Here is a 230,686-nt window from a genome sequence, read left to right as displayed (position 1 = left end):
CCGAGGCGACCGCCCTCGCCGACTTCGAACGCGAGTTCAAGATCCGCCAGATCGACGCGTACACGTGGGCGAACCCGAACGTCGGGCAGGACCTCGCCTGGAGCGGCGTGCTCGACGGCGCGACGATGACCGTCACCGACGCCGGCAAGGCCGCCGGCTTCGGCTACCTCAAGGGCACCGTCCGCATCGACGACCGCGACCCGGCCGTCATCGAGTCCTACGGGTACCTCGGCACCCGGCGGGAAGGCGCGACCTTCACCCCGCTCGTCACCGGCTCGGTGCCCAACGCCCCGACCGGCTCGCTGATGGGCGTCTACAACCACGACGGCCGCGAGGAGCTCGTCGTCACGCTCGCCGCCAACCGCTACCAGACCCACGCGATGGAGCTCGGCCACGGCCTGATCACCTGGCTCACCAAGGGCGTCCACCTCGGCAACACCCGCAACTTCCTCAGCGTCCACGTCGACGACGTGCTCCTGCCCGACGACCGGTGGGACACCACGCACAACTGCACCGTCGGCGACGACTGCGGCCCCGGGATCGAGAACACGACGATCCGGATGACGCCCGCCGACGTGCAGGCACTCATCGCCTGGCAGCAGGCCAACGACCTCAAGCTCGACATCGCGTTCAACGGCGGCGGCAGCGTCGAGGCCGGTGCCGGCGACCCGCTGACCACCGCCATGGTGAACAACAAGAACCAGTTCCGCTGGATCAACCACACGTACGAGCACCCGTACCTCGGTTGCGTCCAGGACTTCACCGTGTCGCCCTGGAAATGCGCGACCGACGGCTACGGCGCCACCCGGTGGACGTCGCAGGCCGACATCACCGCCCAGATCAAGCGCAACATCGACTGGGCGAAGAGCAAAGGCATCACCGTCGACGCCGCCGAGCTCGTCACCGGCGAGCACTCCGGCCTGAAGACGCTGCCGCAGATGCCGGCCGACAACCCGAACCTCGCGCCCGCGCTGAACGGCACCGGCGTCAAGTACATCGCCTCCGACGCCTCCCGGGAGCAGACCACCCGCGCCGTCGGCAACGCCGTCACCGTGCCCCGCTACCCGATGAACATCTACTACAACGTGGCGACGAAGGCCGAAGAGGTCGACGAGTACAACTGGATCTACACCAGCCGGGCCCACGGCGGCAGCGGCATCTGCGAGAACAACCCCGCCTCCACCTGCATCACCCCGCTCGGCGCCAACGGCTTCGACACCTACATCGTGCCGGTCGAGGCCCGCATCGCCTACGACCACGTGGTCTCCACCAGCCCGGCGCCGCATTACGCGCACCAGTCGAACCTCGCCGAGGACCGCATCCTCTACCCGGTCCTCGACGCGGTCCTCGCCCGCTACACCGCGACCTACACGAGCGCGACCCCGGTCGTGAACCCGAAGTTCGCCGAGACCGCGCTGCAGAACAAGCGACAGGCGGCGTGGGCGGCGGCGCTGCGGAGCCGGGCCGTGGAGGCGTACACGCTCGACGGCCGGGTCACCGTCGTCAACCGGGGCGGCGGCGCCCTCGACGTGCCCATGACCATGCCGAACGGCACCAAGGTCATCAGCATGTCGGTGCTCGGCATCGAGGTCGTCGGCGGGAACTTCGGCGACCCGTACGGCGGCGAACGCTCCACCTGGCGGAGCCTCGGCCGCGGCGCGTCGCAGCAGCTGCGGCTGCCGGCCTGAGGTCCGCGCCGTGCGTGTCGTGCTCGTCAACGAAGGCACCTACCCGTACGTCACCGGCGGCGTCAGCACCTGGTGCGACCAGCTGGTCCGAGGACTGTCCGAGGTGGACTGGGACCTCGTCGCCATCGTCGGCACCGAACCGGACCGGCCCGCGGTCCAGCTGCCCGGCAACGTCCGGTCGCTGACCGCGGTCCCGGTCTGGGGCACCGCCCGGCCCGCCCGCGGCAGACCCGAACGGGCCGCCGCCAGGCTGTGCCGGGGCATGCTCGGCGACACCGCGGCCGACCTGGTCGTGTTCTCCGAGGGGCTGCGTGAGCTCGCCGAGCTCGCGCGGCCCCGCCCGGGGCGGTTCCTGCCCGCCCGCGGCGGACGGCATCCACTGGCCGGCGCCAGGCTCGCGGACGTTCTGCTGGACGCGTGGGCGCGGGCCAGGTCCGACGGCATCCACCTGCCGCGGCTGACCCTTCGCGACGCGGATGTCGCCGGTGTACTGGTGGAGCACGCGCTCCGCCCGCTCGCCGCCGAGATCCCGCCGGACGCGGACCTCGTCCACGCCAACGCCAACGGCCTGTCGGCCATGGTCGCCCTCGCCGCGAAGTGGCGCCTCGGGGTGCCGTTCATGATGACGGAGCACGGCGTGTACCTCCGGGAGCGCTACCTCAGCGCCGGCGACCAGTCACCCGGCGTCAAGACGGCGCTGCTGCGCTTCCACCGCGCGCTCGCCCGGCTGGCGTACTGGGAGTCGGACCTCATCACCCCCGTCAGCGGGTTCAACTCGCGGTGGGCGGTCCGGCACGGCGCAGACCCGGCGAAGCTCGCCGTCATCGGCAACGGCGTCGACCCGGCCCGCTTCCCGCCGCTGCCCGAGGAGCCGGCCGGGCCGGTCATCTCCTGGGTCGGTCGGATCGACCCGCTCAAGGACCTCGAAACCCTCATCCGCGCCCTCGCGGTGGTCCGGGCGAAGGTGCCCGACGCGCGGCTCCACCTCGCCGGGCCCGTCCCGGCCGGCAACGAGGCCTACGCGGCCGCCTGCCGGGACACCGCCGCCGAGCTCGGCCTCACCGACGCGGTCACCTGGGCCGGGCCGTGCGCGTCCAGCCGGGACGCGTTCGCCGAGGGGCAGGTCGCGGCGCTGTCCAGCATCTCCGAAGGCATGCCGTACACGGTGCTGGAGGCGATGATGTGCGGCCGGCCGACGGTCAGCACCGACGTCGGCGGCGTCGCCGAGGCCGTCGGCGACGCGGGGCTCGTCGTGCCGCCCCGCGACCCGCAGGCGTTCGGCGAGGCGTGCGTCGCACTGCTCACCTCGCCCGAGCTGCGGGCGGCGACCGGCCGCGCCGGCCAGGAACGGGCGCTGAAGGAGTACACGCTGGACCGCTGCCTGTCGGCGTACCGCGGCCGGTACCAGCGGCTGACCGGCCACCGCGTCACCGCCTCGGCACCCGTCCCCGACCCCGTCCTGGTGCCCGCGTGAGCGGGCCGGAGCGCAGCGGAGGTGGCGGCATGAGCGGGCCGGAGCGCAGCGGAGGAGCCGCGAACCGGGATTGCAGGTTTGGCTCAGGCCGACGCCGGAGCGCAGCGGAGGTGCCCGCATGAGTGCTGATTCGCTGTTGGTCGTGCCGATGCAGCGGCGGGCGCGGCCGCCGGCGCTGGAGCGCGGCGAGTCGCTGCGGTACGTCGGGCGGGCCTCCACCGACCCCGTCGCCGCGCTCGCCGACCGGATGCTGGAGGACTGCGTCGGCGCCGTCGACGTCGACGAGGTCGCCGCGATCCTCGAGGCCAACGGCATCAACGACCGCGTCGCCGACCGGGAGTACGGCCTGCCGTCGGTGTTCGCGCTGGCCGGGCGGGTCGTTGCCCGTACCGTCGAAACCGCCGCCACGGTCGTGCAGGCCACGCCCCTGGAGGAGGGGCCGACGCCCCGCGCGGTCATCACCGACACGCTGACCCGCGCGACGATCTACCTGACCCCGCTCGCGATCGGCCTCGGCGCGGCGGCCGAGGTCGACGGCGCCCCGCCGCTCGCGACGACCGGCACGCTGCTGCTCGGCTGGGGCGGCGGGCAGGCGCTGTCGTACCTCGGCTACCGGGCGCTGTCGGAGCGGGGCGTCACCGCCGCCGCCCGCCTGCTCGGCGCCGGGTTCCTCGGCCTCGCCGCGGTCTGGGCCGTCGCGCTCGCCGGCAGCGGGGTCCGCGCGTACACGATCGCCGGAGTGCAGCTCGCCCTGTTCGCGGTCGCCGCCGTCGCGCTCGTCACCCGCCGCGAACGGGTCGTCCTCGCCGCCGCCGCGCCCTGCTGGGTCGCCACCGCCTGCGTCGCGCTCGGGGCCGGGACCTGGGCGGTGACCGCGCTGCTGGGCGGGGTCGTGGCCCTGCTCGCCGTCGCGTTCCGCCCCGTCGCCGGCGCGGACGTCAGCGGCCGGATGCCGTGGCGGCGGTGGCGGTCGTGGCGCGGCGACATCGGCTACGCGCTGCTCTACGGCCTCGTCGGCACCGGCCAGGCGGCGCTGCTGCGGGCCGTCGCCCTCGACGGGATCGCCCCGCACCGGGTGCCGGTCCAGGCGGTGCCGCTGCTCGTCGGCGTCCCGCTCATCGAGCTGACGCTGGTCTGGCATCAGCGGCGCATCGCGTACGCGCGGGCCGTCCTCGCCGACCGCGCCGCGTTCGACCGGCGGCTCGCCCGCATCAGCAAAAGCACCGCCGGGGTGCTGAGCGTCCCCGTCGCGCTCGGGGCCGCGATCGCCGGCGCCGTGTGGGTCGGGATCAGCGGCCCAGGCGGGCAGGCGCTCGCCGCCGCGATCCTGCTCACCGGCGTGTACGCCCTGTGCCTCGTCCTCGCCGCCCACGGCCGGGCGGGCACCGCTGCCCTCGTCGTCTGGTGGCCGACGCTGCTCGTCGCGGGCGTCGGGCACTGGGCGCCCGCCCTGGTGCACGTGGCCCCCACGTTCACCGAAACCCTCGCCGTCGCGACCCTGCTCGGTGCGGGGTTGCCCGGCCTCGCCGTCGCGGCGCTCGTCCTGCGTGACCCGGAGAGTTACCGATGATGCTCCTGCCGATGTACGTCCACCCGCTGGCCGACCCCGACGCGTGGGAGGCGCTGTGCCGCAGCACCGAACGCCCCACCGCGATCGTCAACGTCCACAACGGCCCCGGCGCCGAGCGCGACGAGGTGTACGCGGTCGCGACCGCCCGCCTGCACCGCTCCGGCGTGCGCATGCTCGGCTACGTCGACCTCGACTACGGCCGCCGCGCCAACGGTGAGGTGTGGTGCGACATCGTCGGCTGGGCCCGGTACCCGGTCGGCGGTATCTTCTTCGACCAGGTGCCGGCCGACGCGGCCGGCCTCGCCTACGTGACACAGGTGGTGCGGGCGGTGCGCGGATCGGTGGTCCTCAACCCCGGCACCCGGTGCCTGCCCGGCTACGCCGACCTCGCCGACGTGGTCTGCACCTTCGAAGGCCCCTGGGAGTCCTATGTGGACGCCCCGCCCGCGTACGGGCTGCCCGACGGCCGCGACTGGCCCAACGCCGCGCACCTCGTCTACGGCGTCCCCACGGAGCGGATCGGCGCCGCCACCGCGCTGCTGCTGTCCCGCGCCCCGCACGGCCTCGTCACCGACCTCGTCGCGCCCCTGCCGTACGAGGGGATCCCGACGGTAGTCCGGCAGCGCGCGGCGGCCGCGCGGTGACCGACCGGCGGCTCCGCCTCGCACTGTTCGGCCTCGTCATGCTGACCGTCCTGTACGCGGCCGCGTGCACCGGCGCCGGCGGCGACCCCGACGAGGGCCGGGGCACCCCGAAGACCGCCGCGGTGCCCCCGTCCGGTTACGGCGGCCTCGGCTCAGCGTCCGCGTCGCCGTCGCCCGCGCCGGCCACCCCCGTCGGCTGGTGGCGGCCGGCCGTCGGCCTCACCTGGCAGTGGCAGCTGACCGGCACGCTCGACACGTCGGTGGCCGTCGACGTGTACGACGTCGACGCCGTCACCACCTCCGCCGCCGAGGTGGCGAAGCTCAAGGCCGCGGGCCGTCACGTCATCTGCTACGTGAACGCCGGCGCCCACGAGGACTTCCGCGCCGACGCCGGCAACTTCCCCGAGTCGGTGCGCGGCAAGGGCCTGGAGGGCTGGCCGGGGGAGAAGTGGCTCGACATCCGCCGCTGGGACACCCTGGCGCCGCTGCTCGAGGCCCGCTTCAAGGTGTGCAGGGACAAGGGCTTCGACGCCGTCGAGCCCGACAACGTCGACGGCTACGCCAACAACAGCGGCTTCCCCCTCACCGCCGAGGACCAGCTCACGTTCAACCGCCGCGTCGCCGACCTCGCCCACCGCCTCGGCCTCGCGGTGGGCCTGAAGAACGACGTCGAACAGGCGGCCGCCCTCGCCCCGGCGTTCGACTTCGCGGTCAACGAGGAGTGCGCCCACTACGACGAGTGCGACACCCTCAAGGCCTTCATCGCCGCCGGCAAGCCCGTCTTCCACGTCGAGTACGACGTCGACACCGCCAAGTTCTGCCCGAAGACCACCGCCCTGCGCTTCTCGTCGATGAAGAAGAAGCAGGACCTCGACGCCTGGCGCCAGCCCTGCTGACCTGCGCCGCCCCGCCACACCCCCGCGCCGGCGAGATCACGACCACCTCGGCGCCAACGGACCTGACCCCCTGAACACGAAGCCCACCACCATGGTGATCTTGCCGACCTCGACGCCAACGTCGCTCACCTGCGCCCGTCTGTGACGTGCTGGTCCCGGGGCCCGATCGCGGTGCGGAACCCCCCGCCACCGCAGACGCTGATGTTCACGAGGTCGGCGATCTCGATCTGCGAGTAGCCGCGCCCGGTCAGGATGATCGCGTCACGGGCGCGAGGGCCGAGCTCCCTGAAGCCCCCGGCGGATGCTGTCCCAGCGTGCGGCGATGCCCACGGGTCGGGTCCGAACACGCGTGATCATCGCGACATCGCCGCCGCTGGTGTGCTCCTATCTGGCCTTGTGCCGCCGCCACGCGCGGTACTGGTCCGCGAAGCTCAGCACGCCCGAGCCGATGAAGCAGGTTCTGATCAAGGCGCCACCGCAGGTCTTGATCGAGGCGCCACCCGTGGATTTCCAGTGGCCCCCGACCAGGCCCTCTGCGCCGGAAGAGCGGGAGGCCTTCGGCGACGGTGTCATGGGTGAGTGCCCACCGGTCCTGGCCGCTCCAACAGCTCATACGGCGGGCGGCGAGCTCATTCTCGGGGCCTTCGAAGCGGGTGGCCGGCAGGCGGACCCATAGCTGTTCGGCGCCGGATCGGCGCTGCACGTCCTCGACACGTCCTCAACCGCCTAGAACGCTGCCTTCTCCTCGGCGGCTCACGGAGTCGTCGGCATTCCGGAGCGCGCCTGTCATGCCGCGCGCCGATGGAACAGGGGCGGTGGTGGTGCGGCCGGCCAGGGCTCACATCTCCGGCGCGCCGCCCACGTAGAGCCGTCGACAAAAGCGTTCCAGGCCCGTGCTGTCAGGCGACAAAAACGCTCCAGGCCCGTGCTGTCAGGCGCCGGCGCTCACCTGCTTCCAGCAGCCTTGTGCCGGGTCCGGGCCCGACGGGCGGGGCGGCAACTCCTCGACACCTGTCAAAGTTCTGTCCGATGGCCACCGCCCAGCGCTGTGTCGATGAGGGACGAAAGAACGAGCCGGCGCGCCGCGACCCGCCGAGTCGGCATGGAGCCAGGCCGGTGGCGGCGCGCTGCTTTACCTGCAACCTTAGCACCACCGACCAAATTTCTTGTCGGTAACGCCACCCATCATAATGCATGCGCGCAGACGTAGCGGGCGGTGACTTTTGGTTAGCGGGACAAAAGTTCATGCCAACGCGACGGAAAGTGTGGACAGGTTGGTTCGAAGCTCCTAGTGTGTCCCCCACGACACTGGAGTGTTTCATCGATGTTATCCGGCGGCAGCGGATGCATCGATGGGCATGTCTGTGTTGCGGAGGCACACGGCATCCGGCGCGGCGGCGCGCGCCCTGCCTGGCACGTTTCGTCAGGAAGGGACACAGTGAACCTACAACCCTCACGTCATCGATGGCGGCCGATGAGTGCCGCCCTGCTCCTTGTTGCGGCGAGCGCGAGCGTCAGCGCCGTCGTCGTCCAGGCCGCGCCCGCGGCGGCGGCGATCAACGCGGCCGACTTCCAGCAGGTCACCCTCGCCAAGGGCGAGCCCGAGGTCGGCGAGCCGCTGACCATCTCGGTGCTGCCCGACCGCTCGGTCCTGCACACCGCCAGGAACGGCACGCTGCGGCGCACCGACGCCAACGGCACCACGTCGGTGATCGCCAACATCCCGGTCTACCAGCACGACGAGGAAGGCCTGCAGGGCGTCGCGGCCGACCCCAACTTCGCCACGAACCGCTACATCTACCTGTACTACGCGCCGCCGCTGAGCACCCCCGCGGGCGACGCGCCGGCCACCGGTACCGCCACCGACTGGGCCACCTGGACCGGGGTCAACCGCCTCTCCCGGTTCACCCTCAACGCGAACTTCACCGTCAACATGAGCAGCCAGGTCAACATCCTGGACGTGCCCGCGAACCGCGGCATCTGCTGCCACGTCGGCGGCGACATCGACTTCGACGCGGCCGGCAACCTGTACCTGTCGACCGGCGACGACTCCAACCCGTTCGACTCCGCCGGCTACTCGCCCCTCGATGAGCGGACCAACCGCAACCCGGCCTACGACGCGCAGCGTTCGGCGGGCAACACCAACGACCTGCGGGGCAAGATCCTGCGGATCAAGGTCAACGCCAACGGCACGTACAGCATCCCGTCCGGGAACCTGTTCGCGCCGGGGACGGCGAACACCCGGGCCGAGATCTACGCGATGGGCTTCCGCAACCCGTTCCGGATGAGCGTCGACAAGGCCACGGGCATCGTCTACGTGGGCGACTACGGCCCCGACGCCGGCACCACCAACGCCAACCGCGGCCCGTCCGGGCAGGTCGAGTTCAACCGGATCACGTCGCCCGGCAACTACGGCTGGCCGTACTGCACCGGCTCGAACACCAGCACCGAGATCTACAACGAGTGGGACTTCGCCGCCGGCACCGGTGGAGCCAAGTACAACTGCGCCGGCGGGCCGACGAACAACTCGTTCCGCAACACCGGCCAGGGCACGCTGCCCCCGGCCCGGCCCGCGTGGATCAAGTACGGCGGCGACTCCGGCACCCCGACCGAGTTCGGCGGCGGCTCCGAGTCGCCGATGGGCGGACCCGTGTACCGCTACGACGCGGCCAACCCGTCGGCCACGAAGTTCCCGGCCAGCTTCAACGGCATGTTCTTCGCCGGTGAGTTCGGGCGTGGCTGGATCAAGCCGATCGTCGTCAACAGCGACGGCACCCGCGGCGCGATCGACACGTTCCCGTGGGGCGGCAAGCAGGTCATGGACATGCAGTTCGGCCCCGACGGCGCGCTGTACGTCCTGGACTACGGCACCGGCTACTTCAACGGCGACGCCAACTCGGCCCTGTACCGCTACGACTACGTGGGTGGCGGCAACCGCGCGCCGACCGCCGTGGCGAGCGCGAACAAGACCTCGGGTGCGGCGCCGCTCGCGGTGACGTTCTCATCCGCCGGGTCCAGCGACCCGGAGGGTGGTCCGCTGACGTACTCGTGGGACTTCGACGGCAACGGCACGCAGGACTCCACCGCGGCGAACCCGTCGTACACGTACAACACCAACGGCAACTACACCGCGACGCTGACCGTGCGGGACAACCAGAACGCCCCGGCCACGTCCAGCGTGCTGATCAGCGTCGGCAACACCGCGCCGACGGTCGTCGTCAACGCCCCGGCGAAGGGCCAGCTGGTCTCCTTCGGCGACAGCGTGCCGTGGAGCGTCACGGTCACCGACCCCGAGGACGGGGCGATCGACTGCTCGAAGGTCACCATGACCTACGTGCTCGGCCACGACCAGCACGCCCACCAGATCACCTCGCAGAACGGCTGCACCGGCACGATCACCATCCCGGTCGACGGTGAGCACGACGACGCGGCGAACATCTTCCCGATCTTCGACGCGCAGTACACCGACAAGGGTGGGCTGACCGTCCACGCGCAGAACATCCTCCAGCCGCGCAAGCGGCAGGCGGAGCACTTCAAGACGTCGTCGGGCATCAACACGTTCACCAAGACGACGGCCGAGGGCGGCAAGACGGTCGGCGACATCAACAACGGCGACTGGATCCAGTTCGACCCGTACAAGCTGAACAACGCGACCTCGGTCTCGGTCCGGGCGTCGTCCGGCGGCACCGGTGGCACCGTGCAGTTCCGCACGGGCTCGGCGACGGGCCCGATCATCGGCTCCGCGACGATCCCGGTGACGGGCTCGTGGGAGACGTTCACGACGGTGACCGCGCCGATCTCCGGCGCGCCGGCCGGCACCACGTCGCTGTTCGTGACGTTCGCCGGCACCGGCACCGCCGCACTGTTCGACGTGGACAGCTTCACCTTCACGACCAGCAGCAGCGGCATCGGCCCGGTCAAGGGGCTCGCCGGCAAGTGCCTCGACGTGCGCAGCGCAGCCACGGCCGACGGTACGCAGATCCAGCTGTACACCTGCAACGGCACCAACGCGCAGACCTGGACCCGCTCCGGTCAGACGCTGCAGGCGCTCGGCAAGTGTCTGGACGTGTCCGGTGGCGGCAGCGCCGACGGCACGAAGATCCAGCTGTGGACGTGCAACGGCTCGGCCGCGCAGAACTGGGCGCCGAACGCCGACGGCACGCTGCGCAACCCGCAGTCCGGCAAGTGCCTCGACGTGTCCGGCAACAACTCCGCGGACAGCACCGTCGTGCACCTGTGGACCTGCGTCAGTCCGGCACCCGCCAACCAGAAGTGGACCCTGCCCTAACGAGGTGATCGGGCGCCCGTGCCGCCACACGGGCGCCTCCCTCCCTGCTAAGGAGATTCAGTGCGCAGAATCCTCGCCGGAGCGGGCGCCGCCATCGCCCTCGCCGCATGCTCGCTGTACACCGCCAGCCCGGCCGTCGCCGCCGACGCGCCCTACGACGTGCTCGTGTTCTCCAAGACCGCCGGCTTCCGCCACGACGCGATCCCGGCGGGCATCACCGCGATCCAGCAGCTGGGCGCGGCCAACAACTTCACCGTGACCGCCACCGAGGACGCGACCCGCTTCACCACCGCCAACCTCGCGCAGTACGAGGCGGTCGTCTTCCTCAACACCACCGGTGACGTGCTCAACGACGCCCAGCAGACGGCGTTCGAGTCGTACGTGCGCGGCGGCGGCGGATACGTCGGTGTCCACGCGGCCGCCGACACCGAGTACAGCTGGCCGTTCTACGGCAACCTCGTCGGCGCGTGGTTCGCCTCGCACCCGGCGATCCAGCAGGTCAACTCGAAGACCGAGAACCGGGCCCACCCGGCCACGGCGCACCTGCCGCAGACCTGGACCCGCACCGACGAGCTGTACAACTACCAGACCAACCCGCGCAGCAGCGCCCGCGTCCTGGCGACGCTGGACGAGTCGTCCTACTCCGGCGGGTCGATGGGTGCCGACCACCCGATCACCTGGTGCAAGACGATCGACAGCGGCCGGTCGTTCTACACCGGCTTCGGGCACACGCAGGAGTCGTACTCCGACGGCAACTTCCGCAACGAGCTCCTGGGTGGCATCCGGTACGCCGCCAAGCGCGCCAAGGCGGACTGCCGTCCCGAGAGCGGCTACACCGCGATCTACAACGGCGCCACGACCGGCTGGTCGCAGGCCGGCCCCGGCAGCTTCACCAACAGCGACGCGACGCTGACCTCCACCGGCGGCATGGGCCTGTTCTGGTACAGCGCGAAGCAGTACACGTCGTACTCGCTGAAGGCGGACTGGCGGCTCACCGGCGACAGCAACTCCGGCATCTTCGTCGGCTTCCCGAACCCGGGCACCGACCCGTGGGTCGCCGTCAACCAGGGGTACGAGATCCAGATCGACGCGACCGACGCCGCTGACCGCACCACGGGCGCCATCTACACGTTCAAGTCCGCGGACATCGCGGCCCGCGACGCGGCGCTCAACCCGGCCGGTGAGTGGAACACCTACGAGCTGCTCGTCGAGGGTCAGCGGATCCGGGTGTACCTCAACGGCAGCCTGATCAACGACTTCACCAACACCGACCCGGCCCGCAACCTCGACGGGTACATCGGCATCCAGAACCACGGCAGCGGCGACACGGCCTCGTTCCGCAACGTCCGGATCAAGGACCTCGGCGGGAACCCGTCGACGGACGTGACCGTGCAGGCCGAGTCCTTCAGCTCGGTCAACGGCGCGCAGGCCTTCACCAAGGCCGGCGCCAACAACGGCCAGACCCTCGGCTACATCGACCCGGGCGACTGGGCCGGCTACAACAACGTGAACGTCGGCGGCGCCACGTCCTTCCGGGCGCGGGTCGTGTCCGGCGGGCCCGGCGGCCAGATCCAGATCCGCAACGGCTCGCAGACCGGCACGGTCCTCGGCACCGTCAACGTGCCGAACACCGGCAGCTGGGACACCTACGCCAACGTCACCACCACGCTGACCGGCGTCCCGTCGGGCAACGCGAACATCTTCCTCACGTTCACCGGCACGGGCACCGGCCTCTTCGACGTCGACGACATCACGTTCGTGAAGGGATCGACGCCGCCGACCGGGGTCGGGCCGATCAAGGGCCTGGCCGGCAAGTGCCTCGACGTCCGCAGCAGCGGCACCGCGGACGGTACGCAGATCCAGCTGTACACCTGCAACGGCTCCGGCGCGCAGACCTGGACCCGCAACGGCCAGACCCTGCGGGCCCTCGGCAAGTGCCTCGACGTGTCCGGTGGCGGCAGCGCCGACGGCACGAAGATCCAGCTGTGGACGTGCAACGGCTCGGCCGCGCAGAACTGGGCGCCGAACGCCGACGGCACGCTGCGCAACCCGCAGTCCGGCAAGTGCCTCGACGTGTCCGGCAACAACTCCGCGGACAGCACCGTCGTGCACCTGTGGACCTGCGTCTCGCCGGTGCCGGCGAACCAGAAGTGGACCCTGCCGTAACGAACCCCGCTCCACGAGAGGGCCCCGGGCGCATGCCCGGGGCCCTTTCCGCTTGGTGGCGAGAGTCAGCGTGGCCGGGTGCGGGGGACCCGAGTGGCTTCACACCGGCGTTGATCCGGCCGGCCGGTCCGGCTGAGCACCTGGCTGATTCGTCTACTTCAGCCGGCGGAGCAGGTCGATGACGTCGGCGTCGTACTCGCGCCACTCGCGGTCCGGCTTGAAGCCCAGCTCGGCGTTGACCTTCAGCAGCGGCTCGTTCTCCGTCGCGTTCCACGTCTGCACGTCCAGCAGGTGCGGCTCGGCGGCCCGCAGCTCGAAGAGCATCCGCGCCTTGATCGCCCGGCTGATGCCGTAGCCGCGGTGCGTCGGCACCTCGATGGTGTCGTACTGGTCGGCACGGGTCGGCCGCTGCGCCGGGACGACGACCTCGGTGAGCCCCGCGATCGTGTCGGACGCCTCGTGCACCGCGAGGACGATGTACGGCTTGAGGCCGCGCGCGTGCAGCGTCGCCAGGCTCGCCCGCAGCCGCTCCGCGTCGTAGGAGCTGGGCCGCAGCTCCAGGTCCGCCACGACGGACGCCCGCGCCGCCTCCTTCGCCGCCGCGTAGGCCGCGTAGTGCTGCTCCGGCGGGCCGCCCGGGTGGTACTCGACCCGGTAGCCCGCGCCGATGCCGGCCGCCATCTCGCCCAGCCGCAGCCAGTCGACCCCGCCCAGGTCCAGCAGGTTGCGCTGCTCGATGAACGCGCACTCGAAGCCGAACGACTCGAAGAACTTGACGCTCGGGGTGCCGCCGATCACCTCGACGCCGACGGACTCGAAGCCCTCCTCGGCGGCCCGGCGGGCCACCGCGGCGAGCAGCGCCGTGCCGACGTGCCCGCGGCGGGCCGCGGGGCGCACCGACAGCTCCAGCACGCCGATCTCCTCCAGCGCGAGCAGGCTCGCGTGGCCGAGCACGTCACCGGACTCGTCGACGGCCAGCCACGACGTGCGCCGCTCGCCCGGCATCGTGACCGCGAGATACTCCCGGAACTTGACGTCACGCCACGGCGGATCCTCGGGCACGTCGAACGCCACGATCTCGTTGAGCGACCGCAGCACCGCCTCGATCTCAGCCGCGGTCGCGGTCCCCGGGTCCCACTCGCGCACCATCACGGAGTCAAGCTTGCCTACCTTTGTGGCTCAGCGGAAGTACCGCGCCGCAGAGCGTGGCCTTTCATGTACGCGAATCTACGCCGTGCGGTCCCGGCGGCCGTAGTCGTTCGTCGCGTTGAAGACCGCCGTGCGGTACTCCTCGGGGATGTTGTACGAGTGGATGGCGGCGTTCCAGCCCTCCACCGTGGACAGGTCGCGGCCGCCGGAGCACAGGTACGCGGCCGCGGTCAGGGCCGCGTCGTCGATGTCGTTGACGTCGGTCACCCCGTCGGCGTCGGCGTCGATCCCGTACTGCTTCCAGGTGCTCGGCAGGAACTGCATCGGCCCGACCGCCCGGTCCCAGGTCTTGTCGGTGTCGATCGCGCCGCCGTCGGTGTCCTTGATCGCCTGCCGGTTGCTCTGCCCGTCCAGCGGCGGGCCGATGATCGCCGGCACCGACTTGCCGTCGTCCTGCACCAGCGCGCCGCCCGTCCGGCCGTGGTCCGACTCGATCTTCGCGATGCCGGCGAGGGTGGTCCAGGTCAGCTTGCAGCCCGGGGTGGTGCGGGCGGTGATCAGCTCCGCGTACCCGTACGCCTGCAGCGACACCGGCGGGATGTTGAGCTTCACCGCGCGCGGGCCGGCCCACGCGGCCAGGACGTCCGACGGGCGCTCCTTCGTGCCGGCGGGCGGGCTGAACGTCGTCGGCGGCGTCTGCGGCACGGGCGCGTCGCCGGTCTCGATCCCGCCCGGGGTCGCGGTCGGCGGCGGCGGGGCGGAGCTGCCGGCCCGCTGCTCGGACACGGCCGGGACGAGGTACTTGCCGGACGCGTAGGCGGCGCCGAGCACCAGGGTGAGCGCGAGGCCGGCGACGAGCATCCGGCCGCCGGGCCGGCGCAGCCACACCCGCAGCCCCTCGAAGCGGGCCGGCCGGCTCTGCAGGACGTCGGCGGGCGCGTCCGGCTTCCCGGTGGTCGCGGGTGCCGGTGTCGTGGTCGCCGGGTCGCCGGGCTCCTTCGCGGCGTGCTTCGGGACGTGGCGCTGCGACGGCACGCTCGGTGATGCCGCCGCGGCATTGTCGGTGGTTGATTTGTCGTTTTCCGCCGCTCTTTTACCGTGTTTCGACGGAGGATTCCCCGGGACGGGGTCCTCATCCGGCGCGGGTGAGCGGATCGCGGTCACCGAGAGTGTGTCCACTGTGGTGGGTTTGTGCTCGTCGGGCCGGGGACCGCGGTTCTGTGCCACCCGTCGAGTATTCCGTACTTGCCGCGCACGTGTCACCGTCGCCTAACCTGTGGGGATGCCTCGTTACGAGTACCGGTGCAGGGCCTGCGGCGACACGTTCGAAGTCCAGCGGCCGATGGCTGAAGCCAATGCGAACGCCGCATGTCCGGCGGGCCACGACGACACGGTGAAGCTGCTGTCGACGGTCGCCGTCAATGGTGTCAACGCCGCGGGCATCTCGCAGCGTCCTTCCGGTGGCGGATGTTGCGGCGGCTCGTGCGGTTGTTGATGCATTGTTACGGGCCGGTTTCGCAATAACCGCCGGACGGCTTTGATGTTGTGGCCTAGCGTGCCACAACTCGGCCGGTCAGGTTGTCGTTACGTCACGCGAAACCCACTCGAGCTTCACCCCCGTATGCTTGCTGACCTGCTTGGAAGAGTGCAGACCAACGTCTGTCCGACCTTGAGGACGACTGGTTGGGGACCGTTTCTACGATGCGCGCGACCCAGGGGTGGGGAAACATGGGTCACGCCTGAAAAGGGAGGCGGGGGTTTCACGTGTCGGCGCGGACGCATCTGCCCAGCGGGCTGGTGACATTCCTGTTCACCGACATCGAGGGCTCGACTCGACTTGCCCAGATGCTCGGCACGGGATACCGGCCGGTGCTCCAGGAGCACCGGCAGGTGATCCGTCGCGCACTCTCCAAAGCGGACGGTGTTGAACTCTTCACCGAGGGTGACTCGCTCTTCGTCGCGTTCGCCGACGCCGCCGCCGCGCTCACCGCCTGCATCGAGGCGCAGCGCGAGCTCGCCGCCCACGACTGGCCGGCCGCGCCCGACGGGTCCGACGCCCGGCCGAGGGTCCGCATGGGCCTGCACACCGGGTTCGCCGAGCCCTACGGCGGGGAGTACACGTCGCCGGAGGTGCACCGCGCGGCCCGCGTCGCCGCCGCCGCCCACGGCGGGCAGGTCCTGTGCTCCGCGGCCACCGCCGGCCGCGTCGGCGGGCTCGACGGCGCCCTCGGCGACGACGCCTACCTGCTCGACCTGGGCCTGCACCGGCTGCGCGGCTTCGACGGCTGCGAGCGGATCTTCCAGCTGGTCGCCCCGGGCCTGGACCGCCAGTTCCCCCGGCCGCGCACCATCGACGCGCCCGCCCACAACCTGCCGGTGCAGACGACCCGGTTCATCGGCCGCGCCGCCGAACGCGCCGCTGTGCGCGACCTCGTCGGCGCCCACCGCCTCGTCACCGTGGTCGGCGCCGGCGGCGCCGGCAAGACCCGCCTCGCCGTCGAGGCCGCCGGTGAGCTCGTCGAGCAGTTCCGCGACGGGGTCTGGTTCGCCGACCTCAGCGCCGTCGCGACCAGCGACCTCGTCGACGTCGCCGTCGCGGCCGCCGCCGGGCTGCGCCCCGAGCCGGGCCGGCCCGTCATCCAGACCCTCGCCGACCACGTCCGCGACCGGCGGATGCTGTTCCTGCTCGACACGTCCGACGCGCAGCTGCCCGCGGCCCGCCGGCTCGTGTCGCGGCTGCTGTCCACCGGACCGGAGGTCACCGTCCTGGCGACCAGCCGCGAGCCGCTCGGCCTCGCCGGCGAGGTCGTCTGGCGGATCCCGCCGCTGTCGGTCGAGGCGGCCAGCGGCGGCGGGTTCAGTGACGCCGTCGCGCTGCTGGTCGACCGGGCCTCTGCCGCGCGGGGCGGCCGGCCCGCCGAGCCCGGCGACATCGCCCAGCTCACCCGGGTCGCCGAGGCCCTGGAGGGGCTGCCGCTCGCGCTGGAGCTCGCCGCGGCGCGGCTGCGGCTGCTGTCCGCCGCGCAGCTCGCGGCCCGCATCGACGACGTCCTCGGCACCCTGGACGCCGGCCGCGGCGCCTCGTCCGACGCCGACGTCCCCGGCAACCGGCACCGCACGATGCAGGCCGCCGTGGACTGGTCGTACCGGACGCTCGACGACCGCGCCGCCCGGCTGCTGCGCCGGCTGTCGGTCTTCGCCAGCCCCGTCGACCTGCCCGCGATCGAGTGGCTGCACGACGGCGACCCCCTCGACCCGCTCGCGACCCTCGTCGACAAGTCCCTGCTCCAGGCGGAGGCCGGCGCGACGAACGCGACCTACCGCATGCTCGACCCGATCCGCGCCTACGCCGCCCGGCGCCTCGTCGAGGCCGGCGAGGAGGAGCCGGCCCGGGAGCGGCACGTCGCCTGGTGCCTGCAGGCCGCGCACGACGCCCACGTCGACGCCGAGGGGCGGCCCGTCACGCTGTCGCTCTACACCCTCGACCCGCTCGCCGACGAGCTGCGGGCGGCCCTGCACTGGACCGTGACCCGCGGCAGCGCCCGGCAGGGCCTCGCCGTCGCCGGTGCGCTCGACCAGTGGTGGCGGGAGCGCGGCCTGGTCCGTGAGGGTCGCATGTGGCTGTTCCGCCTGTACGAGCGGATCAGCGCGACCGGTGAGCCCGTCCCCGACGCGGAGCTCGCGGCGGCCTACCACATGCACTCCCTGCACGCGGGCGCCGACGGTGAGACGGTCGAGGAGCTGCGCTTCTCGCAGCGGGCCGAGGCCGCGGCGCGCCGGGCCGGCGACCCCGGGCTGCTCGCGCGGGTGCTCGCCGGGCGGGGCGCGCCGCTGCTGGACATGGGCCGCTTCGACGAGGCCGAGCGCGGCTGCCGGGAGGTGATCGCCCTCGCCGAGGAGCAGGGCGTCGCGGGGGAGACGCTCTTCGCCGTCTACGCCCTCGCGCAGCTGCTGTGGCGCCGCGGCGCGCTCGACGAGGCCGCCGACCTGCTGGCGTCCGCCCGCACGCTGGAGAACTCCCGCCCGACGGAGCGCGGCCGGCGCACCGTCGACATGCTGCTCGGCATGGTCGCGCTGTCCCGCGGCGACCTGGTCGCGGCGCACGACCACCTGATCGTGGCGCTGCGGTCGCGGATGAGCTTCGGCTTCCACCTGCGGGTGTGCGAGGCGCTGATGGCGATCGCGGTGCGCTGCTCCCTCGCCGGCGAGACCGGCACCGCGGCGCGGCTCTTCGGCGCCGCCCAGGCGGCCATGGTGCGGCTGCGCTGCTCCGCCGGCGGGTTCGGCGCGTACTGGACGGAGCAGCAGGCCGCGCTGCGCACCGCGATGGGCGACGCGGACTTCGACGAGGCCTACGCCGCCGGTGGCGCGCTGAGCCTGGAGGAGTCGGTGGCCCTGGCCCTGACGATCGAGCACCCGGACCTGGTGGCGGGCTCGATCCGCTTCTCCGCCGCCGAATAGCCGGAGCCGGACAGCCAGATGGGGTGACAGCCCGCCGGGGGATTACCCCGTTGCACTGCCACCCCACCTCAGGGAGGGCTCACCGACGTGTCGGTGCGCTACCTCTTCAGACGCATCGGCTGCTGTACAGGTTGCCTACAGGATCGTCTACAGGATCGTCCATGTGTCGCCGCTGTTGAGCAGGGCGCCGAGCTCCTCCTCGGGGGTGCCCTTCGCCTTGGCCTTCGCCGTGGTGAGCTGGTCGCGGACCAGGTCGTCGTAGGCGGGCCGCTCCACATTGCGGAACACCCCGATCGGGGTGTTGCGCAGGTCGAGGCCCGGCAGCCGGGACAGCGCGAACGCGTATGCCGGCTCGGCGACCGACTCGTCGTGCACGACGATCTCCTCCGGCGCCGCCGACGCCGTCGGCACCACCGACAGGCCGAAGCCGCCCGGCGGGTGCGTCACCGCCCACTCGCCGTCCTTGCCGAACGTGATCGGCTGGCCGTGCTCCAGGCGGATCGTGAAGTCGTCCCGGGTGGCGGGCTCCTTCAACGCGTCGAACGCGCCGTCGTTGAAGATGTTGCAGTTCTGGTAGATCTCCACGAACGCCGACCCGCGGTGATCGGCCGCGGCCCGCAGCACCGACTGCAGGTGCTTGCGGTCGGAGTCGATGGTGCGGGCGACGAACGAGGCTTCCGCGCCCAGGGCCAGGGAGATCGGGTTGAACGGCGAGTCCGCCGAGCCCGCCGGCGTCGACTTCGTGATCTTGCCGATCTCCGACGTGGGCGAGTACTGACCCTTCGTCAGGCCGTAGATCTTGTTGTTGAACAGCAGGATCTTCAGGTTGACGTTGCGGCGCAGCGCGTGGATCAGGTGGTTGCCGCCGATCGACAGCGCGTCACCGTCGCCGGTCACCACCCACACCGACAGGTCGGGGCGGGACACCGACAGGCCGCTCGCGATCGCCGGCGCGCGGCCGTGGATCGAGTGCATGCCGTAGGTGTTCATGTAGTACGGGAAGCGCGACGAGCAGCCGATGCCGGAGACGAACACGATCCGCTCGCGCGGGATGCCGAGCTCCGGCATGAACGACTGGACCGCGGCCAGGATCGCGTAGTCCCCGCAGCCGGGGCACCAGCGCACCTCCTGGTCGGACTTGAAGTCCTTCGTCGTCAGCTTGAGTGCCTCAGGCATTCTTGACCACTTCCTCCAGCACGGACTCCAGCTCCGCGGCGGTGAAGGGCAGGCCGCGGACCTGGTTGTACGCGATCGCGTCGATCAGGAACTTCGAACGGATGACGCCGGCCAGCTGGCCGAGGTTCATCTCGGGGATGACGACCTTGTCGTAGGCCGCGAGCGCCGCGCCGAGGTTCTTCGGCATCGGCGACAGGTGCCGCAGGTGAGCCTGCGCGATCGGCAGCCCGCGCTGGCGCAGGGCCCGCGCGGCGGCGCCGATCGGGCCGTAGGTGGAGCCCCAGCCGAGCACCAGCACGCGGGCGGTGCCGTCGGGGTCCTCGACCTCGACGTCGGGCACCTCGATGCCCTCGATCCGGGCGGCGCGGGTGCGCACCATGAAGTCGTGGTTGGCCGGGTCGTAGGAGATGTCGCCGGTCTTGTCGGCCTTCTCCAGGCCGCCGATGCGGTGCTCCAGGCCGGGCGTGCCGGGGACCGCCCACGGGCGGGCGAGGGTCACCGGGTCGCGCAGGTACGGCAGGAACGTCGTGCCGTCCTCGCTGTTGGGCTCGGTCGCGAACTCGGTCCGCAGGTCCGGCAGGTCCGCGACCTCCGGCAGCCGCCACGGCTCGGAGCCGTTGGCGATGTACCCGTCGGAGAGCAGGATCACCGGGGTGCGGTAGGTCAGTGCGATCCGGGCGGCCTCGATCGCGGCGTTGAAGCAGTCGGCGGGGGAGCGTGGCGCGATGACCGCCACCGGGGCCTCGCCGTGCCGGCCGAACAGCGCCATGTTGAGGTCGGCCTGCTCGGTCTTGGTCGGCAGGCCGGTGGACGGGCCGGCCCGCTGCACGTCGATGATGAGCAGCGGCAGCTCCAGGGCCACCGCGAGGGAGATGGTCTCGCCCTTGAGGGCGACACCCGGGCCCGACGTGGTCGTCACGCCCAGCGCGCCGCCGTAGGACGCGCCGAGGGCCACGCCGATCGCGGCGATCTCGTCCTCGGCCTGCACCGTCGTCACGCCGAACTTCTTGTGCTTGCTCAGCTCGTGCAGGATGTCCGACGCGGGCGTGATCGGGTACGCGCCCAGGAAGACGGGCAGCTCCGCCCGTACACCTGCCGCGACGACACCGAGAGCGAGCGCGGCGTTGCCGGTGATGTTGCGGTAGTTGCCCGCGGTCATCTTGGCGGGCTTGACCTCGTAGCGGACCGCGAACGCCTCGGTCGTCTCGCCGAAGTTCCACCCCGCGTTGAAGGCGGCGATGTTGGCGGCGACGAGCTCCGGCCGGGCGGCGAACTTGCGCTCCAGGAAGCGCAGCGTCGACTCGTGCGGGCGGGAGTACATCCACGACAGCAGGCCGAGGGCGAACATGTTCTTGGCCCGCTCGGCGTCCTTCTTGGACACGCCGTGCGACTCCAGCGCCTTCACGGTCATCGACGTCAGCCCGACCGGCGCGACGGCCCAGCCCTCGAGCGAGCCGTCCTCGAGCGGGTTGCTGGCGTAGCCGACCTTCGCCAGGTTGCGCTTCGTGAACTCGTCGGTGTTGACGATGATCGAGGCGCCCTTGGGCAGGTCGGCGAGGTTGGCCTTCAGCGCCGCCGGGTTCATCGCCACCAGGACGTTGGGTGCGTCGCCCGGCGTCAGGATGTCGAAGTCGGCGAAGTGGACCTGGAAGCTCGACACGCCCGGCAGGGTGCCGGCGGGCGCGCGGATCTCCGCGGGGAAGTTGGGCAAGGTCGAGATGTCGTTGCCGAGCTGCGCGGTTTCCGACGTGAAACGGTCACCGGTGAGCTGCATGCCGTCGCCGGAGTCGCCAGCGAACCTGATGACCACTCGATCCAGCTGGCGGACCTGCTTGGTCACGTGAGCTGACCTCCTGTTTAAGCCGGCGGAGCGGGGATGCGGTGGTGCGACGACATCGTCGAGCCGGCCCGATCCTTCTGTCACTCAGAGGGTACGTCGAAGGTCCGCGCCTGCCGCCTTCGCAGGTGCCGCTGTGCGTCGGATCCCGGATTTGTGCGGCTGACGTCGAACCGCGCAAACACCACTATTCTGCGCTTACTCCTCCGGCTGCCGGAAGCTGGAGCCCGCGACGGGGCCCTTCGGCAGCCTCGGCAGTGTCAATGACCTGGGCATCGGCGTGCGCTGGGGCAGCGGCGGTAGATCTTCGTCACTTCTTCGCGGCTCTGGTACCAATCTCTGGGACGCATCGTCCCGTGGACCGGAATCGTCTCGCATGCCGGGCTCATCGGGGGTCGCGGACTCGTCCCGCAGGCGTCGCCGCAGCGAGAACACGACCAGGAACCCCACCAGCGCGACCAGCCCGATGATCCCGCCGATGAACGGCAGGCTGGACAGCTGGCTGCTGTTCACGGCCACCGGCGACGCCGGGGCGTCGGTGGGGAGCTCCACCTCGCCGGCGAGCGGCGGACCGGTGATCTTGTAGTCGGTGCGGGTCTCGACCGGATCCAGGCCGATCGGCGCCAGGTAGCCGTGCACCGCGCCCGTCAGCGGCACCTCGGCCCGGGCGGAGGCGCTGATCGACAGCACGAAACCGGCCGGCACCTCCTTGCCCGCGGCGACGTCGCCCAGCTCACAGCGCGACCGCTCGGGCGACAGCTTCCGCTGTGCCCGGCAGACGCTCGGGAACGACACCACGTCGACCCCGGGCGGGGTGACCACCTCGACCGCGCCGGTGGCCTTCGCCGAGCCGGTATTGCGTAGCTTGACCTGGAGCGTGGCGGTTTCAGTGCGCGGCGTCGCCTGCGACGGGAGGGTCAAGGGGTCGGCTGTCAACTCGATGCCGGGCACCGGGGGCTTCGTGCTGAACGTGATTGAGAAGTTCCGCACTTTCTCCGGGAAGTTCTCCATCACGGCCGTCACGTTGCCGGACCCGGACAGCCGCCAGGCGTCCGGCGCGACGTCGACGTCGACCACGACCCGGCCGATCTTCCCCGGCGCGAGCGGGCAGGAGAAGCTCAGGGTGCCGTTGCTGGTCCGGCAGCCGTCGATGCCGTAGCCGCCGGTGGCGCGGGTCCCGCTGGGGAAGGTGTAGAAGCCGGTGATGGTCTCCGGGGTCTCGCCGAGGTTCTGGACCGAGACGACCAGCTTCGAGGCGCCGTTGCCCTGCCAGTACGCGTCGCCGAGGACCACGTCGCTCACCGACACCGTGAACTTGCGCACCTTCTGCGCCGGTGGCGGCGGCGCCTTGGTCGTCGGGCGCGGCGTCGGGGACTGTGTCGTCGGCTTCTCGGTCGGCGAGGCCGGCGGTGTCGGCGGCTCCGTGGTGACCGGCGGATCCGTCGGCGCCGTGGTCGACTCCTCCGGGTCCGGCTCCGCGTACGCGGCCGGGGTGAGCGTGAAGAGCAACGCGCAGGAGGTGCTCAGCGCGACGAAGGCAGCACGAAGCCGGGCGCGGCGGCGCGCGGGTGCTTCCATGGGGGCGTCCTCGTATCCTGGCGGCGGTCCGCTCGCTGCTTGATTGCCATGCGGCAAGGAAGCCCATTATCTAGACAAGTTCTGGTTTCGGCATGTCGGAGTTCGTGGTTATGCGAGTACGGTGCGTGGCGTGAGTGGCTATCTAGGTGGTTATGCGACGCTCGGGCTCCTGCTTCTGGTCGGTGCCGGCGTTTTTGTGGCCGCCTTTACGACCGCTCGGCTGCTGGGACCGCGCCGATCGGCGGACAGTGGGGCGACCGCCGCGAAGTTCGACACCTACGAATGCGGGCTCGACCCGGTGGGCGGCGACTGGGCGCAGGCGCAGATCCGGTACTACGTGTACGCGTTCCTGTACGCACTGTTCGCGGTGGAGAGTGTGTTCCTCTTCCCCTGGGCCGTGATCTTCGACCGGCCCGGGTTCGGGACCGCCGCGGTCGTCGAGATGGCGATCTTCGTGGCGGTCCTCGCCCTGGGGATCCTCTACGCGTGGCGCAAGCGCATCCTGCGCTGGACCTGACGCGGGTCCTTGCGTGGTCCAGGCCCGGTTCAGGCCCAGTTCAGGCCAGGCCGCGCCGGGCGACCGCGGGCTGCCGGTCGCCCCTGATCGCCGCCACCGTGTCCAGGACCCGGCGGGTCGCCCGCACCTGGTGGGCCCGGAAGACCCGCGCGCCCAGCCAGGCCGACACCGCCGTGGCCGCCAGGGTGCCCTCCAGGCGCTCGCCGACCGGCAGGTCGAGGGTCTCGCCGATGAAGTCCTTGTTCGACAGCGCCACCAGCACGGGCCAGCCGGTCGCGGTCATCTCACCGAGCCGGTTGGTGATCGCGAGCGAGTGCCGTGTGTTTTTCCCGAAGTCGTGCGCCGGATCGATGAGGATGCCGTCCCTGCGGACCCCCAGGGCGACCGCCCGCTCGGCGAGGGCCGTGACTGTCCGTACGACATCCTCGACGGGATCCGCGAACGCCACCCGATGCGGGCGGGTCCTCGGGGTGAGCCCGCCGGCGTGGGAGCAGACCAGGCCCGCGCCGGTCTCCGCGGCGACGACGGCGAGGTCCGGGTCGGCGCCCGCCCACGTGTCGTTGATCAGGTCCGCGCCGGCCGCGATCACCTCCCGGGCCACCTCCGCCCGCCACGTGTCGATGGAGATGACCACGTCAGGGAAGCGCTCCCGGACCTTCGCGACCGTCGGCAGCGTCCGGCGCAGCTCCTCCGCGGCGTCCACGGTGCTGCCCGGACCGGCCTTCACCCCGCCGATGTCGATGATGTCCGCGCCCTCGCCGACCGCCGCCTCGACCGCCCGCAGCGCCGCGTCCTCGGCGAACGTCGCGCCCTTGTCGAAGAACGAGTCCGGTGTCCGGTTCACGATCGCCATCACCGCGTAGTCACTGTCGGTGAACTGCCGGCCGCCCAGCCGAAACATCATGGATCCTCCGTCTTTCCTTCAGATGGGTGTGCCGGGGTCGCCCGCGCTCAGTCAGCGTGCCACGATTCCCCCTATGGCTGAGTTCCTCCTGGTGTTGATCGCCGCCGTGGTCGTCGGGGCCATCGGGTTCGGCGTGTCCTTGTTGATCACCGGCGACGACCCGGGGATCGAAGGTCACGAGCCCGACGGGCGCGCGGTGCCCCTGCCGTCCTCCCGCCCCCTGGTCGAGGGCGACGTCGGGCAGGTCCGCTTCGACACCACCCTCCGTGGGTACCGGATGGCGCAGGTCGACGCGGCGCTGCGCCGCGCCGGCTATGACATCGGCTACAAGGAGGAGCTGATCCAGGTCCTCGAGGCCGAGGTCAAGGCGCTGCGCGACGGGCGCACCGAGGACGCCGACGCGCTGCGCGACGCCCGCGAGGCGGCGGTCACCGGTGCCGGCGGCAACGTCGTGCTGTCCTCGCCGTCCGGCTCGCCCTCGGCCGAGTCCGAGTCCGAGTCGGAGTCCGCGGCCGAGCCCGCCGTCGTCGACCTGGACAAGCGCGCCACCGACGACGACAGCGCCGCGCACACCTGGGGCGCGCCCTCCCCGGTGGTGAAGTGACCGATTCGTCCTTCGACGACGAGGTCGCCCGGCCCGGCACCGGCGAGGTGACCGCGACGGTGATCGTCCGGGCGCCCGCCGAGCGGGTCTTCGCCGCGCTCATCGACTGGACCCGGCAGAGCGACTGGATCCCGTTCACCACGGTCCGCGTCCTGTCCGGGGACGGCGGCGAGGGCAGCTCGATCGAGGCCGTCACGCGCGTCGGCCCGGCCGCGCTGCGCGACCTCATGCGGGTGGTGAAGGTCGATCCCCCGTACGAGGTCCGCGTCGTGCACCACGGCAAGGTGCTGCGCGGCCCCGGGGTGCTGCGCTGCACGCCGCTGGGCAGCAACCGCACCCAGGTCGTCTGGCACGAGTGGTTCCACCTGCCGGCCGGGGCCGCCGGGAAGGCGGCCTGGCCGGTCCTCTGGCCCGGCTCCAAGGTCAGCCTCACCGGCGCCCTGCGACGCTTCGCCCGGCTCGTCGAGACGGGGAAACTGTCGTAGGCCTGCAGTACATTGCGGGGCGTGGTTGATGTGGTGGTGGGCGACGACGGGCTCGCCAGGTGTGCGTGGGGCGCCTCGACGCCCGACTACGCGGTCTATCACGACACCGAGTGGGGCCGGCCCGTCCGCGACGACAACGGGCTCTTCGAGCGGCTCACCCTGGAGGCCTTCCAGTCCGGCCTGTCGTGGATCACGATCCTGCGCAAGCGGCCCGCGTTCCGTGCCGCGTTCGCGGACTTCGACATCGCCAAGGTCGCCGAGTTCGGCGAGGCCGACGTCGAGCGGCTCCTCGGCGACGCCGGCATCGTGCGCAACCGGGCGAAGATCGAGGCCGCCGTCGCCAATGCCCGCGCCGCCGCCGACCTCCCCGGCGGGATCGCCGCGCTGTTGTGGTCCTTCGCACCCGAGCCGCGAGCCGCCCGCCCCGCCGGCTTCGCCGAGGTGCCGGCCTCGACCGTCGAGTCCAAAGCGCTGGCCAAGGCCCTGAAGCGGCACGGTTTCAGGTTCGTCGGCCCGACGACGGCTTATGCCCTCATGCAGGCCACCGGCATGGTCGACGATCATCTCGCCTCTTGTTTTGTGCAGCTCGACCGGCCATGATCCGGACTGACGACCGCCCGGTGAGTGACTGGAGTGTGGACTGATGACCGCCGAGTTCGCCGCCGACTACGGGGGTCCACTCGAACTGGTCGAATATGACCCGAACTGGCCCGCGAAGTTCGCCTATTACCGCGACGAGCTGGCCGACGCACTCGGCCCGGTGGCGCTCCGCATCGAGCACATCGGCTCCACGGCCGTTCCGGGCCTCGCCGCGAAGAACGTCATCGACATCCTGGTCGTCGTCGCCGACGAGCACGACCGCGACGGCTACCGCCCCGCGGTCGAGTCGACCGGCATGGCCCTGGCCCACCGCGACCCGGCCGCCTCCTGGTCGTTCTACCGCCCGGCCACCCCGCCGCGCACCCGGCACGTCCACGTCACGTCGCGCGGCTCCTCGCACGAGCGGGTCCAGCTGCTCTTCGTCGACTTCCTGCGCAACCACGACCTGGCCGCCGACGCCTATGCCCAGGTGAAGCGCCGCCTCGCCGTCCGCTTCGCCGACGACCGCGAGGGCTACACCCGCGCCAAGACCGACTTCATCTTCGACATGCTCGACCGCGCCGAGCAGTGGGCCGACCAGACCGGCTGGACCGTCGAGGAGCGGTAGTCCCCATTCGCACCACCGGCGCCCGTCCCGCCCGGCTCCCCGCAGGCCCGGCTGCTGTCGATCACGGCCGGATGGTGGAATGGGGGCATGGCGAAGTGGGCGGTGGTTGTCTCCGGGGAGCGGTACGAGCAGGAGCGGCTCTACGCCTCGCCGGTCGTGCCGGGGACCACACTTCCCGCCGGGGACGAGGCGCTGCTGGTGGCGGCGGTCGAGCCGCCCGTGGTGTTCGGCGTCGCCCGGGCCGACGGTGAGGGGCACCTGCGCTACACCGTGGACCTGATCGCGGCGCCGGTGCCGTTCGGCGGGAGCCTGGAGCAGGGCGAGCACCGCCTGGACGAGGCGGCGTTCGTCGCGGTCGCGCAGGAGGTCACGAGCGCGACGAAGCGGCCCGAGGCGAAGCGGACCTGGCTGGTGAGCGTCGACCTGCCGATCGAGGCTGCGTCGCCGGGCGAGGCGGTGCGGGAGTTCTGGACCTACGTGCGCGACCTCGGCCCGGCCGAGCTGCCCGCGTTCGTCTGGCCGGCCGGCGACGAGCTCGCCATGCAGGCGTTCGTGCTCGGCGCCGAGGCCAACCAGGATCCTGAAGAGGACTAGAACAGCCCGGGCAGCGCCGACGAGTACCCCAGGATCCGCTGCGGATCGGCGTCCAGGACGTTCGACAGCAGCGAGGCGTACACGGCGCGGAAGTCGGTCGTGAACTTCAGGTCGCCGTTGTCCAGGTCGGACAGGCTGGGCTGCTCGCCGTACAGGCCGCCGCGCACGGGGCTGCCGAGCAGGAACATGTTCGAGGCGGTGCCGTGGTCGGTGCCGTCGGAGCCGTTCGCGGCGACCCGCCGGCCGAACTCGGAGTAGACGGCCACCACGACCCGGCGGCCCGCCTCGGTCTTCGCCATCCGCGCGGCGAACCCGGTCAGCGCCTCGTCGAGCCGGCGCAGCAGGTTCTCCTGCGAGTCCCGCTCCTCGGCGTGCAGGTCGAAGCCGCCCAGCGAGACCGAGAACACCCGGGTGGCGACGTTCGCCTCGACGCAGCGGGCGACGAGGTCGAGCTGCGCCTTCAGGTCGGAGCGGCCGCCGGTGCCGGTGCCTGTGGTCTCCTCGCCGGTGTCGTCGTGGTCGCCGTCGGCGGCGGTGCGGACGAGGGCGTCGACGCTGACCAGGTCGGCGAACGCGCGGGCGGCCCGCGCCTGCAGCGGCGGCTCGCCCTCGGCGGCCGCGCCGAGCTGCGACAGGGTCTCGGCCCGCACCCCGTTGGGCAGGGCGAGACCGGTGACCGGCACGGCCGCGCCGGCGCTGTTGGCCCCGGCGAGCAGCGGCGGCAGGACGGGCTCGAAGGACACGGCGTGCCGCGGGTCGCCGCCGAACGTGTCCAGCCAGCGGCCGAGCCAGCCGGTGTTGCCGGGCCGGTCCGGCTGCGCGGTCTGCCAGATGTCCATGGACCGGAAGTGGCTGTGGTCGGGCTTCGGGTAGCCGACCCCGCGGACGACGGCGAGCTTCCCCGCGTCGTACATCTGCTTGAACCCGGTCAGGGCGGGGTTCAGCCCGACCGTGTCGTTGAGGCGGATGACCTCCTCGGCGGTGTAGGCGAGCTCGTTGCGCGCCTCCCGGTAGCCCTTCTCCGCGAACGGGATGACATTCGCGAGGCCGTCGTTTCCCCCGTACAGGGTGACCAGCACGAGCGTCTTCGCGTCGCCGGGCCGGTCGTCCCAGGTCGCGGTGTCGAAGATGTCCCGCAGGGTCCACGCGCCACCGGCGGCGAGCGCGGAGGCGCCGACGACACCGCTGGTGATCAGGAACTTGCGCCGGGTGACGGTATCCATGAGAACCACCTAGGCAATCGCGTACTCGGGGCTCGCCAGACCGAGGGCCAGGAGCTTGCGGGGGTCGCCGGCGACGGGGTCGAGCGCGGCGCGGGTCCGGTCGGTGAACGCGTCGACGACGAGCAGCCGGGCGAGGGCGTCCGCCCGCTGGCCCGTCGGCGCCGCGCCGATCCGGTCGAGGACCGGCTGCGGGGCCTTGCCGGCCAGCAGCTGCGCCATCTTCAGCCGGGCCTGGGTCGCCGACGTGGTGAGCCAGGCGGCGCCGGCGGGCCAGCCGCCGACGCTCGGCGGGCGCAGCGGGACCTGGCCGAGCTGGTTGAGGCCGCCCTGCAGCTGCTTGCGCTGCTGCTCCGGCATGTCACCGGGGCGCAGCCCGAGCTGGCGCAGCGCGCCGACGAGCCACTCCACCGGCTGCTTGACCAGCTCCGCGTGGCCGTCGGCGAGCAGCAGCACACGGAGCATCGCCGCCGTCGTGGACTGCCGCTTCGCCTCGGCGAGCACCGCCTCCGGGATCGGGTTGTCGCCGCAGTACCGCAGCCACAACCGCCGCGCGATGAACTCCGGGCACGCGGGCTGCCCCAGCAGCAGCGCGGCGAAACCGTCGGCGTCGAAGTCGGCGGTCGTGCCGAGGATGGTCTTGGGCTTGGCGTCGTGCCGCTTCGGGTTGAGGCTCGCGGTGCCGGACTTCGGGTCCACGACCCAGCCGGTCAGCGCCCTGGCGCCCTCCCGCACGTCCTGCTCGGTGTAGTGACCCACGCCGAGCGTGAACAGCTCCATCAGCTCGCGGGCGAGATTCTCGTTGGGCGCCTTGACGGTGTTCCTCTGCCCGTCCAGCCAGATGATCAGCGCCGGGTCGTGGACCATCGCGCGGACCATCGTGCCGAAGTCGCCGAGCGCGGTGCGGGCGAGGGTCTGCTGGTGGCCGAGCATCAGCGGCCCGTACTTCACCTTGTCGGCCGACGTCGCCCAGTGCCCGTGCCAGAAGAACGTCAGCTTCTCGTGCAGCTGGTGCTCGGCCTGGACCATCCGGTCCAGCCACCAGTACCCGACGGTGCGGATCTGCGCGGCCCGGTCGGTCTTCTCGTTGACCACCGGGGGGAGCTTCGGCACGGGTGTCCGGGCCGCGCCCGCGTCGTCCCCGGCGGGGCTGATCAGGGCGTCGAGGGTCGCGGACGGGCCGGCCCGCTCCGCCGCGTCGACCTCCTCGGCGGTCGGCCCGAAGGTCGCGCGGCGCAGCAGGTGCGCGAGTGCTTTCCGATCGGCCATGCGGCCAACGGTAGGCCCCGCGTGTTCGAGCCACGTAAATCGGCGGTCAGGCTCCGGCGAAGACCCGCTTCTGCTTCCGCACGAATGCGGCCGTCGATGCCTTGTGGTCCGCCGTCTGCCCGCAGACCGCCTGGACCTGCGCCTCGACCTCCAGGGCCTCCCGCAGCGTGCCGGAGGAGCCGGCGGCGAGCTGGCGCTTGATCTGCGCGTACGCGACGGTGGGGCCGGCGGCGAGGCGGGCCGCGAGCTCGAGGGCGACCGGCAGCACCTGCTCGTCGTCGTCGACCAGGCGGGTCAGCAGGCCGAGACGGTCCGCGGCCGGCGCGTCGACCGGCTCGGCGAGCAGCAGCAGCTCGGTCGCCTTCGCGTGCCCGACGAGCCGGGGCAGCGTCCACGACACGCCGGTGTCGCCGGCGAGGCCCACGTTGGCGAACGCCATCAGGAACCCGGTGCCCGGCCCGCCGATCCGGAAGTCGGCGAGCAGCGCCAGGGACGCCCCGGCGCCCGCCGCCATGCCCCGGACGGCCGCGACGACCGGCTTCGGCATGGTCAGGACCAGCTCGGCGATCGGGTTGTAGTGCTCCCGGACCGTCGACAACGGCGCGTCGCTGCCGGATTCCAGGAGCGCCACGTGCTCGCGGAGGTCCTGCCCGACGCAGAACGCCCGGCCGGTGCCGGCGAGGACGACGGCCCTGACCGCGGTGTCCTCGGCGAGCTCCTTGAGGGTGTCGCGCAGGGCCACCTTGGTGGCGGTGTCCAGCGCGTTGAGCGCCTCGGGACGGTTGAACGTGACGACGGCGACCGCTTCATTGCGCTCGACCTGCAGACTCATGCGATGAACTCCTTCTACGTTCGCAGACACTGGTCAACGTAGCGGTCGGCGGCGGGGCGCAGGCGACCCGCGTGCCGGTCGAAGAACGCCGCCGCCGCCGTCCCCGGCCATTGCTGCGGCAGCAGCTCGGGCGGCAGCTGCGGGTCGCGGAACAGGAACGCCCGCCACGCGTGCACCAGCGTGAACCTCGCCGCGTACGCGCGCTCGTCGTCGGTGCCGGGACCGAGCGCCGACACCAGCGGCGTCAGGTCGGTCACGAACTGCTCGTACGCCTCGCCGATCGCCCGCAGGTCCCAGGCGCGCGTCACGAGCTGCTCGCCGCCGGCGACGTGCGCCGCGCTGAACCGGTCGTACCGGACGCCGGCCTCGACGAGCAGCGCGTCGACCCCCTCGCCGGGCCGCGGTGCGATCCAGGTGGACGCGTCGATCGCCCCGTAACCGAGAAATCCCAGGTTGGCGACGAGTTTCGCCCGCGCGCCTCGGTGCTGCGGCGGGCCCAGCGTGATGAGATCGAAGCGGCCGTCCCAGCCGGCGTCGCCCGTGGGGGTGCGGTAGATGCGGGCACCCGCCGCGTCGAGCCGCCGTGCCGCCTTCGGGGTGATGCCGTAGCCGGGGCCGGTCGGCAACCGTAAAGGGTGCAGCCAACCCTGCCGTACCATCCGTGACACCGCGGTCCGGACGGCGGGTGGTGCGATGCCGAGGGGTGCGAGCAGGCGCACGAGGGCCGCTATGGCGGCCCGTCCACCGCGGGGACGGAGATGGTCGCCATAGAGATCAAAGAGGGCGGACCGGGCCTGCATGGCCGCTTATTGTGACAGTTGACCGGCGTTCACCGCCAGGAGTTGTCACATGGTTCGCGTCCCAGTTTGGGTCTTGGGGCCATCATCAGGGAAAATCATCTGTTGGCGCGTTCATCACGAGTCCGAAGGCCGGGGAGGCAGGTTCCGGCCGACGCTGGTGGGTGACCGCGCGGGCATGCGGGGACGGCTGTGCCACCTGATGTCTGGGACATCAGGGAGCGAAGGGAGACAACATGGCGGCCATGAAGCCGCGGACAGGCGACGGTCCGCTGGAGGTCACCAAGGAGGGCCGGGGCATCGTCATGCGGGTCCCGCTGGAAGGTGGTGGGCGGCTCGTCGTCGAGATGACCAAGGATGAGGCCAACGAGCTCAGCGAGGCACTGAAGACCGCCACCGGCTGAGGTCTTCTCGCTCATCCGGCACGACCCCGCGCAACCGAGTGGCCCTGAGGCGGTCGCTCCCCGAGGCGTGCGCGGAAACATGTGAGTTTCGAGTGGAGGCAAGCTCTTGCTGGACATCCGGTTCGCCACGGCCCGCAACGTCTCCGGTGCGGTCGCCGCTGTCGTGCCGGCCGCCGATTCTTCCGACGACCCCGCGGCGACACGGCTGGCCGCCGTGCGGGCGTCGCTGGCGAGATTGAAGCTCGGCCCGGCCGACCTGGACGACATCACCGCGTTCCTGCTGGATGTCGAGCACTCCGGGTCGGCCGGCACCCTGCACAAGCTGCCGCGCGCCGGGCACCGCCCCGACCTGCTCTTCTTCGTCGGCGTCGGGTCCGGCGACGAGGCCGGCTGGCGGGCCGCGGGCGCGAAGCTCGCCAGGTCCGCCGGCGACGAGCCGACGCTCACCCTCCTCCTGCCCGACGACGTCACGCCGGCCGCGGTGCGAGGCCTCGGGGAGGGGCTGTGGCTCGCGTCGTACCGCTTCCGCCTCGGCGCCGACGAGCCCCCATCGCTGCGCCGGGTCAACCTCGCCGCCGCCCCGTCGGCCGATCTCGAGGCGGGCCTCGCCGCCGCGAAGGTGGTCGCCGAGTCGACCCGCCTCGCCCGCGACCTCACCAACATGCCCAGCGACGAGAAGACCCCCGCCTGGTTCGCGAAGCGGGTCGAGAAGGCCGCCGCCGGCGTGCCCGGGCTGACGGTGACCGTCCGCGACCCGAAGGCCCTCGCCGAGCAGGGGTTCAACGCGATCCTCGCCGTCGGCGGCGGCTCCACCCGCGGCCCGCGCCTGGTCGAGCTGTCCTGGCGCCCGCGCGGCGCCCGGCGGCACGTGGTCCTGGTCGGCAAGGGCATCACGTTCGACACCGGCGGCATCTGCATCAAGCCCCTGTCCGGCATGAAGCTCATGCGCAAGGACATGGGCGGCGCGGCGGCCGTGATCGGCGCGACCCTCGCCGCCGCGGCGCTGCGCCTCCCCGTGCGCATCACCGCCCTCGCCCCCCTCGCGGAGAACGCGATCGGCGCCGACTCCTTCCGCCCCGGCGACGTGATCCGCCACTACGGCGGCACCACCTCCGAGATCCACAACACCGACGCCGAGGGCCGCCTCGTCCTCGGCGACGCCATGGCCTACGCCGTCCGGCGCCTGCGCCCCGACACGATCGTCGACCTGGCCACCCTCACCGGCGCGCAGGGCGTCGCCCTCGGCAAGCGCACCGCCGCCCTCTACAGCTACAACGACACCCTCGCCAAGGAGCTCACCACCGCCGCCGACACCGCGGGCGAGTCGGTCTGGCGCATGCCCCTGCACGACGACTACGCCGACGCCCTCGACAGCGACGTCGCCGACATCGTCAACTCCACCGACGTCGGCGCCGGCTCCGTGATGGCCGCGCTCTACCTCCGCGAGTTCACCGGCCCCCTCCGCGACCAGTGGGCCCACATCGACATGTCATCCTCCGCCTGGTCCGACTCCCCCGACGCCGACCTCACCAAGGGCGCCACCGGCTGGGGCGTCCGCACCCTGCTGCGCTGGCTAGAGACAACAACCTGACGCTCCGCGTCCCCCAGCCATCACCCCACCGACCCCTGTAGCCGTGGCCACGGCCAGCGCGGTGATCGAAGCCTGATTCTGGCCGTGCTGACGGCCAGCGCCGTCCTTCGATCAAGCGGATGACGCGAAGAGGCCGGCGTCGCGAGTGGGGCCACCCGTCGGCGCGGCGCCCGTCGCGCGCGTGGTGCATTGGCCCACCGCCTGACGGTTTACTGGCCGTAAAGGCTGCGGTGCGGCCATGGCCGGTGTGGTGCTCGAAGGTTGGTTCTGGTCGCTATGGCGGCCGCTGCTGTCCTTGGATCAAGTGGATGGTGTGGAGGGGTCGGTGTTGCGGGTGGGGTGGCCGGTCGGCGCGGCGCCTGTCGCGCGCGTTGTGCATTGGTCCGGGCGTCTGACGGTTTGCTGGTCGTGCCAGCTGCGGTGTGGGCAGCAGTGGCGCCGAGTGGTGCACCCCGCCGGGGGCGTGGCCGGCGTGGTGATCGAAGGCTGAGTCTGGTCGTGCGGGCGGCCGGTGCTGTCCTTCGATCAAGCGGCCGGTGTGGAGGGGTCGGCGTTGCGGGTGGGGGTGCCGGTCGGCGCGGCGTCCGTCGCGCGCGTGGTGCGTTGGTTCGGCGCCTGACGGTTTGCTGTTCGTGCTGGCTGTGGTGCGGGCATGGTCGGTGTGGTGATCGAAGGCTGGTTCTGGTCGTGATGGCGGCCGGTGCTGTCCTTTGATCAAGTGGATGGTGTGGAGAGGGCCGCGTTGTCGGCATGGGGCCTGCCGGTTCTGAGGCCGAGACGGATCTTGCTTCTGCGACCCAACTGCGGAACGGAGGCGCTGCGCACGACCTGCCGGCTGCTACCCGGGCCGAGACGCCGATCGTGTGGCGCCAACCGGGCGGCGAGCGCCGGCAGCAGGTCGGGACATGTCGGACCCGAGGTGTGAGGTCCGTGCAGTACCGCGGCAGCGGCTGTGATCCCGGGAGGCGATGCAGCCTGAGAGCCCGGCAAAACGGTCGTCCGTAGCGGTCAGGCAACCAGGGCAGGCCCGTGAGGCTGGAGCGCGGGCAGGACGGCCGGGGCGTCGGGGCGCGAGCCTGTGGGTTGGGTGGCCGCCGAGCTGTGACTGGCGACGGCTGGACGGTGCTGGTGGCTGACTCGCCCCCGCTTGTCGGCGTGCAGTGGTGGAGCGATCTGAGAATCCGGCGAAACGGGCATGCCCCAGGAATTCGGCAACCGGGGCAGCTCCGAGGGCCGAGGGGCCGGTCGGGTGGTCGGTGGACGTCGGGTGCCGGGTCGTGGGTTGGGTGGGTCGGGGAGTTGCGGCGGGAGGAGGACTGAGTGGTGCCGGGTGGGGCTCGGCTCCGGGTGCTTGCGGGCGCGGGGTGGCGACCTGAGAACTCGACAAATCGAGCAGGCGGGCAGCGATCTGAGAGCCCGACAACGCGATCGCGCCGCGGCAGTCAAAGTGGCTGGGCAAGGCGACGGATCGTCTTCAAGAAGGCGGGAAGGCGCGGCGTCGGGAGTCAGACGGGAAGTCGGGAAGGTTGGCGCGTTAGGGAGTTGGGACGCGTGATGACCCAGCGCCGTGATGGTGGGTGTGAGGCGGGAACAGCCAGGCGAGCGCGGACGACCGGAACGCCCGCAGACGGCCGTCGCCGGTGGCCGGGCACCGGAGTGCCGGCCACCGGCATGAGCGGTGGGGGAAGTGTCCGGGTCGGCCGGACAAGCGCAGGGTGCCGGGCGCTGGGCGGGTCAGGAGGCGTGGGCGGCTGGGTGGTCGTCGTGGGGTGCGGCGGCGTGCAGGGCGGGCGCCGGTGGTGCTGGTCGCGTCGTCGCGGTGAGGGAGGTGCTCAGCTCGCCCTTGGTCTGGCGCAGGAGATACGGCGTGCGGGGCGCCCGGCCGGGGGAGCGGGCGGAGCGGGCTGCGGCGCGGCGGTCCTGGTCGAGCCAGTCCAAGGCGGTGCGGACGGTGTAGGCCCACCAGCCGATCGTGGCGCCATACCACTCGCGGAGCTCGGCCGGGGAAGGAGCGGGAGTGCCGTAGACCGACTCGGCGGAGGTGAGGTGCTGGCGCATCTCGAGGGGAGCGCGGTCGGGGTGGCCGAGGGCGCGCAGGAGCAGGGCGTGGGCGGTGAAGGGACCGATGCCGCGCACGGACAGCAGCGTGTCATAGACCTCGTCGGCCGGGGCGGTGCGCAGCCGGTGCTCGTCGAGGCTGCTCAGGGCGGTCAGCACGGCGTGGACGCGGCGGGCGCTCAGCGTGTTGCTGGCATAGGGCGTGAGGCCCTTGACGCCGAGCGCCACCAGCGTGGACATCGGCGGGAACGCGGCATAGCGGACGCCGTCGACAATGCCGTGCGGGCCGTGGTCGGTGAGGAGGCGGCGCTTGTACGCCTTGGCGAACCAGTGGGCGGAGTGGTGCACGAGCGTGTAGAAGACGGCGGCCTCGGTGAACGAGGCGAAACGGACCTGGTGCAGGCCTTCGGTGGTGGCGAGGATCGAGGTCATGGCCGGGTCGGCGCGGGCCATGCGCAGGAACGTGGCGCGGTCGTCGCGGAGGCTCAGCCAGTCGCTGACCCGGTCGCCGACCGCCTCGGTCTCCCCGGGTCTCAGCTCGCCGTCGCTGAACACGGTGAGCGCGACGCCCGGGAGCCCGTCGTCGCGGGCAGTGACCTCAGCGACGACGGCGCGGGTCGGGTCGGACGGGTGCAGGAACGCGCGGCGGGCGCGGCCGGCGGTGACGAGCTGGTCGCCGCTGCAGGGGGCGAAGGACTCCATGGCGCGTAGCGAGCTGGCGAGGTCGAACGGTGCCGTGGCGGACAGGACGGTGCTGGTGGTCGTGCCGAGTGCTGTCATGCCCCCATTTTCGAACAGGGGTACGACAATTCCGGGGACGGAAAAGCCGCGCGCCTCAAGGGGCGAGGCGCGCGGCTGACAACGATGTTGCCACCGCCGCGGACGCGGGACAACCCCGTCACCGTTCGGGTGAGTGTGATGCGTTACGACCCACGGGCTGGCCGCCTGAACAGCGGCGGTGGCCGACGTACGATAGCGGCATGTCAGCCCCGGCCACCACCGTCGAAGCCGCGATCGCCGCCGCCCTGTCGACCGTCGACGACCCCGAGATCCGCCGACCGATCACCGAGCTCGGTATGGTGCGCGAGGTCGTGCTGCGCCCTGACGGCGTCGCGGTGATCGGGCTGCTGCTCACGGTGGCCGGCTGCCCGCTGAAGGACAAGCTGCGGACCGACATCACCGCCGCGGTCGGCGCGGTCGAAGGGGTCACCGGGGTCGAGGTCGACTTCGGGGTCATGACGCCCGAGCAGCGCAAGGAGCTGCAGAGCAGCCTGCGCGGTGACGTGCAGGAGCCGGTCATCCCGTTCGCCCAGCCGGGCTCGCGGACCAGGGTCTACGCGGTCGCCAGCGGCAAGGGCGGCGTCGGCAAGTCGAGCGTGACGGTCAACCTGGCGGCGGCGCTCGCCGCGAAGGGGCTCAAGGTCGGCGTCGTCGACGCGGACATCTACGGCCACTCGGTGCCGCGGATGCTCGGCGCGGACGGCCGGCCCACGCAGGTCGAGTCGATGATCATGCCGCCGTCGGCGCACGGGGTGAAGGTCATCTCGATCGGGATGTTCACGCCCGGCAACGCGGCGGTGGTGTGGCGCGGGCCGATGCTGCACCGGGCGCTGCAGCAGTTCCTCGCCGACGTCTACTGGGGCGACCTGGACGTCCTCCTGCTGGACCTCCCGCCGGGCACCGGTGACGTGGCGATCTCCCTGGCGCAGCTGCTGCCGTCGGCGGAGATCCTGGTCGTGACGACCCCGCAGGCCGCCGCGGCCGAGGTCGCGGAGCGCGCGGGCTCCATCGCCCTGCAGACGCACCAGCGCATCGTCGGCGTCGTGGAGAACATGTCCTGGCTGGAGCTGCCCGACGGCCAGCGCATGGAGCTGTTCGGCAGCGGCGGTGGCGCGCAGGTCGCGGAGTCGCTGAGCCGGGCCGTCGGCGCGAAGGTCCCGGTGCTGGGCCAGATCCCGCTCGACACGCGCCTGCGCGAGGGTGGCGACGCCGGTCTCCCGCTCGTGCTGTCCGACCCGTCGGCACCCGCCGCGGCCGCGCTGATCACCGTCGCCGACCGCCTCGCCGTGCGCCGGGAGAGCCTCGTCGGTAAACCGCTCGGCCTCAAGCCCGCCGGTCGCTGATCTCAAGAGCGACAACCGCGGCCACTGTACGAGAGACCGCCTGCGCCGATAACTGGTCGCAGGCGGTCTGTCCGCATGTGAGGCCGAAGCCTCGCGAAGAACGGCCGGCAGGCGTCAGGTGACGTCGTCCCAGGAGGGGCGGGCCGGAGCCGGGGCGGGGGTCGCGGCCGACTTGGTGAGCGACGTGGGCGCCGCCGTGGGGGTCGCCGCAGGGGTCGCCGTGGCGTTGATGCCCTTGGCGGCCGCCTCCGCGTCGCGCTTGACCGAGTCGGCGACGCCGCGGACCTCGCCGACGATGTCCTGGAGAGGACGGCGCAGGGCGGCCTCGTCGGCCTCGCTCAGCAGGTGCTTGCGCAGGAAGGCCTTCGGGTGGAGGTCCTCGAGCTGGATGTCGGTGCCGAGCTCGCGGCTCAGGTCACCGGTGGCGTTGCGGGCCATCTGGCGGACGTTGCGGAGCATGCGCATGCCGTCGCTGATCGCCTTCGGCAGCCGGTCGGGGCCGAAGATGAACAGCCCCACCAGGATGATGACGATGAACTCCCAGCCACCGAGGTTTTCCAAGCCCATTGCCGGCCTCCTTGCTCTCGCCCGCCAGCCTACGCACCCGTGGCCCCCGCGGGGAGGGCCCACCGGTCACTTCGCGTCGGCGACCAGGGTCACCGAGGTCTTCTCCTTGGTGGTGCCGCGCAGGTACTGGATCTCGACGACCGCGCCGGGAGCGTACTTGCGGATGAGGGCCGTCAGGTCCCAGAACTCCTCCACGGGCTTGCCGTTGACGGCGAGGATGACGTCGCCGGCGTGCAGACCGCCGCCGGCGGCCGGGCCGTTGGCTTCGACGGAGGCGAGGCGGGCGCCGCCCGCGGGGTTGCGGTAGCTCGGGTCGGGTGAGACACCCATCACAGTGCGTCGGGCCTTGCCGGTGTTGATGACGTCCTGGGCCACGCGGCGGGCGTGGTTGATCGGGATGGCGAACGCGAGGCCCACGTTGCCGGCCGTCGCCTGGTCCTCGGAGAGGGTGCCGATCACGGAGTTGATGCCGACGACACGGCCGGCGCCGTCGAAGAGCGGGCCGCCGGAGTTGCCCTGGTTGACGGCCGCGTCGGTCTGGATCGCCGAGTAGTAGCGGGCGGTGCCGCCCTCGCTGGTACGGATGGGACGGTCGAGGTAGCTGACCACGCCATACGTGACCGTGCTGGTCAGGCCGAGCGGGGCGCCGACCGCGACGACCGGGTCGCCGACCTGCAGCTGGTCGGAGTCGCCGAACTCGACGGGTTTCAGCTGGTCGTCGGGCAGGCCGGCGGTGTCGATCTTCAGCACGGCGATGTCGGACTCGTCGTCGCTGCCGACGACGGAGGCCGGGGCGACCGAGGCGTCGGTGAAGCGGACCGTGGCGGAGCCGTTGCCACCCTGCACCACGTGGTTGTTGGTGATGACGTAGCCGTCGTTGGACACCACGAAGCCGGAGCCCAGGGACGTGCCGGCGCCCACCCGCATGCTGATCGTGACGACGCTGGGGAGGACCTTCTTCGCGAGGGCGGCGACGGTGTCCGGCGGGCGGCCGTTCAGCGGCGGGTTGCCGCCGAGCGTGGATCCACCCAGGACGCCACCGCCACCGCCGGCGAACACGTAGCCGAGGGTGCCGCCGAGCGCGCCGGCGAGCAGGGCGGTGATGATCGACACCATCAGGACCAGCCCGAGGCCGGCCCGCGGTGCGGGGCCGGGCGGCGGGACCTTCTCCAGCGCCGGCGGCTCGTCCGCCGGCGTCTTGACCACGACGACCTGCGCGTCAGGGTCCCGCCACGGGTCGGCGAGGGCGTCGGACCACCAGCTGCCCGGGGCGGGCTGCGGTCGTGGCTGCGCGGGCGGCATCGGCCAGCCAGCGGGGCTGGTCGATGCGCCGTGGCCAGGCTGACGCCAGGCCGAACCGTCTGTCACGATCGGCTCCTCCGTCCGTTTCGCATCCAGCATTACACGGGCCGGCATCCCACACGTGAGGGCGAGGTCTCCTAGGCTTGCGGGGATCGACGTCTCATGGAGGTGCGACATCCCCCCGTCCGTCAGAGCAGCGCAGCAGTTCGCCGACTTCGTCGACGGCTACGTGCTGGAGGACCCCGTGCTCACCGCGGCCCGCGAGCAGGCCGCCGAGCTGGGCATCTCCAGCGTCAGCCGGGGTGAGGGCGCGGCGCTGCGGGTCGTCGCCGCGGTCAGCAACGCGAAGGCCGTCGTCGACGTGGGCACCGGCACGGGGGTGAGCGGCGGGTGGCTGCTGCGCGGCATGCGCCGCGATGGGGTCCTCACCACGATCGACCTCGAGCCGGAGCACCAGCGGGTCGCGAGGCGGGTGTTCGCCGCCGCCGGCAACCCGCCGTCGCGGACCCGGATCATCAGCGGCCGCGCCCTGGACGTCCTGCCCCGGCTCGCCGACCGCGCCTATGACCTGGTGTTCGTCGACCACGACCCGAGCGAGTACGCGGCCGTGACCGCGGCGGCGGAGCGGCTCCTGCGCCCTGGAGGGACCCTGGTGCTCGCCGGCGCGCTCGGCGGCGGCCGGGTCAGCGACCCCACGATCCGCGACGCGGAGACCGTCCTGCTCAGGGAGGCCGTCAAGGCCATCAGGGACAGCGACGCGTGGGTGCCGGCGATCCTGCCCCTCGGAGAGGGTCTTCTCGTGGCAGCGAGAGCGCACTGACACGCAGTACAAGCGACAAAAACGGCAAAAGCGGCACATAGGGTCAGCGGGTGGAGCGGGCGCGCCGGCGGGGCGGGTCGTCGCCGGGGTCGAAGGTGTCCTCCTCCACCGGCTCGTCCAGCGTCTTCTTCGCCTTCTTCCGCTCCAGCTTCGCCCGGCGCACCGCGGCCTCGTCCAGCTCCTCGCTCATCCGCGCCAGCTCCGAGCGCAGGAAGTCCCGGGTGGCGATCTCACCGACGGCGATCCGCAGTGACGCGATCTCCCGCGCCAGGTACTCGGTGTCCGCCTTCTGCGCCGCGGCCCGCCGGCGGTCCTCCTCGGAGGCGAGCCGGTCCCGGTCCGCCTGCCGGTTCTGCGCGAGCAGGATCAGCGGCGCCGCGTAGGACGCCTGCAGCGACAGGATCAGGGTCAGGAACGTGAACGTGTACGGGTCGAACTGCCACGTCCTCGGCGCGAGCGTGTTCCACACGACCCACACGAGGATGAAGACCGTCATGTACACGAGGAACTTCGCGGTCCCCATGAACCGCGCGATCCCCTCGGACCACTGCCCGAACGCCTCCGGGTCGAAGCGGGGCAGCTTCAGGCGCCCCGGCTCCCGCGGCTGGTCGAGCCGCCGCCGGTCAGCCATGATCGAGCGCCCGTCCGGCGGGGCCGGAGGAGCCCGACGACATGGAGGCGGCGTGCTCCCGGTCGCGCCAGTCCTCGGGCAGCAGATGGTCCAGCACGTCGTCGACGGTGACGGCGCCGAGGAGCCGGTCGTTGTCGTCGATGACCGGCATGACCACCAGGTTGTACGTCGCCATCCGCCGGGTGATCTCGCCGAGCGTGGCCTGCGGCGCGAGCGGTTTGATGTCGTTGTCCACGACGCCGCCGAGCAGCGCCGACGGCGGTTCGCGCAGCAGCCGCTGGAAGTGCACGACGCCGAGGTACCGCCCGGTCGGCGTCGCCATCGGCGGCCTGGTCACGAAGACGCCCGCCGCCACCGCGGGTGACAGCTGCGGCTCCCGGATGCGGGCGAGGGCCTCCGCGACGGTCTCGTGCGGCGCCATGACGATCGGCTCCGACGTCATCACCGACCCGGCGGTGCCGGGCAGGTAGTCCAGCAGCGCCCGCACCGGCGACGCCTCGTCGGGCTGCATGAGGTCCAGCAGGACCTCCTGCTCGCCCTTCGGCATCTCCGCGAGCAGGTCGGCGGCGTCGTCGGGGTCCATCTCCTCCAGCACGTCCGCGGCCCGCTCCGGCTCCAGCGCCGCCATGATCTCCAGCTGGTCGTGCTCGGGGAGCTCCTCCAGCACGTCGGCGAGCCGCTCGTCGTCCAGGGCGGTCGCGACCTCGACGCGGCGGGTCTCGGACAGGTCCTGCAGCACGTTCGCGAGGTCGGCGGGGCGCATGTTGTCCAGCACCGCGAGGATGCCGGCCGTGCCCTGCGCGTGCGGGGTGCCGGCGAGCCCGACGACCTCACCCCACTCGAGCTGGTTCAGGTGACCGCGGCGGGTCAGCCGGCCGCTGAACTCCCGGACCGCGACCCGGCTCAACACCCAGGTCCCCGTCCGGTCGGCCTCCATCGCGACGTCCACGACCGTGCCGGTGCGGCCGGTCGCCGGGATGCTCACGTGCCGGTCGATGAAGTCCTCCAGGACCAGCAGCTCACCCTGCCGCTTCTCGAACCGGCGCAGGTTGAGCGTGCCGGTGTTGAGCACCACCGCGTCGGGCTCCATCGCCGTGATCCGGCCGATCGGCAGGAAGATCCGCCGCCGCATCGGCATCTCCGCGACGAGCCCCACGACCCTCGGCGGCTGGTCGTCGGTGCGGGCCCGCGCGACCGCGTCACGCACCCGCCCGACCTGGTCGCCGTTCGGGTCGAACACACTCAGGCCGGCGAGGCGCGCGACATAGACCCTGGGCGCGGTGCTCACGAGGTTCAAGACTACTGAAGAAGACCACCGGCTCGCCGTTGGACCGCCTCCCGCACCTGCCCGCTCGCCTAGGCTCGAGTGCATGAGCATGCTGCGGTACAAGGTGGTCGACGTCTTCACCGACCGGCCGTTCACCGGCAACCCACTCGCCATCGTGTTCGACGCGGATCACCTCGCCGGCGAGCAGATGCAGGCGATCGCCCTCGAGTTCAACCTGTCCGAGACGATCTTCGTGCTGCGCCCGACCACGCCCGCGGCGACCTACCGGGTGCGGATCTTCACCCCGGGCACCGAGCTGCCGTTCGCCGGGCACCCCAGCGTCGGTTGCGCCGTCACTCTGCACCGCGACGGCCTGGTCAAGACCACCGACGTGATCATGGAGTGCGGCGCGGGCCTGCTGCCGATCACCATCGACGACGTGCACGGCACCGCCACCGTCACCGGCGGCACTCCGACCGTCGAGCCGGCCCTCGACCCGGCGCCGCTGCTCGCCGCCGTCGGCCTGACGGGGGCCGACTTCGTCGGGCCGGCGCCCCGCAGGGCCGGGTGCGGGCTGCCGTTCACGTTCCTGTCTGTGACCGACGAGGCGGTGGGGCGGCTGCGGCCCGCCGGGCTCGTCGACAACCTGAGCGTCCTGCACTGGGACGCCGGGCGGCACGAGGCTCATGTACGGGTCCTCGTCCCCGACGCCGGCGTCGCCGAGGATCCCGCGACCGGCTCGGCGGCGATGGGGCTCGGGGTGTGGCTGGTCGCGTCGGGGCTGCTGCCGGGTGACGGGCTCAGCCGGTACCAGATCCGTCAGGGCTCGGAGATGCGCCGGCCCTCGCTGCTGAGCTGCTCGATCACCGCCACCGGCGGCGAGGCGGTGTCCGCGACCGTCTCCGGCCACGTCGTGCAGATCGCCTCCGGCGAGATGATCGTGCCGCCGTTCGTGGGCTGACCCGATCCGGGTGAAGCGGCCGGCGCCTCAGCCGGCGTCGAGGCTGTCGTCGAGGCGCGCCGGCCGCCGACCACCACGATCGTCACGCCGGCGAGCAGCAGCGCGATGCCGGGCAGTGTCTGCGCCGCCGGCAGCTGGTCGAGCATCAGCCACGCCAGCAGCAGCGCGCCCGGCACCTCCAGCAGGAGCAGCACGGCGACCGTCGTCGGCGGCACCCGGCGCAGCGCGTAGTTGATCAGGGTGTGGCCGAGCAGCTGGGGGCCGGCGGTCATCGCCACGATCGCCAGCCACGTCCGCGTGGTGTAGCCGCCCAGCTCCTGCCCGCCGAGCAGGCACGCCAGCCCGAGCAGCGCCGCGCAGACCGAGTAACAGACGGTCGCATAGGTGCTGGTCGAGATCGTCCCCCGCGCGTGGGCGCCGAGCATCGTGTACCCGGCCGCCGCGATCCCGCCGGCCAGCGCGAGCGCGTCACCGAGCAGCGCGCGGCCCGACAGGTCCGGGTCGGCGCCCGTCGCCAGGGTCACGCCCACGACGGCGACGCCCACCCCGGCCCACGTGCCGGCCGGGACCCGCACTCCCCGCACGACGGAGATCAGCGATGTCCAGATGGGTGTCGTGCTCACCAGCGCCACCGACATGGCGACGCTCGTCAGCTTGGCGCTGGGCACCCACGTGGCGAAGTGCACCGCGAGCAGCACGCCGGACGCGGCGCTGACGCGCATCGCCCGCGACCGGAACTCCTCGCGGCGCGCCGTGAGGGCCACCGGGGCGATCGCGGCGACCCCGAGCGCGTTGCGCCAGAAAGCGATCGCGAGTGCGGGCGCGGCCGCGTAGGCGATCAACGGCGCCGACGCCGAGACCGCGATGATCGCGACCGTGAGGGCGACAATTGCGGCTATCCCGATCTGGCGCATGCGCCGATGTTGTCACTAGGTGAAAATTGTCAGCGATCCGACACTTGGTAGCGCTCTTAGGCAGTAGACCGGAGCGGTCTGCACTCGTACTTTCGGACGATGCCAGGAGGGCCGAACGGTGTTTTACGCTGTCCTTTTCGACTACTTCAATACATGCACCACCGCAGTCGTCCGCGGTGACGGCCACCGCAGGACCGCCGAGGTGCTCGGCGTCGACCCCGGAGCGTGGCTCAGCCTCCTCGACCGCACCTTCGACGCGCGGGCCAAGGGCGCCTACGGCAGCGTCTTAGCGGGTCTCCGCGCGCTGTGCGTCGAGCTCGGCGTCGAGCCCACGCCGGCCCAGCTGCGCGAGGCCGCCGAGCTGCGCATCGCCTCGCTCCAGCAGGACGCGTCACCCCGCCCCGAGACCGAGCCCGTCCTGCGCTGGCTGCGCGACCAGGGCATCCGCACCGCCGTCGTCAGCGACTGCTGGTTCGAGCTCCCGACCGTCCTGCCCGGCACCCCCATCGGCCGCCTCTTCGACGCCGGCGTCTACTCGTCGCAGGTCGGCCACGCCAAGCCACATCCGGCGATGTACCGCACGGCCTGCGAACGCCTCGGCGTCCACCCCGAGGCCTGCCTGTACGTGGGCGACGGCGGCGGCCACGAGCTCACCGGCGCCCGTCGCTTCGGCCTCACCGCCGTCCAGCTCGACGCGCCCGACCTCGGCGGGCACCTCACCTTCCACGCCGACCTCGACTGGGACGGCGCCCGCATCACCAGCCTCGACCAGATCCCCGACCTGGTCGCCGGCCGTATGCCGCTGCCCGCGACGATCGGCGCGCCTATGCTGGGCTGGTGACGGCGCCGTCTGGGCTTCTGTCGCCGAAGGACGGACGGCTGCTGGCCGGACTCGCGGCGGCCGCCGTCCGCGCCCGCCTCACCGGCGAGCGCCTCATGTTCCGCATCCCGTCGACGGGCGCCCTGCACGACCCCGGCGCCTCCTTCGTGACGCTCGAGCGGGCCGGCGCCCTCCGCGGCTGCGTCGGCAGCCTCGAGCCGGCCCGCCCGCTGCACCACGACGTGGTGGACAACGCGGTGCGGTCCATGCGCGACCCGCGGGTGCCGCCGGTCACCGCCGCCGACTGGCCCGAGCTCGACATCAAGGTCTCCGTCCTCACCGAGCCCGCCGACCTGCCCGCCGCCGGCAGCCGGGAGGCCCTGCTGGCGGTCCTGGAGCCCGGGGTGCACGGCCTGATCCTGACCGACGGCGCCCGCCGCGCCACCTTCCTGCCGGCGGTCTGGGCCAATCTGCCGACCGCCGCCCAGTTCCTCGACGCCCTGCTCCGCAAGGGCGGCTGGGCCTCCTGGCCGCCGGGCCTGCGGGCCCTGGCCTACACCTCTGCCGAGTTCGAGGACCGCTCCCCGCGCCCGCCGCTGAACGGGGCGGCGACGGCGACCTGACGGGCCACCGTTGTGATTGGATGGCAGGCGTGGAACCGCTGGTCGAAGAGGCCGCCAAGAAGGCCGCCGTCGCCTGGCTCGCCGTGCCCGGCGCCGGCCCGGCCTACCTGGTCTGGTGCGCGTGGCTCGGCGGGTCGCTGCTGGTCGTGAGCGGCCCCGGCGAGCAGTCCGCCCCCGGCCTGGCCGGGGCCGGCACCGTCGAGGTCTCCCTCCGCGGCGACCACGGCGGCCGGATCGTCACCTGGACCGCGGCGGTGGAGCGCATGGACCCGACCGGGGAGGCCTGGGCTGAGCTCGTGCCGCAGCTGGCCGGGAAGCGGCTCAACGGCGGCGCCGACCTCGCGACCAGGTGGGCCACGGACTGCGTGGTCAGCCGCCTCACCCCGGTCGAGGACGCCCCGCTCGTCCCGATGCCCGACGACTCGCAGGCCGCACCGCCGAAGCCCTCCCCGGCGACCCGCCTGCCGAAGCGCCCCTTCCGCCTGCACAGGGTTCGCGGCGCCAAGTAACGAAAGAGCGGCGTCAGAAGCCGACCGCGGCCAGGCTCGCGTCCCACAGCTGCGCCGCCAGCCGGGGGTCCTCGGTGGCCGCGTTGGGCCTGATCAGCTTGCGCTTCTCGTAGTAGCCGCCCGACACGAGCTGCGGCCGGGGCGTCGCCACCAGCCAGACGAGCGTGTCCGCGCCCTGCTCGGGCGTCTTCGCGAACGGCGTCACCTTCGACATCAGGTTCACCCCGACGCCGGCGCCGAAGCGGCTGCGCACGAAGCCGGGGTGGTAGCTCGCCGACATGATGTCGGGCCACCGCCGGGCCGCCTCCGCGGCGAAGAGGATGTTGGCCTGCTTCGCCGCGCCGTACCGCTTCCACATCCCCGCCTTGCGGTCCCCCCGCAGGTCGGCGGGGTCGATCGCGCCCATCGAGTGGGCGGCGGAGGCGGTGTTGACGATCCGGCCGCTGCGCAGCTGCTCGCGCAGGAGGTGGCTCAGCAGGAACCCGGCCAGGTGGTTGGACTGGATGGTCGGCTCGAAGCCGTCGACGGTGCGGGCGTGCCCGGCCACCACACCGCCGGCGTTGTTCGCGAGGGCGTCGATCCGCTGGTACCGCTGGCGCAGCTGATCCACCAGCACGTGCACGTCGTCGAGGCGGCTGAAGTCGGCCCGGTACGCCGGGGGAGTGCGCCCACCGGCGGCGGCCACCTGGGCGACCGCCGCGTTCAGCCGGTCCGGGTCGCGGCCGACGAGGACGACGTGCGCGCCGCGCCGGGCCATGTCGACCGCGGCCGCCAGGCCGATCCCGGAGCTGGCACCGGTGATCACCACCGTGCGGCCGGTGAGATCTCCCACAGGTGCGTTCTGTGCCATCACGCGACGAGGCTACCGTGGCGAAGGTCCCCTTAATGAAGCCTAAGGAGCACCGCCATGCGCCCACGCCGGTCCTGCCTCGCCGTCCCCGGCTCGAGCGTCAAGATGCTCGACAAGGCCCAGGGGCTCCCCGCCGACCAGGTGTTCCTCGATCTCGAGGACGCCGTCGCGCCGCTGGCGAAGCCCGACGCGCGCAAGAACATCGTGGCCGCGCTCAACGACGGCGACTGGGGCGGCAAGACCAGGGTCGTGCGGGTCAACGACCTGACCACGCCGTGGACGTACCGCGACGTCATCGAGGTCGTCGAGGGCGCCGGCGAAAACCTGGACTGCATCATGCTGCCGAAGGTCCAGTCGGCGGGGCAGGTCGAGTGGCTGGACCTGACGCTCACCCAGATCGAGAAGACGATGGGGCTCGAGGTCGGCAGGATCGGCATCGAGGCGCAGATCGAGAACGCGGCCGGCCTCGTCAACGTCGACGCGATCGCGGCCGCCTCCCCGCGGATCGAGACGATCATTTTCGGCCCGGCCGACTTCATGGCGTCGATCAACATGAAGTCGCTCGTCGTCGGCGGCCTCATCCCCGGGTACCCGGGCGACCCGTACCACTACATCCTCATGCGCATCCTGATGGCCGCGCGGATGCACGACCTCCAGGCGATCGACGGCCCGTTCCTCCAGATCAGGGACGTCGACGCGTTCCGCGAGGTGGCGACCCGCAGCGCGGCGCTCGGCTTCGACGGCAAGTGGGTGCTGCACCCCGGGCAGATCGACGCGGCCAACGAGGTCTACTCGCCCGCCCAGGACGACTACGACCACGCCGAGCTCATCCTCGACGCCTACGAGCACTACACCTCGGAGGCCGGCGGCAAGCTCGGCGCCGTCATGCTCGGCGACGAGATGATCGACGAGGCGTCCCGCAAGATGGCCCTGGTCATCTCCGCGAAGGGCCGCGCCGCCGGCATGTCCCGCACGACGTCGTTCACGCCGCCCGCCTGAGCGACCCGCGCGCCCGGGTGGTCGGGCGTGCCCCGGACAACCCGGCGGCCTGAGAAATCCGTGTCGCATTGCCCGGGAGCGGCTCGGGCAGGCAGGATTTGCCCTATGGCACCCGACCTACGTTCCACCGGCCCCGCGGGCAAAGGCAACCGGCGCGACGCGAGCCGCCCTTCCTCGGCCCGCCGCACCCTGCGGGCCGTCCCGTCGTCCGGGCCTGAGCTCGCCGAGGAGCCGGTTGCGGATGACGAGGGCACGGCGATCGACCGCCTCGACGGCCGTGTCGCGCTGGTCACCGGCGCCGGCAGCCCGGACGGCATCGGCTACGCCACCGCCCGCCGGCTGAAGGCGATGGGCGCGGCGGTCGCCATCGTCTCCACCACCCGGCGCATCCACGACCGGGCCACCGAGCTCGGCGTCACCGGCTTCGTCGCCGACCTCACCGTCGAGGCCGAGGTCGGCGCGCTGGCCGACGCGATCGTCGACCAGGTCGGCACCGTCGACATCCTCGTCAACAACGCCGGCCTGGCCAGCAAGGCCAGCCCCGAGGTGCTGCGCCCCGTCGCGCAGCTCACCTACGAGGAGTGGCGCGCCGAGATCGACCGCAATCTCACCACCGCGTTCCTGGTCAGCCGGGCATTCGTCGGCGGCATGGCCGAGCACGGCTGGGGCCGCATCGTGAACCTCGCCGCCACCGCCGGCCCGGTCAACGCCCTGCCCGCCGAGGCGGGCTACGCGGCCGCGAAGGCCGGCGTCGTCGGTCTCACCCGCGCCCTCGCCATGGAGCTCGTCGCCGACGGCATCACCGTCAACGCGGTCGCCCCCGGCATCATCCACACCGGCGCGTCGACGCTGGTCGAGCTCAAGCAGGGCTTCGGCACGCCGATGGGCCGCCCCGGGACCCCCGAGGAGGTGGCCGCGACGATCGCCTTCCTGTGCTCGCCCGGCGCCTCGTACATCACCGGACAGATGCTCGTGATCGACGGCGGCAACAGCGTCCGCGAGGCCCAGTACCGGTGACCCGGGCGCCGGAGGTGTCACACCGGCGTCAGAAGCCGAGCGCCACGATCGGGATGCCGCAGAGCACCAGCAGCTCCACATAGCCGATCACCAGCGCCGCCAGCGCGAGCCCGTGCCCGCGCTGGCCGGTGCGGCCCGTCTGCGCCCACGCGATGTGCCCCATCAGGATCCCGAAGGGCGGCACCAGGACCGCGCAGACCAGGGCAGCGATCGCCATCTTGTTGTAGGCCACCTGAGAACCATTTCACAGGGGTGTGTGGGCTGCTCACGTTGGCCTGGGCCAGGCCGAGCCGGAATACTTCCTCCATACCTGCCGGTAACAAGCAGGACGCTGACCAATGGAGGTCGATCAATGGCCCGCCTCGCCCAGACGCCCGGTCTGACCGATGTGCAGCAGTCGATTCTGGAGACGGTGCGGGAGTTCGTCGACAAGGAGATCATCCCGCACGCCCAGCACCTGGAGCACGACGACGTCTACCCGGCGGACATCGTCGACGGCATGCGCGAGATGGGCCTGTTCGGCCTCACCATCCCCGAGGAGCACGGCGGTCTCGGCGAGTCGCTGCTGACGTACGCCCTGGTCGTGGAGCAGCTCTCGCGCGGCTGGATGTCGGTGTCGGGCATCGTCAACACGCACTTCATCGTCGCCTACCTGGTGGCGCAGCACGGCTCGGCGGAGCAGAAGGCGAGCCTCCTGCCACGGATGGCCGCCGGCGAGGTCCGCGGCGCGTTCTCGATGTCTGAGCCCGGCTGCGGGTCCGACGTCGCCGCCATCCGCACCAAGGCCGTCCCGGACGGCGACGACTACGTCATCAACGGCCAGAAGATGTGGCTGACCAACGGCGCGTACTCCTCCGTCGTCGCCACCCTGGTCAAGTCCGACCTGGGCGCCGACTCGGTCTACGGGAACATGACCACGTTCCTGCTGGAGAAGACGCCCGGCTTCGGCGAGAACGAGGCGCTGCCCGGCCTCACCATCCCCGGCAAGATCGAGAAGATGGGGTACAAGGGCGTCGAGACGACCGAGATGGTCCTCGACAACGTCCGGGTGCCCGGCAGCGCGGTGCTCGGCGGCGCCGACAAGGCAGGCCGCGGCTTCTACCAGATGATGGACGGCATCGAGGTCGGCCGGGTCAACGTCGCGGCCCGCGCGTGCGGTATCTCGATCCGCGCGTTCGAGCTGGCCATCGCCTACGCGCAGCAGCGCCAGACATTCGGCGCGCAGCTGGTCAAGCACCAGGCGATCGCGTTCAAGCTCGCCGAGATGGCCACGAAGATCGAGGCGGCGCACGCGCTGATGGTCAACGCTGCCCGGCTCAAGGACGCCGGCCAGCGCAACGACGTCGAGGCCGGCATGGCGAAGCTCCTGGCCAGCGAGTACTGCGCCGAGGTCGTGCAGGAGTCCTTCCGCATCCACGGCGGCTACGGCTACTCCAAGGAGTACGAGATCGAGCGCCTCATGCGCGAGGCGCCCTTCCTGCTCATCGGCGAGGGCACCAGCGAGATCCAGAAGACGATCATCAGCCGGGGGCTGCTCAAGGAGTACGGGGTCCGCTGATCGCGTGCACGGCGCGCACCACGGCGATGCACGTGTCCTCGACGTAGTCGACGCCGGCGGCCTCGGCCAGGGCACGCCCCTCGGGCGAGACGATGTCCTGCTGCAGCCAGACCGCCGGCGCGCCGATCGCGATCGCGTCCTTCACGACCTGCGTCGCGTCGGCGGACGGCCGGAAGACGTTCACGAAGTCGACCGGCTCGGGGATGTCGGCGAGGCTGCGGTACACGCGGACCCCGAAGATCTGGTCCGCGAACGGGTTCACGGGGATGATCCGCCAGCCGCGCCGCTGGATCGCCAGCGGCACCGAGTGGGCGGTCTTCCGCGGGTCCCGCGACGCCCCGACGACGGCGATCGTGGCCGACTCCCGCAGGATCTGCTCAGCGCTGCGCATGCCTCGACCGTAGCGCGCGGCGATGCACGCGCGGCGATGTGCGTCGGCCACCGGCCCCTGCCGGGCGGCTCACGCCGCGGCAATGGGCGTCGGCCACCGGCCCCTGCCGGGCGGCTCACGCCGCGGCGATGGGCGTCGGTCCGCCGGTCAGTCCTGCCGACAGTCGCGCGCCGAGCAGCAGCGCGTGCACCCGCACCGCCTCACCCGGCTCGCCGACGGCCGCCCGGCGCTCCGGATGCGCCACGTAGTAGCCGATCAGGTCCATCAGGAACAGCAGGCTGCCGTCCACGTCCTCCGGCCGCACCGTCACCGGTCGCGACCGCCCCGCGACGAGCAGGTCGACCCTGGGATGCGCCCGGTCGCCGTTGAGCTCGACCCGTTCGATGCTGCTCCAGGTGTACGAGCGGCCGCCGACCCGCACGCCGTCGCCCGTGAGCCGCACCGAGGGCGTGCCGCGCACCAGCCGCAGGAGGCCCCTTGCGCCGGACACGTACATGGCAGCGGCACCGCCGAGCGCGAGCACGGCGACGACCGGCCCGGCGTCCGCGAGCAGCGCCCAGACGAGCACCACCGACCCGACCGCGAACACCCGCCCGACCCGCGCGCACGCCTCGCGGAACGGCCGGTGGAGCTCCCACCCCGGCCGCGCCGGCGCCTCGTCCCGCCGGCGCAGCTCGTTGACGGCGAAGTTGGTGCCGTGCACGACCGCGTTGGCCAGCACGAACGGCGCCAGCACCGGGCTGCCCTCCGGCGCTGCGAGCGCCAGCAGCAACGCGCCCGCGAGCAGCGTCACCCCGGGCGGGACCGCGACCCACAACCAGTTCGACGGATTGCGACGTGGCGCGCTCATGGCCAGAACGCTAGCCACTCCCGTCCCCGCCCGGCGTCACCCGATCGGCCTCGCCGCCGGTGCCCGCGCCTGCGTCGCCGACCCTGCGGCGGACCGCACCGCCGAGGACGGTGACGGCGGCGCCGACGTAGACGAGGTTGAACAGGATCTGCGCGATGACCACGATCCGGGCCGCCTGCCCCACCGCGTGCACGTCGCCGTAGCCGACCGTCGCGAGCGTCGACAGCGTGAAGTACAGCGCGTCGGTCCTCGTGGCCAGCCCGGTGAACTGCCCCTCGTGGCCGGCGAGCAGCACGTACACCAGCGAGAACGACAACACGGTGACGACCAGCAGATTGACCAGCGCCTCCAGGTGCGCGGCGGTCCGCCCGCCGGTGCGGACCTGCCGGAGCAGCTGCCGCCTGAACACCACGACCAGCACCGTGAGCAGGACCACGGCACCGCCGGCCTGCGCCCAGTCGCCCGCGGTGCGCATCAGGCGCAGCGGGACCAGGTAATACAGGAACGCGGCGGCCGCGAGCGTGCACGCGACGCGCCGGACCGGTCTCCGCACAGCTCCACCGTGCCCCACGGCGGCCCTGCGGTCAGGTGACCTGCCGGGTGAGCGCGCCCCGGAGCCGCTCCAGCTCCTCGGGCGTGCCGATCGCCGCGCGCCGCTCAGGCTGCCGGGCGTACAGGTCGATGACCCTGGTCAGGAAGTACAGCGACACCTCGAGCGGCACGTCCTCGCCGGGCCGGAACTCCCGCACCCGCCGCCCCCGCACCAGCTCGGGGCTGCCGACCGCCCACGCGCCGGACTCCGACCTGACGCCCAGGGCGTCCCACGGCACGAACGAGCGCCCCCCGTCGATCGCCAGCCCCTCCGAGGTCAGCACGAGCGGGCCGCTGCGCAGCATCCTGACCGACAACACCAGCAGGAACAGCGTGGTCAGGACGACGATCCCGTACGACATGGCGCGCAGCACCGACAGGTGCCCGACCCGGAACCCGTTGAACGCCATCAGCACCAGCGCCGCGCCCAGCACCCCGTAGAACACGCACTGCCGCCGGAAGTTCGGCTGCACCCTGAACGCCGCCTGCTCCTGCCACACCACGATCGCGAACGTCGACGGCCCCCGCGTCGTGTGCGCCAGAAGAATCAACCCGAACGCGATCCCGATCGTCGCGACGATCAGCAACACCAGGAGCACCGGCACGTACGCGGCCGGGTCGTCTCTGGTCACCACCGGCACCAACACGCCGACCACGAGGGTCGGCGCGAGGAGCACCAGGAAGTCACCGGCACGAGCACGCATGCAACCGAGCTTATGCACGCTAGCTGACCGTTTCCTGACCGCCGATCACAGCAACGACAGCTGCTCACCCACCTCCACCACCCCCGCCCGGCCCCCTTCCACGACCGGTGCCGCCGACGCCCCGGCAGAGCCTCTGCCGAGCGCCCCCGGTGCCGTTGGCTGTCCCGTGAGACTCTTCTCCGGCGTCTCGACCGAAGCGGGGCTGATGGACAGCGGCAAGGGCTCGGCGGTGGTCCCCGGCGCGCCGGGGGCTCTGTCCGCCGGGGCCGGGTCGACCGAAGCTGCTGACTGTGGCGCGGTGCTCTTCGCCTGCGTCCCGGCAGCGGTTGGACTGATGGGCAGCGGTAAGGGCGTGGTGGCGGTCGCCGGACCGCTGGCGGACCTGTTGGGCGGGGTGCGAGTGGTGGGCCGCGGCGGCGTGTCGGTGGTCGCCGGGCTGCCGGTGGGCCTGTTCGGTGGGGCGGTGGTGGGGCTGGTCGCCGGGCCGCTGGTGGAGTTGCTGGGCGGGGCGCTGGTGGATCTGGGTGCCGAGCCACCGGCGATGGGCGGGGCGCCGGTGGTGGTCGGGGGGAAGGGCAGCGGCAAGGTGTCGGCGGCGGGTGGGGGTGGGGCGGCGGAGAGTTGGCGGGTGGTGCTGGTGTCGCCGGTGGGCAGGCCGTGGCGGCGGCAGGCGAGGCGGACGCGGGCGGCGACCTCGCGCTGGTAGGCCTGGCCGGCGTAGGCGCCGTCGCCGTAGAGCTGGCGGTAGCGGGGGGCGAGGTGGGGGTGCTCGCGGGCGAGCCAGGCCTGGTACCACTCGCGGGCGCCCGGGCGCAGGTGCAGGGCCAGGGGGACGACGCCGGCGGCGCCCGCGGCCGCGAGGGCGGCGACGGTGGTGTCGATCGACTCGGCGGTGTCGGTGAGGCCGGGCAGGATCGGGGCCATGAGGACGCCGACGGCGAAGCCCGCGTCGGCGAGGCGGCGCACCACGTCGAGGCGGCGGCGGGGGCTGGGGGTGCCGGGCTCGACGGAGCGCCACAGCGGCTCGTCGACGAAGCCGATCGACATCGAGACGCCGACGGTCGTCACCTGCGCGGCCTGGGTCAGCAGGTCGAGGTCGCGGGTGATGAGCGTGCCCTTGGTGAGGATGGAGAACGGGTTGGCGTGGTCGCGGAGCGCGGCGAGGATGTCGCGCATCAGCTGGTAGCGGCCCTCGGCGCGCTGGTAACAGTCGACGTTGGAGCCCATCGCCAGGTGCCTGGGGGTCCACGAGGGGGCGGAGAGCTCGCGGCGCAGCACCTCGCCGGCGTTGACCTTGACCACGATCTGCGAGTCGAAGTCGTGGCCGGCGTCGAGGTCGAGATAGGTGTGGGTGTTGCGGGCGAAGCAGTTGTGGCTGACCACGCCGCCCGCGATGAAGTCGCCCGTGCCGGTCGTGATGTCGAACATGGGCACGTCGACGCCGAGCGGCTCGATCGCGGTCACCCGCAGGCTCTCGTCGCCGCGGACGAGCTCGCCGGCGACGGTGCCGGTGGGGGTGGCCGGGGCGAACATCAGCCCGAAGCGCAGCCGCTCCCGCACCCCGCCGAGGACCCTGGTCAGCGTGCCGTCGGTGACGGTGGCGAAGCCGAGGACGGTCAGGCACTCGACGAGCCAGTCGACGACCACCTTGTCGACCAGGTCGAAGGCGGGCAGCTCGCCGGACATGTCGCCGGCGGCGTCGAACAGCCCGGCGACGAACCCCTGCCGCCACGCGCGGGTGGGGACCTCGGGCCAGTCGATGACGGCGCTCGTGTCGCGGACGCTGGCGCCGGCGAACTCCCGGTCGTCGGCGGCCATCGCGTGCAGCCCGCCGCAGGCGGTGGCATAGGCCCCGGCCCGGCGCAGCGCGGCGGGCGCGACCGGGCCGACGTGCCCGTCGCCGTGGACGAACCCGCACAGATACCCCCGCCGGTAACCCGGGGTCACCCGGGGACGCTCGGGGAGGGCGCCGAAGCCGGTGAGCCGGTTGGCGGTGGTCAGGTGCGGCCGGCGGGCGCGGCCGTGCCGGGCGCCGGTGACGTGCTTCCAGCCGCGGTCGGACAGGAACCGGTGGTCGCCGGACGCGACGAGGGTGGTGCCGTCGTGGAGGGTGACGCGGTGCGCGGGCTTGACGGTCGACCAGTGCGCGAGGACCTTCGTCGTGACATAGCGTCGCAACCGTCCGTCACGGACCGTGCCGATGATGTCGTCGCCGGGGCGCAGGTCGGCGAGGGGCCGGGTGGTGCCGTCGGCCATGAGGATCGCGGTGTCGCCGGCGAGGCAGTAGACACACGCGTGCGAGCACCCACGGTAGGGGTTGATCGTCCACTCGAACGGCACACGTGACTGGCCCGGCACCCGGTTGATCAGGGACTTTGCCTGCACCTCATAGAACGTGACACCGCGGAACTCGGGGGTGTCGAAGGTGCGGGCGACGGCCCCGGGCAGTGCGAGCGGAAGCGCTCGCACTGGCCCGGCGTCACCGGTGCCGGGACCGCCAGTCGCCTTCAGGTTGTCCCATCGCACACGCCAATTCGAACACGTGTACGAACGAACCGCAAGCTACGCCTCGACGGTTTCGCCCACAGCTTTCTCGCGCTCCGTGACGCCCGCAGGCTTGGCCTCAGGGTCCTTCGCGGTCTCCGCCTCGGCGGTCTCGGTCTTGCTCGTGTCGGCCTTCGCCGCCTCGGTCTTGCTCGTCTCGGGCTCGCTGGTCTCCGCCTTGGCCGCCTCGGCCTTGCTGCTCTCGGCCTTGGCCGCCGGCGCCGCCTTGGCGGGTGCGTCGTGCTTGGTGGCGTGCTCGGCGATCTGCGCCCGCACCTCGTCCATGTCGAGGTCGCGGACCTGCTGGATCAGCGACTCGAGCTGCTGCTCGCGCAGCATGCCCGGCTGGGAGAACACCGCGACGCCGTCACGCACGATCATCAGCGTGGGGATGGAGCGGATCTGGAACTCCATCGCGAGCTCCTGCTGCGCCTCCGTGTCCACCTTGCCGAAGATCAGGTCCGGGTTGTTCTCCGAGACCTTCTCGAACGTGGGGGCGAAGGCACGACACGGCCCGCACCACTCGGCCCAGAAGTCGACGAGGGTGATGCCCTCGCCGCCGACCTTCTCGGCGAAGTTTTCGGCGGTCAGTTCAACGGTTGCCATGTCTGTCCGATCCTTTCGGGCGGTCGGGTACGCACCGTCATAACCACGTACCCCTTACGGGCATTCCCAACCGGTGGCAGGGCTCACGATGGCGTGGGCCGGCGCGTGATCCATGATGGAGGACATGGATCGGCCGACGTTCGTCTTCGACGGTGACTGCGCGTTCTGCTCATCATGCGCCCGGTTCATCGAGCGGCGCATCAGGCCGGCCGCGCATGTCGTGGCGTGGCAGTTCGCCGACCTCGACGAGCTCGGCGTCACCGAGGACGAGGCGGGCGCCGCCGTGCAGTGGGTGACCGCCGGCCGCGCGCCCACCGCGGGCCCGGTCGCGATCGCCGACATGCTGCGCTCGGTGCCCGGAGCGGCCGGGCGGTTTCTGTGGCGCCCGCTGGGCGCACTGTTGGGGTTGCGGCTCGTTTCGGCGTTGGCGTGGCCGGTGTACCGGTGGGTCGCCCGCAACCGGCACCGCATGCCCGGCGGGACCGCCGCCTGCGCGCTGCCGCCGAACCACCCCGCCCGAGCGGGACGCTGACCCGGAAGCCCACCTGACGGCTGAGCCGGGAGCGCGGCAAGTAAGGGGGCAAACCCGGAGATTTGCGGCTGAGCCGGGCTTTTCGGCATACGCTCGCGAGTGGGAGGTACGCCATGTCGAGCCAGCCCACACCGAGCCAGCCCAGCGCCGGGGTCGATCTGCCGCTGCACAGGCACGAGTGGGACCGGCTCGTCCGGCTGCCCCGCCACGTCCTCGTCGTCGCCAGCGCCGGGGACGACAATGTCGACGCCGTCGCCGGGGTCGAGGCCATCGCGGCGGGCCAGCGCTCCCGGGCGCTGCTCGTCCGGGGCGTCGTCGCGGCGATCTTCGCCGAGCACGAGCAGGTCACGGGCACCGAGCCGCTGGACCGCGAGGGTGTCCTCGCGGAGTGTGGCGCGGCCGTGCGGATGCTGGCCGCCCGGCTGGGCGCGGACGTCGCGCTCGCCTACGGCGAGTGGCTGATGGACGTCGCGGCCAGCGTCGGCCGCACCGCGTGGCGGCCCGGCGTGATCCGGCTCGGCGGGGTGGAGATCCTGCTCGCCGAGCGGGAGTTCGTCAACGAGATCGGCAGGGAATTGGCGCTGGCTCTGCACCGCCAGTAGAGGACGCGCCGGCGGTCGCCGGTCGGGTGGGCTGGGCAAACCTTCTCATCCGGCTGGCCTCCAACACACCCGGCCGCCGTACAAAGCCGCGAATGCGCGAAGAGCTGCAAATCAGTACAAGAGCCGCAAACGCCAGCAGGTCAGGCCTGCACCATGCAGCCCCAGCCGTCATAGGCGCCGTCGTGGCGCTCGACGACGCCGCGCACCTCCCAGGTGACCTCGTGCAGCGCCGGCGGCTCGACCGCGTCCCGCCGGATCGCCTGCAGCACGAAATCGGCCTCGTCGCCGCGCTCGACGGTCACCGCGAACCCGAGGTCGCGCAGCTCCTGCGCGGCCGCCTCGGCGCGGTCGGTGTCGGGGAAGTACGCGAGGAACTCGACCGGCCGCGGCTGGCTGAGCCGGTCGCCGTGGCCCTCCAGCTCCTGGACGACCTGGTTGTCCTCCATGATGTTGCGCTGCCAGCCGTTGGGGGTGAGCTCCTCGCGGACCCTGCTCCAGCCCGGGTCCGGCTCGAGCCTGCCGGTGGCGGACAGCTCGGGGATGTCCGGCAGCGCCGGTGCGGCCGCGCCCTCGGGCAGGTAGCCGGTGATGCGCCCGGTGTTGGCGGTCACCACCCGGCCGACCATCGCCCCGCGGACGCCGCGCAGCGCCTGCCGCACGGCCTCGTCGAGCGCGTGGATGGCGCCCAGCTCGGACTCGGCGGGCATGCCGCTGGCGCCGTCACCGGTGTAGGTGAACTCGACGTCGAAGCGCTGCGGCAGCCGCGCCACGGGAGCCGCCTCTACGGCGCCGAGGTCGATGTTGTACATCGCCAGCCCGGCGCCGATCTCGCCGGGATACACGGCCCAGCGCTCGACCCATGCCGGCTCGCGCCCCAGCAGCCTGCGCAGCAACCCCACTGCCGTCCTCCTAAACGAGCGTCATTCGCGCGGCTCCGGGAAGCTCGGCATCTCCGGCCCCGCGTGGGACTTCTTCGGCACCATGACCTTGCGCCGGAAGACGCAGATCAGCGTGCCGTCCTGCTTGTAGCCCTTGGTCTGCACCGTGACCACGCCGCGGTCGTCCTTGGACTCCGACTCGCGCTTGTCGAGCACCGTGGTCTCGCCGTAGATGGTGTCACCGTGGAAGGTCGGCGCGGTATGCCGCAGGGACTCGACCTCGAGATTGGCGATCGCCTTACCGGACACGTCGGGCACCGACATGCCGAGCAGAATCGAATAGACGTAGTTGCCGACGACCACGTTGCGCTGGAAATGCGTCGACGTCTCCGCGTAGTGGACGTCGAGGTGCAGCGGATGATGGTTCATCGTCAGCAGGCAGAACAGGTGGTCGTCCGACTCGGTGACCGTCTTGCCGGGCCAGTGCCGGTAGACGGCGCCGACCTCGAACTCCTCGAAATACCGGCCGAACTGCATCAGCGACTCCCTCGTCGTTGTGGGGTCTGCAAGCATGCCGGGTAGGGACGGGAAATTCAGCCGAGTGTGACAAAAACGCAGTGAGCGGCGGGGCCCTCCCTGGCGCCCGCCGCCCACGCTGTGTGATCAGTATCTTGGTCGCGAAGGCCACGCTCCGTATAGAGACGCAGATCACAGTTATAGAAATGAGACGAAAATTGAGCGCAAGCACTACGGAGTGTGCCGATGGTCTCACTACACAGCGTAGTGGGCGTCTGGGGTACGAGACGGCGGACGGTAAAGTCTGGCGCCGATGGAACGGTTGAGCACGCGGGGGCGCGTGGCACGGGTGGCGGTCACGCTGGTGGTCGTCGTGCTGACCTTCGCCGGCACGCTCGTCGGCAACGACTTCTGGTTCCCGTTCGCGCCGTTCCAGATGTTCGCGATCGCCGACAAGCCCAATGAGCCGGTCCTGGTGCTGCGCACCGACGGGGTCGACACCACCGGCAAGCGGATCGTGCTCGACGAGCGCAACGCCGGGGTGCGCCGGGCCGAGATCGAGGCGCAGATCGACCGGTTCAAGGCGGACCCCAGCCTGCTGCGCTCGGTCCAGGACGCCTACGCCGCCCGCAACCCGGGCAAGCCGCCCCTCGTGGAGGTCGACATCGTCGAGGTCCAGCACCACCTGCGCAACGCGCAGCCGACCGGCGTGATCACCGAGGTCGTGCTCGCCAGGTGGAAATCATGAGCCACAAGGCCGTGACCAAGCTGCGCGACTGGCTCTTCGAGCCGGTGCCGAAGGGGCGCATCGCCGCGTTCCGCACCCTGGTCTACGTCTTCGTCGCCCTCGACGTGGTCTTCTTCAGCGCCTGGATCAAGAGCCACGGCGACCTGCCCGGCAACCTGTACCAGCCGCTCGTCGTCGGCGAGGTGCTGCCGCTGCCCACGCCCACCCCGTTGGTGGTCGGCACGATCTACTGGGCGCTGATCCCGTTGAGCCTCGCCGCCGCGACCGGCCGCGCGCACCGGCTCCTCGGCTGGAGCGTGTTCGTCCTGTACCTCGAGTACATGATCGTCGCGATGAGCTACGGCAAGATCGACCACGACAGGTTCGGCCTGCTGGTCGCGCTCGCCGTGCTGCCGGCCGCGGGCCGCGCCAGGCACGGCGACAAGGAGCTCACCGAGGCCGGCGGCTGGGCGCTGCGGCTCACCCAGATCGGCGTCGTGTGCACGTACTTCCTGTCCTCGCTCGCCAAGCTGCGCTTCGGCGGGCTGGAATGGTTGACCGGCGCCACCCTGACCAGGGCGTTCATCCGCCGCGGCACCGTGCTCGCGCACTGGCTGCTCGGCATCCCCGGCTTCACCACGGCCAGCCAGATCGGCATCGTGGGCTTCGAGCTGCTCAGCCCACTGGTGTTCGTGGTGAAGCCGAAGGTGCGCGCCGCGGTCGTCGCCGGCTTCTACGCCTTCCACCTCGTGACCTTCTGCCTGATCACGATCTCGTTCGTCCCGCACCAGGTGGCGATGGCGTGCTTCCTGCCCCTGGAGAAGGTCACGCCGGTGCGCTGGACCCGCCGGCTGCTGCGGCGGCCGAAGCCGGACGGCTCAGCCGAACAGGCTCGCGAAGAAGTCACCGAAGCCGCCGGCGATGTCCATCAGGGCGCCGCCGATGGACTTGACCACCTCGGCCGCTGACTGCGGCCGATACGCGACGAAGAAGATGAGGAAGGCAATGCCTCCCCAGGTGAGGACCTTCTTGACCATTTTCGGCAATCCCCTCCGGGTCTGCGATTGCAAGGAACGTAGCGTATCGGGTGAGCGCCACAGGGTGAATGAGTGTCGGCCCGGGGATTCACGGTAGATGCACAACGACGACGACATCGGCGTGGGGTCGTGGGACGGCGACTGGCCGGCCGGTCCCCACTACGACCCTGAGCTGCTCGCGGCCGGTGACCGGCGCAATGTCGTGGACCGTTACCGGTACTGGCGGCTCGACGCGATCGTCGCCGACCTCGACCGCCGCCGGCACACATTCCACGTCGCCATCGAGAACTGGCAGCACGACCTCAACATCGGCACGGTCGTGCGCAACGCCAACGCGTTCCTCGCCGCCGAGGTGCACATCGTGGGCCGCCGCCGGTGGAACAAGCGCGGCGCGATGGTCACTGACCGCTATCAACATGTCCGGCACCATCCGACGGTCGAGGAGTTCCTCGACTGGGCGGTCGCGCAGGACCTGCCGGTGATCGGGATCGACAACCTGCCGGGCGCGCTGCCGCTGGAGCGGGCCGAGCTGCCCCGCCGGTGCGTGCTGCTGTTCGGCCAGGAGGGCCCTGGCCTCTCGGAACCTGCCCGGAAGGCATGTGCCGCCGTGTACTCCATCGCGCAGTACGGCTCGACCCGGTCGATCAACGCCGGAGTCGCCAGCGGGATCGCGATGCACACCTGGATCCGGGCGTACGGCGACAACAGCCCATAGGACCCATTACCGTGGGTACATGGGCGTCGCAGTCAGCTGTCCCCGTTGTGGCGGCCCGGTGCGGTCACCGGACCTCATGCACTCCGAGTGGAGGTGCGATGACGACGGCGAAGTGCTGCCGCTGCACGTCGCGCAGCACATCGGACCGGAGATCGTCGAGGCGGCGAAGGCCAGGCTGATCGCCGCGGCGCAGCGCGCCGGTGAGCGGCGGCCCACCCCGATGTGGTGCCCGTGGCCGCTGCCGACCGGCTGGACCGTGACCGGCGTCGGCTGGGTCGGCGACGAGCGCTCCGGCGTGCGCGCCACCGCCGTCGCGTGCAGCGGCCCCGGCCCGGTCGAGCACGGGCCCGCCGACTGCGTGATCATCGCGGAGGAGCCCGGCATCGGCCTGGGCACCCGCTTCGCCGGCATCCCCGGCACCGACCCCGGCACCTTCTTCGACGGCGACATCGCCACCACCACCGCGCACGCCAAGGTCCGCGCCGCCGGCTGGCCGACGCCGCTGTGGATGGCGAAGTCGCCCGAGGACCGCTGCGCCTACGTCGGTGAGGCGATGGGCGTGTGGCTCTACGTCGTCACGTGGCCGGCCGCCGCGGGCTACCTCCTGGAGGAGGAGCTCGACCTGCACGATCTCGCCGACGATGTGCCAACCCATCTCGTCTACGGCGCGCCGTCGCCGTATCTTCACGGCAAGGCGTAGAAGTTCACGACTAGGATCGACCCTTAGTCGATGGGGTCGATGTCGGCGCGCCATACATTCACCGTGTGCCGCGCAACTGATACGCTGAGTTCGCCGCGGTGCACGTGCACGACGCCGTGGGGAGGGGATTGACGGCAATGGTCAAAAAGGTCCTCACCTGGGGAAGCATTGCTTTCCTCATCTTCTTTGTGGCATATCGGCCGCAGTCCGCGGCCGAGGTCTTCAAGTCCATCGGCGGCGGCATCATGGACATCGCCACCGGTTTCGGGGACTTCTTCTCCAGTCTGGTTGCCTGACTGCGATGTCCACCGGGCCTGAGCCTTCCGCCGAAGAACCGGGTGCACGTCGCTGGGAAGATCGCGACACCGAGCCGATCCCGCGGGCCCGTCCCGCGAATCCCGGCCCCGCCGACTATGCCGACCACGACCCCTACAGCGACGGCGCCCAGTCGGCCACCCTCGGCGGTTACGACCGCGGCGACTATTACGTCGAGGAAGGCCCGCCGACCTTCACCGAGGACGAGTTCTCCGGCCTGCGCGGCGGCGGTGGCGACGCCGGCCCTTCCGTGCCGCCCGGCAGCCGCATGGCGCCCCTCGACGAGGAGGCCAGCCGGCACGCGGCCCGCTATCTCTTCCCGACCGAGAAGTTCCGCGGCGAGTGGAAACGGCACTGGATCCAGCTCGCCAAAGAGGGCGGGATCGCCGTGGCCGCCACTATCGCGATGGGCTACATCGCGGGCTGGCTGACCAAGCACAACCAGACGCAGCTGCGCACCGTCGTCCTGGTCATCTGGGCCGTCGTGATCCTCTACTGCGCTTGGCGGGTCGCCGACTGGTGGTATGACCGATTCATCCTCACCAACAAGCGGGTGATGGTGGTCTCCGGGATCTTCACCCGCAATGTCGCCATGATGCCGTTGCTGCGGGTCACCGACATGAAATACGTGCAGTCGCTGACCGGCCGCATGTTCGGCTACGGGCACTTCGAGCTGGAATCCGCCGGTCAGGACCAGGCGCTGCGCAACATCCGCAACCTGCCCAACCCGAATGAGCTCTACCTGCGCATCGTCGAGGAGATGTACGAGCCGGAGGCCGTCGAGGCCCGCCTGGGCCGTGCCGCCGGCGTCGAGGACGACGGAACCTAGAAACTTTTTCTCCGGGGTTGCAACCGTGCCGCCCCTCCATCGCGTCTTGCCTGGTGGGCGGAGCGGGGGAGGGAGCGGCGGTGCCGGACGAGGCGGGGTTCCGTGAGGAAGACTTCCGTGATTTCGTCGAGACCAGGTCCAGTGCGCTGCTGCGCACCGCGTACCTGCTCGCCGGGGACTGGGCGACCGCCGAGGACCTGCTGCAGATCGCATTGACCAAGACCTACCTGGCGTGGAAGCGACTCGGCCACATCGAGGCCGTCGAACCCTACGCCCGCCGGGTCCTGGTCAACACCTCCACGAGCTGGTGGCGGCGCCGGTGGCACGGCGAACGCCCCACCGAGATCCTGCCGGAGTCCGTCGCCGCGGACCGGGTCGAGGAGAGCCTCGAGCGTGACGCCCTGTGGCGGCACGTCCGGGAGCTGCCGAACCGGCAGCGCGCCGTGCTGGTCCTGCGCTTCTACGAGGACCAGTCGGAGGCCGAGACGGCCCGTCTGCTCGGCGTGTCGGTCGGCACGGTGAAGAGCCAGGCGTCCCGGGCGCTCGCCACGCTGCGCCAGCGGCTCAGCGCGGAGGGCATCGAGCCCGCCGCAAGGCCGGCGAGACCGCCGACGGTGCGGCTCAGGCCGGCGACGCCCGCCACGGCGAACGCGGCGGTGTCCGCGACGGCAAGATCCACGGCGAACGCCAAGATGTCCGCCCTGACGGCGAACGTGGCGAAAACCGCACAGGCAGAGAAAGACGTGCCGAAGGAGCAGCCCGCACCCGAAGACGAGTGCGACATGTCCGGACGCGAGGCCGTCCTGGTGGAGACCTCCGGGCCGGTGGAAGTGGGACTGGTGACGTGACCATGATCGAAGATGCGCTCCGCGAGGCGTTCAAGGCGAAGGCGGGCACCGCGCCGCCGACGCCGCTGAACGGCATCGCCGACGTCGCCATCCGCAACGCCGGGCGGGTCCGCCGGCGCCGGCGCGTCGCCGCGTCCGGGTTCGCCGCGTTCGTCGTCATGGCGGTCGCCGCCATCGCCACGTTCCACATCGTCGGCCAGGGCTCGCCCTCGGCGCCGGTCGCGCAGGGCGACCACGACCCGCAGAGCTCGCAGCCGCAGGCCACCCTCACCACGCAGACCGCGCCGCCGGCCGTGGGCAAGGAGGTCCCCGCGATCGACGGGGACGCGCAGCCGTCCACCACGGTGCGGCTCAAGCTGCCCGACAACGGCACCGTCGCCGCCGCGTACAAGGCGAAGGACGGCTACCTGGTCGTCAACACCGAGGCCGACGGCGACAAGCAGCTGGTGCTCCAGGACGACCACGACAAGCAGCAGGTCCTGGTGAAGAAGGCGTCGAACATCGCCGTCGCGAAGGGCGGCGACAAGGTCGCGTGGGCGCAGGAGGGCAAGGTCACCGTCGCCACGCGTACCACCACCGACGACAAGACCAAGAAGCAGCAGCTGACCGAGCAGGTGACGGCGGACGTGCCGGAGACCGCGGTCGCGGTCGGGTTCGTCGGCTCCGACCTGCTCCTCGGCCGCGAGGAGGGCGCCGGCTACGACGTCTGGTTCTCGGGCCGCGCCTACACCCAGTCGTGGGACGACAACGTCGTGCGGATCTTCGGCGTCGACCCCGGGACGAAGAGCGTCTACGCCGAAGTGAAGACCGGCGACAAGGACGAGCGCATGTGCCTGGCGATGCTGACCCTGGACCAGCCGTTCACGGTCGCGCAGCGGCGGTGCGGGCTGCCGGTGGCGGCGAAGGCCGGCGGCCGGGTCTCCCCGGACGGGCACTGGCTCGCGTACCCGGTCGACGGCCTCAAGCAGGTCGCGATGCTGGACCTGACGAAGGTCTTCGACGCGGCGACGGTGGCGGCAGCGGTGAAGACCTGGACCCTGACCGTCACCACGAAGACGGTGTGGATGAACGCCACGACGTTCGTGGTCGACAGCGGGGGCAAGTTCCGCGTGATCACCCCGACGGGAGCGGCCGGCGCCTCCGAGGAGCTCAACGTCGAAAGCGACGGCGTCGTCCTGATCGAACTGCTCTAACCTTGTTGGGTGCGGATCGATCTTCACTGTCACTCGACCGCCAGTGACGGCACGTCGAGCCCGGCCGGGCTGGTCGCCGAGGCGGCCGCCGCCGGGCTCGACGTCGTCGCGCTGACCGACCACGACACGACCTCCGGGTGGGCCGCCGCGATCGCCGCCCGCCCGCCCGGGCTCACGCTCGTGCCGGGCGCCGAGCTGTCGTGCCGGTGGCACGGCGGGCCGTGGCCGATCTCGCTGCACCTGCTGGCGTACCTGTTCGACCCGGCCGAGCCGGCCCTGGCTGGAGAGATGGCCCGCATCCGGGCGTCCCGCGAGACCCGCGCGGAGCGCATGGTGCACCTGATGCGCGCCGACGGCATCGACGTCACGTGGGCCGAGGTCCTCGAGCACGCCGGCGGCGGCACCGTCGGCCGCCCGCACCTCGCGCAGGCGTTGATGCGCCGGGGACTCGTCGACACGGTGTCGGAGGCGTTCCTTCCCGAGTGGCTCGGTCACCGGTACCGGGTGGGCAAGGAGGACCTCGACGTCTTCGACGCCATCCGGCTGGTGCTCGGGGCCGGCGGCGTGCCGGTCTTCGCCCACCCGCGGGCCAGCATCCGCGGCCCGGTCGTCCCCGACGTGGCGATCGAGGAGATGGCCGGCGAGGGGCTCTTCGGCGTGGAGGCCGACCACACCGACCACACCCCGGCCGAGCGCGCGCACATGCGGGCGATCGCCGACCGGCTCGGGCTGGTCGTCACCGGCTCCAGCGACTACCACGGCACCAACAAGACCGTCCGCCTCGGCGCCCGCACCACGGCACCCGAGGTGTTCGAGCAGATCGTCGAGGCCGCGACCGGGTCCGGTGTGGTCGCGTGACGACGGAGTACGCCGGCGCCGGCGATCCCAGACGCAGCATCGAGCTGCTGTGGGGCACCGCGGCGCCGTCGCGGCGGGGCCCGAAGGCGAAGTTCACCATCGGGGACGTCACCGCGGCCGCGATCGCGCTCGCCGACGCCGAAGGTCTCACCGCGGTGTCCATGCGGCGCGTCGCCGAGCAGCTCGGGGTGACGGCGATGTCGCTGTACACCTATGTCCCCAGCAAGGCGGAGCTGCTCGACGTCATGGTCGACACGGTCAGCGCCGAGGCCGTCCGGCCGGCGTTCACGGCCGCCGGGTGGCGCGAGCGGCTCGTCGAGATCGCGTCGTCGAACTGGCAGTTGTACCGGCGGCACCCGTGGCTCCTGCAGGTGGCCACGAGCCGGCCCGTCCTGGGCCCGAACGTGATCGAGAAGTACGACTTCGAGCTGCGGGCCTTCGAGTCCTGCGCCGTGCCGGACGTCGACGCCGACCTGCTCCTCGGTCTCGTGCTCAACTACGTCGCGGGTGCCGTGCGCGCGGCGGTACAGGCGGACCAGGCCGAACAGGGCACGGGGATGAGCGAGGAGCAGTGGTGGGCGGCCTACGCGCCGCTGCTCGGCGAGGTCCTCGACCCGGCGCGCTTCCCGACGGCGGCGCGGGTGGGGCAGGCGGCGGGGGAGGAGTACGGCGCGGGTGACCCGGTGCGCGCGTACTCCTTCGGGCTCGAACGGGTGCTGGACGGCATCGAGACGCACCTGGGCCGCCTTCGTCCTTGAAGGCGGCCCAGGTTGTTCGTGGTGTCGCTTCTCGTAGTGCTGCTGTTCGTGGTGCTGCTTTTCGGGTGTTACCTGAGGACGGTGCCGATCGTCTTGGTCAGCGTGCCGCTGGCGTCGTCGCCGTCCAGCGACCAGACCATCGCGCCGCCGTAGCCGTTGACCCGGACGTACAGCGACTTCTGGGCGACCGTGAGCTGGTCGTCGAAGGTCCAGAACGTGGTGCCGTTGAACAGCCACGCGTGGCCCGAGCGGAGGTCGCGGTACACCTTGTACCCCTGCTGCGGCAGCGTGGCGAGGACCTTGTAGTCCTCGTTGCCGGCGGCCCAGGTGGCCGGCGCGGGGCCGGTCGCGGGCTGGAAGAGGCCGTGGTTGGCGGTGCTGGTGATGCCGGTCCAGCCCTGGCCGTAGTACGGGATGCCCAGGACGAGGGCCTTCTTCGGGGCACCGCGGTCGGTCCAGGCCTTCAGCGTGGTGGCACCGCTGAAGTCCGGCGTGGTCGGCGCGCCGCGCGGGACGAACAGCGCGGACTGCTGGTTGGTGGTGGGCTCCCACGTACCGTGGAAGTCATAACCCTGGATGGTGCCGAAGTCGAGGTACTTGAAGATCTTGTTGACCTCGAAGCCGGCGTCGATCTTCGCCGGGTTCGCCGGCAGGAACGCGGTCAGGGTGGCCTTCTTGCCGAGCTGCTTGCGGAACTCGGCGACCATGAGCGTGAAGTTCTGCTTGTCCTCGGGGCGGATCACGTTGCCCGGGTTGCCCTCGGAGCCCGGCCACTCCCAGTCGAAGTCGAAGCCGTCGAAGACCCCGGTCGACCAGAACGTGTCGATGCACGACTGCACGAGCGCCTTGCGCGACGCGTCGGTCAGCACGGCGTCGGAGAAGTTCGCCGACAGTGTCCAGCCGCCGAGCGACAGCATGACCTTCAGCCCGGGGTGCTTGAGCTTCAGCTTGCGCAGCTGGTTGAAGTTGCCGTTCAGCGTCTGGCCCGGCGCGTCCGCGACACCGTCGACGCTCTCCTCGGCGGAGACCGGGCGCTGGTAGTCGGCCCACGGGTCGGCGGAGACGCACTTGCCGGTCGCGTCGACGTTGCCGAAGGCGTAGTTGATGTGGGTCAGGTTCTTGGCCTGCCCGCTCGTCTCGAGGTTCTTGACGTAGTACTGGCGGCCGTAGATGCCCCACTGGATGAAGTACCCGACGCGCTTGTACTGGTCCTGATGCGACGCGCTGTGCGCCGAGGCGGTGCCGGGCACGATCGCCAGTGACGCGAGCGTGAGCGACACCGCCAACCCGGCCAGGACGGAGCGTCTGCCCATGAACCCTCCATGACTGTAAGGAAACCTTGCTGTTGATGGGCAACGTAGGGGTGCCGCCCGGTGCCGTCAAGACCCTGGTTTCCGGTCTATGTAGGCACACCACGACAATCCGGGAGTGGATCTCAAGCTCTTCGGCGAAGTATTCGTGACCCTGCTGGTCATCCTCGACCCGCCGGGCGCCGTGCCGATCTTCCTCGCCCTCACCGGATCGATGGCGGCGAAGCACCGTAACCGCGCCGCTCTACAGGCCGTGCTGCTCGCGCTCGGCGTCATCGTGGCGTTCGCGCTCGTGGGGCGGCAGATCCTCGCGTACCTGCACATCGACCTTCCCGCCCTGCAGGGCGCGGGCGGCCTGCTCCTGCTCCTCGTCGCGCTCGAACTGCTCACCGGCAAGACCGACGACCCCCGCCAGGAAGCCACCTCCAACGTCGCGCTCGTCCCCCTCGGCACCCCGCTGCTGGCGGGCCCCGGTGCGATCGTGGCCACGATGCTCTTCGTCCAGCGGTCCTCGGGCCCTCTGGACTTCGTGGCGATCGCCGTCGGCATCATCGCCGTCATGGCCATCGTGTACCTGGCGCTGCGCTTCTCCGGCATCCTGGTGCGCATCCTGCGGCCCAGCGGCATCGAGGTCGTCACCCGCATCGCGGGCCTGCTCGTCGCCGCCATCGCCGTCCAGCTGCTGGCCGACGCCATCGGGGCGTTCGTCACCGAGTACCTGCACTCGCCCCATTGAGGTTTTGTCGTACCGCGGTGGCAGGATCGGGGTGTGGAGAACGAGCAGCTCGGCCTATTCGCCCCGCCCCGGCGCCTGTTCACCTGCACGCCCAGCAAGCTCGGCAGCTATGAGGACTGCCCGCGCCGCTACCGGTTCACCTATGTCGACCGCCCCACCCCGCCCAAGGGCCCGCCCTGGGCGCACAACTCGCTCGGCGCGTCCGTCCACACGGCACTGCGCAGCTGGTATGCGCTGGACCCCGACCGCCGCGACCGCTCCGCCCTGCCCACCTTGCTGAAGGCCACCTGGGTCAGCGAGGGCTACCGCGACGAGGCCCAGGAGCGCGACGTCTTCCGCCGGGCCCTGGGCTGGCTCGAGTCCTATGTGGACGGCCTCGACCCCCACGACGAGCCACTCGGCGTCGAGCGCACCGTCGCCGCCCGCACCGACACCCTCGCCCTCTCCGGCCGCGTCGACCGCATCGACCAGCGCGACGGCCACCTCGTCATCGTCGACTACAAGACCGGCCGCTCCGGCGTCACCGCCGACGACGCCCGCGGCTCGCGCGCGCTCGCCCTCTACGCGATCGCCGCCTCCCGCGTCTTCCGCAAGCCCTGCCACCGCGTCGAGCTCCACCACCTCCCGACCGGCACCGTCGCCGCCCACGACCACACCGACGACTCCCTCGCCCGCCACCTCCGCCGCGCCGAAGCCACCGCCGCCGACATCACCACCGCCGACGCCGCCCTGGCCGCCGGCACCCCCGCCGACGAGGCATTCCCGGTCGCCCCCGGCCCGCAGTGCTCCTGGTGCGACTTCCGCCGCTCCTGCCCCGCCGGCCTCGACGCCACCCCGAAGGACCCCTGGACCGCCGTGGACCGCCCCACCACATAGCCCGCCCGCTTCCCGTTCCCCTCAGGTTTCGTCTCCCGGATCGTGGGGTTGGTTCGTTCCATTTGCTACCCGGATCACCCCTGGCCAGGCGGCGGGCACCCGTCAGCTGGAGTCGCTGCTGGACCGGGTATCGGTCCAGCGGGCCGGCGGCAGACTCACCGAACTTCGACCGCGCCGCCTACTTCCGGCGTAACCAGGTCGAACGCGGCTTCAACCGGCGAAACACCGGCGCGGGCGGGCCACCCGCAACGACACATTGGGAAGCCGCTTCCAAGCCACCCTCGACCTGGTCGAGACGGGCGGTTCCCGACAACCATGATCCGCGAGACGGGACCCAGCCGCCTGGTCTGGCCTCAACGCCCCCTCGATGCAGGAGGCACAGCCGTATCGACCAGGACAGGCTCGCCCTCCATGCGGACTGGGATCAGCAATTGGCCGACACCGATACCGACGGCCGCCTGGTCTGGTTGCCCGGTCTGGGTCGCCTGGTCTGGTTGCCCGGTCTGGCTGCCTGGCTCACGCCATGACGTTGGTCAATGCCCAGAGATGCCCCATTTCGGCATTGACGTTGCGCGATCCACCTGCAAATCGGAGATCATTTTGTGGGTGGATCGCGCAACCTCGATGGAACAAATGGTGCAAACACGGGCATTGATCAATGTCTGTGGGTTGAGGGTGGGAGAGGAGGGGAGGGGGGCCTGCCAGTCGATCCGGCGATGCTCAATCGGCCGTGTGGGCGAGGCGGGACTGAGTGGTGGCGCCGGCGGAGTGGTTGCCGGTAGTGGGCTGGGTTCTGTCTCGCGGATCATGGGGTTTGTTGAACCGCTGTGGTGGTCGTGGTGGGACTTGCGCCGGTCATGCCCCGCCGTCGTCGCGCAAAAGGGCCGGGGGTCACGCCGGCCACCGCCGTTCTGGTCGGGCGGCTCGGCTTCTTGCGCCGGCTCTATCCCGACCCGTTTCTGCCGGGCAAGCGTGATCGGAACGTGAATCCGGCCGTTCCCACAGTCGGATCCGTCATCCGATCAATCGGGGAAGGCGGCGGTGAAGCAGGTGGTGAGGAGGGTGTTCAGGTCGGGGGAGGGGTCCGCAGTGACCCAGCGCATCAGGGCGGTGTCGAAGGCGGCGAACGCGACGGCGACCAGGACGGCGGGGCGGGGGTCGGTGGTGGGGTCGGTGCCCAGGCGGGTGGCGAGCTCGGTGGAGAGGGCGGCGCGCCAGCTGACCTGGCGCTCCAGGTAGCGGGCCAGCAGCGGTGGGGTGGTGACCATGATCTTTGCCAGGCGGCGGGACTTCTCGGGGTGCTCCCAGAAGGTGTCGGTGAAGGTGCGCAGGGTGTGCTGGAGGGCGACGGCGGGGGGTTCGGCGGCGGGGCGGGTGGACAGGGTGGTGGTGAGCTGGCGGCCGAGGTCGCTGAGGTGCTCGATGATGACGTCTTCCTTGGACTGGAAGTAGCGGAAGAACGTCCTGCGGGACACGCCCGCGGCGGCGGCCATCTGGTCGATGGTGGTCTCCTCGAACCCCTGGAACGCCAGGAGCCGCAGCGCGGCATCGGTCAGCTCGTCGCGGACCAGCTGGCGTTTGCGTTCGGCGAGGCTCACGCAGGGCATTCTATTCGCCGTGCGGCAACTATGGCACTTAAGCGCACGGTTGACACTCAGTGCCAAGTCGAGTGAAGATGCAGGCATGCGATGGACTGAGGCGGAGATCGGGGATCAGGGCGGGAAGACGTTCCTCGTCACCGGGGCCAACAGCGGGCTCGGGTACGAGACGACGCGCGCGCTGCTGGCCAAGGGCGCTCGGGTGATCATGGCGGTCCGTAGTGAGGCCAAGGGCCGGGCGGCGGTCCAGAAGCTCGGGGGCGGGGAGCTCAGGATCGTGGACCTGGCGGATCTCGACTCCGTGCGGGCGCTGGCCGCGGGGCTGCGCCGCGACCGGGAGCAGACGTCCGGGCCGACCGGCGTCATGAAGGCGTTCATGCGCGTTGGCAACGCCGTCCTCGCGCAGCCCGCCGCCCGTGGGGCGCTCAACCAGCTGTACGCGGCGGTCGACCCGCGGGCGGAAGGCGGGCAGTTCATCGGGCCCGACGGCATGGGGGAGAACCGGGGCTGGCCGAGCGTCGTCGAGCCGGTCGCGCGGGCGAAGGACCCGGCCGACGCTCAGCGGCTCTGGACGCTGTCGGAGCAGCTGACGGGCGTGCAGTTCGAGGGCGCGCGGAGCCGGTAGACCGCGATGTCGCCGCGCTGCCAGGACAGGTCGGTGAGGGCGGGCAGCGCCGCGGTCGGCGTACCGTGGGCGCGGTCGACGAGAATCCAGCGGACGCGCTGCCGCCACAGCCACGACAGTCGTGACGGGGTCGGGTCGAGCACGGCCGCGTCGTTGAGCGCCAGCCGCTCCGGATCCCAGTAGGTGAGCGCCGGGCCGATGCGGTGCGCGCGGGACTGCGACTCCGTCGACTCGGGCGAGTAGCCCCAGCTGCCCAGGAGGACGCGGCGCTCGCTGTACGCGGAGATCCAGTAGGCGAGGCTCTGCCCCTGCATCAGGCCGCTGCCGCCGACACGGTGCACGTTCGTGGCCACGTACTCGGCGGGGGTGCTGTGGGCGCGCAGCCAGCGGGCGCCGGCGACCTGGTCGGGTGTGATCCGGATGTGGTACGCGACGCCGAGGTTCGCGTTCGTCGCCGCGTCGAACGGCAGCCGGGCCGCACCGGCGAAGAGCACCACGACCAGGGCCCCGAAGACCCCGGCGCGCCGGTGCAGAAGCAGGGCCGACACCAGGACGAGGGCGCCCAGGGCGTACACCGGCAGCGGCACCCACCAGCGATGCCGCGGCACCGGCAGGGTGAACGCGACCGACACCGCCGCGAGCACCGCCGCCACCGCGAGCGCCGTCCACAGCGCACGCGGTGCGCCGGGCAGGCGGACCAGGCCGGTCGCCGAGAGGATCGCCGCGCACGGCCAGGCGGCGACGACGAAGAAGTGCTCGCTCCACGACACGTGCCAGACGCACAGCGTGCCGGCGACGCCCGCGGCGGTCGTGCCGGCCAGGAAGACGCAGGCGTCATCCCAGCGGCGAACGAACAGCACGCCGGCGAGGCGGGCGCCCATCGCGATGCCGTACGCGCCGAGGCCCCACAGGATGAGCGGGACGTCGCGCACCGTGGTGCCGTGGCGCTGGCTCCCGACGAAGTCCAGCATGATCGCGAAGGGGCCCCATCGCAGGCCCTGCCCCTCGAACCCGTAGAGGATGGCGACCGCACCCACCGTGACCGCGGCAAGCAGCCCACCGAGCAGCCAAGGGGTCCACTGTGGCCGTCGCCGCAGGAGGTGTACCGCGCAGACGGCCGCGACCCCCGCCCCGAAGAGCGGGACGATCGTCGACTTCGCGCCGGTCGTCCCGGCCGCGAACAGCAGCACGAGCAGCCAGTCCCGCCGCCCGCCGCCGCGCAGCACGGACACGGTCGCCGCGATCAGCGGCATGCTCAGCGCCGCGCCGAACAGCAGCGAGCGGCTCGACCAGCTGTAGTAGGCGGTGATCGAGCCGAAGAACGCCGGCGCCTGCCGCTGCGGGACGAGCTCGCCGACGGTGAACATCAGCGCCGCCGCGACGGGGCCCGCCCACGGATGCCCGGCGACCCGCCGGCCGGTGACCGCGAGCAGGCACACGGCCAGCACGGCGAGCACCGGCAGGTCCAGCCGGAACCACACGACCGGCAGGTCGACGCCGCTGATCAGGCTGCTCGCGGCGACGTGGCCGTACGCGAACCAGTGGTAGCCCAGCGTCCGGTCGCCCTGCTCGGGGACGGTGAGCGGGAAGTGGTGCTTCAGGTCGGCGCTGACGGCGAGCAGGTTCAGCTGGTCGATCATGTAGTCGTGCGCGCCGCCGGTCGGCAGCGCCGGGTTGACCGCCAGGAACGCCGCCGTCAGGTACGCGAGGAACCCGGCCGCGATCCCGGCGACCGCCCACGACCAGGCCGCCGTCGGCCGCTCGGGATAGTCGGGGTGCTTCCGGAGGCGGGCCAGCGGGACGATCACCAGCAGCGGCCACGCCCACAGCCAGCCGCGCAGGTCGAGCAGGCTCGCGACGGTCAGGAAGGCGGTCTCGGCGAGCAGCCCGACGACCGTGCCGTACGTGAGATCTTCGAGCAGCGACCGCGGCGTGGGCCGGATCGCGCGGTACAGCAGCGTCCCCGGCACGACGACGGCATAAACGAAATATCCGGCATATAGGACAACGTCGAGCGGGGCGGTGCCGAGCGCCAACGGAAGCGCGGCGGTGGCCAGGGCGAGCGCGAGCCATGGAAGTTTCATGCCAACCGCTCAACGCGGCGAAGCGCGTCGGTGTGACGGTGGTGTGACGGTGGTGTGAGGGTCCTCAGGAGGCGAGGCGGCGCATCGCGTCGCGGCGCAGCGGGGAGATCCAGTCGATCGGGATGACGCTCAGCATCCGGCCGAGGACCAGCGCGTTCGCCGACGCGATGAGATCGGTCCCGGGGAGGCCGGGCAGCCCGTACAGGCGGCGCGCCCACGCCGGCAGCAGGCCGATCGCCAGCGCCGACACCCCGAACGCGGCGCCCCGGACGGGGGTGAGGCCCAGCCCGTACGGCAGCGGGGGCAGCGTCAGGAACAGCCCCGTGGCCGCGGAGTCGACGGTCAGCTCCAGCTCGGGACGCATCCGCTCGTAGTAGTCCGCGACCGCCGCCGCCGAGTCCGGCACCGTGGCAGGGTCGAGCCCGACGAGCGCCGCCGCCCTGGTCTGCTCCGCGTAGTAGCGGTCGATCTCCGGCCCGCTCAGCCGCAGCCCGCCCCGTAGGGCGGCCTCCATGAACGACTCGACCTCTGTGACGTGCACCCAGCGCAGCAGGTCGGGGTCGTCGACGCGGAAGCGCTCGCCGGTGCGCGGGTCGGTCGCGGTCATCTTCGCGTGGATCGCCCGCACCCGGCGGCCGGCGCGTTCGGCCTGCTCGGTCGTGCCGTAGACGACCGTCCCCACGTACATGGCGGTGTGCTGGAACCTGCCCCACGGGTCCTTGCGGTACCGGCTGTTCTGCTCCACGCCCGCGACCGCCCGGGGGAGCAGCGCCTGCAGGTACAGGCTGCGCAGGCCGCCGACGGTGACGATGGGCTCCCGGTGCACCCGCCAGGTGACCGAGTCCGGTCCGAAGAGCCCCGGGTCGCTCAACTCGGCAGGTCCTCGACCGTGTCGTCGGCGAGCCGCTGCTGGCAGGCGGGGCACAGCCCCCAGAACGTGACCTCGGCCTCATCGAGGACGAACCCGTGCGCCTGCGACGGCGTCAGGCACGGCGCGTCGCCGACCGCGCAGTCCACGTCGGCGATCTCCCCGCACCCGCGGCAGACGATGTGATGGTGGTTGTCGCCGACGCGTGACTCGTATCGCGCGGGGCTGCCGGCGGGCTCGATCCGCCGCGCCAGGCCGGCCCTGGACAGCGCGCTGAGCACGTCATACACGGCCTGGGTGGAGACGGTGTCGAGCCGGGCCCGGACCCGCGCGGCGATCTGGTCGACGTCCAGGTGACCCTGCGCCTGCCCCCGCGACGCCTCCAGGACCTCCAGCACGGCCAGCCGGGGCCGCGTCACCCGCAGACCCCGGGCGCGCAGCAAGTCCTCACCCGACACGCTTTCAATAACACCACGCACCCTGGAACCGTTCAAATGTTTCCGGGCTCTTGATTGAACTGCCGGTACTCGGGTTGTGTACACGTCCGGTGGGGGAGGATCGCACCGACGAAGAGGAGGCCCCGTGTTCGAACGTGTGCTCGGTCTACCGGCTCACCCGTTCTTCATCCATGCGGCAGTCGTGCTCGTGCCGCTGCTGGCGGTGGCGGGCATCCTGTACGCCGTCTGGCCGGCCGCGCGCCGCCACGTCCGCTGGACGATGATCGTCCTGGCCGTCGCCACCCCCGGCGCCGTGTTCGCCGCCAAGGAGTCCGGCGAGGCGTTCGAGGAGAGCCCCAACTTCCAGTCCGACCAGCTGCAGGCGAAGATCAGCGAGCACGAGGACTTCGGCAGCACGCTGTTCCTGATCGTGGTGGGTCTTGCCCTGGTCGCGCTCGTCATGGCGTACGTCGTCCGCCCCGCCCCGGGCGAGCCGATCGGCCCCGCCGTCGCCCACTGGGCGCTCAGCGGGCTGACCGTGGTGCTGGCGGTGGCCGCCCTCTACTACGTCTTCAAGGCCGGCGACACCGGCGCCAAGATGGTCTGGGACGGCTTCTAGCCCTCAGAACAGCAGGCGGCCGCAGAAGATCAGCAGCAGCACGAGGATGACCGCGCCGGCGAAGATCCCCATCCCCTTGGTCAGGATCGTCGCGGCCTGCTCCTCCCGGTCGATCCGCTCGGGATCCTGGGCCGGGAGATTCCGAGGCGCCGCCGGTCGCTCGACGGTCGGCGGCCGCCACCCGCGCGGGGGCGGCGCGCTGCGCGGCGCGCCGGTGTAGGGGACAGCCGCGGGCTCGGCCGGCGCTGCCGGCGGTGGCGGTGCGGCCCCCTCCGGCGGCCGCCGCCAGAAGGCGTCGTCACTCACGCCACGAGCGTACCCACCGGGCCCGGCCGCCAGACCCGGCCCGGTGGGGGAACCTCAGTCGCTGTTCAGCAGATCGGCGAGCGACATCGGACGGGTGGCGTCCGGGTCGCCCTGGTCCAGGCGCACGGTCGGCTGCTCGTCCGCCGCCTGCTCCGCCTGCTGCGGGTCGGTCTGGTGCTGGGGGGCACTGTCGTCTGTCATGCCGCCGAGTGTGACCTGTCGACGGAAGGGCGACTGTCGTCATTCGGCCAACTTCCCGCAAACTCGCCGGAGTACGCTCGCGGCGTGGCGACGACGAACGAGTGGGCATCCACCGATGAGCAGCGCGAAGTGAGCTTCGAAGACTTCGCCGACGAGCTGGTCGTGTTGCCGGACACCACGACCGACGACACCGACGCCGGCTGGGGCGAGCGCAGCGCGTCCAACGACGACCGCCTGCTCGCCGACCGCCCCCCGCACTGGGACTGACGGACCGGCACAGACAGCGCTACGCCCCGGACCGCTGACCGGTGGGGCGTAGCGCCGGGTGGTGCGGGCGACCTCAGGCGGTCGAGGAGGCCGACTTCGTCGACGCGCCCGCCGAGGAGGTGCTCGACGACGCGGCCGCGGCCGGCTTCGAGTCGGAGGACGACGAGGCGGACGAGCTCGAGTCCGACGACGACTTCGACTCGGAGGACGACGAGGACGACGTCGACGAGGAGTTGCTCGACTTCGTCGAGGAGCGGGAGTCGGTGCGGTAGAAGCCCGAGCCCTTGAAGACCACACCCACCGCGGAGAACTGCTTGCGCAGGCGGCCCTGGCACTCCGGGCACTCGGTCAGCGCGTCGTCCGTGAACGACTGCACCGCCTCGAGCTGGTGGCCGCAGGCCGTGCAGGCGTATTGGTAGGTAGGCACCGTTCAGCCTCCATCATTGGCACTCAACCCTATCGAGTGCCAATAGTGCGGTATCGCACATCCTTTCGTCCAGTGGAGGTGGGCGGTCTCATACCTGGCGGTAGCCCCCACCAGGGCCCCCGAGACCCGCTGGTCGTGCGGGTCGGCGGGCACGGACGGCAGGAGCTCGCCCGGGTGCAGCAGGGCGATCGTCGGGGCCGTGACCCGGGCGAGGACCCGGTCGTAGGAGCCGCCGCCCTGGCCGAGCCGCGTCCCGTCCAGCCCGACGGCGAGCGCCGGGACCAGCATCAGGTCGACCGACCGGACCGCGTCGACGCCGAGCCGCGGGCCGGTCGGCTCGGACAGGCCGAGCGGCCCGCCGGCCAGCGTCCCGTCGTAGCGGGCCCAGTCCAGGTCGCGCGAGGGCAGCAGCACGGGCAGCAGGACCTGTGGCGCCACGGCGGACAGTGCGGGCAGGAGCCCCGGGCCGCCCGCCTCGAACGGCAGCGGCGCGTAAGCGGCGACCGTGCGTGCGCCAGCTGCCCGTATCATGGCGGAAACAGCATCAATGAGCGACTTGTCGGAAAATGGGTGCGCGGAGGAGCGCCGAGCGGACCGGATGTGCGACCGGAGCTCGGATTTCGGGGACACCGCAGGCGGCACCGCTCAAATCCTCCTCATCTGTGACAGCATCGCAGAAACACAGCTTCGGGAGGACGGACGTGACGCTGCGGGCGCGGCTCACCGCCGCCTTCCTGGCGGTCGTGCTCGGACCGGTGCTGCTCGGCGCGATCTTCGTCGGCATCGCCGTGTCCGCCGTCAGCCAGCAGCGGGCCAAGGAGCGGCTCGAGTCCGGCGCGCAGAACGTCGAGGCCGCCCTCGCCGTCACCTGCCAGCGGCTGCGGCTCGCCGCCGAGACCACGGCGCTCGTCACCGCCGACGGCGACCAGCCCGACGCGGCCCAGCGGGCCGTCCAGCGCGGGCTCGCCCGCGCGGTCGAGGTGAGCGGCGCCGACGGCATCGTGCTCACCACCGCGGGTGTGCTGCCGCCGAAGCCGTGGGCCGACTGCGCCGCGCCGGCCCACGCGCCGTTCGCCGCGATCGCCGCGTCCGTCGACGTGCTCGACCCGAGCTCGCGGCGCATCGGCCGGGCGTACGCGGTCGAGCCCGTCGACGCCACCCTCCTCGCCTGGCTCACCGACGCCAGCGGCGTGCGGGTCGACTCGCTCGCGACGGACCAGACGGAGTCGGAGTCGGTGCGCGTCGCCGCCAAGCTCGACCGCGACGCGACCGGCACCACGCCCGGCGGCCTGCTGGTCCGGCGGCTCGAGCCGCGGCCCGACCAGCCGCTGACCCTGGCCCTGTCGGTGCCCGAGCCCGACACCGGCGGCCTCTACGCGGTGCTCGTCGCCGTCGTCGCCTGCGCCGGGGTGGTCGCGGTCAGTGTCGCCTGGTGGCTGGCCCGCTCCACCACCCACCCGCTGACCGAGCTGGCGCAGGCGGTCGAGCGCGTCGCCGACGGCGACCTCAGCGCCCGAGTGCCCGTCCGCAGCCAGGACGAGGTCGGCCGGCTCGGTCAGACGTTCAACCGGATGACCCGCGAGATGCAGGGGTACGTGCAGGCGCTGACCGCCAGCCGCGACCAGCTGCGCGGGCAGCTCGGCGTCCTCGGCGACACCCTTGCCGGCACCCACGACCTCGACCGGATCCTGCAGGTCATCCTGCAGACGGCGACGGCCGCGACCGGCGCGCAGTCCGGGGTGGTGCTGATGGTCGACCCGGCCAGCGGCGAGCTGCGCGGGCAGGTGGCCGAGGGGCTCGCCGGGTTCGACGTCGCCGACCTGCGGCTCCAGCTCGGCGACGGGCTGCTCGGCACGGTCGCCGCCTCCGGTGAGCCGCGGCGCGGCCGGGTCGACCGGGACGGGCCGGTCCTGGCACCCGTCGAGCCACGCTGCATCACGTACGTCGCGGTCCCGATCGCGGCGCCGGGCGTGGGGCCCACCACGGGCCTGGAGCCCCAGTCCGACCTGCCGCCCGCCGCGCGCGGGGTCCTGGCCCTGTACGACCGGCACGGCTTCGACGAGTTCGACGACGCCGACCTGATCACGCTGCGGACGTTCGCGGGGCAGGCGGCCGTCGCCGTCGACAACGTCCGGGTGCACGAGGAGGCGCAGCGGCTGTCCCTCACCGACCCGCTGACCGGCCTGTCCAACTACCGGTACCTGCGCGAGTCGCTGCGCCGCGAGGTCGAGCGGGCCAGCCGGTTCGGCCGCAGCCTCGCCGCGCTCGCCCTGGACCTCGACCGGTTCAAGGAGGTCAACGACACCTACGGCCACGCGGCCGGGGACGCGGTGCTGGCCGAGTTCGCCCGCCGGCTCCGGGCGGAGATCCGCGAGGTCGACTTCGCGTTCCGGCAGGGCGGCGAGGAGTTCGTCGTGCTGCTGCCGGAGACCGACGCGGCCGGCGCCGCGGTCCTCGCCGAGCGCCTCGGTGCCGCGGTACGGCGCAGCCCGGTCCTCGTGGTCTCCTCCACGCCCGGCCAGCCGCCGCGGCGCATCCCGGTGACGGTCTCGATCGGCATCGCGGTCTTCCCGATCCACGGCGCGACGGGAGCGGCCGTGCTGGAGGCCGCGGACGACGCGCTCTACGCGGCCAAGGCCGCCGGCCGCGACACGTACAAGATCGCCCCCGACGTGGTCGTGGCAGTGCCGCTTCCAGGTGCGCTTCCAGGTGCGCTTCCAGGTGCGCTTCCGGGTGCGCTTCCGGGTGCACAGGAGTCGTTCACGGGTGCGCAGGGGCCCGCGAAGGCTAGTACGGAGGTGACGCCCGGCGCGCCAAAGGCGGCACAACCGCCACGACAGAGCCGCGGCGGCTAGCCTTGCCACATGCCTGACACGACTCCTCACCAGCCCGCGGCGCAGCGCCAGCGGGCTGTCAAAGCCGTGATCCCGGCGGCGGGCCTGGCCACCCGCTTCCTCCCGGCGACCAAAGCCGTGCCGAAAGAGCTGCTGCCGGTCGTTGACCGGCCCGTCCTCCAGTACATCGTGGAAGAGGCCGCGGCAGCCGGCATCCGAGACATCCTGCTGGTCACCGGCAGGGGCAAGACATCGATGGTCGATCATTTCGACCGCCGTCCCGACCTTGAGGCGCGCCTGCAGGAGAAGGGCGACGACGAGCGGCTCGCCGCGGTCAAGCGCCCCAGCGAGCTCGCCGAGATCTACACCTGCCGGCAGGGCGAGCCCCTCGGCCTCGGTCACGCCATCTCGTACGGTGAGTCGCACGTCGGCAGCGAAGCGTTCGCGTGCCTGCTCGGCGACGAGTTCGTCGAGGAGACCGAGCCGCTGCTGCCCGCGATGCTCGACCTCCAGGCGCAGACCGGCGGCATCGTCCTCGCGCTCATCGAGGTCGAGCCCGACGAGACCAGCCGCTACGGGATCGCGTCCGTCGAGCCGTCCGACCTGTCGGCGGACGCGGGCGAGGTGCTGAAGGTGACCGGCCTCGTGGAGAAGCCGAAGCCCGCGGAGTCGCCGAGCAACCTCGCGGTCATCGGCCGGTACGTGCTGCCCCCCACCCTCTTCGACGCGATCCGCCGCATCGGCCCCGGCGCCGGCGGCGAGATCCAGCTGACCGACGCGATGGCCCTGCTGCTCGCCGAGGGCACCCCGGTGCACGGCATCGTCTACCGCGGCACCCGGTACGACACCGGCATGCCCCTCGGGTACCTGCAGGCCGTCGTCCAGCTCGCGTGCAAGCGCGACGACCTCGGCCCGGCGTTCAGCGAGTGGCTGACCCAGTTCGTGGAGAAGGATCTGCGCGGGTGACAGCGGTTCCAGCGACGGGCTCCCACCACGACGCCGCACGCGATGCGGGCGTCGGGTCGAACGCGCGCGTCCCACTCGCCGACTATCTCGCCGGCGTGCTCCGGGGCCTGCGCCCGTTGCCCCCGCTGGACCTTGAGATCACCGCCGCGCACGGCAACGTGCTCGCCGAGGACGTGGTCGGACCGGGCCCCGTGCCCGCGTTCGACCACTCCGCGATCGACGGCTACGCCGCCCGGTTCGACGACATCAGCGACGCTCAGCCGGGCCGCCCGGTCCGGCTCAGCGTCGTCGGTGACCTCGTCGCCTCCAGCTGGCGGCCGGTCCGGCTGACCCCCGGCACCTGCTTCTCCGTCGCCGCGGGCGCCCTGATGCCGGTCTCGGCGGACGTGGTGGTCCCGCCCGGCATGACCGACCAGGGCATGGCGGCGGTCGAGGTGTACCACCCGACGAAGCGCGGCCACGGGGTGCGCCGCGCCGGCGACGAGCTGCCCGCCGGGGCGGTCCTCGCCCGCGCCGGTGCGTACGTGACCCCGCCGCTGGTGTCCGTCCTCGCTGCCAGCGGCATCGGGCACGTCGTCGTGCGCCCCAGCCCCCGCGTCGTCGTGATCGCCACCGGCGACGAACTCGTCGACGTCGGCCGCGCCAGCCAGCCCGGCCAGGTCGTCGACGCCAACTCCCACGCCCTCACCGCCGCGGCGGCCGAGGCCGGGGCTCACGCGTACCGCGTCGGCATCTGCGACGACGACCCCGAGGGGCTCCGCGGCCTGCTCGACGACCAGATGCTGCGCGCGGACCTCATCATCACGACTGGCGGCACCGGCACCGGCCCCGGCGACATGGTCCGGCGCATCCTGTCACGGTCCGTGGTCTTCTCAGACCTCTCCGTGTACCCATGCTCGTCGCTCGGCTACGGGACCATCGGCGGCGCCGCCGGCGTCAACGGCGTGCCGATCGTCTGCCTGCCCGGCGACCCCGGCGCCGCGCTCATCGGCTTCGAGGTGCTCGCCCGGCCCGTGATCCAGCTGCTCGCCGGCGCGGACCCCGTCTTCCGGCCCAGCGTGCGCGCACACCTGCTGGAGACCGTCAGCTCGCCCTCCGGCATGCGGGAGTTCCGCCCCGCGTACATCACTGAGCGCCGCGGTGGCGGCTACACCGTCATGCCGCTCGCCGGTGGCCCGTACACGCTCTCAGGCCTCGCCGACGCCAACGGGCTCATGGTCCTGGGCGAGAAGGTGATCAGCGCCGCCGCGGGCTCTACAGTGGACGTCATCATGTTGGATAGACGGCGATGAGTCAGCCTGGATGGCCGGCGGTCCTGACCGACGGTCCCGTCACCCTCCGGCCCTACCGGCGCGCCGACGCCCGCCTGTGGGCCGAGGTCCGCCGCGCCAACGAGCAGTGGCTGTCGAAGTGGGAGCCCACCCCGTACGGGACGTGGCACGACCTCAACTCGCCGGCCGCCTTCCGTGCCGTGCACGCCGACCTGCGCCGCGCCGCCCGCACCGGCAGCGCCATGCCGTTCGCCGTCTGCTACGAGGACCAGCTCGTCGGCCAGCTCACCCTCGGCAACATCGTCCGGCGCGCCTTCTGCTCCGGCTACGCGGGCTACTGGGTCGACTCCCGCCACGCGGGCAAGGGCATCACCCCGACCGCGCTCGCGCTCGCCGTCGACCACGCCTTCAGCGTCGGCGGCCTGCACCGCATCGAGGTCAACATCCGGCCCGACAACCTCGCCAGCCGGCGCGTCGTGGAGAAGCTCGGCTTCCGCCAGGAGGCGTACCACCACCGCTACCTGCACATCGACGGCGACTGGCGGGACCACCTCGGCTACGCCATGACCACCGAGGACGTCTCCACCGAGGGCGGCCTCCTCGCCCGCTGGCACAAGGTCCTCGCGGGCTGACTTCAGGCCCCTCCATTCCGGCCCCTCCCGCTCGGCTCCTCCTTTTCGGGTGTTTCCTCCTGCGTGTTGACGTGGTGTAACGCTGCGCAACCCGTACTGTTCTGAGTCGGAGTTACCACGCTGTAACTTCCACAGACTTGGATGACTTCGCGCGCCTGGGGGGACCGGCGCACGAAGTCGGTGAACGGAGGCGTGAGGGTGCCGACCTCGGTGCTCCTCGCCGTCCTTGCCGCTGCTGGGCTCCTGGCCTTGGCGCCCGCGTTGGTGCGCCGGTACGACGCCACAGAGCGGCTGGTGGCGGAGCGGGCGTTGTCCACGGCACGGGTGCTGACCCGTGCCGGAATGCGCGCTGACCGCCGCCGGCGCACGATCCCCGGCCGCCGCCCGGTCAACCCGCCCCGCACAGTGGTGCACCGCACAGTTTCCTCTCCCGGTTCTTCTCCCGGCGGCGCCGCCCCGCCGCCGTTGCGGGTCGTGCCGCCCACCGCCCGCCGGCGCCGTCCACACCGGGCGCCCCGCGCCATGTACCGCCGCCGCCGGGTCCTGCTCGCCCTCGTCCTGCTCAACCTCGTCGAGCTCGGCGGCGTCGCCCTCGTCAGCACCGGCTTCTGGGTCGGCTTCGCCGTCACCGGCGCGCTGCTCGTCGCCTACGTCGCCCACCTGCGCACCCGCGCCCTCGCCGAGCAGCGCCGCCGGCGCCGCGAAGCCCAGTACGCCGCGTGGATCGCCCGCCGCCAGGCCCAGGTCCGCCGCGAACAACTCCGCCGCGCCGCCCAACGCCGCGAGGCCGTCGCCGCCCAGCTCGCCGAACGCGACCGGGCCCGCCGCGAAGCGGCCCGCCTGGGCGCCCTGGGCGCCGTCCGGGGCCGCCCCTACGACACGCGGGCGTCAGGTCAGTGATCTGATTCGCGCCCCGTCCAACCCGTTTGCTACTCTTGGCCCCGGCCCACTCCGGCGGGCCGGTTGGGGTTGTGGCGCAGTCTGGTAGCGCACCTCGTTCGCATCGAGGGGGTCAGGGGTTCGAGTCCCCTCAACTCCACCAATCGGCGCAGTCTGCTCAACGGACTGCGCCGTTTCGCGTTGGTGGTGGAGTTGGTTCCCCGCGCACGGGCTTCGCCCGCGCTCCCCATTGGGGGAGCTTCGCTCCACCCACGCCCCCTCAAGACCGTCGCGTGGCGCTCTGATCGGTGGGCTCGTCGGCTGCGCCGCCTCGGGGGCCCGCGCTGTACCAGGATCAGCACGTACGCGGCGTAGAACGGGTCCGGGGGCTCCTGGGCAGCCTTCAGGAAGGTCTTGGCCTCCTCGGCGGTCCACGCGGTGGGTTTGCGGGTTCGGGGCTTGGCGACCTTCGCCAGCGCAGCCGGCAGCTATGACGGCCGGGGTCGTCCGCCAGCGACAGCAGGCGTACAACCGCGAGGCGTTCCAGCTCGGCTATGTCGTCGACTCCAGCGACCTTCAGGCCTGGGTCCGGGGTACTCAGAGCCGAGCGGCCCATTACGTCGGTGCTCAAAGCGCAGCCGGGAGTCTATTCACGCTGCGCTCAGAGGGAACAACCTTGCCGCGGTGAGCGACGTCGCCGAGACGCTACAGATTGCTGAACGACGTTGACCGCCCCGGCGCCGTAACCTCCAGTCGTGACCCGACAAGAGGACCCTCGCCCTTGTTCTCGGTCTCAGGCCCGACGCGAGCTGACCGATCGCTTTGGCACGTCGGTTTGTGAGCCGCACGCAACGCCTCAGGTGAAAGCCCGGCGAGGTGAACGTGGGACCGATCGGCGCCGCAGGAATGCCGCAGCGGAGGAACCCGCACGGAATCCCGCACACGGCCAGCGGCTTGGTCGTCATGACGCGGATTGGACCGTCGTCCCGGCCGGGCTCCACCGTCGCACTAGCTTGTGGGACCGGCAAGCCCGAGGATGGTCACATGACAGACGACAGCGGTGTTCTGGTACATGCCAGAGCCAATCTGTGGAGCGGTGCGGAGGCCGTCGGTGGTCACCTGATCCTGACCCGCGACCGACTGTCCTTCCGTGCGCATGCACTGAACATCCAGACTGAGCCGCTCGACCTCCCGGTCGACCAGATCGTGTCCATGCACAAGTACAACCAGTTGAGGATCATCCCGAATGGCCTCGCTGTCACGATGGCGTCGGGGACTGTGCACCGCTTCGTCGCCACCAAACGCGATCGCTTCATCGCTGTTTTCGCGGCATACCGACAGTAGTACGACACTGCAGGTCGATGTATGCCGCATTGGCCTCGCTGTTGTAGGTGCAAACCGGTGGGCAGGAATGGTCCGGCGCGGCGGTTCGGGCTTGCGGACCTTGTGCCGAGCGATGGGCTTCGACGTCGGACCACCGCAGGCCGAGGACCTCACCCTGGCACAGCCGCACACCAGGATCAGCACGTACCAACCCGGCCGGGTTGCGGGTGAGCAGCTCCTCGACGATGGCGTTGTTCAGCGCGTTGCGAAGGACCGTCCAGGCGTCACGAGCGGTGCGTTCGGACACCGGCCGACGGCGCAGCAGCGGCGGCGGTTGACCGGCCGGGCGGCGTTCACAGCGGTGGCCGGCGCCAGGTTCGGCGCGACGACTGAGCTTCGGCGTCGTCATCGGTGATGGCGTACTCGTCGATTGCGACGGACGTCAACATTTGGGCGTGGATGCCGCTGTTGGTGGAACAGTCCGCTCGTTCAGCAGGCAGTCGTTCAAGGTGGGTGGAGCGGATCGCCGGTAGGGGTTCGTCGGGTCAGTCGGGCCAGGCGGTCATCGAGCGGGCGATGTTGGTGACGAAGCGGGTGCCGAGGGTCGTCAGGGCGCCGGAAGCCTGGAGGGTGCCGACCGCGTCGGCGGTCCAGTCGCGGTACATCCGGTAGTTGCGCCAGGCGTCGGCGGCATCAGCGGCGTCGGTGCGGACCGCTCTGGCGCGCCAGATGTCGGCGACGGCCTGGTGGGCGAAGGTGCCGTGCAGGGCGCCGACGACAGGGCGGGCGTCGGTGCGCCAGCCGACCTTGAGCCGGCGGGGGTCGTTGCGGTCGACCAGGTCGCAGGCGTCGAGGACGGCGTTGAGCTTGTTGTGCTGGAACTCGTGGACCAGCACGACGGCGAGCTCGGACGGGGAGGCGAGGGTCGCGGCGATCGTGCCGAAGGCCTGCTTCGTCGTCGACGCACGGCTGTCGCCGCCGGGGGCGGCGTGCAGCGGGACCACCGTGCGCAGGCCCACCCGCAGGCCGCCGACGCGGGCCGGCGCCTCGACCGCGATGAGCCGGGAGGCCGTGGTGAGGGCCTGGCGCCAGCGCTGCGCGGTGTCGTCGTCGAGCCGGTCGGTGGGCTTCCACTTGTGGCAGTCGCGGTGCGGGTCGGCGTCCTCCAGGGCGAGGCCCGGCATGACCTGGCGGATCGGGCGCCATCCGGCGGTCTCCCGGCCGGCGTCGGGCACCGCCACCGCGTCGTCGCCGGCCTTCAGGGTGAACCCGCCGGCGGTGACGGCCACGACCGCGGACGAGTGCGCGCGTCCGGCGAGGACCGCCGTGCCGAGGGTCGGCAGGTACAGCTGCCCGGCCTGCGCCGGCACCGTGACCGTGACCGTCGCCGCGGCCCTGATCGCCGCCGCCGCCGCGACGACCGCGAGGTAGCCGGGGGTGGCGGAGCCGGTGCCGGACAGGCATCCGACGGCCCAGGCTCGCACGTACGGATGCCGCAGCACCTCATCGGTGGGCTCCGGCGCCTGCTGGTCGACGGCGGTCAGGAGGTCCCATCCGCCGCGCACGTGCGGGTCGTCCGGCCACCGCCTGGTGACCTCCCGGAGCAGCGAGCGGGTGATGGCCAGCTGGGCCGACGCCAGCGCCTCGACCGCGGTGACGTCGTCGCCGGCGAGGGCGATCGCGTCGAGGTGCTCCAGCGGGAGGGCGATCGCGTCCGGGACGGGGGCGGCGGGCTCGGAGGGCGCCGGTGGGTGGTGCCGCATGTGCTGGATCAGCTCCATGAGGTCGGGGCAGTAGACCGACGGGTTGTCGAAGCCGCGCCCGGTGCTGTACCGGTGGGCGAACAGGCCGCCGCCGCACTGCGTGACGACGGGGCAGGCCCGGCACGTCGCGGACAGGTCGGCGAGGCCGAGCTGGCGGCGGGCGACGCCGGGCGCACCGGCGACGTCGTCGACGCTGTGGGTGAAGACGTCCATCCCCGTCGCCGGGGCGCCGTCGTAGGTGATCTTGATGCTGTCGGCCAGCTCCCACTCGCCGTTGGTCTCGACCACGACGAGGTCCGCGGGGTCGAGGCCGACCCATTCGCTGTAGCTGGGTCCGCCGCCGGCGGTGGACAGCAGCGACTCGAAGAGTCTGATGCCGGTGGGCTGGCCGTCGGCCAGCCACCGGTCGTAGATCGTCGCGAGCCACCGGGCGTACGGGGCGGCCTCTCCGCCCGGGCGGGCCGGCGGGTGGTCCCACGTGCCGTGCGGTAGCAGGAAGTCGACCCGCGGCGGCTCGTGCCGCAGCAGCTCCTCGTAGACCGCGACCGGGTCGTTGGTGAGGTCGACCGTGCAGAGCAGGCCGGCGTAGCTGCGCCGGTACTCGGGCCGGCGCAGCAGCGCGACCCCGGCGACGACCTCGCGGTAGCTGCTGCCGCCGTTGCGGAACCGGCGGTGCAGGTCGTTGGCGGCCCGGTCGCCGTCGAGGGAGACACCTACCTTGATGTCGAACTCGCGGAACAGGTCGCAGAACTCCGTGGACATCCGCACGGCGTTGGTCTGCATCCGCAGGTCGACGTGGACGAACGGATCGAGGGCGGCGACCAGCTCCCCCACCAGCTCGCGCATCCTCTGCGGACCGAGCAGCAGCGGCTCCCCGCCGTGCAGGACGATCCGTACGCTCGCGAGGCCGTGCGCCTTCGCGTGCTCGGCGATGCGGGCGCCGGTCGCCCGGACGACGTCGCGGTCCATCGTCCGCGGCTGGCGGCGCCACGACTGATCGGCGTGCTCGTAGACGTAACAGTGGTCGCAGGCAAGATCACATCGCGAGTGGACCTTGAGCACGAACTGGCTCAGGCCGCTCGCAACCCGCCCGCCACTGTCCACTGTGGTGGCTAGATCGACGAATTGAAGGCGGCCACGTCGAGGCTCGTAATGCCGTCGACGTCTTCGAGGATGCGCTCGACAATACGGCGGCTGTCGTCGTCGGAAAGACGGGTCAGCGGGACGCGGGCGGCAACAGCGGTTGCATTACCCGCCGGACGCGGCCGGTTTTCGACACTTGTCTTCATCAAGTTGATCCTTCTAGGGAAGCTGTAGGTGCCTTGGTCAGGCGATTGCTATAATGCAGGTAGGCACCAAACGCCGTGGTATTGATCATCACGCGCGCCTGGAACTCCGCCACTCTAGCCGAATGCATGCCTGCGCCATAGCGGGCTCGCGGGCAGTCACCCCGCAGTGGCTCAGTGGAGCTGGATCGGGTATTCCACCTGGATCATCTCACCGTTTCGTGACCATGCGTAGTCATTCCCGCTTTTCGTCCGGCCCATCGCGGACCGGGGCGATACAAGGGAGGACTACAGCCGCGACAGCAGGATCGGGGCGCTCCAGTTGCCCAGCTCAGCGCTGCTCGCCCACAGCTTGCCGGCCTCGACCGGGTGGCCGTCCAGGTACTCCGCGAGGCCCAGGAAGTTGATCGCGTCGGTATCCGCAGGGCCACCGAGCGCTCGCAGATGGTTACGCTGCCGTTGCGTGAGCTTGCGGCTCACCACCGCAAGGTACGTGGTGGCTTGATCAAGGTCTTCCACCGCTCTGAGTAGCAGCCGCTTCGCTTCTTCGAGATTGCCGTCCGCGGCGGCAATCGGCGCGAGTCGCGCGACCGCTTGGACATTTCCGGCGTGTGCCGCCCGCCGCCAGATGGCAATGGCCTCGTCAAACGCGTGCCGCCGGACCGCCCAACCGCCGCGCTCAAGACGCAGGTCGATTTCGGGCCGGGTTTCGAGTCGTTCGAGCAGTGCCTCAGCCTCGGCCAGAGAAACCTCGTCGCGGCGGGAAAGCACAATGGTGAGCAGCCGGCGCATCTCCTCGACGTCGCCCGCCTCCGCCCTGTGCCGGGCCCAGTGCTCGACGTGCCGGCAGTTGGGGCGCAGGCCGTACTGCCGCAGCTCCCCGTTGCGCATCGGCCGCACCATGTGCCGCACCGCCCGCTCCAGCAACAGCGCCTGGTCGGCCTCGAACGTGCGGGCGGAGCCGTCCCGGCAGGCGGTCGCGACGAGCGTGCCGTCGGGCGAGAACGCCACCGCGGTCACCCAGTCCGGATGGTCGAACCGGGCCAGCTCGGCGCCGCTGGCCGCGTCGATCAGGCGGGCGGTCTTGTCGTGGCTGGCGGTCGCGACCCGGGCCCCGTCGGGCGAGAACGCCACGGCCACCACCGCCTCGAAGTGGTCGATCCGGCCGCGTTCGATCCCCGTCTCCACGTCGAAGACGCGGGCGGACTTGTCGAAGCTGCCGGTGGCGAGGAGCCTGCCGTCGGGTGAGAAGGCCACGGCGACCACGTCGTCGTGGTGCGGCAGGCGGACCAGCTCGCGCCCCGTCGCCACCTCGAAGATCCGCGCGGTCGCGTCGTAGCTGGCGGTCGCCACGTACGCGCCGCCGGGCGAGACGGCGACGGCCACCACCGCCCGGTCCTGGACGAACTCGACGGTCTCCAGTCCCGTGGTGGCGTCGAAGACCCGGGTCACCCCGTTGTGCCCGCCGGTGACGACCCGGTCGCGGGCGCCGTCGAACGCGACCGCCGTGACGGGCCCGTCGTGTGGCAGCTCGAGCAGCTCGACGCCGGTCCGCGCGTCGTAGATCCGCGCGAACCCGTCCTTGCCGATCGTCGCCACCCGGTCGCTGTCACCCTCGCCGGCTTCGGCGAAGGCGACCGCTGGGACCTCGGCGCCGTGCCGGCCGAGGATGAGCTCCGCGCCGGTGCGGGCGTCGAACGAACGGGCGAACCCCTCCCGGTCGCCGGTCACCACGCGCCGCCCGTCCGGCCCGTACGCCAACGCCAGGACCTCGGCGTGGTGGTGCATCCGCGCCCGTTCCCGCCCGGTGCCGACGTCGAACACCCTGGCGGTCATGTCGTTGGAGGCGGTGGCCAGCCAGGCGCCGCCCGGGTCGAAGGCGACCGCCCGTACCTCACCCGAATGCCGGAACCGGGTGCGCTCCGCGCCGGAGGTCACGTCGACGACCAGCGCCGAGCCGTTGTTCGCCGCCGCGACGACCCGATGGCCACCCGCGGTGAACGCCACCGCGAACACCTCGCTGTCGTGGTCGAGGCGGGCCCGCTCGGTGCCCGTCGCGGCGTCGAAAACCCGTACCGACCGGAAACTGGCCGTCGCGACCTGGGTGCTGTCGGGCGAGAACGCGACCGCCAGGACCGCGCCGTCGTGCGGCAGCACCACGAGCGAGCCGTTGCCGCCGGCCCGGAAGATCCGCGCGGTCCAGTCCAGTCCGGCGGCCGCGACCAGGGTGCCGTCCGGGCTGAACACCACCGAGGTCACCGGGCGCTCCAGCTGGCACTGGGCCACCGGGGCACCGGTCAGCAGGTCGAACACCTGGGCCGTGGCGCCGCTCGCCGTCACCAGCCGCGCGCCGTCCTCGGCGAACGCGACGTCGAGCACCTCCCTTGTGTGCCGCACCGCCAGCAGCCGCCGGCCGGTCCTCGCGTCCACGACGCGTGCCGTGCCGTCGTGCGACGCGATGGCCAGGCGCTGCCCGTACGGCGCGAACGTCACCCTCGAGACCGGCCCCTCGTGCCCGAACTCGGTCACCTGCGCCCCGGTCGACGCGTCGTGGACGCGCGCCGTGCCGTTGCGGTCGGCGGTGGCCAGCAGCGCGCCGCCCGGGTCGAACTCGATCCACGTCACCTCGCCGAGCTGCGGGATCTCCAGCGGCTCCGGCTCCGCGTCCGCCAGGTTGTAGACGCGCACGACCTGGTCCTGGCCGGACGTGGCGAGGCGGTCGCCGTCGGCGTCGAAGGCGGCCGCCACCACCGCGGCCGGGTGGGTGAGCGCGGCCACCACCTCGCCGGTGTCCGTGTCGTACACGAGGGTCTCGCCGCCGGAGCCGCACATCGCCATGCGGGTCCCCTCACGGTCGAACGCCACCGCCGTCGGCGGGACCCCCGAGTCGATCTGCCGCAGCGTCCGGGGGTGCTGCCGCAGCACGTGCTGGAGCGCCAGGTTGCCCTGTAGCGTCGGCTTCGTCAGTACGGACTCCACCGCCAGCGCGAGCGCCACGTGGGTCGGCACCCTGGGCAGCCGCGCGACCAGCTCACAGTCCGCCGCCAGCCGCAGCGCCTCGGCCTGGTCCGTGGCCGCCTCCGCGCGTTGCCGCGCGTCCTCCGTCTCCCGGTTGCGCGCCTCCGCGGCCGCCCGGCTCCTGGCGACGAAGTCGTGGACGTCGAACGGGATCTCCTCCGGCCGCTGCTCGATCCAGGCGGTCGCCTCGGCGATCCGCGACTCGGGCAGCGGGTCGTCCTCGCGGATCCGCCGCTGGGTGATGTCGAGCCAGATCAGGAACTCGGCGTTGCCGCGCACCAGGTCGCGCAGGTAGGTCCACGACCGGATCAGGGCCTCGTGCGCGAACTCGGCGAACCTGCCGGACTGTGGCTCGTTGTCGAACACGACGAGCCGCTCCCGGGCCAGGTGCTGGAGCACCCGCTCGTGGGTGGGCGGCAGCCCGGCGAGGTGCACCCGGCGCCGGATCGCCCGGTCGACGTCGTCGCCGACGAGCTGCACCAGGCTCAGCAGCACCTGGTCCAGCAGCGCCCGCGGGGTGTCGGCGACCTTGGCGATCTGGCTGTCCGCGAACTGGTCGAGGACCTCGCCGATCTCGCCCAGGTGCCGGTAGCCGGTGTAGTCGATCAGCCGCTTGCGCTGCGTCTGCCACAGCCGCGTCAGCATGAACTCCAGCAGCGGCAGCGACCCCCGGGCCGCGTCCTCGACGATCTTGTCGACCAGTCCCGGCTGGAAGGTGACGCCGCGCGCCTCGGCGGGGCGCAGGACGGCGGCGTGCATCTCGGCGGGTGTCATCTTCGACAGGGGGAAGAGCCGCTCGACCAGCCGCGGGCCGACGCCCGGGATGCCGAGCAGGGCCGGGACGAAGTCGGCGCGCAGCGTGTGGACGGTGCGGAACCCGGGATCCCGGTCTTTGCCCGGCGGGCGTTCGTGAGGGCCTTCGCCCGGCGGGCGTTCGTGAAGGTCTTCGCCCGGTGGCAGCAGCAGGTCGAGCAGTTCCTGCTCCGGTGGGGCGTCGCCGAGCAGCAGCTCCTCGAACTGGTCGACGACGAGCAGCAGCGGGCGGTCCTGGCTGCTCAGCAGGCGGGCCATCCAGTCCAGGCCGTCCGCGCGCAGCCGGGCGACGGTCGCCTCGATCTGGGCCGCCTGCGGCTGCCGGTCGTCGAGCGCCCTGAGCAGACCGATCGCCAGCCGGTGCCACGGGTCCCGCCCCGGACGGATGACCGCGACCGACCACGCGTGCTCCGCCAGCAGCCTCGGGACGAGACCCGCCTGGACCAGCGACGACTTGCCGACCCCGGACGGGCCCACCAGCATCGTCACCGGCTGGTGCCGCACCTGCTGCGCCAGGGCCGTCACGACGTCCTCACGGCCGAAGAACACGTCCGCGTGGGCCTCGGTGAAGCTCTCCAGGCCGCGGTACGGGTTGGCCGGGATCAGCAGGTAGTCCAGCTGGTCGGGGCAGGTGGCGGCGAGCAGCTCCGGCGGCAGCAGGTAGGCGTCGCGGTGCGGCTCGTCGGGCGGGGCGGTCGCGTGCAGCAGCCCGATCACCCGGCCGTCGGCGCGCCACACCGGCGAGCCGCTGTAGCCCGGCTGCGCGCGGATGCTCTGCCGCTCCAGGCTCTCGACCTGGATCAGCCCGCCCTCCACGGCGCCGACCAGGCCGACCTCGACCCAGACCCCGTTCGGCCGCGACACCGCCTCCGGGTCGCCGAACACGACGAGCCGGTCGTCGGGCCCCGTCGGGGTCTCCGCGAACCGGGCCGGCGGGGCGTCCGCGGGCGCGTCCTCGTTGAGCTCCAGGCAGGCGACGTCGCCACCGGTGCCCCACTCCGGCGGCGGGTTCCACGCCACGACCCGCGCCGTCCGGATCGGCCTGCCCCCGACCCGGGGGAACTCGACCTGCACGGTCACGGTCTGGTCCGGCCTCGGCTGGCTGCGGTGGTCTCGACCGAGCGCCGCGTTGACCACGTGCGCGCAGGTGATCACCTGCCGCGGGCCGACCAGCACGCCCATGCCCACCGGTCGCCCGGACCCGCTGATCCGGACGACGGCGACGCCGTCAGTGCCCGTCATCGGTGCCGGTCGTCTCCAGCGCCGCGCGGTGCCACACCATGGTGACCCTGGTCAGGATGATGCCCACCTCCCGCTCGCGCCACGCATCGGTGTCCGGCTCTGGATCATAGCAACGACGGTCACTATTCGAACATGGACGAATGCTCCCCGTGCATGGACCGTCGGCCCGTCTCGGCCCGCTCTTGTGCCTGAGCCGCCGACCGGAACGGCGTGCCCTCCCACCGCCACGGATGATCGGCCAGGACGATCGTGTTCCAGCCGCCGCCGAGGCAGTACGGCCCGCCGAACAGGGCGCCGACCAGCTCGTGCCACCGGTCCTCGTCCTCGTGCCGTACCAGATCCGCCGCGTCGGCGACCACGAGGCACTGCCGCAGCGAGGCCGCCCGGTCGCCGACCGCCTCCAGCATGTCCAGCCATCCGCGGCTCGCCGCATACGGCAGCTGCAGCACGCCGGCGAGGTGCTCGACGGTGCGAGCGGCCGTGGTGCACGCCGCGCCGAGCACGATCCGCACGTCGGCCTCGTCCTCGTACGCCGCCACCCGCAGCTCGTCGACGAGGCCCTGGAACCGGTCCGGCGGCAGCTCCACCGCGACGACCTTCCCGCGCGCGGCCGCGATCCGCGCCACCAGCCCCCGCAGCGCGTCGTCGTCGATCTCATCCATGGCCCCAAGGGTGCCAGGGCCGCCCGGCTGTGTTTGCATCAAGACATCGGACCGGCCGGCGCACAGGGAGGCCAGACATGGCGAAGCCCGCTCGGCTGAGCGCGGGGATGCTGCTGTACCGCCGCTCAGACCAGGGAATCGAGGTGCTCGTCGGGCACATGGGCGGTCCGTTCTGGGCCCGGAAGGACGCCGGCGCCTGGTCCATCCCGAAGGGCGAGTACGACGAGCACGAGGAAGCCCAGGCCGCCGCCTTCCGCGAGTTCGAGGAGGAGCTCGGCGCCCCCGCCCCCGCGGGCACGCCCATCAGCCTGGGCGAGGTCCGCCAGAGCGGCGGCAAGGTCGTCACCGTGTTCGCCCTGGAAGGCGACTTCGACGAGCAGACCGCGGTCAGCAACACCTTCGAGATGGAATGGCCGAAGGGCTCGGGCGTCATCCAGTCGTTCCCCGAGCTGGACCGCGTCGCGTGGCTCGGCCTGGAGCCCGCCAGGACCAAGCTGGTCAAGGCCCAGGCCACCTTCCTCGACCGGCTCCAGCAGCACCTGGAACCCGGGCATCCATCGCCTTGAGGACGCCAGGCCAGTCATCGCGAGGTGGCCCTGTCCCCGCGGCCACGGCGCGCCGAGCATGGGCCACATGCGAATCTCCGACGCGACAACCCTGCTGGCCCGCACCCCGACCACGGTCTCCGCGCTGCTGCTCGACCTGCCCGACGAGTGGCTGCACCGCGACGACGGCCCCGACACCTGGAGCGCCTACGCCATCGCCGGCCACCTCCTGCACGGCGACGAGACGAACTGGCTGCCCCGCATCCGCCTCATCATGGAGCACGGCACCGACCGCCCCTTCGAACCCTTCAACCGCGTCGCCATGCTCTCCTGGGACCGCGAACCCGTCGCCGACCTGCTGGACCGCTTCCGCTCCGTCCGGTCCCGCTCGCTGGAGGACCTCGACGCGCTCGGCCTGACCCCTTCCGACCTGCCCCGCTCCGGCACCCACCCCGAGTTCGGCACGGTGACCCTCTCCCAGGTCCTCTCCGCCTGGGTCGCCCACGACCTGACCCACACCGCCCAGATCGCCGAGGTCCTCGCCGGCCGCCACCGCGACGACGTCGGCCCCTACCGCCGCTACATGCCCGCCCTGGACCGCTTCGCCCCCGCCGAGTAGCCGCCCCCTCGATACACTCAGCGACGGCAGCGCCGTAGCGCAGAGGTTGACGCGCCCGACTCCGGATCGGAAGGACGCCGGTTCGAATCCGGCCGGCACTGCCTCCAACGGCCCACGACCCCACCCGCCGAGCCTCGGACCGCACCTGACCGAGGCTCTCCGCTCCACTTTCGCTCCCGCCAGGCGCCCTGCGTCAGGCCAGCTGGCCGCCCCCCCGCAGTCGCGCCCGACGGCAGCTGGCTCGCCAGCGCCGACGGACGAGCGCTGTGTGTGAGCGGAGCCGCGGGAGGCCTGCACGGCTTCACTCTCGAACGGGACCTGATCCCCTGGTGGGTCCAGCGGGCGCACACGCTGGGATACGCCAAGAGGCACGCGGCCCCTGGTGGGAGAGTTGCAAACAAACCAGCCGTAGTTTCGCGTAGCCCACGCCGCTTCGTGAGGGTGGCGTGAGGTTGAGTCACGCATTTACTCTGGTCGTACCTTGCGCCGGGTGACGACGGGAGTGCCTCGAGTGATGTCAGAGCGCGCCCCGTGAGCCAGCCGGACGACGGCGTCGACGAGCCTGTCCGCCGGTATTTTTACCTCAGCTATGCCCGCCCTCGCGCGACGGCGGCCATGGTCACCCCGGACCACTGGGTGAAGCAGTTCTACGAGGATCTCGTGCAGCACATCCGCGCGATCGTCGGCCCGGGCAAGACCCCGCTCGGCTTCGCGGACGTGGCCGTGCCCGCCGACCGTGACCGGCAGGCGGAGATCCAGGCCGCGCTCGCGTCCGCGGACGTCTTCGTCGCGCTGTACTCGCAGAAGTACCTCGTCAGCCGCGAGGCGCGCAGCGACCGGGCGACGTTCATGGGCCGGCTCGCGTCGGCGGCGAACGGCACGCCCGCCGAGGAGCACATCCTGCCGGTGCTGTGGGCGCCGCTGCCGGGCAACGTCTACCGGGCCGAGGTCGCCGACGCGCGCCGGTTCGCCGAGGACGTGCCGGAGTACGTGATGAACGGGCTGAGCGTCCTGTGCCGGATCGGCACGTTCCGCAAGCAGTACGAGCGCGTGCTGCGGCGGATGGCGGAGGAGGTCGTGCGCATCGCCGACCGGTCCCCGCTCGTCGCGACGCAGACCGTGGACATGGTCGAGGCCTACCGGGTGCGGGTGTGGCCGACCGCGCCGTTCACCATCGCGGTCCTCGCACCGACCAGCGGCGACCTGCCGCTGCCCGACGGCCGCGGCACCGCGCACGGCTACGGTCTGCGCGCCGAGCACTGGAAGCCGTTCGCGGGCGGGCACGCCGTCGCGGACGAGGTCGCCGCCGAGGCCGACCGGCTGCGGTTACCGGTGGACGTGGTCGGTTACACCGCCGACGACTCGATGTACCGCGACTACCCTGGCATGATCCTCATCGATCCGTGGATCCTCGCCACCCCGGGCGGACGCGACCTGGTGCGCTCGACGCTGCGCTGCCCGTACTCGTGGGTGACGATCGCGGCGGTCGTCGACGAGCACCACCCGCGGTTCGAGCCGCACGGCACCCGGTACCTCAGCCAGCTCGAGTCGCTGCTGCGCCGGACCGACCGGTTCATCCGGTTCACCACGGTGGCGAGCTGGCGCAGCGAGATGCCCGAGATCGTCAGCCGCATGCGGCGCGAGTACATGAACAACGGACCCAGTTACGCGCCGGCCAGCCCGCCCGGCACCAGGCCCCGCCTCGGCCGGCCGGAGGCCGGGCGCGGCACACCGTCCTCCAGCGAGGGTGAGGAAGCATGAGTGACCACCGTGACGGCAAGGTCATCACCTTCTACTCGTACAAGGGGGGCACCGGCAGGACGATGGCGCTGGCCAACGTCGCCTGGATCCTCGCCGCGAACGGCAAGCGGGTGCTCGTGGTGGACTGGGACCTGGAGTCGCCCGGCCTCGCCCGGTACTTCAGCCCGTTCCTGGACCGCGCCGCGCTCGACAGCACCGAGGGCGTCATCGAGATGATCCGCGAGTACGAGTGGGCGACCACCCGGCACCGCGGCGACGACGAGCGCTGGTACGAGGAGTACGCGCGGGTCCAGAAGTACTCGTTCTCGCTGCGCTGGCCGGGCTTCCCCGACGAGGGCACGCTGGACTTCCTGTCCGCCGGCCAGCAGAACAACGACTACTCCAGCAACCTCGCCGCGATGGACTGGGACGCGTTCTACGAGCGGCAGCGCGGCGGGCTGTTCCTCGACGCGCTGCGCGCGGACATGAAGCGGCACTACGACTACACGCTCATCGACAGCCGCACCGGCTTCAGCGACGTCGCCGACATCTGCACGATCCACCTGCCGGACACCCTCGTCACCTGCTTCACCCTCAACGACCAGGGCATCGACGGCGCCGCCGACGTGGCGCGGCTGGTCGACCGCCGGCACCGCAAGATCAGGGTCCTGCCGGTGCCGATGCGCGTCGACCCGTCGGAGCAGGAGAAGGCCGACATCGGCCGCCGGGTCGCCATCCAGCGCTTCGCCGGCCTGCCGGTCGGCCTCGACCCGGACCAGCGCGGCGAGTACTGGAAGAAGGTGGAGATCCCGTACCGCGCCTTCTACGCCTACGAGGAGGTCCTCGCCGTCTTCGGCGACGAGCCGGGCGTGCGCACGTCGCTGCTGGCCGCCTACGAGGCGCTGACCGCGCAGATCACGAGCGGGGACGTGACGAGCCTCCCGCCGATGGACGAGGTGACCCGGCAGCGGACCAGGGCCCGGTTCATCCGGCAGGCCGTGGTCGCCGAGCGGGAGGTGCTGCTGCGGTACGCGCGGCAGGACCGCGTCTGGGCGGAGTGGGTGACGCACGTGCTCCAGCAGGCCGGCGTCCAGGTCATCGACCCGTGGGACGGCGACCCCAAGGACACCACCGTCGACGGGTTCACCCGCACCCTGGTGCTGGTCTCGCAGGCAAACGTCGAGCGCGAGGCGACCCACGTGGTCCCGGACCGGGCCGCGGACCGGGCGCCGTTCGCCGTCTACGTCGCCGACGTCCGGCGCCTCGCCGGCATCCCGCAGGCCAACACCGCGACCGTCTTCGGCGCCACCGCCGAGGTGGCCGTGGACAGGATCCTGCGGCTCATCGGCGCCGACGTGGAGCACGTCGATGCGGAGGTGGCCGGCGGGCCGCGCTTCCCGGGCCGGGACAACCTGGTCTTCAGCATGCCCAGCCGCAACATCCGGTTCACCGGCCGCGAGCAGGACCTGCGCCAGCTGCGCGACCAGCTGCGCGCCGGCACCGCGGTGGTGCTCGCCGGCAACGAGCCGGTGGCGCTGCAGGGCATGGGCGGCATCGGCAAGACCCAGCTCGCCATCGAGTACGCGTACCGGTTCCGGGCCGCCTACGACGTGATCTTCTGGATGAACGTCGAGCAGTCGAACGTCATCGAGACCGAGCTCGCCGACCTGGGCACGCTGCTGGGCGTGCCGGCGCGGCAGTCGACGCCCGAGTACGCCCGCGCGGTGCTGCAGAGCCTGCAGCACACCGACAAGCGCTGGCTGATCGTCTTCGACAACGCCGAGGACGCCCCGGGCATCGAGCAGTACCTGCCGACCGGCACCGGCCACGTGATCATCACGTCGCGCATGTCGACCTGGGGCGAGCGGGTCAAGCTGCTGCCGGTCAACGTGTTCACCCGCGACGAGAGCAAGCAGCACCTGCGCCAGCGGGTGCCGACCATGCAGGACGTGGACGCGGGGCGCATCGCCGAGCTGCTCGGCGACCTGCCGATCGCGGTGGCGGCCGCCGCCGCGTGGCTCGCCGACACCGGCAACGCGGTCGACGAGTACCTCGTGCACATCGCCCGGTCCGGACCGCGGGGGCTGCGCGAGCCGCAGTCCGACACCCCGATCGAGGCGACCTGGGACCTGTCGCTGCGGCGGCTCAACCAGCGCTCGCCCGCCGCGTACCGGCTGCTGCAGATGTGCTCGGTGTTCGCCCCGGAGATCGCGCTCGACCTGGTGTACAGCGACGAGTTCGCGGCGGCGCTGCGCCCGCTGGACCCGAACGTGTCCGACTACATGTTCCGCGCGTCGCTGGTGCAGCAGGTGCACCGGCTCGCGCTGCTGCGGCTCGACCTGCGCGGCGAGCCGGGCAGCCGGGAGCGCACCGGCACCGTGTTCGTCCACCGGCTCCTGCAGCACGCCGTGCGCATCCGCATGAGCGAGGACGAGCTGACCCAGACCCGCCGGCAGGTCCACCGGGTGCTGGCCGCCGCCCGGCCGAAGAACCAGGAGGTCGACGACCCGGACGCGTGGCCGCAGTACAGGATGCTGTGGCCGCACGTGGAGGTCACGAAGGCCGCGTTGAGCGACGACGAGTCGGTCCGCGCGCTGATGATCGACCGGGTCCGGTACCAGTGGCTGCGCGGCGACCTCGTCGGCGCCCGGCAGAGCGCCGAGCAGTTCGACGCCATCTGGTCGCAGATGCTGGAGGAGACCGAGGACCCGGACCAGCGCCGCACGCTGCACCGGCAGCTGCTGCACCTGCGGTTCAACCACGCCAACATCCTGGGCTCGCAGGGCAACTTCACCGACTCGCTGCGCCTGGACGAGGCGGTCCTCGCCACCCAGCAGGAGCTGCTCGGGGCGCGCCACCCGCACACCCTGATGACCGCCGGCGGTCTCGCCCGCGACCTGCGTGGCCTCGGCCGGTACCGGGAAGCCCTCGACACCGACATCTCGACCTACGCGGCGTGGCTGGACGACTTCGGCGAGGACTACCCGCGCACCCTCGCGGCGCTGAGCAACCTCGCCATCTCCTACCGGCTCATGGGCGACTTCCACGAGGCCCGGGCCCGCGACGAGGCGGCGTACAACTCCCGCAAGTCGATCCTCGGCGAGTCCAACCCGTACACGCTGTACTCCGCGACGAACCTGGGCCGGGACATCCGCGACGCGGGCGACTACGACCAGTCCGTCGACTGGCTCGCGTCCGTGTACGAGCAGTACAAGGTCACCCGCGCCGAGGACGCCCGGGGCATGCTCGTGTGCCAGACCAACCTGGCCGTGTCCCTGCACAGCGCCGGCCGCGCGGCGGAGGCCGCGGAGCTGCTGCAGTCGGCCAGCAGCCAGCTGTCCGTCACGTTCGGCCGCACCAACCCGGACGCGCTGAGCAGCCGGCTGAGCCTCGCGGTCACCCTGCTGTCACTCGGGAAGTTCGCCGAGTCCCGGGAGCTGCTGACCGACGTGTACGAGACGTACCGCGACAACCTCGGCGACGAGCACCCGCACACGCTGGTCTGCATCGGCAACCTCGCGCTGCTGGCCCGGGCGCAGGGCGACCACGACCTGGCGGTGCGGCTCGCCGAGGAGGCCGTCGAGGGGCTGCACCGCAAGCTCGGCGACGAGCACCCGTACACGCTGTCGACCCGGATGAACTGGGCGGTCTGCGTCGCGGAGACGCCGGGCGGGCTGGACAACGCCATGGAGACCCTGGAGCGGGTCGCCGAGCAGATGCAGGTGGTGCTGCTGCCCGACCACCCGAACGCGCTGCGCTGCCAGGCGAACCTGAGCCTGGTGCGGCAGCTGGCCGAGGTGGGCGGCGGCGACTTCGTCGACCGGGTCGCGGCGCTGGAGGAGCGGGTGGGTCAGCAGCATCCGACCGTCAACGCGCTGCGCCGGCGGGAGCTGGTCCACCGGATCATCGACCCGCACCCGTACTAAGACCGCCGCCCGGCGGCGGGCTACAGCGCGTCGCCGGTCGGGACAGGGTCGGCGGCGAGCCAGACCAGGACCTCCGGCAGCGCCTCGACGGCGCCGAAGTGCGCGGTCTCCAGCTGGACCCGCACTTCGGCGTGCGGGATCCGGCCGGCCAGCCAGCGGCTGTGATTCACGGGCGAGAAATTGTCGTCGGCGCCGTGCCACAGCAGGACCGGTCCGGTGATGTCCTCGAACGCGAATCCCCAGTTGTTCTGAAATGCGAGATCGTCGTCGATCCACCCGTACGGCCCGCGGCGCAGCGCCTCGCGATACGTGTCCAGGAACTGCCGCCGGATCGGCAGGCCGTTGACCACCCGCCGGTCCGCCTCAGTCATCTGCTCCCAGAGCAGGTCCATGAACGACTCGGGGTCGTCGGCCGTGCGGCGGGCCAGCTCGTCCAGGCGCTCGGTGAGCGCCGCCTGGTCCGCGTCGGCGGCGGTGTGCTCGTCGACGTTGGCCTCGGTCATCCCGTCGTACCAGTCGAGGCCCTCGGCGTCGCGCGGGGCCAGGCCGACCAGCACCGCCGTGCGGGTCACCCGCTCGGGCAGCAGGGCCGCGCAGGCGAGGGCGTGCGGGCCACCGCCGGAGCGCCCGACGACGGCGAAGCGGTCCAGGCCGAGCGTGTCGGCGATGGTCTCGACGTCGGCGGCGGCGTCGGCCACGCGCCGCCCGCGGTGCCGGGTGGAGTCGCCGTAGCCGGGGCGGTCGTAGGAGATCAGCCGGACGCCGAGCCGATAGAGCACACTCGATCTGGGGCGCGGCCCGAAGCGGCTGCCGGGCGTCCCGTGCAGCAGCACGACCGGCGTCCCGCCGGGCGCTCCGGACGCCGCCACGAACAGTTTGCGACCGTCCGCAGTGATTACCTCGCGGTTATCCATATCGACGTCGGTCACAGAGTTGCCTTTCGGTGCCGGCCGCAGTTTCACGGTCGGCCAAGCCTATCCGTCGATGGCTGCACCCGGTAGGCGCCGCGCGCGGTGCGGCAATCGTCCACCGGCCCCACGGGGCCGTGGCGGTGCCCGCCGGTGGTGCCGGGATCCGATCGGGGATCCCGGCACCACCGGCGTGTACTACGAACCCTGGCTGAGGACGCCCAGCTCGCCGCTCCAGTCACCCCAGCCGATCTCGCCGGTGTAGTACCAGTACCAGTACTGCAGGGTGCCGCCGGCGCCGTGGTCGAAGATGTAGTGCTGGGCGCCGACGTCGGTGTGGACGCTCGGATCGCTGAAGCCCGACGAGAGCAAGCCACCGCCGAAGGACGTGTACGTGATGGTGCTCGGCGCACCGGAGCGGCCGTTCCAGCGCCACAGGTGGCCGTCGGTGCCCCGGGCGTAGACCCAGATCTCGTTGGTCCACCACCACACCGCGGTCGGTTGTCCGAGCGCGCCGCCGCCCCAGGTCACGTCGCTGATCGGGGTCGAGGGACCGCTGCTGGTGAAGTACCAGCGGTGGATCGGCTTGCCGCCGGTGCCGGTGCCGACACGGGCGAAGACGTTGATCTGGTTGGCGACGACGACGGCGGAGGGGTCCCCGTCGACCGTCTGGGCACCGGCGAACGCGACGGGAGCCGGTGCGGCGGTCATCGTCCGGGGCTGCTCCCACCACAGGAGGTGGTTGGCGGTGTTGCGGACGAAGACCTCGAAGCGGTTGTCGGTGGTCAGGAACGCCGACGGGGTCGCGTCCGCCGCTGGGGCACCGTTCCAGGTCTCGAACGCCGGCGCCTGACCGGGCTTCTGGTACCAGTGCCGGAGGGTGCCGTCGGAGGCCGGCGTGAAGACATGCCGTTCGCCGTTGTAGGCGAACCCGCTCACGCCGCCCGCCGCACCGGCGCCCCAGTCGGTCTTGGTCAGGCCGTTCGTCGGTGACCACCGGTAGTTCCACAGGTGGTTGTCGGTGCCGCGGAAGAACACGTCCAGGTCGGGGCCGACCTGGTAGACCACCGGCTGGCTCGCGGCGCTGCCGCCCCAGTCCTCGATCGTGACGCCGACGGTCACCGAGGCCGTGAACCGCACGATGTGGCCGCTGATGTTGCGCTGGAAGTCGCTGTATCCGTTGGCGATGTTGAGGCTGCGCCCGGCGGTGACGGTGCTGGACGCGGTCGGGCTGCCGGTGACGGTGCCGGTCGTCGCCAGGGTGGCGATCTCGTGCGCCGTCGCGGCGTGGTCGAAGATGTCGACGTCGTCGATGCTGCCGGGGAAGTAGTCCTGGCCGCCGGTGGAGGTGCCGAGCTTCGTCCGGCCGATCTGCAGGGGACCGTGGGCGTTCCAGACGGTGGACCGGGGGGACGAGGTGGCGGCCAGCACGCCGTTGACGTAGAGCCGCATGAGCCCGCTCTCGTCGTAGACGCCGGCGATGTGTGTCCACACCCCCGCCACAGGGTTGACCGCCGCGATGGCGCCCAGGTAGGTCGGGGTGGTGTTGTCGGCCGCCGTGAACAGGAACCGCCACTGGCCGGGGGCGTAGCCGAGGATGAACCCGGGCTGGTTCACACCCTCCTGCGCGACCGCGGTGTAGTAGCCGCCGGTGCTGGCGAGCTTCACCCAGGCCGCGACGCTGAACCCGCGGTCGGTGCGCACGACCGGCTGGGTCGTCGACGCGTACTGGTTCGTGCCGTTGAGCACCAGGCTGCGGTCGTCGGCGCGGACGGTGTGGCCCGTTCCGCGAGCGGCGCCGCCGGACACGGTGGCCGGGTTGTCGCCGTAGTCGTCGGAGACGCCGGTGCCGGTCTCGTCGAAGCGCCAGGCGGCCCGGCGTTCCGGCTTCTCCGACACGGTCCACGTGCGCTGCATGGTCGGCGCCGCGAACCCGGTGGTCGTGGACAGCGCCGTCCACAGCTGCGTCACCCCGGCGACCTGGCCGCCGGCGAACGCCGCCAGGTCGTCGCGACCGTCGGCGTTGAAGTCGGCCGACTGCAGCTGGTTGACCTTCCGCGAGTCGAACGCGGTGTCGACCGGCCATGCGGCGCCGACGGTGGATCCGGTGGCGGTCGAGGTGACGACGGTGAGGTTGCTCGTGTTCGAGGACGTCTCCGTCAGCATGAGGATGTCGGTGCGTCCGCGGCCGTTGGTCGTGTCGCCGTCGAAGTTCCCCGCCGTGAAGCGGCTGCGGTTGTACTGGGCGTTCACCGTCGCGTCGGCGGCGGTCGGCACGCCGTTGGAGCCGATGAGGCCCGACATGTACTTCCAGACCTTCGTGGTGGCACCCGCCTCCTGCACCAGCGCGACATCGGTGTGGCCGTTGGCGTCGAAGTCGCCGGCGAGCATGTCGTAGCGGCCCCACGCCCAGCCGATCGACTCGGTGCGCCACTGGGTCGGCGCGTATTGCCCGGTCGCCGGGTCCCTGTTGAAGCGGAAGGCGGTCCAGCCGCCGGAGCCGTTGTTGCGCAGGACGGCGATGTCGGTGTCGCCGTCGCCGTCGAAGTCGCCGGACTGGGCCTTGATGCCGGCCAGGTTCCACAGCGGATCGCCGGCAGGGCTCGTCCACAGCACGCCGTCGACCACGTCGAACCGGTTGCCTTTGGACTGCAGCAGGTACAGCCGCAGCCGGCCGTCCGGGTCCTGCCGGAACAGCGCATGGTCGCTCAGGCCGTCACCGGTGAAGTCCCCGCTGACGAACCGCATGGTGACGAACGACGAGCCGTCGCGGCCGGTGTCCCACCCGACGGTCTGGGTGGACAGCTGGATGTTGCCGTCCGGGGCCGCGCCGTCGGAGGTGAGCGTCCACGCGCGGAGCCGGTCGCCGCCCGCGTCGATGATCGCGGAGATGTCGCCCTTGCCGTCGCCGTTGACGTCGCCGCGCTTGGCGGCCGGCACCGCACCGGTGTCGTTGGCGACCAGGTAGTACGGCCCGGCGGTGGTCTGGCTGACGTTGCCGGCCCGGTCCTCGGCCTGCACGTAAAGCTCGGACTCGGGGAAGCCGGTCTCCGGGTTCGTCCAGAGCGTGATGGGCACCGTCGCGTTGCCGTCCTCCTGCGCCGGCACCCAGCCGGTCAGCTTGTCCGCGGCGAAGCCGTAGCGGTACCCGGCGATGTCGGTGTCACCGGCGGCGTGGCGGAAGGCGATGCTGCCGGACTCGCCGGTGTTGCGGACCGGGACCCCGTTCGGGAAGTCCTCGGGTCCTGCCGGGTCGGTCACCGGTCGCACGGCCGGGTCGATGACCGGGACATCGGGGCCCTGGTTGTCGACGATGAAGAAGCACCGGTTGCTCCACGCGCTGACGCCGGTGCCGTCGTTGGTCCGGGCCCGGTAGGAGTACAGCGTGTTCGCCGCGAGCGTGCCGGCCGGCACCTGCGGCCAGGCGGCCGACGACCCGTTGGCGACGCCGGACGTCTTGGCGGCGAAGACGACGGTCTCGGTGGCGCCCTGCAGCACGTTGAGCTCGCCGTGCAGCGTGTTGGCGTCGGTGTCGTTGAGCAGCGCGGTGAACGTCGGGGTCAGCATCCCGGCGGGCATCCGGGTGGGCCGCTGCTCGGAGCCGCAGCCCGACGGCGGGACGGTGTCGAGCTCCGACGGCACGTTCGGGGTGCTGTTGTACTCGACCGTCAGCGCCGCGCTGAACGGCATGAACTGCTTCCACTGGTACCGGTCGCCCTCGTCGGCGGCGCGCAGGCCGAAGGTCATCTGCGCGCCGTAGGCGCCGTTGGCGGCGTTCTGCACGACGGAGTTGATCGCCGGGTACTGGTCGCTCGACCAGTACATGTTCATGTCCGGCTGGTTGCCGCCGGCGCAGCCGTTGCCCTGGTTGGCGTGGCCGGACTGGGCGCCGAGGTGCCAGTTCCAGGTGCCGCTGCCGGAGGAGTTGTTCCACGTGACGGCGTTGGAGCTGTACACGTTCGCGGTGGAGTACAGGTAGACGAGCGTGTCATTGCAGCTGCCGGAGTGGTCCAGCGTGATGGAGAACGTCGATCGGGTGATCTGCTTGCCGCTCAGCGTCGGGGTGCCGAAGAGGAAGAACGACCGCCACGGCGTCTTCGTCGAGGCCCAGTACGAGTAGCCGACCTTCGCCCGGTCGCGGTCCTCCGACCAGTAGGACTTGCTGCCGTTGGCCTGGTTGATGTGGGTCCAGTTGCCGTTGGTGACCACGATCGCGGATGGGTCGACGAACACCGGGAAGTTGAGGTCCGACCGGGCGAGCATCGCGCGGTCGGGCACGATCGTGATGTCGTGGCCGGTGACGCGTGAGCCCGCCGTCGCCGTGTGGGCCGGCTGCGCCTGCAGCCGCTGCTCCTCGGTCGCGCCGGCGGGCAGCAGCGGGGTGTCCCACATGGACGGTGCGTCGCCGGCGAAGACCTGGTTGCCCTCGCGGTCCTTCAGGACGAACCCGCCGTCCGCACGACCGGTGAGCTTCAGCTCCTTCGTCTTCACGCCGAACGTGAGGCTGCGCAACGCCGCGCTGTCGGCGGCGGCGCGGTCCTTCACGACGAAAAGCTTGCTGAAGCCGGTCCGCTGCGCGGTGACCCGCAGATCGACGCCGGGCAGCACGTCGGGGTAGACGGCCGAGTCGCCGTCGAGCCGGGGCGCGGGCAGCGCCTTCGGCCAGGTCAGGGTGAACTCGCGGCCGTGGTCCCGCACGCGGACGACGTCGCCGTTGCCACCGCCGGAGAACGTCACGTCGACCGGGCCGGCCTTCGAGTGCACGCCGCCGTCGGGGGCGCGCTGCAGGGTCAGGTCGACCGGCACCCACGTCGTGCCCTGCTTGACCCGCACCGGCACGGTGTACTGCCGCATCGTGTAGGTGCCGGACGGGTTCGCGAAGTACTCGGTCGTCTCGGTGCGCCGCTCGAGGATCTCGACGGGCCGGCTGGTGCGCTTGGCCTCGGTGAACCGTTGCGCGGTCGGCACGTCGGCCGCCGTCGCCCCCGGCTGCTGCTGGGCCTGCCGCCCGGCGACCGGCGGCTGCGACGCCGGCGGCTCCGGCCGGTCGAACTGCGGCCAGTTGATCACTGCCGCGGCGGCCAGAACCGCCGCGATGGACAAGACCGGCCATCGCCGGCCACGGCTGTGCCGCGTCCCCTGTGTCGCCATATGAGTGCCCTCCCCGTGGGTGCCTGTCGCCGCGCCCGCAACGCCGTGTGGGCCGCCCGCTGGGGCGACCCACACGACATCCGCTGTTCATGACGTCGACACCTGTCGGTGCATATGGGCTGGCTGGAGGCCTGGCCGCACTGCTCCGCGGTGCCGTCGTGCCGGAGCCTAGAACGATATGCATAAAAATTTCAATGTCTTGCGGATCTCTACATGCACATGCATGATCGAGCGGCGACCCCTCTCCGTGAGGTATCGCTCTACGGCTCGTAACGGGGAGGATGCCGTGGCCTGGTCTGTGGTTTCTGTTGTGCGGCCCGAAGTTCCGCCGGCTCGTCAGCGCGGTCGCCGACGTCGCTGGGCTGTCTCGACGCTCATCGGGGTGCTCAGCGTCACACTCGCCGGCGGTGCCGTGTCGGTCCTGCCGGCGCACGCCGCGCCGGTCGACCCCTTCGCGGCCCAGCCGAACCAGGTCGAGCGGATCGTCCCGGAGGACAAGAGCCGCAAGAACGTCGTCAAGCCGATCGCCGACGCCGAGCAGGACATCGCCCTCAAGGCGAGCCCGCCGGTGGTGTGGCCGAAGGCCGAGACCTCGACGGTCGACCTGGCCGCGCGGCGGCTCGCGGCGGAGCCGGCACGGACCAACGCCGATGTCGTGAGCGCGGCCAAGGCGGGGCCGACTCGGGCCGGCGGCAGCCCGGTCTTCGTCGGCGACGCCCGCGGCGACGTGCGGGAGGACCTGCGCAAGGTGCCGCTGGCGGGTCCGCAGGCAGTGCAGGTGGAGGTGTACGACCGGGCCCGCACCGCGAGGTCCGGTGTGGACGGCCTGCTGCTGCGGGTGTCGCGGCCGGACCGGACGATGAGCACCGACAAGATCGCGGTCGAGGTCGACTACAGCGGCTTCCGTGCCGCGTACGGCGGCGCCTGGAGCTCCCGGCTGCAACTGGTTGAGCTGCCCGAGTGCGCGGCGAGCACTCCTGAGTTGAGCGCCTGCCGGACCGGCCGGAAGCTGGCCGCCACCAACGACGGCCAGGCGGCGCGCATCGGCGGTGACGTGACCCTCGCCGGCGGCGCGACCAAGCTGCTCGCCGTCCAGGCGGGCGTCCAGGGCAGCGCCGGCAACTTCGGCGCCACGTCGCTGACGACCTCGTCGTCGTGGGGTGCGGGCGGCGCCACCGGCGAGTTCACCTGGTCCTACCCGCTGCGGGTGCCGCCGGCCAACGGCGGGCCGAGCCCGAGCATCAGCCTGTCGTACGCCTCCAGCGGCGTCGACGGCCGCACGAACGCCGCGAACAACCAGCCGTCCTGGATCGGCATGGGCTTCGAGTTCGCGCCGGGTCAGATCGAGCGGCGGTACAAGCCTTGCGCCGCCGACATGGAGGGCGCGGCCAACAACAAGACCCGCCCGACCGGCGACATGTGCTGGTTCTCCGACAACGCGACCATCTCGCTCAACGGCCACTCCTCGGAGCTCGTCCGGGTCGGCACCACCAACACGTGGAAGCTGAAGAACGACGACGGTTCGATCGCCGAGCAGCTGCTCGACAGCGGGCGGAACAACGGCGACGACAACGGCGAGTACTGGAGATTCACGTCGCCGGACGGCACCCAGTACTACCTCGGCTACAACCGCCTGCCCGGCTGGAACGGCAACGAGGAGACCAGGTCGACGTTCACGCTGCCGGTGTACGGCAACCACCCCGGCGAGCCGTGCTACAACGCGTCGTTCCAGGCGTCCGCCTGCCGCCAGGCGTACAAGTGGAACGTCGACTATGTCGTGGACGTTCACGGCAACACCCTGTCGTACTTCTACGACCCGGAGACCAACAACTACGCCCGGTACGGCGACGCGGACCACCCGGACTGGTACACCCGAGGCGGCAACCTCAAGCGCGTCGACTACGGCCAGCGCAGCAACGCCGTCTACACCACCCCGGCGCTGGCCCGGGTGCACTTCGAGACCGGCGACCGGTGCCTGCCGAACACGAACTGCAACGACGCGTGGAACTGGCCGGACACGCCGATGGACCTCAACTGCTCCGCGGCGCCGTGCACCCAGACGTTCTCCCCGGCCTTCTTCACCAAGCGCCGGCTCAAGCAGGTCGACACCGAGGTCCTGAACAACAACGGCGTCGGCTACCGGCCGGTCGACCGCTGGACGCTGCGCCATTCCTACGTCAGCGGCGACGCCGCGACCGGCTACGCGTTGTGGCTCGACGGGATCACCCAGACCGGCCGCGGCGCCACACCCGAGATCGTCATGCCCGAGGTAACCTTCGACGGCACCTTCCTGCCGAACCGGGTCGACGACCTCGCCAACAACATCGCGCCGCTGAACTGGCGCCGCATCATCGGCATCACCAACGAGAACGGCGGCACCCTCGCGGTCCGCTACGCGCCGACGAACTGCTCCCGCACCAACCTCCCGGCGTCACCGGCCACCAACACCCAGCGCTGCATGCCGGTGAAGGGTAGCGACGACGCGTTCCCCAACCGGATCGACTACTTCCACAAGTACATCGTTGACAGGGTCACGCAGTCGGTCTCCGGCTACACGGTGCCCGCGGTGACCCAGGTCGTCACCGACTACGACTACGTCGGCGACGCCGCCTGGCGCTTCGACGAGCTCGACGGCATCACCCCCGAGGAGGACAAGACCTGGTCGCAGTGGCGCGGCTACGGCACCGTCGTCACCTACACCGGCGACGGCGTCGACGGCGCCCGCGGCAAGACCGAGTCCCGGTTCTACCGCGGCATGCACGGCGACCGCACCGCCACGGCCGGCGTCTTCAAGACGGTCAACGTGACCGACTCCAGAGGCGGGTCGGTCCCCGACGAGGACCGCTTCACCGGGATGACCCGGGAGACGACCCAGTTCCTCGACGCCACGACCAGGCTCAGCACCTCCATCGCCGACTTCTGGGTCTCCGCGGCGACCGCGTCGCAGACCCGGCCGTGGGGCGTCATCAACGCCACCAAGGTCGCCACCACGGCCACCAGTTCGTTCACCTATCTCAGCCCGACGAACGTCCGCGAGACGCGGGTCGTCAACACCCTCGCTGCAGACGGCACGATCACCGCCGTGCACAACATGGGCGTCGTCGGCGACGTCAACGACGACGAGTGCACGAAGTACACGTTCGCGTCGAGCAGCGTCGCGTACCTGCCGAACCGGCCGGTCCGCGCCCAGAAGCTCAGCGCCGCATGCTCGGTGGCCGACCCGCCGAAGGCCGACGTGCTGTCCGACAGCCGTACCTACTACGACGGCTCGGACACGCTCGGCTACGTCGGCGCCCGCGGTCTCGTGACCCGTGTCGACGAGTTCAACGGCTTCACCGGTGCCAACGCGAGCAGCGCGACCTACCAGACGAAGTCGAAGGCGGTCTACGACGCCGAGGGCAACCTCACCGACGGGTACGACGTCAAGGGCAACCGGACGCAGACGACCTACGCCCGCAACGGCAACGGGCCGATCACCCGCATCACGACGAAGGACCCGATCGGCCACGTCACCTACCTCGACTCGGACCCCGCGTGGGGCGCCCCGGTCGTCAACGGCGACTCAAGCAACGCCACCGCGCAGGGTGACGTCAAGACCGAGGTCGAACTCGACGCACTCGGCCGAGTGCTCAAGGTCTGGGGGCCGACCCGCATCCGTGGCGTGGACACCCCGAACACCACCTACCAGTACCTCATCCAGCGGAACGCCCCGCCGGTCGTCGTGACCACGACGCTGCAGTCACCCTCACAGGTCACCGGCTCCCCGGCCGGGACCCTGGCCCCGCAGTACACCTCGAAGTACGAGATCTACGACGGCCTGTTGCGGCTGCGGCAGACCCAGATCGCCAGCCCCAACGGCGGGCGCTCGGTCAACACGATCGACTACGACAGCCAGAACCGCATCGTGAAGCGCTCCGGGCCGATCAACAACGACGCGCCCTCCGGCTTCAGCTACCTGCCGCTGGCAGACGCGTCGTTGCCGAACCAGATCCAGACCACCTACGACGGCGCCAGCCGCGTCACCGCCGAGATCCTGTTCGGGCACAACTCGTCTGGCCTGTTCGAGAAGTGGCGCACGACGACCACGTACAACGGCGACCAGATCAGCACGACGCCGCCGGCCGGCGCGGGCGCCGCGACGGTCACCTACGACCCGCAGGGCCGGGTGTCGAAGCTCTGGCAGTACAAGACCGGCGTGCCGACCCCGTCGGACCCGACCAGCTACGACGAGACCAAGTACAGCTACGCCAAGGACGGCCAGCAGAGCGTCGTCCAAGACTCCGCCGGCAACACGTGGGAGTACTTCTACGACGACCTGCACCGCACGAAGGAGACCCGGGAGCCGGACCGCGGCACGTCGAAGATCGAGTACAACCAGTACGGCGAGGTCGTCAAGACCATCGACGCACGAAACTACGCCCTCGGCATCACCTATGACACGGTCGGCCGCCCGCTCGAGCTCAAGGACGTGACGAGCACGCCGGAGAAGCGCCTCGCCACCTGGACGTACGACACCCTCAAGAAGGGCCTGCTGACGTCGTCGTCGCGGTGGGTCGGCGCCGACGAGTACCGGGACTCCGTCGTCGAGTACGACCACGCGATGCTGCCCGTCAAGACGTCGGTCGGCATCCCCATGATCGAGGGCGGTCTCGCCGGCACCTACACGTACGAGCACACCTTCAACTTCGACAGCTCGCCGAAGACGACGAAGCTCCCGGCGGCCGGCAGCCTCGCCGCGGAGACGCTGACCTACGGGTACAACACCTGGGGTCTGCCGATCTCCCTGGTCGGCGCCTCCTCCTACGTCCAGACGGGCGCCTACAACTCCTTCGCCGAGCCGATCAGCGTGACCGTCGGCGCCACCGGCGCCGGCAACCGCTCGATGCTGCTGCAGTTCACCTACGAGGAAGCGACCCGCCGGCTGCTCACGTCGTCGGCGCGGCCGAACGGCGGGGCGTCGGCCTACAACGCGAAGTACACCTACGACGCGGTCGGCAACGTCACGTCGGTCTCGGACCAGCCGGCCCTCACCGGGCAGCCGCAGGACCACCAGTGCTTCCAGTACGACTACCTGCGGCGAATGACCGAGGCCTGGACGCCCACCACGCTGGACTGCGGCACCGCGAACCGCACCACCGCGAACCTCGGCGGTCCGGCGCCGTACTGGAGCAGCTACACCTTCGACAAGACCGGCAACCGTACGACCGAGCAGAAGCACGAGCTGCCCGGCGAGCCGACGAAGAACTACGTCTACGGCACCGGGCACAAGCTCGCCAGCACCACGGTCGGCGGCAGCACGCTCACCTCGTACCAGTACGACGCGTCCGGCAACACCACCCAGCGGGTCGTCGGCGGCAGCACGCAGATCCTCGAATGGAACTCCGAGGGCAAGCTCGCCAAGGTCACCGAGGGCACGAAGATCACCCAGTACCTCAACGACGCCGCGGGCGGCCGCCTCATCCGCCGCGACGACACGGGCACCACGCTCTACCTGCCCGGCCAGGAGATCCACGCAAGCACCAGCGGCGTCACCACCGCGACCCGCTACTACAGCCACGGCGGCTTGACCGTCGCGGTGCGCACCAACGACAACAAGCTCACCTACCTGGCATCGGACCCGCACGGCACCGCCACCCTGGCGATGGACGCGTCGACCGGCACCTTCCAGAAACGGCGCGCCACCCCGTTCGGCGAGGACCGCGGCGCGGCCGTCGTCGGCTGGCCCGGCGACAAGGGCTTCATCGGCGGCACGAAGGACCAGTCGACGGGCCTGACGCACCTCGGCGCCCGCGAGTACGACCCGACCCTGGGCCGCTTCATCTCGGTCGACCCGCTCACGATCCCCGAGGACCCGCAGCGGCTCAACGGCTACGCGTACGGCAACAACGCCCCGATCGTGAACGCCGACCCGACCGGCGAGGCGTTCCCGGCCGATCCGGACGCCAGCCCTGGCCCGCCCCCGGCCACGAAGCCCGGCCTCACACCGGAGGAGGAAGCGGCCCGCGCCGAGGCCGAGGCCGTCAAGAAGAAGTCGATCATGGACATCATCCTCGAACAGGGGCTGGCGTTCCTCCTCGACTTCCTCGGCATCACCGACATCGTCGACTGCATCAGGTCCGGCAAGGTCAGCTCCTGCGTGAATGCCCTGATCGGCCTGTTCCCGTCCGGCCGCGTCCTGAAGTCACTCAAGTCGATCATCAAGGGCGTCGACCGAGCCTTCTCCGCCTACAAGGCCTGGCAGAAGGCGATAAAAATCGCCGACGACGTCATCAAACGCACCGACGACCTGATCGCCGCGGCGAGGAAAAAGGCAGACGAACTCGCCGCCAGCATCGGCGCCGGCGCCAAGAAGGCCGACAACGCCGCCGGCGGCATGACCGACGATGCCGCCAACGCCGCAGGCGGCGGTGCTGGCAAGGGCGGCAATCCCAGCAAGTGTGGTGGCAAGGGCGCGGGCCACAGCTTCGATCCGGAGACGCCCGTCCAGATGGCAGACGGCTCCGTCAAACCCATCAAAGACGTCAACGCCGGCGACGAGGTCGTAGCCACGGACCCGGAAACGGGTCGGACGACGACACGTGTGGTCGAGCGTCAACACGTCAACTTGGATAGTGATCTCGTCGATGTCACGCTCGCCGGCGACGACGGTGTCGAGACCCTGCACACGACTGAGCGTCATCCATTCTGGTCCGTGACCCGCCAGGCATGGGTCGACGCGGCGGCCCTTCAGTCGGGCGAGCAGGTCCATACACTCGACGGCGCAACGGTGGTCGTTCTCGAGGTCCAACTCCTCGATGCGTCACGGGTCATGCATGACCTCACCGTTGCCGAGATCCACACGTACTATGTGATGGCCGGTAGTGAGCCGGTCCTCGTCCACAACTGCGGCGACAGCGAGCACTCATCTACCTGCGAGTGTGACTCCGGTGGGCAGGTGCGCTGGAAAACCGGAAAGTTCGGCAAGAGTAACGGCGGCGGACAAGTAGGTGCCGGCGATGAGGAAAATGCGTGGGACCAGCTGGAGTTCGATGGTGTCGAGGAGGTAATCCGCAAAGAGGTCGAGGTCTGGATGCCGCCCTTCAAGAAGTCGCGAAAATATGACGGCCTTGTCAAAGTCAACGGGAAGTGGTACGGGATCGAGACCAAGGGCCGTGGTGCAACACGAAATCCGAATCAAAGGGCATTCGACGCGCAGTTGAACAAGGACGGGTGGACAGTAACCACAAAAGCCGGTCAGGTGCTGCACGGAGTGTTCGATGTCTGGATCATCAAATAACGTTCGATCTGGCCGTTGCGAGAGTTGGTGGGAGAGATGAGCTTCGACCTGGCCGTCTGGTATCAAGTGGGTCCGCTGACGGGTGACGAGGCATTTGCCATTTACGAGCGCCTGGCGGATGGGATCGTGGGGGTCGTTGAGCCCAGTCCGGCGATCGCGGCATTTCTGGAGGATCTCCTGGAGGTCTTTCCTGACGATGACGACGATTCGGCGCCCTGGGCCGCGGGGATCTACTCCACCGATGCGTGCGTCCTGCTTGCGATTTCCTGGTCCAGGGCGGAGGAGGTGGCGAGGGTTGTTGAACGCCTGGCCGCCAAGAATGCTCTGACTGTCTATGATCCTCAATCTCACCTCGTGAAAGGCCAGGCGGGATGAGTGGATGCGACACACCCGCGCGGTGCTGCGAGTCTGCCGATGTGGCAGGCCGCGCGGGTGCGTTTGTCCCCCGCCGCGGCAGTCTCGTTGTTCCCTGATCGTCGCGGTTGCGGTGGCTGGCCCGGGCGTAGCGGTTGGCGGGCTGACCGTCCGCCGGGTTCCCGAATCCGGCGGCGCCCGACGCTGGTAGCTCCGATGTGGACGGTTCGGCAGTTCTGGCCCACCGCGGTGAGCGGGACCGTCGACGCGGCGAGCCGAGGGCGCGCATGGCACGCTCCCACCTGTGACCCCTCAAGAACTGCGGAGCGGGATCACCCGGCGGGCGAAGCGGTCCAGGGCGGGCATGTAGCGGCGGTAGGGGCCGACGTCGTCGCGGTGGCGGCCGGCCCCGTGAGTGAGCGGGGCCGGCCGGTGAGCTGTCAGTACACCTCGAACTCGTAGATGCGGGTCGCGCCGCCGGTGCCCTGCTCGGCGGTCAGGATGTTCAGCTTGACGTAGCGGGCGGTCGCGGTGAACGTGTGCGACGAGACGCTCGCCGTGTTGCCGCGGACCTGCGAGACCGTGGTCCACGTGGTCCCGTCCGAGGACACCTGCACGTCGAAGTCGCGGGTGTTCCACGACGTGGACTCGCCGCCGGCGCCGGCGTGGCGGACCGTCACCGACTTGAGGGCGGTGGCGGCGCCGAGGTCGACCTGGAGGTACTTGGTCGACGCGGTCGAGCAGAACTTGTCGCTGGTGCCGCCCGAGACGCTGCCGTTGACGGCCTTGGCGGGGCCCTCGTTGGTGTTGCAGGCGGCGGAGCCGGTGGCGGGCCGGTTCAGCGCCAGGTTCGTGGCAGGCGGCGTGACCGTGGTGTCGAACGACGGCGGGGCATCAGCAACAGCGCTGCCCCACGACGGGTTGGCGGTGGTGCCGACCGTGAACGCCAGTGTCCCGCCGTTGGCGACGAAGGACTCCGGCAGCCACGCCCGGGTGGAGGCGGTGCCGTTGACGGTGAGGCTCTGCACGTACGTGGCGGCGCCGGGCGCGGTGATGGTGATCGTCTTGCCGTTGCCGCGCTTGACGGTGACGCCCGGGAAGAGCGGCGCGGACAGGAGCAGCTCGGCGCGGCCCGGGGTCAGCGGGTGCAGGCCCATGGCGGACCACACGTACCAGGCGGACATCGCGCCGAGGTCGTCCTGGCCGGGGATGCCGGACGGGGTCGGCGCCCACAGGGCGTTGAGCACCTGGCGGATCGTCTGCTGCGCCTTGTCGGCGCGGCCGGCGAAGTTGTAGAGCCACGGCACCCCGATCGACGGCTCGTTGTCCATCTCGGACTTGGTGCCGCCGGCGCCGGTCAGGGCCCAGCTGCCGTCGCTGTTGTGGAAGAAGGAGTCCAGCCGGCTGACGGCGGTGGCGTTGCCGCCCATCTTGTCGAAGAGGCCGCGGACGTTGTGCGGGATCATCCAGGTGTACTGCGCGGCGCTGCCCTCGGCGAAGCCGTTGGAGCTGCCGGGACTGAAGGACGGCCAGGTGCCGTTCTCGTTACGGTCCTGGATGTAGCCGCCGTTGCCGGGGTTGTAGACGTTCTTCCAGTACTGCGACCGGGCCAGGAACTGCGAGGCGGTGGTGGTGCTGCCGAGCCGCTGGGCGAGCTGCGACACGCCGAAGTCGGCGACCGAGTCCTCGAGGGTCTCGCCGGCGCCGCCCCAGGCGTTGCCGTTGGCGGGGATGTAGTTGATGGACAGCCACTTGTCCAGCGAGGGGCGCTCGCCGACGACCATGACGTTCCAGCCGTCCCGGCTGAGGTCCGCCGCGGTGACGGTGGTCGCGGCGTGCACCATCGAGTTGAGCGCGCCGGTCGCGTCGAAGCCGGTGCCGCCGAACGCGTAGATGCTCGGCACGGCCGCGTGCGCCGGGTCGCCGGTCATCACGTGGGTGCCGCCCTGGTTGTGCGTCCACCGGTCCCAGACGCCGCCGTTCTGGGTGGCCTGGTTGAGCAGCGACTGGGCGATGTCGGCGCCGACGTCGGGGCGCAGCAGCGTGATCAGCTGCACCTGCCCGCGGTAGACGTCCCAGCCGGAGAAGTTCGCGTACTGCGCGTGGCCGCTCGCCGCCGAGTGCACCTGCTGGTCCATGCCGACGTACTGGCCGTTGGTGTCGCTGAAGACGTTCGGGTGCAGCAGCGCGTGGTAGAGCGCGGTGTAGAACGTCTGCAGCTGGGCGGTGGTGCCACCGGTGACGTCGATGCGGCCGAGCTCGGTGTTCCACGCGTCGGTGGCCCGCTGGCGCACCGTGTCGAAGGTGGTGCCGGCCGGGTTCTCGGCGGCGAGGTTCGCCTGCGCGTTGGCCTGGCTCACGTACGAGATGCCGACCCGCACGCCGACGGCAGTGCCCTGGCTGAGGTCGAACGTGACGTAGCCACCGGAGCCCCGGCCGGCGACCGGCCAGCCGTCGGTGCCGTAGGTCGTGCCGCCGGAGGCGCTGGTCGTGCCGGCCCGCAGCGTGCCGTCCTGCCACGTGCCGACGCTCGCGAACGGCTTGTCGAAGACCGCCGTGAAGTGCAGCGTGTAGTAGCTGCGCCGGCCGACGGCGTTGATGTAGCCGCAGAAGTTGCCGCTGGTCACCGAGCCGCTGATGGTCCGGTTGGCGGCGTCGATGTTCACCGTCGCGGCGCTGCTGCCGACCTCGGAGTTCGACGTGCGGATGAGCATCGAGGCGGTGCTGCCGGTGGGGTACGTGAAGCGCCCCGACCCGGTGCGGGTGGTCGCGGTCAGCTCGGTGTTGACGCCGGAGCTGAGCCCCACCCGGTAGTAGCCGGCGGTGGCGGTCTCGTCGGCGTGGGAGAAGTTGCTCGCGTACTTGGCGTCGGTCGTGTCCGCCGTCGGCGACGAGTTCACGGCGCCGACGTAGGGCATGAAGGGGATGTCACCGGACCCGCCCGCGCAGCCGGTGCCGGACATGTGGGTCAGGCTGAACCCGCGGATCCGGGTGGCGTTGTACCCGTAGCCGCCGGGCCGCACGGTCCGGGTCTGGTTGCCGGCGGTGTTCTCCGGGCTCCACTGCACCATCCCGTAGGGCGTGTCGGCGCCCGGGAACGTCTCGCCGCCGTTGGTGCCGACGAGCGTGTTGACGTAGCTCGCCGGGTTCGTGACCGCGAGTGCCGGCGGGGCCGCCACCAGGGGAGCCGCCGCGGCCCCCACCAGCGTCGCGACCGCGGCGAGCACCCGCCCGCCTCTGTTCAACCTCATAGTGCCTCCATCCATCCAAGGATGTGAAACCTATGAGCATCAGTAGGTGCTGGTCAACGGCGCTGTCATCGTTGGCACATTCTTTTCACGAGGGCGCCGTCTTTACCCCGACAGCGGGGGTGGCGAAAGATCAGACGTCACGAATTCGCAAGGCCCACCCGTGCCGGCCGCCGTCCGGACCACGCCGACGTTCCCGGAGATGCCGGCGCGGGCGACGGACCTGATCGCGTCGGGCTCGCTGAACAGCAGCCGCGGCGGCGCCCGCGACGTGATGGAGCCGGGCGACCCGATCACGCTGGACGGCGGCGGGTTCGCGCCCAACTCGTCGGTGCGGTTCGCCGCCTACACCTCGGGCGGCGCCGCCGACGACGTGCGGGTGGACCTGCTCGGCACCCCCACCGCCACGACGGACGGGACGGCGGTCGTGGCGACCGCGGTGCCGGCGACGGCGACCGCGGGGATGCGGCTGGCGTTCCTGGCCCGCGGGGTCGCTCCCGACGGGACGGTGCGGAGCCTCCTGCTGTGGGCGGACCTGCCGGGCTCGGCGCCGGACATCGGGCCGCTGCCGGGTCCGGAGCCCGAACCGGTGACCGCCCCCGTGACCGGCGGCCCCGGCACCGGCCCGGCGGCCGCGCCCCCGGTGCGCCGGGCCCGGACCGGCGGGCTCGCCACCACGGGACCACCGGTCGGCTCGCTCCTGGTCACCGGCCTCCTGCTGCTCTTCGCCGGCGTGGCGCTACGGCGCGTCGCGAGATACGACAAAGATCTCGCGTTTCAGCGATCTGTAGTTGGCCAACTACGTAGGGTGAAGGGCAATCGAGCGAGACCAACGGGGGTTTCTACGAGATGTCTCAGACACGACAGCGCCCGAAAGGCGGCCGGCTCCGGATTCCGGTCGTGGTCGGAGCGGCGGGGTTCCTCGTCGCGCTGACCGGCGGGATCGTACAGACGGCGGGCGCGCACGAAGCGACGGGCGACGGCATGGCAAGGGTCGCGGAGACCATGCCGCCGTGGACCGACCCGAGCATCGCGCAGCCGCCGGACCCATCCATGACCACCGACCCGAACGGGGGCCCGTTCACGGTCCCGGATCCGTGTGCCACGAGCCCGGGCGCCGGCACGTTCGGCACCCCGACGCCCGGCGGCACCGTCGACCCGGGCCTGCCACCGGTCTACCCGGGGACGACGCCCGGCGGCCTGGGCGCGACGCCCGACCCGAACCTGCCCGGCGGACCCACCACGGCGCCGTCCGACACCGGCGCGCCGATCATCATCCCGCCCGGGATGGACGGGTCGACGCCGATCGCGACGCCGGGCGACACCACGGTGCCGCTGCCCGGCGACACCGGGATGCCGACGCCCGGCGACGGCACGGTGCCGACCGGTGGTGCCGCCGGCACGGTGCCGCTGCCCGCCGACACCACGTCGGTGCAGCCCGGCACCAACCCGTGGCCGCTGCCCGGCGACACCTCGACGGGGCTGCCGGGGATCAACTCGACGCCGCTGCCCGGTGACACCAGCGCGACGCCGTCGCCGGGGGACACCACCGGCGCGACCCCGGTGCCCGGCTCGACGCCGTCGTGCGCCAGCGTCCCGGTGCCCGTCCCGACGGACACCGCGGTGCCCGTGCCGACCGACACCGTGGTGCCTGTCCCGACCGACACCGTGGTGCCCGTGCCGACCGACACCGTGGTGCCTGTCCCGACCGACACCGTGGTGCCTGTGCCGACCGATGTGGTGCCCGTCCCGACGGACACCGTCGTGCCGATCCCGACCGTGGGCTGACCGGTCGTCGACCACCCGCGGGGCCCGCACCGGTGCGGGCCCCGCGTCGTGTCCCGCACGCACGAGATCGTCACCGGGCGATGCCAGCGGCTAAGGTCCAATCGTGACCGGACGACTGCTGGCGATCAGTGATCTGCATGTGTCGTATCAGGAGAACAGGGAGATCGTCGAGCAGCTGAAGCCGACGGACGACGGCGACTGGCTGATCGTGGCTGGCGACGTGGGGGAGAAGGTCGCCGATGTCCGGTGGGTGCTCCGGACGCTGCGGGAGCGCTTCGCCAACGTGATCTGGGTGCCGGGCAACCACGAGCTGTGGACGACCCGCGACGACCCGGACCAGTCGCGCGGCGAGGAGCGCTACCAGCGGCTGGTGGCGATGGCCCGCAACCTCGGGGTCGTCACGCCCGAGGACCCGTATCCGGTGTGGGACGGCGAGGGCGGGCCGGTGATCGTGGCGCCGCTGTTCGTGCTCTACGACTACTCGTGGTGGCCCGCGGGCACGTCGAGCACCGAGGAGGCCATGGCGACCGCGCAGGCCGCGGGCATCGTCGGCACCGACGAGGTGCTGCTGCACTTCGACCCGTACAGCGGCCGCGACGCCTGGTGCCGCGCCAGGGTCGAGCAGACCGAGCCGCGCCTGGAGGCCGCCGCCGCCGAGCTGCCGACCGTGCTGGTCAACCACTTCCCGCTCGTGCGGCACCCCACGGACGTGCTGCGCTACCCGGAGTTCGCGCTGTGGTGCGGCACCGACCTCACCGCGGAGTGGCCGACCCGGTTCAGGGCGCGGGAGGTCGTGTACGGCCATCTCCACATCCCCCGCACCACCTGGCAGGACGGGGTGCGGCACCAGGAGGTCTCGGTCGGCTACCCGAGGGAGTGGAACCGCCGGGCGACGCCGCCGGGGCGCCTCGTCCCCGTCCTGGAGCGCTGACCTTCACGGAACGCTGCCCCTCAGGGCACGACGATCAGCTTCCCGCGGGCGTGGCCGGCGGCGACCTCGGCGAGGGCGTCGGCCGCGGCTGCCAGGGGGTAGGTCGCGCCGACGGGTGGCACGAGCGCGCCCGCCTCGACGAGCCCGGCGAGCGTGACCAGGTCGTCGCGGCTGTCCCGGGCGATGAACGTCGCCATGCGCTGCCGGACGACGAGGCCGGTGAGCCGGGCGGCGACGATCCGGTCCAGGCCGGCGAGCCGCCCGCGGCCGCTGTTGGGGATCAGCACGCCCGCCGGTGCGAGGACCCGCCGGACCCGCGACAGCGGCCGGGCCGCGACGTTGTCGAGGATGACGTCGTAGCGGTCGTCGCCGGCCGTGAAGTCCTCGCGCGTGTGGTCGATGACGCGGCCGGCCCCCAGCGACCGGACGCGGTCCACGCTCGCGGTGCCGCAGACCCCGGTGACCTCGGCGCCGAAGTGCCTGGCGAGCTGGACGGCGAACCCGCCGATCCCACCGCCCGCGCCGACGACCAGGACCCGCTGCCCGGGCCGCACCCGGGCGACGTCGCGGAGCGCCTGCAGTGCCGTCGTGCCCGCGAGGGGTACCGCGGCCGCCGCCTCGAACGACATCGCCGCCGGCTTCGCGGCCACGTCGTCCTCGGCGGCGACGGCCAGCTCGGCGAAGGCGCCCACGCACCGGCCGAAGACGGCGTCGCCGGGGCGGAAGCGGGTCACCTCCGCCCCGGCCGCCTCGACCACCCCCGCGACGTCACCGCCGGGGATGGTGCGCCGCGGCCGGCGCAGCCCGGCGCCGAGCCGCACCAGCCACGGCCTGCCAGTGCTGAGGAACACGTCGGCCGGGTTGACCGACGCGGCCGCGACCCGCACGAGCACCTGCCGCGGGCCCGGCTCCGGCGGGTCGGCCTCCCGCAGCCGCAGGACGTCCCGCGGGGGCCCGTACGCGTCCTGGACCAACGCCTTCACGACGCCACCTCTCATCCTTGCTCGACACCTGTAAGACAATTCTTACACGCGACAGCAAGGACTGGCATCAGGCGGAGCTGTCGACCGCCTTCCGGAGCCGGTCGAGGAGGCGGAGCTCAAGGTCGATGTCCGTCTGCCGGATGCTGGCGACGAGGATCTCGTCGACGCCGCTGCCCTCGAGGCGGGCGACGTCCTCGGCGACCTGCTCGGGTGAGCCGCCGAGGAACGGCCTGCCTTCACCGATCGGGTCGTCGGTCAGCGGCACGTTGGCGCGGGCGACGACGGTGAGCGCGGCGGCGTCCCGGCCGGCCTCGGTGGCGAGCCGGCGGAACGTGGCGACCGTCTCGGTCAGCTGCTCCGGCGAGAACGCGATCGGATTGAAGCCGTCGGCGATCCGGGCGGCCCGCGCGATCCCGGCCGGGGTGGTGGAGCCGAACAGGACCGGGATCGGCTGCTGCACCGGCTTCGGGTTCACCTCCGAGGCCTCGATCTTGTAGAAGCGGCCCTGGTACTCCGCCGGGTCGGGCCCCCAGCAGGCCCGCATCGCCGCGACGACCTCGTCCATCCCGGCGCCCATGCGCTTCATCGGTACATTGGCCGCCTCGAACTCCTGAGGCATCCAGCCCTGACCGAGGCCGGCGATCACCCGCCCACCGCTGAGCTGGTCGAGCGTGGCGAAGCGGCGGGCGAGGACGATCGGCGGGTGCAGCAGCGCGTCGATCACGCTGGTGCCGAGCTTGACGGTCTCGGTCATCCCGGCGACGTAGCTCAGCGTCTCCAGGGGCTCGTAGGTCAGCCGGTAGGTCTCGGGGATGCGCGCCGGCGGTGCGCCGAACATCGAGATCTCCGCCATCGGCCGCAGCAGCCGCTCGTAGGTCCACACCGAGTCGTACCCGAGGCGTTCGGCCTCCTTCGCGACCCGCGCGATGTTCGCGGGCCCCGCGAGGGCGCCGGAGGTTGGTAACTGGACGCCGAGCCGCATCCGCTTCCCCTATTCGTAGATCGAAATCCTTCCGCTCAAACGTGGCACGGGGTCGGGACTTTAGTAAGGGGCAACGCCGTATGTCGTCGCCGCGCGCCGGGCCGAGGAGTAGTAGCTCGTGCCGCCCGTCGCGCAGTTGCCGCTGCCGCCCCAGTTCATGCCGATGCCCACGGATCCGGCGAAGAGGGGGCCACCGCTCTCGCCGGGTTCGCTGCACACCGTGGTGCGGATCATGTTGTACAGCGTGCCGCCGGCGTAGTTGATGGTCACGTTCAGCGAGGTGATCGTGCCGGTGCGGACCCCGTTCGGTCCGGTGCGGCGCACGGCCTGGCCCACCGTGCCGGAGCCGAACGAGGTGATCGGCTGCAGGCCGCCCGCGAACAGGTTCACCGTGCTGGGCTTGGCGATGGTGGTGTTGGTGTACCGCACGAGCGCGTAGTCGTAGCTCGGGTCCCGGGCCGCGACGACGCCGAGGACCGTGCCGGTCCCGGTGCCGGCGTAGACGGTCGCGCCGACCGCCGGGACGCAGTGCGCCGACGCCAGGAAGTAGTACGTCGCGCCGGCCTTGGCGTTGAAGCCGAGCAGGCAACGACCGCTCGTCGTGTTGAACCAGTCGCCGCCGGCGATGTGCGGCCGCAACGTGCCCGGCTCACGCAGGACCGTGCCGCCCTTGAGCGTGACGGCCCTGGCCAGCGCGGCCGCGACGGACGGGCGGACCGAGTCGTCGATGCTGACCGTGAGCGTCGCGTCGGTCCACCACGCCGTGCCCGGGGTGCTGGTCCAGCTGGTGACGGGCGCGGCCGATGCTTCCGGGGACGGCAGCAGGATCGCCGCGGCCGCCAGGGTGCTGAGCAGGATTCGGCGCATGGGTTTGGGCCTCCATCCAGAGATGTAAATCTCTAGATGGTAGTGCCTCAGTGTCCGGAGTGGTTGCGCTGGCAGCAGCGGGCCCGGGCGAGCAGCTCGTGCATGCGCGGCGCGGCCTCCTCGGCGGTGCGCAGCGGCGCGCTGAACGGCAGCTGCACGTCGCGGTGGCGGGCGGCGAACTCCAGCCGGAGCACCACGCCGAAGCGGTCCATCCGGATGGGCGCGATGCGGCGCACGCCGTGCAGGTGGTGCGGCGGGATCAGCCGCGACAGGTGCTCGATCGCCTCCGGGTGCGCGCCGGTCAGATGGCACAGCAGGTCCGCCTCATCCGTCGCGAGGGGGTCGGGGCGTGCGGCGGCGAACTCGCCGGCGTCGACCCGGACCTCGCCGAGGAGCGGATCGGCGAGGGTCGCCTCGGCGAGCTCCAGCACGGCCCGCAGGTCTCCGTCGTGCTGGAGCCACCCTTGATAGACGGCCCTGGACCGCACCCTTCCCTTGACGGGCGTCGGTGCCACGTCGGTGATCTCGATCACCGCGGCGACGTCACGCTCGGCCTCGACGAGCAGGGCGACGTGGCTGCCGGCGGGCAGCTCCACGATCACCCGGCCGGTCTCGTCGACGTGATGGCGGCCGATGAGGTCGCAACGGTGACCGGGGACGTGCAGCGTCAGGGATGACGCGGCGGCCAGCAGCGTGCGGAGCCGTTCCGCGGCGGTGGGGAGCTTGATCCCGGACAAGGAGACCTCCTAAGGTTAGGCTTACCTTAGTAGAGAGGTTGCAAATGAACCAGTCTCGGCCGAAGGTCCGTCTGTCCCGGGCGCTCGGTATGCCGCTGACCCCCAAGTGCGTCAAGTACTTCGAGCGTCGCCCGTTCCCGCCCGGCCAGCACGGGCGCAGCCGCCCGAAGCACAGCGACTACAAGGTCCGGCTGCTGGAGAAGCAGCGGCTGAAGGCGCAGTACAACCTGCGGGAGAGCCAGCTGCGGCACGCCTTCGAACGGGCGGCCGGCCGGCCCGGCAAGACCGGCGAGGAGCTGATCGTCGACCTGGAGACCCGCCTCGACGCGCTGGTCCTGCGGGCCGGCTTCGCCCGCACGATCTACCAGGCCCGGCAGGTCGTCACCCACCAGCACCTCACCGTGAACGGCCGCCGGGTCGACCGCCCGTCCGCGCGGCTGCGCCCCGGTGACGTCATCCAGGTGGCCGAGCGGAGCCGGCAGAAGACGCCGTTCGTGGTGGCCGCCGCCGGCGCGCACGTGGGCGAGCGGACGGCGCCGTACCTCAGTGTCGACATCTCCGGGCTGACCGCGACGCTGATCCGCCTGCCGCTGCGCCGGGAGGTGCCCGTCCTGTGTGACGAGCAGCTCATCGTGGAGTTCTACAGCCGGTAGTCTCGACGACCAGTGGAGACCTATGACGTCATCGTGATCGGGCTCGGCGGGATGGGCAGCGCCGCGGCGCACCATCTCGCCGCCCGCGGCCGGCGCGTCCTCGGCCTGGAGCGCTTCGGGCCCGCCCACGACCAGGGCGCCAGCCACGGCGGGTCCCGGATCACCCGGCAGACCTACTTCGAGGACCCGGCCTACGTGCCGCTGCTGCTGCGCTCGTACGAGCTGTGGGCGGCGCTCGAGCGGGACTCCGGGCGGGACCTGATGGACCTGTGCGGCGGCATCATGATCGGCTCGCCCGACAGCCTCACGGTCGCCGGCAGCCGGCGCAGTTCGGAGCAGTGGGGGCTGCCGCACGAGATGCTCGACGCGGCCGAGATCCGCCGGCGGTTCCCCAACCTGCGACCTCAGCCGCACGAGGTCGGCCTGTACGAGCGGAAGGCGGGACTCGTCCGCCCCGAGGAGACGGTCCGCGCCAACCTCGACCGGGCCTCGGCGCTGGGCGCATCGCTGCGCTTCGAGGAGCCGGTCACCGAGTGGACGTCATCGTCCTCCGCGGTGCAGGTGCGGACGGCTCGCGGCACCTACTCGGCCGGAGCCCTGGTTATCTGTCCGGGGCCGTGGGCGCCCTCGCTGCTCGCGGATCTGGGCATCCCGTTCTCCGTGGAGCGGCAGGTGCAGTTCTTCTTCCAGCCCGTCGGCGGGGTCTCGGCGTACCTGCCGGACCGCCAGCCGATCTTCATCTGGGAGGGGCCGCCGGAAACGCAGGTCTACGGCTTCCCGGCGCTGGACGGCCCCTCCGGCGGGGTGAAGGTCGCGTTCTTCCGCGGCGGCGAGGTGACCACGCCCGAGACGATCGACCGGTCGATCCGCCCCGACGAGATCGCAGCCGTCGCCGCGCACCTCGCCGACCGGGTGCCCGGTATCGCCGGCACCTACCTGCGCGGCAAGACCTGCATGTACACCAACACCCTGGACACGCACTTCGTCATCGGGCGGCATCCCGGGCACGCGAACGTGACCGTCGCGTGCGGCTTCTCAGGCCACGGGTTCAAGTTCGTCCCCGTGGTGGGCGAGATCCTGGCGGACCTGGCGCTCACCGGCGCGACCCGGCATCCACTCGGCCTCTTCGACCCCCGGCGTTTCTGCGATGCTCACCCCTGAGGAGCTCCGGGACGAGACGTGCGTCGCATGTCCGGGGCAGCGCCTGCCGCTGGGTGCCTTCGACGTCGCCGCGCGGCCGTCGCCCACCGTCCCGTTCTCGGCTTCCCTCGGCTATCGGGTGACGGCCGACACAGGGGTGCCGACGTGCGTGCATCCGTTCCGGGTCGGTGTCATGCCCGGCCTGTACGCGTCCGCGGGCGAGCCCCTGACCTCCCCGGTTGCTCCGGTCCCGCCACCTGAGCTGGAACTTCCCTCGGACGGGACGCTGCTGGAGGCGTGGCTGCTCGCGGTGGTCCGTTCGGCGCCCGCCGCCGCGCTCGGTGAGACCGTCGCGAGGGCCGAGGCGCTCGCCGCAACCCGGTTCTCACCTGCGGAAATCGTGCCGGCGATGCGCAGGGTCCTGGGTGGTTGTTGACAGGGCTGGCGGGGGAGAGTAAGTTTGCACAGCCAGCACGAGCCGGGCGGATGTGTCGCAGCGCGATCATCGGCCGGTGTGCGAGGCCACCCGCAATTTCACTCACCTTTCGGTGTGCGTCAGCGCGGGTGTGATCGGGCGATGCTAGCGAATCCCCTGGGAATCGCGATTTGGCGAAATCGACCGAGACGCTCTACAGTTACGAAGGCCCCGAGAGAGCGCCTCAACAAAGAGGCGGTTTCAAGGTGTGTGTTGGTTGTTTGAGAACTCAACAGGGTGCTTGTTAAGCCAGTGCCAATTGATTGACCCCGTGACATGGCTTTGTTGTCGTGTCCGAGGATTCCTTTGGTGACAAACGATTGTTTGTTGCCAGGACTGATTTTCCAGATTTTGTTGGAGAGTTTGATCCTGGCTCAGGACGAACGCTGGCGGCGTGCTTAACACATGCAAGTCGAGCGGAAAGGCCCTTCGGGGTACTCGAGCGGCGAACGGGTGAGTAACACGTGAGTAACCTGCCCTAGGCTTTGGGATAACCCTCGGAAACGGGGGCTAATACCGGATATTCATTCTCCGCGGCATCGTGGGGTGTGGAAAGTTTTTCGGCCTGGGATGGGCTCGCGGCCTATCAGCTTGTTGGTGGGGTGATGGCCTACCAAGGCGACGACGGGTAGCCGGCCTGAGAGGGCGACCGGCCACACTGGGACTGAGACACGGCCCAGACTCCTACGGGAGGCAGCAGTGGGGAATATTGCACAATGGGCGGAAGCCTGATGCAGCGACGCCGCGTGAGGGATGAAGGCCTTCGGGTTGTAAACCTCTTTCGACAGGGACGAAGCGCAAGTGACGGTACCTGGAGAAGAAGCGCCGGCCAACTACGTGCCAGCAGCCGCGGTAAGACGTAGGGCGCGAGCGTTGTCCGGATTTATTGGGCGTAAAGAGCTCGTAGGCGGCTTGTTGCGTCAGCTGTGAAAACCCGCAGCTCAACTGTGGGCTTGCAGCTGATACGGGCAGGCTTGAGTTCGGTAGGGGAGACTGGAATTCCTGGTGTAGCGGTGAAATGCGCAGATATCAGGAGGAACACCGGTGGCGAAGGCGGGTCTCTGGGCCGATACTGACGCTGAGGAGCGAAAGCGTGGGGAGCGAACAGGATTAGATACCCTGGTAGTCCACGCTGTAAACGTTGGGCGCTAGGTGTGGGGGGCCTCTCCGGTTCTCTGTGCCGCAGCTAACGCATTAAGCGCCCCGCCTGGGGAGTACGGCCGCAAGGCTAAAACTCAAAGGAATTGACGGGGGCCCGCACAAGCGGCGGAGCATGCGGATTAATTCGATGCAACGCGAAGAACCTTACCTGGGTTTGACATGGGCGCTAAAGCAGCAGAGATGTTGTGTCCTTCGGGGGCGTTCACAGGTGGTGCATGGCTGTCGTCAGCTCGTGTCGTGAGATGTTGGGTTAAGTCCCGCAACGAGCGCAACCCTTGTTCGATGTTGCCAGCGGGTTATGCCGGGGACTCATCGAAGACTGCCGGGGTCAACTCGGAGGAAGGTGGGGATGACGTCAAGTCATCATGCCCCTTATGTCCAGGGCTTCACGCATGCTACAATGGCCGGTACAAAGGGCTGCGATACCGTAAGGTGGAGCGAATCCCAAAAAGCCGGTCTCAGTTCGGATCGGGGTCTGCAACTCGACCCCGTGAAGTCGGAGTCGCTAGTAATCGCAGATCAGCAACGCTGCGGTGAATACGTTCCCGGGCCTTGTACACACCGCCCGTCACGTCACGAAAGTCGGTAACACCCGAAGCCGGTGGCCCAACCCTTGTGGAGGGAGCCGTCGAAGGTGGGACTGGCGATTGGGACGAAGTCGTAACAAGGTAGCCGTACCGGAAGGTGCGGCTGGATCACCTCCTTTCTAAGGAGCAACCTTCACCGAAAGGTGACAGGAGCCCATGGTCGACCGAATGTGTCGACAGGGTGCTCATATGGCGGAGACACTGGCGAAGATTTCCTGACAACGGTTCATGTGTCCTAGTACTGCTCACTTGTGGGCGTGGAACGGCGATTGGATGCGGTTGGGAGGTCACACAGGCACCCTGTTGGGTCCTGAAACAATCAGCGCGTGAGCGGGGTTGTTTTCAGACGAGATCCACATCTGTCGCAAAACCGGTCGGCGTAGCCGGCGAGGTTGTGGCTGATAAAGAGGTGTGGGTTTGGTGTTGGTTGAGAATTGCACAGTGGATGCGAGCATCTTTATAGCTTTTTTGTGGTCAAGTTGCTGAGGGCGTACGGTGGATGCCTTGGCACCAGGAGCCGATGAAGGACGTGGGAGGCCGCGATAGGCCTGGGGGAGCTGTCAACCGAGCTGTGATCCCAGGGTGTCCGAATGGGGGAACCCGGCACCAGTCATGTGGTGTCACTCCCGCCTGAACACATAGGGCGGGTAGAGGGAACGCGGGGAAGTGAAACATCTCAGTACCCGCAGGAAGAGAAAACAATTGTGATTCCGTGAGTAGTGGCGAGCGAAAGCGGATGAGGCTAAACCGTGCACGTGTGATACCTGGCAGGGGTTGCGTGTGCGGGGTTGTGGGACATGTCTGAACCAGGCTGCCATCTGGTTGCACAGTCAGAAAATTCGTGGTTAGTCGAAGTCCGCTGGAAAGCGGCACCGTAGACGGTGAGAGTCCGGTAGGCGAAAATCGCGGGTCTGTGTTGGTGTGTTCCCGAGTAGCGGCGGACTCCTGTAATCTGCCGTGAATCTGCCAGGACCACCTGGTAAGCCTAAATACTCCCTGGTGACCGATAGCGGACTAGTACCGTGAGGGAAAGGTGAAAAGTACCCCGGGAGGGGAGTGAAATAGTACCTGAAACCGTGCGCCTACAATCCGTCGGAGCGTCCCACCGTTTGGTGGGGGTGACGGCGTGCCTTTTGAAGAATGAGCCTGCGAGTTAGTGATACGTGGCGAGGTTAACCCGTGTGGGGGAGCCGTAGCGAAAGCGAGTCTGAATAGGGCGTTCAGTCGCGTGTCCTAGACCCGAAGCGGAGTGATCTAGCCATGGGCAGGCTGAAGCGCGGGTAAGACCGCGTGGAGGGCCGAACCCACCAACGTTGAAAAGTTGGGGGATGACCTGTGGTTAGGGGTGAAAGGCCAATCAAACTCCGTGATAGCTGGTTCTCCCCGAAATGCATTTAGGTGCAGCGTCACGTGTTTCTTGCCGGAGGTAGAGCACTGGATGGCCTAGGGGGCCTACAAGCTTACTGAAGTCAACTAAACTCCGAATGCCGGTAAGTGAGAGCGTGGCAGTGAGACTGCGGGGGATAAGCTTCGTAGTCGAGAGGGAAACAGCCCAGATCACCAGCTAAGGCCCCTAAGCGTGTGCTAAGTGGTAAAGGATGTGGGGTCGCATAGACAACCAGGAGGTTGGCTTAGAAGCAGCCACCCTTGAAAGAGTGCGTAATAGCTCACTGGTCAAGTGGTTCCGCGCCGACAATGTAGCGGGGCTCAAGCACACCGCCGAAGCTGTGGCATTCACATGATAACCCGGCCTGATTCTTCGGATGAGGGTCCAGGTGTGTGGATGGGTAGGGGAGCGTCGTGTCACCGGTGAAGCGGCGGAGTGATCCAGCCGTGGAGGTGACGCGAGTGAGAATGCAGGCATGAGTAGCGAAAGCAGGGTGAGAAACCCTGCCGCCGGATGACCAAGGGTTCCAGGGCCAGGCTAATCCGCCCTGGGTGAGTCGGGGCCTAAGGCGAGGCCGAGAGGCGTAGTCGATGGATAACGGGTTGATATTCCCGTACCCGCGTAGAAGCGTCCATGCTGAACCTTCATGTACTAACCTCCGGATTCCTTGAAGCCTTCGGGTGGATGGGTTGATGTTGGGAACTTGTGGGGTAGTAGGCAAGCGATGGGGTGACGCAGGAGGGTAGCTGGACCCGGCCGGTGGTTGTGCCGGGGCAAGCGTGTAGCCCGCAGTGTAGGCAAATCCGCACTGCTTGAGGGTGAGACGTGAAGCGGAGCCGTTTCAGGCGAAGTCAGTGATCCCATGCTGCCGAGAAAAGCCTCTAGCGAGTTTCGAGCGGCCCGTACCCCAAACCGACACAGGTGGTCAGGTAGAGAATACCGAGGCGATCGGGCGAACTGTGGTTAAGGAACTCGGCAAATTGCCCCCGTAACTTCGGGAGAAGGGGGGCCACCGATGGTGAGACCACGTGCTGGTGGAGCGGTTGGTGGCCGCAGAGACCAGGGGGAAGCGACTGTTTACTAAAAACACAGGTCCATGCTAAGTCGTAAGACGATGTATATGGACTGACGCCTGCCCGGTGCTGGAACGTTAAGGGGACCTGTTAGTCCTTCGGGGCGAAGCGGAGAACTTAAGCGCCAGTAAACGGCGGTGGTAACTATAACCATCCTAAGGTAGCGAAATTCCTTGTCGGGTAAGTTCCGACCTGCACGAATGGCGTAACGACTTCCCCACTGTCTCAACCACAGGCCCGGCGAAATTGCACTACGAGTAAAGATGCTCGTTACGCGCGGCAGGACGGAAAGACCCCGGGACCTTCACTATAGCTTGACATTGGTACTCGAATTCGATTGTGTAGGATAGGTGGGAGCCGGTGAAGCGGCCACGCCAGTGGTTGTGGAGGCAAGCTTGAAATACCACTCTGTTGGATTTGGGTATCTAACTTCGGACCGTGATCCGGTTCAGGGACAGTGTCTGGTGGGTAGTTTAACTGGGGCGGTTGCCTCCTAAAATGTAACGGAGGCGCCCAAAGGTTCCCTCAGCCTGGTTGGCAATCAGGTGTTGAGTGCAAGTGCACAAGGGGGCTTGACTGTGAGACTGACAGGTCGAGCAGGGACGAAAGTCGGGACTAGTGATCCGGCACTGGCAGGTGGAAGCGGTGTCGCTCAACGGATAAAAGGTACCCCGGGGATAACAGGCTGATCTTCCCCAAGAGTCCATATCGACGGGATGGTTTGGCACCTCGATGTCGGCTCGTCGCATCCTGGGGCTGGAGTAGGTCCCAAGGGTTGGGCTGTTCGCCCATTAAAGCGGTACGCGAGCTGGGTTTAGAACGTCGTGAGACAGTTCGGTCCCTATCCGCCGCGCGCGTAGGATACTTGAGAAGGGCTGTCCCTAGTACGAGAGGACCGGGACGGACGAACCTCTGGTGTGCCAGTTGTTCTGCCAAGAGCACGGCTGGTTGGCTACGTTCGGAAGGGATAACCGCTGAAAGCATCTAAGCGGGAAGCTCGCTTCGAGATGAGGTATCCCACCCCTTGAGGGTTAAGGCCCCCAGTTAGACCACTGGGTTGATAGGCCGGAAGTGGAAGCCTGGTAACAGGTTTGAGCTGACCGGTACTAATAGGCCGAGGACTTGACCTCATACACAAAAGCTGTGAAGACAACGCATCCACTGTGTGATTCTGAACCAACACCAGAACGCACCCCCGACAGACTGGGGTGTGCGGTGGTTGACAGGTTCATAGAGTTACGGCGGCCATAGCGGAGGGGAAACGCCCGGTCCCATTCCGAACCCGGAAGCTAAGCCCTCCAGCGCCGATGGTACTGCACCCGAGAGAGTGTGGGAGAGTAGGACGCCGCCGGACAAAATTTCGCAGTAGCCCCAGCCATCCGGCTGGGGCTACTCGCATTTCCAGACCAGGAAAACAGCGCCAGGAAAGCCTCGCCACCGAACGGCGAAACGCCGATGGCCGGCACCCCCGCCAGGGTGCCGGCCATCGGAACGCTCCGGGGGAGCGGTGTGGTGGTGCTTAGTTGGAAGCCACGCCGAAGGCGCCGCCGTCGGTGTGCAGCTGCGTGGCCGAGGCGAACGAGCTGTCGAGGCGCGCCTGCAGGGCCTCGAGCTCGTTGTACTCCGACGCCGACGAGTGCTCCGAGCCCTCCGCGGCGAACGTGTGGTCGGCGCTGGCCTCGTTGTGGTCGTACGAGGTGAAGTCCGACTCCTCGTACTGCGCACCCGACGCGTCCGTGACCGACACGTGGTGACCCTGGTCGAACGACGTCGACTCGGCCGACGCGGAGTCCTGCTCGTACACGCCGAAGTTCGAGTCGTAGTTGTTGTCAGCCGCGTTCACCTCGTGCAGCTGGTTCAGCGACTCGTGGTCCTGACCGGTCTCCACGTGACCGTAGTCGGTGCCGCCGTCGTACCCGTGGTCGCCGCTGTCCCACTCGCTCATTGCGTTTCTCCCCGATGTCCGGTGTGTTTTCCGTTGCTGTCGAAGACAACGTTAGTCAATCTTGCGGACCGTCGAATCCCCGAAACGTGCCACGGAGATCACACCAGCAGGACGCGGCCGGTGACGCCGGAGGCGGGCACGGGGCCGTAGTGGCGGGAGTCGCGGGCGACCTCGCGGTTGTCGCCGAGGACGTAGAGCATGCCGTCGGGGACCGTCACCGGCGTGCAGTCGGTGGCCGCGCCGTGGATGTAGGGCTCGTCCAGCGGCGTGCCGTCGCGGCGCACCCTGCCGCCGGCGCAGTCGATGGTGTCGCCGGCGAGGCCGATGACCCTGTCGACGGTGGTGAACGAGCCGCCGACGCCCGACGGGGCGCGCAGCACGACGATGTCGCCGCGGTCGATGCCCGTCAGCCGGAACGAGAGCCGGTCGACGACCGCGTGGTCACCGATCGACAGGGTCGGCGCCATCGCGCCCGACGGGATCGAGCGGAGCTGGAACGCGGCCAGCGCGGCGGTCGCGACCAGGGCCGCGACGACGGCACGGCGGACCCGGCGCCGCTCCCGCACCGCGACCCACAGGCCGCCGGCCGTCCAGCGCAGCACCGGCCAGGTGCCCTTGACCTCGTCGAGCTCGGCGATGACGGCGGCGCCCCACGGACTGCGGCTGCCCGCCAGTGCCACGGTCAGGACGCCGCGGGCCAGCCGGTGGACGGCGCTCACGACGCGGTCCGCGGGTGCAGGCGCGGCGCCGGAGCGGTGGCCTGCGCCGCGCGCCGGGCCAGGCGCGAGCGGGCCAGCGACGCGCCGTCCTGGGTCAGCCGGTACAGGTGGCGTGGGGGACGACCGGGCTGCTCCGCCGGCTCCCAGCGGGTCTCCAGCAGCGCCCCCTCCGCGAGGCGCATCAGGATCGGGTACAGCGAACCGGACGCCAGCCCGGTCTCGCGGCTCAGGTCATACCCGTACCGCCACGCGTCGGGCGCGGCGAGCAGGGCCTCGAAGACGTGCAGCGTCTGTGGCGACGAGTGCGGCAACCTCGGCATACCTGAAACTCTACATATGAAGACTATCGCTGGAAAGGTGTGCCGCGCCCCCGGGCGAGGGCGTCGACCCGGCGCAGCGCGTCCGGCAGGCGGAACGCCCCGGCCATCGCCGCGACCATCGCGGCCGCGTCGGGCAGCGGCACCCCCGCCGCGGTGACGAACAGGGGCCGGTCGGCGCCGCCGCGGCGCACGGCGACGGCGTGGGTGGCGCTGCGGAACGCGGTCTTCGCCACGCCGACCACGGGGATGCCGAGCGCGTCGCGGACGTGCGCGCCGAGGCCCGGGCGGCCGTCCGGGTCCAGGTCGACGTAGCCGTCGACGATGAGCAGGTCGAGCGGTGGCAGCGGATCCAGCAGCGCGTGGACCGCCGGCAGCTCGCGCTTGTAGAAGACGCCCGGCTCATACGGGGCGACGTCGTCGAGCCAGGCGACGCGCTCGTCGAGCAGCGCGCCGAACGTCGGCTCGGCGGCGACCACCAGCGCACCCCGGGCGCCCCCGGTGTCCGGATAGTCGACGTCGATGGCGCCGTACCGCCGCGGGTTCACACCGGCAAGTGAACCAGCTCTGCGCCGCGGGTCAGCGCAGGGCCTCGTCCAGGCCGGATCGCGGCGTTGATGAGGCCGAGGTGGGAGAACGCCTGCGGGAAGTTGCCGAGCTGCGCGACTCCCAGATGCCGTCGTCGGGCTCGTCCCAGTGCTCGCACAGCCAGTCGACGGTCTCCGCCAGCCCCTTCCAGCCGTCGTACGTGGGGCGCCCCACCCAGGTCCGCCAGAAGTCCCGGGTCTCGTCGTACAGGCGCCAGATCTCGTCGACGGAGGCCGTGGCCTTCGATAGGTGGGAATTCCATGCCTCGACGGTCGCCCGGGCCGGGTGACCGTCCAGCACCCGTAAAGGGTGACCGGCGGGTGTCAGGGGCGGGTGGCGGCGCGCTCCAGCAGGGAGACGAGGCCGGCGCGGGTCGCCACGACGATCATCGTGTGGCTGCGGTCGAGGGTCCGGCCGCGGTTGCGTTCGGGCCACCAGAAGGTCTGGACGCCCTGGCCGAGGCCGGGGCGGCCGGTCTGGACGGCGACGAGACGGAGCTCGTCGGCGACGCCGACCTCGTGGAACGGGCGGCCCTCCAGCAGGGAGCGGGCGCCGACGCGGACCTCCGCGACGAGCAGGACGCGGCGGCCGACGGGGATCGTGTCGACGACCTCGCTGCCGACCATCGACGCGGCGAAGGCGGGGGCGGCCAGGTAGGAGACGCTGCGGGAGTGGTTGATGCCGAAGGCGACCTTGATCCGCCGGGCGAAGTCCTCCTCGAACAGCCGCAGCACGACCCGCAGGTCGGCGCGCAGCGAACGGGCGAGCAGGGCCGCCTCCAGGTTGGTGACGTCGTCGGTGGTGACCATGACGAGGCAGCGTGCCGTGGCCACCGACGCGGCCTCGAGGGTCTCGGTGTCCTTGGCGTCGCCGAGGATCACCGGGATGCCGAGCGCCCGGGCGACCGCCACGCCGCGGGCGGTCGGGGCGCGGTCCACGGCCACCACGTCGATGCCCTGGTCGTGCAGGCCCTGCACGACGCGCGCGCCGACGTTGCCGAGGCCGACGACGATCACGTGGTTGCCGACGGGCACGGCCAGGCCGCCGGCGGCGATCTTCAGGCGGGCCTTGACGAGGGTGTTGACGACGGCGGCGGTGACCGCCGGGATGACCGCGACGCCCGCGAAGACCAGCGCGAGGTCGACGGCCTGGCTGATCCGGCCGGCCTCCAGGTCGGCGTTGGCGCCACCGAGGGTCGTGAGCACGGTGACGTACAGCGCCCGCCACGGGCTCAGGTCCCGGACGGTGGCGACCACGACGCTGCCGGTCGCGATCAGGGCGAACACGCCGACGAGGACCCGCCGCAGGCCGCCCTTGAGCACGAGCCGGGTCATCCGCAGCGGGTGCCGGCCGTCGCGCCGCGGCGCCGGCTGGACCTGGCCGTAGACGCTGACGAGGACCAGGTCGGCGGCGTCGTCCGGGGGCAGGGTGGTGCCGCCGGCGGTGTCCGCCAGGCCGCACCGGATGTCGGCCGGGTTCGCGAGCGCGCGGTCGACGGCGGCGAGCCGCTGGCCGTCGGTGAGCTGGATCGACGTCGGGGTGTTGTCGCCGAGCGCCGCCGCGACGAACGCCGGCGCGGCGATCTCCGACGCGGACAGGACCGCGCAGTTGCGCACCCGCGACGCCACGCCGGCGCCGAGGACGGTGTTGAACATCCGCAGCACGACCCGGACGTCGGGCAGCACCTCCCGGGCGATCAGCGCCGCGTCGACGTTGGCGACGTCGTCGGCGTCGACGAACGCGATCGCCTCGGCGTCGGCGAGCTCGGGCCGCAGGAACGTGGCCGCCGTCAGGCGCCGCTCCTGCACCACCATCGACCACGGGTCGGGCGCGCACAGCTCGGCGATCTCGGGCGCCAGGTTCTGCGTGAGCGACGGGACCACGGCCGTCACCTGAGCGCCGTAGCTGTTGATCAGCTCGCCGACCAGCCGCCGTGCGAGAGCGTTGTCACCCCAGACGACGAACCGGCGCACATCGACGATTGTACAAACGTCCGGTGAGCCTGAGGCGTCAGCAGGGTGGCGGGAACCCTGCCAGGAGATTGACGTCGTACACCAGCACCGCGTAGCGGCCGCTGTCGAAGCGCTGCTTCGGCGACCCCCACATGCGCATCGCCTGCGCCGGCGTGCCGTAGAACGGGCGGTCCTTCTCGAAGACGATGAACCTGGCGTCGTGCGCCGCGTCGTACATGTCGGTCTTCGACTGCCAGCACATCGGGATCACCCGGTCGTGGTCGCCGATCACCGGCGCGACGGTCACCTTCCGGTGCGTGGTGACGGTGATGTTGTTGGACACCCAGTAGGCGCCGAGGCCGTAGGTGAGCCCGCGGGCCTGCAGCCAGTCGGCGACCTCCTGTCCCTCGGACGCCTGGGCGCGCGGCGGCGAGTACGCCACCAGGTTCAGCGTGAGCAGCGCCAGCACGCCGGCCAGCACGCCCTGCCGCCAGCGGGCCGTGAACCGCCGGCCGGTGGGCCCGTCGGCGGCCATGAGCCGCGGTCCGACGACGCGACCGGCGATGACCGCGGCCATCGGCAGCACGGGCGAGATCTCCCGCGCCGCCATCAGGTCGACCGGCAGCGTCGACACGATCTCCGCGCCGATGTCGCAGCAGATCGCGATCGCCATGATGGACTCGACCCGGTCGGCGGTGCCGCGCAGCGTCCGCAGCAGCACGATCGCGACGGCGACCAGCGCGACGACGAACCCGATCAGGTGCAGGTACGAGACGCCCTGCTGGACCCACTTGCCCTGCCAGCCGGGCCGGTGGGTGCCGAACAGCACGCCCAGCATCCGCGCCGTCATGTGCGCCCGGCCGAACCACTCGTCCCACGGCGACAGCTCGATCGGCGGCTTCGGCGTGTGGTAGCCGCCGATCGCGTGCAGCGCCCAGGTCGCCAGGTGCGACAGGGCCACCGACATGCCGGCGGCGAGCGCCAGCTGGAAGTCCATGCTCGTCAGGCGGCTCCGGAGCGACCCGGGCAGCCGCAGCGCACGGACCAGGCACACCAGGGCGAGCGGGACGGCGCCGACGAACGTGACGAGGGGGTCCCCCCACGCGCCCCAGCCCAGCAGCAGCGCCACGACGACCGGCTTCGCCTTCGTGTCGCGCATCCGGTCGATCGCCCCCCACGCCAGCAGCAGCGGCACGGCGGAGCCGGTGTGGTTGGGCGAGGACAGCAGCGTCTGGTAGCCGGTGCCGGGCACCGGGCACAGCAGGATCGCGACGGTCACCCCGACCCGCAGCCACGCCTGGAGCCCGGTCGCGCGGCCCTTCGCGAGGGCGGCGGCGAGCAGCACGATCATCGTGTACGTGATGGCGGCCGCGATGTGGATCTGGTCGACGGTCGGCCCGGTGAAGACCTGGACGATCGCGTACTGGATCAGCTCCGTCGGGTAGAACGCGACGTCGGACAGCGTCCATCCCGACAGCCGCGGGTTGCCGTGGAACATGTCCCAGGCCTGCAGCGCGTTGCTCGCGCCGTCGCTGTTGATCGGGAACGCGTACGCCATCCGCAGGTATGCGAAGAACAGCCCCACGGCTGCGACGGCGATCCCCGAACCAATCAACAGCCTGGTTTTCAACACCACGGCAGGGTAGCTACTCGAATTCGTCGGCCAGTTCGCGGTATGCGGCTAGTACCGTTTCGGTCCGTTCTGTCAGTGTTTCCGCGGGCTCCGCGTCGCGGGGCGGCCGGCCGCTGATCGCGCCGAGCAGCGCGTCGGCGGCGTCGATCCGCACGCGGGCCCGCGACTGCGCCGCCCGCTGGTCCAGGAACCCCTGGCACAGCCCGGCGAGGTGCCGCAGCTGCCCGACCCGCCGGCTCACCTCGGCGTCGACCTCGGTCAGCCGCTGCGTGAGCTCCGCCTGCCTGTCGGTGACGGCCGCGAACAGCAGCCCCGCGCCGATCGGCTCGCCCACCGACGCGCGCAGCGCCCGGGCGGCGGTCCGCAGCTCGCCGCGCTCGGCGAGGGCGTGCGCGAGGTCCCACAGCGTGCGTTCCAGGGTGTCGTGGGGATCGGTCGGGTCGCCGAGCCGCTCCAGCGCGGGCCAGGTCAGCACGATCCGGTCGGCGTACCCGGCGGCCTCCTCGAACATGGACCGGTCGCGGGGGTCGGTGAGGTACTGCCGCAGCGACCGCTCCCGGCTCGCCGGCGTCCTCACCAGGTGCAGCCCGGCGAGCAGGAACCCCGTGGCGGCGACCGCGGCCAGGATCGCGCGGCCCAGCGGCGGCGCGCCGAGCCAGTGGATGCCCAGCGCGGCGATCGCGGCGCAGGCGAGGGCCGCCGCGTACGCGACGAACACCCAGTTGTCGGCCGGCCAGAACGGGCCGACGCGCGGCTGCCCGGACGCGCCGGCGAGGGCCCGTTGCGCCGCGCCCGCCTGCTGGCGCACGATCGCGGTACGCCGCCCGCGGAGGTACTCAAGCACGCCGGATCAGCGCCGAGGTGGCGCTCGCCAGCAGCAGTCCGGCAAGGACCCCGGGCAGTCCGGCGACGAGCCCGGCGAAGAGGGCCGTCGCCCCGAGTGTCGGCAGCGACAGCGGCCCCATCCAGCTCGGCAGGTGCTGCGCCGGCACGCCCACCAGCGCGATCAGCGACGCGGCGGCCAGGGCGAACAGCGGTGCGAATGGCTGGCCGGTCATCAGGACCAGCCCGGCGGCGAACGCGATGCCCAGCGCCGGCCCCGGCAGCGGCAGCACCGTGAGCAGGCCGACCCCGACGGCGGCGGCCTGCGGGTGGGTGACGCCGCCGACGTTGAGCGCCGGCCAGGCGACGGTGGCCGCGAGCGCCGCCCAGACACAGCGGTGCGTTGCGGCCGTCGCTGGTCCGGTTCCCTCGTCGACGGCCCGGACGAGCATCACAGCAGCCGCAGTTCCCGCGCCCGCTCGACGGCCTCGCGCCGACGGCCGGCGTGCAGCTTGCGGTAGATGTTCTTGACGTGCGTCTTGACGGTGTTGACCGACACGTACAGCGTCGAGGCGATCTCCAGGTTGGACATCGTGCCCTGCAGGTACCGCAGCACCGTCAGCTCCCGCTCGGTGAGCGGCTCGACGAGGCTGCCGTCGGCGCCGCGCCCGCCGCCCGCCAGCGGCGACGAACCGGCGGCCAGCTCGGCCGCGAGGGGGTGGTACACGGGCAGCAGCGGCGCGAAGTTGGCCAGGAGGTCCCGCACGGGGTGCCCGCCGACGAGGAACGGCCGGCGGAAGCTCTCCTCCTCCGCGATGTCCAGGGCGACCTCCAGGCCGCGCAGCACCCGGTTGCGGTCGCCGAGCGCCCGGCCGGCGAGGGACGTCAGGATCGCGGCGTGCACGGTCCAGGTCAGCGCCGTGTCCACCGACGGGGTCGCGTACTGCTGGGCGGTCGACGCGGCGGCGGCAGCCTTGCCCTCGACCAGCGCCGCCGACGCGTCGACACAGGCGGCCCATCCCGGGTACACGTCCGGGTCGCCGCCGGTCGCGACGAGTCGCCGGGCCGCGCCCAGGTCCCCGCCGCTGATTCGCAGCTCCGCCTCCGTCAGGGCCAGGGCCCGCTCCACGCTGGGCGTGAGCGGCGCGCCGCCGAGCTCGCGGCGGGCGGTGTGCAGCACCTCCAGGGCGGCGGCGAGCCGGCCCGAGCCGTGGCGGAGCTTCGCCCGCACCGTCGCGATCGCGACGAGCAGGTCGGGGTCGCCGGAGGCCAGGTCGAGGCCCTCGTCGAGGAGCCGGTCGGCCTCCGCGATGCGGTCCCATTCGCCGTACACGCTGGCCAGGGCCATCCGGACCCAGCCGAGGTCGGTCGCGTCGGTGATGCCGAAGCGGTCCGCGGTCACCAGCGCCTGCCGGCCGAGCCGAGCCGCCGCCCGCAGCCTGCCGCGGGCCGCCTCCAGCACCGACAGCTGCGCCGCTGCGCACACCTGCGTCTGCGCCATGCCTGTGCGCTGGGCGAGCACCAGAGCCCCGTGCAGGGGAGACCCGGCGGCGGCGAGCTCACCCAGCCGTAGCCGGGCCGCGCCTTCGTCCAACATGGACAGTGCCCGGACCTCGTCGGTCTGGTCCTCGGGCCGGTTGAGCTCCCCGAGGGCGGCGAGCGTCCTGCGCGGGTCGCCGGACAGCCACGCCTCGGCGGCCATGAACCCGGCCATCATCCGCGCGCTGACCCGGGCCGGCGCATTGGCCGCGGCGGGCTCCTTCGATGTGCCGCCGGCTGCCGCGACCGGTCCAGCGGCGGGTGTACCGGCGGACGTCCCGCTCGGCGCGGGCGCGGTCATCACGGCCGTCGCACCGCCACCGTTCGCGGCCGGGACGTGCAGCGCGGCCGGCACACCAGACCCGGCCGGCCCGGAGCGCCCGACGGTCGCGCCGACGTTGCCGGTCGGTCCGTTCGCGCCCATCCCGTACGCCGCGCGGTTCATGCCGGCCGGACCGCTCGCGGAGGTCCCTCCCGCGGAGCCGCCGGTGGCGGCCACGTTCGCAGGCCCGGTGCCGGTGCTCTTGCCGCCGTCTCCGCCGGACGTGTTCGTGCCGATCCCGTTCGTGCCGTTCGTGTTCGTGACGAACGCGGTGCCGGTGTTCGTGGTGGTCGCGCTCGCCGGCGCGGTCTCTCCGTTGCCGTTGCCGCCGTTCGTACCGTTGGTGCTGGTGGCTCCGGCGCCGCCGGCGGGGCTGTTGCCGCCGTCTCTGCCGGGCGCGTTCGTGACGTCCGTGGTTCCGGTGCCCCCACCGCTGGTGGCGGTGGCGGCCGGCCCGGTCGAGGTCGTGCCGGTGGTGCTGGCGGGCGTGGAGGTCGTGGGGCCGTTCGTGCCGGTCGCGGGCGTCCCTGTTGCGGACGTCCCAGTCGCGGTCGGGCCGGTCGGGTTCGTAGCGGTCGCAGCCGGACCGGTGGTGGTTGGGCTGCTCGCGGTTGGGCTGCTCGCGGTTGGGCTGCTCGCGGTCGGGCCGGTCGCGGTCGGGCCGGTCGCGGTCGGGCCGGTCGGGTTCGTGGGGCCGGTGCTGGAGGTGGGCGGGGTGTCGGCGGCGCGGTTGCTGCGGCGCAGGTAGTCGCGGGTGCCCTCCAGGTCGCCGACCCGCAGGCGCTCCGCGGCGAAGGCCAGCGCCAGCCGCGGGTCCGCGTGCTCGTCGCCGGCCGGCGGGTGCGGCGCGGCCTCGTGGGGGCGGTCGTAGCGGACCCCGCCAACGATGTCCGGCCAGTGCCGGTCCAGCGTCTCGACGGCGCCGGTCCAGTCCTCGGCGAGCAGCGCGTGCCGCATCGCCTCGGCCGGGATCCCGTAGGTCGAGTGCCACGCGGCCGCCCGGCGGTGCAGCTCGGCGACGCGTTCGGGGTTGCGGCGCTGCAGCTCGGAGTGCAGGGTGCGGGCGAAGAGCGGGTGGAAGCGGTACCAGCCGCCGGGGCCGGCGTTGCGGGTCAGGAAGGCGTTGGAGCCCTTGAGCTCCGCGAGGACCCGCGCGCCGTCGTCGCGGCCGGTGATCGCCTCGACCAGGCCGGCGTTGAGGCGCGTCGCGACCGCCGTGTCGAGCAGCAGCCGGCGGGTGTCGGCGGGCAGCGTCTCGATGACCTCGCCGGTGAGGAAGTCGCCGACGGCGGTGCTGTAGGCGCCGCCGTCGTCGAGGACCCGCTCCGGCTCCGGGTGCCCGCGCATCGCCATCGCGGCGAGCCGCACCCCGGCCGGCCAGCCCTCGGTCATCGAGTGCAGCGCGTACAGGGTGCTGCCCGGCAGCACGACGTCGTGCGCGGCCAGCAGCTGCGCGGTCTCGGCGATGGTGAGCGACAGGTCGGTCGTGCGCACCTCCGTCAGCGAGCCGTTGACCCGCCACCGGTACAACGGCAACGCCGGATCCCGCCGGCAGGACAGCACCAGGTGCAGGCGGCCCATGCCGTGCCGCACCAGCGACTCCAGCTCAGCGAGCGCGGCCTGGTCGCTGATCTCGCGCACGTCGTCGACGACCACGACGTGGGGGCGGTCGAGCGCGTCGACGGCGCGCGGCAGGTCTTCGGCGTAGAGGTCGGGCTTCAGGTCCCCGGCGGGCGCCGCGTGATCCCCCGCGGAGAGGGCGCCGCGGAGCCGGCCGGGCACGTCGGCGCCGTCCGGCGAGTGCGCGGTCACCCAGCTCACGACGGGCACCTCGTCACCGATCCGCACGGTGCGGGCCCACGCGACCAGGGCGGCGGTCTTGCCCCATCCGGCGGGCGCGGTCACCAGCGTCAGCGGCGCGCGCACAGCTGCGTCAAGCTGCGCGACGACCCGGTCGCGCAGTACGTATCCGGGTGGGAGGTCCGGCACCGCCAACGTCGACGGGGCCGTTCCACGGCGATCCTGCTGTACCAACGCTTGCGACACTCGGTGCCCCCCGATTTCATACCTCGCCAAACGTGACGAGCAAAGCACCGCTCCAAGCTGCGGGGCCTCACCCTGCCTGGGTGGTCTTCCCTCGGCCGATGTGGCTGTTTGCCTTGCGTAGCAACGGTTCCATCGACATCGCTGCACCGGCGCGCCGCATGCAGGAGGCTCACCCGGATCGGATGACGCGCGGTCACCACACTGGTCGGCAGCGTTCCCGCTATCGCCCGTCGCGTCGACGGGCGGGGAGGGATGAGCCCAGGATGAGCGCGCTTGTCGGTGAGATCGAGCTCCGCGGCGAGAACGGGTTCGAGCTTGCCCTGAGGGGTTACCACCGCGGCCAGGTGGATCGCTACATCGCCACCCTGCAGATGCGGCTGACCACCGTGGAGACGGAGCTTGCCTCGGCGCGCTACCGGGAGCAGCAACTCGCGGGCAAGGTCGAACGGCTCAACACGCAGGTCCGCCAGTGCACGTGCGGCGACGAGACCTCGAAGGCCGTCGGCGGCCGGATCCAGCAGATGATCGAGCTGGCCGAGCAGGAGGCCGACGACCTGCGCAAGCGGGCCGCCGAGGAGCTCGACGGCGCCCGGACCGCGGGGGAGGGGCTGCTCGCCGACGCCCGCAAGCACGCCGAGGACGCGATCCGCGACTTCCAGACCGCGCTCGCGCAACGTCGCTCGGAGGAGGCACGCGCCGAGCAGGCCCGCCGCGTGCAGTGGGACACCCGCCGCCAGCGGCAACGCGAGGCGGCCGAGAACCTCCTGGCGTCGACCCGATCCATCGGTGCCGAGAGCCTGCAGACCACCAAGAAGTTGCTCGACGCCCTGTCCGAGCAGCACGCCAAGTTGACCGCGGAGGTCGAGTCCGCGGAGAAGGAGATGGCCGACCTGCCGAATGCCTGAAGACGTTCTGCCCCGAGACGCCCGGTGGTCCACAGTGGACCACCGGGCGTCACCGTCTCCGGGGAGGAAGGGGGTTCAGACGAAGACCTCGTGCAGGTGGTCTTCCTGCTCCTTGGACAGGTTGGTGTGCAGGAGCTTCGGCCGGTCGCCGGCGAACGCGTCGCGGACCTTGTCGACCACGACGTCGGTGGTCAGCACGAACAGCGCGGACGTGCCCGGCTGGATCTCGTCGCGGGTGCGCTTGATGAAGTCGTCGTCGATGCCGACGTCCCTCAGTGAGCCCGCGATGGCGCCGGCGGCCGCGCCGACGGCCATGCCGAACAGTGGGATGAGGAAGATCAGGCCGAAGAGCATGCCCCAGAACATGCCGCCGAGCGCGCCCCGGCCGGTCAGGTTGTGCATCTGCCGGGTCTTGGGCTTGCTGGCGCCCTCCTCCCAGGAGACGGTCGCGGCGTCCTCGATGTTCACCAGGCCCTGCTTCGCGAGGCCCTGGAGCTTCTCGGCGGCGCGGGACGCCCCCTCGGGGGTGTCGAACTTCCAGACGGTCAACGTGGCCATGGTCGTGCTCCGTTCCGTGAGTCGGGCATTCCTTGAAGAGCGTCGCTGCGCTGGACGGTGCGCGGCCCCACCTGTGCGGAGTGACGATGTGCCCGCTGGCCGATCACCCCGCCGGGGTGAGGACGCATCACTCTGACAGCCAGCAGGATTCCTGCCATGAACGAACTGCGGGCGGCCCTGATGGTGACTGCTGCACCGTCGATGACGGTCCGCCCGTTCCCGCCAGCCGCGGGCGTCACGTCGTCGGTGGTCCCCGGCGTGACGACCCAGCTGGGGCGTCAGGTGAACACCGTTGAGCAGGGGGTACTCAACGGGGCAGGACGAGCGGTGAACACGGCCCGCATCCTGCGCACCGGGCGCTCTTCAGCGAGGGCGGCGGGAGCCGATGGGTGGGCGGCTGATCCGGAGGAGGCCGCCCACCCATCGCAAGTCACACAGCAGGCCCGATAAGACGTCTGAACACTGAAGGACGGCGCGAGAGGCGCCGACGCGCTCCCAGGCCCGCGTCGGCGCCTCAAGCGTTTCCAGACACAGAACTGGGTGGCTGCCACGGGGGCAGCCACCCAGTTCTTTTCTGTGTGCCGTGCGGTCCCTCAGATCACGCCGTGGTCCGAGGTCGGTGCGGCGTGCCGGGGCGGGTCGGACGACCACCGGGCCGTCTCGTCGTGCCGGGAGTGCGCGCCCGGCCCGCCGACGTCGCCGTACCGCGGCGGCTGCGGTGCCTCACCGGTCGCGGGCATGTCGCCGTGCCGGCCCGGCTGGCTCGGCTGGCTCGCCTCCGCCGCGCTGTGCGCGCCCTCGTTCGGCCGCGCCGCGGGACCCGGCCGCCCCGCCTGATACGGCCCGCTCGGTGGGTAGGGCCCCACATTCGGCCCGTACGCCGCCGACCCCGACGTCTGCGCGGCGGGGTGGTGCGGTGAGGTCGGCGCGTTCATCGGGATGCCGCTGCCGTGCCCCTGGTAGTCCACCGCCTGGTAGTCCCGGTCGGCCGCCCGGTGGCTCGCCGGGGCCGGCGTGACGGCGGGAGGCATGGACTCCGACCAGTGGACGGTGAGCGCGAAGAGGACCACCACGCTGAGTGTGATCATCAACAGCGACCACACCGGGTATGCGCCGAGCCAGCCGACCTGGATCACCATGTGCACCGCCACGATGGCGATCGCCGCCACCCGGGCGACGCTGTTGCGGGACAGCAGCCCGATCCCGGCGGCCAGCATCAGCCCGCCGAAGACCAGCATGAGGATGCCCCAGCCGGTCAGGTTCACCACGACGAGACTGTTGTTGTCGATGAACGCCACCTGGTTCTGCAGCAGCGTGACGAGTCCTTCGAGCACGTTGAGGAGCCCGATCACGACGAGCATGACGGCCGCGAAGGTGACCCAGCCGAACCACACGGCTCTGCTCTTGGTCATGGCCACTGTGTTCCTTCCTCTGCACGAGCGGGGCACCGGCAGGAGGCAGGTCTGGCAGGTCTGACCAATGAGAGCAGGTTCGTCGTCCGGCCGCGGCGGACAAGAGAGGAGGCGCCGCGGCCGGATCCGGCGAAGCTCGTGTGGCGACCTCCCTCCCTTGCGGAAATTGCGAACCGGTGCTTTTGAGCCGATCGTTCGGGGCGACCGGATGACCGGACATCACCCGGCCCGTGTGAGTTGGATCGCCCGTCCATCGATGGACCGCCCGTCACCCGCACCGGGTGAGGACTTCTCACCCGGCGGCGCCAGCACAATGCGGTCGTGGAGATGGCCTGGATACCTGGTGGCGCGTTCGCCATGGGTGCGGACGGCTTTTATCCGGAAGAGGCGCCGGTGCGCAAGGTCACCGTCGACGGCTTCTGGATCGACTCGCATCCCGTGACGAACGCCGAGTTTGCCCTGTTCACGACGGAGACCGGCTACGAGACGGTGGCGGAGCGGCAGCCGGAGGACGAAGGTCAGCCCGGCTCGATGGTGTTCGTACAGCCGCCCGGACCTGTGCCGCTCCGCGACTGGCGGGTGTGGTGGGAGTTCCGCCCCGGCGCGTCCTGGCGACATCCGTGGGGGCCGGACTCCGACATCCGGGGCCAGTCGGCGCACCCGGTGGTCCACGTCGCCTACGAGGACGCCGCGGCGTACGCCAGGTGGGCCGGCAAGGACCTGCCGACCGAGGCGGAGTGGGAGTTCGCCGCCCGCGGCGGGCTCGACCAGGCGATCTACCCGTGGGGTGACGATCCCGAGCCGGGCCGGGCCAACATCTGGCACGGCATCTTCCCGTGGCTGGACCGCAGCGACGGCGGCCACGGCACCAGCCCCGTCGGGGCGTTCGCCGCCAACGCGTACGGCCTCTTCGACGTGGTCGGTAACGTGTGGGAGTGGACGTCGGACTACTACCGGTCCGGAAATGCCAGATTCGACGTGGGTGACGATCCTCTCCAGCCCCAGGGTGAGATCGCCGACAACCCGCGGGTGGACACCCCCGCAGGGGCGGCCGTCTATGCGAGCAGGGTCGTCAAAGGCGGCTCCTACCTGTGCTCCACCGGCTATGACCACCGGTTCCGCCCCGCGGCGCGACAGCCGGAGGCGGTCGACAACGGCAGCTGTCACGTCGGTTTTCGTTGCGTTCGCCGACTCGGGTGAACACGCACTGTTATTTGTTCACCCCCTACGGGTGAGGCGACCTCACCTTTAATCGCCTCACAATCCCGTGGTCATCCGCCGTGCTGCGGTGGGTGGGAGGGGGCGAAAAACGTTGGGGCAGAAAACGCTCGTTGACACCATCACCCGTCCCGCACTGCACTTCGCAGTGCCTGAGCCGCCCCGCTATCACGTGCCACGACCGCGTCTTCTGGACGCATTGGATCGTGCGGTGGCGGGGCATTTGACATTGATCTCCGCTCCGGCGGGGTGGGGCAAGACCACCCTGTTGGCAGAATGGGTGGCGGCAGGGCGATCTCCCTGGCCGCTGGCGTGGTTGACCGTCGAGGCACACCACGGCCCACGCTTTTGGGAACACGTGCTGGGTGCGGTCGCGGCGGCCACCGCGGAGCACCAGGTCACCGCGGCGGCGACCGACGGTGGCGAGGCACTCGACGAGCTGGTCGTGCTGCTGCGGCGGCCCGGCCCGCCGGTCGTCGTCATCCTCGACGATCTGCAGGAGCTGTCCGTCCCGCGGGTGTGGGGGGAGCTGGAGACGCTGCTTTCCCAGGCGGGAGACCGCCTGCGTCTCGTCATCGCCTGCCGGACCGACCCGGCGCTCACCCTGTACCGCTTCCGCATCCGCGGCGCGCTCGCCGAGCTGCGGAACGGGACGCTCGGCTTCACCCTCGACGAGACCGCGCAGATGCTCAACGCGCACGGCGTCCGGCTCGCCGAGTCGGCCCTCGTGGAGCTGCACGCGGTGATGCGAGGTTGGGCGGCGGGGCTGCGACTCGCCGCGCTCGCCGTGCAGGGGCACCCGGAGCCTGACAGCCTGGTGCCCCGTTTCGCGCTGCAGGATCGGGCGCTCGGCGAGTACCTCGTCGGCGAGGTCTTCGACACCCTGCCGGAGGACATCCGCGAGGTGGTCCTCTGCACCTCGGTGCTCGACCAGGTCAGCGCCGAGCTCGTGGAGGCGCTGACGGGCCGCGTCGACGGCGCCCGCATCCTGGCGCAGCTCGAACACTCCAACCTGTTCGTCGTGCAGGGCAGCGGCAACGCCGGCATGTACCGGTGCCACCCGCTCTTCGGTCTCATGTTGTACGACGAGCTGCGGCACCGCCGGCCCGAGCAGGTCCGGCAGCTGCACCGCCGCGCCGCGGACTGGTTCGCCGCGCACGACTCGCCGGCCGACGCGCTGCGGCACGCGCTCGCGGCCCGCAACTGGGGCCAGGCCTCCGACCTGCTCGCCGCGAGCTGGCAGGAGCTGGTGCCGGGGGCGCGGCTGCGGACCATCAAGGAGCTGGTCCCGCCGCCGCCGCAGGAGGTCCGCAACGACCCGCGGCTGGCCCTGGCCTTCGCCGCGGAGCGCCTGGACGCGAGCGACCCGCAGGGCACGGAGACGTTCCTGCACCTGGTCGACCGCTCGCAGCACACGCTGGTCGAGTCGGCCCGCACGGCGTTGCAGCCCATCGTCGACAGCTTCCGGATGGCCGAGGCGCACCAGTCGGGCAAGCCCGAGCTGATCCTCGCCACGGCGCCGCAGCTGCTGCGCGACGACATGGGCCTCGACGACCAGGACACCGCGCGGATGCGGGCGCTCGCGCTCGTCGCCGTCGGCGGCGCGCGCCTGCTGCAGGGCGACCTGGGGGCGGCGGAGCTGGCGCTCACCGAGGCGCTCAACCTGGCCCGCCGCTGCGGCGGGATCCAGTCGCAGCTGGCCGCGCTGCGGCAGCTCGCGCAGCTCAACGCGACCCGCGGGCGGCTGACGGCGGCGATGCGCTACGGCAAGGAGGCCCTGGCCCTCGCCGACCGTGAGGGGCAGACGCAGGGCAGCGACGTGGTCTGGGCGCAGCTCACCGTCGCCGAGGTCTGCTACCTGCAGGCCAGGGTGCGGGCGGCCGAGCACTACCTGGACCGGGCCCTGGACGGCGGCGGTCTGGCCGACCCGGGCCTGGTCGCGGTCGCCACGATGTCCCGGGCACACATCCGGGCCGCCGCCGGCGACGCCAGGGCCGCCTGCACCGAGCTGGCCGCGATCCGGCGGCAGCTCGCGGACTGGCGGTACACGCCCCGGCTCCAGCACTGCGTCACGCTCGCCGAGGCGGAGCTGCGGCTCGCCGCCGGCGACGTGGAGGCGGCGAAGCGGCTGCTCAACCTGGAGCCGGTGGATCTGCTGACGCCGTGGCTGGGTGTCGTCCGAGCGAAGGCCGCCCTCGCCGAGCGCCGCCCCGCGGCGGCCCTCGGTGCGGTGCAGCCGTTCCTGGAGTACACCACCGGCTCGCTGGTGTGGACGGTCGACGCCAACCTCACCTGCGCCCGCGCGCTCCGCGCGCTCGGCGACCGGAGCAAGGCCGGCCGGGCTCTCGAGCAGGCGCTGCGCTGCGCCGAGGACGAGGGCATCCGCTGGCCGTTCGTGGCCGGCGGCCAGCCGGTCCGGGAGCTGCTGGTGACCTACCTGCCGGCGGGCAGCGGTTACCGCGGCGTCGCCGAGGACATCGCCACCGAGCTCAACGGCTTCGGCCGCCCGGCCGCCGCGGCGGGCGAGCTGGCGGAGCCCCTCACCGAACGCGAACTGGCCGTCCTGCGCTACCTGCAGGGCACCCTGTCCGCGGGCGAGATCGCCTCGATGCTCTACGTGTCCGTCAACACGGTGAAGACGCACATGAAGAACATCTACCGCAAGCTGGGGGTCGGCAGGCGGCGAGAGGTGATCGAACGGGCCCGCGAGCTGAACCTGCTCTGACAGGACAGCTCGCCGGCCACGGCAAGCGGCCCCCGGGGAATCCCCCGGGGGCCGCTGCTTTGCGCGTCCAGTTTCCGGGACGGGCCCGCCCCTGTGGCGCCGTCCGGCCTCCGGTGCGGCCGCCGCTGTGCGCCGTCCGGTTCTCGGAGGGCCGTCGCTTCGCGTCGCGTCGTCCCGGCCTCCCCCGAACGGCGCTGCTTCGCGCCGTTCGGTCTGCGGGGCGGGACCACCGGCGGACACCGTACGGGGACACCCGAACGGACACAAAACAGCGGCGGCGCCCACTCCATTGGGGGCGCCGCCGCCGTCGGCGGTGGGGTGTTCGAGTTACTGGGTGACGTAAGGGCGGGCGCCGATGGCGGCCAGCTCCTCCGAGATCTCCTCGTCGTCCTCGACCATCACACCCTCGATGATCGCCGTGTCCGCCTGCGCGGCCATGAGCACCGGCAGCGGGTCCATGAGCGGGTCGAGGGAGGCGCACTGCACGGCGATGAACGAGTCGTCCATCTCGTGCACCGGCTCGGCGACGATCATCGGGACGGTGGCGTGCCCGACCGCCCGGACCCACACCTGCGGCGAGTCGAGGTCGATGACGTCGACGTCGGTGCCCACCGGAACCCTGCCGACCGCGGGCTCGAGCTCCTCGACGATGTCCACCAGGATCACGTCCTCGTGGCGCACGATCGGCCGGCCGGCCTTGTGGCGGCCCCGGTACCGGTCGTTGCGGCTGTTGCGCCGCAGCGCCAGCTTCGTGACCGACGCGATCGGCGCCTCCTCCGGCTCAACGCCGGCGGCGGCCGCCCTGCCCTTCGGCACGGTCAGGACGAACAGGATGATCACGTCGAGCGTGATCATCAGCAGCGACCATGCCGGGTACGCCCGGAGCATGGCCAGCTGCGAGATCGCGTGCAGCGCCACGATGCTGACCGCGACGGCCCGGGCGCTGGTCTTGCGGGCGCGCAGCGCGAACCCGGTGACGCCGAGGAGCACGCCGAGGGTCACCGTCGCGGTGGCCCATGTGGTGGCGCTGGTGAACGCCACGTCATTCCTGTTGAACCCGATACCGCCGCTGGCGAACCCCACCAGCAGCCCTTGCGAGACGTTCAACGTGCCGACGAGCGCGAGCATCGTCGTGCCGAACGTGGTCCATTCCTTCACCACACCGCCGCCGCTGTCCATCCGCCGTACTCTCCCTACTGCCTCTGCCGTCTGCAGGATCGGTTTCAAGTGGGAAACAGTCCGGGAATACGTGTGGGCCGTGCCGGCCCCGGTCGAAACCAGGACCGGCACGGCCTATCTCCCCCGTTGTTTCTCTGTTCCCCCCGGAACAGGCCCGGATGGTCGTTCCGGACGCGCCGCCCGCGCGCCCGGAACGTCCACGTCGTGCCTGGGGAAGATGATTCGAGGGAGGCGGGTGATCAGGGATCACCCTCGATGGGTGAGGCGCCGGAGGAACCGGGGAGCCGCTCCGGGTGGGGGCGCCGCGGATGGGGGAGCCGCCGCGGGTGGGGCTACCAGGCCACGGGCTCGGCGGCCAGCAGGCAGGCGTCGTCGTCGAGGTTGCCGCGCCAGGCCATGTCCAGCACCCCGTCCAGCGCGCGGTCCAGGTGCTCGGCGGGCGCGGCCGCGCGCATCGCGGCCCGGACGTCGTCGGCGAGGCCCTGGACCCCCTGGTCGATGGCCTGGTCGCGGCGCTCGACGACGCCGTCGGTGTACATGAAGAGCAGCTCGCCGGGCTCGATCCGCACGGCCGCCTGCGGGTACACGGCGCAGGGCTCGACGCCGAGCGCCATCCCGGGCGGCTGGCGCAGCGGCCCGACGCCGTCCGTGTTGGCCCGCAGGATCGGCAGGTGGCCCGCGCGGGCCCAGACGAGCATCCGGTCGGCGGGGCGGAACCGGCCGCAGACCGCGGTGGCGAGGACCGTCGCGCGGCGCCGGCACAGCATCCGGTTGAGCGCGGCGAGGATCACGCCGGGCTCGTCGCCGGCCAGGGCCAGCGCCGTCATCGACGCCCGCAGCTGCCGCATGGTGCCGGCCGCGTCCGGGCCGTGGCCCATCACGTCGCCGACGGCCAGCAGCACGTCGCCGCCCGGCAGGGCGGTGCCGAGGAACCAGTCACCGCCGACCCCGGCGATCCTGTCCGCCACCGCGTACCGCACGCCGACCCGCACGCCGTTGACCGCAACATCCGTCGTCACCACGTCACACCCCTGAGGCCTACGTCGGTCGGCGGCGGGAACACCGGCGACCGCCCATATCGTGGCCCTCACGGCCGGGTGGGTGGCTCGCCCGCAGAGGGTGGTTGGCGGAGGTGCCGGTCCCACACTGGCGGGTGAGGCGTCAGATCAGGCTGAGCTCCCGTGCCCGGCGCACCGCGTCGCGCCGCCGGCTGACGCCGAGCTTCCTGTACACGTGCCGCACGTGCGTCTTGACGGTGTTGGTCGACACGCTGAGCACCGCGGCGATCTCCGCGACCGACAGCATGCTGCGCAGGTAGAGCAGGACCTGCGCCTCCTTCTCGGTGAGCGGGTCGGGCATCGGCTCCCCCGCGGGCGCGGACCAGGCCGCGAGGCCGTCCTGCGCGGCTGAGGACACAGCGGGGGACGCGGCAGGGGACGCGGCAGGGGACACGGGGGCCGCCGCGAGAGGCTCGGGGTCGGCGGGCTCTGGGTCGCGCTGCCGGGGTGGGGTGAGCACCGGCGGCGACGCGAGGACCTCCGCGATCCAGCCGGCGTGCCCGTCGAACGGCCGGCGGATCCCCTCCGGGCCGGCCATCCGCAGCGCCTGGTCGATCTGCTCCGACGCGCCGGCCAGGTCGCCGAGCTGCCGCAGCGCCTGGGCCAGTTGCACCGTCGCGGAGACGGCGGTGACCAGCGACCCGGGCCCTTCGTCGAGGATCCGCTCGGCCACCTGCGCGGTAGCCGCCGGCCGCCCCTCGGCCAGGTGCAGGCGGCCGAGCGCCAGCAGCGGCTCGTCGGAGCCGGGCCAGTGCCGCAGCGCCTCGGCGATGACCGTGTGCGCCTGGTCCATCCGGCCGTCGAGCAGGCACAGGTCCGCGTGCAGCGCCCGCACCGTCACGTCGGCGTAGCGCGGCATCACGCCCGCACCGGTGTCCATCAGCGGATCGAGCGCCTCCAGCACGCCGGCGTGGTCGCCGCGGTCGAAGAGCAGCAGCGCCAGGGCGATCGACCCGCTGACCCAGCCGTTGGGGTCGGGGACCGCGTTGGCGTTGACGCTCTCCTCGATGTGGAAGCGGGCCTCGTCGAGCTGGCCGCGTTCCCGGCACACGGTGGCGAGCACCAGCCGGGCGTAGCTGATGTTGCGCGACTCGGCGATCCCCGCGTCGCGGCAGCCGTCGAGGACCCGCCGCGCGCAGGCCGCCGCCGCCGACAGCCGGCCGCGGCTGAGGTGCGCGACCGCCCGCAGGCGGTTCGCCTGCACGGTGAGCAGGTTGAAGCCGGACTTGCGGGCCAGGTCGGCGCCGCGCTCCAGCTCGGCGTCGGCCTCGTCGAGCCGGCCACCCGCCATGGCCGCGCCGGCGAAGGTCAGGTGTGCCACGGCCCGCGCCGCGTCCGCGGAGTCCGCGAAGACGTGCTCGCCCGCGGCGTCCTCGGTGCGCTCCAGCAGGCGCACCGCGGTCTCGTGGGCACGGTCGGGGTCCTCGGTAGCGGCGGCCTCCGCGAGCCGCATCGCCGCGAGGAGCTCGGCCTGCAGAGTCCCTGGCGCCTCGCCGAGGCCGCGCTCGCCGAGCCGGATGAACGCCGACATGCCGACCATGTCGCCGGTGTCGCGGCACGACAGGGCGAGCGCGAAGGCGAGCATCGGCCGCTCGGCGATGTCGTGCGGCGGCTGGGGCCCGTCCCGGGTGGTCAGCGCCCGCGGCCCCGAGCCGGCCAGCTCCGGCCAGTACTGGAGGAACAACCGCTCGGTCGAGACCCAGTCGCCGCCCGCGATGGCGTGCGTCAGGGCGTCGCTGGGCAGCCCGTTCGCCGCGTACCAGCCGGCCGCCGCCCGGTGCAGGGCCCGCTCCTCGGCGAAGGACAGGGTGGTGCGCAGCTCGGCGCGCAGCATCGCCCGCAGCAGCCTGCGGTAGCGGTACCAGGAGTGCGAGCCGCCGTAGAAGCTGGCGAGCGAGTTGGCGCGGCTCATCTGGGCGAGCAGCCGGGCGCCGCCGCGGCCGCCCGTGAGCGCCTCGACCAGGCCCGGGCAGACCGTCTCCAGGATCGAGGTCCGCAGCATGACCTCGCGGATCTCCGGGTCGAGGTGCTGCAGGATCTCCCGCCGGACGTACTCGCTGAGCCCGACCTCCTCGTTGAGCCCGGCCTCACCCAGGACGATGTCGGTGACCAGCCGCTCCGGCTCGTGCCGGCCGACCATCGCCGACAGGATCACCGCGACCGCCGCCGGCCAGCCCTCGGTCACGTGCCAGAGCGCGTAGCGGAAGTGCTGGGCGAGGCGCACCCCGTAGCCGTCGGCGAGGCCGGTGACCTCGTCCTGGGTGAGGGCGAGGTGATCGGTGCGCAGCTCGTTGAGCTGGCCGCGGACCCGCCACCGGTAGAGCGACAGGGGCGGCTCGGTCCTGGCGAGGATGAGGAAGCTGATCCGGTCGCCGAGACGGGTGATGAGCCGCTCGAGCCGCCGCAGCACGGTGTGGTTGGCGACGTGGTGCAGGTCGTCGAGGACGACGACGGCGCGCTCGTAGTGGTGGGCGTTGCTCCACGCGTAGGTGGCCGGGTCGACGGCGATCCCGGCGGCGGTGAGCGCGTTCGTCAGCTGCCGCCATGCGCCGGCCCCGCAGTTGGCCTCGAACCGCACGTACGCGGCGCGCCCGGGTGCCCGGCCGGCGGCGATCCACGACGCCACCAGGACGGTCTTGCCCCAGCCGGTCGGTGCGCACAGCAATGTCACGGGGTGTGACACCGCGGCGTCGAGCTGCTCCATGAGCCGGTCTCGCGCGAGGTGTACCGCCGGCAGCTCGGGCGCGTCGCCGCGCCGCTCGGTGGCGGGTGCCTCGATCGGCCGGCTCGGCCCTGTCCAGCTGCGGAACCGCTCGGCGGCGTCGTTGTGCGCCAACTTGTCAAGAGTGCTCTCGCGTGGACCGCCGTGCTGGCTGCTCTGCACCGTCACTCCCGTGGACGCGTTTGAGACGTGCTGGGCGACCCTTCACCGAGGGATGGAATTCGTCGGAGAACCGACGCCGACCACCATAGATCTCCACGCGTCCGGAGGGGAGACCCCATATTTGGCTGCTTCGATTGTAGGAGTACAAACATTGACGAACATCTCATGATTGAGCGTTCTATTCATAGATACCCCCCAATTAATAGCGGCACCTTGTCGTACAGCGGGTGTGCGAGCGCTGGGGTGATGCATGGCATTTGTCCAGTTTTGCTGTCCGTGTCAGTTCTAACGGACAGTCTTCGGGGCTACACAGCGTGAGCCCTGGTTTGGAGGAGTCGCGCGGCGCTGTGCGGGGGTGTGGGGAATGGTCCGGTTCGACCGGAACCGGACCCTTCACGCATGCCTTCTTCGATCGTCCCTGGTGCCGCGGCGGCATGTCGACACGCTTTTTACTCATGTGGGTGTCTGTAGCTACTCATAGAGACGTATGACATCGATGTTTTTTACGGAGAATTACAACGATGTCATCAACGACACTCCTCATCTCGATCGGGCTTTTCGCTCAAACCCGTGCCATTCTGCAAGTTGCACATCGCAGGAACCGGCATTGGGGGCAAACCGGGCGCGCTGCGTGACCGGTCCGCGGTTGGGATCATTGCGCCCGGGGCAGGTTGTTGGTTTGGATGGTTCGTCCGTGAATGTGCCAAGACCGGAGGCCCGGTGTACGACCTCAACAGCCTCTCCCTGAGCGAGATCGTGCGCTGCGGGACCGAGGTGCGTGCGGTCGCGGCGAAGGGTGACGACCTTTCCGGCGCCCTGTATGACGTCGCGGAGCTGCTTCACGAACGCATTCGGGACGGTGCCGCCGGCCCGTCCGCCTTCTCCTGGCTCCGCCTGGCCGCGGGGGAGACGATCGTCACGACCGTGCCCGCCGGCGTCCTTCCGGCCGGAGGGTGGGGTGCGACGGGCGACTGGCGGGCGTCCGGTGCGATGCCCGTGGGGGTGCAGCTGCGCGAGGTCGACGACGATCCGGTGCGGACCGTGCTGGCCGTCGGCTGCGCCGGCCACCACCTGCTCGCCGGCGTCACCGTCCGGCTCGACCAGCAGACCGCCGACCTGTTCGAGCTGATCGTCCTCAACCTCCGGATCGGCCTGCACCGCCACGCCGACCCAAAGGACGCCGCCGCCCGCGAGGAGGCGTACGGCGACCTGCTCGGCGCCGTGGAGCGGGCCGCCGAGCGGCAGGCGGCCCGGCTGGAGCGGACCGTCGCCGAGCTCGCCGACGCCGCCGCGCGGCTGCGCCGCAGCCAGCAGGAGCTGCGCGAGCGGGAAGGCCGGCTGCGGGAGGAGACGAGCCTCGTCGAGGCGCTGCACTCCGTCGGCACCGAGCTGTCGTCGGAGCTCGACGTCGACCGGGTCGTGCAGCGCGCCACCGACGTCGCGACCGGCCTCACCGGCGCGGCCTTCGGCTCGTTCTTCTACAACGTCACCGACGAGCTCGGCGAGTCGCACCAGCTGTACTCGCTGTCCGGGGTGTCCAAGGAAGCGTTCGCGAAGTTCCCGCTGCCGCGCAACACCAGCGTGTTCGACCCGACGTTCCGGGGCGTCGGGTACCTGCGCAGCGACGACATCAGGAAGGACCCGCGCTACGGGCACAACCCGCCGTACACCGGCATCCCGTCGGGGCACCTGCAGGTCGTGAGCTACCTGGCCGTGCCCGTCGTCTCCTCCACCGGCGAGGTCCTCGGCGGCTTCTTCTTCGGCCACCCGCAGGTCGCCCGGTTCACCGAGCGGCACGAGCGTCTCGCCGTCGGCATCGCCGCGCACGCCGCGGTCGCGCTCGACAACGCCCGCATGTACCTGCGCCAGCGCGACGCCGCCGTCGAGCTGCAGCGCAGCCTCCTGCCCAGGATCCCGCGGGTCGACGGGATGGAGGTCGTGTCGCGGTACCTGCCGGCGGCGAAGGGCGTCGAGGTCGGCGGCGACTGGGTCGACCTGGTGCCGCTGTCCGCCGGCCGGGTCGCCCTCGTCGTCGGCGACGTGATGGGCAAGGGCATCCGCGCCGCGGCGGTGATGGGGCAGCTGCGCACGGCGATCCGCTCCTACGCGTCGCTGGACCTCGCCCCCGGCCAGCTCATGCGCCAGCTCAACACGCTGCTCGCGGCCGACGACGACACGCAGATGGCGTCGTGCGTCTACGCGGTCTACGACCTGGTGCACGGCACGCTCAGCTACGCCAACGCCGGCCACCCGCCCGCCGTCGGCGTCCTGGCCGGCCAGCCGACCCGGCTGCTGACCGGGCCCGTCGGGCCGCCGCTCGGGACGGCCGACTTCCCGTACACCGAACAGGTCGTCGCGGTCCCCCCGGGAGAGGCGCTCCTGCTGTACACCGACGGCCTCATCGAACGGCGCGACCGCAACATCGAGGACCGGCTCGCCGACCTCCAGGCACGGATCGCCCTGCACCCGCGACCGACCCTGGCCGCGATCGACGACCTCGTCGCCGGGATGGTCGACCCGGCCCATCACGAGGACGACATCGCGGTCCTCTATGTCCGGCAGCCGCCGACCGAGGTGCCGCTGACCGCGGTCGCGGCCTACCCGGCGGTGGCGTCCGAGAGTCGCGCGGCCCGCCGCTTCGTCCAGGAGACCCTGCACGGGTGGGACGTGCCTGGCGAGCGCACCGACACCGCCGTCGCGGTCGTCGCGGAGCTCTTCGCCAACGCGGCGACCCACGCCCGCACCCGCCACGTCGAGCTGCGCCTGCACCTGCTGCCGGCCCACGTCGCGATCGAGGTGTTCGACCAGGACAACCGGCTGCCGTTCCTGATCGAGCCGACCTTCGACGACGAGCACCACCGCGGCCTGCAGATCGTCCGCGCCAGCTCCGACCGCTGGGGGACCCGCGCCGTCGCCGACGGCAAGATCGTCTGGGCGGAGATCCCCTAGCGCGCGGTCAGCCCTGGAGCCGGGCCAGCTCCTCCTCGACGATCGACTCGTCCAGCTTCTTGAACACCGGCGTCGGCGCCGACAGCGGCGTGCCCGCGACGATCGCCTCCGGCACCCACGTCGCGCCGTCCGTGTAGTCGCCCGTGAGGATGGGGTACGTGAGGCCGTTGTCCAGGTCCTCCACGTCGACGATCCGCGGCATGGGCGCGTGCACGCCGGTGCCGCCGAGCAGCTCGTGGATCTGCTGGGCGGCGTGCGGCAGGAACGGCGTGAGCAGCGTGTTGCAGTCGCGCACCGCCTGCAGGGCGACGTGCAGGACGGTGCCCATCCGGGCCTTGTCCTCCTTGAGCTTCCACGGCGACTGGTCGGAGAAGTACTTGTTGACCTCGCCGACGATCCGCATCGCCTCGGTGATCCCGGCCTTCTGCCGGTGCTTGGCCAGCAGGTCGCCGACGCTGCCGAACCCGGCGCGGACCGCCTCCAGCAGCGCGGTGTCCTCGGCCGTCAGCTCACCGGCGGCCGGGATCTCCCCGAAGTTCTTCGCGGCCATCGAGATCGAGCGGTTGACCAGGTTGCCCCAGCCGGCGACCAGCTCGTCGTTGTTGCGCCGGCGGAACTCCGACCAGGTGAAGTCCGTGTCCGTCGCCTCCGGGCCGGCGACCGCGATGAAGTAGCGCAGGGCGTCGGCGTCGTACCGCTGCAGGAAGTCGCGGACGTAGATGACGACCCGGCGGGAGGAGGAGAACTTCTTGCCCTCCATCGTCAGGTACTCCGACGACACGACCTCGGTCGGCAGGTTGAGCGCGCCGAGCGAGCCCGGCTTCGGCGCCGAGTAGCCCAGCAGGATCGACGGCCAGATCACCGAGTGGAAGACGATGTTGTCCTTGCCCATGAAGTAGAACGCCTCGGCGTCCGGGTCCTGCCACCACTTCCGCCACGCCTCGGGGTCGCCGCTGCGGCGGGCCCACTCGACCGAGGCCGACAGGTAGCCGATGACCGCGTCGAACCAGACGTAGATGCGCTTGTCGTCGCGGTCGCGCCAGCCGTCGAGCGGGATCGGCACGCCCCACTCCAGGTCCCGGGTGATCGCGCGCGGCTGCAGGTCGGCGATGAGGTTGCGGGAGAACTTCAGCACGTTGGGCCGCCAGCCTTCGCGCGTGTCGAGCCAGGCGTTGAGCTGGTCCGCGAACGCGGGCAGGTCCAGGAAGAAGTGCTCGGTCTCCACGAACTCCGGCGTCTCGCCGTTGATCTTCGACCGCGGGTTGATCAGCTGGTCGGGGTCGAGCTGGTTGCCGCAGTTGTCGCACTGGTCACCGCGGGCGCTGTCGTAGCCGCAGATCGGGCACGTGCCCTCGATGTAGCGGTCGGGCAGCGTCCGGCCCGTCGACGGCGACCGCGCGCCGAGCGTCGTCTTGGCGATGATGTACCCGTTGTCGTGCAGGCCCTCGAAGAGCTCCTGCACCACCTGGTAGTGGTTGCCGGTCGTGGTGCGGGTGAACAGGTCGTAGGTCAGGCCGAGCCCGTGCAGGTCCTCGACGATCACGCGGTTGTACCGGTCGACGAGCTCGCGCGGGGTCACCCCCTCCGCGTCGGCCTGGACCTGGATCGGGGTGCCGTGCTCGTCGGTGCCGGAGACCATCAGCACGTCGTGGCCGGCCATCCGCATGTAGCGGCTGAACACGTCGGAAGGCACTCCGAAGCCGGACACGTGACCGATGTGGCGCGGCCCGTTGGCATAAGGCCAGGCGACCGCGGCGAGAACACGACTCATGACCTGAAAGCGTAGTGACCCGTCCTGACCTTCGGCGAACGGATAGTTTCTCCCGACACGCTAGGGGACGTCCGAAATCTCCGGTATGACCCGTTGTCCAATGAAAACGTGAGCGAAGAAGCGTGGTGGCGGGGCCAGGCCGCCGGAATCCCACCGAAACCAGCCGACGGCTTCCCGCTGTGGCCGACCACGTCGACCACCACGGTGCGGGCGCCGGTCCACGACGAGCCGGGCACGGACCTGGTGCCGGCGGCCGCGGGCCTCGCTCCCGATCTCGTCGACCCCGCGGCGCACGACGCGGGGGCGACCGCCGTCATCGAGCACCTCCAGCAGGCCACCGCCCAGCTGGAGGAGACGGCGACGCAGCTGTCCTCACTGTCCGGCGGCGAGCAGCCGTCCGGCGGGCAGCTGTCCGGCACGGGCGAGGCGTGGCCGCCGCCCGCGATGCGGGTCATGCGCCGGCCACGCGACGCCGCCCGCACCTCCCCGCCGCCGGTCCGCCTGCCGCGCAAGCCCAAGCGCCTGCGCAGCCCCGCCGCCGGCCTGCCCGCGATGCTGCTGATCGCGCTGCTGGCCGGCTTCTTCGCCTGGACCAGCGCCGAGCCGTTCTTCCTCGACATGGGCCAGGGCGAGGCCGGCCACGCCCAGGTCACCCGCTGCCGTGGCGACGGCGTCCTGCGCCGCTGCTACGTGACGTTCCAGCCCGACAAGGGTGCCGCGGTCGCCGGTGTACCCCTGGTCGGCGCCGACGAGGATCCCGGCGCGGTCCTCGACGCCCGGATGCGCGAGGGCGGGCGGATCGCGTACGCCGGCAACCCCACGGGGCTGCGCGTCCGCTGGACCGTCGGCCTGGCGCTGATCCTGCTGTGCGGCGCCGCCCTGTGCTGGGCCACCGGCGCCGGTCGCCTGGGCCGCCTCCGCACCCGCCTCGCCGCCTACGCCCTCACCGCCGCCGCTCCGCTGGTCCTGGCCCTCGGCGTCCTCGTGAGCTCCTACTGACCCCGCCGCTGCCGCCTCGTGATCCGGAAGACTTCGTGTCGCTCTGGCAGCACGAACTCTTCCGGATCGCGGCGGCGGGCGCACTCGTACACGGGGCGTCGCATGATCCGGAAGACCTTGTGCGGTCGTGGCTCCGGATCGCGGCGGAAGTTTCACGCGTGAGCGGCGGCGTAGACCTCGCGGCGGGGGAGGCCGAAGCGGGTCGCCACCTCGGTGATCGCGTCCTTCTTGGACGTGCCGGCGGCGACCAGCGCGGCGACCGAGGCGGACAGCGCGGCGTCGGAGGGGCGTTCCTGCGGCACCGCCGGCGCCCCGCCGACCACCAGGGTGATCTCGCCGCGCGCCGATTCCGCGTCCTCGGCCAGCTCGCCGAGGGTGCCGCGGCGGATCTCCTCGTACGTCTTGGTGAGCTCGCGGCACAGCGCCGCCGGGCGGTCGGCGCCGAAGGCCGCGGCCAGGTCGCGCATGGTGTCGCCGACGCGGTGCGGGGACTCGAAGAAGACCAGGGTGCGCGGCTCGGCGGCCAGGGACGCGAAGTACGTGCGCCGCTCGCCCTGCTTGCGCGGCGGGAACCCCTCGAAGCAGAACCTGTCGCAGGGCAGCCCCGACACCGCCAGGGCCGTCGTGACGGCGCTCGGGCCCGGGGCGGCGCTCACCGGTACACCCAACGCCACCGCGGCCCGGACGAGCCTGAACCCGGGGTCGGAGACGCTGGGCATGCCGCCGTCGGTCACCACGGCGACGGTCGCCCCGGTGGCGAGCAGGTCCGCGAGCTCGGGCGTGCGGCGCTCCTCGTTGCCCTCGAAGTAGGAGACGAGCCGGCCGCCGATCGTCACGCCGAGGTGCTGGGCGAGGCGGCCCAGCCTGCGGGTGTCCTCGGCGGCGACGACGTCGGCGGAGGCCAGGACCGAGCGCAGCCGGGGCGAGGCGTCCTCGGGATTACCCAAAGGAGCTCCGAGCAGAATCAATGGCACATGTGCGATGGTGGCATCCCACCGCCTACGATCGCGCAATGACCTCGGTGCTCACCGACGCAAGCGAGACGCCGCCGCCGGCGGCGGAGCCGTCCTGGGATGGAACCGCCCACCCGGTCGCCGACGCGGTGCGTCGCCGGCTCGCCCGTCCCGGACCCGCCACCCCGGCCTTCTGGCTGGCGGCGATCCTGGTCACCGCGATCGGGCTGCTCCTCCGGATGGTGAACCTGTCCCATCCGAGGGAGCCGATCTTCGACGAGGTCTACTACGCCAACGAGGCGTGGGACCTGCTCCAGCACGGCGTCGAGTGGAACCCCGAGGACAACACCCCGCAGTACGTGGTCCACCCGCCGCTCGGCAAGTGGATGATCGGGCTCGGCGAGCAGATCTTCGGGTACAACTCCTTCGGCTGGCGCATCGCCGCCGTCACGGTCGGCGTCGTGTCGATCCTGCTGATCGTCCTCGCCGCCCGGAAGCTCTTCCGCTCCACGATCCTCGCCGCCACCGCCGGCCTGCTGATGTCCCTGGACGGCATGCACTTCGTCCTCTCGCGGGCCGCGCTGCTGGACATCTTCCTCATGTTCTGGATCGTGGTCGCCTTCTACTTCCTGGTCCTGGACCGCGAGCAGCGGCGCGCCAAGTGGCTGGCGGCGCTGGAGCGCGGCGTCGACCCGAGCCGCCCCGGCCCGGCCAACCGGCCCCGCCTCGGCGTCCCCTGGTACCGGCTGGCCAGCGCCGTCTCGCTGGGCCTCGCGTGCGGCGTCAAGTGGAGCGCGCTGTGGTACGTGCTGCTCTTCGTCGCGCTGACCCTGATCTTCGACATCAGCGCCCGCCGCGCGGCCGGGTCGCGGCACAGCGTCCGGGACGGCATCCTCGACGACGGCCGCTGGATGGTCGTCATGGTGGGTCTCGCGCTGGTGACGTACCTCGCGACCTGGACCGGCTGGTTCCTGTCCGACGACGGCTACTTCCGGCACTGGTACGCGCAGGCGAACGGCCGTCCGAGCGACCGGCCGATCGTCGACCCGCTGCTCAACCTGTGGCACTACCACCACGAGGCGTACAAGTTCCACACCGGGCTGAGCTCGAAGCACCAGTACCAGTCGTGGCCGTGGATGTGGCTGCTGCTCGGCCGCCCCGTGGCGTTCTACTGGAACACCGACGGCCCGTGCGACGCGAGCAGCTGCGCGTCGGAGATCCTGCTGCTCGGCACGCCCGTGCTGTGGTGGTCGTTCCTGCCGGCGCTGCTGGCGCTCGGCTGGCTGGCGATCGCCCGCCGCGACGGCCGGGCCTGGCTGATCATGGTCTGCGCCCTGGCCGGCATCGTGCCGTGGTTCCAGTCGATGCCCGAGCACCGCACGATGTTCTACTTCTACGCGCTGCCCGCCGAGCCCTTCCTGGTCCTCGCCGTGGTGTACGTCCTGGGTGCCATCATCGGACCCCCGCGGCACGTCAAGCCCGCCAGCGACCACCGGCTGATCGGTTCGATCGTCGCAGGTGCATATGTTCTGCTCGTAGCGGCATGTTTCGCCTATTTCTACCCGATCTACAGTGGAATGGACATTACGTACACCGAATGGTTCTCCCGGATGTGGCTCGGCTCTCGCTGGGTGTAACTCCGACGGGAGCCTGGGTATCACCTGACTCGACAGACTGCCTTATATTATTTGCCGCACGGCAAGCAAAGGCTTCGGTCGCGGATGGTGAAGGGTCACATGTCCGGCGTTGGCTCCATCGAGAAGGCTTTGCGCACCGCCCCACCGGATCGGTTGGTGGAGGTGCTCGACGCCCACCTGAGCGCGTCACACGGGACGAAGAGCAGCACCGTGTGGCTCGCCGACTACCGCTCGACCTCGCTGTCCCCCAGCGGCGTCGAGCCTGACGGCACTGACGACCTGCTGGCGTCGGCCACCAGAGCGTTCGCCAGCCAGACGGTCGTCGTGGACGCCCGTGAGGGGCAGTCGCTGGCCCGGCTGCACCTGCCGATCACGGCGTGGGGCGAGCGCGTCGGCGTGCTCAGCGTGGTGCTGGACGCCGACCGGGCGCAGCAGGCGCGGGAGGGGCTGCGCGAGCTGGCCGGCACCTTCGCCGTGGCGTTGCAGGCGGTGTACCGGCGAACCGACCGCTACCACATGGACCGCCGCCGCAACGGCAGGCTGACGATGGCCGCCGAGATGCAGTGGGACCTCCTGCCCGCCCGGGGCTACGACCAGCCCGGTGTGAAGCTCGCCGGGCAGCTGGAGCCCGCGTACGCCGTCGGCGGCGACCACTTCGACTGGTCCATCAACGGCGACTGGCTCACCGTCACCGCCCTCAACGGGATGGGCACCGGCCTGGACGCCGCGCTGCTCACCACGCTCGCCGTCAACGCGATGCGCAACGCCCGGCGGTCCATACCCACCGGCCTCAGCGCCCCCGGCGACCTCGCCGACCAGGCCGTCCTCGCCGCCGACGCGATCTATTCGCAGTACGGCGGCACCCGCCACGTGGCGACCCTCCTGCTGTCGCTCAACCTCGCCACCGGCGACCTGCGCATCATCGACGCCGGCTCGCCCCGCATGCTCCTGGTCCGCGGCGGCCAGGTCCGCGACATGGTCCTCGACCCGCAGCTGCCGCTCGGCATGTTCGGCGACACCAGATACGTCGAGGAGCAGGAGCGTCTCCAGCCCGGTGACCGCGTCTTCATCGTGAGTGACGGGGTGCACTCGGCTACCCGGCCGAACGAGGCCGCGTACGGTGAGCGGGAGTTGAGCCGTGCCATACGATCGACCCGGTTGCAACCACCGGCCGAGGCGATCAGCAGCGTCATGCGGAGCCTGCGCGACTATCATGCAGGCGCCGAGCTCGCCGACGACGCGCTGATCGTCTGCCTCGACTGGTCGCCCTGAGCCGACCCGTGATCCCCGCGAACCCCGGAGGACGACGTGCGGACCCGACCCTCACCGCACCCGGCTGGCAGTGACGACGCGGCCTCGATGGCCGCTGCCCTGGTCGACGCCGCGGGCCAGGCACTGGTGCTCGCCACCAGCGCCGCCAACGACAACTCCGGCGTGTCCGCCGCCCAGCTCCGCGTCCTGGGCGTCGTCGACCAGGCCGGCTCGATCAACCTGACCCAGCTGGCGATCGCGCTGCACACCGCCCCGTCGTCGGCCAGCCGCCTCTGCGACCGCCTCGAGGCCGCCGACCTGCTGCGCCGCACCAACGACGACCGCGACCGGCGCGAGGTCTGGCTTGTGCTCACCCCGACCGCCCGCCGCCTGCTCGACGGCCTGGGCCGCCAGCGCCAGGAGACGATCGCCGCCGTCCTGCGCCGCATGTCCCCGGACGACCGGGCCGCCCTGGTCCAGGGCCTCCAGTCCTTCTCCCACGCCGCCGGCACCCCCGTCGCCGACTCCTCCAAGGCCCAGGCCAGCTAGGTGCTGTCACTCCCACCCACCGCTGCCGCGGCGGGGATGCTGTACCTCCACCCCACCGCCGCCGCGGCAGCGGTGGGGGAATTACAGCGTCACAGGTCGAACCAGTGGTCTTCCTCGCGGGCGTCGGTGACCTCGGCGCCGGGGGCCCAGGCCTCGTAGAGGCCGCGCTCCACGCAGTGGGCGCCCAGGCGGGCCACCGCGTCGCCGTCGGGGCGGCTCAGGCGCAGGCGCAGCCAGTCGCCCTCCTCGCGGATGACGGTGCAGGGCGCGTCGCGCCAGGTGGCGGAGGGGACGCGGCGGGCCAGGGCGTCCAGCGGGTAGCGGGCGGCGCGGGTCTTCGCCGCGACCCGGAACTCGCCCGGCGGGTCGACGATCGCCTCGTAGACGTTGTCCCGGTAGCGGCCGACGTACCGGCTCAGGGGAGTGGTGGTCGGGAAGTACTCCTGGTCGGCGGCGATCGTGTCGGGCAGGAGGTGGCGCCACTGCGGGCCGTGCATTCGGCTCCACGCGCGCTGCTCCGGTAAGTACGTGTAGAGCGTCACCTCGGTGCCGTCGCTGGTGTAGGCGACCAGGGACGTGTTCGCCGGGACGGGGAGCTCGGCCAGGTCGCGGGTCACGAACTCGGGCACGATGTGCCGGCCGCTCGGGCTGAAGCCGGTGCCGATGACGGGGGAGCCGAGGCGGTCGTGCGGTGGCATCGAGACCAGGCCGCCGTACGAGTCGGCGAAGGGCACGTCGTAGTCCCACGGGTCCACGGCCCGCCAGCGGATCGCGAAGACGACGTCTTCGGGGGAGGAGGACGAGCTGAGGATCGCCAGGTCCTGCGGGGTGCGCAGGTGGGCGACGTCGAAGGCGCGGTAGCAGAAGCCGCTGATCGGCCAGCCGCGCAGGTGGCCGCCGAGCTGCCGGCCCGTCAGGAACTTGATCATGCGGGTGCCGCGGCGGACCGCGGCCGTGCGGCGGATCGGGGCGATCCACTCGGCGGCGGACGGGGTCTGCGTGAGCTTGTGCAGGCCGGTCCAGTCCAGCGTGCGGGTGACGGGCATCAGGAGCGGCTCGTCCTCGTACACGGACAGGCCGCCGGCGACGACCTCCGTGACGTGCACGAAGCGGCGGAACGGCCAGCGGGCGCCCGGCCGCGGGTTGGGCAGGAAGCCGGGAGCGGGCTGCGTCGCGTACACCTCGAACGCCGCGCCCTGCGCGATCTCCTCGGCGGGGTAGGTGGTCCCGTCGAGCGTCACGCTGTGGGTCGCGGACCCTGCCGTATGCCCGATGACTGTCACCTTCGCGACGCTAAGACCGCCTGGTGAACGAATCGTGAACGCGGAACCGGAGGTGGCATGCTTAACGCCGATGAGTGCGAGAAAACACAGTCGGCAGGGTGAGTTTCCCCCAGCGCCGGAGCCGTTGCCGGTCGCAGTGCTGGACAGTCACACCCACATCGACATCACCCTTGAGGGTGACGGACAAAACGGCCCCACGACGGTCGCGGAGGCGCTGGACCGGGCGAAAGCCGCCGGGGTCGACCGCCTCGTGCAGGTCGGCGTCGACGTGGAGTCGTCGCGGTGGGGTGTACAGGTGGCCGAGGAGCACCCGGACGTGGTGGCGACCGTCGCGCTGCACCCGAACGACGCGCCGCGGCAGGCCGACCTGGACGGCGCGCTGCGGGAGATCGAGCGGCTCGCCGCCCACCCGCGGGTCCGCGGGATCGGCGAGACCGGGCTGGACTACTTCCGCACCGGCGACGACGGCCGCAAGGCCCAGCACGAGAGCTTCCGGGCGCACATCAGCATCGCCAAGCGGTACGGCAAGACCCTCGTCATCCACGACCGCGACGCGCACGACGACATCCTGCGGGTCCTCGACGAGGAGGGTTCGCCCGACCAGGTCGTCCTGCACTGCTACTCCGGCGACGAGGCGTTCGCGCGGGAGTGCCTCGACCGGGGGTACCTGCTGAGCTTCGCCGGCACGCTCACCTTCGGCAACGCGAAGGACCTGCGCGCCGCGGCCGCGATCACGCCGCTGGACGGGCTGCTGGTGGAGACCGACGCGCCGTTCCTGACCCCGGTGCCGTTCCGCGGCCGGCCCAACGCCAGCTACCTGATCCCGCTGACCGTCCGGGCCCTGGCCGAGGTGGCCGGGCACGACCTGGACACGCTGTGCGCCGCGATCTCGGCAAACGGCACCCGAGCGTTCGGCGAATGGCGATGACGCTGCTCGGCCCGGCGGAGATCCGGGAGCTGGCCGCGGAGCTGGGCGTGCGGCCCACCAAGCAGCTCGGGCAGAACTTCGTCCACGACCCCAACACCGTCCGGCGGATCGTGCGCGCCGCCGAGCTGAGCGCCGACGACGTCGCGCTGGAGGTCGGTCCGGGCCTGGGCTCGCTGACCCTGGGCCTGCTGGAGGTGGCGGACAAGGTCTGCGCGGTGGAGATCGACCCGGTGCTCGCGAAGGCGCTTCCGGCCACCGTACAGCGGTTCGCTCCCGAGCAGGCCGGGCGGCTGCACGTGATCGAGGGCGACGCGCTGCGGGTCGACGTCGACCAGAAGCCGACCGCGCTGGTGGCGAACCTGCCGTACAACGTCGCCGTGCCCGTCGTGCTGCACCTGCTGGCCACGCTGCCGTCGCTGCGCAAGGGCCTGGTCATGGTGCAGAAGGAGGTCGCCGACCGGCTCGTCGCGGGTCCGGGCAGCCGCGTCTACGGCGTCCCGAGCGTGAAGCTCGCCTGGTACGCGACGGCGAAGCAGGCCGGCAAGGTGCCGCCGAGCGTCTTCTGGCCGGTGCCCAACGTCGACTCGGGTCTCGTCGCGTTCACCCGGCGGGAAACACCGCTCGAGGAGACCGGCGACGCGGAGGCCGGCAGGAAGGCGACCTTCGCGGTCGTGGACGCCGCCTTCGCACAGCGCCGCAAGACGCTGCGGGCCGCCCTGGCGGGCTGGGCCGGCGGGCCGGACGCCGCCGAGCGGATCCTGCGGGCCGCCGGCGTCGACCCCGGCGCGCGGGGAGAGCAGCTCACGGTGCATGACTTCACCCGTATCGCGAGCCAGCGGCAGGCGCAGCCGTCGCACGGGTAGGGTGCACCACGTGACCGAGCCGCTCTTCTCCGAAGACGACGACGAGGAGTTCGACCGGCCGCGCCTGGCCGCGCACGGACCGGTCCGGGTCCGCGTGCCCGCGAAGATCAACCTCCACCTGCACGTCGGTGCCGCGCGTCCGGACGGGTTCCACGAGCTGACCACCGTCTATCACGCGATCGGGCTGTACGACGAGATCACCGCCCGCCGCGGCGACACGCTGACGCTCACCATGGAGGGCGAGGGCACCGGGCAGCTGTCGCTCGGCGAGGACAACCTCGTCATCCGGGCGGCGCGGGCCCTGGCCGCCGAGACGGGCCACGACGCGCACGCCAGGCTGCACCTGAAGAAGCAGATCCCGATCGCCGCGGGCCTGGCCGGCGGCAGCGCCGACGCGGCCGCCGCGCTGGTCGCCTGCGACCAGCTGTGGGGGACCGGGCTGTCCCGCGACGACCTGGCCGGCATCGCCGCGACGCTGGGCTCCGACATCCCGTTCCTGGTCCTGGGCGGCACCGCGCTGGGCACCGGCCGCGGCGAGCTGGTCAGCCCGATCCTGACCGGCGGGCACGCGTGGCACTGGGTGCTCGCCGTCGCCGAGGAGGGCCTGTCGACCCCCACGGTCTACAAGACGTTCGACGAGCTGGGCGCGCAGAGCGAGGCGGGGACGCCCGACGGGTTGCTCGCCGCGCTGCGGCAGAAGGACCCCGACGTGCTCGCCGAGCACCTCGCCAACGACCTGCAGGCCGCCGCGCTGCACCTGCGGCCCGAGCTGCGGGGGGTCCTGGACGCGGGGCTCGACGCCGGCGCCCTGGCCGGGCTCGTGTCCGGCTCCGGCCCGACCGTGGTCTTCCTGGCCGAGGACGCCCGGCACGCCGCGCTGCTCGCGGCCGACCTGGAGGCCACCAACTGCTGCCGCGCGGTGCGCACCGCCGTCGGTCCCGTGCCCGGAGCGAGAGTGCTGTAGATGGCCAACATCATCAACCTGGACAAGGTCGGCAAGACGTACCCGGCGGGGCGGATCTTCGACGAGGTGTCCCTCGGCGTCGACGACGCCGACCGCATCGGTGTCGTCGGGCTCAACGGGGCCGGCAAGACGACCCTGCTGCGGATGCTGACCAAGGCGGAGGAGCCCGACGAGGGCCGCGTCACACACCGGCGCGACCTGCGGGTGTCGGCGCTGCCGCAGAACCTCGACCTGCCGCCGACCGCCACGGTCCGCGACGTCATCATCGGCACCGCCTGGCTGCCCGCCGCGTTCGCCGCGGAGCACGAGTGGGCCGGCGACGCCGGCGTCCGCACCGTCCTCAACGGGCTCGGCATGCCGCACCTCGGCCTGGACGCGCCCGTCGGGCCGATGTCCGGCGGCGAGCGGCGCCGCATCGCGATCGCCGCGCTGCTGGTGCGCCCCGCCGACCTGCTGATCCTCGACGAGCCCACCAACCATCTGGACGTCGCCGGCATCGCCTGGCTGGCGCGGCACCTGCTGCAGCGCCGCGGCGCGCTCATGGTCGTCACCCACGACCGGTGGTTCCTCGACGCGGTCTGCACGACCACGTGGGAGGTCGCCGACGCGACGGTTCGCGCCTACGAGGGCGGCTACGCGGCCTGGACCCTGGCCCGGGCGGAGCGGCTGCGGGTCGCCGCCGAGGCCGAGTCCCGCCGGCAGAACCTGCTCCGCAAGGAGATCGCCTGGCTGCGGCGCGGCCCGCCGGCCCGCACCAGCAAGCCGAAGTTCCGCATCGACGCGGCCAACGCGCTCATCGCCGACGTGCCGCCCGCCCGCGACACGGTGTCGCTGCAGCGGCTCGCCGTCACGCGGCTGGGCAAGCAGGTCTACGAGCTGTCCAAGGTGGACCTGCGGGCCGGCGAGCGGACCCTGCTGTCCGAGGTGGACTGGCTGGTGGGGCCGGGCGACCGGATCGCGGTCCTCGGCGCCAACGGGGCCGGCAAGACGACCCTGTTGCGGGTGCTGGCAGGTGTACGGGACCCCGACGGCGGGCGGCTCCTGCGGGGCAGCACGGTGCGGGCCGCGTTCCTGTCGCAGGAGCTCAAGGAGCTGCCGTCGGGCCTGCGGCTGCTGGAAGCGGTCGAGGAGGTCGCGAAGCGGGTCAAGCTCGGCGACCGGGAGCTGACCGCGGCGCAGCTCGCGGAGGTCTTCGGCTTCAGCGGCGCCCGGGTCTGGACGCCGGTCGCGGACCTGTCCGGCGGTGAGCGGCGGCGCCTGCAGCTGCTGCGCCTGCTCGCCACGGAGCCCAACGTGCTGCTGCTCGACGAGCCCACCAACGACCTCGACATCGACACCCTGGCGGCGCTGGAGGACCTCCTGGACTCGTGGCCGGGCACGATCGTGGTCGCCAGCCACGACCGGTACCTGGTCGAGCGGGTCGCCGACGTCGTCTACGGCATGTTCGGCGACGGGAACCTCGTCCACCTGCCCGGCGGCGTCGACGAGTACCTGGAGCGCATCGCCGGGGCCGAGGAGGGGTTCGGCACCGGCACCGGCACTGCCTCCGCGGCGTCGGCCGGCCGGGAGAAGGCCGCTGACCTGCGGGCGTCGGACAAGGACGCCCGGGCCGCGAAGAAGGAGCTGTCGAAGCTGGAGCGCAGCATGGACCGGCTGACGCAGAAGGAGGCGGCGCTGCACGCCCAGCTGGCGGAGCACGCCACCGACTACACCAGGATCACCGCTCTGGACGCCGAGCTGCGCGCGGTACAGGAGGAGAAAGCGCTCATCGAGGAGCAATGGCTCGCCCTCGCCGAGATCGCGGGATGACCCGGCCCTAAGATACGGTCATGGCCGCTCACTTTCCGATCAACCACCACCTCCGGCCCCTGTACCGGCTGCTCTGCGTCGTCGCCGGTCTCTACATGCTGGTCTTCGGCGTGGTCGGATTCGTCCAGACGTCGGGTAACCAGTTCACCGGCATGGACGGGGCAGAGTGGGTCCTGGGGCTGCGCACCAACCCCGCCTTCTCGCTGCTGTCGCTGGCCGCGGGGGTCGTCGTCCTCGGCGCGAACCTCGTCGGGCGCAACCTGGCGCACTACGTCAACCAGCTCGCCGGCATCGTGCTGACCGTGGTCGGCATGGCGTCGCTCGCGCTGATGCAGACCGAGGCCAACATCTTCGCGTTCTCGATGGTCAACGTGATCGTCACGTTCATCCTCGGGGGCATCACCGGCACCGCCAGCCTCTACGACCGGGTCGGCAGCGCCTCGGCGGCCGACGCCGAGGAGCACCTGCGGCACAGCCCCCGCACCGCCTGAGCCACTGACAGCGAAGCGGCGCCCCGGACCCGTCCGGCGCGCCGCTTCCGCGTCATCTGCCCTGGCCGGTGACGAGCGTGGGCTTGCCCTCCATATTGGACAGCCCGTTCCAGGCCAGGTTGACCAGGTGCGCCGCGACGACCTCCTTGCGCGGCTTGCGCACCTCCAGCCACCAGCGGCCGGTGAGCGCGACCATCCCGACGAGCGCCTGCGAGTACAGCTCGGCGAGCTTCGGGTCGAAGCCGCGGCGCTTGAACTCCGAGCCGAGGATGTGCTCGGCCTGGTGCGCCACGTCGTTGAGGACGCTCATGAAGTTGCCGGTCGGCGACATCACCGGCGACTCGCGGACCAGGACCCGGAAGCCGTCGGTCTCGTGCTCGATGTAGTCGAGCAGGGCGAGGGCCGCCTGCTCGAGCAGCTCGTGCGGGTGGCCGCCGGTCAGCGCGTTGGTGAGCCGGTCCAGCAGGTTGCGGACCTCGCGGTCCACGACCACCGCGTAGAGGCCCTCCTTGCCGCCGAAGTGCTCGTAGACGACGGGTTTGGAAACCTTCGCGCGTGACGCCACCTCCTCGATGGAGGTGGCGTCGAACCCCCGCTCCGCGAACAGCGCCCGCCCGATGGCGATCAGCTGCTCGCGGCGCTGGGCGGCGGACATCCGCACCCGTGACTTCGGCAGGGCCGGCGGCGGTGGCGGGCTCTTGCGCTGGACGTGCGGGATTTCCTCCGGAAGGTCGGTCACCCGCTCATCGTGCCAGCCGTTTGGCGTCCAGCCTGTCCCGCTTCGGCCACCGCACGTCCGTGGCCCAGCCGAACTTCTCGAAGAGCCAGATGAGCCGGGCGTTGATGTCGATCTGGCCCTTGTCGACCCCGTGCCGGGCGCAGGTCGGGTCGGCGTGGTGCAGGTTGTGCCAGCTCTCGCCGAAGGACAGGATCGCCAGGGGCCAGAAGTTGCTGGCCTTGTCGCCCTCGCGGGTCTCGAACGGGCGCTCGCCGTAGACGTGGCAGATCGAGTTGATCGACCAGGTGACGTGGTGCAGCAGGCCGATCCGCACGATGCCGGCCCAGAAGAACGCCGACAGCGCACCCTGCCACGACCAGGTGACGAGGCCGGCGATGATCGCGGGCAGCGTCGCGGACAGCGCGACGATCACCGGGAAGAGCTTGTCGATGCGGCGGATGTCCTTGTCGGCCAGCAGGTCGGGGGCGAAGCGCTCCCGGTTGGACAGCTCGCGGTGGAACAGCCAGCCCACGTGGGCGTAGAAGAGGCCCTTGAGCAGGCCGCCGAACGACTCCCCGAAGCGCCACGGCGAGTGCGGGTCGCCCTCCCGGTCGGAGAACGCGTGGTGGCGGCGGTGGTCGGCGACCCACTGCGTCGGGCTGCCCTCGATCGCGGTGCTGCCGGCGATGGTCAGTGCGATGCGCAGCCCACGGTTGGCCTTGAAGGCGCCGTGGGTGAGGTACCGGTGGAAGCCCGAGCCGATGCCGAGCCCGCCGATCACGTAGAAGACGGTGCCGAGCGCGACGTCGAGCCAGGTGAGTCCCCATCCCCAGGCGACGGGGACGGCCGCCAGCAGGGCGGCGAACGGCAGGACGACGAATCCCCAGAGGGCGATCAGGATACCGGCGCTCTGGCGCCCCTCGGTCAGGGCTTTTGGCCCGCGCTCAGGGGTCTGACCAGGGACGGGATCGAGCAGTACAGCGGACATGCTACCTCTCAGGGATCGACGCTACGCCTACGTCACCGTAACTTACGGAAGCGTAGGTTCGCCAGATTGGCTCTGTGTCAAGCCGATTACCCGCGGTTTTATGTGATCTTCGTCCGCAAACATCGGCTGACCCGCCGAGAGGGTGAGGGGAACCGGCCTCGATACGAGCCGGATCGACGCGACCGGTAGGCTGCACAGGCAGATCTTTGGGGTGTGGGGTAACGGCAGCCCGCAGGCCTTTGGAGCCTCGCAGTCCAGGTTCGAATCCTGGCACCCCAGCCACCTGACTACGATGAGGCGCACCGACACCGTCGAGGAGCGCGCCCGTGCGAAACGTGATCATCCTGGCCGCCGGCGAGGGAAAGCGGATGAAGTCCGCCCTGCCCAAGGTGCTGCACCCGCTGCTCGGCCGGACCCTGGTGGGCCACGTGCTCGCCGCCGCCGAGGAGGCGATCGGAGGCGCCGCCACCGTGGTCGTCGGCCACGGCGGTGAGCTGGTCCGGGCCCACCTGGAGCAGATCGCGCCGGCCGCCGTGCCGGTCACCCAGATCGAGCAGCGCGGCACCGGTCACGCGGTGCGCATCGCGCTGGAGGAGACGCCCGACCTCACCGGCACCGTGGTCGTGCTCAACGGCGACATCCCGCTGCTGCGCGCGGAGACCCTCAGCGCGCTCGTGCACACGCACGAGAGCACCAAGGCCGCCGCGACCGTGCTGACCGCGGAGGTCGACGACCCCACCGGCCTCGGGCGCATCGTGCGCAACCGGGGCGGCGAGTTCGCGGCCATCGTCGAGGAGCGCGACGCCACGCCCGCGCAGCGGGGCATCCGCGAGATCAACTCCGGGGCCTACGTGTTCGACGCGGAGCGGCTGCGCGAGATGCTCGGCAAGCTCTCCACCGACAACGACCAGGGCGAGGAGTACCTCACCGACGTCATCGGCCTGCTCTCCGCGGCCGGCGCGCCGATCGTCGCCCACCGCGCCCCGGACGCCACCGAGACCCTCGGCGCCAACGACCGCGCCGAGCTCGCCGGGCTGCGGGCGCTCATGCGGGACCGGATCAACGACGAGTGGATGCGCTCCGGGGTCGCGATCATCGACCCGGCGACCACGTGGATCGACGTCACCGTCACCCTCGACCGGGACGCGGTCGTCGAGCCCAACACGCACCTGCGCGGCGCGACCCGCATCGGCGAGGGCGCGGTCGTCGGCCCCGACACCTCGCTCATCGACGTGATCGTCGGCGAGGGCGCGACCGTCGTGCGGACCCACGCCCTGTCCTCGGAGATCGGGCCGCAGGCGTCGGTCGGCCCGTTCGCCTATCTGCGCCCCGGCACGCGGCTCGGCCGCAAGTCGAAGGTCGGCACGTTCGTGGAGACCAAGGCCGCCGACATCGGCGACGGCGCGAAGGTGCCGCACCTGTCCTACGTCGGCGACGCCGAGATCGGCGAGGGCACCAACATCGGCGCCGCGACCGTCTTCGTCAACTACGACGGGGTGCAGAAGCGCCGGTCGGTGATCGGCGCGCACGCCCGCACCGGCGCCGACAACATGTTCGTCGCCCCGGTGCACGTCGGCGACGGCGCCTACACCGCCGCCGGCAGCGTGATCGTCAAGGACGTGCCCCCCGGCGCACTCGGCGTCTCCCGGGCCAACCAACGCAACATCGAGGGCTGGGTGGAGCGCAAGCGGCCTGGCACAGCCGCCGCGCAGGCCGCGCGCGACGCCCTCGCACGTGAAGAAAACCACGTCGCGCCCGCCTCGGTGGCCGATGCGGGGCCATCCGACGAACAATGAGCCCAACCACGAGATCGGGAGCGGGCGAAACCCACATGGCCAGCATCAGTTCGGAGAACCGCAAGAACCTCATGCTCTTCTCCGGCCGGGGTTTTCCCGCGCTCGCTGAGGAGATCGGGGCGGTGCTCGGCGTCGAGCCGACACCGATGGACGCCTACGACTTCGCCAGCGGCGAGATCTTCATCCGCTACCGGGAGTCGGTGCGCGGCTCCGACGCGTTCGTCGTGCAGTCGATGGTCGCCCCGATCAACGACTGGCTCATGGAGAGCCTGATCATGGTGGACGCGCTCAAGCGCGGCTCGACCAAGCGGATCACGGTCGTCCTGCCGTTCTACCCGTACGCGCGGCAGGACAAGAAGCACCGCGGCCGCGAGCCGATCTCCGCCCGGCTCGTCGCCGACCTGCTCAAGACCGCCGGCGCCAACCGGATCCTCACCGTCGACCTGCACACCGCGCAGATCCAGGGCTTCTTCGACGGCCCTGTCGACCACCTCTTCGCGATGAACACCCTCGCCGACCACATCGACGCCAAGTACGCCGGGCGCCCGATCACCGTCGTCGCCCCCGACTCCGGCCGGGTCCGGGTCGCCGAGCGCTGGACCGACCGCCTCGGCGGCTGCCCGCTCGCGTTCATCCACAAGACCCGCGACCCGCTCAAGCCCAACCAGGTGGTCGCCAACCGGGTCGTCGGCGAGGTCGAGGGCCGGGTCTGCCTGATCGTCGACGACATGATCGACACCGGCGGCACGATCGTCAGCGCCGCCGACATCCTCTTCCAGGAGGGAGCCGCCGACGTCATCGTCGCGGCCACCCACGCCGTGCTGTCCGACCCGGCCTGCGAGCGACTCGACGCCAGCCGGATCAGCGAGGTCGTGGTGACCAACACACTCCCCCTCCCGAACGACAAGAAGGTCGACAAGATCACCCAGCTGTCGATCGCCCCGCTGCTGGCCCGCGCCATCCGCGAGGTGTTCGACGACGGGTCGGTCACGACCCTTTTCGGCGGTCTGTCCTGATCCTCCCCGGGCTTTCCTGGTCTTTTCCAGGGCCCTGCGGCCCGTCCGGTTGACACAGGCGCGTGATCTGCACAACCGGACGGGTGCCGTGTGAGGGTGCCCGGAGGTCTCGGGTAAGCTAGTGCGGTTGCCACGGCGAGGGTGCTCCAAGGGCCGGGCGTGCGTTCCAGCGACCATCGCGGAAGCGGTCTTCGCGGGATCGGCATGACGGCCATCGGGCTCCGTGATCGACGCGGTGCTCCGGGCCTGTGCCCCGTGCGCCTCCTCGCCCGTGCGCCGCACACGACAACTGTTACCGGTCGCGCCGGCCGGTGCCCGCCGCACAACCGCATCAGGAGTTTTTGCCGTGTCCGAGGTAAAGATCAGCGCTGAGCCCCGCACCGAGTTCGGCAAGGGTGGTGCCCGCCGCACGCGCCGGGCCGGCAAGGTGCCCGCCGTGCTGTACGGCCACGGCGAAGCGCCCCGCCACATCGCCCTCCCCGCCCGCGAGTTCGCCGCCGCCATCCGGCACGGCGGCAAGAACCAGATCTTCAACATCGAGATCAACGGCGGCGGCACCGCGCTCGCCCTGCCGAAGGCCATCCAGCGCGACCCGATCAAGGACATCTACGAGCACGTCGACCTGCTCATCGTCCGCCGTGGCGAGAAGGTCACCGTCGAGGTCCCGGTCCACCTGACCGGCGAGGCCGCCCGCGACACCCTCGTCATGGTGGAGAGCACCACCCTGGCGATCCTGGCCGACGCGACCAAGCTGCCCGAGTTCCTCGAGGCCTCGATCGACGGCCTGGAGGCCGGCAACCACGTCACCGCCGGTGCGATCAAGCTCCCCGCCGGTGCCGAGCTGGCCGCCGACCCGGAGAGCATCGTCGCCGTCATCAGCGCCGCCCCGACCGCCGAGGCGCTCGAGGGTGAGGCCGCTGAGGCCGCCGTCGAGCCGGCCGCCGAGGCCGCCGAGGCGACCCCGGAGCCGGCCGACGCCTGAGCTCCACCGCTCCAAAGGCCGCGGGCGCCCCAAAGGGCACCCGCGGCCGCTGTCTGAGCGGACCCCGGCCCAGCACAGCGCACCCGGCCCACCGCGACCCTGATGTCGCAAGGACCGATCCACGTGCGCCGGCCGCTCCCTGCCCCCGGCGCCGCCATCTCACCGAGCCTGGCCCTCGCGGCTGCGAGCCTGGCTGTAAGCGCACTCGCCGCCCGCGACCTGTGTCGTGCGGAGACTTGGCCGTGGCCGAGAGACCGGACTGTGGCTGCGGGGCTCGGTTGTGGCTGTGGGACTTCGGCCGTGGGTGGCTGGCTGTAGGCGCTTCCGGCGCCCGTGACCGGCAGCCCGCCGTGACCTGGCCGTGGCTGTGGGATTGGGCGTGACTGCGAGTCCAAGCTGTGGCTGTGGGACTCGGCTGTGGGTGGCTGGTCGTGGACGCTTTCAGCGTTTCGTGACCGGCAGCCCGCCGTGACCTGGCCGTGGCTGCGGGATTGGGCGTGACTGCGAGTCCAAGCTGTGGCTGTGGGACTCGGCTGTGGGTGGCTGGCCGTGGACGCTTTCAGCGTTTCGTGACCGGCAGCCCGCCGTGACCGTGGCTGTGGGTCTGGCTGTGGCTGCACTTGGCGTCGCGACTTGCGTCTCGCGTAGACCTGGCCGTGGCTGCGGGATTTGGCTGTGGCGACGAGGCCGGGCTGCGGACCGCGGCCGTGGCTGGCTGGCTGGCTGTGGACGTTTCGCTGCGCATGACTGGCAGCCTGCCGAGACCAGGCTGTGCTGCGAGTCCGGTCGCGGCTGCGGCGTTGGCGTCGACGCATCCGGCGCCTGCGACCGGTGTCTCGGTGAGACTTGGCCGTGGCTGCGGGACCGGGCTGTGGCTGTGGCTGTGGGACTTTGGCGCGTGGGTGGCTGGCTGTGGTCGCTTCCGCCGCCCGTGACTGGCGGCCTGCCGAGACCAGGCTGTGCTGCGGGTCCGGCTCTGGCTGCGGCTCTGGCCGTGGATGCACCCGGCGCTCGCGACGGGGGTCTCGCGGAGGGCCAGTCGTGGCTGCCGGACCAGGCCGTGGCCGCTGCCGGTCTCCGCGGCTGGCAGTCCGCCGAGGCCGGGCCGTGGTTGCGGGTCGGGCCGTGGGTGCGGCTTGGACGCGGTCGGCGGTCGCGACCGGTGGCTCGCGGGGACCGGGGCGTTGCTGCGAGACTTGGCCGCGGACGCCTCCCGCGCCTGCATCTCGCCGAGCTCGACGTGATGAAGGTAGCAGCGAGGTACGACAGTTCTAGCCGGCCGCTCGACCGGCGCTTCGTGGAGACTCGGGGCTCGGACGCCTGGTGGTGGTCGTGGCCTTGCCGCTGTGAGGGGACCTGATGACGGACACCGCGCCCTGGCTGGTCGTGGGGCTGGGGAACCCCGGCCCGGAGTACGCGCGACACCGGCACAACGTCGGCTTCATGATTGCCGACCTGATCGCGCAGCGGGCGGGGCTGCGGTTCTCCAAGCATCGCCGGGTCGCGGCCGACGTGGCCGAGGGGCGGCTGCGCGTCGGGGGGCCGCGCATCGTGCTGGTGAAGCCGCTGACGTTCATGAACCTGTCGGGCGGGCCGGTGGCCGGCCTCGCGCAGTTCTACAAGGTGCCGGTGGCTCAGGTGATCGCCGTGCACGACGAGCTCGACGTGCCGTACGAGCAGCTGCGGCTCAAGCAGGGCGGTGGGGAGGGCGGCCACAACGGGCTGCGGTCCATGTCGTCCTCGCTCGGCAGCAAGGACTACGTGCGGGTCAGGTTCGGCATCGGCCGGCCGCCCGGGCGGCAGAACCCGGCTGACTTCGTCCTGTCGGACTTCTCCGCGGTCGAGCGCAAGGAGCTGGACTTCTTCGTCGACCGGGCCGCGGACGCGGTGGAGATGGTAATCGAGCGCGGCCTGGAGCCGGCGCAGAACCAGTATCACGCGTCGTAACGGCCTGCCTGTCCATCGTCCGTCCGGTCCGAACCTGCCATGCGGGTCCGTGTGTCGCCGTGACGCATGTCCGAGTTGCACGTTGTACTCCAAGTCGCACCTTTTGCAAAGAAGGCGGACTCAAGGAGGCGTGCGTGGCGGTCGACAGCGGGCGAGCGCGGGATGGCTTCCACCGCCCGGCACATCTCCGCCCCGAGGACCGCCCCGGCGGCCTGCGCCGCGAGGAGCGCACGAACGCGCTGCGCCGCGAGGAGCGCACCGGCGCCGTCCAGCGGCGTGAGCACCGCGCCGGCCTGCGGTGGGAGGAGCGGCCGGGAGGTGCGCGCCAGGAGCGCTCCGGCGGCCTGCGGCGCCCCGAACGCCAGAGCAACGCCCTGCAGTCCACGCCACCGGCCGCGGCGCCGCCACCCGCGGTGGCCAAAGAGCCCGTCCAGCGCACAGAACCCGTCCAGCGCACGGAGACCGTCGAGCGTCAGGTCGTACGGCGCCGGCCCAGCCCCATGGGTGCAACCACCGGCCGCCGCGCCGGGCACCCCGAGCGCCTCCCGTCGGCCGCCGCCCGCACCGCCGCCGCCCCCGTGTCGCCGGCCCCCGGCCCACCGGTCCCGCCCGCCCTCGTGTCGGCCCAGCTCGAGGCCGCCGTCGAGGATGCCGTCGGAGGGGCGGCAACGTTCGTACCGGCGACGAAACCGCAGGAAGAGCACCTCGAGCCGGCCAGGACGCCGCGGCACCGGGCCCGCTGGGCGTGGGAGGGGCGTTACCTGCGGACCCTGCTGCTGATCGACTCGGTGATCGGGGTGCTCGCGGGCCTGGTCGCGTTCGAGGTGCGGTTCGGCTCGGTGCTGACGAACTACAACACCCGCTACGCGCTGCTGTCCGCGCTCCTGCCGGTCGCCTTCACCGCCACCCTCGCCGCCAACCGCGCGTACGAGAAGCGGTACCTCTTCGTCGGCACCGACGAATACCAGCGGGTGCTGCGCGCCGGCCTGGGGCTGACCGCCGCGACCATCGTCGGCGCCTACGCCGCGGAGATCCAGATCGCCCGCGGCTGGTTCGCGGTCGCGCTGCCGCTGGTCACGTCGGGCTGCCTGGTGTCGCGGTTCGTGCTGCGGCAGCTGCTGCACCGGGCCCGCAAGACGCGCGGCGCCTGCATGCGGCGGGTCGTGGTGGTCGGGCACGGGCTGGCGGTCGAGGCGATGACCACGCAGCTGTGCCGGGAGCGGTATCACGGGCTGAAGGTCGTCGGCGCCTGCCTCGCCGAGGAGGGCAGCGTGCCGGGCGTGCCGGTGCTGGGCACGTTCGACGAGATCGCCGGTGCGGTGCGCCGGGCCCGGGCCGACACGGTGCTGGTGCTGTCGTGCCCCGAGCTGGACGGGCACGCCCTGCGCCGGCTCGCGTGGCGCCTGGAGCGCGACGACATCGACCTGATCGTGGCCAGCACGCTGATCGACGTGGCCGGCAGCCGGACGACCATCCGGCCCGTCGACGGCCTGCCGATGCTGCACGTCGAGCACCCCACGCTGACCGGCGCGCGCCGCGTGCTGAAGGCGGTCGTCGACCGGGTCGGCGCCGTAGTCCTGCTGGTCGTGCTGAGTCCCCTTCTGGCTGGTCTGGCGCTCGCGGTTCGCGCGGAGTCCAAAGGGCCGGTACTGTTTCGTCAAGTACGGGTTGGAAAAGACGGTCGTGAGTTCGTGATCGTCAAGTTCCGCACCATGCACACGGACGCCGAAGCCCGCCTCGCCGAGCTCCGGCACCTCAACGAAGTCGACGGCGCGCTGTTCAAACTGCGCAACGACCCACGGGTCACCCGCGTCGGACGGTTTCTGCGCAAGTTTTCGCTCGACGAGCTGCCCCAGCTGCTCAATGTGCTCGGAGGCAGCATGTCACTGGTCGGGCCGCGCCCGCCGCTGCCGGAGGAGGTCGCCGTGTATCCGGACGACGCCCGGCGCAGGCTGGCCGTGCGGCCCGGGATGACCGGCCTCTGGCAGGTGTCCGGCCGGTCGGACCTATCGTGGGACGAAGCGGTCCGCCTCGACCTGCAGTATGTGGAGAACTGGTCGCTGTCGCTCGACCTGGTGATCATGCTGCGGACGCTGAGCGCGGTGACCCGAGGGGCTGGAGCGTACTGATGACCGATCTGCCACCCGCCACCGACGGCGGGTTCGCGCGCTGGCTCGCCCAGCGCGCCGGCGACCTGCTGCTGAAACTCCGCGAGGAGATGGGGTACGCCGACCCGGCCGCCCTGCGCAAGGCCGGCGACCGGCAGTCGCACGAGCTGCTGGTGGCGCAGCTGGAGCGCTGGCGCCCCGCCGACGCGGTCCTGTCCGAGGAGGGCGCCGACAGCGCCACCCGGCTGAACGCCGATCGGGTCTGGATCGTCGACCCGCTCGACGGCACCCGCGAGTTCGGCGAGGAGGGCCGCGCCGACTGGGCGGTCCACGTCGCCCTGTGGGGCCGCACGTCCGCGCGGATCACCGAGTACGCCGGCGACGGCACCCCGCAGCCGCAGCGCGCCGCCGGCTGGGGCCGGCTCCTGGCCGGTGCGGTCGCCCTCCCGGCGCAGCACTGCGTGCTCGGCACCGACGCCCCGCCGCCCTTCCCGCCCATGCCGGGCGTGCAGGGCGAGCCGATCCGCCTCGCGGCCAGCCGGACCCGCCCGCCGGCGCTGCTGACCGCGCTCGCGGAGCGGCTGCCGATCGAGCTGGTGCCGATGGGATCCGCCGGCGCGAAGATCGCCGCGGTGATCGACGGCGCCGTCGACGCCTATGTCCACGCCGGCGGTCAGTACGAGTGGGACTCCGCCGCACCGGTCGCTGTGGCGGTCGCCACGGGTCTGCACGCTTCCCGGATCGACGGGACTACGTTGGAATACAACCAGCCCGACCCACGGCTGCCTGACCTGGTGGTGTGTCGGAAGGCACTGGCGCCTCAGCTGCTGGCCGCGATCAGCGCGTCCGTCGCTTCCTAGGGAAAGGTTTCCGCCAACCATGAGCCGCGCGCCCTACCGCGTCTCGCATCTGGACGCTCTCGAGGCCGAGAGCCTGTTCATCATGCGTGAGGTGGTCGCCGAGTTCGAGCGACCGGTCCTGCTGTTCTCCGGCGGCAAGGACTCGATCGTCATGCTCCGCCTCGCGGAGAAGGCGTTCGCGCCCGGCCGGATCCCGTTCCCGGTCATGCACGTCGACACGGGGCACAACTTCCCCGAGGTTCTCGAGTACCGGGACCGCCGCGTCGGCGAGCTCAACGTGCAGCTCATCGTGGCGAGCGTCCAGGAGGCGATCGACAGCGGCCTGGTGCGCGAGTCCGGCGACGGCATGCGCAACCGGATCCAGACGCCGGTCCTGCTGGAGGCCGTCGAGAAGTACCGCTTCGACGCGCTGTTCGGCGGTGCCCGCCGCGACGAGGAGAAGGCCCGCGCCAAGGAGCGCGTCTTCAGCTTCCGCGACGACTTCGGCCAGTGGGACCCGCGCAACCAGCGGCCCGAGCTGTGGGCGCTCTACAACGCCCGCATCGCGCCCGGCGAGTCGATCCGCGTCTTCCCTCTGTCCAACTGGACCGAGCTGGACGTCTGGCACTACATCGCCCGCGAGGGCATCCCGCTGCCCGACATCTACTACTCGCACGACCGCGAGGTCGTCGACCGTAACGGGATGCTCTACGCGATCAACGAGTTCCTGCCGCTGAAGTCCGGCGAGAAGCCGTTCGTGGAGCGGGTCCGTTACCGCACCGTCGGCGACGCCTCCTGCACCGCGGCGGTCCGCAGCGACGCGGACACGATCGACAAGGTGATCGACGAGGTCGCCGCGACCCGCATCACCGAGCGCGGCGCGACCCGCGGCGATGACAAGGTCAGCGAGGCGGCCATGGAAGACCGCAAGCGTGAGGGGTACTTCTAAGATGACCGCGGTTGTTGAGACGCCCGCCCAGCGGCAGATGGACCTGCTGCGGTTCGCGACGGCGGGCTCCGTCGACGACGGCAAGTCGACCCTGATCGGCCGGCTGCTCTACGACTCGAAGGCGATCTTCGAGGACCAGCTGGAGGCGGTCGAGGCCACGTCGCGCTCGCGTGGCGACGAGTACACCAACCTCGCGCTGCTGACCGACGGCCTGCGCGCCGAGCGCGAGCAGGGCATCACGATCGACGTGGCCTACCGGTACTTCGCGACGCCGCGGCGGAAGTTCATCATCGCCGACACGCCGGGGCACATCCAGTACACGCGCAACATGGTCACCGGCGCCTCCACCGCCGACCTGGCGCTGATCCTGGTCGACGCGCGCAAGGGCCTGGTCGAGCAGTCCCGGCGGCACGCCTTCCTGTGCTCGCTGCTGCGCGTGCCGCACCTGGTGCTCTGCGTGAACAAGATGGACCTCGTCGACTACTCGCAGGAGGTCTTCGAGCGGATCGCCGACGAGTTCACGTCGTTCGCGGCGAAGCTCGAGGCGCCCGACCTGACGGTCATCCCGATCTCGGCGCTGCACGGGGACAACCTCGTCAGCCGGTCGGAGAACATGCCGTGGTACGAGGGGCCGTCGCTGCTGCACCACCTGGAGCACGTGCACATCGCCTCGGACCGCAACCTGGTCGACGTGCGGTTCCCGGTGCAGTACGTGATCCGTCCGCAGTCGACCACGGTCGCCGACTACCGCGGCTACGCCGGCCAGGTCGCCTCGGGCGTGCTGAAGCCCGGCGACGAGGTGATGGTCCTGCCGTCCGGCTTCACCACGAAGATCACGCACATCGAGACCGCCGACGGGCCGCTGCAGGAGGCGTACCCGCCGATGTCGGTGACGATCCGGCTCGCGGACGAGATCGACATCGCCCGCGGCGACCTGATCTGCCGGCCGAACAACGCGCCGGCCGTCGCCCAGGACATCGAGGCGATGATCTGCTGGATGGACGAGAGCCGCCCGCTGACCGTCGGCGCCAAGTATTCGATCAAGCACACGACCCGCTCGGCCCGCACCGTGATCCGCGGCCTGCAGTACCGGCTGGACGTGAACACGCTGCACCGCGACGAGTCGGCGACGTCGCTCGGCCTCAACGAGATCGGCCGGGTGAAGCTGCGCACCACGGTGCCGCTGCTCGCCGACCAGTACCGGCGCAACCGCACCACCGGCGGCTTCATCATCATCGACGAGGCCACGAACCGGACCGTCGGCGCCGGCATGATCATCGAGGCCGGCTGAACATCCGCTTACGGTTGGCGCGGGCGGATCACCGACACCCGCGCCACCCGGCGGCCTTCCACCGTCCTGACGTGCAGGTGCCAGCCGTCGTGCCGCACCTCGTCGCCGGAACGGGGCAGCCTCCCGAGACGGGCCATCACGAAGCCCGCCACGGTCTCGTACGGGCCGGTGGGCAGTGTCAGCCCCGTCCGCTCCGCCAGGTCGGCGAGGTTGAGGCGCCCGTCGACCTCGGCGGTCTTCTCTTCAAGAGGCGGCAGGTCGTACTCGTCGTGGATCTCGCCGACGAGCTCCTCGATCAGGTCCTCCAGGGTCACGATGCCCGCGGTCCCGCCGTACTCGTCGATGACGACCGCCAGGTGGTGGCCCTCCCGCCGCATCTCCGACAGTGCCGCCAGGACCCGCTTGCTGGCCGGCAGCCGCTTCACCTCGCGGGTCAGCTCCCGCAGCCGCAGGCAGGGGTCGACCGCGGGCAGCAGGGTCAGGTCGCGCACGTGGACGAAGCCGAGCACGTCGTCCTGGTCGCCGTCGATCACCGGGAACCGGGAGTGCCGGGTGGCCCGCACGACGGTCACCGCCTCGGCGACCGTCAGGCCCGCGTCGAGGAACAGCACCTCGGTCCGCGGCACCATCACCTCACGGACGTGGCCGGTGCCGGTGCCGCCGGCGATCAGCGTGCGCAGCTCCGCCTCGCTGACGTCCGTGGATTCGTCGGCGGTGTGCAGCCGGTGCGCCAAGCGGCTCAGCAGACCCGCCACAGCCTGTCGCAAGGTCCCGGCGCCATGCTGCGACATGCCCGAAATTGTAGGTGCCGGGCACTATGCCGTTCACCTCTGACGTGTAAATTTGTTGGTTCCTGATGACTTTTGGAGGAACGCCGTGAAACTGCTCGTCACCGGGGGCGCCGGCTACATCGGCAGCGTCGTCACCGCACTGCTGCTCGACGCCGGTCACGACGTGACAGTGCTCGACGACCTCTCCACCGGCCATGAGTCGTCGGTGCCGCAGGGCGCCGTCTTCGTCCGCGGCCGGGTCCACGACGCGATCGGCGACGTGCTGACCCGCGACGCCGGATTCGACGGCGTGCTGCACTTCGCCGCGTTCATCGCCGCCGGCGAGAGCGTGCAGAAGCCGGAGAAGTACTGGGAGAACAACACCGTCGGCACGCTGCTGCTGCTGGACGCCATGCGCGCCGCCGGCACCCGCCGCCTCGTCTTCTCCTCCACGGCGAACGTCTACGGCGACCCCGACGTCGTGCCGATCCCGGAGACCGCCGCGGTGCGGCCGCCCAACCCGTACGCCACCTCGAAGCTCGCCGCCGACCACGCGCTCACGGGCGAGGCCGTCGGCCACGGCATCTCCGCGGTCAGCCTGCGCTACTTCAACGTCGCCGGCGCGCTGCGCCGCCCGGACGGCTCGATCATCGGCGAGCGGCACGACCCCGAGACGCACCTGATCCCGATCGCGCTGCAGGTCGCGCTCGGCCGCCGGGAGAAGCTCCAGCTCTTCGGCGACGACTACGACACCCCCGACGGCACCAACATCCGCGACTACATCCACGTCGCCGACCTGGGTGAGGCCCACCTCCTGGCGCTCGCGACCATGGACGGCCCCGGCCACCGCGTCTACAACCTGGGCAACGGCACCGGCTTCTCCAACCGGCAGGTCGTCGACGTGGTCCGCGAGGTCACCGGCCACCCGATCCCGGTCGAGATGGCGCCCCGCCGCCCGGGCGACCCGGAGCGGCTCGTCGCCGCCTCCGACAAGGCGAAGCGGGAGCTGTCCTGGACGCCGCGGCACACCGAGCTGTCGACGATGGTCCAGGACGCCTGGGACCTCATCCGGGGCTGACAGGGCTTTGTCCAGGGCGGGCGCTACTGGGCGTCGAGCTTCTGCCAGGTGGTGCCGTCGACCGAGTACGCGGTGTAGATCGTGGACATCTCGTAGGCGACCCAGCCGGTCTGCGTCCGGGACAGCCGCTTCGTCGGGTGCAGGCCCTGGACCCGCTGCCAGGTGGCGCCGCGGTCGGTGGAGACGAGCCAGTGGCTGTCGCCGTCGACGATGACGAGGCGGCCGTCCAGCAGCGGGACCAGGTCGCCGCCGATGGTGGTCGCCGTGAGCGGGCGGGGCTGGCCGAAGCCGGCGCCGCCGTCGGAGGACGCGGCGACGCCCAGCAGCGTGGGCGGGGTGGTGGTGGGGTCCGTCAGTGCCGCGTAGACGTCCCGGCCGAGGAACGACACCTGGGCCGTGCCGCCGCCGGGGAACGTCGTCGGCTTCCACGTGACGCCCCCGTCGCGGGACACCGCCACCGCCGGGTGGCCGCCGTCCGCCCCGCCGACCCACCAGGAGCCGTCGCCCGCGCGTACGGGAGCGACCCACGCCAACCCGAGCGGCGGCTGGGCGTGCGGCTGCACCAGCGTGGTGCCGTCGTGCAGCAGCGCCATGAGCCGCCCGTCGCGCAGGACCAGGCGGGCGTCGCCGGGCAGTGCGTCGACGGTGGTGGCCGGTTGGGAGTCGGTGTCCCAGTCGGCCCCGTCGGTGCTGCTGGCCCGGGCGCCGTCCGCGCCGAGCAGGGTGATCCGCGACCCGGTGACCACCAGCGACGGCAGCGCGCCGCGCGGGGGCGAGCGGAAGGCGCCGGGTGCCTGGGCGGTGCTCCACGTCCGGCCACCGTCGAGGGTGGCGTTGACCCAGGCGGTACAGGTGGCGGCGCAGTCGACCGTGAGCAGGAACCCACGGTCGGCGTCGATGAACTCGGCGTCCTGGATCTTCCCGGGGAGGTCCCGGGGGAGGGCGGGCAGCCCGTTGATCGTGATCCCGCCGCCCGTGTAGACGGCGCCGGGCGCGGCGGACGGCGAGGCGGCCACCTGCGGCGGTGGCGCCTCGCGCGGGATCAGGCGCGGGACCAGGAACGACGCGGCGACGAGCAGCCCCAGGGCGACCGCCCCCACCTGGGCGGCGCGCCGGCGGCGGCGCAGGACGCGGGCCCGGGCGGTGATCGCGGCCAGCGGCGGCTGGGTGAAGTCGAGCCGCTGGGCGCGGAGCAGGGTCTCCAGCTCGTCAGGCATGACGCACCTCCGTGGGCGCATAGCCGGGAAGCCGTTCGGCGAGGGCGGCCCGCCCCCGCGACAGCCGCGACTTGACGGTCCCGCCGGGCACGCCGAGCGTGGCCGAGATCTCCTCGACGCTGAGGTCGGCGTAGTAGTGCAGCACGATGACCTCCCGGTACGTGCGGGGAATGGCGTCGAGGGCGTCGGTCAGGTCGGTGCGCTCGGGCGAGGGGCCGGCCTCCACGTGCCGCTGGACGGCGCGCTCGCGGAGCATGATCAGGTCGAGCAGCTTCCGCCGGCGCCAGCGGCGGCGGACGACGTTGACCGCCACGGTGCGCAGCCACGCCTCGGGGTTGTCGATGCCGGTGAAGCCGCCGGGCCGGGCGGCGGCGCGGGCGAACGCCTCCTGGACCACGTCCTGCGCCTCGGTGAGGTCGGTCGTGAACGCGTAGAGCTGCGTCACCAGCCGCCGGTAGCAGGCGTGGTAGACCCCCTCGAGCTCGCTCACACCGGCCACGATCCTCGGCCGCCTCCTTCGGTTCCCGGGAATTCCACTTTTCCGGGAACCCGCGGTCAGTCCGGCAGGACGGTCGCCGACAGCGTGGCGGACTGCCAGTTGCGGCCGTCCAGGGAGAGCCTGGGCGGGTCGCCGAGCGAGGCGTAGCCGTTGTCGAGCGCGTCGAGCGGGCCGCCGGGGCCGGCGACGATCTCGAAGTGCTCCCCGTCGATGCTCTGCAGGTAGGCGATCTCGGAGTCGCCCTGGACCCACAGCACCAGCGAGCGGTCGAGGCGCGCCAGCACGCCGAAGGCGCGGCCGTTGAGCGCGCCGTCGTTGTTCAGCGGCGCCGGCAGCTCGATCTTGGTGGTCACCTCCTGCCAGGTGTGGCCGCCGTCGCGGGTACGGAAGTGCCGGATCCCCTTGCTGTAGCGGATGAACGCGTGGGCGGTGACGCCGTCGAGCGTGGCGAGCGTCGGCGCGTCGATGCCCGTGGGTGCGGGGAGCGTGACGGCCTGCCAGTGCCGGCCCTGGTCGGTGCTGACCGCGACCGCGGGCGCACCGGAGTGGATGTCCGCGCCGGTGACCCACCAGCCGGCCGCGACCGGCAGGTCGCCCACCAGGGACCGGCGGGCCATCGGCGGCTGGTCGACGAGCAGGCTCAGCCCCCCGGTGTCCTGCCGGACGCCGAAGAGGTCGCCGTACTGGGCGAGCTGGAGCGCCCGGTCGGCGGGTCCGAGGGCCTCGCGGGTCTCGGGCCCGATGACCGGCGTGGCGGGCTTGTCGTCGAGGCGGAACTTCACGCTGGTGCGGGAGCCGCCGCTGACCTCGCCGCTGAGCATGAACGTCTGCGGGGAGATCCGGGCCAGCTCGATGTGGTCGAGCTTGTCCAGCGGGCTCTGCCGCAGCGCGTCCATCAGGAACGGGCCGCGCCGCTGCGCGGACCCGTCCCGCAGCACGACCACCTGGAGGTTGCACCGGCGGGCCTGCGGCACCTCGACGCAGACGTCCACGGCGGCGACCACGCCGTCGGGCAGGTCGCCGGCGGCCGCCCGGATCGTCCGGGTCGACTCGAACGTGCCGCTCGCCGGCGCCGACGCCGACGGCTGCGGGCTCCAGGGGTCGCCGATGTCCGGGTTGGGGCCGAGGGCGGCCGGTGTGGGGCGGCCGAACACGCCGGCCAGGGCGACGGGCGCGAACACGGCGAGCGTGCCGACCAGGGCGCCGGCGACGGCCATCCGGTCGCGTCTGCGGACCCGGCCGGCCCGGCGGGACAGCAGGCTGAAGTCGGGCATCCACGTCGCCGACTCGATCTGCGCGCGGAGGGTGCGGAAGTCCAGGTCAGGGCGCATCGCGCACCTCCTGGACGTCTCGCTGGGGCAGGACCGCGGGGCGGCGGCGCGGGCCGACGGCGTCGGGGTCGGCGTCGCTGAGCAGGGCGGCGAGCATGGCGCGGCCCCGCGACAGGCGGGCCTTCACCGTGCCGACGGGCACGCCCAGGGCGTCGGCGACCTCGTGCACGGACATGTCGGCCAGGTGGTGCAGCACGATCGTCTCGCGCGTCGCCTGCGACAGCTGCTGCAGGGCGGCGACGAGCGCCACCCGGTTGGGGTCGACGCCGGGCACGCTTTCCACCGGACGGGCGACACGGCCGCTGCGGACCAGGGTGTCGAACAGCCGGCGGCGCCGCCAGCGGGTCCGGGCCAGATTCATCGCGACGGTGCGTAACCACGCCTCCGGGTCGGCGACGTCGAGGAACTGCCGCGGGCGGGCCAGGGCGCGCGCGTAGGCCTCCTGGACCAGGTCCTGGGCCTCGGCGTGGTCGCCGGTGAGCGCGTAGAGGGCGGCGACCAGCCGCCGGTAATGTGCCTCGTACGCGTCACGGACGGCCTCGCGTGCCTCGAGCTCTTCACCCACCCCGTCACCCCCTCACCGTTGAAGACCGCTATGACCCGCTCCCGGTTGCGCCACCGCTGTGGTGGTGCTGACAGAATGACGCGCATGTCGCCGTCCGTCAGCACCGACCGTCCTCGGGTGCTCTCCGGGATCCAGCCCACCGCCGACTCGTTCCATCTGGGCAACTATCTCGGCGCGTTGCGTAACTGGGTGGCGATGCAGGACACGCACGACACCTTCTACTGCGTCGTCGACCTGCACGCGATCACCGCCGGCCACGACCCGGCGCTGCTGCGCAAGCGGACCCGGGTGAGCGCGGCGCAGCTGCTGGCCGTCGGGCTCGACCCCGACCGGTGCACCCTCTTCGTGCAGAGCCAGGTGCCGGAGCACGCGCAGCTCGGCTGGGTGATGGGCTGCATCACCGGCTTCGGCGAGGCCAGCCGGATGACGCAGTTCAAGGACAAGTCGCAGAAGCAGGGCGCCGACCGCTCCAGCGTCGGGCTGTTCACCTACCCGATCCTGCAGGCCGCCGACATCCTGCTCTACCAGGCCGACGCGGTGCCGGTCGGCGAGGACCAGCGCCAGCACCTGGAGCTGACCCGCGACCTGGCCCAGCGGTTCAACACCACCTTCGGCAAGACGTTCACCGTGCCGGCGCCGTACATCATCAAGGACACGGCGAAGATCACCGACCTGCAGGAGCCGACCGCGAAGATGTCGAAGTCGGCGTCGACCGCGGCCGGCCTGGTCGAGCTGCTCGAGGACCCGGCGAAGGCGGCGAAGAAGATCAAGTCGGCGGTCACCGACACCGGCCGCGAGATCATCTTCGACCAGGCCGCGAAGCCCGGCATCGCCAACCTGCTGACGATCTACTCGGCGCTGACCGGCCGGAGCATCGACGATCTGGTCGCCGCCTATGACGGCAAGGGCTACGGCGACCTCAAGAAGGACCTCGCCGAGGTCGTGGTGGAGTTCCTGCGCCCGATCCAGCAGCGCACCAACGCCTACCTGGAGGACCCGGCGCAGCTGGACAAGCTGCTCGCGATCGGCGCCGAGAAGGCCCGCTCGGTCGCCGCTGCCACCCTCGGCACGGTCTACGACCGGATCGGGTTCCTCGCACCGGGTGCTGCGCACTGACGTGGCTCGCGAGCAGACCACCATCGGCGTCGCGATCGACCTTCCCGACCCGTGGGGCAGCGAGCTGACCGCCGCCCGGCTCGCCGCGGGCGACCCCGCCGCGGCGCACGTGCCCGCGCACGTGACCCTGCTCGGCCCCACCGTCGTGGCCGCCGCCGACCTGCCCGCGATCGACCGGCACCTCACGGAGGTCGCGGGGCGGCACGCGGCGTTCACCGTGCGGCTGCGCGGGACCGGCACGTTCCGCCCGCTGACGCAGGTCGTCTTCGTGGCGGTCGCCGCCGGCATCGGCGAGTGCGAGCGGCTGCACGAGGCGGTGCAGGCGGCGACCGAGATCGAGGCGGCGGCGTCGTACCCGTACCACCCGCACGTGACGGTCGCGCACAACGTGGCGCCGGAGCGGCTCGACGCGGCCTTCGCCGACCTCGCCGGCTACGAGGCGGTCTTCGACGTGGACGGGTTCGCGCTCTTCGAGCACGACGAGAGCGGTCGATGGCAGCCGTACGCGCAGTACCGCCTGTCGCCGCGCCGGTCCGCGGTCGATCAGCGACGATAGAGAGGTGGGCCTGCTGGACCGGCTGGAGGCCGGCTTCGACAAGGCGGTGGCCGGGGGCCGCCGGCGCTCCCGCGCGTTCGACCACGTGTGGCGGGCCCAGGAGCGCTACTTCGACGTCGACGCGGCCCGCCTCGCCGCCGCGACCGCCTACTACGGCTTCTTCGCCGTCTTCGCGATGGTCGTGGTGGCCTTCTTCATCCTCGGCCGGGTGCTCGGCGGCAACGAGGCCGTCGTCGCCAGGGTCCAGGCCTACCTGGCGGTCAACCTGCCGCAGCTGCACTCCGACCAGATCTTCGCCGGCAGCCAGCAGATCGGGCTGATCGCGATGATCGGCCTGATCATCGCCGGCGTCGGCTGGGTGGAGAACCTGCGCTCGTCGCAGCGCGCCCTGTGGCACCTGCAGGAGCATCCCGGCAACTACTTCGTGCGGTGGCTCGTCGACCTCGCCGTCCTGGTGGCGCTCGGCCTGCTGCTGATCGTGTCGATCGGCATCTTCGCCGGCGTCCAGGAGCTGCTGTACTGGCTGGCCGGCGACTTCGAGCAGGACCCCGTCCGGGTGGCGCTGCGGGGCACGTCGACGCTGCTGTCCGGCATCGTGGACCTGGTGCTGGGCATGGCGCTGCTGGCCGGCGTGCCGCGGCTGCGGATGTCGCTGCGCCGGCTGCTGCCCTCGGCGGCGCTCTTCGCGGTCGGGCTCGGCCTGCTCAAGACGCTGGGGAAGCTCTACATCACCCGGATCGAGGACAACCCGGCCTACCAACTGGTCGCCGGCACGATCGGGCTGCTGCTCTACATGTACCTGCTGCACCAGCTGCTGCTCTTCGCCGCGGCCCTGGCCGCCACCGACACGCACGGGCGGGCGAAGGACCTGGCCGGCGGCGCGCCGCGCAGCGACGTGCAGGCGGCGCTGCGGGCGGCCGAGCTGGTCGAGCAGGCCGCGGAGACCACCCAGCGGGTCGCCGCCGAGGTGCGCGCCGACCACCCGCCGCTGGCCGGCGCCGCGGATCCGGAGCCCTCCGCCGCCGGCACCGCCTCCGCCGATCCCCAGTCGGTCGCGGTCGCCGCCGACATGGCGCGCCGGATCGCCCCGTCCGGCGGTTCAGCGCCACCGGAGCCGCGCGACGCGTCATGATGGGCGCCGTGGGTGCACTTGTGACTTTGGACCTGCCGGCCGACGCGCCGGCGCTGACCCTGCCGTGGATCATCACCTTCGGCCCGTTGAACGAAGACGAGGAGTGGGAGCCCGTCGTGTGCGGGCCCTATGAGCGGGCGCACGCGCTCGCCCTCGCCGAGGCCGTCGTGGCCGACGAGGAGCTGATGGCGGTGGTCGAGCCGCTCCAGCCGCACGTCACCGCCGACCAGATCCTCGGCGACATCGCCGCCTCCCGCCTCGCCGCCGAGAACGAGGACCTGGAGACGGCGGCGCTCGACGAGGAGCTCGCCGACTACGACGACGACCACGGCCACCACCACCACGACCACGACCACGACGACCCGGACCACACGCACGAAGCCCCGTCGATCGAGGAGATCCGCGCCGGCTTCGCCCGGATCGCGGCGAAGCTCACCGCTTAGACACTGTCCAAACAGGGGCTAGACGCTCCACCAGGCGGTCGTGTCGCCTGGCAGCTCGCCGGCCATCTCGCTGCTGCTCAGCAGCAGGGTGGCCGGCTCTTCGATCTTCACCGGCTCCGCCGTCAGGTTGGCGGCGACCCGCATGGTCTCCGTCTCGAAGCGCAGCACCCCGTCGGGCGCGTCCAGCCAGCGCAGCGTCGTCGACGGGCGGCGCAGCCGCAGCGCGTCCCGGTAGAGCGACAGCGTCGAGCGCGGATCCCCGCGCTGCGCCTCCATCGTGACGGCCGCCCAGTCCGCCGGCTGCGGCAGCCAGGAGCCGCCCGGCCCGAAGCCGAACGGCGGCGCGTCACCCGACCACGGCAGCGGCACGCGGCAGCCGTCGCGGCCGAGCTCGGCGCCGCCGGAGCGGACCCACTGCGGGTCGGTGCGCACCTCGTCCGGCAGGTCGAGCACCTCCGGCAGGCCGAGCTCCTCGCCCTGGTACAGGTAGGCGCTGCCGGGCAGGCCCAGCATGAGCAGCGCGGCGGCGCGGGCCCGCCGGACGCCGCCGAAGCGGGTCACGTGCCGGCGCCGGTCGTGGTTGGACAGCACCCAGGTGGGCGGCGCGCCGACCTGCGTCGCGGCGGCGAGCGACCCGTCGATGATCCGGCGCAGGACGGCCGGGTCCCAGGGCGCCTCCAGGAAGTCGAAGTTGAACGCCTGGTGCAGCTCGCCCACCGACACGTAGCGCGCCACCCGGGCCGGCGCGGTGTCGAACACCTCGGCGACGGCCATCCGGTCGCCCGGGTAGCTGTCGAGGATCTTGCGCCAGCCGCGGTGGATCTCGTGGACGTCCTCGTGGTCGAAGAGCGTCACGCCGGCCAGGTCCTTGATCATGCCGTGGGCGACGTCGACCCGGAAGCCGTCGACGCCCCGGTCCAGCCAGAAGCGCAGGATGTCGTCGAACTCGGCCCGCACCTCCGGGTTGTGCCAGTTGAGGTCGGGCTGCTCGGGCGCGAACAGGTGCAGGTACCACTGCCCGTCCGCGACCTGCGTCCAGGCCGGCCCGCCGAAGAGCGACTGCCACTCGTTCGGCGTGTCGCGGAAGATGTACCGGTCGCGCCGGCCCTCCACGAACCAGGGGTGCCGCGACGATGTGTGGTTGGGCACGATGTCGACGATCACCCGCAGCCCGAGCCGGTGCGCCTCCGCGAGCAGGGCGTCGAAGTCCGCGAGCGTGCCGAAGACCGGGTCGACGTCGCGGTGGTCGCTGACGTCGTAGCCGCCGTCGACCATGGGGGAGCGGTAGAACGGCGACAGCCACAGGGCGTCCACCCCGAGGTCGGCGAGGTGGCCGAGCCGGTCGGTGATGCCGGGCAGGTCACCCACGCCGTCGCCGTCGCTGTCGGCGAAGCTGCGCGGGTAGACCTGGTAGATGACCGCGTGCCGCCACCACTCCACAGAGTCACGCTAACGGGCCGCGGGCCGCCCGGAGGGCGTTCAGGAACCACTCCCACCTGTGCATTGTCGCCGGGATCGGCGGCCATCCATTGATTACGGCCATGAGCTGCCAGTACCGCTCGGCGCGCGGGTCGACGGCGAGGGTGAGCTGGTCGACCAGGACGTCCCGGTCCTCCTCGGCGACGCCCCACCGCCGCAGGACGGCGGCCACCACGAGGACCGCCTGCGGGCTGCCGGGCGCGACGCCCGCGTCCATGTGCTCGGCGATGTGACCGGTGAACCACGATATTTCTGACATGTCGGTCGGCACCAGGCGGCGCTCGTCCGTGGCGAAGCTCCGCTTGCCCATCTCCCGCAGCCGGGCCCGGAAGTCCTGCTCGCGGAGCATCCCGGCCAGCTCGATCCAGGCGTCGATCTGCGCGTCGGTGGGGTCGTCGGGCAGGTCGGGGGAGACGCTGCGCATCCGGGCGCTGAACTGCGCGGCCTCCGGCGACTCCTCCGCCCTGGGCAGCTCCGCGAAGATGCTGTCGAAGAACTCGTCCACGATCCGGCGCCGCTCGTCGGTGCTGGCCTGCGCGATCCGGGTCATCCGGTCCAGCTCGGCGGGGGTCGGGCCGCCCCGCTCCGGGTGCAGGGCCACCGCGCGCAGTGCCGCCCGGCGCAGCCGCAGCACCCGGATCTGCACGCCGATCGCCTCCGCGTGCGCGGCGGCCACCGCGCCCAGGTCCTCGCCCCGGTCCAGGACCCGCTTGATGGTCGCGATGTCCAGCCCGAGCTCCCGCAGGGTGCGCACGAACTCCAGCCGGACCAGCGAGTCGTGGTCGTAGCGCCGGTAGCCCGCGTGCGACCGCTCCGCCTCCGGGACCAGGCCGACGTCGGAGTAGTAGCGGATCGTCTTGACCGGGAGCCCGGACAGCCTGGACAGCTCGCCGATGTTCATGCGGCTCATCGTGGACCCTCCAGCTGCTGGAGAGTCAAGGAGGCGCTACCTTGCGCCAGTGGAACCTTTGCGGCTCATCCTCCTCTATGCCCACCTGATCGGCTTCGCGCTGCTGCTGGGCGGGTCGGTCACCCAGTACCTCACCGGCAAGCTGCGGATCAACAACGCGATGCTGTGGGGTGCGATCGTCCAGGTGGTGACCGGCATCGCGCTGTCCGCGCCGTTGCGCGACGGCCATGAGCCGCCCACCGCCAAGCTGGTCGTCAAGGGGCTCATCGGCCTGGCGATCTTCGCCATGACCTTCTTCTCGCGCAAGCGCGAGGAGGTCAACCGCGGGCATTTCCTGGCTTTGGTGGGGCTAACGCTCGTTAACGCCGCCGTTGCCGTCTTTTGGTAGCAAGCAGGGCGGTGCAAGATCGATGCCGGTACGCTGGAGGGACCTCTGGCACGTCACGGCCCTATAACGCACTCCTCCCAACCCGGCAGCAAACTGCGGAACTGTCGGTCTGAGGGCGTACGCTCCCGCCGTTGGGATTCACCGCGTTGGGGCGGTGCATTGGTGAAGGGAGACCGTCTTGCGCCGAGTGCGTGGGATGAAGGTTCTCGCGGCCGCCGCGGTGGCGATTGTCGCGTTGGGTGCCATGGCCGCTTGCGGTGACGACAAGGGCAGCGACCCGGGCAGCTCGAGCAGCGGTGGCACCACGGCGAAGAAGAACGTCAAGGTCGGCCTCGCGTTCGACATCGGCGGCCGGGGCGACAAGTCGTTCAACGACTCCGCCGCAGCGGGCCTCGACCGGGTCAAGAGCGAGCTCAACCTTGAGGTCAAGGATCTGGCCGCGGTCGCCGGCGAGAGCGAGAACGACAAGTACGCGCGACTGAAGCTGCTCTGCACGACGGGTTACAACCCGGTCATCGCGGTCGGCTTCGTCTACGACGGTGCGGACGCCAAGAACGGCCCGCTCGCGCGCGCCGCGAAGGACTGCCCGAACACCAAGTTCGCCATCGTCGACGGCGGCACCACCGCCGACAACGTGGCCGACCTCGTCTTCGCCGAGGAGCAGGGCTCCTTCCTGGTCGGCGCGGCCGCCGCGCTGAAGACGAAGACCGGCACGGTCGGCTTCATCGGTGGCTGCCAGGTCGACCTGATCAAGAAGTTCGAGGCGGGCTTCGCCGCCGGCGCCAAGGCCGCCAAGGCCGACGTCAAGGTGCTGACGAACTACCTGTCGACCCCGGCCGAGGCCTGCAAGGGCTTCAACGACCCCGCGGGTGGCAAGACCGCCGCGACCGGTATGTACGACCAGAAGGCCGACATCATCTACGCGGCCGCGGGCGGCTCCGGCACCGGCGTCTTCGAGGCCGCCAAGGCCAAGAGCGCCCTGGCCATCGGCGTCGACTCCGACCAGTACAACACCGTGACCGACGCCTCGCTCAAGACGGTCATCATGACCTCGATGCTCAAGCGGGTCGACAACGCGGTGTTCAACTTCGTCAAGGACTTCGGCGAGGACAAGTTCAAGGCCGGCCCGACGGTCTTCGACCTCAAGGTCGACGGCGTCGGCTACGCCACCTCCGGTGGCCAGGTCGACGACATCAAGACCAAGCTCGACGAGTTCAAGGCCGACATCGTCTCCGGCAAGATCACGGTGCCGACCAAGTAATCCAGAGCTGGACGTGAGGCGGGGGACTGTGATCCGGTCCCCCGCCATCACTTGTTGAAGGAGCATCTCGTGACCGCGGACCCACCCGCCGTCGAGCTGAAGGGGATCACCAAGCGGTTCCCCGGCGTCGTGGCGAACTCTGACGTCAACCTCACCGTCCGCAAGGGCACGATCCACGCGATCGTCGGTGAGAACGGTGCCGGCAAGTCGACCCTGATGAAGATCCTCTACGGGATGCAGCCGCCGGACGAGGGCGAGATCCTCATCGAGGGCAGCCCGGTGAAGTTCCCGACGCCCCAGCGCGCGATCGAGGCCGGCATCGGCATGGTGCACCAGCACTTCATGCTGGCCGACAACTTCACGGTCACGGAGAACGTGGTCCTCGGCGCCGAGAAGCTGCACGGCATCGGCGCCCGGGCGAAGCAGAAGATCAGTGAGATCTCCCAGCGGTACGGGCTGGACGTCGACCCCGACGCGCTGGTCGAGAACCTCGGCGTCGGCGACCGCCAGCGGGTCGAGATCCTCAAGGTGCTCTACCGGGGCGCCCGCATCCTCATCCTCGACGAGCCGACCGCGGTGCTGGTCCCGCAGGAGGTCGACGAGCTCTTCGGCAACCTGCGCGAGCTCATCCGCGAGGGCCTGACCGTGCTGTTCATCTCGCACAAGCTGGACGAGGTCCGCGGCGTCGCCGACGACATCACCGTCATCCGGCGCGGCACGACCGTCGCGTCCGTCAAGCCCGACCAGGTCACCGCCCGCCAGCTGGCGACCCTCATGGTCGGCAGCGAGCTGCCCAGCCCCGAGGCCCGCGAGTCGACCGTCACCGAGGTGCCCGTCCTGGTCGTCGAGGGGCTCACGGTCCGCGCCGCCGACGGGCGGCCGATCGTCGACAACGCCTCGTTCACGATCCACAAGGGCGAGGTCGTCGGCATCGCCGGCGTCGAGGGCAACGGCCAGGCCGAGCTCGCCGAGGCGATCATGGGCATGCGCGCCACGACCGGCACCGTCACCCTCGACGGCGACGACGTCTCCGACTGGCCCACCCGCCGGCGCCGCGAGGCGGGCATCGGCTACATCCCGGAGGACCGGCACCGGCAGGGCCTGCTGCTCGACGCGCCGCTGTGGGAGAACCGCATCCTCGGCCACCAGACCGAGCGGCCCAACGCGAGCGGCTTCCTCATCAACGTCGGCGGCGCCCGCCGCGACACCACCCGCATCGTCGCCGAGTACGACGTGCGCACGCCCGGCATCGACGTCGCCGCGGTCGCGCTGTCCGGCGGCAACCAGCAGAAGCTCATCGTCGGCCGGGAGATGAGCCACCAGCCGAAGGTGCTCATCGCCGCCCACCCGACCCGCGGCGTGGACGTCGGTGCCCAGGCCGCGATCTGGGACCACATCCGCAACGCCCGGATCGCCGGCATGGGCGTGCTGCTCATCTCCGCCGATCTCGACGAGCTGATCGGCCTGTCCGACTCGCTGAAGGTGATCTACGGTGGTCGGCTGGTGGCCGACGCCGACCCGTCGACCGTCACCCCCGAGCAGCTCGGCGTCGCCATGACCGGCGCCACAGGTGAGGAGATCCCTTCATGAACGGCTTGGAGTGCAGCGGAGGAGCCGTTCATCATCGGCTCAGTGCTCCGCGTGCCTCGTGGCGGCGCCGCGGCGAGGCGGGGGCGTCGGCATGAGCGCTGTCGCCGCGGTCCGGCGCATCGACATCGGCAAGCTGCTGCCGCAGCTGATCGCACCGGTCGCCGCGCTGATCATCGCCGCCGCGATCTCGTCGATCGCCCTGCTGATCAGCGACAAGGACCCCCTGCTGGCGTTCCAGCACATGTACGAGTTCGGCATGCTGCCGGACACGAAGGTGGAGATCCTCAACAAGGCCAGCGAGCTGTACATCGCCGCGGTCGCCGTCGCGTTCGGCTTCAAGATGGGCCTGTTCAACATCGGCGTCGAGGGCCAGTCGAAGGTCGGCGCGTTCTTCGCCGGCGCCCTGGCCAGCGCGTCGTTCATGGACTGGATGCCCGGCGGACTGCGCATCGTGCTCATCATCGTCGTCGCGATGATCGTCGGCGCGGCGTGGGCGTCGATCGCCGCGCTGCTCAAGACCCAGCGCGGGGTCAGCGAGGTCATCTCCACGCTGATGCTCAACGCGATCGGCGGCCTGGTCATCACCTGGCTGCTCAACGACCACTGGGGCGTCACCGAGCCCGGCGCGCAGATCAAGACCACCGGCATCCTGAGCGAGGACTCGTGGATGCCCGGCCTGCCGATCATCTCCGGGACCGACCAGAAGGTGCTCGGCTTCTTCGCCGTCGCGGTGGTCCTCGGCGCCGCGTACTGGTTCGTGATCAACCGCACCCGCTTCGGCTTCGACCTGCGGGCCACCGGCTACAACCCGTTCGCGGCGGTCGCCAGCGGTGTCAACGCCAAGCGCATGGTGATCACCGCGATGCTGATCTCCGGCGCGATCGCCGGCCTGGTCAACCTGCCCCGCATGCTGGGCGAGAGCCACACCTACACCGAGGGCTTCGGCGGCATCGGCTTCGCCGGCCTCGCGGTGGCGCTGCTCGGCCGCAACCACCCGATCGGCATGGCGCTCGCCGCGATCCTGTGGGGCTTCCTGGCCAGCTCGCAGATCATCCTCGACATCGACAGCATCCCCAAAGAGATCGTCCTGATCATGCAGGGCGTCACGGTCCTCTCGGTCGTCATCGCCTACGAGCTGGCCGCCCGCATCGGCCGCCGGGCCCAGCAGCGCCGGGTCGGCGTGGCCACCGCCACCGCCGCGCCCGTCCCGGTAGTGGAGGAGTCGAAGTGAGCACCGACACGATGCTCTCCGAGGCGGCGGCGCAGCCTCCGGTCAAGACCAAGGGCCGGCGGATGTCGAGCTGGATGATCATGCTCATCATCTCCGGTGCGCTGATCGGCCTGTCGCTGGTCCACCAGCTCGCCAACGCCCCGGACGTCACCTCGTCGGGCGCCATCCAGGCCGCCCTGCAGGCGGCGGTGCCGCTCGGACTCGCCGGCCTCGGCGGCCTGTGGGCGGAGCGCGCCGGCGTGGTCAACATCGGCCTCGAGGGTCAGATGATCCTCGGCACCTGGTTCGGCGCGTGGGGCAGCCTGGAGTTCGGCCCGTGGGTCGGGCTGCTCATCGGCATCCTCGGCGGCGCCATCGGCGGGCTCCTGCACGCCGTCGCCACCGTGACCTTCGGCGTCGACCACATCATCTCCGGCGTCGCGATGACGATCCTGGCACCCGGCGTCGTGCGCTACCTGTCCTACATCACCTGGGGCAGCGCCGGCGCCACGCAGTCCCCGCAGGTGCCGCACATCCCCAGGATCTCGGTGCCCGGCGTCAACGGTCTCAAGGGCATCGAGGAGCACGAGTGGTTCCTGGTGAGCGACGTCGCGGGGGTACTGCGCGGCCTGCTCTACGAGGTGTCGCTGGTGACCATCCTCGCCGTGCTGCTGATCCCGCTGACCTGGTGGCTGCTCTGGCGCACCTCGTTCGGCCTGCGGGTGCGCTCCGTCGGTGAGGACCCGCACGCGGCGGAGAGCCTCGGCCTCAACGTCTACCGCTACAAGTACTACGGTGTGGTCATCTCCGGCGCGATGGCCGGCCTCGGCGGCGTGTACCTGTCCACCGTCACCTCCGCGATCTACCGCGAGGGGCAGACCGGCGGCCGCGGCTACATCGGCCTCGCCGCGATGATCTTCGGCAACTGGCGGCCGGGCGGCCTCGCCGTGGGCGCCTCCCTGTTCGGCTACACCGACGCGCTGCAGCTGCGGCGCGGCAGCGAGTCCGTGCACGCCCTGCTCATCCTGGTCGGCGCTCTGCTGCTCGCCCTCGCGGTGTGGGAGTTCATCCGGCGCAACCGGCTCGTGGCGGTCGCTTCCGCCGTCCTCGGCGTCCTTTCCTACGTATTGTTCTTCTCCGTGGACAAGATCCCGACCGCGCTGGTGCAGGCGGCGCCCTACATCACCGTGCTGGTCGTGCTGGCGCTCGCGGCGCAACGACTCAGGCCACCGGCCGCGGACGGCAAACCGTTCCGGCGGGGAGGCTGAGCGTGACGGACGTCGACTGGGTGGCGCTGCGAGAGGCGGCGGTCACCGTGATGGCGCGCGCCTACGCGCCGTACTCGAAGTTTCCGGTGGGCGCGGCGGCGCTCGTCGACGACGGCAGGATCGTCGTGGGCTGCAACGTCGAGAACGCCTCCTACGGCCTCGGCCTGTGCGCCGAGTGCGGCCTGGTCTCCAACCTGCAGGTCACCGGCGGTGGCCGGCTGATCGCCCTGGCGTGCGTCGACGGCGACGGGCGGCCGCTCATGCCGTGCGGCCGGTGCCGGCAGCTGCTGTGGGAGCACGGCGGCGCGGACTGCCTCATCGACCACGCCGACGGCCCGCTGCCGATGACCGCGCTGCTGCCGCATGCCTTCGACGACACGGACCTGGGGCGGATCGCCCCGGCTGGTCCTTCCGTCCCGGCCGCGCTCGCCCTGAAGGTCGGCGCCGGCACGGTGTTCGTACACCCTGACATCGCCGACGGCAGGCAGGTCTGGACCGCCTACTGGGAGCGCTCGTCCGGCGCCGCGGAAAGCGAGCCGGCGGGCATCCTGGAGGAGGGCCCGACCTGGGCCACCGCCGACGAGGGGGTCGCCTGGGGCCGGGTCCGCACGTCGCGGGTGATCGTCGTCGACGCCCAGGGCACCGCCAGATGGGCCGGGGAGGCTCCCCGGCCGGCCGGCATCGAGCAGGACTGGAGTGCGGCATGAGCTTCGCGGCCGTGGACGTCATCCGCGCCAAGCGGGACAAGGGCATCCTCAGCGACGAGCAGATCGACTGGGTCGTCGACGCCTACACCAAGGGTGTCGTCGCCGACGAGCAGATGTCGGCCCTGGCGATGGCGATCCTGCTCAACGGCATGACCGCCGGCGAGATCGCCCGCTGGACCGCCGCCATGATCGCGTCGGGGGAGCGGCTGGACCTGTCCGGGGTCGGCCGCCCGACCGTCGACAAGCACTCCACCGGCGGCGTCGGCGACAAGATCACGCTGCCGCTGACCCCGCTCGTCGCGGCGTGCGGCGCGGCGGTGCCGCAGCTGTCCGGCCGCGGGCTGGGCCACACCGGCGGGACCCTCGACAAGCTGGAGGCGGTCGCCGGGTTCGGCACCAAGCTGTCCAACGAGGCGTTCGTCGAGCAGCTGCGCACGGTCGGCGCCGCGATCTGCGCCGCGGGGGAGGGCCTCGCGCCCGCCGACCGGAAGCTGTACGCGCTGCGCGACGTCACCGGCACCGTCGAGGCGATCCCGCTGATCGCCAGCTCGATCATGAGCAAGAAGATCGCGGAGGGCACCGGCGCGCTGGTCCTGGACGTGAAGTTCGGCTCCGGCGCCTTCATGCGCGAGGTCGCCGACGCGCGCGAGCTGGCCCGCACCATGGTCGAGCTCGGCAAGGCCCACGGCGTGACCACCGTCGCCCTGCTCACCGACATGGAGGTGCCGCTCGGCCGGACCGTCGGGCACTCCGTGGAGGTCGAGGAGTCCCTGGAGGTGCTCGCCGGCGGCGGGCCGCAGGACGTGGTCGCGCTGACCCTGGCCCTCGCCCGGGAGATGCTGGACGCGGCGGGTCTCGGCGACGCCGACCCGCAGGCCGCGATCGCCGGCGGGCGGGCCATGGACTCCTGGCGGGCACTCGTGCGGGCCCAGGGCGGCGACCCGGACGCGCCGCTGCCGGTGGCGCACGAGGTCGAGACGATCACCGCCGACGCCGACGGCTTCGTCGCCACCATGGACGCCTACGCTGTCGGCGTGGCCGCCTGGCGCCTCGGCGCGGGCCGCGCCCGCAAGGAGGATCCGGTCAGCGCGTTGGCCGGCATCATCCTGCACCGCAAGCCCGGCGAGGCGGTCCGGGCCGGTGACGTGATCATGGAACTGCGGGCCGAGGACGCCGGCAAGCTCCCGGCGGCGCTGGCCGTGGCCCGCGACGCGGTCACGTTGTCGGACACGCCGCCACCCTCCCGACCGCTGATTCTCGACAGGATCTCCTGATGCCCGAACTGATCAAGGCCCCCACCCAGATCCCCGTCCCCGGCGGCAAGATCATCGACGAGTACGTCGGCCGGGTCAACTCCGGCGAGTCCGCGACGTCGATCGCCAAGATGATCGCCCCGGGCGGCTGGACCGAGCCGTTCCAGACGCCCGAGTTCGACGAGTTCACGATCGTGCTCCGCGGCACCGTCAGGGTCGAGCACGACGGCGGCCACTTCGACGTCACCGCAGGTCAGGCGATCGTCACCCGGGCGGGGGAACGCGTCAGGTACACCACCCCCACCGCGGACGGCGCCGAGTACGTCGCGGTCTGCCTGCCCGCCTTCGCCCCCGACCTCGCCCGCCGGGATCCTGAGGGCGACTCCTAGAGACACTGCTGGATCCGGCGGCTACAGTGCCCGGGTGACCGTGACGTCGCCGGATCCGCAGCGGGTGCGGGAGGCGAGCCTCGAAGAGCTGCACCGCCTGCGGCTCCCTCTACCACCGCCCAACTTCCCGCTCGCCTGGGAGCCCGGCGACCTGGTGGAGCTGCGTCCCGGTGCGGAGATCGAGGTGCGCGCGGCGATCCTCAACGTCGTGCTCGCCCGGGTCGCCGGCATGCCGCCGGAGCTCGCGACGCACTGGCTGGACCGGTCGGGGCTGCAGGACCGGCTGACCGGGCCGGAGTGGCAGTTCGTGGCCGAGGGCGACGGCGACGAGCGGTCCTTCGCCCTGCACCTGGAGGCGCTCTTCGCGCTGGCCTGGCTGCTGGGCATCGCCATGGACCTCGATCCGCTGCTGCCCTCCGCCGACGGGCTCATGGAGCGGCTGCCCAACCTGCCGCAGGGCGAGACCTTCTCGGCGTGGCGGCAGCGCACCCTGGCCGCACCGCGGGGTGCGGGTGACGCCGCGGCGCAGCTCGACCTCTATTACTGCCTGGACTGGTCCTATCTGGAGGCGGAGCGGCGGCGGCTGCCGCTGCCCGGCCAGCTCGACTCCAACGCCGTCGGCCAGCGCCGCTGGGCCCTGGAGTGGGCGGTGGTCTTCACCGGGCCGTACCACGGCGACCCGCCCGGATGGGAAGAGGTCGACCTATCCACCTGAGCGCCGGCCTATCCGCCTGAGCGCCGGCCTATCCGCCTGAGCGCCGGCTTATCCGCCTGAGCGCCAGGTGCTCAGGCGCACCTCCAGCGTCGCGGTGATCGGCTCGGGCATGCCCGCCAGGGTGGCGGTCACCGCGGCCGGGTCGGTGTGCCACGCGCTCGGACCCATCCCGACCAGGGCCGCCGCTGCCGCGCGGTCCAGCGCCAGGGTGGCCCGCAGCGGCACCTCGTCCACCTGCGTGAGCCAGGGGCGCAGGCTCGCCGCGAGCCGCTCCGGCTTCGCCGGGTCGACGCCGACCATGCCCAGCGCCGCCACCAGCTCGGCGAGGTGCCCGGGCGCGGGGGTGACCACCACGGCGACGCCGCCGGGGCGCAGCACGCGGGCGAACTCCGCGCCCGACCTCGGCGCGAAGATGTCGAGGATCACATCGGCGGCCGCGTCGCGGACCGGCAGGCCCTGCCACACGTCGGCGCGCACCGCGCCGATGCGGGGGTCGGCCCTGGCCGCGCGGCGCAGCGCCGCCTTCGACACGTCCACGGCGAGTCCGACCCTGTCCGGGCCGAGGGCCCGCGCCAGGTAGCGGCCGGTCCCGGCCCCCACCTCGACGGTCAGGCCCGCTCCCGGTACACCTGCCGCCGCTGCCGCGACGGCGTCGGACACAACGTCGAAGTGTCCGGCCTCCAGGAGGGCCTCCCGGGCGGTCACCATCTCGGCGCTGTCGCCGGTGTGCACCGACCGGCCTGCGGTCAGGTCGACATAACCCTGCCGCGCGATGTCGAACGAATGGCCCGCGGCGCAGCGCAGCGCCCGATCGGCGGCGGTGAGCGGGCCGGCGCAGACCGGACACCGCAGATGTGTGATGACGGAGGCGTGCACGCTACTAGTGTCGTTCCATGGTTGCACCCACCTACGACGAGATCCGTCGCGCGCCGAAAGCCCTCCTCCACGACCACCTCGACGGCGGCCTGCGCCCCGCCACCATCCTCGACCTCGCCGCCGGCATCGGCCACGAGCTGCCCGCCGCGACCCCGGAGGGCCTCGGGGAGTGGTTCGTCGCGGCGGCCGACTCCGGGTCGCTGGAGCGTTACCTGGAGACCTTCGCCCACACGGTCGCCGTGATGCAGACCCGGGAGTCCCTGGTCCGGGTCGCCCGGGAGTGCGCCCTGGACCTCGCCGCCGACGGCGTGGTCTACGCCGAGGTGCGCTTCGCGCCGGAGCAGCACCTGGCCCAGGGCCTCGCGCTGGCCGAGGTGGTGGAGGCGGTCCTCGACGGCTTCCGCGAGGGCTCCGCCGAAGCGGCGGCCGCCGGCAACCCGATCCGGGTCGGCACGCTGCTGACCGCGATGCGGCACGCGGCCCGCTCGATGGAGATCGCCGAGCTGTCGGTGCAGTACCGCGACGCGGGCGTGGTCGGCTTCGACATCGCCGGGGCGGAGGCCGGATACCCGCCCACCCGGCACCTCGACGCCTTCGAATACCTTCAGCGCGAGAACTCGCATTTCACCATCCACGCCGGTGAGGCGTTCGGCCTGCCGTCGATCTGGCAGGCCATCCAGTGGTGCGGCGCCGACCGGCTCGGACACGGTGTGCGCATCGTCGACGACGTCGCGGCCGACAATTCCCTCGGCCGGCTCGCCGCGTACGTGCGGGACAAGCGCATTCCGCTCGAGCTCTGCCCGTCGTCCAACGTCCAGACCGGCGCCGCCGCCTCGATCCGGGAACACCCGATCGGGTTGCTGCGTGACCTGCGCTTCAGGGTCACGGTCAACACCGACAACCGGCTGATGAGCGGCACCTCGATGAGCCGCGAGATGGCCCTGCTGGTCGAGGCCTTCGGCTACGGCTGGTCCGAAATGCAGTGGTTTACGGTGAATGCAATGAAGAGTGCTTTCATTCCGTTTGATGAGCGGCTGTCGTTGATCAACGAGGTGATCAAGCCCGCATACGCGAAGTTGATGTCGTAATTTTGTACCGATTTGTCAGCCGTCATCATCTGCGTGCATCGGGTAAATCGCCCAGCGTAGGGGGATGATCGGCTGAACTTACCGTCAAACGGACTTTTTTCTTCATGCGGAACATAACGGCTAGCGGGAGGCCTGGGCTTTCTTCTTGCGACGGGACATGGTGGAATCTCGGAGGTCTGGCCCAGTAGGGTCGGCCGGTCGCGGGTGCCTGCTGATTCGCAAGGCCCCGGTTCGGAGGGCGGTGAAGTGAGCAAACGGCCAACGACGCGGGAGCCGGTCTCGTCGCGTCTGCGTCTCCCGGTGGGCCGGCTCCGAGACCTGCCGATCTGGTCGAAGCTCGGCCTGATCATGATCGTCCCGATCATCGCGACGATCGTGGTCGGCACCAACGGTCTCGTCGACAACATCGGTGACGCCAACGACGCCGACCGGGCCCGCACCCTGTCGGGGCTGTCAGCCAAGGCCTCCTCGCTCGTCCACGAGCTGCAGAGCGAGCGCGCCAACGCGGCGCTGCTGCTCGGCGTGCTCGACCAGCAGGGCAGCGTCGAGGCCCGCGCCACCTTCGAGCGCCAGATCCAGAAGACCGAGGACACGAGCAAGGAATACCGGCTCACCCGGTCCGGCCTGGCCGACCCGCCCGAGGACTTCCGCAAGCAGCTCGCCTCGATCGACACCCAGCTGCTCGACCTGCCGGGGATGCGCAAGCAGATCTCCGAAGGCGGCAAGGACATCCTGGCCAGCACCGTCGTCAGCCGGTACCGGACGCTGATCGACGACCTGCTGAGCATCCGCGACGCCGCCGCCGAGCTGTCCAACAACCCGGCCCTCGGCGCCGACATGCGCGCCGCCGCCGCGATCTCCGAGATGAAGGAGCAGGTCTCCCTCGAGCGGGTCGTCGTGCTGCGGGTCCTGACGACCAGGAAGTTCACGCCGCAGCTGCGCAAGGAGTTCGACTCCGCGCTCAACGGCCAGGATCAGGCCGAGGAGCAGTTCCGGGTCGTCTCCGAGCCGTGGCACCGCGACCTCTTCGACAAGAAGATCGCCGGCTCCGACCTGCGCGAGGCCGCGAAGTTCGAGGGCCAGCTCACCCCGCTCACCGGTGAGGACCTGCCCCAGACCGGCCTGCCATCCGCGGCCGCGTGGGACAACTCGATGGTCAACAAGGCCAACCTGCTGCGCGGCATCGAGGTCGAGTTCGACGAGCACAACATCGAGAGCGCGACCGCGCACCGCAACGACCTGCAGCGCCAGGTGCTCGTCACCGCCGGCGCCCTGCTCGGCATGCTGCTGCTGGCCATCCTCTTCGCCTGGATCGTGGCCCGGTCCATGGCCCGCTCGCTGCGGGAGCTGCGCCACGGCGCGCTGACCGTCGCGCAGTACGGGCTGCCCCAGGCCGTGCAGCGACTGCGCGACCCGGCCCTGGCCGGTCAGATGTCGCCGCATCAACTGGCACTGCAGATCGCCGAGCCACTACCGGTCCGCAGCCGCGACGAGTTCGGCCAGGTGGCCGAGGCGTTCAACGCCGTCCACCTGGAAGCCGTCCGCACCGCCGCCGAGCAGGCCGCACTGCGGGCCAGCGTCGCGACGATGTTCGTCAACCTCGCCCGCCGCTCCCAGATCCTGGTCGACCGGCTCATCGGTCACCTCGACCGGCTGGAGCGCGGCGAGGAGGACCCGGACCGGCTGGCCGAGCTCTTCCAGCTCGACCACCTCGCCACCCGGATGCGCCGTAACGACGAGAACCTCCTGGTCCTCGCCGGTGCCGACTCGACCCGTATCCAGCGCGAGCCCGCGCCGCTCATGGACGTGCTCCGCGCCGCGCAGTCCGAGGTCGAGCACTACACGCGCATCGAGTTCGGCATGATCGACCGGGACATCGAGATCGCGGCCCACTCGGTCAACGACATGGTCCACCTGGTCGCCGAGCTGCTCGACAACGCGACGGCCTTCTCCCCGCCGGACTCGGCGGTCATCGTGGAGGCCCGCCGCGTCGGCGACCGCGCCGTCCTGCTGGTCGAGGACCACGGCATCGGCGTCTCGCCCGAGCAGCTCAACGAGCTCAACGAGCGCCTCGCCAACCCGCCGATGGTCGACGTCGCCGTCTCCCGGATGATGGGCCTCGTCGTGGTCGCCCGGCTGGCCGCCCGGCACGGCGTCAAGGTCGAGCTGCGGGCCGCGCGCGAGCGCGGCACCATCGCCGACATGACGCTGCCCGCCGGTGTCCTCGTGCCGCGGGCCCTGTCCGGCCGCGCCAACGCCGGCATGCCGACCGCCGGCATGCCCGCCGTCGGCCCCAACGACATGGTCCAGGCCCGGCCGATCCCGTCGACGCCCGCGCCGCGCTCCCCGCTCGCCTCGCCGCTCGCCCTGGAGAGCGGGCCGGCGACCGTGGGCGGCCCGGCCGGCGGCGGCAACGGCGGCGGTCCGCGCTTCGGCACGCTCACCAGCAGCGGCCTCTTCGGCTCCGGCCCGCACACCGGCGAGCGGCCGACGGTCAACGGCTTCGCCAACGGCACCCCGCCGCGCCGCGAGACGCCCCCCGCCGCGTTCCACGACAGCTTCGGTGGTGCGAACCCCGCCGGCCCGCCGCCGCGTGACAGCTTCGCCGGCGGCCCCAGCGGCGCCTTCCCCCGCATCGACCCGCGCGACGCCGGTCCCGGTCCGCGCGACGGTGGTGGCTTCGGCCCTCGCCCGCCGGCCCAGCAGGGTCCCGGTGCCGGTCGCAGCCTGCCCGCCTGGTCGGACCTGACCGGTGTGGGCGGCGAGCAGTCCGAGGAGCGCCGGACGCCCGGTGACCTCAACCCGCTGCCGCAGCGCCGCGCCAACGAGAACTGGACCGTCGAGGGCGAGGTCGCCGAGGAAGAGGTCAGCGGCCAGATCCCGCGGCAGCGTCCCGAGGCGTCCGACCCGCGCGGCTATGACGTCCCCGCGGCGTACGCCGCCGGTGGCCCGCCGCCGCCCCCGGCCGCGGCGGCACCGCCGGCCTGGCCGCCGGTCTCGTCGGGGCCGCAGCAGCAGTCCGACCGGTTCGCGGCGCAGCCGCCCGCTCCGGCTCCCGCGGCCACCTCCGCCGATCCGTACGCGCCGGTGGACATGACGGCGGAGATCCCGCGGGTCCGGCTCGACTGGGACCCGGCATCCTCCGAAAGCGACGCCGGCGACTCCCGCCAGCGCTTCGTCGACGAGACGATGGAACTGCCGATCTTCCGCGAGCTGGAGTCGGCCTGGTTCCAGAGCACCAGCAAGCGCCCGACCTTCGACGACGAGCCTGTCGCCGCCGCCCCGGCCGCGCCCGCCGCGCCGGCACCGGCGTCCAACGGCGCTTCGACGCGGCCGGTCGAGGTGACCTACAGCGACACGGCATACGTGCCTCCGCAGCGATTTGAAACCCGGGTTCCGGGTGAAGCTTCGCGAGGTTCGGCCGACCGGGCGACCGGCGGTTCGGCGGTAAACTGGCAGACTGCGGCAGACGAAGGATGGCAGGCGGCCGCCGCACTCGCCCAGGAGCAGGAATTTGCGAAGACCGACACGGGTTTGCCAAAACGCGTGCCGCAAGCGCAACTGGTCCCGGGCGGGGTGGAGAAGAACCCCGCCACGGTCCACCGGCGCACGCCGGAGTCCGTGCGTGGTCTGTTGTCCGCTTATCACCGAGGCGTTCAGCGCGGCCGCACCCGGTCCGACGACTCGAAAACCCCGGAGCCCACTTCGGCCGGGCCTCAAAACTCGCAGGTTGGCAAGGAGCAAGAGGCATGACATCTACGCAGGATCTCGGTTGGCTACTGGCCAATTTCGCAGACCGGGTGCCGGGCGTCGCCCATGCGGTAGCCGTCTCGGCGGACGGTCTGCTGCTGGCCGCCTCTCGTGACCTGCCGCGCGACCGTGGCGACCAGCTCGCCGCGATCGCTTCCGGTTTGGTGAGCCTCACGCAGGGCGCCTCCCGCTGCTTCGAGGGCGGGGCGGTGCTGCAGACCGTCGTCGAGATGGACAACGGCTTCCTCTTCCTCATGTCGATCTCCGACGGCTCCTCGTTCGCGGTCCTCGCGGCCCGGGCGTGTGACGTCGGTCAGGTCGGCTACGAGATGGCGCTGCTGGTCGACCGGGTCGGTGACGCATTGACGCCGCCACCCCGGCCGACAGCATCGATGCTCGGCTGAAACTGAACTAGGTGCTTTCCGCTTTAGCGCATGACGCAATAACTGTTGACGCTGTTGACGAGGCCCGACGAGTGAGGAGGTGAACGGCGACCATGGCCGAGCGCGATGAACCAACCGGCGCGTTGGTCAGGCCGTACGCCGTCACCCGAGGTCGCACCCGGCCCAAGCTGGACATCGCGATCGAGGCGCTGGTCGAGACCACCGTGCGGGGTCGCGCGGCCAACTCTCGGCCGGGCGGCGCTCACGGACAAGAACAGCAATACATTTCAACGCTTTGCGACGGTCGCCTGCAGTCTCTCGCTGAGATCGCGGCGCGCATGCAGCTTCCGCTGGGTGTCGCGCGGGTCATTGTGGCGGACATGGCTGCCGACGGACTCGTCGCGGTGTACGAGCCGACCTCGCTCGACGAAAACGAGTCGGTGGGCACAGAACTGCTTGAGAGGGTGCTGAGTGGACTTCGGAGGCTCTGACGTGGCAGTCCGCCCAGGGCGGGTCACGTCAGCGAAGATCGTCATCGCCGGAGGGTTCGGCGTGGGCAAGACCACACTGGTCGGCTCGGTCTCGGAGATCACGCCGCTGACCACCGAGGCCATCATGACGTCCGCCGGCGTCGGTGTGGATGACACCCGCAATGTCCCCGGCAAGACGACGACCACGGTCGCGATGGACTTCGGTCGTATCTCGATCGACCGTGACCTGATCCTGTACCTGTTCGGCACCCCGGGCCAGACCCGCTTCTGGTTCATGTGGGACGAACTGGTCCGAGGCGCCATCGGCGCTGTCGTCATGGTGGACACCCGGCGCCTCGCCGACTGTTTCGCCGCGATCGACTTCTTCGAGCACCGGCGCCTGCCGTACCTCGTCGCGATCAACTGCTTCGACGGCGTGCAGTACCACAACGCCGACGACGTCCGCGAGGCCCTGGCCATCTCCAGCGACGTTCCGGTCGTCTCGTGCGACGCCCGCTCCCGCGAGTCGACGAAGAACGTCCTCATCTCGCTCGTCGAGTACGTCCTCTCGATGCGCCGCACCCGGGCCACCGCCCCCGCGTAACGCACCACCCCCTCTCCAGCACCTCACCGCGCGCACCGTCGCCGCCTCCTCAGCAGGGCGGCAACGGTGCGCGCACCATTTCCACCCAGTCTGTCGGTGCGCATGCGGTTGCCTGGGTTCTCTGACGGTTGGGTGCGCGGCGGCGCGCTGGCTCGGCGGTCGGGCAGCTCGGCGGTCTGGTGGGCGAGTTTTGTGTGGTGCCTCTCGGCGGCCGGTGCACGGGCGGCGCCATGACATCGGTCCGCATCGCAGTCTGGACGGGACGTGCCGGATCGGTCGATGGCTGCGGTTCTTCCCGCGGCCCCGATTGCTGGCTGGCGACCTCAGGCCGGCCGAAGTGCCAGCCGAAGTGTCGGCGGCGGCCGGGATCGGCGATGGGACTGCGTCATCCTGCGGGGGCTCCCTCCTTCGGGCGGTTGACGGCGAATCAGTGCTGGAGCTGGCGGGCATCCTCGCTGAGCTCGACGGCGCCCGCGTGTAGGTTGCCCTCTACCCCTACGAGCTGTGACTGCCCGCGAGACGGTCCTGGTGTGCTCTGAGACGCCCGTGCGCCCCGCAAGTCACACCCAGACCTCCTCAGCGGGGATCGAAGGCTCACAGTCCATCTGAGACCCCCAATTCTCCCGGCTGGCCGCGGCCCGGCGCCAGCGGCACCCCGTGAAGTCGACGCTCGATCACCAGGGCGTCACGTACAGCGACGAAGCTGGGCAAAGCAAAGGGCCGCCCGAAAGACGGGCGGCCCTGATTGCCGGTAGAGGGTCAGCGGCGGGCTGAGCGGTACTCGAACTCGCGCTCCTGGTATTCGCGGCTGGCCTCGCGTTCGCGGCTGAAGTCCCAGCCGCCTGCCGCCTCGCGGCCCGGGCGGCCGCCGACGGAGAAGCCGCCGACCTCCTGGCCCCGGCGCCACCCGCGGAAGTAACCGGTGGTGTGCGCCGCGATCTGCGCCGCGTCGCGGACGATGCGGAGCGGGCGCTCGGGGGAGTTGACGGGGGCGCCGGGCACCAGGTTCTGCTGCGGCACGCGCCGCGGCAGGCCGGTGGACGTCTCGTCGCCCAGCTTCGGCTGGCTGGCCTGCTCGGCGGCGCGCCAGGCGGAGTCGTTCTGGTTCTCCCAGCTGACCGCGGGGCGCTCGGCGGCGGCCTCCGACTCGCTGTCGGCGTCCCAGTCGGTGAACCACGCGGAGCGTGCCGCGGCGAATATCAACAGGTCACCGTCCGCCTCGTCGGACTTCGAGGTCGAGGCCGGAGCCGGACCCGAAGCCAGCGCGGATGCCTCGGCGGCCGCGGCGCGGCGGCTGCGGCCGGCACCGGTGCCGTTGCTGCGGGCCGTGGCCCGTTCGGCGGCGGGCCGGTCCTCGACGAGGCGCAGCGCGGGCGGCTCGAAGCGGAACTCGCCGCTGTACTCCCCGCTGAGCTCGTCGGAGTAGCCGGTGAGCGCCGGGTCCGGCACGGGGGCCGGCTCGACCAGGCGCAGCCCGGCCGGCTCGGCCGGCAGGTCGCCGGTCTGCCACGGGGGCGGGACGCGACCCTCGCGCTGGCGGGGCAGCTCGACGGGGCGCTCGGTCCGGGAGCGCTCGCTGCGGGGGATCTCGGTGCGGGCCCGCTCGGACCGCGGGATCTCCGTCCGCGCCCGCTCCGAGCGGGGGATCTCCGTGCGGGAGGCGCGAGGCGTGGCGGCGGCGGCCTCCTCGGCCCGCGCCGACCTGCGGCCTTCCGTCCTTCCGGCGGTCGTTTCGTCGTCGGTACGACTGGCGCGCCGCCCACGCGTCTGCTCCGCCGCGGCCTCGGCCTCGACGTCCGTGGAGGCCGACAGGTCGGAGCGGTTGAGCGGGTCCCGGTCGGAGCGGTTGCGGTCGGCCCTGTTGCGCTCGGACCGGCTCAGCTCCGAGCGGTTCAGCAGCTCGGAGTGCTCAGACCGCTCGGCGCGCGAGCCGCGCGAGGAGCGGCGGCCGAAGTCCTCCTCGGCCTCCAGTTCGGCCGGCGGCCTCGGGATGTCGCTCAGCCGCGGCAGGCTGCTCAGATCGGAGGAGAAGGACGACGCGGGCGGCGTGCTCTCCGTCGCGAACGCCGAGGTCGTCATGTTCAGCGGGTCACCGTCGAACGCGTCGCTGGTGACCGGGCCGCCCAGCGGCCAGCCGCTCCGCGAGCCGGGCGCGGGCGTGCCGGGGTCCATCGTCGGCGGCTCGCCGAGCGCGCTGAGGTCGCTGAGCCGGATCGAGCCGCTGTCGCTCTCCTGAGCGGCCGCCGCCGGCGGCGCGGAGGAGGGGCGGGTGAAGTCGAAGCCGGTGTCGGCCAGCAGCGGGGCGATGCCCGGCGGCGGCGTCGGCATGAGCGACGCGAACGTGGGCTGCTCGCTCGCGGCCGGCGGCGGGATCACCGGGGCCGGGGCGACCGGCGGCGGCGCGACCGGGGCGGGCGCGACGGGCAGGGGCGCGACCGGCACTGGCTGCGGCGGCGCCGGCTGCAGCGGGACCGGGATCGACTGCATCGACGCCGGGACCGGCTGCTGCTGGTACGTCGGCGGGATCGGCGGTGCGGGCGCGTAGGTCGGCGTCGGCGGCTGGTAGGCGGCCGGCTGGTACGGCGGCGTCGGCGCCCCGGTGCCCGGGCTCTCGAACGCGCCCGGGAAGGTCGGCGTGTAGCCGGGCGGCGCGGCCGGCGGCTGGTAACCGGGCGGCGTCGACGTGACCCCGTACGCCGGAGGCGTCGAGGTGACCCCGTACGCCGGAGGCGTCGACGTGACCCCGGTCGACGGCGGCGCCGACGGGACCCCGTAGGCGGGCGGCGTCGAGGGCACGCCGTACGCGGGAGGAGTGGACGGCACACCGTACGCGGGCGGCGTCGACGTGACCCCCTGCGGCGCCGCGACGCTGAAGCCGGGCGGCGTGGAGGTGACGGGCTGCCCGTAGGCCGGCGGGGCCGACGCGACCTGCTGCCCGAAGCCGGGCGGGGTCGACGTGACGGCGGGCGGCGCGGAGGGGACCTGCTGGCCGAAGCCGGGCGGCGTCGAGGTCACCGACGGCGGGGCCGACGGCACCGGCTGCCCGAACGACGCGGCCGCGGGCTGATACCCGGGGGCCGACGGCGGGGCGGAGGGCACGGACGCGGCCGGCGGCGCGGAGACGGCGGGCGGCTGGGCCTGCGCGGGTGCGGTCTGGGCGCGGCGGCGGCCGCCGGTCGCCTGTGCGGCGTTGGTGCGGCCGGTCGTCGCGGGCTGGGCGCCGAACGCGGCCGGCGCGGCCTTGGCGGCGATCGACTCGGCGGCGCGGGCGGCCTCGGCGGCCCGCGCGGCGACCCGGGTGCGGGTCGGCGCGGCGTCCTGCCCGACGGCGGCGACGGCGCCGTGCGAGCCGGCGGCGGGGGGCCCGGAGAGCGGCCCGGCGGGCGCGGCCGGCGTGCTGCGCAGCGGCACGACCGGGGTCAGCGGCGAGCCGGTGCGCTGGCGGCCGGGCAGGCGCGACGGGCTCATCTTGTCGGCGAGGACACCGACGAGCGAGGCGGCCGCGGCGTCGCAGGCGCGGACGGCGGCGACGGACTGGCGGATGGTCTCGGCGACCGCGGCGGTGAGCGCCCGGTTGACGCCGGTGCGGCGGGGGGTCTCGGCGATCGCGACCCGCAGCGCGGTGATGGCCTCGCCGAGCGTGTCGGCGTCGGCGACGCCGCTCGCGGCGAGATCGTTGGCGACCTGGGCGTCGCGGTTACGGCCGGCGGCGCCGCCGCCGAGGATGCCGGGCTCCGGCAGCGCGTCGAGGATCGCCAGCGGGATGGCCTCGGCGGGGTCCGGGTAGGCCCGCAGCGCGGCCGGGTACAGCTCGCGGAGCACCTCGCGCAGCGTCGCCGCGGCGCTCTGGCGGCCGGCCACGACCGCGGCGTGCGCGGCGAGGACCGGCTTGAGCGGCAGCATGTCGCGCGGCGGGGACTGCCCGACGGCGGAGAGCACGCCGGCCTGCAGCGCGCGGGCGAGGCCCACGGCGCGGCGCTCGGCGGCGTTGGACTGGATCTCCTCCGGCGACTCGTCGTCGGCGAAGCGCTCGGCGTAGTCGTCGGCCGAGTCGTCGTCGGTGAAGGCGAGGTTGCGCCCGGCGGCGGTGAGCAGCTGGGTGACGACGTGATCGTCGCTCTCGGCCGCGACCGCGACAGCGGACTGGCCGCCGGAGCGTTGCGCGAGCAGCGCGCTGAGCTCGGCGTAGCCGCCGGCGTCGTCGCTCACCTCGCAGATGTCGATGAGCCGGCCGGCGTCGTCGACGACCGCGACGGTCAACCAGATTTCGGAGCTTGACTGCGGCTCGGCGAGATCAGCCGACGCCAGACCGCAGTACACCCGAACGAGCGCCACCGCGTCGTCCTCCTCTCGGGACATCAGTTGAGCTTTCACCACGTCGGCGGGGACGTGTCCCGGCGCCCCGCCGTGTGTTACCGCAGGTCAAACTGAACGACCTCTACTAAACAGGTTGCGGGCGGGTGACGCGATCAGCCGTTTCGGTTGAATGCCGTTCTCGGCTGATCGTCGCGCACCGCCGCCACCCGTCCGGTCAAAGGCCGGGTCTCGCCCGCCGCGCCAAGATGCTCACGGCTTAGATCCTGTCGGTCACAAATCAATCACGCCAGTCCGTGGCGGCAGAAATCTTGCCAATAATCGTCCGCCAGCCGAGCGCTGCCTGTTGTGCCCCGATTTTCTTGAGCCGCCGCTTGGCGAAGAAGCCGCTGACGCCGCCGCCGGCCGCCGCACGCAGGGCTTCGTCGAGGTCGTCGAGCGGGGAGCCCGGGGAGAGGGCGGTGCGGACGGGCTCGAGCCGGAGCGAATACGCGAGGTCACGGGCGACCTCGCCGGCCGCGATCAGCAGGTCGCCGTCCCACGCGTCCTGGCCGCCGCGGAGGTTCTCCACGACGAGGTCCAGCTCGTAGCGGTCCTCGTCCTTCGGCACCACCGACGAGGCGGTGATCCGGGTCTGCAGGCTGTCCCAGGTGTCGAGCTGGCGCAGGTCGTGCTCCGCGTCGGACTTCACGAACTCGACGAGCCCCTCGACGCTGCGGAAGAGCAGCAGCTTGCCGCGGTGGCCGAGGAACGCGGGAACCTCCTCGGGCTCCTCCTCGTCCTCGTCGTCCTCTTCCTCGGAAGCCTCGTCGGCGATGACGTCGGCCTCGTCGGTCTCGTCGTCCTCGTCCTCATCTTCGTCCGAATCGTCAGACTTGTCCTTTGCGAGGACGTCGTCCTCGTCGTCGGCGTCCGAGCCGTCCTTGGCCTTCTTCTTGGCGAGCGAGGCGGCCGGCGCGGGCTCCTCCTCGAACAGCTCCGCGTTCTCGTCGAGGATGATGACCTCGTCCTCGTCGACGTCCGCCTCGCGGCGGTGGAGGATCGCGAAGTCGTCCTCCTCCTCGTCCAGCTCGGTCGGCGTCAGCTCGGTCGACAGCCGGTAGGCCCGCAGCGTGTAGCCCACGCCCTTCGGCAGCGCGATCTCGACGGGCTGGACGTTGACGTCCTCCCACATCGCGTCGGCCTGCGCGGAGCGCTCCTTGCCGCCCTCCTCCTCGTCGAAGTCGGCGTCGTCGGAGTCGTCGGAGTCGTCGTCGGACAGCGCCTCGACCTCGTCGTCCTCGGTGGCCTCGATGGCCTCGACCGCGTCGACGTCGTCGATGACGTCGGCCGTCTCGGTCGTGTCCGAGATCTCAGGCTCGGTGACGGCGGGCGCCGGCGTGCTCTTCTTCGCTGCCGCTGGGCGCGACGACGCCGGACGTGATGAGGACGGACGGGAAGACTGGCGGGCCACTGTGACCTCCGTAGTCGGCTCGGCGTGCGGGCACACTGCTCACTGAGATGGCCTCGCGCACAAACACCCTAGTGTGCCCGGTTGGCGACGGTCAGACCCCCTTGGGGTGCCAGACCGTCTTGATCTCCAGGAGAGCCACCATGCGGGACACCCCCGGATCGGCCGTCCAGTCCGGGTCCGCAGGTCGGATCACCCGTTTCAGGTTTTCCGCCGCCGCGACTTCCAATTCCTTCGCGAGGGTGGCGTCCGTCACACCCGTGAGATCGACGGCGTTCACGTCCATGTGGGCCGCCAGCCACGGCGCGATCTCGGCGACCTTCCCGGTGAGCACGTTGACGACCCCGCCGGGCAGGTCCGAGGTGGCGAGGACCTCGGTGAGCGTGACCGCCGGCAGCGGCCGGTCGGTCGAGGCGATCACCACGACGGTGTTGCCGGTCACGATCGCCGGCGCGATCACGCTGACCAGGCCCAGCAGCGACGACGCGGCGGGCGCGACGACGGCGACGACGCCGGTCGGCTCCGGCGCGGACAGGTTGAAGTACGGCCCGGCGACCGGGTTGGCGCCGCCGTGGACCTGTGCGAGCTTGTCCGACCAGCCCGCGTACCAGACCCAGCGGTCGATCGCGGCGTCCACCTGCGCGGCGGCCTCCTTGCGCGACCCGCCCTCGGCCGCCTTCACCTCGCTCACGAACTGGTCGTGGCGGCCTTCGAGCATCTCGGCGACCCGGTACAGGATCTGGCCGCGGTTGTAGGCGGTCGCGCCGGACCACTTGCCGGCCGCCGCGCGGGCGGCCTTGACCGCGTCGCGGGCGTCCTTGCGGGAGCCGAGCGCGGCGTTGGCGAGGAAGTCGCCGGAGGCGGAGTGCACCTGGTAGGACCTCCCGGACTCGCTGCGGGGGAACGCGCCGCCGATGTAGAGCTTGTACGTCTTACGGACGGCGAGACGCGCCGGTGACTCAGTGCTCAAGGTAGGCCTCCAGCCCGTGACGGCCGCCCTCGCGGCCGTAGCCGGACTCCTTGTAGCCGCCGAAGGGTGACGTCGGGTCGAACTTGTTGAACGTGTTGGCCCACACCACGCCGGCCCGGAGCCGGTCCGCGACGTGCAGGATGCGCGACCCCTTCTCGGTCCACACCCCGGCGGACAGCCCGTATGGCGTGTTGTTGGCCTTCTCGACGGCCTCGTCCGGGGTACGGAACGTCAGCACCGACAGGACGGGACCGAAGATCTCCTCGCGGGCGATCCGGTGCGCCTGCGTGACGCCGGTGAAGATCGTCGGGGCGAACCAGAAGCCGCGGTCGGGCAGCTCACAGGGCGCGGACCACCGGGCAGCGCCCTCGTCCTCGCCGATCTGCGACAGCTGCCGGATGCGGGCCAGCTGCGCGGAGGAGTTGATCGCGCCGACGTCGGTGTTCTTGTCCAGCGGGTCGCCGACCCGCAGCTGGGCCATCCGCCGCTTCAGCGCGTCGAGGAACCCGTCGGCGATCGACTCCTGCAGCAGCAGCCGGGAGCCGGCGCAGCAGACGTGCCCCTGGTTGAAGAAGATGCCGTTGACGACGCCCTCGACCGCCTGGTCGACGGCCGCGTCGTCGAAGACGATGTTGGCGGCCTTGCCGCCGAGCTCCAGGGTGAGCCGCTTGCGGGTGCCGGCGACGGCCCGGGCGATGGCCCGGCCGACCTCGGTCGAGCCGGTGAAGGCCACCTTGTCGACGCCGTCGTGCTCGACGAGCAGCCGGCCGGTGTCGCCGGCGCCGGTGACGATGTTGACCACGCCCGGCGGCAGGTCCGCCTGCTGGCAGATCTCGGCGAAGAGCAGCGCCGTCAGCGGCGTCGTCTCGGCCGGCTTCAGCACGACCGTGTTGCCCGCGGCGAGCGCCGGCGCGATCTTCCACGCCAACATCAACAACGGAAAGTTCCACGGGATGACCTGAGCGGCGACGCCCAGCGGCCGCGGGTCGGGGCCGAACCCGGCGTAGGGCAGCTTGTCGGCCCAGCCGGCGTAGTAGAAGAAGTGGGCCGCGACGAGGGGGACGTCGACGTCGCGGGACTCCCGGATCGGCTTGCCGTTGTCGATCGACTCGAGCACGGCCAGCTCCCGGGCCCGCTCCTGGACGATCCGGGCGATGCGGAACAGGTACTTGGCGCGCTCCCGCCCGGGCATCGGGCCCCAGACGGTGTCGAAGGCGTGGCGCGCGGCCCGTACCGCAGCGTCGACATCCTCCGAGGAGGCGGTGGCGATGTCGGCCAGGGCCTCCTCGGTGGCCGGGTTGATCGATTTGAACGACTCACCCCGCCCGTCGACGAAGGCGCCGTTGATGAACAGGCCGTAGGAGGACCGGATGTCGACGACCGAGCGTGACTCCGGCGCGGGTGCGTACTGAAAGTCCATCGCCCTAGTCCAAGGTGAAGTAGTCGGGGCCCGAGTAGTGGCCGGTGGCGAGCTTGGTGCGCTGCATGAGCAGGTCGTTGAGCAGCGTGGAGGCGCCGAAGCGGAACAGGTCGGGGTCCAGCCAGTCGGGGCCGGCGGTCTCGTTGACCATGACCAGGTACTTGATCGCGTCCTTGGCGGTGCGGATGCCGCCGGCGGGCTTCACGCCGATGGTCCGGCCGGTCGCGGCCCGGAAGTCGCGGACGGCCTCCAGCATGACCAGCGTCACCGGCATCGTCGCGGCCGGCTGGATCTTGCCGGTCGAGGTCTTGATGAAGTCGGCGCCGGCCAGCATCGCCAGCCAGGAGGCGCGCCGCACGTTGTCGAGCGTCGCCAGCTCACCGGTCTCCAGGATGACCTTGAGGTGCGCGTCGCCGCACGCCTCCTTGATCGCCACGATCTCGTCGTGGACCTCCGCGTAACGCCCGGCGAGGAACGCGCCCCGCTTGATCACCATGTCGATCTCGTCGGCGCCGTCGGCGACCGCGGCGCGGGTGTCGGCGAGCTTGACCTCCAGCGGCGCCTGCCCCGACGGGAACGCGGTCGCGACGCTCGCCAGGTGCACCCCGCTGCCGCGCAGCGCCTCGGCGGCGACGGCGATCATCGACGGGTACACGCAGATCGCGGCGGCGCTGGGGCACGTCGGGTCGGCCGGGTCGGGCCGGACCGCCTTCGCGCACAGCGCCCGGACCTTGCCGGGGGTGTCGGAGCCTTCGAGGGTGGTCAGGTCCACCATGCGGATCGCCAGGTCCAGCGCCTGCGCCTTCGCCGTCGTCTTGATCGACCGGGTGCCCAACATGGCGGCGCGTTGCTCCGCGCCGACCTGGTCGACACCGGGCAAACCGTGCAGGAAGGTCCGCAGAGCGCCTTCTGAGCGCGCGACCTCGGCGGTGAGGGTCATGGCCTGAGTCTAAGCTCAGTCCCTGTGGACGTACTCGTGGTGGATCACCCTCTGGCCAAGTCGCGACTGACCGCGATGCGTGACGAACGGACCGACAACGGCCAGTTCCGTGCCGCGTTGCACGAGCTCACCACGATGCTGGTGTATGAGGCCGCCAGGTCGTTCGCCACCGAGCAGTTCCCGGTGCAGACCCCGGTCGCGGTGGCCGAGGGCACCCGCCTGGCCAACCCGCCGCTGCTGGTGCCGGTCCTGCGGGCCGGCCTCGGCATGGCCGACTCGGCCCTCGCCCTGCTGCCCGAGTCGTCGATGGGGTTCGTCGGGCTGGCCCGCGACGAGGAGACCTTCGAGCCGCGTGCCTACATGGAGTCGCTGCCCGGTGACCTCAAGGGGATCCCGGTGCTCGTCCTCGACCCGATGCTCGCCACCGGCGGCTCCCTGGAGCACTGCGTGCGGCTGCTCGTCGACCGGGGTGCGACCGACATCACCGTCCTGTGCGTCCTCGCCGCGCCCGCCGGCATCGAGCGGCTCGCCGACTCGGGGCTGCCGATCCGGCTCGTCACCGCCGCGATCGACGAGAAGCTCAACGAGCGGATGTACATCGTCCCGGGCCTCGGCGACGCGGGCGACCGGCAGTTCGGCGGCATGCCCCGTTTCTGAGGCGCGCCTTAAGTCTCGTCGCCGGATCGGGGGATTCCCGCTGGTCAGGCATTGCCCCAGGAGCTGAGCGTCGGCCTACGGTGACCGGCGATGAAGCACCGACGCTCGTTCCTGCGCACCCATCCAGTCCTCGCCGTCGCCGTCACGGTCGGGGTCCTCGTCGGCTCCGGCGCGCTCGCCGCCACGGCCGCCAGGCGACCCGAGCCGCGGGCGGCATCAGTACAGACGCCGCAAAACGCCGACAAGGCCGGCCTCGGCGCGGTGCCGTCCTCGCCGGGCACGCCGGCGCCTTCGAGCAAGCCGCCCGCGTCGAAGGCCGCCGAAGCCAACCGCTGCGCGCTCAGCGCCAAGCTGGTGCCCGGCTGCGGCCTGCTGTGGGGCGTCGCGCCCGGCGCCTTCACCGACCTGTCGTCGTCGAAGGCCCTCGCCAACTTCGAACGCACCACCGGCCGCCCCGCCGACATCCTGCACTCCTACCACCGCGGCGACGAGGTCTGGCCGACCGCGGACGAGATCGCCGTGGTGCAGCAGTCACGCAAACGGATCCTCTTCGCCAACTGGAAGGTCGCCTGGGGCACCACCTGGGCCGACGTCGCCGCCGGCGGGCAGGACGCCCGCATCGACCGCGCCGCCGCCAGGCTGAAGGCGTTTCCGGGCAAGCTGTTCGTCGCCCTGCACCACGAGCCGGAGAACGACGTGCGCGCCGGCGGCGGCATGACCGCCCGCGACTACGCCGCCATGTTCCGGCACACCGTCCAGCGCCTGCGCGCCGCCGGCGTCACCAACGTCGTCTTCGTCATGGTCTACATGGCGTACGAGCCGTGGTGCGTGCAGCCGTGGTTCGGCGACCTGTACCCGGGGGACGACGTCGTCGACTGGGTCGGCATGGACCCGTACCTCTTCGCCAAGCCCGGCGGCTACGGCCACGGCGACTTCGCCTACCTGGTCGACCGCACCTCCGATCCGGCGAGGTGGCCCGGCTTCTACACCTGGGTCACCCGCACCCACGGCAACAAGCCGCTCATGATCGCCGAGTGGGGTGTGTACGAACACGCCGCCGACTCCGCGCAGAAGGCCTGGATCTACTCGACGGTCCGCCAGCAGCTCGGACGGTTCCCCGCGATCAAGGCCCTCGTCTACTTCGACTCGCCGAACGCCCCCAAGGGCGACACGCGGCCGGACAGCTCCCAGGCGGCCCTGCAGGAGTTCCAGAAGCTGGCCTCGTCGACGGTCTTCTCGGTGACGCTATAGCCCCAGCGCGGCGGCGGTCTCGGTCCGCAGGGCGGCCAGCGACGCCCGGGCCGTCTCGCGGGCGGCCCTGATGTCGCCGCCCGTCACCGGGACGACCACCTCCAGGTACGCCTTCAGCTTCGGCTCCGTCCCCGACGGCCGCACCACCACCCGCGTCGTGCCAGCCCGCACGATCAGCACGTCGGCGTCCGGCAGCAGGTCCTCGACCGCGTGGACCGGCTCGTCGAGCAGCGCCGCCGGCGGCTTCAGCCGGATCGTGGCCATCGCCGCCGCGATGTCGGCGAGGTCGTCGACGCGGACGCTCAGCTGGTCCGTCGCGTGGACGCCGTGCCGCAGCGCCAGCTCGTCGAGGCGGTCGCCGAGGTGCTTGAACTCGGACTTCAGCCCCGCGGCCAGCTCGCACACCAGCAGCGCGGCGGTGATCCCGTCCTTGTCGCGGACGTGGGTGGGCGCCACGCAGTACCCCAGCGCCTCCTCATACCCGTAGACCAGGTCGTCGCCGGCCCTGACGATCCACTTGAAGCCGGTGAGCGTCTCGCCGTAGGGGAGCCCGTGCGCCTCGCACATGCGCGACAGCAGGCTGGAGCTGACGATCGTGGTCGCGTACCGGCCCTTGACGCCACGGCGGATCAGGTGGTCGGCGAGCAGCACCCCCACCTCGTCGCCCCGCAGCAGCCGCCAGCCGTTTCCGTCCTTGTACGCCACGGCGCACCGGTCCGCGTCCGGGTCGTTCGCGATCGCGATGTCCGCGTCCACGTCGTCGGCGAGCGCCAGCAGCAGATCGGTCGCGCCCGGCTCCTCCGGGTTGGGGAACGCCACGGTCGGGAAGTCGGGATCGGGCTCGGCCTGCTCCCGGACGATCGCGGGCGTCTGGTGGCCGGCCTCGACGACCGCCCTGACGAAGACGTCCTTCCCGACGCCGTGCATCGGCGTGTACGCCACGACGAGGTCCCTGGGCACCTCAGGGTCGACGGTCCGCAGCGCCCCGTCCACGTACGCGTCGACGACGTCCTCACCCAGCGTCTCGCCCGGGTCGCCCAGCGGCACGTCCAGCAGCGGCCCGACGCCCCGGATCGCCCGCTCGATCTCCTTGTCCGCGGGCGGCACGATCTGCGACCCGTCGCCCAGGTACACCTTGTAGCCGTTGTCCTGCGGCGGGTTGTGGCTCGCGGTCACCATGACCCCGGCCGCCGCCTTCAGGTGCCGCACCGCGAACGCGAGCACCGGCGTCGGCAGCGGCCCGGGCAGCACCAGCGCCCGCCGCCCGGCGCCCGTCGCCACCCTGGCGGTCTCCTCGGCGAACGCCTTCGAGCCGTGGCGGGCGTCGTACCCGACGACGAGCGGCCCCTCAGCCCCCGTTTCCGCCAGCCAGCGCACCAGCCCCGCCGCCGCCCCGCGGACCACGGCGAGGTTCATGCCGTTGGGCCCCGCCCGCAACGGCCCCCGCAGCCCCGCCGTCCCGAACGTCAACGGCCCCGCGAACCGCTCCCGCAGCTCGCGCTCGTCGTCGAGCACCGCCCGCAGCTCCTCCCGCCCCTCAGGATCGGGGTCGTCGGCCAGCCAGGCCTCCGCTTCGGCGCGCAGATCACTCATCCGTCGTTCTTAGCACGCTGTGGCTGCCGCCCCACCGCTGTCGCGGCGGGTCCCGGCGGGGATTCTCACCCGCGGCCCCAATGCGCCGCTCCGCGACGCACTGCCCGCGCCGAGACGCGTGGCAGACCAAGCGGCGCGTCCGCGCCGCATCCGGTGGTCGCCCTCCGCCCTCATCGGCACCGCATCCGTCACCACCGTGATCCAAGGACAGTCCCGGCCGTGCGAGCGGCCGGATTCGGCCTTCGATCATGATGGCGGCGGTCGGTGGGCAGTGGACTTCGTGGGGCGCCTGTGGGAAGTGGGGCCGGCGGGCCAGCGCGCATGGCGGAGAAGCGTGTGCGGTATGCCCGGGTCCTTGGAAAAAGTGCGCGTGGTAAGTGCGGGTTCCTGAGGCACGCGTGGTCCGCGGAAGAAGATCAGGACGAAGCTCGCCCGGCTGGCCCCGGCCGGGGAAGGGCGGGCGAAGGGGAACCGGACCGGGCGGCCGCCTCCGGGAAAGTGGAGGCGGCGCCCGCTTCGGTTACTGGCCGGTGGAGGAGCCCGGGGACGCGGCCGCCAGCTTGAAGGAGTGGACCATCTCGTCGAAGATGACCTTGCTCTCGGCGAACTTGGCCTCGGGCACGGTCACGAAGAAGTGGTAGCTCTTGCCGCCGAGGACGACGGCGTTCCACAGGGCGTGGCGTTGCTGGTCGCCGGAGCCGCAGGTGTACTCCAGGACCGCCGCGTCGTGGCCGTCGAGCTTGTTGTCGGTCATGTCGACGTGGTTGTACGGCGCGGCGCAGCTGGCCGGGGTGTTCTTCAGCCGGTTCTCCGCGCTCTGCAGGAAGGCGCGCGGCGTGTTGGACGCCTTCTCGATGTTGACGCGGATGCGGCGGTTGGGGTCGGCCGGGTCGGTGATGTCGAAGTAGGGCGCGGTCGCGGCGCCCAGCTCCTTCCGCGTCCAGCCCTTCGGGACGTTGACCGTGATGCCGCCGGGGTGGGAGAAGGCCTCGACGTCCAGCAGGGGCTTGGCCGGGCCGCTCGACGCGGTGGTCGGACCCTTGCCGGTCTGGTCGCCGGAGCCGCCGCCGGAGAAGAGCCCGGACATCGAGACCACCAGGATCAGGACGAGCACGACGCCCGCGGCGACGGTGATCTTCGCCCAGGTCGGTGCCTGGGTGACGATGCGCTTGAGGTCGGTGCCGGGCTGCTTGGGCGGCTCGGCGGGGGCCTGGGTCCAGTCGGTCGTGCCGAGCGGGCCGTCCTGGTAGGCCGCGAAGCGGCTGGCGTCGGTGCGCTCCAGCTCGGCCTCGTGCTGCGCGCCGCCCTGGGTGGGGGCACCGCCGCCGGAGTGCATGCGCCGCAGGGCGCCGCTGACCGTCTCGCCGGGAGCCATCATGGCCCGGCCGCCGATCTGGCCGGTCGGGGTGTGCTGCGGGGTCACGACCGTCGGCTGGTGCGTGGGCCGGACCACCGCATAGGGGTCGGTCATGTGGGCCGGCGCGTTGCTGGCCAGGGGACCCGCGAGCAGGTCGCGCAGGACCGCGCGGGCGGTCTCCACGTTCCACCGGCGGGCGGGATCCTTCTCCAGCAGGCCATAGAGCACGCCGGCGAGCGGGCCGGCGCGGACCGCCTGGGCCGGCGGCTCCTCGACGACCGCGCGCATCGTCTCGAAGGGGTCGCGCCGGTCGAACGGCGGACGGCCCTCGACGGCCGTGTACAGCGTCACGCCGAGGGAGAACAGGTCGCTCGGCGGGCCGAACTTGGCACCGATCGCCCGCTCGGGGGAGATGAAGTGCGGCGAGCCGAGCACCATGCCGGGCGTGGTCAGCTCGCTGTCGGTGGGCATGCGGGCCACGCCGAAGTCGGTGAGCACGCAGCGGCCGTCGCCGGCGATGAGCACGTTGGCCGGCTTGACGTCGCGGTGCAGCACGCCGGCGGCGTGGGCGACCTCGAGCGCGCCGAGCAGCGCGATGCCGATCTTGGCGACCGCACGGGCGGCGAGGGGGCCGTCCTCGACGATCATCTCGGCGAGGCTGCGGGCCTGGAGCAGCTCCATGACGATCCATGGGCGGCCGGCCTCGGTGACGACGTCATACACCTGGACGACGGCCGGGTGCGACAGCGCCGCCGCCGCGCGGGCCTCGCGCAGCGTCCGCTGATACATCGAGTCGCGGTCGCTGGGTGCCATGTTGGGCGGCAGGATCACCTCTTTGACCGCCACGTCACGGCGCAGCACCGTGTCGCTGGCGCGCCAGACGGTGCCCATGCCGCCGTGACCGATGGCGGTGCGCAGCGCATAGCGCCCACCGATCACCACGCCCGGGGCGGCGCGCTGCCCGGGCACGGGCATGCTCGTGGAGCCGGGCTCGCGGGGCTCCCGCTGCTCGGGGCCGCGCGCAGGATCACGCCCGGCTCCGGCGGAGGCCAGGGCGCCGGTGGGTGGCAGAGGCTCGCCGTGCCACGTCGGGAGCTGAGTCACAGGCAGTAAACCGTCGTCATGGAGGGGAGATGACTTTCTCGCTGTACGACCGCGGTCACCCCCTATCTTGCGTGCTGCTCGCCAGTTAAGAAAGGTGGGGTCCTCCCCTTCACCGGACCGTGACCTGAGAGCAACGCTCCGTGTTGATCATGTCGCGCTGCTGAAACGGTTGGGTTGAATCTTCGAATTCTGGGAACCCGAAGGGGACGGAGGAGCGTCTACGCAAGGGACAGAAACGCATCTGGAACATCGGGGGACTACGTTTCCCTGGACTTTCGGGTGCGCCTGCCGATCAGAGGGGTTGGACGGACGCGCGGTGCGGCGCCGGCCCCTTGGTTCATGCCACTCTGCGACGTCTTCCGTCACTGTGCGTTGATCTGTGGCAACGCTGGACGCGGCACCGAAGCGAAAAGTTACTCGCGACACCACGTGACCGTGGCGCCTGTCACCCGTTGTAGGAGGTGAGGGGTTCTTGGCTGAAGCGGAACGCTCACTTCCGACGAGGCCAGCATCTTTACGCCTCCAGTTCCAATCAAGTGACGCTCAGCTATCCCAGCATCACGAGAATGATGTTGCGCTCCGTCACCTTGACCCAGTTAGTCTGTCCGTGGCACGCATGGGGCGGGCCGCTCCTTTAGACCGAAATAGAGAACTCACCGTGACGAGAGCGCTGACGCTGCCCGATCCAGCCGCCGCGGCGGCCCGGGTCAGCAAGTTGACGTCGTCCTGGCCCGAGACTCCACCCGGGGCCGATCCGTTGCCCGGTCAGCTCGACCGCTGGCTCACCTCCCGGGGTGCCGAGCTCGTAGCCGTCCGACGTCACATTCACGCGCATCCGGAGCTCTCCGGCCAGGAGTTCGAGACGGCGGCCCTCGTCGCCCGCGAGCTGACCCGCGCCGGTCTTTCGCCCCGCATGCTGCCCAAGGGCAACGGCGTCATGTGCGACATCGGCTATGGCGACCGGGTCATCGCGCTGCGCGCCGACCTCGACGCGCTGCCGCTGCCCGACACCAAGGACGTGCCCTACCGCTCCACCGTCGACAACGTCTGCCACGCCTGCGGCCACGACGTGCACACCACGATCCTGCTCGGCGTCGGCCTCGCCCTGGCGCAGCTCGCCGAGCGCGACGAGCTGCCCGGCCGCGTGCGGCTGCTCTTCCAGCCGGCCGAGGAGACCATGCCGGGCGGCGCGCCCGAGGTCATCGCCGCCGGCGGTCTGAAGGACGTCGCCGCGATCTACGCCCTGCACTGCGCGCCGCAGCTGCCGGTCGGGCTGGTCGGGGTCCGCTCCGGCCCGTTCACCGCCGCCGCCGACAAGATCGAGGTCCGGCTCACCGGCCGCGGCGGGCACACCGCCCGGCCGCACCTGACCGCCGACCTCGTCCACGCGCTCGGCCGGATCCTCGTCGACGTGCCGTCGCTGCTGGACCGCAAGCTCGACGCCCGCGCCGGGGTCTCCATGGTGTGGGGCGCCGTGCGGGCCGGCGAGGCGGCCAACGCGATCCCGATCGAGGGCGTCGCCCGCGGCACCATCCGCGTGCTCAGCCGCGACGCCTGGCGCGACGTGCCGGAGCTGGTCACCAAGCTCGTCCACGACGTCATCGCGCCCACCGGCGCCGACGTCGAGGTCAAGTACACCCGCGGCGTGCCGCCCGTCGTCAACGACCGGCTCGCCACCGCGGTCGTCGCCGGTGCCGCCGGCGCGGCCCTCGGCCCGGACCGGGTCGTCGAGGCCGAGATCAGCATGGGCGGCGAGGACTTCGCGTTCTACCTGGACGAGGTCCCCGGCTCGATGATCCGTCTCGGCGTCGGCGTGCCGGGGTCGGACCAGAAGTTCGACATCCACCAGTCGGCGTTCGACGTCGACGAGCGCTCGATCGGCTACGGCGTCCGCGTCATGGTCCACACCGCACTGGCCGCACTCGGGGCGGGAGCCTTCTAGACACAGCGGCCCGCAAGCGGTAGCCATAGGCCGTGGTCACCGAATTGCGGGTGCACGGCGTCACCGGTACCCCGGCCGAGGACGTCCTCGACAGGCCGCTGCTGCGGCGGGTCGCGGGCGACACCGAGGCCGGGTTCTTCCGTCCCCGCGCGGAGTACGGCGCGGTCACCGGCCCGGGTGGCGTGACGCTGGAGGCGTACCGCTGGGGCAACCTCACCGCCGGCGCCGCCGCCCGCGCGCTCTGGCTGCTCCTGCTGCCGTTCATGCTCGCCAACGTGGCCATCTGGCTGCGCCCCGACGTCGGCGTCCGGGCCAGGGCGACGATCCGCGCCCTGACCCGCGTCTTCGCGCTGACCATGACCGCGTCGTTCGTGCTGTCGTTCATCGAGATCTCGATGGACCTCGTCGGCTGGCAGTGCGCGGCCCAGGCCCGGTGCCTGGAGGGCCGCGGCTACCTGGCCGTCCTCGTCGACCTGACGACCAGCCGCCGGCTCGCGGTCACCGCCCTGGTCCCGGCCCTCGCGATCGCGTTCCTGTGGTTTCTCGGCCGGCGCACCTGGGCCCGCTACGAGGCGTTCCCGGTCACGACCGACGGCGACGGCGACGGGCTGGCCCACCCGTGCTTCTGGAACGGCCGGCCCCTCGTCGGCCGGCTCCGGTCGCTGCACATCGCGGTCGCGTTCGGCACCCTCGACGCGGTGCTGCTCGGGGTCCTCGTGCCGCACGACCGGCACCCGGCCGGCTACGCCCTCGCCGCCGCGACCGCGGTGATCCTGCTGGCGGCGTTCGTCGCGGTGACCCTGACCGCCGTCGTGCACCGCGACGCGCCCGCCCGCTGGGCGAAGCCGTTCACCAGGGTCATGAGCCACGCCGCGGTCGTGCTGACCGGCCTCGTCCTCGCGTACAGCTGCCTCGGACGCGACCCGTGGCAGGCGAGCGGCCGGATGCCGGTGTTCAGCGGCACCGTCACCGTGCTCTTCGCCGTGCAGGTCCTGCTCATGCTCGTGCTCGGCGGGGTCGTCCTCGCGACGCGGCCACGGGGCACGTTCCTGCAGGGGCTCGCGGGGCCGTTGATCGCGAGCACCGGCCTCGGTGTCGCCGCCGCGTTCGCGGCCGCCATGGCCTACCGGGTCGCCGACCTGCTCAACCGGCGCGCCCTCGCCACCACCGCCGACTACGCCGAGACCCCCTTGCTGCTGGAGCCGCCGCCCGCGTACGAGTGGGCCGCCGCCGGCTTCGTCCTGCTGCTCGTGCTGGCGGTGCTCGTCGGGCTGGTCATGGGTATGCCGCTGGTGCGCCGCCTGCGCCGGTACGCCCGTGTCGTCACCGACGCCGACTTCCGCGGCGGGCGGCAGCGCGACCCGGAGCGGGCGAGGCACATCGACACCGCCGTCGCCGACGCCCTCGTCACCGACCACGTCGGCCGCATGCTCGTCTGGGTGTTCGTCCCGACCGCCGCGGCCGCGGTCGTCGCGACCGGGTTCGCGCTGCTCGGACGGCGGCCGATCCGGCTCGCGGACTCAGGGTCCGTGGCCGCCGAGGTGATGTCGGCCGTCGTCAACCTGGGCACCTACCTCATCGGCCTGGCCGCGTTCGCGCTCGTGTTCATCGGTGTGCTGGCGTACCGGTATCAGCGCTTCCGCCGGATCGTCGGCGTGCTCTGGGACCTCGGCACGTTCTGGCCCCGGTCCGCGCACCCTCTCGCGCCGCCCTGCTACGCCGAGCGGGTCGTGCCGGAGCTCGCCCGCCGCGCCGGGTGGCTCGCCGCCGAGCAGGGCGGGGTCATCCTGTCCGGGCACAGCCAGGGCAGCGTCCTGGCCGCCGCGACCGTCCTGCAGCTGCCCCCGGAGGCGCAGGCGAGGACCACGCTGCTGACCTACGGTTCGCCGCTGCGCCGCCTGTACGCGAGGTTCTTCCCCGCCTACGTCAACGACGCGGTGCTGGGACGGATCGGCGCGGTGCTGGCCCGCGCGGAGGATGGCGTCCTCGATGCGGGTCAGCACAGCCCCCGTTGGGTCAACCTCTGGCGGGACACCGATCCGATCGGCGGCCCGGTGCAGTCGCCCACCGCACGGGATGTGCGGCTGGCCGACCCGCCGGGATTCGACATCGCCGCGGGTGACACGGTGTTCCCCAAGGTCGACGGCCACTCCGGCTACCAGTTGCGCCCCGCCTTCGGCGCCGCGGTCACCGGGCTCGTCGCGGTCCTGTCGGAGGGCCCGGACGAGACACCGACGGTCGCCAACCCGCCGGTGTCCGCGTCCTGAGACCTGGCGAAGGACGTTCAGCTGTCCTTCGGGTCGTCCTCGTCCCGCTTCGACAGCGCCGGGAACGGCGGCACCGGCGACCCTGACGGCGACCCGGACTCCGCGCCAGAGGAGGCACCAGCCGCAGGCGGCCCGGACACGGGACCGGCGGCGGGCGACACCGAATCAGGACCGGCGGCCGGCGTCGCGGTGACAGGGCTGGCGGCGCGCGGCGCGGGCACGGGACCGGCGGCGGGCGGCGCGGAGACCGGACCACGACCCGTCACGACCGCGCCACCGGGCGCCCCGGAGGCGGAGGCGGCGGGCCCAGGCGCCGGCCGCGGCGCGACCGGGAACGCCGGCGCCGGCGGGCTCCAGCCCGGCAGCGGGCCACCCTGCTGGGCGAGCGCGAGCGCCGGCCGCTTCGGACGGAACCGGCGGACCAGCCGCACCAGCAGGTACAGCGGCACCCCCAGCAGCAGGACCCACGGCGCCAGCCAGCCCAGCACCGTCAGCGCGACCTGCAGCGAGGCCAGGAACGCCTTCATGCCCTCCTTGAAGCCCGCCACGATCCCGATCTCGTCCTTGTCGCGGGTGATCGCCGCCTCGGGCCCGAGCAGCTGCAGCGTGATGGTGGACAGCGCGGTCAGCCCGTCGAGCTTGCGCTTGCGGGCCTGCAGGGACTCCAGGTCGGACAGGCGGCGCGACAGCTCCGACTCCAGCGACGTGATCTCGCCGATCGTGGTCGCCTTCGCCAGGAGCGCGCGGATGCGGTCGACGCTCGCCGAGGCGTTGTCCAGCCGCGCCTGGACGTCCACGACCTGGTCGGTCACGTCCTGCGCGTTGACGGTGCGGCTCTCCTCGTCGCCGAGCTCCTTGAGCTGCTCCAGCGTCGTGGTGAACTTCGGCGCCGGGACGCGCAGGACCAGCGTGCCCGTGGAGCGTCGGTCGTCGCTGCGCCGGTTGTCGCCGCCGACGAAGCCGCCCGCCGCGGTGGCGAGGGCGATCGCCTTCGCGGCCGCGTCGTCGACGTTGTCGACGCGGACGGTCATCGTGCCGGCGTAGATGATCGAACGGTCCTCGACGTCGATGTTGTCGGGGGCCTTGTTGGCGTTGGGGTCCTGGACGGGCTGCTTCGCGGGGCCGGCGCCGGGCCCGCCGCCCTCCTGCGCCATGCCGCCGGCCGCGGGTGCGACCGCGCGGTCCGCCGAGCTCGTGCTGGCGGAGTCGCTCTTGTCGGCCGCGCAGCCGCTCACCGCGACGAGTAGCGCGGCACCCGCCGCCGTGAGGAACAGTCTGGTGCGCCTGACTGACATGACGCCTCCTGGGTAGGGTCGATCGGAAGGATCGAAC

At 71.6% G+C, this 230,686-nt stretch carries 187 protein-coding genes, 3 tRNA genes, 3 rRNA genes and 2 pseudogenes (1 of these 195 only partly in view); 113 read left to right on the top strand and 82 right to left on the bottom strand.

Annotated elements, in window-relative coordinates; translation table 11 throughout:
* The 8 genes from ACQEVZ_RS22590 to ACQEVZ_RS22555 all read left to right on the top strand — a co-directional run.
* Positions 1-1,688, top strand: the 3' portion of a protein-coding gene (locus tag ACQEVZ_RS22590) for a hypothetical protein (protein ID WP_433369599.1). 325 nt of this gene lie to the left of the window's left edge; the window shows 1,688 of its 2,013 coding nt (coding positions 326-2,013); the start codon falls outside the window, past its left edge; it ends in the stop codon at positions 1,686-1,688.
* Between the two features lie 10 nt (positions 1,689-1,698).
* Positions 1,699-3,162, top strand: coding sequence for a GT4 family glycosyltransferase PelF (gene pelF / locus ACQEVZ_RS22585; RefSeq protein ID WP_344511610.1), 1,464 nt, complete (start codon positions 1,699-1,701; stop codon positions 3,160-3,162).
* Positions 3,163-3,280: 118 nt separating this feature from the next.
* The gene (locus tag ACQEVZ_RS22580) at positions 3,281-4,732 is read left to right on the top strand and encodes a hypothetical protein (RefSeq protein WP_433369595.1); all 1,452 of its coding nucleotides are present in this window, start codon (positions 3,281-3,283) and stop codon (positions 4,730-4,732) included.
* The gene (locus ACQEVZ_RS22575) at positions 4,729-5,376 is read left to right on the top strand and encodes a spherulation-specific family 4 protein (RefSeq protein WP_433369592.1); all 648 of its coding nucleotides are present in this window, start codon (positions 4,729-4,731) and stop codon (positions 5,374-5,376) included. The genes ACQEVZ_RS22580 and ACQEVZ_RS22575 overlap by 4 nt, the downstream gene beginning before the upstream one ends.
* Positions 5,373-6,272, top strand: coding sequence for an endo alpha-1,4 polygalactosaminidase (locus ACQEVZ_RS22570; RefSeq protein WP_433369589.1), 900 nt, complete (start codon positions 5,373-5,375; stop codon positions 6,270-6,272). Before ACQEVZ_RS22575 ends, ACQEVZ_RS22570 begins: the two co-directional genes overlap by 4 nt.
* Before the next feature lie 349 nt (positions 6,273-6,621).
* A complete protein-coding gene (locus ACQEVZ_RS22565; protein ID WP_433369586.1) occupies positions 6,622-6,948 on the top strand; it encodes a hypothetical protein in 327 nt (108 codons plus the stop codon).
* Positions 6,949-7,746: 798 nt separating this feature from the next.
* Positions 7,747-10,560 (top strand): PQQ-dependent sugar dehydrogenase, encoded by a 2,814-nt coding sequence (locus ACQEVZ_RS22560; RefSeq protein ID WP_433369583.1) that lies wholly within the window; start codon positions 7,747-7,749, stop codon positions 10,558-10,560.
* A gap of 69 nt (positions 10,561-10,629) precedes the next feature.
* The gene (locus ACQEVZ_RS22555; RefSeq protein ID WP_425552412.1) at positions 10,630-12,726 is read left to right on the top strand and encodes a ThuA domain-containing protein; all 2,097 of its coding nucleotides are present in this window, start codon (positions 10,630-10,632) and stop codon (positions 12,724-12,726) included.
* Positions 12,727-12,879: 153 nt separating this feature from the next.
* On the opposite strand, the gene ACQEVZ_RS22550 is transcribed toward ACQEVZ_RS22555, so the two are convergent.
* Positions 12,880-13,875 carry a GNAT family N-acetyltransferase gene (locus ACQEVZ_RS22550; RefSeq protein ID WP_360573810.1) on the bottom strand — a complete coding sequence of 332 codons (996 nt, stop codon included), beginning with the start codon at positions 13,873-13,875 and terminating at the stop codon, positions 12,880-12,882.
* 78 nt (positions 13,876-13,953) lie between these two features.
* Positions 13,954-14,910: a lytic transglycosylase domain-containing protein gene (locus ACQEVZ_RS22545; RefSeq protein WP_433369580.1), complete on the bottom strand. Its 957-nt coding sequence runs from the start codon at positions 14,908-14,910 to the stop codon at positions 13,954-13,956.
* Between the two features lie 247 nt (positions 14,911-15,157).
* On the opposite strand from ACQEVZ_RS22545, the gene ACQEVZ_RS22540 reads away from it, so the two are divergent.
* Together ACQEVZ_RS22540 and ACQEVZ_RS22535 are read left to right on the top strand one after the other, a co-directional pair.
* Positions 15,158-15,370, top strand: a complete 213-nt coding sequence (locus tag ACQEVZ_RS22540) for an FmdB family zinc ribbon protein (protein WP_344512094.1) — start codon at positions 15,158-15,160, stop codon at positions 15,368-15,370.
* 269 nt (positions 15,371-15,639) lie between these two features.
* Positions 15,640-18,336 carry an adenylate/guanylate cyclase domain-containing protein gene (locus tag ACQEVZ_RS22535; RefSeq protein WP_344512096.1) on the top strand — a complete coding sequence of 899 codons (2,697 nt, stop codon included), beginning with the start codon at positions 15,640-15,642 and terminating at the stop codon, positions 18,334-18,336.
* Between the two features lie 147 nt (positions 18,337-18,483).
* On the opposite strand, the gene ACQEVZ_RS22530 is transcribed toward ACQEVZ_RS22535, so the two are convergent.
* The 3 genes from ACQEVZ_RS22530 to ACQEVZ_RS22520 all read right to left on the bottom strand — a co-directional run bounded on the left by ACQEVZ_RS22530 (position 18,484) and on the right by ACQEVZ_RS22520 (position 22,927).
* Positions 18,484-19,512 (bottom strand): 2-oxoacid:ferredoxin oxidoreductase subunit beta, encoded by a 1,029-nt coding sequence (locus tag ACQEVZ_RS22530; protein ID WP_344512097.1) that lies wholly within the window; start codon positions 19,510-19,512, stop codon positions 18,484-18,486.
* Positions 19,505-21,352: a 2-oxoacid:acceptor oxidoreductase subunit alpha gene (locus ACQEVZ_RS22525; RefSeq protein WP_344512098.1), complete on the bottom strand. Its 1,848-nt coding sequence runs from the start codon at positions 21,350-21,352 to the stop codon at positions 19,505-19,507. The genes ACQEVZ_RS22530 and ACQEVZ_RS22525 overlap by 8 nt, the downstream gene beginning before the upstream one ends.
* 195 nt (positions 21,353-21,547) lie before the next feature.
* Complete coding sequence (locus tag ACQEVZ_RS22520) at positions 21,548-22,927, bottom strand: hypothetical protein (protein ID WP_433369575.1); 1,380 nt, start codon at positions 22,925-22,927, stop codon at positions 21,548-21,550.
* A 130-nt stretch (positions 22,928-23,057) separates the two neighbouring features.
* Between ACQEVZ_RS22520 and ACQEVZ_RS22515 the strand changes: the two genes are divergently transcribed.
* Positions 23,058-23,444 carry an NADH-quinone oxidoreductase subunit A gene (locus ACQEVZ_RS22515; protein WP_360573796.1) on the top strand — a complete coding sequence of 129 codons (387 nt, stop codon included), beginning with the start codon at positions 23,058-23,060 and terminating at the stop codon, positions 23,442-23,444.
* A 40-nt stretch (positions 23,445-23,484) separates the two neighbouring features.
* Here the strand turns inward: ACQEVZ_RS22515 and folP are convergent, their stop codons facing one another.
* Positions 23,485-24,348, bottom strand: coding sequence for a dihydropteroate synthase (folP, locus tag ACQEVZ_RS22510; protein WP_344512102.1), 864 nt, complete (start codon positions 24,346-24,348; stop codon positions 23,485-23,487).
* A 73-nt stretch (positions 24,349-24,421) separates the two neighbouring features.
* On the opposite strand from folP, the gene ACQEVZ_RS22505 reads away from it, so the two are divergent.
* From ACQEVZ_RS22505 to ACQEVZ_RS22485, 5 genes are all read left to right on the top strand, one after another.
* Positions 24,422-24,952: a DivIVA domain-containing protein gene (locus ACQEVZ_RS22505; protein WP_344512104.1), complete on the top strand. Its 531-nt coding sequence runs from the start codon at positions 24,422-24,424 to the stop codon at positions 24,950-24,952.
* Positions 24,949-25,437: an SRPBCC family protein gene (locus ACQEVZ_RS22500; protein ID WP_433369570.1), complete on the top strand. Its 489-nt coding sequence runs from the start codon at positions 24,949-24,951 to the stop codon at positions 25,435-25,437. Before ACQEVZ_RS22505 ends, ACQEVZ_RS22500 begins: the two co-directional genes overlap by 4 nt.
* A 21-nt stretch (positions 25,438-25,458) precedes the next feature.
* Positions 25,459-26,037, top strand: coding sequence for a DNA-3-methyladenine glycosylase I (locus ACQEVZ_RS22495; protein ID WP_433369567.1), 579 nt, complete (start codon positions 25,459-25,461; stop codon positions 26,035-26,037).
* A gap of 43 nt (positions 26,038-26,080) precedes the next feature.
* On the top strand, positions 26,081-26,644 hold the full coding sequence (locus ACQEVZ_RS22490) for a GrpB family protein (protein ID WP_360573787.1): 564 nt from the start codon (positions 26,081-26,083) through the stop codon (positions 26,642-26,644).
* An 87-nt stretch (positions 26,645-26,731) separates the two neighbouring features.
* On the top strand, positions 26,732-27,238 hold the full coding sequence (locus ACQEVZ_RS22485; protein WP_354901414.1) for a hypothetical protein: 507 nt from the start codon (positions 26,732-26,734) through the stop codon (positions 27,236-27,238).
* Here ACQEVZ_RS22485 and ACQEVZ_RS22480 read toward each other — a convergent pair.
* Genes ACQEVZ_RS22480 through ACQEVZ_RS22465 form a run of 4 tightly spaced genes read right to left on the bottom strand, consistent with a single transcriptional unit; the run spans position 27,235 to position 31,359 of the window.
* The gene (locus ACQEVZ_RS22480) at positions 27,235-28,461 is read right to left on the bottom strand and encodes a DUF1501 domain-containing protein (RefSeq protein WP_344512114.1); all 1,227 of its coding nucleotides are present in this window, start codon (positions 28,459-28,461) and stop codon (positions 27,235-27,237) included. The two genes, ACQEVZ_RS22485 and ACQEVZ_RS22480, sit on opposite strands and share 4 nt — an antisense overlap.
* A gap of 9 nt (positions 28,462-28,470) precedes the next feature.
* Positions 28,471-29,727 carry a DUF1800 domain-containing protein gene (locus tag ACQEVZ_RS22475; protein ID WP_433369562.1) on the bottom strand — a complete coding sequence of 419 codons (1,257 nt, stop codon included), beginning with the start codon at positions 29,725-29,727 and terminating at the stop codon, positions 28,471-28,473.
* Between the two features lie 46 nt (positions 29,728-29,773).
* Positions 29,774-30,559 carry an enoyl-CoA hydratase-related protein gene (locus ACQEVZ_RS22470; RefSeq protein WP_433369559.1) on the bottom strand — a complete coding sequence of 262 codons (786 nt, stop codon included), beginning with the start codon at positions 30,557-30,559 and terminating at the stop codon, positions 29,774-29,776.
* Positions 30,560-30,573: 14 nt separating this feature from the next.
* Positions 30,574-31,359, bottom strand: coding sequence for a PaaX family transcriptional regulator (locus ACQEVZ_RS22465; protein ID WP_433369556.1), 786 nt, complete (start codon positions 31,357-31,359; stop codon positions 30,574-30,576).
* Between the two features lie 233 nt (positions 31,360-31,592).
* On the opposite strand from ACQEVZ_RS22465, the gene ACQEVZ_RS22460 reads away from it, so the two are divergent.
* Positions 31,593-31,760 carry a DUF3117 domain-containing protein gene (locus tag ACQEVZ_RS22460; protein WP_081971220.1) on the top strand — a complete coding sequence of 56 codons (168 nt, stop codon included), beginning with the start codon at positions 31,593-31,595 and terminating at the stop codon, positions 31,758-31,760.
* A gap of 106 nt (positions 31,761-31,866) precedes the next feature.
* Complete coding sequence (locus ACQEVZ_RS22455; protein ID WP_344512121.1) at positions 31,867-33,351, top strand: leucyl aminopeptidase family protein; 1,485 nt, start codon at positions 31,867-31,869, stop codon at positions 33,349-33,351.
* Between the two features lie 1,734 nt (positions 33,352-35,085).
* Here ACQEVZ_RS22455 and ACQEVZ_RS22450 read toward each other — a convergent pair.
* Complete coding sequence (locus ACQEVZ_RS22450; RefSeq protein WP_433369553.1) at positions 35,086-36,189, bottom strand: hypothetical protein; 1,104 nt, start codon at positions 36,187-36,189, stop codon at positions 35,086-35,088.
* Positions 36,190-36,389: 200 nt separating this feature from the next.
* On the opposite strand from ACQEVZ_RS22450, the gene ACQEVZ_RS22445 reads away from it, so the two are divergent.
* Positions 36,390-37,532: an Mrp/NBP35 family ATP-binding protein gene (locus ACQEVZ_RS22445; protein ID WP_433369550.1), complete on the top strand. Its 1,143-nt coding sequence runs from the start codon at positions 36,390-36,392 to the stop codon at positions 37,530-37,532.
* A 114-nt stretch (positions 37,533-37,646) separates the two neighbouring features.
* Here the strand turns inward: ACQEVZ_RS22445 and ACQEVZ_RS22440 are convergent, their stop codons facing one another.
* Positions 37,647-38,099: a twin-arginine translocase TatA/TatE family subunit gene (locus tag ACQEVZ_RS22440; RefSeq protein ID WP_354901426.1), complete on the bottom strand. Its 453-nt coding sequence runs from the start codon at positions 38,097-38,099 to the stop codon at positions 37,647-37,649.
* A gap of 66 nt (positions 38,100-38,165) precedes the next feature.
* Positions 38,166-39,467, bottom strand: a complete 1,302-nt coding sequence (locus ACQEVZ_RS22435; protein ID WP_433369547.1) for a S1C family serine protease — start codon at positions 39,465-39,467, stop codon at positions 38,166-38,168.
* Positions 39,468-39,630: 163 nt separating this feature from the next.
* Here ACQEVZ_RS22435 and ACQEVZ_RS22430 point away from each other — a divergent pair, with 163 nt between their 5' ends.
* Entirely contained in the window at positions 39,631-40,221 is a 591-nt protein-coding gene (locus ACQEVZ_RS22430; RefSeq protein WP_344512128.1) for an O-methyltransferase, read from the top strand.
* Between the two features lie 43 nt (positions 40,222-40,264).
* On the opposite strand, the gene ACQEVZ_RS22425 is transcribed toward ACQEVZ_RS22430, so the two are convergent.
* Together ACQEVZ_RS22425 and ACQEVZ_RS22420 are read right to left on the bottom strand one after the other, a co-directional pair.
* Complete coding sequence (locus ACQEVZ_RS22425) at positions 40,265-40,852, bottom strand: DUF1003 domain-containing protein (RefSeq protein WP_344512129.1); 588 nt, start codon at positions 40,850-40,852, stop codon at positions 40,265-40,267.
* Positions 40,845-42,140, bottom strand: coding sequence for a magnesium transporter MgtE N-terminal domain-containing protein (locus ACQEVZ_RS22420; RefSeq protein WP_433369544.1), 1,296 nt, complete (start codon positions 42,138-42,140; stop codon positions 40,845-40,847). Before ACQEVZ_RS22420 ends, ACQEVZ_RS22425 begins: the two co-directional genes overlap by 8 nt.
* 82 nt (positions 42,141-42,222) lie before the next feature.
* Here ACQEVZ_RS22420 and ACQEVZ_RS22415 point away from each other — a divergent pair, with 82 nt between their 5' ends.
* Positions 42,223-43,080: a PhzF family phenazine biosynthesis protein gene (locus ACQEVZ_RS22415; protein ID WP_433369541.1), complete on the top strand. Its 858-nt coding sequence runs from the start codon at positions 42,223-42,225 to the stop codon at positions 43,078-43,080.
* 53 nt (positions 43,081-43,133) lie between these two features.
* On the opposite strand, the pseudogene ACQEVZ_RS22410 reads toward ACQEVZ_RS22415, so the two are convergent.
* Positions 43,134-44,010 (bottom strand): annotated as a pseudogene (locus ACQEVZ_RS22410) (DMT family transporter); the annotation flags it as partial.
* A gap of 102 nt (positions 44,011-44,112) precedes the next feature.
* Between ACQEVZ_RS22410 and ACQEVZ_RS22405 the strand changes: the two are divergent.
* From ACQEVZ_RS22405 to ACQEVZ_RS22395, 3 genes are read left to right on the top strand one after another with little or no spacing between them, the layout of a single operon-like run.
* Positions 44,113-44,835 (top strand): HAD family hydrolase, encoded by a 723-nt coding sequence (locus tag ACQEVZ_RS22405; RefSeq protein ID WP_433369538.1) that lies wholly within the window; start codon positions 44,113-44,115, stop codon positions 44,833-44,835.
* Positions 44,832-45,437 carry an AmmeMemoRadiSam system protein A gene (amrA, locus tag ACQEVZ_RS22400; protein ID WP_433369535.1) on the top strand — a complete coding sequence of 202 codons (606 nt, stop codon included), beginning with the start codon at positions 44,832-44,834 and terminating at the stop codon, positions 45,435-45,437. Before ACQEVZ_RS22405 ends, amrA begins: the two co-directional genes overlap by 4 nt.
* 20 nt (positions 45,438-45,457) lie before the next feature.
* Positions 45,458-45,946: a hypothetical protein gene (locus tag ACQEVZ_RS22395; protein ID WP_433369532.1), complete on the top strand. Its 489-nt coding sequence runs from the start codon at positions 45,458-45,460 to the stop codon at positions 45,944-45,946.
* Between the two features lie 13 nt (positions 45,947-45,959).
* Here the strand turns inward: ACQEVZ_RS22395 and ACQEVZ_RS22390 are convergent, their stop codons facing one another.
* On the bottom strand, positions 45,960-46,796 hold the full coding sequence (locus tag ACQEVZ_RS22390; RefSeq protein WP_433376915.1) for an SDR family NAD(P)-dependent oxidoreductase: 837 nt from the start codon (positions 46,794-46,796) through the stop codon (positions 45,960-45,962).
* Between the two features lie 57 nt (positions 46,797-46,853).
* Here ACQEVZ_RS22390 and ACQEVZ_RS22385 point away from each other — a divergent pair, with 57 nt between their 5' ends.
* On the top strand, positions 46,854-47,795 hold the full coding sequence (locus tag ACQEVZ_RS22385) for an HpcH/HpaI aldolase/citrate lyase family protein (protein WP_344512143.1): 942 nt from the start codon (positions 46,854-46,856) through the stop codon (positions 47,793-47,795).
* 105 nt (positions 47,796-47,900) lie between these two features.
* Positions 47,901-48,812 carry an SDR family NAD(P)-dependent oxidoreductase gene (locus tag ACQEVZ_RS22380; RefSeq protein ID WP_344512145.1) on the top strand — a complete coding sequence of 304 codons (912 nt, stop codon included), beginning with the start codon at positions 47,901-47,903 and terminating at the stop codon, positions 48,810-48,812.
* 28 nt (positions 48,813-48,840) lie between these two features.
* On the opposite strand, the gene ACQEVZ_RS22375 is transcribed toward ACQEVZ_RS22380, so the two are convergent.
* The gene (locus tag ACQEVZ_RS22375; protein WP_344512147.1) at positions 48,841-49,044 is read right to left on the bottom strand and encodes a DUF4190 domain-containing protein; all 204 of its coding nucleotides are present in this window, start codon (positions 49,042-49,044) and stop codon (positions 48,841-48,843) included.
* A gap of 120 nt (positions 49,045-49,164) precedes the next feature.
* Between ACQEVZ_RS22375 and ACQEVZ_RS22370 the strand changes: the two genes are divergently transcribed.
* Positions 49,165-50,370 (top strand): acyl-CoA dehydrogenase family protein, encoded by a 1,206-nt coding sequence (locus tag ACQEVZ_RS22370; protein WP_354901436.1) that lies wholly within the window; start codon positions 49,165-49,167, stop codon positions 50,368-50,370.
* Here ACQEVZ_RS22370 and ACQEVZ_RS22365 read toward each other — a convergent pair.
* From ACQEVZ_RS22365 to trxA, 6 genes and pseudogenes are all read right to left on the bottom strand, one after another.
* A complete protein-coding gene (locus ACQEVZ_RS22365; protein WP_344512150.1) occupies positions 50,348-50,761 on the bottom strand; it encodes a CoA-binding protein in 414 nt (137 codons plus the stop codon). The two genes, ACQEVZ_RS22370 and ACQEVZ_RS22365, sit on opposite strands and share 23 nt — an antisense overlap.
* A gap of 115 nt (positions 50,762-50,876) precedes the next feature.
* The gene (locus tag ACQEVZ_RS22360; RefSeq protein WP_433369526.1) at positions 50,877-51,611 is read right to left on the bottom strand and encodes a hypothetical protein; all 735 of its coding nucleotides are present in this window, start codon (positions 51,609-51,611) and stop codon (positions 50,877-50,879) included.
* Between the two features lie 10 nt (positions 51,612-51,621).
* Entirely contained in the window at positions 51,622-52,164 is a 543-nt protein-coding gene (locus ACQEVZ_RS22355; RefSeq protein WP_433369523.1) for a potassium channel family protein, read from the bottom strand.
* Between the two features lie 31 nt (positions 52,165-52,195).
* Positions 52,196-52,906 (bottom strand): hypothetical protein, encoded by a 711-nt coding sequence (locus tag ACQEVZ_RS22350; RefSeq protein WP_344512156.1) that lies wholly within the window; start codon positions 52,904-52,906, stop codon positions 52,196-52,198.
* A gap of 45 nt (positions 52,907-52,951) precedes the next feature.
* Positions 52,952-55,432, bottom strand: coding sequence for an intein-containing Rv2578c family radical SAM protein (locus tag ACQEVZ_RS22345; protein WP_433369519.1), 2,481 nt, complete (start codon positions 55,430-55,432; stop codon positions 52,952-52,954).
* 270 nt (positions 55,433-55,702) lie between these two features.
* Positions 55,703-56,056 (bottom strand): annotated as a pseudogene (gene trxA / locus ACQEVZ_RS22340) (thioredoxin); the annotation flags it as partial.
* Positions 56,057-56,180: 124 nt separating this feature from the next.
* Between trxA and ACQEVZ_RS22335 the strand changes: the two are divergent.
* Together ACQEVZ_RS22335 and ACQEVZ_RS22330 are read left to right on the top strand one after the other, a co-directional pair.
* Positions 56,181-56,588, top strand: coding sequence for a thiol-disulfide oxidoreductase DCC family protein (locus ACQEVZ_RS22335; RefSeq protein WP_360567111.1), 408 nt, complete (start codon positions 56,181-56,183; stop codon positions 56,586-56,588).
* A 113-nt stretch (positions 56,589-56,701) separates the two neighbouring features.
* Complete coding sequence (locus ACQEVZ_RS22330; RefSeq protein ID WP_360567113.1) at positions 56,702-57,190, top strand: hypothetical protein; 489 nt, start codon at positions 56,702-56,704, stop codon at positions 57,188-57,190.
* A 140-nt stretch (positions 57,191-57,330) separates the two neighbouring features.
* Here the strand turns inward: ACQEVZ_RS22330 and ACQEVZ_RS22325 are convergent, their stop codons facing one another.
* Together ACQEVZ_RS22325 and ACQEVZ_RS22320 are read right to left on the bottom strand one after the other, a co-directional pair.
* Positions 57,331-58,089: a DUF695 domain-containing protein gene (locus tag ACQEVZ_RS22325; RefSeq protein WP_433369515.1), complete on the bottom strand. Its 759-nt coding sequence runs from the start codon at positions 58,087-58,089 to the stop codon at positions 57,331-57,333.
* Positions 58,090-58,110: 21 nt separating this feature from the next.
* The gene (locus ACQEVZ_RS22320) at positions 58,111-58,605 is read right to left on the bottom strand and encodes a MaoC family dehydratase (RefSeq protein WP_344512166.1); all 495 of its coding nucleotides are present in this window, start codon (positions 58,603-58,605) and stop codon (positions 58,111-58,113) included.
* A 292-nt stretch (positions 58,606-58,897) separates the two neighbouring features.
* Here ACQEVZ_RS22320 and ACQEVZ_RS22315 point away from each other — a divergent pair, with 292 nt between their 5' ends.
* From ACQEVZ_RS22315 to ACQEVZ_RS22270, 10 genes are all read left to right on the top strand, one after another.
* A complete protein-coding gene (locus ACQEVZ_RS22315; RefSeq protein WP_433369512.1) occupies positions 58,898-59,332 on the top strand; it encodes a hypothetical protein in 435 nt (144 codons plus the stop codon).
* On the top strand, positions 59,329-60,279 hold the full coding sequence (locus ACQEVZ_RS22310) for an MFS transporter permease (RefSeq protein WP_433369509.1): 951 nt from the start codon (positions 59,329-59,331) through the stop codon (positions 60,277-60,279). Before ACQEVZ_RS22315 ends, ACQEVZ_RS22310 begins: the two co-directional genes overlap by 4 nt.
* Before the next feature lie 166 nt (positions 60,280-60,445).
* Positions 60,446-61,063: a TrmH family RNA methyltransferase gene (locus ACQEVZ_RS22305; protein WP_433369506.1), complete on the top strand. Its 618-nt coding sequence runs from the start codon at positions 60,446-60,448 to the stop codon at positions 61,061-61,063.
* 19 nt (positions 61,064-61,082) lie between these two features.
* Positions 61,083-61,763, top strand: a complete 681-nt coding sequence (locus ACQEVZ_RS22300; protein ID WP_433369503.1) for a DUF6758 family protein — start codon at positions 61,083-61,085, stop codon at positions 61,761-61,763.
* A 98-nt stretch (positions 61,764-61,861) separates the two neighbouring features.
* Positions 61,862-62,059 (top strand): hypothetical protein, encoded by a 198-nt coding sequence (locus ACQEVZ_RS22295; RefSeq protein WP_344512265.1) that lies wholly within the window; start codon positions 61,862-61,864, stop codon positions 62,057-62,059.
* Between the two features lie 5 nt (positions 62,060-62,064).
* On the top strand, positions 62,065-62,907 hold the full coding sequence (locus ACQEVZ_RS22290) for a PH domain-containing protein (protein WP_344512174.1): 843 nt from the start codon (positions 62,065-62,067) through the stop codon (positions 62,905-62,907).
* Positions 62,908-62,987: 80 nt separating this feature from the next.
* The gene (locus tag ACQEVZ_RS22285) at positions 62,988-63,755 is read left to right on the top strand and encodes a SigE family RNA polymerase sigma factor (protein ID WP_344512176.1); all 768 of its coding nucleotides are present in this window, start codon (positions 62,988-62,990) and stop codon (positions 63,753-63,755) included.
* A gap of 2 nt (positions 63,756-63,757) precedes the next feature.
* Complete coding sequence (locus ACQEVZ_RS22280) at positions 63,758-64,948, top strand: hypothetical protein (protein ID WP_433369498.1); 1,191 nt, start codon at positions 63,758-63,760, stop codon at positions 64,946-64,948.
* A gap of 9 nt (positions 64,949-64,957) precedes the next feature.
* Positions 64,958-65,806, top strand: a complete 849-nt coding sequence (locus ACQEVZ_RS22275) for a PHP domain-containing protein (RefSeq protein WP_433369495.1) — start codon at positions 64,958-64,960, stop codon at positions 65,804-65,806.
* A complete protein-coding gene (locus ACQEVZ_RS22270) occupies positions 65,803-66,564 on the top strand; it encodes a TetR/AcrR family transcriptional regulator (RefSeq protein WP_433369492.1) in 762 nt (253 codons plus the stop codon). Before ACQEVZ_RS22275 ends, ACQEVZ_RS22270 begins: the two co-directional genes overlap by 4 nt.
* A 68-nt stretch (positions 66,565-66,632) precedes the next feature.
* On the opposite strand, the gene ACQEVZ_RS22265 is transcribed toward ACQEVZ_RS22270, so the two are convergent.
* Positions 66,633-67,877, bottom strand: a complete 1,245-nt coding sequence (locus tag ACQEVZ_RS22265; RefSeq protein ID WP_344512183.1) for a glycoside hydrolase family 18 protein — start codon at positions 67,875-67,877, stop codon at positions 66,633-66,635.
* 115 nt (positions 67,878-67,992) lie between these two features.
* Between ACQEVZ_RS22265 and ACQEVZ_RS22260 the strand changes: the two genes are divergently transcribed.
* Together ACQEVZ_RS22260 and ACQEVZ_RS22255 are read left to right on the top strand one after the other, a co-directional pair.
* Positions 67,993-68,610 carry a MarC family protein gene (locus ACQEVZ_RS22260; RefSeq protein ID WP_354901453.1) on the top strand — a complete coding sequence of 206 codons (618 nt, stop codon included), beginning with the start codon at positions 67,993-67,995 and terminating at the stop codon, positions 68,608-68,610.
* Between the two features lie 33 nt (positions 68,611-68,643).
* The gene (locus tag ACQEVZ_RS22255; RefSeq protein WP_433369487.1) at positions 68,644-69,486 is read left to right on the top strand and encodes a RecB family exonuclease; all 843 of its coding nucleotides are present in this window, start codon (positions 68,644-68,646) and stop codon (positions 69,484-69,486) included.
* Positions 69,487-70,508: 1,022 nt separating this feature from the next.
* Here ACQEVZ_RS22255 and ACQEVZ_RS22250 read toward each other — a convergent pair.
* Positions 70,509-71,084 (bottom strand): TetR family transcriptional regulator, encoded by a 576-nt coding sequence (locus ACQEVZ_RS22250; RefSeq protein WP_433369484.1) that lies wholly within the window; start codon positions 71,082-71,084, stop codon positions 70,509-70,511.
* 85 nt (positions 71,085-71,169) lie between these two features.
* On the opposite strand from ACQEVZ_RS22250, the gene ACQEVZ_RS22245 reads away from it, so the two are divergent.
* Entirely contained in the window at positions 71,170-71,709 is a 540-nt protein-coding gene (locus ACQEVZ_RS22245; RefSeq protein WP_433369481.1) for an SDR family NAD(P)-dependent oxidoreductase, read from the top strand.
* Here the strand turns inward: ACQEVZ_RS22245 and ACQEVZ_RS22240 are convergent.
* From ACQEVZ_RS22240 to ACQEVZ_RS22230, 3 genes are all read right to left on the bottom strand, one after another.
* Positions 71,643-73,793, bottom strand: a complete 2,151-nt coding sequence (locus ACQEVZ_RS22240) for a hypothetical protein (protein ID WP_433369478.1) — start codon at positions 73,791-73,793, stop codon at positions 71,643-71,645. The genes ACQEVZ_RS22245 and ACQEVZ_RS22240 overlap by 67 nt on opposite strands.
* 64 nt (positions 73,794-73,857) lie before the next feature.
* Positions 73,858-74,664 (bottom strand): oxygenase MpaB family protein, encoded by an 807-nt coding sequence (locus tag ACQEVZ_RS22235; protein WP_354901465.1) that lies wholly within the window; start codon positions 74,662-74,664, stop codon positions 73,858-73,860.
* On the bottom strand, positions 74,661-75,119 hold the full coding sequence (locus ACQEVZ_RS22230; RefSeq protein WP_344512197.1) for a Fur family transcriptional regulator: 459 nt from the start codon (positions 75,117-75,119) through the stop codon (positions 74,661-74,663). The genes ACQEVZ_RS22235 and ACQEVZ_RS22230 overlap by 4 nt, the downstream gene beginning before the upstream one ends.
* Before the next feature lie 124 nt (positions 75,120-75,243).
* Between ACQEVZ_RS22230 and ACQEVZ_RS22225 the strand changes: the two genes are divergently transcribed.
* Positions 75,244-75,717 (top strand): DUF2231 domain-containing protein, encoded by a 474-nt coding sequence (locus tag ACQEVZ_RS22225; protein WP_433369474.1) that lies wholly within the window; start codon positions 75,244-75,246, stop codon positions 75,715-75,717.
* Positions 75,718-75,720: 3 nt separating this feature from the next.
* Here ACQEVZ_RS22225 and ACQEVZ_RS22220 read toward each other — a convergent pair whose 3' ends face one another.
* Together ACQEVZ_RS22220 and ACQEVZ_RS22215 are read right to left on the bottom strand one after the other, a co-directional pair.
* A complete protein-coding gene (locus tag ACQEVZ_RS22220; RefSeq protein WP_433369471.1) occupies positions 75,721-76,023 on the bottom strand; it encodes a translation initiation factor 2 in 303 nt (100 codons plus the stop codon).
* 54 nt (positions 76,024-76,077) lie between these two features.
* On the bottom strand, positions 76,078-76,224 hold the full coding sequence (locus ACQEVZ_RS22215; RefSeq protein WP_344512203.1) for a hypothetical protein: 147 nt from the start codon (positions 76,222-76,224) through the stop codon (positions 76,078-76,080).
* 84 nt (positions 76,225-76,308) lie between these two features.
* Between ACQEVZ_RS22215 and ACQEVZ_RS22210 the strand changes: the two genes are divergently transcribed.
* Together ACQEVZ_RS22210 and ACQEVZ_RS22205 are read left to right on the top strand one after the other, a co-directional pair.
* Complete coding sequence (locus ACQEVZ_RS22210; RefSeq protein WP_344512267.1) at positions 76,309-76,491, top strand: hypothetical protein; 183 nt, start codon at positions 76,309-76,311, stop codon at positions 76,489-76,491.
* Between the two features lie 41 nt (positions 76,492-76,532).
* Positions 76,533-76,763, top strand: a complete 231-nt coding sequence (locus tag ACQEVZ_RS22205) for a hypothetical protein (protein WP_433377292.1) — start codon at positions 76,533-76,535, stop codon at positions 76,761-76,763.
* A 158-nt stretch (positions 76,764-76,921) separates the two neighbouring features.
* On the opposite strand, the gene ACQEVZ_RS22200 is transcribed toward ACQEVZ_RS22205, so the two are convergent.
* On the bottom strand, positions 76,922-77,548 hold the full coding sequence (locus tag ACQEVZ_RS22200) for a 5-formyltetrahydrofolate cyclo-ligase (RefSeq protein ID WP_433369467.1): 627 nt from the start codon (positions 77,546-77,548) through the stop codon (positions 76,922-76,924).
* Between the two features lie 71 nt (positions 77,549-77,619).
* Here ACQEVZ_RS22200 and ACQEVZ_RS22195 point away from each other — a divergent pair, with 71 nt between their 5' ends.
* The 7 genes from ACQEVZ_RS22195 (at position 77,620) to ACQEVZ_RS22165 (ending at position 84,844) form a co-directional block, all read left to right on the top strand.
* Positions 77,620-79,773, top strand: coding sequence for a diguanylate cyclase (locus ACQEVZ_RS22195; RefSeq protein WP_433369464.1), 2,154 nt, complete (start codon positions 77,620-77,622; stop codon positions 79,771-79,773).
* Between the two features lie 9 nt (positions 79,774-79,782).
* Positions 79,783-80,718: a UTP--glucose-1-phosphate uridylyltransferase gene (locus ACQEVZ_RS22190; protein ID WP_344512209.1), complete on the top strand. Its 936-nt coding sequence runs from the start codon at positions 79,783-79,785 to the stop codon at positions 80,716-80,718.
* On the top strand, positions 80,715-82,010 hold the full coding sequence (locus tag ACQEVZ_RS22185; RefSeq protein WP_344512211.1) for a molybdopterin molybdotransferase MoeA: 1,296 nt from the start codon (positions 80,715-80,717) through the stop codon (positions 82,008-82,010). Before ACQEVZ_RS22190 ends, ACQEVZ_RS22185 begins: the two co-directional genes overlap by 4 nt.
* On the top strand, positions 82,007-82,621 hold the full coding sequence (locus ACQEVZ_RS22180) for a GNAT family N-acetyltransferase (protein ID WP_344512213.1): 615 nt from the start codon (positions 82,007-82,009) through the stop codon (positions 82,619-82,621). The genes ACQEVZ_RS22185 and ACQEVZ_RS22180 overlap by 4 nt, the downstream gene beginning before the upstream one ends.
* Before the next feature lie 192 nt (positions 82,622-82,813).
* Positions 82,814-83,521 carry a divisome protein SepX/GlpR gene (gene sepX, locus ACQEVZ_RS22175; protein ID WP_425552411.1) on the top strand — a complete coding sequence of 236 codons (708 nt, stop codon included), beginning with the start codon at positions 82,814-82,816 and terminating at the stop codon, positions 83,519-83,521.
* 65 nt (positions 83,522-83,586) lie between these two features.
* Positions 83,587-83,663 (top strand) — tRNA-Ala (locus tag ACQEVZ_RS22170).
* Positions 83,664-84,544: 881 nt separating this feature from the next.
* Complete coding sequence (locus tag ACQEVZ_RS22165) at positions 84,545-84,844, top strand: hypothetical protein (protein WP_433369459.1); 300 nt, start codon at positions 84,545-84,547, stop codon at positions 84,842-84,844.
* Here ACQEVZ_RS22165 and ACQEVZ_RS22160 read toward each other — a convergent pair.
* The 5 genes from ACQEVZ_RS22160 to ACQEVZ_RS22140 form a co-directional block, all read right to left on the bottom strand.
* On the bottom strand, positions 84,813-85,232 hold the full coding sequence (locus tag ACQEVZ_RS22160; protein ID WP_433369456.1) for a hypothetical protein: 420 nt from the start codon (positions 85,230-85,232) through the stop codon (positions 84,813-84,815). The genes ACQEVZ_RS22165 and ACQEVZ_RS22160 overlap by 32 nt on opposite strands.
* 136 nt (positions 85,233-85,368) lie before the next feature.
* On the bottom strand, positions 85,369-87,648 hold the full coding sequence (locus ACQEVZ_RS22155) for an FxsB family cyclophane-forming radical SAM/SPASM peptide maturase (RefSeq protein WP_433376912.1): 2,280 nt from the start codon (positions 87,646-87,648) through the stop codon (positions 85,369-85,371).
* A 50-nt stretch (positions 87,649-87,698) separates the two neighbouring features.
* Positions 87,699-87,875, bottom strand: a complete 177-nt coding sequence (locus tag ACQEVZ_RS22150) for a hypothetical protein (protein WP_433369453.1) — start codon at positions 87,873-87,875, stop codon at positions 87,699-87,701.
* 285 nt (positions 87,876-88,160) lie between these two features.
* Positions 88,161-92,945, bottom strand: a complete 4,785-nt coding sequence (locus tag ACQEVZ_RS22145; RefSeq protein ID WP_433369450.1) for a trypsin-like peptidase domain-containing protein — start codon at positions 92,943-92,945, stop codon at positions 88,161-88,163.
* 122 nt (positions 92,946-93,067) lie between these two features.
* Positions 93,068-93,607 (bottom strand): hypothetical protein, encoded by a 540-nt coding sequence (locus ACQEVZ_RS22140; protein WP_433369447.1) that lies wholly within the window; start codon positions 93,605-93,607, stop codon positions 93,068-93,070.
* 77 nt (positions 93,608-93,684) lie between these two features.
* On the opposite strand from ACQEVZ_RS22140, the gene ACQEVZ_RS22135 reads away from it, so the two are divergent.
* The 5 genes from ACQEVZ_RS22135 to fxsT all read left to right on the top strand — a co-directional run bounded on the left by ACQEVZ_RS22135 (position 93,685) and on the right by fxsT (position 100,437).
* The gene (locus ACQEVZ_RS22135) at positions 93,685-94,173 is read left to right on the top strand and encodes an NUDIX domain-containing protein (protein ID WP_433369444.1); all 489 of its coding nucleotides are present in this window, start codon (positions 93,685-93,687) and stop codon (positions 94,171-94,173) included.
* Between the two features lie 67 nt (positions 94,174-94,240).
* On the top strand, positions 94,241-94,771 hold the full coding sequence (locus ACQEVZ_RS22130) for a DinB family protein (protein ID WP_344512222.1): 531 nt from the start codon (positions 94,241-94,243) through the stop codon (positions 94,769-94,771).
* Positions 94,772-94,799: 28 nt separating this feature from the next.
* A tRNA-Arg gene (locus ACQEVZ_RS22125) sits at positions 94,800-94,872 on the top strand.
* 430 nt (positions 94,873-95,302) lie between these two features.
* A complete protein-coding gene (locus ACQEVZ_RS22120) occupies positions 95,303-96,532 on the top strand; it encodes a TIR-like protein FxsC (RefSeq protein WP_433369440.1) in 1,230 nt (409 codons plus the stop codon).
* Complete coding sequence (fxsT, locus tag ACQEVZ_RS22115; protein ID WP_433369437.1) at positions 96,529-100,437, top strand: FxSxx-COOH system tetratricopeptide repeat protein; 3,909 nt, start codon at positions 96,529-96,531, stop codon at positions 100,435-100,437. The genes ACQEVZ_RS22120 and fxsT overlap by 4 nt, the downstream gene beginning before the upstream one ends.
* A 20-nt stretch (positions 100,438-100,457) precedes the next feature.
* Here fxsT and ACQEVZ_RS22110 read toward each other — a convergent pair whose 3' ends face one another.
* Both ACQEVZ_RS22110 and ACQEVZ_RS22105 read right to left on the bottom strand, forming a co-directional pair.
* Positions 100,458-101,306 carry an alpha/beta fold hydrolase gene (locus tag ACQEVZ_RS22110; protein WP_433369434.1) on the bottom strand — a complete coding sequence of 283 codons (849 nt, stop codon included), beginning with the start codon at positions 101,304-101,306 and terminating at the stop codon, positions 100,458-100,460.
* Between the two features lie 237 nt (positions 101,307-101,543).
* Positions 101,544-106,448 carry a LamG-like jellyroll fold domain-containing protein gene (locus tag ACQEVZ_RS22105; RefSeq protein WP_433369431.1) on the bottom strand — a complete coding sequence of 1,635 codons (4,905 nt, stop codon included), beginning with the start codon at positions 106,446-106,448 and terminating at the stop codon, positions 101,544-101,546.
* 430 nt (positions 106,449-106,878) lie between these two features.
* Here ACQEVZ_RS22105 and ACQEVZ_RS22100 point away from each other — a divergent pair, with 430 nt between their 5' ends.
* A complete protein-coding gene (locus tag ACQEVZ_RS22100; protein WP_433369428.1) occupies positions 106,879-113,772 on the top strand; it encodes a polymorphic toxin-type HINT domain-containing protein in 6,894 nt (2,297 codons plus the stop codon).
* 36 nt (positions 113,773-113,808) lie between these two features.
* Entirely contained in the window at positions 113,809-114,147 is a 339-nt protein-coding gene (locus ACQEVZ_RS22095) for a hypothetical protein (RefSeq protein WP_433369425.1), read from the top strand.
* Positions 114,148-114,566: 419 nt separating this feature from the next.
* On the opposite strand, the gene ACQEVZ_RS22090 is transcribed toward ACQEVZ_RS22095, so the two are convergent.
* Positions 114,567-117,377 carry a GH92 family glycosyl hydrolase gene (locus ACQEVZ_RS22090; protein WP_433369422.1) on the bottom strand — a complete coding sequence of 937 codons (2,811 nt, stop codon included), beginning with the start codon at positions 117,375-117,377 and terminating at the stop codon, positions 114,567-114,569.
* Positions 117,378-117,537: 160 nt separating this feature from the next.
* Here ACQEVZ_RS22090 and ACQEVZ_RS22085 point away from each other — a divergent pair, with 160 nt between their 5' ends.
* From ACQEVZ_RS22085 to ACQEVZ_RS22075, 3 genes are all read left to right on the top strand, one after another.
* On the top strand, positions 117,538-118,308 hold the full coding sequence (locus ACQEVZ_RS22085) for a hypothetical protein (RefSeq protein WP_433369419.1): 771 nt from the start codon (positions 117,538-117,540) through the stop codon (positions 118,306-118,308).
* Complete coding sequence (locus tag ACQEVZ_RS22080) at positions 118,275-119,162, top strand: hypothetical protein (RefSeq protein ID WP_433369416.1); 888 nt, start codon at positions 118,275-118,277, stop codon at positions 119,160-119,162. Before ACQEVZ_RS22085 ends, ACQEVZ_RS22080 begins: the two co-directional genes overlap by 34 nt.
* 103 nt (positions 119,163-119,265) lie before the next feature.
* On the top strand, positions 119,266-120,093 hold the full coding sequence (locus ACQEVZ_RS22075; RefSeq protein ID WP_433369413.1) for a metallophosphoesterase family protein: 828 nt from the start codon (positions 119,266-119,268) through the stop codon (positions 120,091-120,093).
* 20 nt (positions 120,094-120,113) lie between these two features.
* Here the strand turns inward: ACQEVZ_RS22075 and ACQEVZ_RS22070 are convergent, their stop codons facing one another.
* From ACQEVZ_RS22070 to ACQEVZ_RS22055, 4 genes are all read right to left on the bottom strand, one after another.
* The gene (locus ACQEVZ_RS22070; protein WP_433369410.1) at positions 120,114-121,076 is read right to left on the bottom strand and encodes an NAD(P)-dependent alcohol dehydrogenase; all 963 of its coding nucleotides are present in this window, start codon (positions 121,074-121,076) and stop codon (positions 120,114-120,116) included.
* A gap of 67 nt (positions 121,077-121,143) precedes the next feature.
* On the bottom strand, positions 121,144-122,058 hold the full coding sequence (locus tag ACQEVZ_RS22065; RefSeq protein WP_344512250.1) for a TIGR03619 family F420-dependent LLM class oxidoreductase: 915 nt from the start codon (positions 122,056-122,058) through the stop codon (positions 121,144-121,146).
* Positions 122,059-122,118: 60 nt separating this feature from the next.
* Positions 122,119-122,925: a S1 family peptidase gene (locus tag ACQEVZ_RS22060; RefSeq protein ID WP_433369407.1), complete on the bottom strand. Its 807-nt coding sequence runs from the start codon at positions 122,923-122,925 to the stop codon at positions 122,119-122,121.
* 47 nt (positions 122,926-122,972) lie between these two features.
* Positions 122,973-123,662 carry a DUF2470 domain-containing protein gene (locus tag ACQEVZ_RS22055; protein WP_433369404.1) on the bottom strand — a complete coding sequence of 230 codons (690 nt, stop codon included), beginning with the start codon at positions 123,660-123,662 and terminating at the stop codon, positions 122,973-122,975.
* A gap of 44 nt (positions 123,663-123,706) precedes the next feature.
* Here ACQEVZ_RS22055 and rpsD point away from each other — a divergent pair, with 44 nt between their 5' ends.
* The 6 genes from rpsD (at position 123,707) to rrf (ending at position 131,492) form a co-directional block, all read left to right on the top strand.
* Entirely contained in the window at positions 123,707-124,315 is a 609-nt protein-coding gene (gene rpsD / locus ACQEVZ_RS22050) for a 30S ribosomal protein S4 (protein WP_344512255.1), read from the top strand.
* 12 nt (positions 124,316-124,327) lie between these two features.
* Positions 124,328-125,476 (top strand): N-methyl-L-tryptophan oxidase, encoded by a 1,149-nt coding sequence (gene solA / locus ACQEVZ_RS22045; RefSeq protein WP_433369400.1) that lies wholly within the window; start codon positions 124,328-124,330, stop codon positions 125,474-125,476.
* Entirely contained in the window at positions 125,463-125,891 is a 429-nt protein-coding gene (locus ACQEVZ_RS22040; RefSeq protein ID WP_344512259.1) for a hypothetical protein, read from the top strand. The genes solA and ACQEVZ_RS22040 overlap by 14 nt, the downstream gene beginning before the upstream one ends.
* A 390-nt stretch (positions 125,892-126,281) precedes the next feature.
* Positions 126,282-127,797 (top strand): 16S ribosomal RNA (locus ACQEVZ_RS22035).
* Positions 127,798-128,150: 353 nt separating this feature from the next.
* Positions 128,151-131,268 (top strand): 23S ribosomal RNA (locus ACQEVZ_RS22030).
* A 107-nt stretch (positions 131,269-131,375) separates the two neighbouring features.
* Positions 131,376-131,492, top strand: a 5S ribosomal RNA gene (gene rrf, locus ACQEVZ_RS22025).
* The 16S, 23S and 5S rRNA genes sit together here, the layout of an rRNA operon.
* 165 nt (positions 131,493-131,657) lie before the next feature.
* On the opposite strand, the gene ACQEVZ_RS22020 is transcribed toward rrf, so the two are convergent.
* From ACQEVZ_RS22020 to ACQEVZ_RS21975, 10 genes are all read right to left on the bottom strand, one after another.
* Positions 131,658-132,083, bottom strand: a complete 426-nt coding sequence (locus ACQEVZ_RS22020; protein WP_433369397.1) for a hypothetical protein — start codon at positions 132,081-132,083, stop codon at positions 131,658-131,660.
* A gap of 98 nt (positions 132,084-132,181) precedes the next feature.
* Complete coding sequence (lepB, locus tag ACQEVZ_RS22015; RefSeq protein WP_433369394.1) at positions 132,182-132,802, bottom strand: signal peptidase I; 621 nt, start codon at positions 132,800-132,802, stop codon at positions 132,182-132,184.
* A complete protein-coding gene (locus ACQEVZ_RS22010) occupies positions 132,799-133,122 on the bottom strand; it encodes a PadR family transcriptional regulator (RefSeq protein ID WP_344503895.1) in 324 nt (107 codons plus the stop codon). The genes lepB and ACQEVZ_RS22010 overlap by 4 nt, the downstream gene beginning before the upstream one ends.
* Positions 133,123-133,145: 23 nt before the next feature.
* The gene (locus ACQEVZ_RS22005) at positions 133,146-133,667 is read right to left on the bottom strand and encodes an endonuclease V (protein WP_433369390.1); all 522 of its coding nucleotides are present in this window, start codon (positions 133,665-133,667) and stop codon (positions 133,146-133,148) included.
* 31 nt (positions 133,668-133,698) lie between these two features.
* The gene (locus ACQEVZ_RS22000; RefSeq protein WP_433369387.1) at positions 133,699-134,007 is read right to left on the bottom strand and encodes a hypothetical protein; all 309 of its coding nucleotides are present in this window, start codon (positions 134,005-134,007) and stop codon (positions 133,699-133,701) included.
* Between the two features lie 23 nt (positions 134,008-134,030).
* Positions 134,031-135,680, bottom strand: coding sequence for a potassium channel family protein (locus ACQEVZ_RS21995; protein WP_354905253.1), 1,650 nt, complete (start codon positions 135,678-135,680; stop codon positions 134,031-134,033).
* A 37-nt stretch (positions 135,681-135,717) separates the two neighbouring features.
* Positions 135,718-137,292, bottom strand: coding sequence for a hypothetical protein (locus ACQEVZ_RS21990; protein ID WP_433369384.1), 1,575 nt, complete (start codon positions 137,290-137,292; stop codon positions 135,718-135,720).
* A 13-nt stretch (positions 137,293-137,305) separates the two neighbouring features.
* Complete coding sequence (locus ACQEVZ_RS21985; protein WP_433369381.1) at positions 137,306-138,136, bottom strand: hypothetical protein; 831 nt, start codon at positions 138,134-138,136, stop codon at positions 137,306-137,308.
* Positions 138,129-138,566, bottom strand: coding sequence for a hypothetical protein (locus tag ACQEVZ_RS21980; RefSeq protein ID WP_360558648.1), 438 nt, complete (start codon positions 138,564-138,566; stop codon positions 138,129-138,131). The genes ACQEVZ_RS21985 and ACQEVZ_RS21980 overlap by 8 nt, the downstream gene beginning before the upstream one ends.
* Entirely contained in the window at positions 138,566-141,901 is a 3,336-nt protein-coding gene (locus ACQEVZ_RS21975) for a LuxR C-terminal-related transcriptional regulator (RefSeq protein WP_433369378.1), read from the bottom strand. Before ACQEVZ_RS21975 ends, ACQEVZ_RS21980 begins: the two co-directional genes overlap by 1 nt.
* A gap of 383 nt (positions 141,902-142,284) precedes the next feature.
* Between ACQEVZ_RS21975 and ACQEVZ_RS21970 the strand changes: the two genes are divergently transcribed.
* Positions 142,285-142,926: a hypothetical protein gene (locus tag ACQEVZ_RS21970; protein ID WP_433369375.1), complete on the top strand. Its 642-nt coding sequence runs from the start codon at positions 142,285-142,287 to the stop codon at positions 142,924-142,926.
* A gap of 75 nt (positions 142,927-143,001) precedes the next feature.
* On the opposite strand, the gene ACQEVZ_RS21965 is transcribed toward ACQEVZ_RS21970, so the two are convergent.
* Both ACQEVZ_RS21965 and ACQEVZ_RS21960 read right to left on the bottom strand, forming a co-directional pair.
* A complete protein-coding gene (locus ACQEVZ_RS21965) occupies positions 143,002-143,484 on the bottom strand; it encodes a DUF1269 domain-containing protein (RefSeq protein WP_344503887.1) in 483 nt (160 codons plus the stop codon).
* 593 nt (positions 143,485-144,077) lie between these two features.
* Positions 144,078-144,896: a DUF7144 family membrane protein gene (locus tag ACQEVZ_RS21960; protein ID WP_344503886.1), complete on the bottom strand. Its 819-nt coding sequence runs from the start codon at positions 144,894-144,896 to the stop codon at positions 144,078-144,080.
* Between the two features lie 327 nt (positions 144,897-145,223).
* Between ACQEVZ_RS21960 and ACQEVZ_RS21955 the strand changes: the two genes are divergently transcribed.
* Both ACQEVZ_RS21955 and ACQEVZ_RS21950 read left to right on the top strand, forming a co-directional pair.
* Positions 145,224-146,096, top strand: a complete 873-nt coding sequence (locus ACQEVZ_RS21955; RefSeq protein ID WP_344504028.1) for a formylglycine-generating enzyme family protein — start codon at positions 145,224-145,226, stop codon at positions 146,094-146,096.
* Between the two features lie 67 nt (positions 146,097-146,163).
* The gene (locus ACQEVZ_RS21950; RefSeq protein ID WP_433369370.1) at positions 146,164-148,839 is read left to right on the top strand and encodes a LuxR C-terminal-related transcriptional regulator; all 2,676 of its coding nucleotides are present in this window, start codon (positions 146,164-146,166) and stop codon (positions 148,837-148,839) included.
* Positions 148,840-149,166: 327 nt separating this feature from the next.
* On the opposite strand, the gene ACQEVZ_RS21945 is transcribed toward ACQEVZ_RS21950, so the two are convergent.
* From ACQEVZ_RS21945 to ACQEVZ_RS21935, 3 genes are all read right to left on the bottom strand, one after another.
* The gene (locus tag ACQEVZ_RS21945; protein ID WP_344503884.1) at positions 149,167-150,018 is read right to left on the bottom strand and encodes a DUF7144 family membrane protein; all 852 of its coding nucleotides are present in this window, start codon (positions 150,016-150,018) and stop codon (positions 149,167-149,169) included.
* 332 nt (positions 150,019-150,350) lie between these two features.
* Positions 150,351-151,037: a PP2C family protein-serine/threonine phosphatase gene (locus ACQEVZ_RS21940; protein ID WP_344503883.1), complete on the bottom strand. Its 687-nt coding sequence runs from the start codon at positions 151,035-151,037 to the stop codon at positions 150,351-150,353.
* Positions 151,038-151,179: 142 nt separating this feature from the next.
* On the bottom strand, positions 151,180-153,912 hold the full coding sequence (locus ACQEVZ_RS21935) for a LuxR C-terminal-related transcriptional regulator (protein WP_433369365.1): 2,733 nt from the start codon (positions 153,910-153,912) through the stop codon (positions 151,180-151,182).
* Between the two features lie 768 nt (positions 153,913-154,680).
* Between ACQEVZ_RS21935 and ACQEVZ_RS21930 the strand changes: the two genes are divergently transcribed.
* On the top strand, positions 154,681-156,909 hold the full coding sequence (locus ACQEVZ_RS21930) for a SpoIIE family protein phosphatase (RefSeq protein WP_433369362.1): 2,229 nt from the start codon (positions 154,681-154,683) through the stop codon (positions 156,907-156,909).
* Positions 156,910-156,916: 7 nt separating this feature from the next.
* Here the strand turns inward: ACQEVZ_RS21930 and metG are convergent, their stop codons facing one another.
* Positions 156,917-158,680 carry a methionine--tRNA ligase gene (gene metG / locus ACQEVZ_RS21925; RefSeq protein ID WP_433369359.1) on the bottom strand — a complete coding sequence of 588 codons (1,764 nt, stop codon included), beginning with the start codon at positions 158,678-158,680 and terminating at the stop codon, positions 156,917-156,919.
* A gap of 108 nt (positions 158,681-158,788) precedes the next feature.
* Here metG and ACQEVZ_RS21920 point away from each other — a divergent pair, with 108 nt between their 5' ends.
* Positions 158,789-159,679, top strand: a complete 891-nt coding sequence (locus tag ACQEVZ_RS21920; protein ID WP_433369356.1) for a hypothetical protein — start codon at positions 158,789-158,791, stop codon at positions 159,677-159,679.
* A 152-nt stretch (positions 159,680-159,831) separates the two neighbouring features.
* Here ACQEVZ_RS21920 and rsmI read toward each other — a convergent pair whose 3' ends face one another.
* Positions 159,832-160,692 (bottom strand): 16S rRNA (cytidine(1402)-2'-O)-methyltransferase, encoded by an 861-nt coding sequence (rsmI, locus tag ACQEVZ_RS21915; protein ID WP_433369353.1) that lies wholly within the window; start codon positions 160,690-160,692, stop codon positions 159,832-159,834.
* Here rsmI and ACQEVZ_RS21910 point away from each other — a divergent pair.
* From ACQEVZ_RS21910 to ACQEVZ_RS21900, 3 genes are all read left to right on the top strand, one after another.
* Positions 160,692-162,269 carry a dolichyl-phosphate-mannose--protein mannosyltransferase gene (locus ACQEVZ_RS21910; RefSeq protein WP_433369350.1) on the top strand — a complete coding sequence of 526 codons (1,578 nt, stop codon included), beginning with the start codon at positions 160,692-160,694 and terminating at the stop codon, positions 162,267-162,269. The genes rsmI and ACQEVZ_RS21910 overlap by 1 nt on opposite strands.
* Positions 162,270-162,368: 99 nt before the next feature.
* On the top strand, positions 162,369-163,541 hold the full coding sequence (locus ACQEVZ_RS21905) for a PP2C family protein-serine/threonine phosphatase (RefSeq protein WP_433369347.1): 1,173 nt from the start codon (positions 162,369-162,371) through the stop codon (positions 163,539-163,541).
* A gap of 87 nt (positions 163,542-163,628) precedes the next feature.
* Positions 163,629-164,069, top strand: coding sequence for a MarR family transcriptional regulator (locus ACQEVZ_RS21900; RefSeq protein ID WP_344503876.1), 441 nt, complete (start codon positions 163,629-163,631; stop codon positions 164,067-164,069).
* Positions 164,070-164,158: 89 nt separating this feature from the next.
* Here ACQEVZ_RS21900 and ACQEVZ_RS21895 read toward each other — a convergent pair whose 3' ends face one another.
* Entirely contained in the window at positions 164,159-165,352 is a 1,194-nt protein-coding gene (locus ACQEVZ_RS21895; protein WP_344503874.1) for a hypothetical protein, read from the bottom strand.
* A 70-nt stretch (positions 165,353-165,422) separates the two neighbouring features.
* On the opposite strand from ACQEVZ_RS21895, the gene ACQEVZ_RS21890 reads away from it, so the two are divergent.
* The 5 genes from ACQEVZ_RS21890 to ACQEVZ_RS21870 are packed head-to-tail and all read left to right on the top strand — an operon-like array spanning position 165,423 to position 170,407.
* Positions 165,423-166,280: a TatD family hydrolase gene (locus ACQEVZ_RS21890; RefSeq protein WP_433369343.1), complete on the top strand. Its 858-nt coding sequence runs from the start codon at positions 165,423-165,425 to the stop codon at positions 166,278-166,280.
* A complete protein-coding gene (rsmA, locus tag ACQEVZ_RS21885) occupies positions 166,271-167,143 on the top strand; it encodes a 16S rRNA (adenine(1518)-N(6)/adenine(1519)-N(6))-dimethyltransferase RsmA (RefSeq protein ID WP_425552266.1) in 873 nt (290 codons plus the stop codon). The genes ACQEVZ_RS21890 and rsmA overlap by 10 nt, the downstream gene beginning before the upstream one ends.
* Positions 167,144-167,153: 10 nt before the next feature.
* Positions 167,154-168,107, top strand: a complete 954-nt coding sequence (locus ACQEVZ_RS21880; protein WP_425552265.1) for a 4-(cytidine 5'-diphospho)-2-C-methyl-D-erythritol kinase — start codon at positions 167,154-167,156, stop codon at positions 168,105-168,107.
* Positions 168,108-169,916, top strand: a complete 1,809-nt coding sequence (locus tag ACQEVZ_RS21875) for an ABC-F family ATP-binding cassette domain-containing protein (protein ID WP_433369339.1) — start codon at positions 168,108-168,110, stop codon at positions 169,914-169,916.
* 20 nt (positions 169,917-169,936) lie between these two features.
* Positions 169,937-170,407 (top strand): DUF4383 domain-containing protein, encoded by a 471-nt coding sequence (locus tag ACQEVZ_RS21870; RefSeq protein ID WP_344503870.1) that lies wholly within the window; start codon positions 169,937-169,939, stop codon positions 170,405-170,407.
* A 52-nt stretch (positions 170,408-170,459) separates the two neighbouring features.
* On the opposite strand, the gene ACQEVZ_RS21865 is transcribed toward ACQEVZ_RS21870, so the two are convergent.
* Positions 170,460-171,062 (bottom strand): TetR/AcrR family transcriptional regulator, encoded by a 603-nt coding sequence (locus ACQEVZ_RS21865; protein ID WP_344504024.1) that lies wholly within the window; start codon positions 171,060-171,062, stop codon positions 170,460-170,462.
* A gap of 88 nt (positions 171,063-171,150) precedes the next feature.
* Entirely contained in the window at positions 171,151-172,113 is a 963-nt protein-coding gene (locus tag ACQEVZ_RS21860; RefSeq protein ID WP_344503869.1) for an acyl-CoA desaturase, read from the bottom strand.
* A 207-nt stretch (positions 172,114-172,320) separates the two neighbouring features.
* On the opposite strand from ACQEVZ_RS21860, the gene ACQEVZ_RS21855 reads away from it, so the two are divergent.
* The 9 genes from ACQEVZ_RS21855 to cysN all read left to right on the top strand — a co-directional run bounded on the left by ACQEVZ_RS21855 (position 172,321) and on the right by cysN (position 183,041).
* Positions 172,321-172,395 (top strand) — tRNA-Gln (locus tag ACQEVZ_RS21855).
* A 44-nt stretch (positions 172,396-172,439) separates the two neighbouring features.
* On the top strand, positions 172,440-173,909 hold the full coding sequence (glmU, locus tag ACQEVZ_RS21850) for a bifunctional UDP-N-acetylglucosamine diphosphorylase/glucosamine-1-phosphate N-acetyltransferase GlmU (RefSeq protein ID WP_344503868.1): 1,470 nt from the start codon (positions 172,440-172,442) through the stop codon (positions 173,907-173,909).
* 35 nt (positions 173,910-173,944) lie between these two features.
* Entirely contained in the window at positions 173,945-174,925 is a 981-nt protein-coding gene (locus tag ACQEVZ_RS21845; RefSeq protein ID WP_344503867.1) for a ribose-phosphate diphosphokinase, read from the top strand.
* A 346-nt stretch (positions 174,926-175,271) separates the two neighbouring features.
* The gene (locus ACQEVZ_RS21840; protein WP_433369333.1) at positions 175,272-175,907 is read left to right on the top strand and encodes a 50S ribosomal protein L25/general stress protein Ctc; all 636 of its coding nucleotides are present in this window, start codon (positions 175,272-175,274) and stop codon (positions 175,905-175,907) included.
* Positions 175,908-177,266: 1,359 nt separating this feature from the next.
* Positions 177,267-177,854: an aminoacyl-tRNA hydrolase gene (gene pth, locus ACQEVZ_RS21835; RefSeq protein WP_425552263.1), complete on the top strand. Its 588-nt coding sequence runs from the start codon at positions 177,267-177,269 to the stop codon at positions 177,852-177,854.
* A gap of 134 nt (positions 177,855-177,988) precedes the next feature.
* A complete protein-coding gene (locus tag ACQEVZ_RS21830) occupies positions 177,989-179,983 on the top strand; it encodes a sugar transferase (protein WP_433369329.1) in 1,995 nt (664 codons plus the stop codon).
* Positions 179,983-180,822, top strand: a complete 840-nt coding sequence (locus ACQEVZ_RS21825; RefSeq protein ID WP_344503864.1) for a 3'(2'),5'-bisphosphate nucleotidase CysQ — start codon at positions 179,983-179,985, stop codon at positions 180,820-180,822. Before ACQEVZ_RS21830 ends, ACQEVZ_RS21825 begins: the two co-directional genes overlap by 1 nt.
* A 19-nt stretch (positions 180,823-180,841) precedes the next feature.
* The gene (gene cysD, locus ACQEVZ_RS21820) at positions 180,842-181,750 is read left to right on the top strand and encodes a sulfate adenylyltransferase subunit CysD (protein WP_344503863.1); all 909 of its coding nucleotides are present in this window, start codon (positions 180,842-180,844) and stop codon (positions 181,748-181,750) included.
* Position 181,751: 1 nt separating this feature from the next.
* Entirely contained in the window at positions 181,752-183,041 is a 1,290-nt protein-coding gene (gene cysN, locus ACQEVZ_RS21815) for a sulfate adenylyltransferase subunit CysN (RefSeq protein ID WP_344503862.1), read from the top strand.
* An 8-nt stretch (positions 183,042-183,049) separates the two neighbouring features.
* On the opposite strand, the gene ACQEVZ_RS21810 is transcribed toward cysN, so the two are convergent.
* The gene (locus ACQEVZ_RS21810) at positions 183,050-183,832 is read right to left on the bottom strand and encodes a hemolysin family protein (protein ID WP_344503861.1); all 783 of its coding nucleotides are present in this window, start codon (positions 183,830-183,832) and stop codon (positions 183,050-183,052) included.
* Between the two features lie 85 nt (positions 183,833-183,917).
* On the opposite strand from ACQEVZ_RS21810, the gene galE reads away from it, so the two are divergent.
* Positions 183,918-184,889 (top strand): UDP-glucose 4-epimerase GalE, encoded by a 972-nt coding sequence (galE, locus tag ACQEVZ_RS21805; RefSeq protein WP_344503860.1) that lies wholly within the window; start codon positions 183,918-183,920, stop codon positions 184,887-184,889.
* 23 nt (positions 184,890-184,912) lie between these two features.
* Here the strand turns inward: galE and ACQEVZ_RS21800 are convergent, their stop codons facing one another.
* The 4 genes from ACQEVZ_RS21800 to ACQEVZ_RS21785 all read right to left on the bottom strand — a co-directional run bounded on the left by ACQEVZ_RS21800 (position 184,913) and on the right by ACQEVZ_RS21785 (position 188,501).
* The gene (locus ACQEVZ_RS21800) at positions 184,913-186,106 is read right to left on the bottom strand and encodes a sialidase family protein (protein ID WP_433369323.1); all 1,194 of its coding nucleotides are present in this window, start codon (positions 186,104-186,106) and stop codon (positions 184,913-184,915) included.
* A complete protein-coding gene (locus tag ACQEVZ_RS21795; RefSeq protein ID WP_354899071.1) occupies positions 186,099-186,596 on the bottom strand; it encodes an RNA polymerase sigma factor in 498 nt (165 codons plus the stop codon). Before ACQEVZ_RS21795 ends, ACQEVZ_RS21800 begins: the two co-directional genes overlap by 8 nt.
* Positions 186,597-186,661: 65 nt before the next feature.
* A complete protein-coding gene (locus ACQEVZ_RS21790; RefSeq protein WP_433369319.1) occupies positions 186,662-187,936 on the bottom strand; it encodes a hypothetical protein in 1,275 nt (424 codons plus the stop codon).
* Positions 187,926-188,501 (bottom strand): RNA polymerase sigma factor, encoded by a 576-nt coding sequence (locus tag ACQEVZ_RS21785; protein WP_433369316.1) that lies wholly within the window; start codon positions 188,499-188,501, stop codon positions 187,926-187,928. The genes ACQEVZ_RS21790 and ACQEVZ_RS21785 overlap by 11 nt, the downstream gene beginning before the upstream one ends.
* Before the next feature lie 84 nt (positions 188,502-188,585).
* On the opposite strand from ACQEVZ_RS21785, the gene trpS reads away from it, so the two are divergent.
* Genes trpS through ACQEVZ_RS21765 form a run of 4 tightly spaced genes read left to right on the top strand, consistent with a single transcriptional unit; the run spans position 188,586 to position 191,748 of the window.
* Positions 188,586-189,617 carry a tryptophan--tRNA ligase gene (gene trpS / locus ACQEVZ_RS21780; RefSeq protein ID WP_344503854.1) on the top strand — a complete coding sequence of 344 codons (1,032 nt, stop codon included), beginning with the start codon at positions 188,586-188,588 and terminating at the stop codon, positions 189,615-189,617.
* Entirely contained in the window at positions 189,604-190,173 is a 570-nt protein-coding gene (locus ACQEVZ_RS21775) for a 2'-5' RNA ligase family protein (protein WP_344503853.1), read from the top strand. Before trpS ends, ACQEVZ_RS21775 begins: the two co-directional genes overlap by 14 nt.
* A 4-nt stretch (positions 190,174-190,177) precedes the next feature.
* On the top strand, positions 190,178-191,305 hold the full coding sequence (locus tag ACQEVZ_RS21770) for a YhjD/YihY/BrkB family envelope integrity protein (RefSeq protein WP_433369311.1): 1,128 nt from the start codon (positions 190,178-190,180) through the stop codon (positions 191,303-191,305).
* 8 nt (positions 191,306-191,313) lie between these two features.
* Positions 191,314-191,748, top strand: a complete 435-nt coding sequence (locus tag ACQEVZ_RS21765) for a hypothetical protein (protein WP_344503851.1) — start codon at positions 191,314-191,316, stop codon at positions 191,746-191,748.
* Between the two features lie 18 nt (positions 191,749-191,766).
* On the opposite strand, the gene ACQEVZ_RS21760 is transcribed toward ACQEVZ_RS21765, so the two are convergent.
* Both ACQEVZ_RS21760 and ACQEVZ_RS21755 read right to left on the bottom strand, forming a co-directional pair.
* On the bottom strand, positions 191,767-193,188 hold the full coding sequence (locus ACQEVZ_RS21760) for a glycoside hydrolase family 13 protein (protein WP_433369308.1): 1,422 nt from the start codon (positions 193,186-193,188) through the stop codon (positions 191,767-191,769).
* Positions 193,189-193,192: 4 nt separating this feature from the next.
* Complete coding sequence (locus tag ACQEVZ_RS21755; RefSeq protein ID WP_433369305.1) at positions 193,193-194,128, bottom strand: MerR family transcriptional regulator; 936 nt, start codon at positions 194,126-194,128, stop codon at positions 193,193-193,195.
* A gap of 58 nt (positions 194,129-194,186) precedes the next feature.
* Here ACQEVZ_RS21755 and ACQEVZ_RS21750 point away from each other — a divergent pair, with 58 nt between their 5' ends.
* The 9 genes from ACQEVZ_RS21750 (at position 194,187) to ACQEVZ_RS21710 (ending at position 202,918) form a co-directional block, all read left to right on the top strand.
* The gene (locus ACQEVZ_RS21750) at positions 194,187-194,525 is read left to right on the top strand and encodes a hypothetical protein (protein WP_344503848.1); all 339 of its coding nucleotides are present in this window, start codon (positions 194,187-194,189) and stop codon (positions 194,523-194,525) included.
* Between the two features lie 196 nt (positions 194,526-194,721).
* Positions 194,722-195,786 (top strand): BMP family lipoprotein, encoded by a 1,065-nt coding sequence (locus ACQEVZ_RS21745; protein ID WP_433369301.1) that lies wholly within the window; start codon positions 194,722-194,724, stop codon positions 195,784-195,786.
* A 69-nt stretch (positions 195,787-195,855) separates the two neighbouring features.
* Positions 195,856-197,376, top strand: coding sequence for an ABC transporter ATP-binding protein (locus tag ACQEVZ_RS21740; RefSeq protein ID WP_433369298.1), 1,521 nt, complete (start codon positions 195,856-195,858; stop codon positions 197,374-197,376).
* Between the two features lie 91 nt (positions 197,377-197,467).
* Positions 197,468-198,607, top strand: a complete 1,140-nt coding sequence (locus ACQEVZ_RS21735) for an ABC transporter permease (RefSeq protein WP_433369295.1) — start codon at positions 197,468-197,470, stop codon at positions 198,605-198,607.
* Positions 198,604-199,854, top strand: coding sequence for an ABC transporter permease (locus ACQEVZ_RS21730; RefSeq protein ID WP_433369292.1), 1,251 nt, complete (start codon positions 198,604-198,606; stop codon positions 199,852-199,854). The genes ACQEVZ_RS21735 and ACQEVZ_RS21730 overlap by 4 nt, the downstream gene beginning before the upstream one ends.
* A gap of 2 nt (positions 199,855-199,856) precedes the next feature.
* Positions 199,857-200,561: a cytidine deaminase gene (locus ACQEVZ_RS21725; protein WP_344503843.1), complete on the top strand. Its 705-nt coding sequence runs from the start codon at positions 199,857-199,859 to the stop codon at positions 200,559-200,561.
* Positions 200,558-201,835: a thymidine phosphorylase gene (locus ACQEVZ_RS21720; protein ID WP_433369289.1), complete on the top strand. Its 1,278-nt coding sequence runs from the start codon at positions 200,558-200,560 to the stop codon at positions 201,833-201,835. The genes ACQEVZ_RS21725 and ACQEVZ_RS21720 overlap by 4 nt, the downstream gene beginning before the upstream one ends.
* Positions 201,835-202,203 carry a cupin domain-containing protein gene (locus tag ACQEVZ_RS21715; RefSeq protein ID WP_344503841.1) on the top strand — a complete coding sequence of 123 codons (369 nt, stop codon included), beginning with the start codon at positions 201,835-201,837 and terminating at the stop codon, positions 202,201-202,203. The genes ACQEVZ_RS21720 and ACQEVZ_RS21715 overlap by 1 nt, the downstream gene beginning before the upstream one ends.
* 34 nt (positions 202,204-202,237) lie before the next feature.
* Entirely contained in the window at positions 202,238-202,918 is a 681-nt protein-coding gene (locus tag ACQEVZ_RS21710) for a DUF4272 domain-containing protein (RefSeq protein WP_344503840.1), read from the top strand.
* A 48-nt stretch (positions 202,919-202,966) separates the two neighbouring features.
* On the opposite strand, the gene ACQEVZ_RS21705 is transcribed toward ACQEVZ_RS21710, so the two are convergent.
* The gene (locus ACQEVZ_RS21705) at positions 202,967-203,794 is read right to left on the bottom strand and encodes a putative RNA methyltransferase (RefSeq protein ID WP_433369285.1); all 828 of its coding nucleotides are present in this window, start codon (positions 203,792-203,794) and stop codon (positions 202,967-202,969) included.
* 17 nt (positions 203,795-203,811) lie between these two features.
* Between ACQEVZ_RS21705 and ACQEVZ_RS21700 the strand changes: the two genes are divergently transcribed.
* The 5 genes from ACQEVZ_RS21700 (at position 203,812) to ACQEVZ_RS21680 (ending at position 210,089) form a co-directional block, all read left to right on the top strand.
* Entirely contained in the window at positions 203,812-204,882 is a 1,071-nt protein-coding gene (locus tag ACQEVZ_RS21700) for an adenosine deaminase (protein ID WP_433369282.1), read from the top strand.
* Between the two features lie 300 nt (positions 204,883-205,182).
* On the top strand, positions 205,183-208,635 hold the full coding sequence (locus tag ACQEVZ_RS21695) for a sensor histidine kinase (RefSeq protein ID WP_433369279.1): 3,453 nt from the start codon (positions 205,183-205,185) through the stop codon (positions 208,633-208,635).
* Positions 208,632-209,036, top strand: coding sequence for a roadblock/LC7 domain-containing protein (locus tag ACQEVZ_RS21690; protein ID WP_033358336.1), 405 nt, complete (start codon positions 208,632-208,634; stop codon positions 209,034-209,036). The genes ACQEVZ_RS21695 and ACQEVZ_RS21690 overlap by 4 nt, the downstream gene beginning before the upstream one ends.
* Before the next feature lie 92 nt (positions 209,037-209,128).
* Positions 209,129-209,506 (top strand): DUF742 domain-containing protein, encoded by a 378-nt coding sequence (locus ACQEVZ_RS21685; protein WP_033358337.1) that lies wholly within the window; start codon positions 209,129-209,131, stop codon positions 209,504-209,506.
* Positions 209,487-210,089 carry a GTP-binding protein gene (locus tag ACQEVZ_RS21680; RefSeq protein ID WP_203848113.1) on the top strand — a complete coding sequence of 201 codons (603 nt, stop codon included), beginning with the start codon at positions 209,487-209,489 and terminating at the stop codon, positions 210,087-210,089. The genes ACQEVZ_RS21685 and ACQEVZ_RS21680 overlap by 20 nt, the downstream gene beginning before the upstream one ends.
* 759 nt (positions 210,090-210,848) lie before the next feature.
* Here the strand turns inward: ACQEVZ_RS21680 and ACQEVZ_RS21675 are convergent.
* The 5 genes from ACQEVZ_RS21675 to deoC all read right to left on the bottom strand — a co-directional run bounded on the left by ACQEVZ_RS21675 (position 210,849) and on the right by deoC (position 219,183).
* Complete coding sequence (locus tag ACQEVZ_RS21675; RefSeq protein WP_433369274.1) at positions 210,849-214,448, bottom strand: hypothetical protein; 3,600 nt, start codon at positions 214,446-214,448, stop codon at positions 210,849-210,851.
* A gap of 235 nt (positions 214,449-214,683) precedes the next feature.
* Entirely contained in the window at positions 214,684-215,856 is a 1,173-nt protein-coding gene (locus ACQEVZ_RS21670; RefSeq protein WP_433369271.1) for a DNA primase, read from the bottom strand.
* Positions 215,857-215,947: 91 nt separating this feature from the next.
* On the bottom strand, positions 215,948-216,823 hold the full coding sequence (locus ACQEVZ_RS21665; RefSeq protein WP_354899107.1) for an aldehyde dehydrogenase family protein: 876 nt from the start codon (positions 216,821-216,823) through the stop codon (positions 215,948-215,950).
* Positions 216,813-218,243, bottom strand: coding sequence for an aldehyde dehydrogenase family protein (locus tag ACQEVZ_RS21660; protein WP_433369267.1), 1,431 nt, complete (start codon positions 218,241-218,243; stop codon positions 216,813-216,815). Before ACQEVZ_RS21660 ends, ACQEVZ_RS21665 begins: the two co-directional genes overlap by 11 nt.
* A gap of 4 nt (positions 218,244-218,247) precedes the next feature.
* Positions 218,248-219,183 (bottom strand): deoxyribose-phosphate aldolase, encoded by a 936-nt coding sequence (gene deoC / locus ACQEVZ_RS21655; RefSeq protein WP_344503830.1) that lies wholly within the window; start codon positions 219,181-219,183, stop codon positions 218,248-218,250.
* 24 nt (positions 219,184-219,207) lie between these two features.
* Here deoC and upp point away from each other — a divergent pair, with 24 nt between their 5' ends.
* Positions 219,208-219,840 (top strand): uracil phosphoribosyltransferase, encoded by a 633-nt coding sequence (gene upp / locus ACQEVZ_RS21650; RefSeq protein ID WP_344503829.1) that lies wholly within the window; start codon positions 219,208-219,210, stop codon positions 219,838-219,840.
* Between the two features lie 90 nt (positions 219,841-219,930).
* Positions 219,931-221,091: a glycoside hydrolase family 26 protein gene (locus ACQEVZ_RS21645; RefSeq protein ID WP_433369262.1), complete on the top strand. Its 1,161-nt coding sequence runs from the start codon at positions 219,931-219,933 to the stop codon at positions 221,089-221,091.
* Here the strand turns inward: ACQEVZ_RS21645 and ACQEVZ_RS21640 are convergent.
* Positions 221,086-222,684 carry a phospho-sugar mutase gene (locus ACQEVZ_RS21640; RefSeq protein ID WP_433369259.1) on the bottom strand — a complete coding sequence of 533 codons (1,599 nt, stop codon included), beginning with the start codon at positions 222,682-222,684 and terminating at the stop codon, positions 221,086-221,088. The genes ACQEVZ_RS21645 and ACQEVZ_RS21640 overlap by 6 nt on opposite strands.
* Positions 222,685-223,204: 520 nt before the next feature.
* Complete coding sequence (locus ACQEVZ_RS21635) at positions 223,205-225,145, bottom strand: serine/threonine-protein kinase (protein WP_433369256.1); 1,941 nt, start codon at positions 225,143-225,145, stop codon at positions 223,205-223,207.
* 658 nt (positions 225,146-225,803) lie between these two features.
* Between ACQEVZ_RS21635 and ACQEVZ_RS21630 the strand changes: the two genes are divergently transcribed.
* Both ACQEVZ_RS21630 and ACQEVZ_RS21625 read left to right on the top strand, forming a co-directional pair.
* Positions 225,804-227,087: an amidohydrolase gene (locus ACQEVZ_RS21630; RefSeq protein WP_344503824.1), complete on the top strand. Its 1,284-nt coding sequence runs from the start codon at positions 225,804-225,806 to the stop codon at positions 227,085-227,087.
* 32 nt (positions 227,088-227,119) lie between these two features.
* Positions 227,120-229,354: a hypothetical protein gene (locus ACQEVZ_RS21625; protein ID WP_433369252.1), complete on the top strand. Its 2,235-nt coding sequence runs from the start codon at positions 227,120-227,122 to the stop codon at positions 229,352-229,354.
* A gap of 17 nt (positions 229,355-229,371) precedes the next feature.
* On the opposite strand, the gene ACQEVZ_RS21620 is transcribed toward ACQEVZ_RS21625, so the two are convergent.
* Positions 229,372-230,649, bottom strand: coding sequence for a DUF4349 domain-containing protein (locus ACQEVZ_RS21620; protein WP_433369249.1), 1,278 nt, complete (start codon positions 230,647-230,649; stop codon positions 229,372-229,374).
* Between the last annotated feature and the right edge of the window lie 37 nt (positions 230,650-230,686).

Origin of the sequence: Dactylosporangium sp. CA-152071 (assembly GCF_050936335.1) — a bacterium.
GTDB classification, from domain to species: Bacteria; Actinomycetota; Actinomycetes; order Mycobacteriales; family Micromonosporaceae; genus Dactylosporangium; species Dactylosporangium maewongense.
This window is presented reverse-complemented; position numbering and strand designations above follow the sequence as displayed.

Bases quoted from the DNA above. Each gene is read 5' to 3' on its own strand.
- ACQEVZ_RS21810 (WP_344503861.1), bottom strand. From the start codon at position 183,832: ATGTCGCAGCATGGCGCCGGGACCTTGCGACAGGCTGTGGCGGGTCTG.
- ACQEVZ_RS22240 (WP_433369478.1), bottom strand. From the start codon at position 73,793: ATGAAACTTCCATGGCTCGCGCTCGCCCTGGCCACCGCCGCGCTTCCG.
- ACQEVZ_RS22450 (WP_433369553.1), bottom strand. From the start codon at position 36,189: ATGACAGCACTCGGCACGACCACCAGCACCGTCCTGTCCGCCACGGCA.
- ACQEVZ_RS22160 (WP_433369456.1), bottom strand. From the start codon at position 85,232: ATGACGACGCCGAAGCTCAGTCGTCGCGCCGAACCTGGCGCCGGCCAC.
- ACQEVZ_RS22165 (WP_433369459.1), top strand. From the start codon at position 84,545: ATGACAGACGACAGCGGTGTTCTGGTACATGCCAGAGCCAATCTGTGG.
- ACQEVZ_RS22520 (WP_433369575.1), bottom strand. From the start codon at position 22,927: ATGGAAGCACCCGCGCGCCGCCGCGCCCGGCTTCGTGCTGCCTTCGTC.
- ACQEVZ_RS22550 (WP_360573810.1), bottom strand. From the start codon at position 13,875: ATGGTGCGCGAGTGGGACCCGGGGACCGCGACCGCGGCTGAGATCGAG.
- ACQEVZ_RS22365 (WP_344512150.1), bottom strand. From the start codon at position 50,761: ATGCGCAGCGCTGAGCAGATCCTGCGGGAGTCGGCCACGATCGCCGTC.
- ACQEVZ_RS22130 (WP_344512222.1), top strand. From the start codon at position 94,241: ATGCGAATCTCCGACGCGACAACCCTGCTGGCCCGCACCCCGACCACG.
- ACQEVZ_RS22380 (WP_344512145.1), top strand. From the start codon at position 47,901: ATGGCACCCGACCTACGTTCCACCGGCCCCGCGGGCAAAGGCAACCGG.
- ACQEVZ_RS22360 (WP_433369526.1), bottom strand. From the start codon at position 51,611: ATGAGCGCGCCACGTCGCAATCCGTCGAACTGGTTGTGGGTCGCGGTC.
- ACQEVZ_RS22245 (WP_433369481.1), top strand. From the start codon at position 71,170: ATGCGATGGACTGAGGCGGAGATCGGGGATCAGGGCGGGAAGACGTTC.
- ACQEVZ_RS22010 (WP_344503895.1), bottom strand. From the start codon at position 133,122: ATGCCGAGGTTGCCGCACTCGTCGCCACAGACGCTGCACGTCTTCGAG.
- rsmA (WP_425552266.1), top strand. From the start codon at position 166,271: ATGGCGATGACGCTGCTCGGCCCGGCGGAGATCCGGGAGCTGGCCGCG.
- ACQEVZ_RS21910 (WP_433369350.1), top strand. From the start codon at position 160,692: ATGACCTCGGTGCTCACCGACGCAAGCGAGACGCCGCCGCCGGCGGCG.
- ACQEVZ_RS22440 (WP_354901426.1), bottom strand. From the start codon at position 38,099: ATGGGCTTGGAAAACCTCGGTGGCTGGGAGTTCATCGTCATCATCCTG.
- ACQEVZ_RS22150 (WP_433369453.1), bottom strand. From the start codon at position 87,875: ATGAAGACAAGTGTCGAAAACCGGCCGCGTCCGGCGGGTAATGCAACC.
- ACQEVZ_RS21870 (WP_344503870.1), top strand. From the start codon at position 169,937: ATGGCCGCTCACTTTCCGATCAACCACCACCTCCGGCCCCTGTACCGG.
- ACQEVZ_RS22575 (WP_433369592.1), top strand. From the start codon at position 4,729: ATGATGCTCCTGCCGATGTACGTCCACCCGCTGGCCGACCCCGACGCG.
- ACQEVZ_RS21865 (WP_344504024.1), bottom strand. From the start codon at position 171,062: ATGTCCGCCGCCCAGCGCCGCGAGCAGCTGATCGCCATCGGGCGGGCG.
- ACQEVZ_RS21825 (WP_344503864.1), top strand. From the start codon at position 179,983: ATGACCGATCTGCCACCCGCCACCGACGGCGGGTTCGCGCGCTGGCTC.
- ACQEVZ_RS21700 (WP_433369282.1), top strand. From the start codon at position 203,812: ATGGTTGCACCCACCTACGACGAGATCCGTCGCGCGCCGAAAGCCCTC.
- ACQEVZ_RS22490 (WP_360573787.1), top strand. From the start codon at position 26,081: ATGACCGCCGAGTTCGCCGCCGACTACGGGGGTCCACTCGAACTGGTC.
- cysD (WP_344503863.1), top strand. From the start codon at position 180,842: ATGAGCCGCGCGCCCTACCGCGTCTCGCATCTGGACGCTCTCGAGGCC.
- ACQEVZ_RS22300 (WP_433369503.1), top strand. From the start codon at position 61,083: ATGGGCGTCGCAGTCAGCTGTCCCCGTTGTGGCGGCCCGGTGCGGTCA.
- ACQEVZ_RS22280 (WP_433369498.1), top strand. From the start codon at position 63,758: ATGATCGAAGATGCGCTCCGCGAGGCGTTCAAGGCGAAGGCGGGCACC.
- ACQEVZ_RS22140 (WP_433369447.1), bottom strand. From the start codon at position 93,607: ATGGATGAGATCGACGACGACGCGCTGCGGGGGCTGGTGGCGCGGATC.
- ACQEVZ_RS22480 (WP_344512114.1), bottom strand. From the start codon at position 28,461: ATGGATACCGTCACCCGGCGCAAGTTCCTGATCACCAGCGGTGTCGTC.
- ACQEVZ_RS21945 (WP_344503884.1), bottom strand. From the start codon at position 150,018: ATGGACAGCGGCGGCGGTGTGGTGAAGGAATGGACCACGTTCGGCACG.
- ACQEVZ_RS21965 (WP_344503887.1), bottom strand. From the start codon at position 143,484: ATGGCCACGTTGACCGTCTGGAAGTTCGACACCCCCGAGGGGGCGTCC.
- ACQEVZ_RS22395 (WP_433369532.1), top strand. From the start codon at position 45,458: ATGGCAGGCGTGGAACCGCTGGTCGAAGAGGCCGCCAAGAAGGCCGCC.
- ACQEVZ_RS21640 (WP_433369259.1), bottom strand. From the start codon at position 222,684: ATGAGTGATCTGCGCGCCGAAGCGGAGGCCTGGCTGGCCGACGACCCC.
- ACQEVZ_RS22305 (WP_433369506.1), top strand. From the start codon at position 60,446: ATGCACAACGACGACGACATCGGCGTGGGGTCGTGGGACGGCGACTGG.
- ACQEVZ_RS21970 (WP_433369375.1), top strand. From the start codon at position 142,285: ATGAGCGCGCTTGTCGGTGAGATCGAGCTCCGCGGCGAGAACGGGTTC.
- ACQEVZ_RS21720 (WP_433369289.1), top strand. From the start codon at position 200,558: ATGAGCTTCGCGGCCGTGGACGTCATCCGCGCCAAGCGGGACAAGGGC.
- ACQEVZ_RS22330 (WP_360567113.1), top strand. From the start codon at position 56,702: ATGTCGAGCCAGCCCACACCGAGCCAGCCCAGCGCCGGGGTCGATCTG.
- ACQEVZ_RS22445 (WP_433369550.1), top strand. From the start codon at position 36,390: ATGTCAGCCCCGGCCACCACCGTCGAAGCCGCGATCGCCGCCGCCCTG.
- ACQEVZ_RS22475 (WP_433369562.1), bottom strand. From the start codon at position 29,727: ATGGCCGATCGGAAAGCACTCGCGCACCTGCTGCGCCGCGCGACCTTC.
- ACQEVZ_RS22460 (WP_081971220.1), top strand. From the start codon at position 31,593: ATGGCGGCCATGAAGCCGCGGACAGGCGACGGTCCGCTGGAGGTCACC.
- ACQEVZ_RS22580 (WP_433369595.1), top strand. From the start codon at position 3,281: ATGAGTGCTGATTCGCTGTTGGTCGTGCCGATGCAGCGGCGGGCGCGG.
- ACQEVZ_RS21675 (WP_433369274.1), bottom strand. From the start codon at position 214,448: ATGTCCCGAGAGGAGGACGACGCGGTGGCGCTCGTTCGGGTGTACTGC.
- ACQEVZ_RS22290 (WP_344512174.1), top strand. From the start codon at position 62,065: ATGTCCACCGGGCCTGAGCCTTCCGCCGAAGAACCGGGTGCACGTCGC.
- ACQEVZ_RS22310 (WP_433369509.1), top strand. From the start codon at position 59,329: ATGAGCCACAAGGCCGTGACCAAGCTGCGCGACTGGCTCTTCGAGCCG.
- folP (WP_344512102.1), bottom strand. From the start codon at position 24,348: ATGATGTTTCGGCTGGGCGGCCGGCAGTTCACCGACAGTGACTACGCG.
- ACQEVZ_RS21620 (WP_433369249.1), bottom strand. From the start codon at position 230,649: ATGTCAGTCAGGCGCACCAGACTGTTCCTCACGGCGGCGGGTGCCGCG.
- ACQEVZ_RS22350 (WP_344512156.1), bottom strand. From the start codon at position 52,906: ATGCGTGCTCGTGCCGGTGACTTCCTGGTGCTCCTCGCGCCGACCCTC.
- ACQEVZ_RS21955 (WP_344504028.1), top strand. From the start codon at position 145,224: ATGGCCTGGATACCTGGTGGCGCGTTCGCCATGGGTGCGGACGGCTTT.
- pth (WP_425552263.1), top strand. From the start codon at position 177,267: ATGACGGACACCGCGCCCTGGCTGGTCGTGGGGCTGGGGAACCCCGGC.
- ACQEVZ_RS22315 (WP_433369512.1), top strand. From the start codon at position 58,898: ATGGAACGGTTGAGCACGCGGGGGCGCGTGGCACGGGTGGCGGTCACG.
- ACQEVZ_RS21715 (WP_344503841.1), top strand. From the start codon at position 201,835: ATGCCCGAACTGATCAAGGCCCCCACCCAGATCCCCGTCCCCGGCGGC.
- ACQEVZ_RS21690 (WP_033358336.1), top strand. From the start codon at position 208,632: ATGACATCTACGCAGGATCTCGGTTGGCTACTGGCCAATTTCGCAGAC.
- ACQEVZ_RS21900 (WP_344503876.1), top strand. From the start codon at position 163,629: ATGGCCGCTGCCCTGGTCGACGCCGCGGGCCAGGCACTGGTGCTCGCC.
- ACQEVZ_RS22505 (WP_344512104.1), top strand. From the start codon at position 24,422: ATGGCTGAGTTCCTCCTGGTGTTGATCGCCGCCGTGGTCGTCGGGGCC.
- ACQEVZ_RS21790 (WP_433369319.1), bottom strand. From the start codon at position 187,936: ATGCGCCCTGACCTGGACTTCCGCACCCTCCGCGCGCAGATCGAGTCG.
- ACQEVZ_RS22145 (WP_433369450.1), bottom strand. From the start codon at position 92,945: ATGACGGGCACTGACGGCGTCGCCGTCGTCCGGATCAGCGGGTCCGGG.
- ACQEVZ_RS22470 (WP_433369559.1), bottom strand. From the start codon at position 30,559: ATGAGTCTGCAGGTCGAGCGCAATGAAGCGGTCGCCGTCGTCACGTTC.
- ACQEVZ_RS22370 (WP_354901436.1), top strand. From the start codon at position 49,165: ATGGCCCGCCTCGCCCAGACGCCCGGTCTGACCGATGTGCAGCAGTCG.
- ACQEVZ_RS22065 (WP_344512250.1), bottom strand. From the start codon at position 122,058: ATGCGGCTCGGCGTCCAGTTACCAACCTCCGGCGCCCTCGCGGGGCCC.
- deoC (WP_344503830.1), bottom strand. From the start codon at position 219,183: ATGACCCTCACCGCCGAGGTCGCGCGCTCAGAAGGCGCTCTGCGGACC.
- ACQEVZ_RS22540 (WP_344512094.1), top strand. From the start codon at position 15,158: ATGCCTCGTTACGAGTACCGGTGCAGGGCCTGCGGCGACACGTTCGAA.
- cysN (WP_344503862.1), top strand. From the start codon at position 181,752: ATGACCGCGGTTGTTGAGACGCCCGCCCAGCGGCAGATGGACCTGCTG.
- ACQEVZ_RS22060 (WP_433369407.1), bottom strand. From the start codon at position 122,925: ATGCGCCGAATCCTGCTCAGCACCCTGGCGGCCGCGGCGATCCTGCTG.
- ACQEVZ_RS22530 (WP_344512097.1), bottom strand. From the start codon at position 19,512: ATGCCTGAGGCACTCAAGCTGACGACGAAGGACTTCAAGTCCGACCAG.
- ACQEVZ_RS22320 (WP_344512166.1), bottom strand. From the start codon at position 58,605: ATGCAGTTCGGCCGGTATTTCGAGGAGTTCGAGGTCGGCGCCGTCTAC.
- ACQEVZ_RS22265 (WP_344512183.1), bottom strand. From the start codon at position 67,877: ATGGGCAGACGCTCCGTCCTGGCCGGGTTGGCGGTGTCGCTCACGCTC.
- ACQEVZ_RS22390 (WP_433376915.1), bottom strand. From the start codon at position 46,796: ATGGCACAGAACGCACCTGTGGGAGATCTCACCGGCCGCACGGTGGTG.
- ACQEVZ_RS22190 (WP_344512209.1), top strand. From the start codon at position 79,783: ATGCCTGACACGACTCCTCACCAGCCCGCGGCGCAGCGCCAGCGGGCT.
- ACQEVZ_RS22415 (WP_433369541.1), top strand. From the start codon at position 42,223: ATGAGCATGCTGCGGTACAAGGTGGTCGACGTCTTCACCGACCGGCCG.
- ACQEVZ_RS21745 (WP_433369301.1), top strand. From the start codon at position 194,722: ATGAAGGTTCTCGCGGCCGCCGCGGTGGCGATTGTCGCGTTGGGTGCC.
- ACQEVZ_RS22465 (WP_433369556.1), bottom strand. From the start codon at position 31,359: ATGCAGGCCCGGTCCGCCCTCTTTGATCTCTATGGCGACCATCTCCGT.
- ACQEVZ_RS21890 (WP_433369343.1), top strand. From the start codon at position 165,423: ATGAGTGCGAGAAAACACAGTCGGCAGGGTGAGTTTCCCCCAGCGCCG.
- ACQEVZ_RS22040 (WP_344512259.1), top strand. From the start codon at position 125,463: ATGCTCACCCCTGAGGAGCTCCGGGACGAGACGTGCGTCGCATGTCCG.
- ACQEVZ_RS21800 (WP_433369323.1), bottom strand. From the start codon at position 186,106: ATGCCTGACGAGCTGGAGACCCTGCTCCGCGCCCAGCGGCTCGACTTC.
- ACQEVZ_RS21980 (WP_360558648.1), bottom strand. From the start codon at position 138,566: ATGCTCGTCCGGGCCGTCGACGAGGGAACCGGACCAGCGACGGCCGCA.
- ACQEVZ_RS21755 (WP_433369305.1), bottom strand. From the start codon at position 194,128: ATGAACATCGGCGAGCTGTCCAGGCTGTCCGGGCTCCCGGTCAAGACG.
- ACQEVZ_RS22425 (WP_344512129.1), bottom strand. From the start codon at position 40,852: ATGGCTGACCGGCGGCGGCTCGACCAGCCGCGGGAGCCGGGGCGCCTG.
- ACQEVZ_RS21660 (WP_433369267.1), bottom strand. From the start codon at position 218,243: ATGGACTTTCAGTACGCACCCGCGCCGGAGTCACGCTCGGTCGTCGAC.
- ACQEVZ_RS21645 (WP_433369262.1), top strand. From the start codon at position 219,931: ATGAAGCACCGACGCTCGTTCCTGCGCACCCATCCAGTCCTCGCCGTC.
- ACQEVZ_RS22095 (WP_433369425.1), top strand. From the start codon at position 113,809: ATGAGCTTCGACCTGGCCGTCTGGTATCAAGTGGGTCCGCTGACGGGT.
- ACQEVZ_RS21875 (WP_433369339.1), top strand. From the start codon at position 168,108: ATGGCCAACATCATCAACCTGGACAAGGTCGGCAAGACGTACCCGGCG.
- ACQEVZ_RS21845 (WP_344503867.1), top strand. From the start codon at position 173,945: ATGGCCAGCATCAGTTCGGAGAACCGCAAGAACCTCATGCTCTTCTCC.
- trpS (WP_344503854.1), top strand. From the start codon at position 188,586: ATGTCGCCGTCCGTCAGCACCGACCGTCCTCGGGTGCTCTCCGGGATC.
- ACQEVZ_RS22020 (WP_433369397.1), bottom strand. From the start codon at position 132,083: ATGAGCGAGTGGGACAGCGGCGACCACGGGTACGACGGCGGCACCGAC.
- ACQEVZ_RS22485 (WP_354901414.1), top strand. From the start codon at position 26,732: ATGGCGAAGTGGGCGGTGGTTGTCTCCGGGGAGCGGTACGAGCAGGAG.
- ACQEVZ_RS21960 (WP_344503886.1), bottom strand. From the start codon at position 144,896: ATGACCAAGAGCAGAGCCGTGTGGTTCGGCTGGGTCACCTTCGCGGCC.
- rpsD (WP_344512255.1), top strand. From the start codon at position 123,707: ATGAACCAGTCTCGGCCGAAGGTCCGTCTGTCCCGGGCGCTCGGTATG.
- metG (WP_433369359.1), bottom strand. From the start codon at position 158,680: ATGAGTCGTGTTCTCGCCGCGGTCGCCTGGCCTTATGCCAACGGGCCG.
- ACQEVZ_RS22560 (WP_433369583.1), top strand. From the start codon at position 7,747: ATGAGTGCCGCCCTGCTCCTTGTTGCGGCGAGCGCGAGCGTCAGCGCC.
- ACQEVZ_RS22090 (WP_433369422.1), bottom strand. From the start codon at position 117,377: ATGAGGTTGAACAGAGGCGGGCGGGTGCTCGCCGCGGTCGCGACGCTG.
- ACQEVZ_RS22335 (WP_360567111.1), top strand. From the start codon at position 56,181: ATGGATCGGCCGACGTTCGTCTTCGACGGTGACTGCGCGTTCTGCTCA.
- ACQEVZ_RS22135 (WP_433369444.1), top strand. From the start codon at position 93,685: ATGGCGAAGCCCGCTCGGCTGAGCGCGGGGATGCTGCTGTACCGCCGC.
- fxsT (WP_433369437.1), top strand. From the start codon at position 96,529: ATGAGTGACCACCGTGACGGCAAGGTCATCACCTTCTACTCGTACAAG.
- ACQEVZ_RS21735 (WP_433369295.1), top strand. From the start codon at position 197,468: ATGAGCGCTGTCGCCGCGGTCCGGCGCATCGACATCGGCAAGCTGCTG.
- ACQEVZ_RS22385 (WP_344512143.1), top strand. From the start codon at position 46,854: ATGCGCCCACGCCGGTCCTGCCTCGCCGTCCCCGGCTCGAGCGTCAAG.
- ACQEVZ_RS21685 (WP_033358337.1), top strand. From the start codon at position 209,129: ATGGCCGAGCGCGATGAACCAACCGGCGCGTTGGTCAGGCCGTACGCC.
- ACQEVZ_RS21905 (WP_433369347.1), top strand. From the start codon at position 162,369: ATGTCCGGCGTTGGCTCCATCGAGAAGGCTTTGCGCACCGCCCCACCG.
- ACQEVZ_RS21860 (WP_344503869.1), bottom strand. From the start codon at position 172,113: ATGTCCGCTGTACTGCTCGATCCCGTCCCTGGTCAGACCCCTGAGCGC.
- ACQEVZ_RS22215 (WP_344512203.1), bottom strand. From the start codon at position 76,224: ATGACAGACGACAGTGCCCCCCAGCACCAGACCGACCCGCAGCAGGCG.
- ACQEVZ_RS22180 (WP_344512213.1), top strand. From the start codon at position 82,007: ATGAGTCAGCCTGGATGGCCGGCGGTCCTGACCGACGGTCCCGTCACC.